Origin of the sequence: Candidatus Thiodiazotropha endoloripes (assembly GCF_001708965.1) — a bacterium.
Taxonomy (GTDB): domain Bacteria; phylum Pseudomonadota; class Gammaproteobacteria; order Chromatiales; family Chromatiaceae; genus Thiodiazotropha; species Thiodiazotropha endoloripes.
In genome coordinates this window covers 288,357-519,042 of the sequence record NZ_LVJW01000006.1, presented here as the reverse complement: position 1 = coordinate 519,042, position 230,686 = coordinate 288,357, and the positions used below count along the sequence as shown (strand labels likewise).

General features: G+C 53.0%; 208 protein-coding genes and 1 other RNA gene (2 of these 209 only partly in view). 116 read left to right on the top strand and 93 right to left on the bottom strand.

Features of this window, described 5'->3' with window-relative positions:
• Positions 1-72, top strand: partial view of a PAQR family membrane homeostasis protein TrhA gene (gene trhA / locus A3193_RS12885; protein ID WP_069003825.1) — the 3' end only. 597 nt of this gene lie to the left of the window's left edge; only the last 72 of its 669 coding nucleotides appear in the window; its start codon lies beyond the left edge, outside the window; the stop codon is at positions 70-72.
• A gap of 148 nt (positions 73-220) precedes the next feature.
• On the opposite strand, the gene A3193_RS12880 is transcribed toward trhA, so the two are convergent.
• The gene (locus tag A3193_RS12880) at positions 221-541 is read right to left on the bottom strand and encodes a hypothetical protein (RefSeq protein ID WP_069003826.1); all 321 of its coding nucleotides are present in this window, start codon (positions 539-541) and stop codon (positions 221-223) included.
• A 422-nt stretch (positions 542-963) separates the two neighbouring features.
• On the opposite strand from A3193_RS12880, the gene A3193_RS12875 reads away from it, so the two are divergent.
• From A3193_RS12875 to A3193_RS12860, 4 genes are all read left to right on the top strand, one after another.
• Positions 964-1,353, top strand: coding sequence for a DUF302 domain-containing protein (locus A3193_RS12875; RefSeq protein ID WP_069003827.1), 390 nt, complete (start codon positions 964-966; stop codon positions 1,351-1,353).
• Positions 1,354-1,568: 215 nt separating this feature from the next.
• Positions 1,569-2,132: an outer membrane beta-barrel protein gene (locus tag A3193_RS12870; RefSeq protein WP_069003828.1), complete on the top strand. Its 564-nt coding sequence runs from the start codon at positions 1,569-1,571 to the stop codon at positions 2,130-2,132.
• Positions 2,133-2,440: 308 nt separating this feature from the next.
• Positions 2,441-3,379: a DUF535 family protein gene (locus tag A3193_RS12865; RefSeq protein WP_162273749.1), complete on the top strand. Its 939-nt coding sequence runs from the start codon at positions 2,441-2,443 to the stop codon at positions 3,377-3,379.
• Positions 3,380-3,576: 197 nt separating this feature from the next.
• Positions 3,577-4,752, top strand: coding sequence for a mechanosensitive ion channel family protein (locus A3193_RS12860; protein WP_235614998.1), 1,176 nt, complete (start codon positions 3,577-3,579; stop codon positions 4,750-4,752).
• A 65-nt stretch (positions 4,753-4,817) separates the two neighbouring features.
• Here the strand turns inward: A3193_RS12860 and A3193_RS12855 are convergent, their stop codons facing one another.
• Positions 4,818-5,729 carry a sensor domain-containing diguanylate cyclase gene (locus tag A3193_RS12855; RefSeq protein WP_069015021.1) on the bottom strand — a complete coding sequence of 304 codons (912 nt, stop codon included), beginning with the start codon at positions 5,727-5,729 and terminating at the stop codon, positions 4,818-4,820.
• Between the two features lie 560 nt (positions 5,730-6,289).
• Positions 6,290-7,522 carry a hypothetical protein gene (locus A3193_RS12850; protein ID WP_069015020.1) on the bottom strand — a complete coding sequence of 411 codons (1,233 nt, stop codon included), beginning with the start codon at positions 7,520-7,522 and terminating at the stop codon, positions 6,290-6,292.
• 356 nt (positions 7,523-7,878) lie between these two features.
• Between A3193_RS12850 and A3193_RS12845 the strand changes: the two genes are divergently transcribed.
• Positions 7,879-8,664 carry a choice-of-anchor U domain-containing protein gene (locus tag A3193_RS12845; RefSeq protein WP_069015019.1) on the top strand — a complete coding sequence of 262 codons (786 nt, stop codon included), beginning with the start codon at positions 7,879-7,881 and terminating at the stop codon, positions 8,662-8,664.
• Between the two features lie 242 nt (positions 8,665-8,906).
• A complete protein-coding gene (locus tag A3193_RS12840; RefSeq protein ID WP_069015018.1) occupies positions 8,907-9,338 on the top strand; it encodes a FliH/SctL family protein in 432 nt (143 codons plus the stop codon).
• Between the two features lie 83 nt (positions 9,339-9,421).
• On the opposite strand, the gene A3193_RS12835 is transcribed toward A3193_RS12840, so the two are convergent.
• The 3 genes from A3193_RS12835 to A3193_RS12825 form a co-directional block, all read right to left on the bottom strand.
• Entirely contained in the window at positions 9,422-10,321 is a 900-nt protein-coding gene (locus A3193_RS12835) for a rhodanese-like domain-containing protein (protein ID WP_069015017.1), read from the bottom strand.
• A 390-nt stretch (positions 10,322-10,711) separates the two neighbouring features.
• Complete coding sequence (locus tag A3193_RS12830; RefSeq protein ID WP_069003836.1) at positions 10,712-11,026, bottom strand: hypothetical protein; 315 nt, start codon at positions 11,024-11,026, stop codon at positions 10,712-10,714.
• 139 nt (positions 11,027-11,165) lie between these two features.
• Positions 11,166-12,005, bottom strand: a complete 840-nt coding sequence (locus tag A3193_RS12825) for a MipA/OmpV family protein (protein ID WP_069003837.1) — start codon at positions 12,003-12,005, stop codon at positions 11,166-11,168.
• Between the two features lie 387 nt (positions 12,006-12,392).
• Here A3193_RS12825 and A3193_RS12820 point away from each other — a divergent pair, with 387 nt between their 5' ends.
• From A3193_RS12820 to A3193_RS12755, 14 genes are all read left to right on the top strand, one after another.
• A complete protein-coding gene (locus A3193_RS12820; protein WP_162272435.1) occupies positions 12,393-13,151 on the top strand; it encodes a pentapeptide repeat-containing protein in 759 nt (252 codons plus the stop codon).
• A 241-nt stretch (positions 13,152-13,392) separates the two neighbouring features.
• Positions 13,393-13,728, top strand: a complete 336-nt coding sequence (locus A3193_RS12815) for a hypothetical protein (RefSeq protein ID WP_069003838.1) — start codon at positions 13,393-13,395, stop codon at positions 13,726-13,728.
• The gene (locus tag A3193_RS12810) at positions 13,725-15,170 is read left to right on the top strand and encodes a metal ABC transporter solute-binding protein, Zn/Mn family (RefSeq protein ID WP_069015016.1); all 1,446 of its coding nucleotides are present in this window, start codon (positions 13,725-13,727) and stop codon (positions 15,168-15,170) included. Before A3193_RS12815 ends, A3193_RS12810 begins: the two co-directional genes overlap by 4 nt.
• 278 nt (positions 15,171-15,448) lie before the next feature.
• The gene (nosZ, locus tag A3193_RS12805; protein WP_069015015.1) at positions 15,449-17,746 is read left to right on the top strand and encodes a Sec-dependent nitrous-oxide reductase; all 2,298 of its coding nucleotides are present in this window, start codon (positions 15,449-15,451) and stop codon (positions 17,744-17,746) included.
• A 182-nt stretch (positions 17,747-17,928) separates the two neighbouring features.
• Positions 17,929-18,252, top strand: a complete 324-nt coding sequence (locus A3193_RS12800; RefSeq protein WP_069015014.1) for a c-type cytochrome — start codon at positions 17,929-17,931, stop codon at positions 18,250-18,252.
• A gap of 173 nt (positions 18,253-18,425) precedes the next feature.
• Complete coding sequence (locus A3193_RS12795; RefSeq protein WP_071932363.1) at positions 18,426-19,175, top strand: c-type cytochrome; 750 nt, start codon at positions 18,426-18,428, stop codon at positions 19,173-19,175.
• A gap of 176 nt (positions 19,176-19,351) precedes the next feature.
• Positions 19,352-20,539 (top strand): hypothetical protein, encoded by a 1,188-nt coding sequence (locus tag A3193_RS12790; protein ID WP_235614997.1) that lies wholly within the window; start codon positions 19,352-19,354, stop codon positions 20,537-20,539.
• A gap of 51 nt (positions 20,540-20,590) precedes the next feature.
• Positions 20,591-22,033, top strand: coding sequence for a nitrous oxide reductase family maturation protein NosD (gene nosD / locus A3193_RS12785; protein WP_083218757.1), 1,443 nt, complete (start codon positions 20,591-20,593; stop codon positions 22,031-22,033).
• Positions 22,034-22,047: 14 nt separating this feature from the next.
• Positions 22,048-22,938: a 4Fe-4S binding protein gene (locus tag A3193_RS12780; RefSeq protein ID WP_069003843.1), complete on the top strand. Its 891-nt coding sequence runs from the start codon at positions 22,048-22,050 to the stop codon at positions 22,936-22,938.
• A gap of 1 nt (position 22,939) precedes the next feature.
• The gene (locus tag A3193_RS12775; RefSeq protein ID WP_069003844.1) at positions 22,940-23,914 is read left to right on the top strand and encodes a NapH/MauN family ferredoxin-type protein; all 975 of its coding nucleotides are present in this window, start codon (positions 22,940-22,942) and stop codon (positions 23,912-23,914) included.
• A 4-nt stretch (positions 23,915-23,918) separates the two neighbouring features.
• Complete coding sequence (locus A3193_RS12770; RefSeq protein ID WP_069015013.1) at positions 23,919-24,803, top strand: ABC transporter ATP-binding protein; 885 nt, start codon at positions 23,919-23,921, stop codon at positions 24,801-24,803.
• Positions 24,793-25,338: a nitrous oxide reductase accessory protein NosL gene (locus tag A3193_RS12765; RefSeq protein ID WP_069015012.1), complete on the top strand. Its 546-nt coding sequence runs from the start codon at positions 24,793-24,795 to the stop codon at positions 25,336-25,338. Before A3193_RS12770 ends, A3193_RS12765 begins: the two co-directional genes overlap by 11 nt.
• A gap of 16 nt (positions 25,339-25,354) precedes the next feature.
• Positions 25,355-26,182: an ABC transporter permease gene (locus A3193_RS12760; RefSeq protein ID WP_069003847.1), complete on the top strand. Its 828-nt coding sequence runs from the start codon at positions 25,355-25,357 to the stop codon at positions 26,180-26,182.
• 44 nt (positions 26,183-26,226) lie between these two features.
• Positions 26,227-26,736, top strand: coding sequence for a hypothetical protein (locus A3193_RS12755; protein WP_069003848.1), 510 nt, complete (start codon positions 26,227-26,229; stop codon positions 26,734-26,736).
• A 58-nt stretch (positions 26,737-26,794) separates the two neighbouring features.
• Here A3193_RS12755 and A3193_RS12750 read toward each other — a convergent pair whose 3' ends face one another.
• Both A3193_RS12750 and msrA read right to left on the bottom strand, forming a co-directional pair.
• Entirely contained in the window at positions 26,795-27,460 is a 666-nt protein-coding gene (locus A3193_RS12750; RefSeq protein ID WP_069003849.1) for a c-type cytochrome, read from the bottom strand.
• A 374-nt stretch (positions 27,461-27,834) separates the two neighbouring features.
• Positions 27,835-28,431, bottom strand: coding sequence for a peptide-methionine (S)-S-oxide reductase MsrA (msrA, locus tag A3193_RS12745; protein WP_305782035.1), 597 nt, complete (start codon positions 28,429-28,431; stop codon positions 27,835-27,837).
• Positions 28,432-28,903: 472 nt separating this feature from the next.
• On the opposite strand from msrA, the gene A3193_RS12740 reads away from it, so the two are divergent.
• Complete coding sequence (locus A3193_RS12740; RefSeq protein WP_139116901.1) at positions 28,904-29,440, top strand: thioredoxin family protein; 537 nt, start codon at positions 28,904-28,906, stop codon at positions 29,438-29,440.
• 24 nt (positions 29,441-29,464) lie between these two features.
• Here A3193_RS12740 and A3193_RS12735 read toward each other — a convergent pair whose 3' ends face one another.
• A complete protein-coding gene (locus A3193_RS12735) occupies positions 29,465-29,770 on the bottom strand; it encodes a hypothetical protein (protein ID WP_083218756.1) in 306 nt (101 codons plus the stop codon).
• 363 nt (positions 29,771-30,133) lie between these two features.
• Here A3193_RS12735 and A3193_RS12730 point away from each other — a divergent pair, with 363 nt between their 5' ends.
• From A3193_RS12730 to A3193_RS12720, 3 genes are all read left to right on the top strand, one after another.
• A complete protein-coding gene (locus A3193_RS12730) occupies positions 30,134-30,379 on the top strand; it encodes a hypothetical protein (RefSeq protein WP_068990229.1) in 246 nt (81 codons plus the stop codon).
• Positions 30,376-31,836: an MbnB/TglH/ChrH family RiPP precursor modification enzyme gene (locus A3193_RS12725; RefSeq protein WP_069015010.1), complete on the top strand. Its 1,461-nt coding sequence runs from the start codon at positions 30,376-30,378 to the stop codon at positions 31,834-31,836. The genes A3193_RS12730 and A3193_RS12725 overlap by 4 nt, the downstream gene beginning before the upstream one ends.
• A gap of 372 nt (positions 31,837-32,208) precedes the next feature.
• Entirely contained in the window at positions 32,209-35,055 is a 2,847-nt protein-coding gene (locus A3193_RS12720; protein ID WP_235614996.1) for an AMP-binding protein, read from the top strand.
• A gap of 48 nt (positions 35,056-35,103) precedes the next feature.
• On the opposite strand, the gene A3193_RS12715 is transcribed toward A3193_RS12720, so the two are convergent.
• Positions 35,104-35,865 carry a TIGR02117 family protein gene (locus A3193_RS12715; RefSeq protein ID WP_083218754.1) on the bottom strand — a complete coding sequence of 254 codons (762 nt, stop codon included), beginning with the start codon at positions 35,863-35,865 and terminating at the stop codon, positions 35,104-35,106.
• 483 nt (positions 35,866-36,348) lie between these two features.
• On the opposite strand from A3193_RS12715, the gene A3193_RS12710 reads away from it, so the two are divergent.
• From A3193_RS12710 to A3193_RS12700, 3 genes are all read left to right on the top strand, one after another.
• On the top strand, positions 36,349-36,732 hold the full coding sequence (locus tag A3193_RS12710) for a CBS domain-containing protein (RefSeq protein ID WP_069003852.1): 384 nt from the start codon (positions 36,349-36,351) through the stop codon (positions 36,730-36,732).
• Between the two features lie 436 nt (positions 36,733-37,168).
• On the top strand, positions 37,169-37,378 hold the full coding sequence (locus A3193_RS12705; RefSeq protein WP_069003853.1) for a cold-shock protein: 210 nt from the start codon (positions 37,169-37,171) through the stop codon (positions 37,376-37,378).
• A gap of 123 nt (positions 37,379-37,501) precedes the next feature.
• Positions 37,502-37,768: an RNA recognition motif domain-containing protein gene (locus A3193_RS12700; protein WP_069003854.1), complete on the top strand. Its 267-nt coding sequence runs from the start codon at positions 37,502-37,504 to the stop codon at positions 37,766-37,768.
• Between the two features lie 9 nt (positions 37,769-37,777).
• Here A3193_RS12700 and A3193_RS12695 read toward each other — a convergent pair whose 3' ends face one another.
• A complete protein-coding gene (locus A3193_RS12695; protein WP_141694542.1) occupies positions 37,778-38,308 on the bottom strand; it encodes a transposase in 531 nt (176 codons plus the stop codon).
• Positions 38,309-38,509: 201 nt separating this feature from the next.
• On the opposite strand from A3193_RS12695, the gene A3193_RS12690 reads away from it, so the two are divergent.
• Positions 38,510-39,253, top strand: coding sequence for a ferredoxin--NADP reductase (locus tag A3193_RS12690; protein WP_069003856.1), 744 nt, complete (start codon positions 38,510-38,512; stop codon positions 39,251-39,253).
• A gap of 457 nt (positions 39,254-39,710) precedes the next feature.
• Here A3193_RS12690 and A3193_RS12685 read toward each other — a convergent pair whose 3' ends face one another.
• Together A3193_RS12685 and A3193_RS12680 are read right to left on the bottom strand one after the other, a co-directional pair.
• A complete protein-coding gene (locus A3193_RS12685) occupies positions 39,711-40,880 on the bottom strand; it encodes a ribonucleotide-diphosphate reductase subunit beta (RefSeq protein ID WP_069003865.1) in 1,170 nt (389 codons plus the stop codon).
• A gap of 48 nt (positions 40,881-40,928) precedes the next feature.
• The gene (locus A3193_RS12680) at positions 40,929-43,757 is read right to left on the bottom strand and encodes a ribonucleoside-diphosphate reductase subunit alpha (RefSeq protein ID WP_069015483.1); all 2,829 of its coding nucleotides are present in this window, start codon (positions 43,755-43,757) and stop codon (positions 40,929-40,931) included.
• Positions 43,758-44,478: 721 nt separating this feature from the next.
• Between A3193_RS12680 and A3193_RS12670 the strand changes: the two genes are divergently transcribed.
• Entirely contained in the window at positions 44,479-44,910 is a 432-nt protein-coding gene (locus A3193_RS12670) for a CBS domain-containing protein (RefSeq protein ID WP_235614995.1), read from the top strand.
• 223 nt (positions 44,911-45,133) lie between these two features.
• Here A3193_RS12670 and A3193_RS12665 read toward each other — a convergent pair whose 3' ends face one another.
• On the bottom strand, positions 45,134-45,643 hold the full coding sequence (locus A3193_RS12665; RefSeq protein ID WP_068991676.1) for a DUF302 domain-containing protein: 510 nt from the start codon (positions 45,641-45,643) through the stop codon (positions 45,134-45,136).
• A gap of 51 nt (positions 45,644-45,694) precedes the next feature.
• Positions 45,695-46,312, bottom strand: a complete 618-nt coding sequence (locus tag A3193_RS12660) for a c-type cytochrome (protein WP_162272437.1) — start codon at positions 46,310-46,312, stop codon at positions 45,695-45,697.
• Between the two features lie 363 nt (positions 46,313-46,675).
• Here A3193_RS12660 and A3193_RS12655 point away from each other — a divergent pair, with 363 nt between their 5' ends.
• A complete protein-coding gene (locus A3193_RS12655) occupies positions 46,676-47,449 on the top strand; it encodes a c-type cytochrome (RefSeq protein WP_069015006.1) in 774 nt (257 codons plus the stop codon).
• A gap of 185 nt (positions 47,450-47,634) precedes the next feature.
• Here the strand turns inward: A3193_RS12655 and A3193_RS12650 are convergent, their stop codons facing one another.
• From A3193_RS12650 to A3193_RS12610, 9 genes are all read right to left on the bottom strand, one after another.
• Positions 47,635-48,933 (bottom strand): NAD(P)/FAD-dependent oxidoreductase, encoded by a 1,299-nt coding sequence (locus tag A3193_RS12650; RefSeq protein WP_069003869.1) that lies wholly within the window; start codon positions 48,931-48,933, stop codon positions 47,635-47,637.
• A 16-nt stretch (positions 48,934-48,949) separates the two neighbouring features.
• Positions 48,950-49,564 (bottom strand): c-type cytochrome, encoded by a 615-nt coding sequence (locus A3193_RS12645; protein WP_069003870.1) that lies wholly within the window; start codon positions 49,562-49,564, stop codon positions 48,950-48,952.
• Positions 49,565-49,757: 193 nt separating this feature from the next.
• The gene (locus tag A3193_RS12640; RefSeq protein ID WP_069003871.1) at positions 49,758-50,690 is read right to left on the bottom strand and encodes an ankyrin repeat domain-containing protein; all 933 of its coding nucleotides are present in this window, start codon (positions 50,688-50,690) and stop codon (positions 49,758-49,760) included.
• Positions 50,691-50,742: 52 nt separating this feature from the next.
• Positions 50,743-51,309: a NapC/NirT family cytochrome c gene (locus tag A3193_RS12635; RefSeq protein WP_069003872.1), complete on the bottom strand. Its 567-nt coding sequence runs from the start codon at positions 51,307-51,309 to the stop codon at positions 50,743-50,745.
• Between the two features lie 176 nt (positions 51,310-51,485).
• On the bottom strand, positions 51,486-52,142 hold the full coding sequence (locus A3193_RS12630; protein WP_069015005.1) for an anaerobic ribonucleoside-triphosphate reductase activating protein: 657 nt from the start codon (positions 52,140-52,142) through the stop codon (positions 51,486-51,488).
• Between the two features lie 6 nt (positions 52,143-52,148).
• The gene (nrdD, locus tag A3193_RS20910; protein WP_069003874.1) at positions 52,149-52,331 is read right to left on the bottom strand and encodes an anaerobic ribonucleoside-triphosphate reductase; all 183 of its coding nucleotides are present in this window, start codon (positions 52,329-52,331) and stop codon (positions 52,149-52,151) included.
• Positions 52,315-54,360, bottom strand: a complete 2,046-nt coding sequence (locus A3193_RS12620; protein WP_069003875.1) for a ribonucleoside triphosphate reductase — start codon at positions 54,358-54,360, stop codon at positions 52,315-52,317. The genes nrdD and A3193_RS12620 overlap by 17 nt, the downstream gene beginning before the upstream one ends.
• A 202-nt stretch (positions 54,361-54,562) precedes the next feature.
• Complete coding sequence (locus tag A3193_RS12615; RefSeq protein ID WP_069015004.1) at positions 54,563-55,201, bottom strand: MBL fold metallo-hydrolase; 639 nt, start codon at positions 55,199-55,201, stop codon at positions 54,563-54,565.
• 18 nt (positions 55,202-55,219) lie between these two features.
• On the bottom strand, positions 55,220-55,600 hold the full coding sequence (locus A3193_RS12610) for a thioredoxin family protein (protein ID WP_069003877.1): 381 nt from the start codon (positions 55,598-55,600) through the stop codon (positions 55,220-55,222).
• Between the two features lie 292 nt (positions 55,601-55,892).
• Between A3193_RS12610 and A3193_RS12605 the strand changes: the two genes are divergently transcribed.
• On the top strand, positions 55,893-56,588 hold the full coding sequence (locus tag A3193_RS12605; RefSeq protein ID WP_069003878.1) for a hypothetical protein: 696 nt from the start codon (positions 55,893-55,895) through the stop codon (positions 56,586-56,588).
• On the opposite strand, the gene A3193_RS12600 is transcribed toward A3193_RS12605, so the two are convergent.
• The 3 genes from A3193_RS12600 to A3193_RS12590 all read right to left on the bottom strand — a co-directional run bounded on the left by A3193_RS12600 (position 56,561) and on the right by A3193_RS12590 (position 59,023).
• A complete protein-coding gene (locus A3193_RS12600) occupies positions 56,561-56,752 on the bottom strand; it encodes a DNA gyrase inhibitor YacG (RefSeq protein ID WP_069003879.1) in 192 nt (63 codons plus the stop codon). The genes A3193_RS12605 and A3193_RS12600 overlap by 28 nt on opposite strands.
• Complete coding sequence (gene zapD, locus A3193_RS12595; RefSeq protein ID WP_069003880.1) at positions 56,752-57,519, bottom strand: cell division protein ZapD; 768 nt, start codon at positions 57,517-57,519, stop codon at positions 56,752-56,754. Before zapD ends, A3193_RS12600 begins: the two co-directional genes overlap by 1 nt.
• Positions 57,520-58,012: 493 nt before the next feature.
• Positions 58,013-59,023, bottom strand: coding sequence for a dihydroorotate dehydrogenase-like protein (locus tag A3193_RS12590; protein ID WP_069004148.1), 1,011 nt, complete (start codon positions 59,021-59,023; stop codon positions 58,013-58,015).
• 452 nt (positions 59,024-59,475) lie between these two features.
• Here A3193_RS12590 and A3193_RS12585 point away from each other — a divergent pair, with 452 nt between their 5' ends.
• Complete coding sequence (locus A3193_RS12585) at positions 59,476-60,207, top strand: response regulator (RefSeq protein WP_069003881.1); 732 nt, start codon at positions 59,476-59,478, stop codon at positions 60,205-60,207.
• A 2-nt stretch (positions 60,208-60,209) separates the two neighbouring features.
• Positions 60,210-61,790, top strand: a complete 1,581-nt coding sequence (locus A3193_RS12580) for an ATP-binding protein (RefSeq protein ID WP_069003882.1) — start codon at positions 60,210-60,212, stop codon at positions 61,788-61,790.
• Positions 61,791-61,954: 164 nt separating this feature from the next.
• Here A3193_RS12580 and A3193_RS12575 read toward each other — a convergent pair whose 3' ends face one another.
• The 3 genes from A3193_RS12575 to A3193_RS12565 form a co-directional block, all read right to left on the bottom strand.
• Positions 61,955-63,886, bottom strand: coding sequence for an NAD(P)-binding protein (locus A3193_RS12575; protein ID WP_069015003.1), 1,932 nt, complete (start codon positions 63,884-63,886; stop codon positions 61,955-61,957).
• Positions 63,887-64,330: 444 nt separating this feature from the next.
• The gene (locus A3193_RS12570; RefSeq protein ID WP_069015002.1) at positions 64,331-64,783 is read right to left on the bottom strand and encodes a GNAT family N-acetyltransferase; all 453 of its coding nucleotides are present in this window, start codon (positions 64,781-64,783) and stop codon (positions 64,331-64,333) included.
• 90 nt (positions 64,784-64,873) lie between these two features.
• Entirely contained in the window at positions 64,874-65,728 is an 855-nt protein-coding gene (locus A3193_RS12565) for a class I SAM-dependent methyltransferase (RefSeq protein WP_141694543.1), read from the bottom strand.
• A gap of 156 nt (positions 65,729-65,884) precedes the next feature.
• Between A3193_RS12565 and A3193_RS12560 the strand changes: the two genes are divergently transcribed.
• From A3193_RS12560 to A3193_RS12545, 4 genes are read left to right on the top strand one after another with little or no spacing between them, the layout of a single operon-like run.
• Complete coding sequence (locus tag A3193_RS12560) at positions 65,885-66,691, top strand: MipA/OmpV family protein (RefSeq protein ID WP_069015000.1); 807 nt, start codon at positions 65,885-65,887, stop codon at positions 66,689-66,691.
• An 11-nt stretch (positions 66,692-66,702) separates the two neighbouring features.
• Positions 66,703-67,779 (top strand): efflux RND transporter periplasmic adaptor subunit, encoded by a 1,077-nt coding sequence (locus A3193_RS12555; RefSeq protein WP_069014999.1) that lies wholly within the window; start codon positions 66,703-66,705, stop codon positions 67,777-67,779.
• Positions 67,776-68,435: an ABC transporter ATP-binding protein gene (locus tag A3193_RS12550; protein ID WP_069014998.1), complete on the top strand. Its 660-nt coding sequence runs from the start codon at positions 67,776-67,778 to the stop codon at positions 68,433-68,435. The genes A3193_RS12555 and A3193_RS12550 overlap by 4 nt, the downstream gene beginning before the upstream one ends.
• Positions 68,432-69,676: an ABC transporter permease gene (locus A3193_RS12545; protein ID WP_069003889.1), complete on the top strand. Its 1,245-nt coding sequence runs from the start codon at positions 68,432-68,434 to the stop codon at positions 69,674-69,676. Before A3193_RS12550 ends, A3193_RS12545 begins: the two co-directional genes overlap by 4 nt.
• 145 nt (positions 69,677-69,821) lie before the next feature.
• On the opposite strand, the gene nifJ is transcribed toward A3193_RS12545, so the two are convergent.
• Complete coding sequence (nifJ, locus tag A3193_RS12540) at positions 69,822-73,397, bottom strand: pyruvate:ferredoxin (flavodoxin) oxidoreductase (protein WP_069014997.1); 3,576 nt, start codon at positions 73,395-73,397, stop codon at positions 69,822-69,824.
• A gap of 792 nt (positions 73,398-74,189) precedes the next feature.
• Here nifJ and A3193_RS12535 point away from each other — a divergent pair.
• The 8 genes from A3193_RS12535 (at position 74,190) to A3193_RS12500 (ending at position 84,204) form a co-directional block, all read left to right on the top strand.
• Entirely contained in the window at positions 74,190-75,236 is a 1,047-nt protein-coding gene (locus A3193_RS12535) for a 4Fe-4S dicluster domain-containing protein (protein WP_235614993.1), read from the top strand.
• Positions 75,229-76,062 carry an FAD/NAD(P)-binding protein gene (locus A3193_RS12530; protein WP_069003891.1) on the top strand — a complete coding sequence of 278 codons (834 nt, stop codon included), beginning with the start codon at positions 75,229-75,231 and terminating at the stop codon, positions 76,060-76,062. The genes A3193_RS12535 and A3193_RS12530 overlap by 8 nt, the downstream gene beginning before the upstream one ends.
• A 61-nt stretch (positions 76,063-76,123) precedes the next feature.
• Positions 76,124-76,912, top strand: a complete 789-nt coding sequence (locus A3193_RS12525) for an NADH-quinone oxidoreductase subunit B family protein (protein ID WP_069014996.1) — start codon at positions 76,124-76,126, stop codon at positions 76,910-76,912.
• A complete protein-coding gene (locus A3193_RS12520) occupies positions 76,905-78,203 on the top strand; it encodes a Ni/Fe hydrogenase subunit alpha (protein ID WP_069003893.1) in 1,299 nt (432 codons plus the stop codon). The genes A3193_RS12525 and A3193_RS12520 overlap by 8 nt, the downstream gene beginning before the upstream one ends.
• Complete coding sequence (locus A3193_RS12515) at positions 78,200-78,625, top strand: hydrogenase maturation protease (RefSeq protein ID WP_071934330.1); 426 nt, start codon at positions 78,200-78,202, stop codon at positions 78,623-78,625. Before A3193_RS12520 ends, A3193_RS12515 begins: the two co-directional genes overlap by 4 nt.
• Before the next feature lie 245 nt (positions 78,626-78,870).
• Positions 78,871-81,243, top strand: a complete 2,373-nt coding sequence (locus A3193_RS12510) for a serine/threonine protein kinase (RefSeq protein WP_069014995.1) — start codon at positions 78,871-78,873, stop codon at positions 81,241-81,243.
• Positions 81,244-81,892: 649 nt separating this feature from the next.
• Positions 81,893-83,089 carry an N-acetyltransferase DgcN family protein gene (locus A3193_RS12505; protein WP_069014994.1) on the top strand — a complete coding sequence of 399 codons (1,197 nt, stop codon included), beginning with the start codon at positions 81,893-81,895 and terminating at the stop codon, positions 83,087-83,089.
• A 14-nt stretch (positions 83,090-83,103) separates the two neighbouring features.
• Positions 83,104-84,204: an alanine/ornithine racemase family PLP-dependent enzyme gene (locus A3193_RS12500; protein WP_305782034.1), complete on the top strand. Its 1,101-nt coding sequence runs from the start codon at positions 83,104-83,106 to the stop codon at positions 84,202-84,204.
• Between the two features lie 840 nt (positions 84,205-85,044).
• Here the strand turns inward: A3193_RS12500 and A3193_RS21105 are convergent.
• The gene (locus A3193_RS21105; RefSeq protein ID WP_414630446.1) at positions 85,045-85,173 is read right to left on the bottom strand and encodes a cold-shock protein; all 129 of its coding nucleotides are present in this window, start codon (positions 85,171-85,173) and stop codon (positions 85,045-85,047) included.
• Positions 85,174-85,697: 524 nt separating this feature from the next.
• Between A3193_RS21105 and A3193_RS21100 the strand changes: the two genes are divergently transcribed.
• A complete protein-coding gene (locus tag A3193_RS21100; RefSeq protein WP_069003896.1) occupies positions 85,698-85,997 on the top strand; it encodes a DUF1488 family protein in 300 nt (99 codons plus the stop codon).
• A 53-nt stretch (positions 85,998-86,050) separates the two neighbouring features.
• Here the strand turns inward: A3193_RS21100 and A3193_RS12485 are convergent, their stop codons facing one another.
• Together A3193_RS12485 and A3193_RS12480 are read right to left on the bottom strand one after the other, a co-directional pair.
• Positions 86,051-86,869 carry an NYN domain-containing protein gene (locus A3193_RS12485; protein ID WP_069014993.1) on the bottom strand — a complete coding sequence of 273 codons (819 nt, stop codon included), beginning with the start codon at positions 86,867-86,869 and terminating at the stop codon, positions 86,051-86,053.
• A gap of 889 nt (positions 86,870-87,758) precedes the next feature.
• The gene (locus tag A3193_RS12480; RefSeq protein ID WP_141694790.1) at positions 87,759-90,419 is read right to left on the bottom strand and encodes a putative Ig domain-containing protein; all 2,661 of its coding nucleotides are present in this window, start codon (positions 90,417-90,419) and stop codon (positions 87,759-87,761) included.
• Positions 90,420-90,789: 370 nt separating this feature from the next.
• Between A3193_RS12480 and A3193_RS12475 the strand changes: the two genes are divergently transcribed.
• A complete protein-coding gene (locus A3193_RS12475; RefSeq protein WP_069014991.1) occupies positions 90,790-91,401 on the top strand; it encodes a YceI family protein in 612 nt (203 codons plus the stop codon).
• Positions 91,402-91,472: 71 nt separating this feature from the next.
• Here A3193_RS12475 and A3193_RS12470 read toward each other — a convergent pair whose 3' ends face one another.
• Positions 91,473-91,898 (bottom strand): HIRAN domain-containing protein, encoded by a 426-nt coding sequence (locus A3193_RS12470; RefSeq protein WP_235614992.1) that lies wholly within the window; start codon positions 91,896-91,898, stop codon positions 91,473-91,475.
• A gap of 91 nt (positions 91,899-91,989) precedes the next feature.
• Between A3193_RS12470 and A3193_RS12465 the strand changes: the two genes are divergently transcribed.
• On the top strand, positions 91,990-92,391 hold the full coding sequence (locus tag A3193_RS12465; protein WP_069003900.1) for a hypothetical protein: 402 nt from the start codon (positions 91,990-91,992) through the stop codon (positions 92,389-92,391).
• On the opposite strand, the gene A3193_RS12460 is transcribed toward A3193_RS12465, so the two are convergent.
• Together A3193_RS12460 and A3193_RS12455 are read right to left on the bottom strand one after the other, a co-directional pair.
• Positions 92,382-92,615 carry a hypothetical protein gene (locus A3193_RS12460; RefSeq protein ID WP_069003901.1) on the bottom strand — a complete coding sequence of 78 codons (234 nt, stop codon included), beginning with the start codon at positions 92,613-92,615 and terminating at the stop codon, positions 92,382-92,384. The two genes, A3193_RS12465 and A3193_RS12460, sit on opposite strands and share 10 nt — an antisense overlap.
• Positions 92,616-92,756: 141 nt before the next feature.
• The gene (locus A3193_RS12455; protein WP_069003902.1) at positions 92,757-93,416 is read right to left on the bottom strand and encodes a histidinol-phosphatase; all 660 of its coding nucleotides are present in this window, start codon (positions 93,414-93,416) and stop codon (positions 92,757-92,759) included.
• Between the two features lie 316 nt (positions 93,417-93,732).
• Here A3193_RS12455 and A3193_RS12450 point away from each other — a divergent pair, with 316 nt between their 5' ends.
• The 4 genes from A3193_RS12450 (at position 93,733) to A3193_RS12435 (ending at position 100,980) form a co-directional block, all read left to right on the top strand.
• Complete coding sequence (locus A3193_RS12450; protein WP_068991698.1) at positions 93,733-94,257, top strand: RNA pyrophosphohydrolase; 525 nt, start codon at positions 93,733-93,735, stop codon at positions 94,255-94,257.
• 184 nt (positions 94,258-94,441) lie between these two features.
• Positions 94,442-96,703 (top strand): phosphoenolpyruvate--protein phosphotransferase, encoded by a 2,262-nt coding sequence (ptsP, locus tag A3193_RS12445; RefSeq protein WP_069003903.1) that lies wholly within the window; start codon positions 94,442-94,444, stop codon positions 96,701-96,703.
• A 202-nt stretch (positions 96,704-96,905) separates the two neighbouring features.
• On the top strand, positions 96,906-99,476 hold the full coding sequence (locus tag A3193_RS12440) for a PAS domain S-box protein (RefSeq protein ID WP_069003904.1): 2,571 nt from the start codon (positions 96,906-96,908) through the stop codon (positions 99,474-99,476).
• 127 nt (positions 99,477-99,603) lie between these two features.
• Positions 99,604-100,980: a sigma-54-dependent transcriptional regulator gene (locus tag A3193_RS12435; RefSeq protein ID WP_069003905.1), complete on the top strand. Its 1,377-nt coding sequence runs from the start codon at positions 99,604-99,606 to the stop codon at positions 100,978-100,980.
• A gap of 104 nt (positions 100,981-101,084) precedes the next feature.
• On the opposite strand, the gene A3193_RS12430 is transcribed toward A3193_RS12435, so the two are convergent.
• The 3 genes from A3193_RS12430 to A3193_RS12420 form a co-directional block, all read right to left on the bottom strand.
• Positions 101,085-101,753, bottom strand: coding sequence for a TIGR04211 family SH3 domain-containing protein (locus tag A3193_RS12430; protein WP_069003906.1), 669 nt, complete (start codon positions 101,751-101,753; stop codon positions 101,085-101,087).
• 186 nt (positions 101,754-101,939) lie between these two features.
• Entirely contained in the window at positions 101,940-102,845 is a 906-nt protein-coding gene (argF, locus tag A3193_RS12425; protein ID WP_069003907.1) for an ornithine carbamoyltransferase, read from the bottom strand.
• 24 nt (positions 102,846-102,869) lie between these two features.
• Positions 102,870-104,039: an aspartate aminotransferase family protein gene (locus A3193_RS12420; RefSeq protein WP_069003908.1), complete on the bottom strand. Its 1,170-nt coding sequence runs from the start codon at positions 104,037-104,039 to the stop codon at positions 102,870-102,872.
• A gap of 331 nt (positions 104,040-104,370) precedes the next feature.
• Between A3193_RS12420 and A3193_RS12415 the strand changes: the two genes are divergently transcribed.
• The 4 genes from A3193_RS12415 to A3193_RS20660 all read left to right on the top strand — a co-directional run bounded on the left by A3193_RS12415 (position 104,371) and on the right by A3193_RS20660 (position 109,228).
• Positions 104,371-104,826: a DUF4149 domain-containing protein gene (locus A3193_RS12415; protein WP_069003909.1), complete on the top strand. Its 456-nt coding sequence runs from the start codon at positions 104,371-104,373 to the stop codon at positions 104,824-104,826.
• A gap of 202 nt (positions 104,827-105,028) precedes the next feature.
• Entirely contained in the window at positions 105,029-106,858 is a 1,830-nt protein-coding gene (locus A3193_RS12410; RefSeq protein WP_069014990.1) for a cyclic nucleotide-binding domain-containing protein, read from the top strand.
• A gap of 169 nt (positions 106,859-107,027) precedes the next feature.
• Complete coding sequence (locus A3193_RS12405) at positions 107,028-107,486, top strand: thioredoxin domain-containing protein (protein WP_139116907.1); 459 nt, start codon at positions 107,028-107,030, stop codon at positions 107,484-107,486.
• Between the two features lie 23 nt (positions 107,487-107,509).
• A complete protein-coding gene (locus tag A3193_RS20660) occupies positions 107,510-109,228 on the top strand; it encodes an InlB B-repeat-containing protein (RefSeq protein WP_069003912.1) in 1,719 nt (572 codons plus the stop codon).
• 78 nt (positions 109,229-109,306) lie between these two features.
• Here A3193_RS20660 and moaA read toward each other — a convergent pair whose 3' ends face one another.
• From moaA to A3193_RS12340, 12 genes are all read right to left on the bottom strand, one after another.
• Entirely contained in the window at positions 109,307-110,281 is a 975-nt protein-coding gene (gene moaA / locus A3193_RS12395; protein WP_069003913.1) for a GTP 3',8-cyclase MoaA, read from the bottom strand.
• 74 nt (positions 110,282-110,355) lie between these two features.
• Positions 110,356-110,928, bottom strand: coding sequence for a NapC/NirT family cytochrome c (locus A3193_RS12390; protein ID WP_069003914.1), 573 nt, complete (start codon positions 110,926-110,928; stop codon positions 110,356-110,358).
• Between the two features lie 75 nt (positions 110,929-111,003).
• Positions 111,004-111,429, bottom strand: a complete 426-nt coding sequence (locus A3193_RS12385) for a nitrate reductase cytochrome c-type subunit (RefSeq protein WP_083218222.1) — start codon at positions 111,427-111,429, stop codon at positions 111,004-111,006.
• Between the two features lie 51 nt (positions 111,430-111,480).
• Positions 111,481-112,389, bottom strand: coding sequence for a quinol dehydrogenase ferredoxin subunit NapH (napH, locus tag A3193_RS12380; RefSeq protein ID WP_069014989.1), 909 nt, complete (start codon positions 112,387-112,389; stop codon positions 111,481-111,483).
• A gap of 1 nt (position 112,390) precedes the next feature.
• Positions 112,391-113,248 (bottom strand): ferredoxin-type protein NapG, encoded by an 858-nt coding sequence (gene napG, locus A3193_RS12375; RefSeq protein ID WP_069003916.1) that lies wholly within the window; start codon positions 113,246-113,248, stop codon positions 112,391-112,393.
• 112 nt (positions 113,249-113,360) lie between these two features.
• Complete coding sequence (gene napA, locus A3193_RS12370; RefSeq protein ID WP_069003917.1) at positions 113,361-115,931, bottom strand: nitrate reductase catalytic subunit NapA; 2,571 nt, start codon at positions 115,929-115,931, stop codon at positions 113,361-113,363.
• A complete protein-coding gene (locus A3193_RS12365) occupies positions 115,918-116,187 on the bottom strand; it encodes a chaperone NapD (protein ID WP_068990464.1) in 270 nt (89 codons plus the stop codon). Before A3193_RS12365 ends, napA begins: the two co-directional genes overlap by 14 nt.
• Before the next feature lie 27 nt (positions 116,188-116,214).
• Positions 116,215-116,685 (bottom strand): ferredoxin-type protein NapF, encoded by a 471-nt coding sequence (napF, locus tag A3193_RS21095; protein WP_235615038.1) that lies wholly within the window; start codon positions 116,683-116,685, stop codon positions 116,215-116,217.
• A 337-nt stretch (positions 116,686-117,022) separates the two neighbouring features.
• On the bottom strand, positions 117,023-117,682 hold the full coding sequence (gene narL, locus A3193_RS12355) for a two-component system response regulator NarL (RefSeq protein ID WP_069003919.1): 660 nt from the start codon (positions 117,680-117,682) through the stop codon (positions 117,023-117,025).
• Positions 117,675-119,606, bottom strand: coding sequence for a type IV pili methyl-accepting chemotaxis transducer N-terminal domain-containing protein (locus tag A3193_RS12350; RefSeq protein WP_069003920.1), 1,932 nt, complete (start codon positions 119,604-119,606; stop codon positions 117,675-117,677). The genes narL and A3193_RS12350 overlap by 8 nt, the downstream gene beginning before the upstream one ends.
• A gap of 157 nt (positions 119,607-119,763) precedes the next feature.
• Positions 119,764-120,204: a hypothetical protein gene (locus A3193_RS12345; RefSeq protein WP_069003921.1), complete on the bottom strand. Its 441-nt coding sequence runs from the start codon at positions 120,202-120,204 to the stop codon at positions 119,764-119,766.
• A 421-nt stretch (positions 120,205-120,625) separates the two neighbouring features.
• Positions 120,626-122,611 (bottom strand): SLC13 family permease, encoded by a 1,986-nt coding sequence (locus A3193_RS12340; protein WP_069004154.1) that lies wholly within the window; start codon positions 122,609-122,611, stop codon positions 120,626-120,628.
• A 253-nt stretch (positions 122,612-122,864) separates the two neighbouring features.
• On the opposite strand from A3193_RS12340, the gene A3193_RS12335 reads away from it, so the two are divergent.
• From A3193_RS12335 to pyk, 8 genes are all read left to right on the top strand, one after another.
• Entirely contained in the window at positions 122,865-123,737 is an 873-nt protein-coding gene (locus tag A3193_RS12335) for a LysR family transcriptional regulator (RefSeq protein ID WP_069003922.1), read from the top strand.
• A 509-nt stretch (positions 123,738-124,246) separates the two neighbouring features.
• Positions 124,247-124,726 carry a 4Fe-4S dicluster domain-containing protein gene (locus tag A3193_RS12330; protein ID WP_069003923.1) on the top strand — a complete coding sequence of 160 codons (480 nt, stop codon included), beginning with the start codon at positions 124,247-124,249 and terminating at the stop codon, positions 124,724-124,726.
• 16 nt (positions 124,727-124,742) lie between these two features.
• A complete protein-coding gene (locus A3193_RS12325; protein ID WP_069003924.1) occupies positions 124,743-126,596 on the top strand; it encodes an aldehyde ferredoxin oxidoreductase family protein in 1,854 nt (617 codons plus the stop codon).
• Positions 126,597-126,664: 68 nt separating this feature from the next.
• Positions 126,665-127,909, top strand: coding sequence for an NAD(P)/FAD-dependent oxidoreductase (locus A3193_RS12320; protein ID WP_069014988.1), 1,245 nt, complete (start codon positions 126,665-126,667; stop codon positions 127,907-127,909).
• On the top strand, positions 127,891-128,160 hold the full coding sequence (locus tag A3193_RS12315; RefSeq protein WP_235614991.1) for a MoaD/ThiS family protein: 270 nt from the start codon (positions 127,891-127,893) through the stop codon (positions 128,158-128,160). Before A3193_RS12320 ends, A3193_RS12315 begins: the two co-directional genes overlap by 19 nt.
• A gap of 32 nt (positions 128,161-128,192) precedes the next feature.
• Positions 128,193-128,462, top strand: coding sequence for a hypothetical protein (locus A3193_RS12310; protein WP_069003926.1), 270 nt, complete (start codon positions 128,193-128,195; stop codon positions 128,460-128,462).
• 116 nt (positions 128,463-128,578) lie between these two features.
• The gene (locus A3193_RS12305) at positions 128,579-129,643 is read left to right on the top strand and encodes an SGNH/GDSL hydrolase family protein (protein ID WP_162272438.1); all 1,065 of its coding nucleotides are present in this window, start codon (positions 128,579-128,581) and stop codon (positions 129,641-129,643) included.
• 76 nt (positions 129,644-129,719) lie between these two features.
• Positions 129,720-131,159 (top strand): pyruvate kinase, encoded by a 1,440-nt coding sequence (gene pyk, locus A3193_RS12300; protein ID WP_083218746.1) that lies wholly within the window; start codon positions 129,720-129,722, stop codon positions 131,157-131,159.
• A 48-nt stretch (positions 131,160-131,207) separates the two neighbouring features.
• Here the strand turns inward: pyk and A3193_RS12295 are convergent, their stop codons facing one another.
• Entirely contained in the window at positions 131,208-132,488 is a 1,281-nt protein-coding gene (locus tag A3193_RS12295; protein ID WP_069014987.1) for a glycerophosphodiester phosphodiesterase family protein, read from the bottom strand.
• 229 nt (positions 132,489-132,717) lie between these two features.
• Positions 132,718-133,299: a superoxide dismutase gene (locus A3193_RS12290; RefSeq protein WP_069003929.1), complete on the bottom strand. Its 582-nt coding sequence runs from the start codon at positions 133,297-133,299 to the stop codon at positions 132,718-132,720.
• Positions 133,300-133,584: 285 nt separating this feature from the next.
• On the opposite strand from A3193_RS12290, the gene A3193_RS12285 reads away from it, so the two are divergent.
• Both A3193_RS12285 and A3193_RS12280 read left to right on the top strand, forming a co-directional pair.
• Positions 133,585-135,129 (top strand): hydantoinase B/oxoprolinase family protein, encoded by a 1,545-nt coding sequence (locus tag A3193_RS12285; protein ID WP_069014986.1) that lies wholly within the window; start codon positions 133,585-133,587, stop codon positions 135,127-135,129.
• 50 nt (positions 135,130-135,179) lie between these two features.
• Complete coding sequence (locus A3193_RS12280; RefSeq protein ID WP_069014985.1) at positions 135,180-135,479, top strand: antibiotic biosynthesis monooxygenase family protein; 300 nt, start codon at positions 135,180-135,182, stop codon at positions 135,477-135,479.
• A 301-nt stretch (positions 135,480-135,780) separates the two neighbouring features.
• Here the strand turns inward: A3193_RS12280 and A3193_RS12275 are convergent, their stop codons facing one another.
• The 3 genes from A3193_RS12275 to A3193_RS12265 form a co-directional block, all read right to left on the bottom strand.
• Complete coding sequence (locus tag A3193_RS12275) at positions 135,781-136,371, bottom strand: SAM-dependent methyltransferase (protein WP_069014984.1); 591 nt, start codon at positions 136,369-136,371, stop codon at positions 135,781-135,783.
• A 75-nt stretch (positions 136,372-136,446) separates the two neighbouring features.
• Positions 136,447-137,346, bottom strand: coding sequence for an MBL fold metallo-hydrolase (locus A3193_RS12270; RefSeq protein ID WP_083218744.1), 900 nt, complete (start codon positions 137,344-137,346; stop codon positions 136,447-136,449).
• Positions 137,347-137,391: 45 nt separating this feature from the next.
• On the bottom strand, positions 137,392-137,967 hold the full coding sequence (locus tag A3193_RS12265) for a cytochrome b (protein ID WP_069014982.1): 576 nt from the start codon (positions 137,965-137,967) through the stop codon (positions 137,392-137,394).
• A gap of 94 nt (positions 137,968-138,061) precedes the next feature.
• On the opposite strand from A3193_RS12265, the gene A3193_RS12260 reads away from it, so the two are divergent.
• Positions 138,062-138,949, top strand: coding sequence for a LysR family transcriptional regulator (locus A3193_RS12260; protein ID WP_069014981.1), 888 nt, complete (start codon positions 138,062-138,064; stop codon positions 138,947-138,949).
• Positions 138,950-139,212: 263 nt separating this feature from the next.
• Here A3193_RS12260 and A3193_RS12255 read toward each other — a convergent pair whose 3' ends face one another.
• The 4 genes from A3193_RS12255 to recQ form a co-directional block, all read right to left on the bottom strand.
• Positions 139,213-139,872 (bottom strand): sensor histidine kinase, encoded by a 660-nt coding sequence (locus A3193_RS12255; RefSeq protein WP_069014980.1) that lies wholly within the window; start codon positions 139,870-139,872, stop codon positions 139,213-139,215.
• Positions 139,873-139,895: 23 nt separating this feature from the next.
• The gene (locus tag A3193_RS12250; protein ID WP_139116910.1) at positions 139,896-141,584 is read right to left on the bottom strand and encodes a tetratricopeptide repeat-containing response regulator; all 1,689 of its coding nucleotides are present in this window, start codon (positions 141,582-141,584) and stop codon (positions 139,896-139,898) included.
• 142 nt (positions 141,585-141,726) lie between these two features.
• Positions 141,727-142,587, bottom strand: coding sequence for an HDOD domain-containing protein (locus A3193_RS12245; protein ID WP_071933749.1), 861 nt, complete (start codon positions 142,585-142,587; stop codon positions 141,727-141,729).
• A gap of 190 nt (positions 142,588-142,777) precedes the next feature.
• Positions 142,778-144,937 (bottom strand): DNA helicase RecQ, encoded by a 2,160-nt coding sequence (recQ, locus tag A3193_RS12240; RefSeq protein WP_235614990.1) that lies wholly within the window; start codon positions 144,935-144,937, stop codon positions 142,778-142,780.
• Between the two features lie 193 nt (positions 144,938-145,130).
• Between recQ and A3193_RS12235 the strand changes: the two genes are divergently transcribed.
• Positions 145,131-146,912 carry an N-acetylglutaminylglutamine amidotransferase gene (locus A3193_RS12235; RefSeq protein WP_069003946.1) on the top strand — a complete coding sequence of 594 codons (1,782 nt, stop codon included), beginning with the start codon at positions 145,131-145,133 and terminating at the stop codon, positions 146,910-146,912.
• 12 nt (positions 146,913-146,924) lie between these two features.
• Here A3193_RS12235 and A3193_RS12230 read toward each other — a convergent pair whose 3' ends face one another.
• Positions 146,925-147,566 (bottom strand): HD-GYP domain-containing protein, encoded by a 642-nt coding sequence (locus A3193_RS12230; protein ID WP_069003947.1) that lies wholly within the window; start codon positions 147,564-147,566, stop codon positions 146,925-146,927.
• A gap of 398 nt (positions 147,567-147,964) precedes the next feature.
• Between A3193_RS12230 and grxD the strand changes: the two genes are divergently transcribed.
• Both grxD and A3193_RS12220 read left to right on the top strand, forming a co-directional pair.
• A complete protein-coding gene (gene grxD / locus A3193_RS12225; protein WP_069003948.1) occupies positions 147,965-148,303 on the top strand; it encodes a Grx4 family monothiol glutaredoxin in 339 nt (112 codons plus the stop codon).
• 104 nt (positions 148,304-148,407) lie between these two features.
• Entirely contained in the window at positions 148,408-148,923 is a 516-nt protein-coding gene (locus A3193_RS12220; protein ID WP_069003949.1) for a deoxycytidylate deaminase, read from the top strand.
• Positions 148,924-148,992: 69 nt separating this feature from the next.
• On the opposite strand, the gene A3193_RS12215 is transcribed toward A3193_RS12220, so the two are convergent.
• The 3 genes from A3193_RS12215 to purM are packed head-to-tail and all read right to left on the bottom strand — an operon-like array spanning position 148,993 to position 151,488.
• The gene (locus A3193_RS12215) at positions 148,993-149,745 is read right to left on the bottom strand and encodes a DUF3108 domain-containing protein (RefSeq protein ID WP_069003950.1); all 753 of its coding nucleotides are present in this window, start codon (positions 149,743-149,745) and stop codon (positions 148,993-148,995) included.
• 7 nt (positions 149,746-149,752) lie between these two features.
• Positions 149,753-150,421 (bottom strand): phosphoribosylglycinamide formyltransferase, encoded by a 669-nt coding sequence (gene purN / locus A3193_RS12210; RefSeq protein ID WP_069003951.1) that lies wholly within the window; start codon positions 150,419-150,421, stop codon positions 149,753-149,755.
• Positions 150,418-151,488: a phosphoribosylformylglycinamidine cyclo-ligase gene (gene purM, locus A3193_RS12205; RefSeq protein WP_069015477.1), complete on the bottom strand. Its 1,071-nt coding sequence runs from the start codon at positions 151,486-151,488 to the stop codon at positions 150,418-150,420. Before purM ends, purN begins: the two co-directional genes overlap by 4 nt.
• A gap of 168 nt (positions 151,489-151,656) precedes the next feature.
• On the opposite strand from purM, the gene A3193_RS12200 reads away from it, so the two are divergent.
• From A3193_RS12200 to A3193_RS12190, 3 genes are all read left to right on the top strand, one after another.
• Complete coding sequence (locus A3193_RS12200) at positions 151,657-152,778, top strand: DUF2066 domain-containing protein (protein ID WP_083218742.1); 1,122 nt, start codon at positions 151,657-151,659, stop codon at positions 152,776-152,778.
• A 17-nt stretch (positions 152,779-152,795) separates the two neighbouring features.
• Positions 152,796-153,350: a CDP-alcohol phosphatidyltransferase family protein gene (locus tag A3193_RS12195; RefSeq protein ID WP_069003952.1), complete on the top strand. Its 555-nt coding sequence runs from the start codon at positions 152,796-152,798 to the stop codon at positions 153,348-153,350.
• Between the two features lie 156 nt (positions 153,351-153,506).
• Positions 153,507-154,058, top strand: coding sequence for a porin family protein (locus A3193_RS12190; protein WP_069003953.1), 552 nt, complete (start codon positions 153,507-153,509; stop codon positions 154,056-154,058).
• An 80-nt stretch (positions 154,059-154,138) separates the two neighbouring features.
• On the opposite strand, the gene A3193_RS12185 is transcribed toward A3193_RS12190, so the two are convergent.
• The 8 genes from A3193_RS12185 to gshB are packed head-to-tail and all read right to left on the bottom strand — an operon-like array spanning position 154,139 to position 160,645.
• Entirely contained in the window at positions 154,139-155,011 is an 873-nt protein-coding gene (locus A3193_RS12185) for a dihydroorotate dehydrogenase electron transfer subunit (protein WP_069003954.1), read from the bottom strand.
• Positions 155,008-156,306: a dihydroorotase gene (locus A3193_RS12180; protein WP_069003955.1), complete on the bottom strand. Its 1,299-nt coding sequence runs from the start codon at positions 156,304-156,306 to the stop codon at positions 155,008-155,010. The genes A3193_RS12185 and A3193_RS12180 overlap by 4 nt, the downstream gene beginning before the upstream one ends.
• Positions 156,303-157,292 carry an aspartate carbamoyltransferase catalytic subunit gene (locus A3193_RS12175; protein ID WP_069003956.1) on the bottom strand — a complete coding sequence of 330 codons (990 nt, stop codon included), beginning with the start codon at positions 157,290-157,292 and terminating at the stop codon, positions 156,303-156,305. The genes A3193_RS12180 and A3193_RS12175 overlap by 4 nt, the downstream gene beginning before the upstream one ends.
• Entirely contained in the window at positions 157,289-157,852 is a 564-nt protein-coding gene (pyrR, locus tag A3193_RS12170; RefSeq protein WP_069003957.1) for a bifunctional pyr operon transcriptional regulator/uracil phosphoribosyltransferase PyrR, read from the bottom strand. Before pyrR ends, A3193_RS12175 begins: the two co-directional genes overlap by 4 nt.
• Positions 157,842-158,270: a Holliday junction resolvase RuvX gene (gene ruvX, locus A3193_RS12165; protein WP_068990553.1), complete on the bottom strand. Its 429-nt coding sequence runs from the start codon at positions 158,268-158,270 to the stop codon at positions 157,842-157,844. The genes pyrR and ruvX overlap by 11 nt, the downstream gene beginning before the upstream one ends.
• Positions 158,254-158,811: a YqgE/AlgH family protein gene (locus A3193_RS12160; RefSeq protein ID WP_069014978.1), complete on the bottom strand. Its 558-nt coding sequence runs from the start codon at positions 158,809-158,811 to the stop codon at positions 158,254-158,256. The genes ruvX and A3193_RS12160 overlap by 17 nt, the downstream gene beginning before the upstream one ends.
• 38 nt (positions 158,812-158,849) lie before the next feature.
• A complete protein-coding gene (locus tag A3193_RS12155; RefSeq protein ID WP_069003961.1) occupies positions 158,850-159,698 on the bottom strand; it encodes an energy transducer TonB in 849 nt (282 codons plus the stop codon).
• Positions 159,695-160,645, bottom strand: a complete 951-nt coding sequence (gshB, locus tag A3193_RS12150) for a glutathione synthase (protein WP_069003963.1) — start codon at positions 160,643-160,645, stop codon at positions 159,695-159,697. Before gshB ends, A3193_RS12155 begins: the two co-directional genes overlap by 4 nt.
• Positions 160,646-161,125: 480 nt before the next feature.
• On the opposite strand from gshB, the gene A3193_RS12145 reads away from it, so the two are divergent.
• The 10 genes from A3193_RS12145 to A3193_RS12100 all read left to right on the top strand — a co-directional run bounded on the left by A3193_RS12145 (position 161,126) and on the right by A3193_RS12100 (position 176,005).
• Positions 161,126-161,512 (top strand): hypothetical protein, encoded by a 387-nt coding sequence (locus tag A3193_RS12145; RefSeq protein WP_069003965.1) that lies wholly within the window; start codon positions 161,126-161,128, stop codon positions 161,510-161,512.
• Between the two features lie 120 nt (positions 161,513-161,632).
• Complete coding sequence (locus A3193_RS12140; RefSeq protein ID WP_069004161.1) at positions 161,633-162,325, top strand: rhodanese-like domain-containing protein; 693 nt, start codon at positions 161,633-161,635, stop codon at positions 162,323-162,325.
• An 85-nt stretch (positions 162,326-162,410) separates the two neighbouring features.
• The gene (gene pilG / locus A3193_RS12135; protein ID WP_068991717.1) at positions 162,411-162,770 is read left to right on the top strand and encodes a twitching motility response regulator PilG; all 360 of its coding nucleotides are present in this window, start codon (positions 162,411-162,413) and stop codon (positions 162,768-162,770) included.
• A gap of 135 nt (positions 162,771-162,905) precedes the next feature.
• Entirely contained in the window at positions 162,906-163,340 is a 435-nt protein-coding gene (locus A3193_RS12130) for a response regulator (protein ID WP_414630419.1), read from the top strand.
• Entirely contained in the window at positions 163,333-163,902 is a 570-nt protein-coding gene (locus A3193_RS12125) for a chemotaxis protein CheW (protein WP_235614989.1), read from the top strand. The genes A3193_RS12130 and A3193_RS12125 overlap by 8 nt, the downstream gene beginning before the upstream one ends.
• 56 nt (positions 163,903-163,958) lie before the next feature.
• Positions 163,959-166,001: a methyl-accepting chemotaxis protein gene (locus A3193_RS12120; RefSeq protein WP_069003967.1), complete on the top strand. Its 2,043-nt coding sequence runs from the start codon at positions 163,959-163,961 to the stop codon at positions 165,999-166,001.
• 80 nt (positions 166,002-166,081) lie between these two features.
• A complete protein-coding gene (locus A3193_RS12115) occupies positions 166,082-173,116 on the top strand; it encodes a hybrid sensor histidine kinase/response regulator (protein WP_069014977.1) in 7,035 nt (2,344 codons plus the stop codon).
• On the top strand, positions 173,113-173,589 hold the full coding sequence (locus tag A3193_RS12110) for a chemotaxis protein CheW (protein ID WP_069003971.1): 477 nt from the start codon (positions 173,113-173,115) through the stop codon (positions 173,587-173,589). Before A3193_RS12115 ends, A3193_RS12110 begins: the two co-directional genes overlap by 4 nt.
• A gap of 206 nt (positions 173,590-173,795) precedes the next feature.
• The gene (gene zapE / locus A3193_RS12105) at positions 173,796-174,869 is read left to right on the top strand and encodes a cell division protein ZapE (RefSeq protein ID WP_162272439.1); all 1,074 of its coding nucleotides are present in this window, start codon (positions 173,796-173,798) and stop codon (positions 174,867-174,869) included.
• 215 nt (positions 174,870-175,084) lie between these two features.
• On the top strand, positions 175,085-176,005 hold the full coding sequence (locus A3193_RS12100; RefSeq protein WP_069014976.1) for an MBL fold metallo-hydrolase: 921 nt from the start codon (positions 175,085-175,087) through the stop codon (positions 176,003-176,005).
• Between the two features lie 17 nt (positions 176,006-176,022).
• Here the strand turns inward: A3193_RS12100 and A3193_RS12095 are convergent, their stop codons facing one another.
• The 8 genes from A3193_RS12095 to rsxA form a co-directional block, all read right to left on the bottom strand.
• Positions 176,023-176,637, bottom strand: coding sequence for a pilin (locus A3193_RS12095; protein WP_069014975.1), 615 nt, complete (start codon positions 176,635-176,637; stop codon positions 176,023-176,025).
• Positions 176,638-176,838: 201 nt separating this feature from the next.
• Complete coding sequence (locus A3193_RS12090) at positions 176,839-177,576, bottom strand: 16S rRNA (uracil(1498)-N(3))-methyltransferase (RefSeq protein WP_069014974.1); 738 nt, start codon at positions 177,574-177,576, stop codon at positions 176,839-176,841.
• A 36-nt stretch (positions 177,577-177,612) separates the two neighbouring features.
• On the bottom strand, positions 177,613-178,305 hold the full coding sequence (locus A3193_RS12085; protein ID WP_069004165.1) for an electron transport complex subunit E: 693 nt from the start codon (positions 178,303-178,305) through the stop codon (positions 177,613-177,615).
• Between the two features lie 13 nt (positions 178,306-178,318).
• The gene (gene rsxG / locus A3193_RS12080; RefSeq protein ID WP_083218205.1) at positions 178,319-178,957 is read right to left on the bottom strand and encodes an electron transport complex subunit RsxG; all 639 of its coding nucleotides are present in this window, start codon (positions 178,955-178,957) and stop codon (positions 178,319-178,321) included.
• Entirely contained in the window at positions 178,954-179,994 is a 1,041-nt protein-coding gene (gene rsxD, locus A3193_RS12075; protein ID WP_069003979.1) for an electron transport complex subunit RsxD, read from the bottom strand. Before rsxD ends, rsxG begins: the two co-directional genes overlap by 4 nt.
• Positions 179,994-181,682, bottom strand: coding sequence for an electron transport complex subunit RsxC (gene rsxC / locus A3193_RS12070; protein WP_069014973.1), 1,689 nt, complete (start codon positions 181,680-181,682; stop codon positions 179,994-179,996). The genes rsxD and rsxC overlap by 1 nt, the downstream gene beginning before the upstream one ends.
• Before the next feature lies 1 nt (position 181,683).
• The gene (gene rsxB, locus A3193_RS12065) at positions 181,684-182,241 is read right to left on the bottom strand and encodes an electron transport complex subunit RsxB (protein WP_069003983.1); all 558 of its coding nucleotides are present in this window, start codon (positions 182,239-182,241) and stop codon (positions 181,684-181,686) included.
• 12 nt (positions 182,242-182,253) lie between these two features.
• On the bottom strand, positions 182,254-182,835 hold the full coding sequence (gene rsxA / locus A3193_RS12060) for an electron transport complex subunit RsxA (protein WP_069003984.1): 582 nt from the start codon (positions 182,833-182,835) through the stop codon (positions 182,254-182,256).
• Between the two features lie 354 nt (positions 182,836-183,189).
• On the opposite strand from rsxA, the gene A3193_RS12055 reads away from it, so the two are divergent.
• Complete coding sequence (locus A3193_RS12055; protein WP_069014972.1) at positions 183,190-184,467, top strand: O-acetylhomoserine aminocarboxypropyltransferase/cysteine synthase family protein; 1,278 nt, start codon at positions 183,190-183,192, stop codon at positions 184,465-184,467.
• A 266-nt stretch (positions 184,468-184,733) separates the two neighbouring features.
• On the opposite strand, the gene A3193_RS12050 is transcribed toward A3193_RS12055, so the two are convergent.
• Complete coding sequence (locus tag A3193_RS12050) at positions 184,734-185,189, bottom strand: hypothetical protein (RefSeq protein ID WP_069003987.1); 456 nt, start codon at positions 185,187-185,189, stop codon at positions 184,734-184,736.
• A gap of 218 nt (positions 185,190-185,407) precedes the next feature.
• Positions 185,408-186,799: an MBL fold metallo-hydrolase RNA specificity domain-containing protein gene (locus tag A3193_RS12045; RefSeq protein WP_069014971.1), complete on the bottom strand. Its 1,392-nt coding sequence runs from the start codon at positions 186,797-186,799 to the stop codon at positions 185,408-185,410.
• 191 nt (positions 186,800-186,990) lie between these two features.
• On the opposite strand from A3193_RS12045, the gene A3193_RS12040 reads away from it, so the two are divergent.
• Positions 186,991-187,695 carry an arginine N-succinyltransferase gene (locus A3193_RS12040; protein WP_069004167.1) on the top strand — a complete coding sequence of 235 codons (705 nt, stop codon included), beginning with the start codon at positions 186,991-186,993 and terminating at the stop codon, positions 187,693-187,695.
• A 911-nt stretch (positions 187,696-188,606) separates the two neighbouring features.
• Here A3193_RS12040 and vapC read toward each other — a convergent pair.
• Both vapC and A3193_RS12030 read right to left on the bottom strand, forming a co-directional pair.
• The gene (vapC, locus tag A3193_RS12035; protein ID WP_069003991.1) at positions 188,607-188,996 is read right to left on the bottom strand and encodes a type II toxin-antitoxin system VapC family toxin; all 390 of its coding nucleotides are present in this window, start codon (positions 188,994-188,996) and stop codon (positions 188,607-188,609) included.
• Positions 188,993-189,187 carry a type II toxin-antitoxin system VapB family antitoxin gene (locus A3193_RS12030; RefSeq protein WP_069003992.1) on the bottom strand — a complete coding sequence of 65 codons (195 nt, stop codon included), beginning with the start codon at positions 189,185-189,187 and terminating at the stop codon, positions 188,993-188,995. The genes vapC and A3193_RS12030 overlap by 4 nt, the downstream gene beginning before the upstream one ends.
• Positions 189,188-189,321: 134 nt before the next feature.
• Between A3193_RS12030 and A3193_RS12025 the strand changes: the two genes are divergently transcribed.
• The 5 genes from A3193_RS12025 (at position 189,322) to A3193_RS12005 (ending at position 193,314) form a co-directional block, all read left to right on the top strand.
• Positions 189,322-189,750, top strand: coding sequence for a hypothetical protein (locus A3193_RS12025; RefSeq protein ID WP_069014970.1), 429 nt, complete (start codon positions 189,322-189,324; stop codon positions 189,748-189,750).
• A gap of 64 nt (positions 189,751-189,814) precedes the next feature.
• Entirely contained in the window at positions 189,815-190,324 is a 510-nt protein-coding gene (locus tag A3193_RS12020; protein WP_069003995.1) for a hypothetical protein, read from the top strand.
• A 193-nt stretch (positions 190,325-190,517) separates the two neighbouring features.
• Positions 190,518-190,826 (top strand): hypothetical protein, encoded by a 309-nt coding sequence (locus A3193_RS12015; protein WP_069014969.1) that lies wholly within the window; start codon positions 190,518-190,520, stop codon positions 190,824-190,826.
• 269 nt (positions 190,827-191,095) lie between these two features.
• The gene (locus A3193_RS12010; protein WP_068990634.1) at positions 191,096-191,305 is read left to right on the top strand and encodes a cold-shock protein; all 210 of its coding nucleotides are present in this window, start codon (positions 191,096-191,098) and stop codon (positions 191,303-191,305) included.
• 485 nt (positions 191,306-191,790) lie between these two features.
• A complete protein-coding gene (locus A3193_RS12005) occupies positions 191,791-193,314 on the top strand; it encodes a hypothetical protein (protein WP_069014968.1) in 1,524 nt (507 codons plus the stop codon).
• 174 nt (positions 193,315-193,488) lie between these two features.
• On the opposite strand, the gene metG is transcribed toward A3193_RS12005, so the two are convergent.
• Entirely contained in the window at positions 193,489-195,537 is a 2,049-nt protein-coding gene (gene metG, locus A3193_RS12000) for a methionine--tRNA ligase (RefSeq protein WP_069014967.1), read from the bottom strand.
• A 215-nt stretch (positions 195,538-195,752) separates the two neighbouring features.
• On the opposite strand from metG, the gene olsF reads away from it, so the two are divergent.
• Complete coding sequence (olsF, locus tag A3193_RS11995) at positions 195,753-197,468, top strand: bifunctional ornithine lipid synthase OlsF (RefSeq protein WP_069004002.1); 1,716 nt, start codon at positions 195,753-195,755, stop codon at positions 197,466-197,468.
• A gap of 154 nt (positions 197,469-197,622) precedes the next feature.
• Here the strand turns inward: olsF and A3193_RS11990 are convergent, their stop codons facing one another.
• The 5 genes from A3193_RS11990 to yaaA all read right to left on the bottom strand — a co-directional run bounded on the left by A3193_RS11990 (position 197,623) and on the right by yaaA (position 202,519).
• Complete coding sequence (locus A3193_RS11990; protein WP_069004004.1) at positions 197,623-198,120, bottom strand: hypothetical protein; 498 nt, start codon at positions 198,118-198,120, stop codon at positions 197,623-197,625.
• A gap of 226 nt (positions 198,121-198,346) precedes the next feature.
• Positions 198,347-199,147, bottom strand: coding sequence for an undecaprenyl-diphosphate phosphatase (locus A3193_RS11985; protein ID WP_069004006.1), 801 nt, complete (start codon positions 199,145-199,147; stop codon positions 198,347-198,349).
• Between the two features lie 63 nt (positions 199,148-199,210).
• Positions 199,211-200,209, bottom strand: a complete 999-nt coding sequence (galE, locus tag A3193_RS11980; protein WP_069004008.1) for a UDP-glucose 4-epimerase GalE — start codon at positions 200,207-200,209, stop codon at positions 199,211-199,213.
• A 787-nt stretch (positions 200,210-200,996) separates the two neighbouring features.
• A complete protein-coding gene (locus A3193_RS11975; RefSeq protein ID WP_069004010.1) occupies positions 200,997-201,773 on the bottom strand; it encodes a TatD family hydrolase in 777 nt (258 codons plus the stop codon).
• On the bottom strand, positions 201,752-202,519 hold the full coding sequence (yaaA, locus tag A3193_RS11970) for a peroxide stress protein YaaA (protein ID WP_069014966.1): 768 nt from the start codon (positions 202,517-202,519) through the stop codon (positions 201,752-201,754). The genes A3193_RS11975 and yaaA overlap by 22 nt, the downstream gene beginning before the upstream one ends.
• A gap of 168 nt (positions 202,520-202,687) precedes the next feature.
• On the opposite strand from yaaA, the gene A3193_RS11965 reads away from it, so the two are divergent.
• From A3193_RS11965 to A3193_RS11950, 4 genes are all read left to right on the top strand, one after another.
• Positions 202,688-202,996 (top strand): hypothetical protein, encoded by a 309-nt coding sequence (locus A3193_RS11965; protein WP_069014965.1) that lies wholly within the window; start codon positions 202,688-202,690, stop codon positions 202,994-202,996.
• Complete coding sequence (xthA, locus tag A3193_RS11960) at positions 202,993-203,808, top strand: exodeoxyribonuclease III (RefSeq protein WP_069014964.1); 816 nt, start codon at positions 202,993-202,995, stop codon at positions 203,806-203,808. The genes A3193_RS11965 and xthA overlap by 4 nt, the downstream gene beginning before the upstream one ends.
• Entirely contained in the window at positions 203,808-204,575 is a 768-nt protein-coding gene (locus A3193_RS11955) for a Mut7-C RNAse domain-containing protein (RefSeq protein ID WP_069014963.1), read from the top strand. Before xthA ends, A3193_RS11955 begins: the two co-directional genes overlap by 1 nt.
• A gap of 147 nt (positions 204,576-204,722) precedes the next feature.
• Positions 204,723-205,697, top strand: a complete 975-nt coding sequence (locus A3193_RS11950; RefSeq protein ID WP_069004020.1) for a hypothetical protein — start codon at positions 204,723-204,725, stop codon at positions 205,695-205,697.
• A gap of 305 nt (positions 205,698-206,002) precedes the next feature.
• On the opposite strand, the gene mtaB is transcribed toward A3193_RS11950, so the two are convergent.
• Positions 206,003-207,277, bottom strand: coding sequence for a tRNA (N(6)-L-threonylcarbamoyladenosine(37)-C(2))-methylthiotransferase MtaB (gene mtaB / locus A3193_RS11945; RefSeq protein ID WP_069014962.1), 1,275 nt, complete (start codon positions 207,275-207,277; stop codon positions 206,003-206,005).
• Between the two features lie 126 nt (positions 207,278-207,403).
• On the opposite strand from mtaB, the gene A3193_RS11940 reads away from it, so the two are divergent.
• The 6 genes from A3193_RS11940 (at position 207,404) to A3193_RS11915 (ending at position 216,024) form a co-directional block, all read left to right on the top strand.
• Positions 207,404-208,975: a DNA recombination protein RmuC gene (locus tag A3193_RS11940; protein ID WP_069015475.1), complete on the top strand. Its 1,572-nt coding sequence runs from the start codon at positions 207,404-207,406 to the stop codon at positions 208,973-208,975.
• Between the two features lie 1,504 nt (positions 208,976-210,479).
• Positions 210,480-211,817 carry a DUF1835 domain-containing protein gene (locus A3193_RS11935; protein ID WP_069014961.1) on the top strand — a complete coding sequence of 446 codons (1,338 nt, stop codon included), beginning with the start codon at positions 210,480-210,482 and terminating at the stop codon, positions 211,815-211,817.
• Positions 211,818-211,933: 116 nt separating this feature from the next.
• Positions 211,934-213,040: a DUF2169 family type VI secretion system accessory protein gene (locus tag A3193_RS11930; protein ID WP_069006320.1), complete on the top strand. Its 1,107-nt coding sequence runs from the start codon at positions 211,934-211,936 to the stop codon at positions 213,038-213,040.
• Positions 213,040-214,071 carry a hypothetical protein gene (locus tag A3193_RS11925; RefSeq protein ID WP_139117063.1) on the top strand — a complete coding sequence of 344 codons (1,032 nt, stop codon included), beginning with the start codon at positions 213,040-213,042 and terminating at the stop codon, positions 214,069-214,071. Before A3193_RS11930 ends, A3193_RS11925 begins: the two co-directional genes overlap by 1 nt.
• Positions 214,072-214,075: 4 nt before the next feature.
• A complete protein-coding gene (locus A3193_RS20965; RefSeq protein ID WP_071934331.1) occupies positions 214,076-215,074 on the top strand; it encodes a PAAR-like domain-containing protein in 999 nt (332 codons plus the stop codon).
• Between the two features lie 230 nt (positions 215,075-215,304).
• Complete coding sequence (locus A3193_RS11915; protein ID WP_141694545.1) at positions 215,305-216,024, top strand: hypothetical protein; 720 nt, start codon at positions 215,305-215,307, stop codon at positions 216,022-216,024.
• Positions 216,025-216,027: 3 nt separating this feature from the next.
• Here A3193_RS11915 and A3193_RS11910 read toward each other — a convergent pair whose 3' ends face one another.
• The gene (locus A3193_RS11910; protein WP_069014959.1) at positions 216,028-216,501 is read right to left on the bottom strand and encodes a hypothetical protein; all 474 of its coding nucleotides are present in this window, start codon (positions 216,499-216,501) and stop codon (positions 216,028-216,030) included.
• 711 nt (positions 216,502-217,212) lie between these two features.
• On the opposite strand from A3193_RS11910, the gene rnpB reads away from it, so the two are divergent.
• From rnpB to murB, 14 genes are all read left to right on the top strand, one after another.
• Positions 217,213-217,581: RNase P RNA component class A (rnpB, locus tag A3193_RS11905), an RNA gene on the top strand.
• Between the two features lie 252 nt (positions 217,582-217,833).
• A complete protein-coding gene (gene mraZ, locus A3193_RS11900) occupies positions 217,834-218,289 on the top strand; it encodes a division/cell wall cluster transcriptional repressor MraZ (protein WP_069006315.1) in 456 nt (151 codons plus the stop codon).
• On the top strand, positions 218,289-219,218 hold the full coding sequence (gene rsmH / locus A3193_RS11895) for a 16S rRNA (cytosine(1402)-N(4))-methyltransferase RsmH (protein ID WP_069006314.1): 930 nt from the start codon (positions 218,289-218,291) through the stop codon (positions 219,216-219,218). The genes mraZ and rsmH overlap by 1 nt, the downstream gene beginning before the upstream one ends.
• Positions 219,215-219,487, top strand: a complete 273-nt coding sequence (gene ftsL, locus A3193_RS11890) for a cell division protein FtsL (protein WP_069006313.1) — start codon at positions 219,215-219,217, stop codon at positions 219,485-219,487. Before rsmH ends, ftsL begins: the two co-directional genes overlap by 4 nt.
• A 2-nt stretch (positions 219,488-219,489) precedes the next feature.
• Positions 219,490-221,226, top strand: coding sequence for a peptidoglycan D,D-transpeptidase FtsI family protein (locus A3193_RS11885; protein WP_069014958.1), 1,737 nt, complete (start codon positions 219,490-219,492; stop codon positions 221,224-221,226).
• The gene (locus tag A3193_RS11880; RefSeq protein ID WP_069014957.1) at positions 221,223-222,764 is read left to right on the top strand and encodes a UDP-N-acetylmuramoyl-L-alanyl-D-glutamate--2,6-diaminopimelate ligase; all 1,542 of its coding nucleotides are present in this window, start codon (positions 221,223-221,225) and stop codon (positions 222,762-222,764) included. The genes A3193_RS11885 and A3193_RS11880 overlap by 4 nt, the downstream gene beginning before the upstream one ends.
• Positions 222,761-224,128 carry a UDP-N-acetylmuramoyl-tripeptide--D-alanyl-D-alanine ligase gene (locus A3193_RS11875; protein ID WP_069014956.1) on the top strand — a complete coding sequence of 456 codons (1,368 nt, stop codon included), beginning with the start codon at positions 222,761-222,763 and terminating at the stop codon, positions 224,126-224,128. Before A3193_RS11880 ends, A3193_RS11875 begins: the two co-directional genes overlap by 4 nt.
• 2 nt (positions 224,129-224,130) lie before the next feature.
• A complete protein-coding gene (gene mraY / locus A3193_RS11870) occupies positions 224,131-225,213 on the top strand; it encodes a phospho-N-acetylmuramoyl-pentapeptide-transferase (RefSeq protein WP_069006309.1) in 1,083 nt (360 codons plus the stop codon).
• Positions 225,213-226,568 carry a UDP-N-acetylmuramoyl-L-alanine--D-glutamate ligase gene (gene murD, locus A3193_RS11865; RefSeq protein ID WP_069014955.1) on the top strand — a complete coding sequence of 452 codons (1,356 nt, stop codon included), beginning with the start codon at positions 225,213-225,215 and terminating at the stop codon, positions 226,566-226,568. Before mraY ends, murD begins: the two co-directional genes overlap by 1 nt.
• Complete coding sequence (gene ftsW, locus A3193_RS11860) at positions 226,565-227,758, top strand: putative lipid II flippase FtsW (RefSeq protein ID WP_069006307.1); 1,194 nt, start codon at positions 226,565-226,567, stop codon at positions 227,756-227,758. The genes murD and ftsW overlap by 4 nt, the downstream gene beginning before the upstream one ends.
• Positions 227,743-228,822: an undecaprenyldiphospho-muramoylpentapeptide beta-N-acetylglucosaminyltransferase gene (murG, locus tag A3193_RS11855; RefSeq protein WP_069006306.1), complete on the top strand. Its 1,080-nt coding sequence runs from the start codon at positions 227,743-227,745 to the stop codon at positions 228,820-228,822. The genes ftsW and murG overlap by 16 nt, the downstream gene beginning before the upstream one ends.
• Complete coding sequence (murC, locus tag A3193_RS11850) at positions 228,819-230,255, top strand: UDP-N-acetylmuramate--L-alanine ligase (RefSeq protein ID WP_069014954.1); 1,437 nt, start codon at positions 228,819-228,821, stop codon at positions 230,253-230,255. Before murG ends, murC begins: the two co-directional genes overlap by 4 nt.
• Positions 230,255-230,431, top strand: coding sequence for a hypothetical protein (locus tag A3193_RS20575; protein ID WP_155523023.1), 177 nt, complete (start codon positions 230,255-230,257; stop codon positions 230,429-230,431). Before murC ends, A3193_RS20575 begins: the two co-directional genes overlap by 1 nt.
• Positions 230,431-230,686, top strand: partial view of a UDP-N-acetylmuramate dehydrogenase gene (gene murB / locus A3193_RS11845; RefSeq protein WP_083218457.1) — the 5' end (the start) only. It continues 641 nt past the right edge of the window; the window shows 256 of its 897 coding nt (coding positions 1-256); its start codon is at positions 230,431-230,433; its stop codon lies beyond the right edge, outside the window. Before A3193_RS20575 ends, murB begins: the two co-directional genes overlap by 1 nt.

Genomic DNA, 230,686 nt, shown 5'->3' with positions numbered 1-230,686 from the left:
CTGGCCGGTAGCGTGCTGCACTTTTTCTCTGTTTTTTTCTATGTCGTACCCCCGGCGAATGGTTCAATCTGATCGGTGTTATTGGCCTAAGACCTGTTAATGCTAATCCAATAGCCCCTGTTGTGCCTGACAAAGCGCCAATCAAGGCGCGAGGCGCGTAGTTTGGTTGTTCCAAATGAGTGACGAGCAACGCCGAGTGGCGCTTTATCAGGTGCAGGCCCTAGGACATATAATAACCGGCAGCTGCCATGCCAATGCTCAGTATGAAGAACATCGCCGCTGAGGATTTCCACATTGTATAGTTCAGGGTTTGCGCATTGCGATTGTGCAGCGCAATAGCCAATATGCCGGCAATCATGAAAATGGCGCTGGCCACGTAAGCGATCGTGATCAGATACTCAACCTTGATTTTTGTTGAGCCTTGAACGCCGCCGCCAATGGTCTCAAATTTATTCGCCATTGCTGGATCGCTCAGTGTCAACAGGGCGAAGACCAGGACGAATAGAACCCAGGGTAGCGCGACTGTCAGTTTCGATTTCATTGGTCTGATCTCTCAGGTTTAGTGGCCCTGGATAAGAGCCCTATATTACTCAGGTGTATTCCCGGTTTAGCGGCAGCTCATTGAATTTATTGAATTTGATGAAAATTCGTCGAGTGATTGGCCCGGCACCTTGACAGGTTTGGTTCAGGCTTTTCTTGAAATCCCTAACCGTTTGATTTTAAAAGACCTGCACGCTTAGGCAGAACCTGAACTGTCAAGCTGCCGGGAATCCACACCCGGGATTCTTTCTGCCCCCCCCTATTCGGGATACTCAATTTCCGCATGGATATGTCAAAATAGAATACTGTTTGATCAGGTTGGAGGGGCTTACCCCAATGCTTGATATGCAAAGAGTGGCCTTGGTGTGTCTGGAAACGATATGGTTTGACGCCAGGTAATAAGAACAACGAGGAGATCATCCAATGTACAGCTTTAAGTCTCGCCTTGATGGGAATATCGATGATATTGAGCAGCGTGTAGTTGCAGCACTGAAAGTTGAAGGTTTCGGGGTGCTGACTGAAATCGATGTCAAGGCAACACTGAAAGAGAAACTCGGAATCGAAAAAAGACCCTACAAGATTCTGGGTGCCTGTAATCCCCCCCTGGCCAATCAGGCGATAGATGCCGAACCGGATATTGGATTGCTATTGCCATGCAATGTGGTCGTCCGGCAGGAGGAGGATGGCTCTGTAACAGTGGCATTCATGGATCCGGTCGCTGTGCTGAAACTGGTCGAGAAACCTGAGGTCGGCGATATGGCTATGGATGTCCGCCAGAGACTGGAGCGGGTACGTGATGCGATCGAGCGGTAATCGGCTTTGAGTTGTTGTACAACTTGCTAGGGCTTGTTATCACGAATCCAATACGTCCTGCCGGGGTTGTTTTTATGCTCAGCAAGGCACAACAGGTTGTCTTGGATTCGTGCTGACAGGCCCTTAAAAATTGACAATAAATCACAAACTACCGGAGCTTAGTTCGATATCATTCAGCGCACTTGACTTTAAAGAACAAATTTCAGGAAGAAATTATGAAGAAATCCGTTATAGGACTGATTTTAAGCGCTGGATTGATCTCGACTGCTCCGACACTCAGTGCCGGACAAGAGTGGGGGTTTCTCCCGGTTAAGAGCGATGGGTTTAATCCGGACCTAACCCTGTCAGTCACTGGTGGCATTATGGATCCGCAGACCCATGGATTGGATACGGATCTTGTTTTTGGCTTGGAGATATCCTTCGATTGTCTTCTTGTTGAACCACCCAACGCCACAATTCGCCAGCAATTCAGCTACTCACACTATGATGACAGCGGGCTCGAGATTACGAGTTTCGAGATGAATCCGCACTATCTCTATCGTGTGGATAATCGATTTTCGATCGGATTTGGGCCGGGAATTGGTTACATCGATGCTGATGGTCGTAATGTTAATGAGGGTGCCTTTGCTCTGCAGGGTGGGGTGAGTCTTCACTACAAAATGAGCGAACAACTCTTCTTGGGTGCAGAAGCAAGGTATCAATGGACTCAAGAGCTGGATGATATCAATGATGACCTGAAAAATGCCCGTCTCTTCGGAAAGCTGGGATACCGTTTTTAGCTCAGTTGTAGTTGATCTTCAGGTTTTGAGCTACTTGGGCTGCTAATAACAGCATCGGCCCGTCTTATCACCACGCAGTGTGAGTCTACAGATCCATTCGGTGACCGGGCCGCTCTCTTACAGATTTACAGCATCGAAATCACATTTGATTGTATCGATCTGTTAGTGCCTATTGGATGAGTATTAACAGGCCCTAGTCAGTATGTGATCAGAATGGTCGTGTTAGACAGGAATTGTTTGCATTAACCACACGCTTCCTGTTCGGCTAATAGCCTCAAATTCAATTGAAGCTAATAGGGATGATTCTTATGGATAAGATTGTGTTTCTGTACACGTTGTCGAATGCTATGACAATAGACTCTGCGAATCGCAAATCGCAGTTGAGTCCGCTTAAATATGGCTACTTCAAATCCCGTATCGCCTATTTCCTGATGGTTGTTCTTAACCTTAAGGAACTCCTGTTCTTATCAAAAAACAACTACGATCAATTAAAGTTTCTGCTTAAAAATCATCCGGAAGCCGTACCCAGTGTGTTTTGGCCATATCAGTGTGCCAGTTGGGGGATGGTCAAGCGTTTGGAATCCTTGCACACGCACTTTTCCTTGATTGGTGGGGAACTCGGTTACCTGAATCTGGATAGATATGAGCGAAAAGAGGTGGTTGATCTGGATAACTACTATCCGGGTATGCGACTTGTGCTCGATAAAGAAGGTATCTTCCTGAGAGAGGGTATGCTGGTTTTGAATATTTACATTTATGAGGAGAGGTTGTTTTCAATCGCTTTCTCCATAGTAAAATCCCAATCGAATCGGTTACACGCTTTTATTGGCGCGATCCAGGGAAGAAGGATGAAACATGTGACAGAGATCTACAGGGATATAACAAAAAAACTTTATGGTATAAGGCCTCGCGACCTGATGGTCGAACTGTTTCAAATATTTTGTAAGCAGTTTGGCATTGATTGGATATTTGCCGTGCAGGAAGCAGAGCATCAGCATAATCACTATTTTTATCTTTTTAAAAACAAATCGGAACTGAAGCGTCTTGATTATGATCAGGTATGGGAGGAGCGGGGTGGGCGTTGTTGTCAAGACGGCTTTTATAAGCTCTCTGTGTACCCAGTGAAAAAGCCGTCTCATCTGATCGTTTCCCGGAAACGCTCAATGTACAGAAAAAGGTATGAGCTGTTGACGGCAATCGAAAGTCAAATGTCAATGGCAATCAATCGCCCGTATGGGTTGTCTTGATATGTAGCGACCGCCATTCTGGAACGAACTGAATACCTTTTTTACACTCATCAGGCAGGAGAAATACTTCAAGATTGTCGGAGTATTGGTTGAAGTATCTTTATTTATCGAACTATGTCTGTTGCTTGGTTTATTGAAAAAGCGTTTAAACCTGTATATAACTTCACCTTAATTGCAATGGCTGATAAGGTGATGAAATGCCAGAAAAAGACCAAGAAGCCTCTGAAGCGGAAGGGATGGAAATCGCGGATTCACCAATTAACGACAGTGTCGAGGGGTTGGTTGAAATTATCGATGCACCGGAGGTTCTAGATCCGGTAATGGAGATCTTTGGAGGTTACCCCTGGGTAAAGGGTATCCTGATCTTTGTTTTTTTTATCCTCATTGCAAAACTCCTAACCTGGGTTTTTTTGCCGATCATACGCCGGTTGGCAGCAAGAACTGCCAGTCATGTTGACGATAAAATCATTATGATGCTGAAAGCGCCACTGTTCTGGACAGTAACGCTTATCGGCTTACTGGTGGCTTCTACGGTTTCATCACTGGGAGATCAGCTCAACAATATCTTATTGTCAATCGTTACTTCGGTGCTGGTTTTCCTCTGGATGCTGTTTGCGATACGGCTATCCAAGCTACTGCTGCAGGTCGCCAGTAGTCGGGCAAGTGATCATGCTGTGATACGTCCGCAAACACTTCCACTCTTCACCAATCTGTTCGCAATTACATTTTTTATCTTTGCGGTCTATTTCATCTTTCAGGCCTGGCATATCGATATGACAGCCTGGTTGGCATCCGCTGGTATCATCGGTATCGCAGTTGGTTTCGCCGCTAAGGATACCTTGGCGAATCTCTTTTCCGGGGTTTTTATCATGGCGGATACACCCTATAAAATAGGTGATTATATTGTTTTGGATGACGGGACGGGATTAAGAGGGAAGGTGACGAGTATTGGTATCCGAAGTACCCGGTTATTAACCAGGGATGATGTTGAAGTAACCATACCCAATGCAATAATGGGTAACTCGAAAGTGGTGAATGAGTCTGGTGGACCCTATCCCAAGTACAGAATAAGGGTGGCAGTTGGTGTTGCCTACGGTGTCGATATTGATAAGGTAAAGAGTATTCTGCTCACCATCGCAGAAGAGAATGAGGCGGTTTGTCATGATCCGGAACCGAGGGTGAGATTTCGCACCTTTGGAGCCTCTTCCTTGGACTTTGAGCTTTTGTGTTGGGTTGATAACCCTGAGTTGAGAGGCAGAGTCGTCGACATGCTGAACAGTACGATATACAAATTGTTTCTGCAGGAGGGTGTTGAGATACCCTACTCAAAACAGGATCTCTATATCAAAGAGTTTCCTGGTCAGACAGATTGAGTTGAGTGAAAACCTAAAGCTCTATTATTAGCTTGTCTGCCCAACAAAGAGATCCTTGCTATAGCTCAGATCGTGGCAAACTCAATATGGTCACGACCGCCATCTTTGGCTTTATAGAGTAGTGTGTCCGCCGCTTTGATGATATCTTCTTCAGTGGAGTCAATGTCGGGATAGGCAGTGGCCAGACCGATGGATACTGTAATATTGCTGCTGATGGGTGAATCGGGATTGGGAATCTCTTTTTTGCGGATTGTGTCCATCAACTTCAGCATTAACACCAAGGATTCATCCATGGCTGAGTTACCATAAACAATCACAAATTCATCCCCGCCATAACGAGCGCAGACATCACTGGGCCTCTTGGCGAACTCTTTCATAATGTCGCTTATGGTTTCCAGGCATTCATCTCCGGCATGATGTCCTGATGAATCATTGAGATGTTTGAAGAAGTCGATATCGATCATAGCCATTGTGATAGGCATTTGTGAACGAATACAGCGTTTCCACTCATCTGTCAGGAAGTCATCGAAATGGCGACGGTTTGAAAGGCCGGTCAAGCTGTCAATTCTTGAGAGATATAAGGCCTGCTCCTCTGCAATTTTGCGTTCTGTTATGTTGCTATGATCAATAATTACAATGCGTGATTTGTCAAATTCAAGCGCGTTGACCCGCATCTGAAACCAACGCTTTTCAGTGGGGGAGTGGCATGGGTATTCATGGTAAAAAGATCGGGTTTTCCCATTGATCACATCTTCAATGTCACTCTTTACGCTCAATTCCTCAGCACCATCCCGGGGCGCGCAGGCGTCAAAGTAGTTGACACCTACCCACTCGGTATTCTCAGGAATACCATTTGATAATCCAAAATCGATCCACGATTTGTTGACATAAATAATGGTTCCCTGATCATCAATAACAGCGATATGGTCGGTTATTGTATCAAGTACTAAATTCAAAAAATCAAATGTTTCAAACATGTCAATATTACTACAACTGAGAAGCCAAGCCGCTTGCTATATATGGTTATATAACAATTGATTTACGTTGTTATTGATACTACTGTTAATTACCCAGACAGTAATAGGCTAATACTCAAGTACATTGGGAAGGCATCCTGGCGCTATTCAGTATCAGTCACATCGCTGTCCTGATCAATATTAATAGCATGATGAGGCTTAGGTTACTACTGCAAATACGATTGAGATATTACTTAAGTTATTGAAATGGTGAAGGTTAGGTATTTTTGGCGGCTAATTAACCAGGCACCCTATATGGTTATGGGTAGTTCTACTACTACACAGGAGTCGTATTGCAATTTAAGCGAGTGGCGGGTGTAACCTGAAATTCAGGCTGGCATTAGTATGAAGTATGACTTTATAGGCCAAACCAATGTATGAGAGGGGTTTGTAGTTCGCAAATTCGAATCGGTTGAGTTAACAAAGCTCAGCTCGTCAAAACGGCTGACATCAGATGCCGCAACTGAAAACCGATGCACAGTATTCAAATGGTAGTGAATACTGTGCATCTCATTTTATTATTAATCCATTTCAATATTATTCGTTTTTACTTCGTCTCCATTGCCGTTGCCTGCAAGTTCGACTCTTTTCAAGGTCAATGAGCCTGCTTCTTCAGCATGCTCAGCCTCATCTTCCACAACCCACTGCTCAATCTTGATACCATATTTATTGTTATCAAGGGCACGAACGGATTTAAGGACGGTCTCTATTTTGCCTTCTCCAAGCTCGGTGAACTGAATGCCATCATCACCACTCTGTTCGACATTAACCCGTGTCAATTTGGCTTCGATGTCTCCGGCATCCTCTTCATCAAGTTTGATGGCTTCATCATTGTTGTTGAGTGCGGTAATACGTTTGAATTTTGCTTCAATGTCACCATTGCCAGCCTCATCAAAATCCAAACCCTCATCCATGTTGTTGTTGACGACCAGGTTGGTCAAGTGTGCCTGTATATCACCGTCGTCTGCTTCATCGATGTCAAATCCGTCGTCCAGGTCTTCCTCGTTGTAGAAACCATTGTCGTTGAGTGAGACCCGATTCATGTAAACTTCCACATTACCATCACCAGCCTCGTCCAGCTCAATACCGTCACCACCGTTATTGTCAATCGTGGTGTTGGAGATAAAAGCATAGATATCACCAAGACTTCTCTCATCAACCCGAACACCATCAAAATCGATTGCGCCGGTACCGTTGTACTCAAATGTACAACGGGTCAACTTTAATTCAATACCCAACATGGAACCGGATGTACCATCATCAAAGGCATCGGCATTATCATCGACGTGGAGACCAAAAAGGGCAGAGTTTGAAATAGTAACGCGGTCAAGGTTTACTGATACATCATCACCTGATGCATCAGCAGGAACGTTTACCACAATGCCTCTGGTGGCACTGTTGATTACCTTCAGGTTCTTGATCTTCACCTCTGCAGCAGTCTCGAATATCAGGGTAGCGTCTTCTGTTATGGCAGTAAGATCGGCATCAAGTACAAAACTACCAGCAGCAGAACCATCGATGGTTGAACCCCTACCGATCAGGGTGATGGATTGCTCACCGCTATAGATAGCCGGAGCGCTCAAGCTGATGTGGGAATTTCTTTTAAAGATGATCTCATCGATGTCCGGATTATATGAAGCCTGTTGAAAAGCATCTTGAAGAGAGCTCTCATCATAAACAACGACAGAATCGGCAAATGCCTGGGAGCTGAAGGAGGCGGCAATCAGGAGTGATAACAGTGAAGGTTTGTTCATATTGTTTTCCATATTAAAAAAATAAAAGTTTGTCAACGATAATGGTTGAGGATGACGTAAATATGACAGATTGATTTCAGTTGAACGGTAAACAAATAAAGTTGTGCTTATAATTGGTGTGGGTTAGCAAAATAGATTTAGATTCAGCATCCATAATGGATACTTCTTATTCGGTGAAAAGTTCAACACTCAAACACTTTGTTGGATAGCAAGGTATCAATATTACTGGTCAGTTATGATCCTGAGATTAAATTCACTTTGTATATCATGTAACTGGAAGGGTTATTCAAAACAGGGAATGAGTCAACAAGGTTACAAGGTCTTTTACTGCACGTGGAGTCTGCTGGAGTCTCCTCATGAATCCAACGGTCGCTGACACCTGCAGCTCGGATGGTACTGGCTTAGGCGCCTTCGTCAGCAATATCTCAGGTCTGGTGCCTTCAACCCTCTATTCTGTACGAGCCTTTGCCACCAATGGCATTGGTACTGGTTATGGGCCCCAGATCAGTTTTACCACAGTGGCAGATGATGGTGATGGCGTGGCTTTGGCGGTTGAGGATGCCGGGCCAAACGGTGGTGATGGCAATAATGACGGTACCGCCGACAGTCTCCAGTCGAATGTCAGTTCCCTGCCGGATGCGACCGGGAGCGGCTATCTCACCCTGGAGGTTGGGGGAGGCTGTGCCACCGCACAGGCGGTGGCAGCTGTAGCGATTGGCTCAATGCCCGCAGCGGATCCATTCGGCTATCTCTATCCCTATGGCTTGCTGGAATTTACCCTGCCTTGTGAAACCGCTGATATTACCGTCTACTACCATATGCCTGGTGCGACCTCTCTGGTATCGAGTGTTTACAGGAAGTATGGTCCGGTACCGCCCGGTGGGCCTTCTGCTTCCTGGTATACCCTGCCGGGTGTGGTCTACGGTACGGCCGGATCAATGGTAGCAACAGCTTCGTTCACCCTGGCTGACAATGTGTTGGGTGATGATACCGGGGATGATGGAGTGATTGTGGACCAGGGTGGTCCGGGATTCCCGGGTGCTGCGCGGCCGATTCCGACACTCTCCAACCTGGTGGTTCTGTTGCTTGCCCTGCTTGACGGCGCTGTAGCTGTTCGTTCGATCAAACGGGCCTATCTCTAACCAGTCACTGTTCGGGACTTGTTTCTCACCAGGGGGGGATGTTTCCTCCTGGTGTCGAGCGGGATTGAGCCAACTCAGGTGTTCGTCTGATGATTGCTCAGTATAGCGAGGGCAGCTGGCAGCGCCATGTTGGTCCATTCTGATCGTACGATCCCCGGTTCGGATATCGACAATCTCGTTCAGCTTCCGTTAATACGCCCTCCATTAAGCTCCATAGTACAGACACAATGATGGAGCTAACAATGAAACGTGCAGCAGCGATTACTTTATCAACATTGATCCTTCTCTTTTATGTGGGCACATCTTCGGCAATGAGCAATGCCTATGAGCAGGGTTATGACGCCGGTTACAGCGACGGATTGGAAGATGGTTATATCAAGGCTTACAAACGCAGCTATCGTGAAGGCTATCGTGATGGCAAGGATCGATACTATGGTATGCACTCGAAAAGGTCATTCGATGAAAAAGAGTACATACGCGGTTACAAGGTCGGTTATGAAAAGGGCTACAGAAAAGGTACCAGAAAGGGTGACCGCCACGGTTATGAGGATGGATATGAGCAGGGTAGTATCGAATCTTTACGTAAAAAGATGAGAAAGAAGATGCGTCGTAGAAACTGTTATGACAGTCATCTGTATCTTGGTTCCGGAAGAAGATACAAGTGTTATAACTGAAGCTTTTGATGCTCTGGTCATCCTGTCTTGACCACGAGTTTCAACCCACCTGAATCGAATTGTGATCCAGGTGGGTTTTTTAGTCATGGTAGGTCGTAATAGCCCATAGCGTCAGCTTCTGCGTTGATCAGTTTTCTTTTCATCTTGGTCGAATAGGGTAGATTTTGATGGTAGCGCCACCCATCCTTGTCATCACTACTGATGGTTCCGTCATTATTCAAATCGAGATCATAGGCGACAAAGCCCTTTGCCATGGAACCGTCAGCAAGGGTTAGGTCTGTCAATGTCTGATCATCGCCGACAACGTATCGACTGCCGCTGGAACTGATGATCCCAGCCATGGGTTGACCGACGAATCCCTGCCAGATATTGGAGACATTTTCATAGCCTCTATCCTGGTATGTGGTAATGCAATCATCATATTCACTTCCGGTATAACCTTTCAGATCACAGATTGTCGTTGGCTTGGAGATAATGTTTGCAACAAGCACGCTGCGAAAGCCGGTTCGGCATAGCGTGGCGATTGGTGTCTGCTTGTCTTCTATTCTTCCTTCGATCTGCAGAAACAGGCTCTCCGGATCCTGCCTGACCTGATAGACCGTACCACTGGCGCAGGCCCCATCTTCTGTCCTCATGTTATCGACACACTCTCTATAGATCCGTGGGTATGGCATGTGAATGGCTTTTTTAGGATGACCCATACGATATTCAGTGGCGTCTCTGACATCGATGATGGTAATTTTTTCATCATCATCCTCTTTTTCCGAATCATCCTCAGCGCGATCTTCTTTAAGTTTACCCAGCATGCCTAAATAGGCTTTGGCAGAACTGATATCCTGTTGATAGAAGCGCTCCAGATAGTATCTGTTACCATCTGACTCTCCATCCTGTGCGATCGTAAGCGTGGTCACGGTGATTGAGGTCGAAAAGAATAGGCTTGCAATGACAAATTTGGCCGTTTTTTGATTTGGATATGATCTCATCCGTATCTCCCTGTTTTATTGATTGTTTTAGGTTGATCCCTGACATTGGTGCGACTGTGTGTGGCATGGATGGATAACCCAATAGCCTGGATAGAAGCTGCCATCCGGATGCACAGCCGCTAATCGGGTCAACATGATCAAACTAGCCCAGAATTATTAAGAACTGCTTAATTATTAAGAACGGCTCAGGGCCTGTTGGATTCGTGTTACAAGGCCCTAACTAATGAGCCTCAAAAGGCCTGCTCATGAAGTGAGTGTCCAGGGGGGAGATTCGTGTCGTTGTACTGGATTGAATGGATCATGTGTTTATCACCTGCGGTTTAATAGCAGGATTTGAGAATGCTCAGTTGGCCCGATCAAGGCGCATATAGTAGTTGGGATTTCCCCGCCTCAGCTCTCTTCTTCACCAATCGGCTCATGCTCTGAGGTGGCGACCATACCGATCTGTTTCTCCAGGTTGAGAAACAGGCAGAGTGGGTTCTCATGTCTGAGGATTGAAATAATGTCGTTGAATCGACTGATCGGGAAATGGATGACTGGTTTGTCTGATTGTAGTCTATTCTGAGGTGGTTTGACGTCATCCTTGAGGAATATCAGTTCGCCAACTCTAACGTTGTCATGGAAACAGTAGACCACGGCCTCATATTTATGACCGCTGTATTGCCAGATTTTGTAGGAGTCAAAATCTTTTCTTATTGTCGCCATATTCTATCTCTGCCTCTATCTTGATTCTGCTGGAACCCGGTCAGGGTGGAGCCTGCAGACCTACCCAAGCTGCGAACTGGTGGAGCCTACGGTATCAGATTTTCTCTGGCAGACAAGGGTTGTGTTTTCTGGCTGGGTATCAGTAATCTTCCACATTGACCCGTGTCTTTGATTCACTGATCACCCAGCTTATGGCTACCCCGATTGCTGCAAAGCTATCCTCGGTGAGCAGTGGGCTGTCTTCGAAGACGGCATCGCTCAGAGTATCATAACGGACAAATGCACCAACCCAGGTGCGTTCAAAGCGCTTGGATAGGGTAAATAGAAACTGGCTGCCACTGTAACCCCCACTGGTTTGGTAGGCTGGTCGTTCATTCGTCGCATATTGGGGATCAACTCCATAGAAATAGTCGTGCTGATCCTCAGTGGCATAGATCGGTCCGGCGACAAAACCAAGATTCCAACCAGGCATTGCTGGGAGGTCGGTGATATCCAGATTGAGTCTGGGTGAAAAGACCCAGCCGATGGACTCTGATGAACGTTCAACCGTAAATGCGGCACGGGCAGGCATTCGCAGTCTGAGTGAACGTGTCCGGTTCTCGTTGCGCCACAGGGTGAGGTCGATCTGGGGCCCAAACTCAAAGGTGGTTTTGAGGTCAGGCATACCCTCACGGGCATCGATATCGTCGCTGTTGGTTGGCGGTGAAGCGGAAAAACTCAGTGTCAGATCAACCAGCTCCGAATCGAACAGACTGCCACGGATACCATGGCGGTCAGCCTTGAGAAAGTCACCGTGATAGACGAAATAGGGTACAGGCAGCAGGAAGTTGTGTGTCTTGTCAGAGCCTCGATAGGCAGGAAAGCTCATTGCACCAATGCCAATTCCGGCCTCCCACAGAGGTTTCTCCTCCGCGAGGCTTGAAAGTGGTGCGATGAGTAGAGTGACCAAGAATATTCGTAAAACGGTGTTGTGTGTCATCAAAACTTTCCCAAAGAGAGAAGGATCCTGTTGAAACTCAGTCTGTTGTATTGGCGCTGTATTTTATAGAAATTTCAATCTCAATTCATAACAGTGAGGTTACACTGCCTGAAATAGGGACATTCTATCCTGTAGTGCTGTTTTGTGTAACTTACATTCACCATGCTTGCAGACAAATAATGCCTTGGTGCACGACGAATCACTATTGCGCTAGCTTCGCTATCCGCAGACGTGGCGGTCGAATCAACGCAAAATTGTAAAGGGTGGCTGATCAAGTTTGACAACAGACGGCTTCTACCTTTTCAAAAATCAAGCGGCTGCCTATAGTGCCTTTAAACAGTTGAAGAAGATACATTGTTACAGGTGATGATTTCTCTCGGAGGAAAGGTGATCAAACAAATCGTGTTTTCACTTTTATTGACAATGCCGATACTGTCGTCAGGCAAGACACCTCCACAGCCCATGCCGATCGGGGATTGTGACTCGCCGGTATCCAGGCATGACTATACCCACTGTGATTTCAGCGGTCGGGATCTCAATGGAGTTGACCTGCAGGGTAGTCGGTTGAGTGGTGTCAATTTTCAAAATGCCCGGCTGATCGATTGTAACCTTTCCCGGGCAATCCTGGTGAAAGCGGATTTAAAGTGGGCAATGCTCTCTGGTTGCGCGGCGAATGCCGCCGATTTTACCGATGCGGATCTGTTTCATACTAATTTTGATGAAAGCTCTCTCAATCAAAGCAATTTCACCAATGCCTACCTATTTGGTGCCAGTATCAATGAGGCCAGTGCAAGCGGCGCTAATTTTTCCAACGCCAATATGAAGGATATCTCAATGGAGGAGAGTCAGTTGGATGATAGTGTTTTTGATCACGCATTTATGATGCGGGCTGTTCTCATTGGCAGTACCCTCAGGAGGACAAGTCTACGCCAGGTCGTACTGACCGGTGCGGCCCTGGAGCAGGCGGATTTTTCCCAATCGGACTTGTCAGGCTCTCTGCTGAATGGCGTGGCCTTGACCGAGACCCTGTTCAGGGAGGCCAATCTTGAGGGAGCGCGGTTTGTCAATGCACGGGTTCAGTCTGTCGATCTGACAGGGGCAAAAGGGGTGGCGAGAGATTTTCCTGGGATTTCAGATAATCACTAACCCGTTGTTATTTACAATAAAACAGACTCCAGCAGCCCTTGGCGCAATAAACTCTGCAGTTTGATATCAATCAAATCGTTCGAGGAAACCTTAAGGTTTAATAGAGCCTCAGTATCAAAAATTCTATCAAGCCGAAGATGTTGGTGATTTGTAGGACCCGGGTTGGCCCTGTCATACACGGATGGTTTGGCTTCCGGACCCGCCCGGTCGAATCAGTGTCAACAGGCCCTAAGAGGTGCTCATGATTCCACGAATCCTGTTGCTGTTGTCAATCCTGTTCGGCGTGGTTCGAGCGGAAGCTGCAAGCGATGATCAGTTAGCAGCCATTCGTGCGCTTGGTTCGCTGAATGGTGTTGCCCTGCAGTGTGGAAGAGTTGATCAGACACAAAGGATCAAACAGGTCTTGGTGAACACGCTACCCAAACAACGCCAATTGGGAGAACTGTTTGATTATCAGACCAATAAATCGTTTATGGCGTTCATCAATGACAATCGGGTTTGTCCCTCAACCGATAGATTGAAGCAACAGGTTGATCTGGCGATTGAAAAATTGAATGCGGTGTATCAGAGGCCATGAGCAATAACAGAAAATATGGCCTGATCCTGTTGATGCTTTCTGCCTGGTTGTGGCCGCTGGTGGGTAATGGGACAGAAGCCGAGGGTGAGTTTCGGGTTGTGGTAACGATCAAGCCACTGCATTCCATTCTGTCAGGCCTGATGTTAGGGATTGGTGAGCCTGAACTGTTGATCGACGATAGCCAATTGCCCCATCAGTTTACACCTTCACCTGAACAGTGGCAGCGCATGCAGCAAGCCGATCTGCTGTTCTGGGTCGGTTCGGAATTGGAATCTTCACTTGCAAAGTCGATAGAAGAGCTGGGGAAAGATACTGAGGTGATTGAGTTGTTGTCCCATTCCGGGTTGAAGGTGTTGCCATCCCGACATCAGCAACAACAGCGCGATCCACACTTTTGGCTGGATAATCGTAATCTGATGATTATGCTTGATGATCTGACACTTATCCTGCAGCAAATGGATACGAAACGTACACATCTGTATGAACGTAACCGGCAGACCGTGCTGGCCCGTTTGGCGCGCATCGACCGTGAATATGAGTATGGTTATCGGGGAATGAAAGCGGGGCTGGGTATTCAGTATCATGACACCCTGCAATATTTTGAACAGGCCTACGCCCTCAAAGTGCTTGATCACCTGAGCGGTTCGCCGACACAACAGACAGACGCCAGAGGATTGTTGCGGATACGTGAGAGGATCGCTTCCGGTGAAGCTGTGTGCCTGTTATCTGAGCGTGGTTTCCCAACACAGCATCTTGCTCTATTGACTCAGGAGACCGATATCAATCAGGGTGTTTTGAATAGTTTCGGCATTGGACTGTCACCTGGTCCTGATCTCTACTTTGAACTCATGGCGCATAATACGGATGAGATAAAGCGTTGCCTGAATGCTGATATGGTGCAGGCGAGAAAGGCCAGGAGTGCTGCTCAGCAGGATAAATTGGTTGCCGCCGAGGGTATTGGTAAAGGGACGTTTTTGTTAACTGACCATCTGGGCCGACTGGTGAGCAATGAAACCATGCTGGGTAAGTTTGCAATTGTCTACTTTGGTTATACCTACTGCCCGGATATCTGTCCAACCTCTCTGCAGATCATGTTTCAGGCGCTGAATGAACTGGGTGACAAAGCAACCCAGTTTCAACCCTACTTCATTACGATTGATCCGCAGCGGGATAGTGTTGCGGTAATGAAGAAGTATGTCGAGTATTACGACGAACGTCTGATTGGTGTTACAGGATCTGAAGCGATGATTGAACGGGTTGCCGGTCAGTTCAAAGCCAGATTCGAGCGCGTGGATGAGGCATCTGACGATCCTGATCTCTATCTGATGGATCATACTGCCAGTCTCTATCTGCTCGATCCGAGTGGCCGGTTCATTAATAAATTCGCACATGGAATCTCTCCTCAGGTACTTGCATCCAAACTTGACCGGCTGCTTGAGTAACGGACCAGTAATACCTGCTCACACACATCCATTATTAAAAAATTTGATCTATTGAAATTGTGATAGACAGGAGTACTTACAATTGAGTATTCGTGGTATCTCTTTGTGGTATTGGTCTGGCAGTTGATACAAAAAACTAAAAATTTCTGCCTCTAAATTGCCTTGTCATTTTGACATTTGACTTAAATCAATGAGGTTGACGGGGCATTTGTTGAATATCTTTCTACTCGGCATATATCAAATGTGTCTTCTCTTTATAATCACGGGGACGGGGAACGATGAACAATAGTTTGAAACGTATATCCGCATTGGGCATAGGTTTGGGGATTGGCTTGACAGCTGCAACCAATGCATGGTCCCAGTCGGCGCTTGAAGATGTCATGAAAGCGCGTGGACTATCACAGAAGGATCTGCTAGCGGCAGCGAAAACCTATACGCCAACGGGAGGGCGTGACGAATACCTGGCTTTCAGCTCCGGAGGGCAGAGCGGACAGGTCATCGTATACGGTATCCCATCGATGAGGATACTGAAATATATTGCTGTTTTCACACCTGAACCCTGGCAGGGTTACGGGTTTGATGATGAGTCAAAAGCGGTACTGGCCCAAGGTAGAATACAGGGTAAGGATATCAACTACGGCGATACCCACCATCCGGCGTTCTCTGAGACCAATGGGGAATACAACGGCCGATATCTGTTTATCAATGATAAAGCCAACCCACGTATGGCGGTTATCGATCTGCACGATTTCGAGACCAAACAGATCGTGGTCAATCCATTCATGAAATCGGAACATGGTGGTGCTTTTGTTACACCGAATACCGAATATGTGATGGAAGCTTCCCAGTATGCAGCACCGTTTGAAGATGAATTTGTACCGCTGGAGGAGTTTAACGATAAATACCGTGGCGCAGTAACCTACTGGAAGTTTGACGATAAAAAGGGTCGCCTGGATCCTTCGCAGTCGTTCACCTTTGAATTGCCTCCCTATAGTCAAGACCTTTCCGATGCGGGCAAGGGGCCTTCCATGGGTTGGGGTTTCACAAACTCTTTCTGTTCTGAAAGATATGTCGGTGGTATCGAGCGTGGACGCCCTCCTTTTGAAGCAGGCTGTTCACAAAAGGATACCGATTTTCTGCATGTGACAAACTGGAAAAAAGCTGCCGAGCTGGTTGCTGCCGGCAAAGTAAAGAAGTCCAAGGGTGCTTACATGATCCCAATGGAGCAGGCTGTCAAAGAAGGTCTGCTCTATCTGATTCCAGAACCAAAAAGTCCGCATGGTGTTGACGTCAGTCCGGACGGCACTCATATCATCGTCTCCGGTAAGCTGGACAGCCATGCCTGGGTCTACAGCTGGGAGAAGATACAAAAAGCGATTAAAGAGAAGAAGTTTGAAGGTAAGGATCCCTATGGTATCCCGATCATAGCAATGAAAGATGCATTGCATACTCAGGTTCAGGTAGGGCTTGGTCCTCTGCATACCCAATACGATGCCAAGGAGTGTGTGGTCTATACCTCGATCTATGTCGACTCAATGGTAACCAAGTGGGACTATTGTGAAGGTAAGGTGCTGGATCAATTGCATATCCACTACAATATCGGTCATCTGGTTGCGATGGAGGGTGATTCCGTATCACCGGATGGTAAATATCTTGTTTCATTGAATAAACTTGCAATTGATCGCTTCAATCCGGTCGGCCCATTGCACCCGCAGAATCATCAGTTGATCGATATCAGCGGTGACAAGATGCAGTTGCTCTACGATATGCCGTTACCTTTGGGTGAACCACACTATGTGGTCGCCATCAAAGCAGACAAACTGAAGCCCGCTGTACGCTATAAGTCTGGTTGGGACAGTCGTTCTGACAAGAAGTCACCCTACAAGACACGAGCCGGACGTGAGAAGGTTGTACGAGGTGATGATGGTATCGTACATGTCTACGGTACAGTGATCCGCTCCCATATCACTCCGGAAATCATCGAAGTGGAAGAGGGTGAAACGGTATCCATTCATCTTACCAATCTGGAACGCGCCCAAGATGAGACCCATGGATTTGCACTCTACGGTCAGAATGTAAATCTCTCGATCGAACCTGGTAAGACAGTCTCGGCTACATTCAAAGCGGATAAAGCCGGTGTCTATCCCTACTACTGCACCGAGTTCTGCTCCGCCTTGCATCTGGAAATGCAGGGTTACCTGTTAGTCAAACCAAAAGGGTACGTGGCCACCACAACCGAAATACAGGAAGGTACCAAGTATACCCAGGCTGACTATGAGAAACAGGTGAAGACCAATATTGATACTCAAGCTGTTATCGATTCCGTTGTCGGCTTCATCACCAGTCATAACTACAAAGACTTCCCTGAAGTCGTAGCCTTGGTGGAAGATGCAACAGACCAGCTGGGTTTTGCAGAAGAGGCCAAGAAAAAGTCTGAAGGTTTCGCTGCGAAGGGTGACTACCAGAACGCCACCCTGTGGGCAGGTCAATGGTGGCAATATCAAGTGAAAACGGCTGATCTTGGGTTACGCGCAAAGACCTTCCTGGAAGAGCATGGAGCTAAAAAGGTCAAATAACCGGCTCAAGTTTGAGCACTGAAGAGAAAGGGGTCTTAGGGCCCCTTTCTGCGTTTAACCATTTTATTGGCACAATTTTGGCAAGGTTTAATTGAGCAAATATATCACTGAAGTCACTTGCCTAAACGTTTATGAGTTCCCTCATCGGAACATAACCGCTCATTTCAAAAGAGGAAATTAGTATGTTGAAAATTTCAAAGCTCTTTTTTGTCGGAACTGCACTGTTGCTGGTATCGGCTGTTACCACGAATGCTCAAGCCGCTGATGGCGCAGAGCTCTATAAAACCAAAACATGCTGGTCATGTCATGGTAAAGATGCACAAACTCCGATTATGCCGATCTATCCAAAGCTTGCGGGTCAAAACGCAGACTACGCCTACAATCAGATGAAAGATATCAAGTCAGGCGTCCGCAGTAATGGTCAATCAGCCGCCATGAAAGGTGTAATGGGATTGGTCAATGACGAGGAGATGCGTGCCATTGCCGATTGGTTGAGCACGCTTTGAAAGGGCCACTTAGAAGCGGTAATCGGGGTATCCAGTTTGATGTATATCAAAGTTATCTAATATACCCCGTGGCACACTGTGAACAGTTCTTGAAACAATATTATTTACGTATTGGCGCCAGGCTAAGAAGCTAAATGATCCCCTTGCATCACAGGGGAGTGGAGAAATGAATCATGAATGTTAATCCGATAATCAAATCAGTGACCATAGCATTGGGTCTACTTGCTTGTGGCGGTGCTGGTGCTGGATGGAATGAGGCTGGTGGCGAAAAAGACGAAGCCATGTTGCTGACCCCTGACCGGGAACGGGGAATTGCCGTTTATGAAGTCTGCTCTGCCTGCCACTTGTTGGAAGGCTGGGGGCTTTCGGATGGAACCTTCCCTCAACTCGCCGGGCAGCATCGTAACGTCTTGATCAAACAGCTGGCGGATATCCGGGCACAGAACCGGGATAATCCCACCATGTATCCATTCGCTTTGGATGATCAGATTATGGCTGCCTCAGGATATCATGCCGGTGAGATCAAACCCGCACAACTGGTTGCCGATGTTACCGCATACATCGCCAAGTTACCGATGAATCCGGATAATGGTAAGGGGCCATGGAATCAGTTGTTCCCTGAGTTCACTGAAGGCAAGAAGCTGTATGATGACAACTGTACTCAGTGTCATGGCGCGAATGGTGAAGGTGACGATGAAAAGTTCTATCCGAAGATCCATGGTCAACACTATGCCTACATGCTGCGTCAGTTTGAGTGGATTCGTGACGGCAAGCGTCGCAATGCAAACCCGGAGATGGTAGAGCAGATCAAGAACTTCTCCGACAAGGATATGCAAATGGTTATTAACTATGTCTCGCGTATGCAAGTGCCCAAGGAGTTGCTTGCACCTTCCAAGGATTGGCAGAACCCTGACTACGACTAGTGCATTGATCGTTGCTCTGCTTCGCACCCTGAGCCAGGTTTTTCTCCCTTTTGACAATCTCTGTGCTCTGGAGTGTGGTAGCAAGCAGCAGATAGGTTGGGTCCTCGATCCAACCCGTAAGATGCCTGAATGGATACGCCACTCAAGCCTGTTTACTTCATTTCAAGAGAATCATCATGCCGTCTAAGCAAACGCTTCAAGTAGCCGTGCTCACCCTGGCCGCATTGGGGCTACTGACTGTCATATTCTATACACCGATATGGTGGGTTTCATTGACTGCACCAAATTATCCAGCTGAATCCTTTCCCGATGGTGTAAGAATTCACTTTCATATGAATGGTGTATTCAACGGTTGTGAGAAACAGGAAAAAGCGGAGATCGCTGAGGATGAGGCGTTGGACTGTGTGCATGAGATGGACACCATCAACCACTATGTCGGTATGTATCCGATCGCTGCAGGTGGGCCTGTCGAGCGAGGTTTCGGTCAGTTCCTGATGGTATTCATGGGTGTCATGTTATTGGGTTTTGTGTGTATCAAGCCGAAACTGAGGATTATGATTCTAGGTGGCGGATTTACCGTTATCGCGGTATGGATGGGGTTTGCGTTGTATGGCGATGGTGGATTCAAGCTGTTGAATACCGGTTATGTCAGTGCTCTGGTGACATCGCTCGATCAGGAGGCGACTTCGGAAAGCAGTGAGCCTGAAATCGTAATTGGTGGTATTACCGGTGTGCTCAAGGATTCTCTGGAGGAGTCGGGTGTTGAGGTGATCCTGCCATCACAGGTTGAAAAGGCGAAACGGGAGCAGGCAAAAGAGGGTGAGGTAAAAAAATCTCATCTCATCGAGCAGCTCAAACTGACCTATGATATTGATCAGGTAAAATCCGATCAGATGGCGCCCTGGAATGGTAGTGCCTTCCAAGTCATGTCCTGGCATTATGCGAAGAGTCTTGGTCGTTATTTTAACAACCAGGAAGAGATAGTGCCGATGGTGAAGAATCTCAAGCTGGCAATCCATGTCGTTTTTATCGGCTTGTTGGGCGCCATGGTTCTGTTGCTGTTCGGTGCACGAAAGAATGGTGGACTTTTTTACTGGCTGTTGGTGTTGGTGCCAATCGCTCTACCGGTTATTTTTGTCATAGACTACTCAGCCTGGCTCTGGTGGTACGGACATACCCTCAATGATATGGGGGCGTTTTCCGTAAAACCGTTTATGCCAACGGTTTTCGGTGACGGCAAGGTTGCGCAGTTTACAACTCACTCCTATCCCTACAAGGGATTTGGTCTGATGGTATTGTCCTCTTTGATTCTGGCAGCAGCGGCATTGATTCGATTTAAGCAGTTCAAACAGAAACAGGAATAGTCTTAATCACGATTTGAAGTGTGAATTGATGTGGTCTCTATTGGCTAACTCATGAACCTGAAATTGAAGATCACTTTTTACAATAAACCAATTGAGAGTGGTAAATTGGTTGTTGTAAATGCAGTGGACAGACAGGCCCTCTTGTCGGTAGCGTTACTGCTGCTGTTGTCTATAACTGTGTCTTATGCTTTTGCGTCAACAGAACCCTATCCGTCTTTTCAAACGCTTGTCGATAATACCGAGCCCGGTGGTATTCTCATTCCGCCTCCTGGAACTTACGCTGGTCCGGTTACCATAAGCGATGCAATTACGGTGGATGGACAGGGGAAGGTTACCATCGATGCGGGTGGAAAGGGTTCGGTGGTTGTTCTGGATACGGATGGCGCAACCATAAAGAACCTACATTTAACCAACTCCGGTGAGTCGCATAACACAATCGATTCGGGTGTGCAGGTGCGCGGCGATTTCAATGTGATCAAGGATAATGTGATCGATAACTGTTTGTTCGGCGTAGATCTGCAGCAATCTAAAAACAATATCGTACGTGCCAATCGAATTTCATCAAAGCCCTTCGATTTAGGTATCAGGGGTGATGCGATTCGACTTTGGTACAGCTTTGATAACAAGATCACAGACAATATCATTAGGGATTCACGTGATATGGTGGTTTGGTACTCAAGGGATAACCTGATTGCGCGGAACGACGCCCGAGGTGGTCGTTACTCCCTGCACTTCATGTATGCTCAATATAATGAAGTTGTTGGTAATCACTATGAGGATAACTCTGTCGGTATCTTTGTGATGTACAGCGATGGAGTACACCTGAAGAACAACTATATTGCCCATGCAACCGGCGCCACCGGCATGGGTATCGGTTTCAAGGAGACCTCGGATGTGGTGGTGACAGGTAATCAGATACTCTATTGCGCCACAGGGCTCTACCTGGATGTCTCTCCCTACCAACCCGATACCGTGAATCGTTTTGAAAACAATCTGGTCGCCTACAGTGGTATTGGGGTTCTCTTCCTTAACGACTGGACCGGCAATACTCTGAAAAACAATCGCTTTAAAGGTAACATTACTCAAGTCGCTGTCTCTGGTGGTGGTAAAACAGCCAACCGTAATCTGTGGCAGGGAAACTACTGGGATGACTATGAGGGTTTTGACCAGAATCGTGATCAGGTCGGTGACAAGCCTTATGAACTTTTCAGTTATGCCGATCGAATCTGGATGGACGTACCCTCAGCCCGTTTTTTCAAAGGTTCCCCGGTTCTTGAAGTGATGGATTTTCTCGAACGTCTGGCGCCGTTTACTCAACCCAATATGCTGGTGCGTGACGAGCAACCGATGATGTCGTCTGACCTGGCAGAACAGGTGGCGAGTGTTGATGAACCAGATCAAGTCACTCCGGTTGTCAATGAAACAGAGATTCAAGCCGATACGGAAGAGACATACGATGCCTATCGTGCTCTGCGCGAGTCGCTCGGGCGTTGAAAGAGAAAAACGACATGAGTGACAACAAGCAATCCGTAAAGAGAAAAAAGCCTACGCTGACACCAAAGCGCAAAGCACAGAGTCGTCGGGAGTTTTTACGCTCCTCAGTATTGGCTGCCGGTATGATTGGTGCCTCCATGCTGGGTTATGTTCCTGTGTTGCAAGGCACCTCATTACGCCTGCGTCCCCCCGGTGCACTTAAGACGCCGCAAGATGAGCAGCAGTTCTATGCTTCGTGTATCAAGTGTGGTCAGTGTGTTCAGGTCTGTCCTGTGGAGGCGATTAAACTGGCTGATCTGCTGGATGGATTCGGTATCGGTGTGCCCTATATCGATGCCCGTGAGCAGGCCTGTGACTTCTCTTGTGACGGTCTGCAGTGCGTATTGGCCTGTCCAACCGGTGCACTGACCCATGATCTGGATTATCCAGCCGATACGCGTATGGGTTTTGCCCGGCTTGCGAGGCCCAAGGCCTGTTTGGCAATGCAGGGGAAGGGCTTCAAGGGGCAGGCGCGAGGTGCAGACTACCGGGGATTGTTGCGATATGAAGAGGTCGATCGGTGGAACCCCATACCGGTTTCAGACCACCCCTATGATCTTGAGATATGCGATCTGTGTGTGCGTCAATGTCCGATCGAGATTCGAATCACCCAATGCGAAGCAGCGGAATCAGAAAAAACAGACCAACCGGTTGCCCGGGTGGCACAACAGATAGGCAATGCCTGTCCGCCAAAACATGCCATTACACTTGAACCGGTTGAGTTGGGGGATGGGGTAGTGCGTATGAAACCAGTGGTGCAGGAAGGGTGTGTCGGATGTGGTGTCTGCGAGATGATCTGCCCGGTGGAGAGTGCTGCCATTGTGGTCGATCTGGATAAGAACGCCGATACGGTCAAGGAGTCATGAGATGAGCTATATCAAAGACTCGATTGAACATCTGATTGGTAACAAGATTCCACGACCATCGAAACAGCAACAGAGTGCGGAAGTTCAGGCCATCTATGCAGGTAAAAAAGGCAAACTCAGCAAAGCGGATGTGGAAGCGGTTCGCCACGCACACAAGAGTACCTTTCTCAGTAAGTGGCAAAAACGCCGTTGGGCGACCCTGATCTTTGTCAATATGCTGTTTGTGGCCTCTTTCTATTTCGATGTGCAGTTGGTGGAAGGGGCATTGACCGGTGCGCGTGTGATGGGTTTTCATTTCGCCGATTTGAATGCTGCCTTACAGGTTGCACTGGCCTATAAGCATATTGTGCTCAACCTGGTGATCGGTATCGTCACGGTTTTTTTGATGTGGCTGCTGTTGGGAGGGAGGACATTCTGCTCCTGGGTCTGTCCCTACCACCTGTTGTCAGAGTGGGCTGAATATCTGCACCTGTGGCTGGTGAAAAAGAGAGTGATCAAGAACCATACCTTCAACCGTAAGGTGCGTATTGTCTTTTACGTGGTATTTGCGTTGTTGGCGTTAATCACGGGATATACGGTGTTTGAGACAATCTCGCCGACCGGAATTCTCAGTCGTGCACTGATCTATGGCCCAGGTCTGGCGCTGGTGTGGGTCGGTCTGCTGTTACTATTTGAAATCTTTTATTCACGTCGTGCCTGGTGCCGTTACGTCTGCCCCATCGGGGTGACTTACGGCGTGGTCGGATTGTTATCACCGGTGCGGGTCAAATACAACGCTGAGGCCTGTCACCATGAGGGGGATTGCCGCAAGGTCTGTCTGGTGCCCCATGTACTGGAGCTGACGATCCGTAGCGGTGCACGGGATGTCAATCAGGATGTCTCATCCGATTGTACCCGATGTGGAATGTGTGTGGATGTCTGTCCAACCGACTCCCTGACCTATGAGGTCAAGGGATTGAGCAAGATGTTGAAGTGATCCTATGATTGAATTCGAAAACATCGTTAAACATTTTCGCCGGCATCAGGTGCTGAAGGGTATCAACCTGACCATTGAACGCGGCCAACGGGTTGCGCTGGTGGGTTCCAACGGGGCAGGGAAAACAACTCTGATTCGTTGTCTATTGGGTGAATATACCTGTCATGGCAGAGTTCTGGTGGATGACAAAGATCCCAGGCTTTATCGTCGCGAAGTACTCTCCAAGGTCGGTTTCGTACCTCAGTTGCCGCCGCCACTGCGAATGCCGGTTGGGCAGTTGATCCGCTTTGCCGCCAGTTTATGCGACTCCGATCCGCAACGGATGGTTGCGGTAGCGGAAGAGCTGGGATTCGATGCGCAACATTTCCACAAACAGCCGTTCGTCAAACTCTCCGGTGGTCAGAAACAGAAGTTGCTGATTGCCATTGCCCTTGGCCGGGATAGCCAACTGTTGGTGATGGATGAGCCTGCTGCCAATCTCGACCCGCAGGCACGCCATATCTTTTTCAAGTTGCTGGCGGGGAAAAAGGATCACGCTGCGATGCTGATCTCAAGTCATCGTCTCGATGAGGTGGCTGCGCTGGTGAATCGGGTCGTCGAAATGGATCAGGGAGAGATCGTACTCGATGACCGGGTGGCCGACCTGGTCGATCTTTCTTCACGCCTCTATTGCCGAATTCGTCTGATTCAGGCGGAAGAGGCGTTTGCAAAGGCGATCGGTGAGTGGGGATTCAGCGCATCAGAAAACGGTCAGGTTTGGGATGGCTATATCGCAGGCCCAGATCGTTTACGGTTTCTCGGTCTGCTCTCACGTTATGCCGCACTGCTATCCGCCATGGAGATCAGTGAGGTTGAGCAGCAGCAGGGGGCTTCAATCAATGTGGTTTAGAAGCTATAAGCAATTTGGTATCTCTGTGTTTTTGGCGATGCTGGTGGCTTGCTCCGGGGATACCGGCACAGGCCCCAAAGAGGTCAAGTGGGACAGGGATGCCTGCGAGCGGTGCCGGATGGTTGTAAGCGACCATTTTCATGCAGCCCAGATTCGTTATCTTGCGCCTGATAAGAAACGCACCGAGGTGGCGATGTTCGATGATATCGGCTGTGCCACTCTCTGGTTGGCAGGTAAGCCCTGGGAAAGTGATCCGAACACCGAGATCTGGGTGGCCGATCATCGAACCGGGGATTGGATCGATGCCCGTAAAGCCACTTATGTGGAAGGCAACCTTACGCCGATGGAGTTTGGCCTTGGCGCACAGTCGGAGACGGCTCCCGGTGGGCTCAACTTCGAGCAGGCCAAACAGCATATCATCAAGGTGGAAAAGCGTTTCGATCACCATGGGGTGCATCTGATGGAGCGTCTGAAACAACAGGCAAAGCGCCGACAGGGCGTAACAGAGCAACCACCGACTGGGACAGTCGACTGAACAGGAAATCTATCCGATGCGATACCTTTGGCTGGCAGCTTACACCGATATCATAGAGTCACTGCGGGCACGCTGGTTTATGGTTTATGCCATGGTGTTCGGTGGCCTGGTGGTGATTCTGTTCGCCTTCGGCCTGGCGGAATCCCGGATCATGGGCTTTACTGGTCTCTCTCGCCTGTTGATAACCTACATTCAACTCTCGATGGCGATATTGCCGATTTTTGTATTGATTACCACGGTACGCTCGGTGGCTGGCGATCGGGAGGCTGGGGTGTTTGAGTATCTTCTCTCCCTGCCGATTACCCTCGGGGCCTGGTTTTGGGGAAGGGTGATTGGCCGGTTTTTCGTGGTCTTCCTGCCAGTGTTTGTGGCGATGCTGGGTGCCACAGCCTGGGGCCTGCTCAAAGGTGTGTCGGCACCCTGGCATCTGTTGGTCTACTATACAGGCCTGCTGATGGCGCTGGCCTGGTGTTTTCTCGGCATCGGTATGTTGATCTCCACCTTGGCACGCAGTGCCGACGTGGCCCAGGGTGCGGCCTTCGTTGTCTGGCTGACCCTGTTGCTGTTTCTGGATCTGATTCTGTTGGGAGTTTTGATTCAGGAGCAGTTGCCGCCGGAAACCGCGGTCGGTATTGCCCTGGCAAATCCGATGCAAGTGTTTCGCACCGCAACGATGATGCTGTTTGATCCACAGTTGGTGCTGCTCGGTCCGACAGCATATGTGATACTGGATAGTTTCGGTCAGACCGGATATATCGTCTATGCCATGCTCTATCCGATCGCCCTAGGAACACTATGCGCTGCCCTGGGATACCAATATTTCAAACGCAGTGATCTACCTTAGAGTATGTATGTGGTTTACTCGGTGAAGTGGCAGGTGAGTGCGCAATGGCAGTATTGATTAAGGGGCAACACCAATTGTGGATCCTGGCCGGCCTGTTGACAATTGCCGTGTCTGCTGTTGCGATCTACAAAGCACAACCGATTCTGTTTCCAGAAGTGACCCGATCAGGGGAGCTTGATCCCGATTGCGATCTTCGCGCCGGCCCCTGTGTATCCCAATTGAATGATGCTGTGCGTGTCAGCTTTGCGATCGAGCCGAGGGAGATACCTCTGGTGAAACCGTTGCATCTGCAAGTCTCACTGGAAGGTATACAGGCCGATCAGGTTCAGGTCGATTTTACCGGTGTGGATATGAACATGGGTTTTAACCGAGTGACCTTGAATGACGCTGGCGCTGGTGAGTTCAAGGGGGATGGTATGTTGCCGGTCTGTGTTTGGGATGCGATGGAGTGGGAAGCCAAAGTGCTGATATCAACCGGGCAGGGATTGATCTCCATGCCGTATCGCTTCATTACGGTCAGACCGGGGATTCCGTTGCCTGGAAGTGAAGATTAGGTTGGTAGCCTGGGCTTTGCCCGTTCAAGGCCTGTTGAAGCTGCGTAGAGTTGTTTGGCTAATCGTCCAGAATCGAGAGGTAGGCGAACATATCGGTCAGTTCCTGATCTGTGAACTCCGCCAGTAACTCATCATCGGGCGCCTCTTCATCATGTATGCGGATACCGTTACGGTATTTTTTGACCTGTCGCCAAAGGTAGCTGGTGTATTGTCCAGCCAACATCGGCACGGCTTTTTCCATATCGCCCATGCCGTCACGCCCATGACAGGATGCGCACTCCTTGCGGTACTGCTTCTTGCCTTTCTCAATATCTCCCGGGGCACGGGGAATCTGCATCAACCGTTTTGAGGCCAACAGACGTTCGTAGGCGTTGAAATCCTCAGAGGTTTCATCCACCGGCGGGAGTTTTGTTTTCAGTACAATCTGTGAAAGAAAATGGGAAATATCCCGAATATCCTCATCAGGCATCTGCCGGTGGTCGACATACTCCACCATGGCGAGATTGGGGCGCTGTCGGTCACGGAACAGGTGCAGCTGCCTGGCCAGGAAAGCGCTCGGCATGCCGGCAAGTCTGGGATATTCCCCCTCTTTACCACCCTGTCCATACTCCCCATGGCAACCGGCACAGACTTCATTAATCTCCTCGCCATTTTCCAGATCGATGGCAAAAGAGGATGCTGGCAGCAAAATCATCGTAAGAATCAGTTGCTTGGTGAGTTGCATAGTCGTTTTCTCTCAGAAAGTCAGGGCTAAACCGAAACCACCACGTGCAGAGAATCTTGGCATGTTTTTCAGCTAAGGGTTTGATATCAATCAAGTCGGCCGATATCGATAGACACTTCCAAATAAGGGGACTATGAATAGCGCTTGTGACTCGCTCCATCTCATGGGTGCGGCTGCCCCGGGTCAGACTTTGAGTATAGCCCCGGCGTTATCCAGTTGCCTTGTGGAGTCGTTTGTTTACTGCATTCGGAGTGACCAGATCCATGTACTGGGCTGGCTTGATCGCTAACCGTCAAAATGGATAGTGGTGGGTCAAAGACTAACCAGACCAGACCGGGATGAATCGTAACTGAGATTTCAGTAACCTGAAGAGATCAGGAGGAGTAACCCGCCTTATCTCCCCAGATCTCTTTCAAGCGCTCATCACGCTGACAACCCCAACGATAGAGTTTGTATTTGACGGGATTGTTCTTGTAGAAATCCTGATGATAGCTCTCAGCTCCCTGAATGGGATAAAAGACAGACTGGTCCAATATTTTTGTGGCGACCGCCTGATCAGGAAAACGGGTTTCAACTGCATTTTTGGTCTGCTTGGCGATCTCACGCTCATTCTCATTGGCGACAAAAATTGCACTTAAGTAGCTGTGGCCTTTGTCGCAGAACTGTCCTCTATCATCAAAAGGATCGATATTCTGCCAGTAGTGGTCGATTAACTGCTGATAGCTGATCTTGTCTGGGTCGTAGGTGATTTCAACCGCCTCGTAGTGGCCGTCATGGTTGCCGTTGTATGTGGGGTTTTTCAATGTACCGCCGGTAAACCCCGAGATTACATCAATCACACCCTCCAGCTTTTCAAAATCGGACTCCATGCACCAGAAGCAGCCGCCAGCCAATGTCGCCTTCGCTGCTGAGGCATTCATGGAAAAGCTCATTTGAGCAAGCACAACCACAACCACTATTTTATAATTCACTTGCCGACTCCAGATAGGATTTGTCGGGTGAGCAGAATGTTTTGTTTTAGCCATTATCAAAACACTACTAAGTTGTGACCCTGCTTTCCACCCTATCAACTCAAACGTTATTAATTTGTGATTAATGATGAGACCAGCCGATCCATCGTTGTTTGACTGCAAGTGATATCAACATGATTCATCTGTTTCCTTGGTAAATCCAGGGAATATTTGATGAATCGCTAACTGTGTGCACTGGAGTATATCGACCAGAACTCGCCATGCCTGCTTTTATGTGAACAAAAAGTATTTTCGAATCAATAGGCTAGTGACATACTGTTGCAGTGTATAGAATAGTCCTTAAGGTATCTGGCAGCGGTTACCTGAGTTTCCGTTGTGGATTAACAGATTGTTTTCGGATTTTGCAGTCCAGTTGGCTTTATGTAATCAGGCCATTACCAGGTCTCCATCAAATAGTTGGGTATCTATACGAATGTTTCTGCAATATTTACTTCTTATATGTATGGTTATATCACTCTTCACGAGCGCCTATGCATCGGACAAGCTGCAACAAAGTGATTTGCACAGAGTGGCTGATTTGGCAGCTAGAGGGGAACTCCCGATCTTGCTGATTGTGTCCCAGCACCATTGTCCTTTCTGTGTGCGATTGAAAGAGGAGATAATTTTCCCGATGCGACTCAGTGGGGAGTATCAGGATAGCGTGATCATGGTGGAGATTCTGCTGGACTCTACTGAGATGATTCGTGACCTGAAGGGTAATCTTGTCGATCCAGGAAAGATTGGCGAAACCTATGATGTCTGGGTAACGCCAACCCTGTTGTTTCTGGATCATACAGGACGAGAGGTTCATCAGCGCATGCTGGGCGTCAACACAATCGAGATGTACAGCCACTATCTGGATGCATCCTTGGAAGCCGCACTCGAAGCTGTCAAAAAGGGAGATAAAAGTTACACGCCGACAAGAAAGGATATTATTGGAGATGCGCCTGGGTATGATCAGTTATACTGAAGTTAAGAACCGTGCTATCGAAGATTAGGAATCATTGTCTAAAGCGCACTGCCATCCCCAGGACTCCAACTTGTCGATGAACGCTTCAGCCTTTCGTTGACAATAATTCTCCTCATTCTGAGCTTCCCATAAGGTACGTGGTATGACGTTCTCTTTAGGTTTCGCGTAGTAAACTTTACAGGGTAATCTGCTGGGTTCATTCGGGTAGAGAATGACAACACTTCTCGTCAGTTCCTGATAGTGACAGCTCCATGAGTCCGCCATGCTAACGGATGGGCTCATGAGCAGTATCAGCAACAGCCCGCACGCTTTGTGAATCAGGTATTTCATGATGGATCTCCAGATCGATACAAAGATAAATCAATTCTGTTTATTTCAGAAAGGCTGTATCGGGATAAAACAACTTAGACATCTCAAAATAGTACCAAATCAAAAACAGGGTTTCAGTTTTTCCTGCGGTTTCATAACCATAATATAACAATATCGATCTGTTTATCGTTGTTTAATTGAGTTCAATATCAGACCGGTAAGCCCTCTGCTGTTGTTGAATTTAAACACCGAACGATTGTTTTGGTTGCCGTTACTGGTATTCGGCATTAGGCTGAATTGGCTTTTAAAGCAGTCACAATAAAATGAAAGCAGACCTACAGGAGAGTCAAGCTTCACCCGACCGTTCACAAAAAGGAGAATTACATGGAGTATCCAACCGCGATTGCACTCGATAAAGACGCTCTGCGGAGTAATGTCGTACGTGTCACGATTCCCGCCAAAGCGATGTTTGATCTGAAGAAAATGCAGAAAATTACCGAATCCGTGCTCGATCAGCTCGGTTGCGGCAATTGTCACTCGGGGCACGATATCCGTTTCGATATCGAGAAGCAGTTTATTGTTGATGAGAAGTTGAAAGTTCACAGCCAAATGGAATTGATGAGGCGTTGAAAACAGAACCACTGGGCGTAGGCCTGGTCTACATTCCGGGGCTCGAACCTCTGTTCGAGTCACCGGATGGAGCGGTACAGGTCCTGGAACTGGAACCGCAGGTGTTGTGGCGTTACTTCCCCAACCGGGATCAGCCTTACGAAAATCAACTCGAATTTCTTAGTCGATTACAGGCACTGCCACAGGCCAAAACCGTCCATGGGGTCGGCTTCCCGGTGGGAGGTTCGCGGATTCCGGATCCCAGGCATATCCCCCCTTTATGCGAAGCGATTCAAACCCTGAATGCAGCCTGGGCCAGCGAACATCTGGTGTTCAATGAATCTGTCGATGCGCAGGGCAAACCGGTGCAAACCGGTTTTTTTCTTCCGCCGCTGGCTACGCCATCCGGTGTCGAAGCGGCTTGTCGTACCATTCAGGCAGTCTCCGGTAAGCTTCCAGTACCCTTTGCGGTTGAGACACCAACCAATTATCTGAAACCCATGCCGGCTGAAATGAGTGACGGAGCCTTCACCGCTGCAGTGGTCGAGGCGGCGGATTGTGGCATTCTCCTTGATCTACATAACATCTGGACGAATGAGCGTAACGGCCGGCAAACGGTTGAGGCCTTTCTCAGTGAGATACCCCTCGAACGGGTGTGTGAGATACATCTGGCAGGAGGCTTGAAGTATGGGGATTACTGGCTTGATGCCCACTCGGGGGATATCCCGCGTCCTGTCATCGAATGGGCGCAACGATTGATTCCCTATCTCCCCAATCTTGCTGCGGTGATCTATGAGATTCTGCCCGCTTACCTTCCGCGGTTTGGTCTGGATGGTGTACGTCGGGCTGTTGATGAGATGCATGACCTTTGGAGTTACCGTCGCTCTGCTCAGGAAAGTGAAAAGCCATTCAACAATAGGAAACCCATGACGGTAACCGACGATCGTGGCTTGACCCCCGAGATCTGGGAGAGAAGGCTCTCCGCACAGATACTCTTTGCCAGTGAATCTGACGATGAGTTGAGCGGGCAACTTGCTGGCGATCCGGCGATTGCATTGATCCGAGAACTGAACAGAAAGTTCCGTTTGAGCGCAGTCATTTCCAATCTCAGGATGAGTATCAGATTATTGATGCTCAGTCTGGATGTGGCCTCGTTTGACCGGCTTGTGGCGGATTACTGTTTCAGCCGGACGCCGGATCGATTCGCGGTCATTGAGTCACAACATTTTGCGGACTACATCAGAAAACTTGATCTGGAAATTCCCTACCTGTACGAAGTTCTGAATTACGAAATCACCGCCATGGATGTCATTGCCGACGGTCAGGCGCGTACTGTCCCCTTTACCACAGACCCTCAAACACTGCTTGAGACCCTGGGCCGGGGTGAGTTGCCGATCGAACTGCCGACGGCTGATTATGAGGCTGAGATCACCCCACCCGAAGAGCGGGCATTCGAAACCCAAACCCTGATCCACTAGCCTGTCAAATTATATCAAACAGTAATTGTCCCCATTCAAATTAACGGGTTAATTTCAGTTGGTTTCTCCAGCCTATCGAGATTTATGACGTGAAGAGAGATAACCAATCATCAGTATGCCAAACTGACGAAGTGAGTAGCTCCCCTCTCCCTTTGCGGGAGAGGGGCTTTTATGCGGGCTCCTGAGTAAAATTTTAGTTAACGGGACAGCAGTGACTTCCTATACTTGTTCTATGAAGGAGAGTTGGTTGTCGGGAGTAAGTTAGTAGCCACTTAGGTGGCAGGTCCGGAACTTTATGGCGATGAGTTTGCCAAGCTTGCTGGTTCAACGATATCGTAACTTTTGTGAGGCAGAATCAAAGGGTTCAAGCCTATGGGTAATCGACTCCCCGAGGGGATGGTCAAACGTAAAGCCGAGATCACAGCAGATGCCCTGTTGGATGTGATTCAAGGGTTGATTGATGAAATGCCCACTGTCGGGCAGCAACGAAACCGGTTGGATCTGGACTCTCGTCTGGAGCGCGACCTGGGTCTGGACAGTCTCGCCCGTACTGAGTTGATTGCCCGGATCAATGAGCGATTCAACCTGCTCATGCCTGATGAGGGGCTGCTTGCGGAAACACCCCGTGGGCTCTTGATCCTGATGACACAAGTTGCCGGTGTACCAGGAACTCAAGTGACAGAGGCAAGGCCGTCACTCCCTGATAGCGGTGTTTCTGCTCCCACCACAGCATCAACACTGATGGAGGTGTTGTCGTGGCACCTGGATCATCAGCCGAAACGACTTCACATACTGCATTATGGCAGTGATGAAAATCCTGATGAGCTGAGCTACCAAGACCTTTGGTCGGGTGCGTCGAGGGTGGCGTCCAGTCTATGGCAACGATCGATCAGACCGGGGGACCGGGTGGCATTGATGCTGCCGACCGGTGAGAGCTATTTTTTCAGTTTTTTCGGCACCCTGCTGGCGGGCGCCGTGCCGGTACCCATCTATCCTCCGACTCGCCCCTCCCAGCTTGAAGAGCATCTGACTCGCCACAGCCGCCTACTTCAGAACGCCGGTGTGCGTCTGCTGATTACCATACCAGCGGCACACAAGGTGGCGCATCTGCTCAAGATCCAGGTGCCATCTTTGCGGCATATCGTCGACTGGAACGAACTCGACAGTGGGTCGGGTACGCCACCCTCCGTACTCAGACAGGCAGATGACATTGCCTTTCTGCAATACACCTCGGGCAGTACAGGGGATCCCAAAGGGGTCATGCTCACCCATGCCGATCTTCTGGCCAACATCCGAGCCATGGGAGAAGCGGTTCAGGTCACTCCCGATGATGTGTTCATCAGTTGGCTTCCGCTCTACCACGATATGGGGCTGATCGGCGCCTGGCTCGGCAGTCTCTACTTCGGTATGCCGCTGGTAGTCATGTCCCCGTTGCACTTCCTGGCGCACCCAGCCCGCTGGTTATGGGCGATCCACCATCACCGGGGTACCCTCTCCGCATCCCCCAACTTTGGTTACGAGCTCTGTCTCAACAAGGTGTCGGAAGAAGAGATTGCCGGGCTCGACCTCAGCAGCTGGCGCTTCGCCTTCAATGGTGCAGAGCCCGTCACTGCAGCGACCATGCAAGGATTTGCCGAACGTTTTGAACCCTATGGTTTTGACGGGGGCGCACTGGCACCGGTGTATGGTTTGGCGGAGTCGGCTGTGGGTTTGGCTTTCCCGCCACCCCGGCGCGGTACGGTTATCGATTGGATCAACAGGGATCGATTTATGCTCGATGGGGAAGCGGTTCCGGTATCGGAAAACGATCCTGATCCGATGGCCGTCGTAGGCTGTGGTCGAGCGCTCAACGGCTATCAGGTTCAGGTGGTCAATGGTAACAATGAGCCTCTCCCTGACCGCATGGAGGGGCGGTTGGAGTTTAAGGGACCATCGGCCACCCGTGGTTACTTCGAGAATCCAGCCGCCACGGCGAAACTGTTCCGCGACGGCTGGGTGGATACCGGTGATCGGGCCTATCTGGCGGATGGGGAGATCTTTATTACAGGACGCCTCAAGGAGATGATCATCCGTGGCGGACGCAACATCTATCCCTATGAATTGGAGCAGCAGTTGGGAGAGTTGGATGGCATCCGTAAGGGCTGTGTGGCGCTGTTTCCCAGCAGTGACCCTGCCACTGGAAGTGAGCGTCTGATCGTTCTGGCCGAGACTCGCGAGACAGACCAGCAACGCAAAGCGCGCTTGCGCCAGGCGATCCTGGAGTGCTCTACAGACCTGTTGGGGATGCCGCCGGATGATCTGTTGTTGGCGCCACCGCACACAGTGCTGAAGACCTCCAGCGGAAAACTGCGGCGAGGCGCGATGCGTGAACTCTATGAGCGGGGGGAGCTGGGGCGGCGTCAGCGTCCGCTGGTGCTGCAGGTGATGAGCCTGTTGTTATCGGGCATGGGACGTGGGCTGCGTAGTCTCTACCAACGTGCAAAAAGCTACCTCTTTGCAGGCTACGCCTGGATGGTCTTCTATATCCTGGCGCCACTGGTGTGGCTCAGTGTTCTGTTGCTGCCGCGCCTCTCCTGGCGTTGGGCTGTGGTGCGTTGGGCGATTCGCATCCTGAGAGGGCTTACTGCCACACCACTCAGGGTGGAGGGGATTGAAAACCTTCCATCGGCAGACCAACCTGTCATCCTGGTAGCCAACCACTCAAGTTATCTCGATACCCTGGCATTGATCGATGGCTTACCGCGGGATTTTATCTATGTGGCGAAACAGGAGCTGGCGAGTAAATCTTATGTCAGGCAATTTCTGCAAAGGCTTGACACACTGTTTGTCGAGCGCATCGACAGTCGGCGCAGTGTTATGGCCGTAGAGGAGTTTGCCAGTCAACTCGCTGCCGGACGGTCGCTGGCCTTCTATCCGGAAGGGACCTTCCGAGCTGAACCGGGGTTGTTACCATTCCGTATGGGCGCATTTGTAGCGGCGACCCAGAATGGGATACCTGTCGTGCCGGTCACGATCAGAGGAACCCGCGCGATATTAAAATCCGATTCAAACTTTCCTCACCACGGCGCGGTACGGATCATCATAGGAGCTGCATTGGAACCAAAAGGTGATGATTGGGCGGAGGCGGTTCGCCTCAAAGATGTAGCCAGAGAGGTGATTGCTCACGATTGTAACGAGAGGAATCTTGGGTTTGAGGATCAGGTTGATCTGAGAGAGTAATACATTACCAATAAATAATAATGAGAGCCAAGGATCTGTAATGCATTATCATTGTGACTCTGTATACGGCAGACACTTTGCCTCTATCCTGATCTCCAATGGATCGTCAGATGTTGAATGTTTTTCGCGCAGGTAGTTCATGACGCTTTCTGCTGTGAACTTGGGCGTGGTAAGTATATCCATGCCAATGCTCTTCAACCCTTTTGCAGTCCATTCGTTACAAGTATTCCACAGATGATAGCTACCGGCCCCTTTATAGAATTGGCTGTCGCCATAAATACCTTCACTGAGTGGTTCCACTTCAGTCAAGCTGTTCTTACTGAAGCTGTTTGAAATAAACGCAACCAATGAAGTGATCTCATTGTCATTCAGACAAAGCAGCTCTATTTCACTGTTGCCGAAATAACCGCTGACATTTACGGGGACAGCCACCGCATGAACCACGGTTTCGGTTGGCCACAGGATTGCTCTTAATGCGAGGCCGGTGGTGATCTCCTTGGCCTGATAAAACTTCTTATCACCCCAGCCGAACTCGATATTACCACTATGTCCAAATCGATCCTCTAAAGTGGGAATGGACTCATAGACTTTTTTCGATGGAATGACAAAGCCGGTATGCCACTCGTGACTTACGACATAGACCTGATGATGACCGGCTGAGTTGTAATCGTCAGCATGTTGTATGACATTGGGCTTATCTGAACAGGCGGGCAGAAAAAATAGGCAGACAAGGAAGAGGGATGCCTTTATGGTTTGGTGGTTTAATCTTCCAGTCAGCTTGTCTGTGCTGATTAGCGTCTCTTTAAACATTAGTAGTTCACAGTGAAAATAGTTTGGTATAACCAGCATCATCACTATTTAAAATATCTTTTTTAAATATTGATATCACGCTAGTGATCGCTGTGTTATCAATAATCATTATTGTATATCCGATATTTTCATAGAAGCGTGTTTAATGTAGGTGGGCTTTGCATGGGAGGATTTGTGGTGAACAGCCAGACTGATTCCAGGATCCATTTCGTCTTAACTCTGTAAATATCATATATAACGATAGGATAATGATGAAACATGCTGTAAATGATCGCAGAGGCCAAGAGTTCTACTGCGGAATTCTCTGGTTTTTTACCGGACAGGTCTGTGATTCTTACCGGACAGATAATTAGAAAATTATTAAAAAATTACTCTCTAAACCTGATTATTGTTCACTTGCTATGATGGTAGGTTGCTCTTATTCTAATTCCATAACCATACACTATGGCTAGTTAAAATAACTATTACCCAGAGGAGAAAACAATGTTGGTAAGTGACTATATGAGTTCATCGCCCGTTACCGTTCAGCAGGAAGACAACTATGATCTGGCATTTGAGATCATGGAAGAAAAGAACATGCATCATCTACCCGTTGTCGACGCAGGAAACCAGGTCGTTGGCATCGTTACCCGGCGTGATTTACAGTTGGCCGCTCGCTATTTCAAAGAGGCGCCCGTAGAAATTTCAGAAGTCATGCATACGCCTGTATTGACAACCTCGGCAGGTACTTCACTTGCCACTGCAGCACAGCAGATGAATGATAATCGAATCGGTTGCCTGCCGGTTTTAAGTGACGATCAGCATGTGGCAGGTATGCTGACTGAAACTGATCTGTTTCGTGCATTGACTGATCTATTGAAGAACTAAAAAGGTCAGTGAGGCGCTTTCAGGGGCATCCATTGTTTGATTAAAGAATCCTGTTGTACTGCTTGTGCGTAACTTTTTTGACTCTCTATATCGATAATGATGGGTGTCCTGGTCATTCGAGTCAGTGACGGTCGTAGTGATATTCCAGCAGAAATAAAGAGACGCTGGACTTTGGGAGATCTATTGTTCCTTCCGAATGATGCCTGTCCTGGTATTTCCTGGTATTTCACCCCGGTTTATCGACAATATTTGCATTTTACAGTAAGGCACTATATGGTGTGAGTTCTGCAAGATCTTAGTCCTTCCTTTAAAACCTGATATTCGCTGTCTCCTCGCTAGATACACCCGAATCATGTTGTACAGTGTTTTGCCTAGATTTGTGGTGAACATCCGTCTAAATGTCGGATAAATATTAATATATTTGAGGTATATAGTGATGTCTGAAAAGCAAACCGGAACCGTCAAGTGGTTCGATAGTGGCAAAGGTTTTGGATTTATCGAACGGGAATCAGGAAAAGACCTGTTCGTTCATTTCCGATCCATCGTCGGCGAAGGCCACCGCAACCTGATGGACGGTCAGAAGGTTGAATTTACCGAGACGCAGGGTGCCAAAGGGCCACAGGCGGAAAACGTCGTTCCGCTGTAACCCGCTGTCTGGAAAGAACTTGCCTCACTCACGAGGCAAGTTCAGCCTCCTCTCTCCGAATCCCGTCAATCCCTTCCTTTCAAATTGGATTGATCAATATTCATTCAACAAAGGCCATGCACATTGATCACCCTCTCAGTACGCGGACTGCCAAGATCGACGACCGAAGCCTCTCTCACCGCCCTCTTTGCTGAATACGGAACCGTTCGTTCCCTCAAACTGGTAAAAGACCTCTTCTCCGGTGAATGCAGAGGCTTCGCAACCCTCGACATGGAAGGCCATGAGGCCCGTGCAGCGATTGCGGCACTCGACAACAGCGATCTCAATGGAAGTCTGATACGTGTGGGACCCGATCGAGGTAAAAAAGGACGTGGCGGCAAACGGCGCTGATTAAAGGGGTCAGAGCCCTTTTTTATATCTGCTTCTGGATTTAATCCGGCGTCCACACCTGGCTATACCTGCAGTACATAGAAGCTGTTCCTCAACTTTATCGCGAAACAAGTCATTACCCAGCGGTGTGCCTGTCTGCCACGATTCGCGAATACGTTTCATATCTTCCTTGTCGATATGCCCTTCAAAAAGCTTTTGATAGGCATCGTATCTTTCTCGCTTATTCCGGCCCAAAGCACGATAAATCTGATGTGGCTTGATAAAATTAATTTGCCGGCACAGATATTGTGGCAAAAAACTTGACCATCGGTAATGTCCGGGTAGTTCAACCATATCTTCACGTTCAGGATTAAGCTCTATGTAGCGCATTACGGTTAAAAAGTAAGTCTCTTCCTGAACCAGGCTTGCTTTATGACGCCCCTCCCAGATTGAACGACTTTTACCGTATTTGTGATTCAAAAAAACCGGGGATCGAGAGTGACCCCGCTGTACAATATGAACCGGTACTTCGGGCGAATAAAATCGAGGCTGTCCTGGCATCGTTTCTTCCTTGAAATCGATTGGAAAGTTCACTCTATCACACGTAGCAGAAACCCTTAATGGGCTTTGACCCCTTTAATAAACCCCAATATTTACCACGATGAAGGAACTCGGATTTAAGTTTATACATCCTAATAGAGAGACAAATCACTGAGAGATGCCTGCAGTCCAGGTAAGCGAAAGTGGTTGGAGCGTTCGATAATGGAAAAATGGTTAAAAGGCACGATAGTCGAAAAGCGTCACTGGAGTGATAAGCTCTACTCGCTACGCTTCAAGGCCCCGGTGGATGCCTTCATCGCTGGACAGTTCACTCGTCTGGCCCTCGATATCGACGGCGAACGTGTTGCGAGACCCTACTCATTCGTCAACCCACCGCAGGATCAGCTGCTCGAAGTCCATTTCAACGAAGTGGAGAACGGCCCATTAAGTCCTAGACTAGCTGCACTGAAGCCAGGCGATCGGATCTGGGTTACTGCAAAAGCCAACGGTTTTTTCACTCTCGATCAACTGCCGCAGAGTGATAATCTCTGGATGATCGCTACTGGAACAGCGCTGGGTGTCTATCTCTCCATTCTCCGTACCGAGCTTCCATGGCAACGATTCCAGCAGATCGTCCTGGTACACAACGTTCCCTACAAGGGTCTACTCAGCTATGGTGAGGAGATCACCAATCTGACACAGCTTTACGGCGAGCGTTTCCGCTATCTACCAATCATCAGTCAGGAGCAGGTTGATATCGCCCTCCAGGGGCGCATTCTGGCTGCCCTCGAGGGTGGTCAACTTGAGAAGCATGCGGGTGCTGCACTTACCTCGGAGAAGTCCCACGTAATGCTTTGCGGGAACATGGGTATGATCCGGGAGGTCTCTGCAGCCCTCGAGGCCCGGGGCATGCGTAAGCATCGCAAGAAGGAGCCGGGGCACTTTACTACGGAGAAGTATCACTGAGTCCCGATTGGCAGATTAATGACGATTACACCCATTCCGGTCTAAGCTTCTTGATGCCTCAACAAGATTAAAGGGGGTAAAGCACTTTAAACGAATCAATCAACCTGCTTGTAATTGAAAAGGGTACTGACCCCTTTAATTCTTTAATTCGATAGAGAGCAGAAAACCAGGCAATGGCGCAAAGCGCCAAAGCCCGCCCGCAAGCGCGGGAAGTGAGGAGAGGAATAAAACCCTTTTCAGGTATGCCGAAGCGTATGCCCAGGCAAACGTCCCATCTGTAACGATAAGTGCTCTTTCCATTGATCAATTGTCTTGGTGGTCAGTTGGGTCCGTCCACATACCGGGCATTCGTATCTCGATTGCTCAGTGTGCCCTTCCTGCTGGGTTTCGAGTTTGGCCATGAGAGAAGCGCAATGTGAACAGTGCATGCTGATTTACCTCGTGTTAACTCTTCAGTTCAGTCCCATTTCAACGCGCCGCCGGTCTGGTATTCGGTGACACGGGTTTCAAAAAAGTTTTTCTCTTTCCGCATGTTGGCCTGTTCATCCAGCCAGGGCAGGGTCGCTTCCGCACCGGGGAAGGGTTCCTCGATGCCGAGTTGTCTGGCGCGACGGTTGGCGGTGAAGCGGAACTGGCCGATGTGATCCTCTTTGGAGTAACCCAGGATCGGGTCGCGCAGGATGTAGCTGGCGTAACCGATCTCGGCGGCTTCCGCTTCATCCCACATTTCGCGCATCGCCTGTGGGTCGAGGGTGATGTTCTCTTCCAGGATAATCTGTTTCACCACGCGGATGCCGAAGGAGGCGTGCATCACTTCATCGCGCATGATGTATTGCAGCTGCTCGGCGGTGCCTTTCATCAGTCCGCGACGCTGCAGGGCGAAGATCGGGCTGAAGCCGTTGTAGAACCAGCAGCCTTCGAAGATGGCAGCAAAGTAGATGTAGGCCATGACGAAGTTCTGTAACTCGTTCGGATCGCGCAGGTTGATGTCGGCGCGCAGGATCGAGGAGAGGCGTCGGTTGGTGATCTGGATCTTTTTGTTGATCTCCGGAACCACTCGATAGCGGTTGTAGATCTCTCCCTGGTCGAGGCCGATGGTCTCGATGCAGTGCTGGTAGGTCCAGGTGTGCAGGGACTCTTCATAGACCTGACGGGCCTGGTAGATCTGCAGCTCGGGGGCGGACATCTTCTCCATTACCGCCAGGCCGATGTTGCGCATCGCCAGGATGTCGGAGGTGGTCAGGTAGGAGAGCACGTTCTCATAGACGTGACGCTCTTCCAGTGTCAGCTTGTGCTGATAGTCGTGGACGTCCTGGGCCATGTTGATGTCCAGCGGGGTCCAGTGGTTCTTGTTGGCGTTGAGGAAGTACTCCCAGGCCCAGGGGTACTTGAAGGGGGCCAGCTGGTTGATGTCGGTCATGCCGTTGATGACCCGCTTGTCATCCGGATTGACCGGCTCCATGGAGGTGACTTCCGTGATTTCCGGCTCGACCTGCTCTTCGATCTGTAACGCACGGGCCGCCTCTTCCACCACGTGAGGATGGGCCGCTGTGGTCTCTTTTACCGCCGGGGCAGGGGCGGCTTCCTGAAGCTTTGGCTTGGCGAGTGGATCATCCCAATTCAGCATCTCTTATTCCTCTTTTATTCTGGTTCGCTTGGTGGTTCAGCTCATCGCCTATTGGCAGGCTTCACAGTCCGGGTCGAGTATCGAGCAGGCCTTGGGGGTGTCGCTGCCATTGCTGCCGATCAGGTCGACGCCGTTGCCGCCGCTGCTCTCCTGCACCGAGGTTTTCTCCGCACCGGTGGCGCCCATGGAGCGCAGGTAGTAGGTGGTCTTCAATCCCCGCACCCAGGCCAGCTTGTAGAGATTGTCGAGCTTTTTGCCCGAGGGCTCGGCCATGTAGAGGTTGAGGGACTGGCCCTGGTCGATCCACTTCTGACGACGGGAGCCGGCTTCCACCAGCCAGCGTGGGTCGATCTCGAAGGCGGTGGCGTAGATCGCCTTCAGCTCTGCCGGGATACGGTCGATGGGCTGCAGGGAGCCGTCGTAGTATTTCAGATCGTTGATCATCACTTCGTCCCACAGACCGAGCTTTTTCAGGTCGTGGACCATGTAGGGATTGACCACGGTGAACTCACCGGAGAGGTTCGATTTGACGAACAGGTTCTGGTAGGTGGGTTCGATCGACTGGCTCACCCCACAGATGTTGGAGATGGTGGCGGTGGGTGCGATCGCCATGGTGTTGGAGTTACGCATGCCCTGCAGCTGGACCTTATCCCGCAGGCTGGCCCAGTCGAGGGTATGGCTCTCGTCCACCTGCAGGTAGTCGCCACGCTCCGCTTTCAAAAGCTTCAGGGAGTCGATGGGCAGGATGCCCTGGCTCCACAGTGAGCCCTCATAGGTGGAGTAGCGGCCACGCTCTTCCGCCAGATCCGATGAGGCCTGGATGGCGTAGTAGCTGACGGCCTCCATGGCCCGGTCGGCGAAGCCGAGTGCCTCTTCCGAGGTGTAGGCGAGGCGCTGTTTATAGAGGGCGTCCTGGAAGCCCATGATACCCAGGCCCACCGGGCGGTGGCGCAGGTTGGAGTTTCTCGCCTGGGGCACGCTGTAGTAGTTGTAGTCGATGACATTGTCGAGCATGCGCATCGCAGTGGTCACCGTCTTCTCCAGCTTGGCCATGTCCAGGCCGTGCTCAGTGGTGTGAGCGGTGAGGTTGACCGAGCCCAGGTTGCAGACTGCGATCTCCTGATCGTTGGTGTGCAGGGTGATCTCGGTGCAGAGGTTGGAGCTGTGCACCACGCCCATGTGCTGGTTGCTGTAGCGCAGGTTGCAGGGATCCTTGAAGGTGATCCAGGGGTGACCTGTCTCGAACAGCAGGCCGAGCATCTTGCGCCACAGCTCCGTCGCGCTGACGGTTTTGTAGATGTCCAGCTCACCTCTGGCGGCCTTCTCTTCGTAGGCGGTATAGGCCTTTTCGAAGGCCTTGCCGGTGAGGTCGTGCAGGTCGGAGGTCTCGTTGGGGGAGAAGAGGGTCCAATCCTTCTCTTCGGCGACCCGCTGCATGAACAGATCGGGAATCCAGTTGGCGGTGTTCATGTCGTGGGTGCGACGACGCTCGTCACCGGTGTTCTTGCGCAGCTCGACGAACTCCTCGATGTCGATGTGCCAGGTCTCCAGGTAGGCGCAGACCGCGCCTTTGCGCTTGCCGCCCTGGTTGACCGCCACCGCGGTGTCGTTGGCCACCTTGAGGAAGGGGACCACACCCTGGGATTTGCCGTTGGTGCCTTTGATGTGGGCGCCGAGACCACGAACCCGGGTCCAGTCGTTGCCCAGGCCGCCGGCAAACTTGGAGAGCAGGGCGTTATCCTTGATGCTGCTGTAGATGCCGTCCAGATCGTCGGCGACGGTGGTCAGATAGCAGCTGGAGAGCTGGGGACGCAGGGTGCCGGAGTTGAACAGGGTTGGGGTCGAGCTCATGAAATCGAACGAGGAGAGCAGGTTGTAGAACTCGATGGCGCGACCTTCCCGGTCGATCTCATTGATCGCCAGACCCATTGCGACGCGCATGAAGAAGGCCTGGGGCAGCTCGAAGCGGGTGCCGCTCTCACTGTGGATGAAGTAGCGGTCGTAGAGGGTCTGCAGCCCCAGGTAGGTGAACTGCAGATCCCGCTCCGGTTTGATGGCGCTGATCAGGCGCTCCAGGTCGTATTGACCGAGACGGGTGTCGAGCAGCTCCAGATCCTCCGCCTGTTTGATATAGCGTTTGAAGTAGTCGCCATAAAGACCGGCCATGTCGGCCTGGGTGTTGATCGAGGTATGGATGTCGAGAAAACCGAGGGCCTCCCGGCGCAGGATGTCGAGCAGCAGGCGGGCGGCGACCTGGGAGTAGTTGGGCTCCTGATCGATCAGGGTGCGGGCGCTCATCACCAGGGTCTGGGAGACGTCGCTCTCTTTCACGCCATCGAACAGGTTGCGGCAGGCGTCCTGCAGGATACGCGGGGCGTCCACTTCCTCGAAGCCGTTGCAGGCCTCATCCACCAGGGCGCGCAGTCGCTCCACATCCAAGGGACGCTGGCTGCCGTCTTCCAGGGTGACATTGACCCGGTGCTCCTCCGGGATGCCTTCGGTCTCGGCCCGCTTGGCGGCCTCTTCCTGGCGTTTCTGGTTCTGACCTTCACGGTAGAGTACGTAGGCGCGAGCCGCCTTGTGCTCCCCGGAGCGCATCAGGCAGAGTTCTACCTGATCCTGAATATCCTCGATGTGGACAGTACCGTTGTCCGCCAGACGGCGGGTCAGGGCGTTGACCACCTGGTCGGTCAGATCCCGTACGGTGTCATGAACCCGGCTCGAAGCGGCTGCGCTGCCACCTTCCACTGCAAGAAAGGCTTTGGTCATGGCGACGCTTATTTTACCAGGATCGAAGTTGGTGACCTTGCCGTTGCGACGAATCACCTGGATACCGCTACTGGTGGTGGATTGACTCTGGCCTGTAGGTTGGTGCATCTCAGGTGGTTGGGGCACTGCAACGGTTACGTTGCTATCGGCTACTGGTGTCGCCATGTCATCTCCTAATTGTTGTTCGTTGGCGGTCATCGTCGTACGGGATGGCCGGGCCGTGGCCTAACGCTTTTAATCTTGTGGTAATTCTGTTGGTCGTATTTGCCGGCAGTTCGTTGACCGCCTTTTCTATGCAGGTTAACAACCCTGCGAGCCGGATTTGGTTGCCGGTCTTATGTCTGGCTGGTGAACTCAGGATAGTGATGTTCAAAACCAGTAAACACAATATATATCGTATCTGGCGGATGTCAACCACAACATATTGTGCATTACCTTGTGGAAAAGGATCCCCAATCTGTGTGCTGTTTGTGGATAACTTCTGGATAGATGCCCGCTTTTCACGGCAAATCATTGGCTTATGATGATGTTTAATTTTTATCCCCAGCCTGGCGTGGTGGTGGAATGGATGGTGCTCGACAGGTGGGTAATCCGGTTTGCCGGTGACTTCAGGGAATTAGTTTCCTTTCGCGAGGCTTGCCGGCTTTCCCGTTGGTGGGACGATGAGGGTGGTTTTGGGGGAGAATATTCCCAATGATCAGCCGCTTGGCGATAAAACTATTGGCATTGCCCATGAGAATGCGTATGGTTGAGTTCCGGGGTAGACCCCGAAGAATAATGATTAATTAACCGAAGATGAGGAGTTGTTTCGATGCTGGTAAGCGAAATAATGTCAAAATCACCGAAAACGGTGACTCCAGACACGAAGCTGCTGGATGTGGTCTCGCTGATGTGCCTGTTCCGTTATAGCGGTCTTCCAGTGGTGACCGATGGCAAGCTGTCCGGGATTATTGCTGAAAAGGATGTCCTGCACAGAATGTTTCCCACCCTTGAAGAGGTGATGGATGGGCTCTCATCACCCGACTACGACGATATGATGAAGCAGTATAAGGATGTGGTGAACCTGAAGGTCTCCGATGTGATGTCTTCCAATGTCGTCACCGTGAGTCCCGATATGCATATCCTGAAAGCGGCAACGGTGATGGTACGGCATAAGTTCCGTCGTATTCCTGTGGCGGATGCGGGTCAGCTGGTTGGTATGTTGAGTCTGGGTGATATCCATAAGGCGATCTTCCAGAGCAATCTGGCGCACACAATATGATTCAGAATTAGTTTCAGATCGACATCGGTCAGTAGCGATGAAAACCCGTGCCTGATGTGCTCGGGTTTTTTATTTGCAGCACTGTTCAGTGCACAACTCGCGTCAGTTCATTCAGGCTGAGATCTCTTTCAGACAATAAAAAACCGGCATCGAGGCCGGTTGCAAAGGCTGTGCCCCGTACCCTTACGGGTACGGATTTATTATTATTGTTGTTGTATTCGCTTCAGAACTCGCCGGTTGCTCCAGCGACCATCACATCCAGCATGGCCTGATTGACTCGAATCGCAATCTCGGTCAGATCCGGTGGCAGCAGAGCGCTGTTGATCAGCATATCCAGATTCAGCATCATCAGCCAGAGTTGTCCTTTCTTGTCTTCCACCATGGCGATACGGCAGGGCATGTAAGCGGCATAGATCGGATCATGCAGGATCATCTGTCTGGCATCTTCCGGGTTACAGAACTGGAAAATGTCCAGGTAGGGGGTTTTCAGGCCGCGCGCTTCAAGCTCTTTGGAGACCTGTTGGCGGGCAACGAACTTCAAATTGATTTCGGCGGCTCTGGACATCAGCGCCTGCACTGCATCCTCTTTGGTAATACCATCTTTAACACTCATCTGCACCACAGTCTGATTGATGTCTGTGATGTTGATTTCAGGTTGATCGCCGGCAACTACTGTGCTCAGGAAGGCCAGATTGACCAGCAGAGCAAATCCCACCGCTTTGAGTGATTTCATAGGGTTCTCCCAGTTATATTCTTTAATCTGCGTTATGGTTATGGTGACCAACTATTTTTTGTTATTGGGCGCCAGTGAAGAGACGTAGGAGAGCAGTGCTTCGATCTCTTTGTCAGACAGATTGTCGAAGGTATCATCTTCCGGATCGTCGTCGTGTACCCGTTTATCCCATTGAAACATCTTGATCTGGCGGAACAGGTAGCGGGGGTATTGCAGTGCCAGGGCCGGGATGCCCTTACGGGATTTGCCCATACCGTTTTTCCGGTGACAGCTTTTACAGTCTCCCTCATAGAGTTCCCTGCCAAGTGCGACATCTCCCCTCCACAGCGGGATATGATTCAACACTGGGTTGATCTTATCAAGATTGATACTTTCGTAATAGGCGGCGATATCATCGATATCATCTTCGCTCAGGGAGTGAAGAGAAGAGGTGACGACCATCCGCGGATTGATGCGGTCTTCGTTGATGTAGGCTTCTATCTGTTTGATCATATAGCCGGCCGGGGTACCTGCCAGACGAGGTGAGGCGGGACCGGGTGTGCCCTGGCCGTAGTGTCCATGGCAGAGTGCACAGCTTCGGGCCTGTTTCTTGCCGTTCTCCAGATCAACTGCATGGGATGCAAACGGGGTTATGAGCAATAAAATTAGGGGTAATAGTAGCCTGTTCATTTTTGTCGGCACCTGTATTGTGTGGTCGCTATTTTTAAGGGTGGGAATTGCTTGGCAAATCCCAAACATTCTAACCTTAGCAGGAAAATATATTTCCCCGGCTTAGAGTGTGTGAATATCCGCTTTTTCAGTCTTCTTATTCTTTTTTTGGCAAACCGCGGAGCCTTATAATTGTGGTTGTATGGCTTTCTTTATTGTGCCGCAGCATGTGCCTCGCTATATTAAACACTGAGACGATTAAATTGGGTATGGTTGTGCGCAATAAAATTGTTTATCACGATATAAAATAAACGTGAAAACTGATGCAACTGCGGAGCAGGATCTGAGCGGTGGCGTGCAAGTGAAAGTGAATCAGGAGTTTCAATGAGAAAGTTTATTATAGCCGCTTCACTGGTCAGCCTTCTGGCGCCGGCGCTGAGTGCGGCCCAGCCAGCCGATGACGCGTTGCGCGAGTATGAGCAGGCGATGAATCTCACCCCGAACCATGAGAATGGTAAAAAGGTCTATAAGATCTGTGCTGTCTGCCACACACCGGAAGGCTGGGGGCTTGAGAGCGGCGCCTATCCTCAGGTAGCGGGACAGCTGTCTACCGTACTGATCAAGCAGTTGTCCGATATACGTGCGAGAAATCGCGACAATCCAACCATGCTGCCCTTTACCTCTCCGCAACTGCTCGGAGGCGCACAGGAGATAGCTGACGTAGCGGCCTATATATCCAAGCTACCCATGAGTCCATACAACGGTGTGGGGCCTGGCAATGATCTTGTTCTGGGAGAGCGACTCTATAAAGACAATTGTGTTGAATGCCATGGCGAACACGGCGAGGGTATCCTGGACGATCACATCCCTTTGATATACGGGCAGCACTACCGTTACCTGTTACGACAGTTCGAGTGGATTAAAAATGAGCGTCGTCGTAATGCAGACAAGAAAATGGTCAAACAGATCCACGGTTTCACTCATCGGGACATTCGCGCCGTACTCGATTATGTATCGCGCATCAAACCACCGAAAGAGAAACTGGCTGAGCCAGGTTGGCGCAATCCGGATTTCCCAAAGTTTGCCAGACCAGCGAACCTCCATTCCGGAGCTGGTTACAGCATCGACAAGCGTCCACCAAGGCCAACACGACCCTAGCGGGTAGAGCGCTTCGGGTTGGATTTGATTTAAAGTTGCCGCAGGGTGACATGACAGATTGTCACCTTTAATGGATTAACGGCCATGACATCGGTGCAGTGAGATCACTGGCTTGACGAGGCGAAAAAAAGCGGGGCAATGCCCCGCTTTTTTTATTTGGAATCGTTCCCTGATTCCGTGCTGGATTACATGAAAATATCAGCAGTGATATTGTCGAACCAGCTGTAGGCGTATGCCACTTCACGCGCCCGCATCTCTGGGGTGGCGTCGGTTGGGGTCAGACCACCGGAAACCTTGGTGATCTTGGAGCCGTCTTCTGCCAGCTTGTAGACCGCAGCAACGGAGATGCCCCAATCCTTACCAACGATTGAGTAGCAGGTGTTGACGTAGGCCGGTGTACCTGGCTCCTGACCATTCAGCAGAGCAGCAACGCTGGCTGCACAGACTTTGGCTTCAGAGTTGGCCGCATAACCGGACTTCGGCATGCCCTTGGCGATGGATGCGTCACCAATCACGTGGATGTTTTTGTGCATGGTGGACTCGAAGGTGTGCAGGTCAATCGGACACCAGCCACTGTCATTGGTCAAGCCGGCAGCGAAGGCGATCTTGCCCGCTTTCTGGTTTGGAATGACATTCAGTACGTCAGCCTTGATGGTGTCGTCGAAACCGGTGGTCACACTATTTGAACCAGCATCCACTTTAACAACGGCGTTGTCGTTGGAGCCCTGGGCACTGCCACGCCATTCGATCATGGAGTTATCGGTCTCATAGCCATAGAGTGCTTTCCAGCCCTGGGTGAAGAGACCCATCTTGGAGAACTTAGGCTTGGGATCGAGGATGATGATCTTCGACTTAGGCTTGTGCTGTTTCAGATAGTGAGCGATCTGAGAAGCACGCTCGTAGGGTCCTGGAGGACAGCGGAATGGGTTGCCTGGAGGGGCAATCACCACGGTGCCGCCATCTTTCATGGCTTCCAGCTGTTTGCGTAGGGTAACGGTCTGTGAACCGGCTTTCCAGGCGTGAGGGATCTTCTCTGCAACCTTTGCATCGTAGCCTTCCAGGGTCTCCCATTTAAAATCGATACCTGGAGCAACGATACAACGATCGTAGTTGAAGCTCTGGCCGCCTGCGGTTGTAACGGTTTTTGCCTTTGCATCGATGGCGGTTACCACATCGTGGACCACTTTGACGCCGTGCTTGTCGAGACCGCTGTAACCGAACTTGATGGAGTCGATGCTGCGGTCGCCGCCGAGTACCTCATTGGAGAGGTAGCAGGTGTAGTAGTGCTTGTTGGCTTCGATCAGGGTGACCTCAATGGTCGGATCGGCCATGCGTAGGTATTTGGCAGCGGTTGCACCGCCGGTACCACCACCGACAACCACGACTTTCTTGGAAGCGCCGAGGGCAATATAGGGAGTTCCCATCATGCCGACAGCAGTAGCTGCGCCTGCGCCTTTAACAAAACCTCTTCGGGTAATCTTCATGTTTCTCATTCCCCTCTTATTTTTGGCCTGAGGCGTAGAAGTGGTTCAGAGCGTCGATTCCCGCGTCGCCCTCTTTCTTCAGCAGTTGATTAACCTTCTTCTTCATCTTCTTGGTCATTTCACGCTCACCAGATTTGAAGTCGGCCATGGTGTACTCCAGATAGGGGACTAACTGACCCATCAGGATGCCGGAGTCATCATCTGCAGAAGTACCGTTGTCCGCATGACACTTTTCACAGTATTTATCATGCAGTTTGGCGCCTTTTTTGGCTTTGGCGGGATCGAAGTCCTGCTTGGCCATGACAAAGGGTTGTTTACTGAAGTATTCACCCATCGCCTTGATCTCGTCATCGGTATAGCCTTTGGCGATACGGGTCATGATGGTGGATTTGATGTCACCCGCTTTGAAGCCTTGCATGACTTCTTCGAAGTAGACGGCGGAGATTCCACCGATACTGGGTGATGCTGGGCCGATGCTGGCACCATTGGTACCATGGCAGCCGGCACAGGTGTGAGCCAGCATGGAAGCGCTGGCGCCCGACATCAGGGGTTTGTCAGCAGCGAAAGCCGCAGATGAGGCACTGAGGGCCAGTGCGCCGATCAGGGCTCTCTTGAGATTGTTGTACGCCATGTTACCTCCTTTGGTATTTAAACAGGCTTACACTAGTTACAACAGGGAACATGACGAACCCTGTCACACGAACCGGAGCAGTAAAATGGGACTGTTCCTGTTGCGTTCAGCTTGGAGGGAGGCGTTATTGCTCATTTATAAGCCGTCTTTTTTAACAAAGACGTGCCGTTCTCCACCCAGGCTTATGCTCTTTTTATTTTAAAAGGCCTGAAACTGTGTTGTGTTTCTTTTTAACCGCAATATCGGCTGCGGTATGACCCTCGTTATCTTTATTCGTTTTGTCTGCGTTGTGCTGCAGTAGCAGCTTGACTATCTCTTCCGAGCCGGTACGGGCTGCTTCCATCAAGGGTGTGACGCCATCATGGTCGGCCAGATTGACATCGGCACCGGATTGCAGCAGCAGCTTGACGCTCTCCAGCTCGTCCTGGCCTACCGCCCAGATCAGTGCTGTCGCGCCGTCGTTATCCTGCTTGTTGATATCGGCTTTATGGGAAAGCAGGGTTTTAATCGTCTCCACATGACCCTGGTCAGCAGCCAGAATCAGTGCGGTGGAGCCGTTTTTATCCCGGCTGTTTAAATCTGCATGGTGTTTGGCCAACATGGCGACCGTTTCCGCATGGCCTTTCTCGGCGGCCATCATCACTGCATTATGCCCATGCTTGTCGGATGCCTTGGGATCGGCGCCTTTGAACAGCAGCTGCTCAACCATATCGGTGATACCGTAACGTGCGGCTATCATCAGTGCATCCCATCCGGCACGGGTTCTGTCGTGCAGGTTGGCACCTCGCTCCAGTAGCATGGCGGTGAGCGCCGGGTGGCCGTTCTCCGCGGCAAAGGTGAGTGCGCTGCAACCGGCTACCGTGCGGGCGTTGACGTTGGCGCCCCGGTTCAACAGGATCACAACGGTTTCAAAATTGTTGTTTTCTACAGCAATCATCAAGGCATTTTTGCCGAATTTATTCGCACTGTCTGGGGAAACGCCCTTATCCAGAAGCTGAGTGACGGTTTCCACATCACCAACATCCGCTGCAAGCCGCAGTTCCCTCTCATCTTCAGCGCTTCCCGCCATAACCTGAGCGGTCAGCAGCATCGTGAGTGTGGCAATTAACAGTCTGGTTGTTTTCATGAATTATCTACAAACCCTGGTATAAAAAAACGGTTGTGTCAGATAGCGACCATCATGGTGTGTCAGGTTCCTCGGGCTCATCCGGCTCCTCGTGCGCGACACCTGCATGACAATCGATACATGCTTTGCCTTCATCCATGGCTTTCGGGTGTCGTTTACGGGCACTGCGATCCTGTTCGCTCAGATCCATATTCTCAAACTCGTGGCACGAGCGACACTCTCTGGAATTCGAAGCACGCATTTTGTCCCATACCCGGTTGGCCATATCCCAACGGTGGGCCTCGTACTTCTCTTTGGTATCGATGGTGCCCAAGATCTCGTGGTAGACATCTTTGGCTGCCATCACTTTGGCGATCATTTTGGGAATAAAGGGCTCGGGAACATGGCAGTCTGCACAGGTTGCCTGGACGCCTGAAGCGTTTTTATAGTGCAACGTCTCTTTGTACTCCTCCAGATTGACCTTCATGGAGTGACAGGAGGTGCAGAATTCCATCTCGTTGGTATAGGCCATTCCCATACTGAATAGTCCGGAAAAGATGATGCCGGCTATAAAGATGATGCCAACCAGTATCAAAGATATCTTGCCAGCGGACTGTTTGGCAGTGCGCTCTCTGATCATACTCCACCCTCAGTTTCGGAAAAGTCGTTCCTTTCCCTTGTCGTTTGTTTGTTGTCCCCCCTATATCCATACAGGAAGAGGCATTTTTCTTGACTGTGGGATGTTACGTCAACTTGGTAATCAATGCAAAAAATACTCTGTAAACAAACTCATATGACTGTATTAGTAGAAACTAATCAGAAACCCGGAAAGTCACGTCGGGTATTCTGACCGTCAGATGGCCGGCAAGTTTGCCATTTATGATCGGTCTTGCCTACTGTTGACAGTCTTTTGATTAGCGTTTTTTGCTTGTCTGGCGAGCTGTTGAGGGGGTGAAGGGTGGTTCTGATCTGGTGGGGAATGCCACTTTCGATCAACATCTCAGCACACTGCCAGGCGGCTCTGCCGCTTTTCGGGCTGCCGGTCAGCGCGGCATAGTCTTCAGCCAGCGCCTTGATATCGAGGCCAACCCAATCCACCAGTGGCAGCAGTTCGGCAAACCGCTGCGGATAGGGGCCGGCGCTATGCAGACCAACCAGAAATCCCATCTTTTTTATATTTTTTACCGCTGCAGGCAGTGCAGCTTGTAGGGTTGGCTCACCGCCACTGAAGACCACCCCATCGAGGAGTCCTCGCCGTTGATCGAGGAATGTCGTGATCTCATGCCAGGGGATCGGGTTTGTCGCCTCTCTCGGTATAAGCTCAGAATTGTGACAGTAGTCACATTTTAGAGGACAGCCTTGGCAGTAGATCACGGCAGACAGATGGTCAGGATAGTCGATCATGGTGAGCGGTGTGATCCCTCCCACCACCAACTCTGACGGATCTGTCGATTTCGGGGATGGTTTGAACATCGCCTGTCAGGGGTGTGGTGTGAGTCGATCGGTTTTACGGGATATCGGCTCCTGGTAGCAGAGACGTTCCGCCTGCTCCGCCTGTTTACCTGGATTGAATGCGGATATCGGACGGTGATAACCCATTACCCGGGTCCAGACTTCGCAACGAGTGCGTTCTTCATCTTTCAGTTCAATTGTTTTGTTCATTGAGTTGCTCCTGTAATTTCTGTTCACGCAGACGTTGATCGCATTCAGGGCAGAACTCGTGCTCGCCACTCAGGTAGCCGTGAACAGGACAGATGGAAAAGGTCGGGGTGATGGTCAGATAGGGGAGACGAAATTTTTCCAGTGATCGCTTGATCAGGTTCCTGCAGGCCTGGGTGCTGCTGATGCGTTCATTCATATAGAGGTGGAGTACGGTCCCGCCGGTATATTTGCACTGCAGGGACTCTTGATGTTGCAAGGCAGCGAACGGGTCCTCGGTATAGCCGACCGGCAGCTGGGATGAATTGGTATAGTAGGGAGTCTGCGGGGTACCGGCCTGCAGAATTTCAGGAAACCGCTGGCGGTCAATCTTGGCGAAGCGATAGGTGGCGCCTTCTGCCGGGGTCGCCTCCAGATTGTAGAGATGACCGCTCTGCTCCTGGAAGCTCACCATCCTCTCGCGGATATGATCGAGAAACCGCTCAGCCAGTGCCTTGCCCTCTGGCTCGGCGATATCCCAGCGGTCACCGCTGAAGTTGCGGATCATCTCATTGACACCGTTGATGCCGATTGTTGAGAAGTGGTTGCGCAGTGTGCCCAGGTATCTCTTTGTATAAGGAAACAGCCCGGCGTCCATGTGGCGCTGGATCACCTTTCTTTTGATTTCCAGGCTGTTACGGGCCAGGCGCAGGAGCTCATCGGTGGCTTTCAGCAGCCCTGTTTCATTGGCAGCGAACTGATGACCGAGACGGGCACAGTTGAGGGTGACCACACCGATGGAGCCGGTCTGCTCGGCCGATCCGAACAGACCGTTGCCCCGTTTCAGCAGCTCCCGCAGATCGAGTTGCAGCCGGCAGCACATGGAGCGCACCTGGTGCGGGCTCAGCTCGGAATTGAGGAAGTTCTGGAAATAGGGCAGGCCATACTTGGCGGTCATGCGGAACAGCCGTTCGGCATTCTCGCTCTCCCAGGGGAAATCAGCGGTAATGTTGTAGGTAGGGATGGGGAAGGTGAAGACCCGGCCTTTGGCATCCCCTTCAGTCATTACCTCGATATAGGCGCGATTGATCAGATCCATTTCGGCTTGCAGTTCACCATACTGGAAGGGCATCTCCATACCGCCGATCACAGGTACCTGCCGGCGCAGATCCTCCGGGCAGACCCAGTCGAAGGTGAGGTTGGTAAACGGAGTCTGGGTGCCCCAGCGGGAGGGAACGTTGAGGTTGTAGATCAGCTCCTGGATAGCCTGTTTGATCTGCTCGTAACTGAGATTGTCGTTGCGAATGAAGGGCGCCAGGTAGGTATCGAACGAGCTGAATGCCTGGGCCCCGGCCCACTCATTCTGCAGGGTTCCCAGAAAGTTGACGATCTGGCCGACCGCACTGGAGAGATGTTTTGGGGGTGAGGATTCGACCTTGCCTGGAATTCCGTTGAGTCCCTCGTGCAGCAGGGTTCTCAGTGACCAGCCGGCACAGTAGCCGGCCAGCATGTCCAGGTCATGAACATGCACTGCGCCACTCCGGTGGGCCTCGCCGATCTCCGGTGGATAGACATGGTTGAGCCAGTAGTTGGCGATCATCTTGCCGGAGGTGTTTAGGATCAGGCCACCCAGTGAGTAGCCCTGGTTGGCATTCGCGCTGACCCGCCAGTCACTACGCTGCAGATACTCATTCACCGAGCTGGAGACATCGAGCAGGGTGCGTCGATCCTGGCGCAGCTTTTTATGTTGCTCCCGGTAGACGATATAGGCCCGGGCAGTCTGCAGGTGGTTGGCGCTGATCAGTACCTGTTCCACTACATCCTGTATCCGCTCGATGTCAGGGTTACTCTGTCGATAGCCGGTGTGGGTCAGGACTTTTACCACCTGAGCGGTGATCAAGGCGGCCTCTTCATCCCCGAATTCACCGCTGGCTTCAGCGGCCAGCAGGATGGCGTTATGGATTTTGGAGGGATCAAAATCCGCTTCGCTGCCGTCTCTCTTTACGATTTTGCTGGGTGTACGGAGTCTCTGTCGCCCAATGGTGGCTTGCATCTCGGTAGCCCTCCGGCGTTATTATCAATGAATATCTATATGTAGCGAGTGATTAATAATTCAAACACAATATATTGTGTTTTCAAGGTCAGTAATTGACTGACATCAAATATCTGATGAAATCTTTGGCTGATCGTGGGTTGAATGGTGGGAGAGGGGCGGCAGCAGAGCCCTGCTGCCGGTTTGTCTGGGCGATCCGGGGTTATAGGCCGTCCGCAACGAACGGATTGGTCTGGCGCTCCTCGCCAAAGGTGGAATCCGGTCCATGACCGGGTATGAAACGTACATCGTCCCCCAGGGGCCAGAGCCTCTCTCTGATTGAACGCAGCAGGGCCTGGTGGTCGCCCCGGGGAAAGTCGGTCCTGCCAATGGAGCCTTTGAACAGTACGTCGCCAACCTGGGCAACCCGGCTATCCCGGTGAAAAAATATGATATGACCTGGGGTATGGCCTGGGCAGTGGATGACTTCCAGCTTCTCATCCCCAAGGGAGACCTGATCCCCGTGCTCCAACCATTGATCCGGAGTGCATTTTCTACCGTCACCAAAACCGAACATATCCGCCTGCTGGTCCATGTTGTCGAGCCAGAAGGCATCCTCCTTGTGTGGTCCCTGGATCGGTACGCCAAGCCTTTCCGCCAGCTCGACTGCGCCACCGGCATGATCCAGGTGGCCATGGGTGAGCAGAATCATCTGCGGTTTCAACTCGAGATCCTCAAGGATGGTCATCAGCCGCTGACTCTCACCGCCCGGATCGATGATGGCGGCCGCGCGGGTGTTTTCACACCAGAACAGGGTGCAGTTTTGCTGGAAGGGGGTTACGGGTATGACTTTGTATTGCATCAGCAGTTGGCCTCAACTTCAGTGCTCGATCTTGTTCAACAGGTTTTCGATCTGGGCGGTTTTTTTCGCGCCGAGAAGGATATCATCGATTACCCCGTCTTTTACCAGAATCAGTGTCGGTGTGGCGCGGATTTTGTACTGCCTGGCCGCTTCCGGGTCGTCGCTGATGTTGATTTTGCTGATGTTCCCATGGTGTCTCGACAGATCGTCGATAATCGGGGTCATCTGTTTGCAGGGTGGGCAGCTTTCACTGTAGAAATAGATCAGGCGACTCTCCGCTTCCCCGCTCTCCGAAGCCACTTCAAGGCCAATCTGTCTTTTCGCGGAGAGGTAGGTAAGCAGCGGTACCAGAATCAGATAGCTGGCAATCAGCAGTAGTATGATCATCACCCAGGACATGGGGCTATCTCCGGTGGTGTTTTTAGATTAGGTTGTTTTTTTCTTTGTCAGTTCTTATTAATCCGGTGACCAAATGGTTCACTTTCAGCCGCCGGGTTTATCGTGTCAGAACAATACTCACGAGATGCTCAAATGCAAGCGTTGGGAATACAGTGCAGCAAACTTTTGTCAAAACCCATCTGCCAGATCTGGTGCAGCGCCTGCCACCCTTGAAGCCCTGAACCTAACCTATTAAGGTGTCGGGTTAATATTGTGACAGAAAAACCATACAGCGCAGGTAGATCATCCATCGATGGAACAGACAACGCTCTTTATTGTGGTCGGGGGACTGTTAGTCCTCACCCTGGTGCTGGCAAGCATCATTCAGCGTTATAACGATTTTGTTGAAGAGCGAAATCAGAAGGTGCAGCGAATCCTCAACCGGGTAACTGAAATCGAGGCGCTGATCGGGCGTATGCCCGGTTTGCCTGTGCCTGCCGAGGTGTTAACCCTGTTGCGGCGGGACATTCATGCCCGTTTACTGGCCCTGCAGCAGATGCATCCCAAGTATGAAGGCATCAGTCAGATGATCCAGGCTGCGGAGCAGGCGATCGGTCAGGTCAAACCTGAGAGTGAGGAGCGGTTGCTCGATACAGCCCGACTTGAGCAGTTCTCCCGGCTGTCGAATGAGATCAGCTGGCTGCTGAAAGAGGATCGGCTATTGACTCCGGTGACCGACACTGTGCGGGAACAGCTGACGTCAAAACTGGAGTTCAGGCGGGTGGAAACCGCTTATCACCACCACATCCGCCAGGCTGAGCGTCTGATAAAGGGCCAGCAGCTGCACCAGGCTCAATGGTACTGCAGTCAGATGAAAACACTGATTGAACCCTGGTCTCATACCAACAAACAGGCAGCAGGCTGGTACCAGGAGGTTCTCAAGATCTGTAAGAAAGTCTCAACTGGATTGAAAGGTGAGGCTCAGTCGAAGGGCTCTTCTTCAAGCTGACCGTTGAGGGGTTCCGAGATTCTGTGGTTCTCATCCAGCCAGTCTCCCAGATCAATCAGCCGACAGCGTTCAGTGCAGAAGGGTTTCCATTTCGAGCTCTCTTCCCAGAGGACCGATTTTCCGCAGTTTGGACAGGGGACTGTGGTCGGGGCGGTTTTTTCCATCAGAAGATACAGGTGGTGAGTTGAAAAGGGATGTCCTGCTTGGATTGGGTCGGTTTTCCCGTGTCCATGGACTCCAGAAAGCGGATGCTGAAGCGGTGCTTGTTGCCGCTGATCTCGGTGAAGACATTGGTCTGGCGTGGCAGGCTGACACGCACCAGCTGGGCTGGTGACGAGGGTTCCAGACTTTTCTGAAAGAAGCCCTGTTGGGCAGTCTCTTCGCTGGGCAGGTTGCTGCCGCGCACCAGATTGAGCAGCAGAACAACTGCCTCCCGGACCGGGTGCAGTTCATGCATCCATTCACTCATCTGATCCTGACGTATTTCGTGGGGCTGGTTGAGCCAGCGATGGTATTGCGGCAGATCGAAATTACAGCCTCCCCCGGGGATGCTGCTGCGTTGCATGATGGCGGTCAGAAACTCATTGTTACGCAGATTACGGGCGATCTGCCCATCCATGCGATAGACCTGATGAATCGCCTGCTCCAGATCGTCGAGTACCAGTCCCAGGGCCTCCATGTTGACGCCGGGCTGCTGGCGCACCCGCTCAAGATTGCTGACATGGCGCTCCAGCTCTTTGAGGATCTCGGTTTTGAGGTCAGAGCGGCCGAATACACTCATGATGCTCAGCAGACCCTCGATCGCCGCCCGGTTACTCCAGATGTCGGCCAGAGGACGAAAGTGGTCCACCTTCATGAACAGGTGCTCCAATCGAAGAAAGGTACGGATCCTTTCATTCAGAGGATGTTCGTAGTGGATCTGGTCTGTCACGAGATTTGGTTCAACCCGTCAGGCGGCGTAAAGAGCGGCCTATTATGTCAGGGGTCGGGCCTGACTGCTAACACGATAGCTGTGGTAATGGGTGCGGCGGTTATCATTTTGTCAAAATCTCCCCAGCTCCAAAAGTTGAACAGCGCCATTGGATAGATGTTAGGGCCTGATAACACGAATCCAATATGCTCTGTTGTGCCTGAAAAAGAGCAAATCAAGCTGCAAGCAGCGTAGTTCGGTTGTTCCAAATGAGTGGCGAGCAACGGTTCGTAGCGCTTTTTCAGACGTAACACCTCAGATTGTATGAGACAGTACACTAGCGTATCAAAGGATTTTTGGTGGGGCAGGGCCCCACCCTACTGTTGAGTTCAGTGTAGGGTGGGGCCCTGCCCCACCAAATACTGGTTAAGTCAGCGCCATTCGGGGCTGGGTCTGTTTTAGCGCCCAGTGGCGTTATCATTCGCGTTAACAGGCCCTAGTATGAGGCAATCGTCTAGCTTCGTACACCCGGACCGAAACTGAAGCTGTCCAGAATATGCACATAGTTGACCCGTTCGAACTCGGTTGGATCGGCGACACTGATCTGGCTGAGCCGGCCACGAAACTCCTCGATCGATTCAAAGCCTTTCTCTTCCATCCACTGTTCTATGCCATCCAGGATTTTGGCCAGCGCTGTTGGGCCCTGCTCGAGCAGCAGACTGCACAGATGGACGACATCGGCCCCCGCCAGCAGCAGTTTAATGACATCTTCTGAGGTGTGAACACCACCGGTGGCACCCAATGAGAGCTTGGTTCGGCCGTACAGGATCGCGATCCAGCGCATCGCCAGCAGTACCTCCGAAGAGTTCGAGGTATGCAGTGTACTGGTGAGCCGCATATTGTCGATGTTGATGTCCGGCTGATAGAAACGGTTGAACAGGGAGACTCCGTTCGCACCAGCAGTTTCGAGTTGTTTGACCATGTTCGCCATGGCACTGAAGGCGGGTGAAAGTTTCATATTGATGGGCAGGTTGACCCGCTGTTCCAACTGGGTGAGCAGTTCGACATAGCGCTGCTCGATTTCACTGCCGCCGGTCTCGATGTCAGCCGCCACCTGATAGATGTTCAGCTCAATCGCATCGGCACCGGCCTGCTCCATCTCTGTGGCGTGGGTAATCCAGCCGCCGGGGGTGGTGCCATTGAGGCTGGCAATCACCGGTATCTCCACCGCCTGCTTGAGCGCCCGCAGGTTTTCCAGATAACGCTCCTGACCATTGGAAAAGTCATAGTGGTCTGGCAGAAAGCTGTCAGCTTCCGCAAATCCGGTATCCTGATGATGCAGAAAACGCACCATCGTCTCCTCTTCGGCGGTTACCGACTCCTCGAACAGGGAGTACATGATCACTGCCGAGGCACCGGCATCCTCCATTCGACGTACATCGTCGATACTGCGGGAAAGTGGCGATGCGGAGGGGACCAACGGGTTTTTGAGTCGCATCCCAAGATAGTCAGTTGTCAGGTCCATGTCATTCCCCATTCATGCTCAGGCGAGTGGATTCGGGCTGTTTGGATGGTATCGTGAAGCGATTCTCCTGCCGGGCAGATATCCGGCTGAAGCAGAAATTTCTGATCGTACTCTATTGGTGGTTCGGCTTTTAGATTCCATCCATGCTTTTAGTTTTAGCCATTTTTCTGCTGATCGCCAGACCAATCTCGTGTGTTGACCAAATCCGCGTACTCAGCGAGTGCCTTGGTAAATATGGCATCTGCCGCGGCTCCATCGTCTGTTTATCCTATGCTGATTGAGTCATGCTTTCACCCGCTCATCGTTATGGTTTCAAGCATGCCGTTGGTGGTTGTTACACTATGTTACAGTCGAATACCCAGCGTAACACCCATTCCGCTGTGAGCATGCTATGGTCAGGAGTGTTAGGGCCTAATGGATTCGTGTTAACAGGCCCTAGTGGGAGAGGATTGATGAATGATGGGAAGATGATTGCCGGACCTCCCAGGGTGCTGCTGGTGGAAGATGATGTTCAGCTTGCCGGATTGGTACAGGAGTATCTGCAGCGTTATGAATTCGAAGTACATCTGGAGCATCGCGGCGACCGGGCAACTGAACGGGTAAGTTCACTCAAGCCGGATATCCTGGTGCTCGATCTGAACCTGCCCGGTAAGGATGGGTTGGAGATCTGTCGCGAGATCCGATCCGACTTCAGCGGCCCGATCGCCATGTTTACCGCCCGGGATGAGGATGTGGATGAGGTTGTGGGTCTGGAGCTCGGGGCGGACGATTACCTTACCAAACCGGTGGAACCCCGGGTTTTGCTGGCGCGTTTGAGATCCCTGTTGCGACGCTACCGCGCCATCGGTACCACGGCGCAGGATGTCCAGGGGGATCAACTCGCTTTCGGCAAGTTGCAGATCGATGCACGAGGCAGGACCCTGTCACTGAATGACGAGACCATTGAGCTCTCCACCGGTGAGTTCGACCTGCTGTGGCTGCTGGCCTCTACCGCAGGTCAGGTGGTGGATCGGGACAGCGCCTTGAAAACACTGCGTGGCTTTGCCTACGACGGCCTAGACCGGTCGGTGGATATCGGGATCTCCAGGTTGAGAAGAAAGCTCAACGACAATGCCCACCGCCCCTATCGCATCAAGACGGTGCGTGGACGGGGCTATCTGTTTGTACCGGACGCCTGGGACTGAGCATGGCGCGCCTTTTTATTACCCTCTACGGCATTCTGTTCATTACCGGAGCCCTGTTCGTGCTGGGCATCGTCTGGTTACCGGAAATGGCGCTGAAAGGCACCATTCGGGACTATTATGAGCGCTCGATGTTCGGTGTGTTCGGTCTGGTCGAGGATCGCCTGTTGAGCCAACCGCAGAGTGAATGGCCGCAGACCGTCAATGCGTTGAAAGCCAATTTCAAAAGCGGCCTGGCGTTGATGGCATATGACCAGTTGCCCCTTGATGATGATGAACTCTCCGCGCTGGCGCTGGGAAAGTTTGTTTTTACCGACGATGATGATCTGACCCGCTTCTATAAACAGATACCCGACTCGGATCGTTATCTTATGCTGGCCCTGGGCAAGAGTCGGGAGCAGCGGGAGGTTGAGGAGGTTGAAGGCATTGTCCAGCTGATCGGTGAACTGTTTTTGCAACGGGATAGGGAGGAGTGGCCGCAGATTCTGCAGACGCTGGGGAAGCGCTTTAAAATGCCATTGAAACTGCTGCCGCTGGATGATCCCTCACTGCCTGCGGATCGTCTTGCTGATATCAAGGCGGGGAAAGTTGTGGTGCTTGGCTTTGAGGAGAGCCGGGATACCTACTATGCAAGAGTGCATGGCTCCGAGCTGGTGTTCCGAGCCGGCCCCTATGAAGCCCCCTTTGTGTTGCGCAATTTCAATACCATTCTGCTGATACTGTTTGCCCTGTTGGTTGCCCTGGCGGTCTATCTCTGGGTTCGTCCCGTTTGGCGGGAGTTGAGTCGATTCGATCAAGGCGTGACGCGACTGGGTGCCGGTGATCTGAATACCCGTCTGATTGTGAGTAACGGCGCTGCCTTGAAAACGCTGGCGGAGACTTTCAATGGCATGGCCCGACGGATTCAAAAGTTGATTCAATCCCATCGGGATTTGACCGGTGCTGTCTCCCACGAGCTGCGTACCCCGATTGCCCGTTTGCGCTTCCGCATCGATATGCTGGAAGACCCGCTGGGTGAGGAGGACAGAAAACGTCACATCACCGCGATGCGTAAAGATATCCTGGAACTGGAAGAGTTGGTCAGTGAATCCCTGAGTTATTCACGGCTCGATCGGGAGCGCCCGGAGCTGGTGATGGATACGGTCTATTTGCAGGACTGGTTGCAGGCGTTGCTGATCGAGACTGAGGATGACTATGACGGTGTAAAACCTGAACTGGTCACTGAGTCACAGGACAGTCAGCTGCAGGTGACTGTTGATTCAAAGCTGATGGGCAGGGCGGTCAAGAATCTACTGAGAAACGGACAGCGTCATGCGCGACAGCGTCTGATCGTATCGGCCGACTGTCAGCAGGGAATGGCGACTATTATGGTTGAGGATGATGGTAGCGGCGTACCTGAAAAAGAGCGCCATCGGATCTTTGAACCCTTTGCCCGACTGGATACGGCACGCGACCGGGAGTCTGGCGGTGTGGGGCTCGGTCTGGCCATCGTGCAGCAGATTGCCCGGTGGCATGGTGGACAGGCATGGGTTGAAGACGCGGCCAGTGGTGGCGCCCGCTTTATAATCAGCTGGCCGGTATCCTAGGGCCTATTGGATTGGTGTTAACTGGCCTCAGGCTCCTGAGTGGAATCATCTCTCCAATCCGCATCAGGGGCGGGAACAAGATTTGACGACCCAGACCCGGCGCGAGCCGGGTCTGGGTCGATTAAAAATGAACGGATAGGTCGTCGGTTCAAACAGTGTCCGATTCAGTACTGCCCCAGCCCCATCTCAATGTAACCGGTGGGGCAGACCTCCTTGCAGATATGGCAACCGACGCACTTGGCGTAGTCGGTCTCCACATAGCGGCCCATGACACGCTGATCCTTTTTCACCCGGGTGACCGCATCCTGGGGACAGTAGATGACACAGTTGTCGCATTCGAAGCAGAATCCGCAACTCATGCAACGTTTGGCTTCGCTGACCGCTGAATCCTGGGTCAGGCCGTTGAAGCGCTCGATCATGCTGCCCAATACGTTGCTAACGTTGATGTCGATCTCTTCCCGAGCGTTGACTTTCTCGTAGTCAAAGTGACCGGTGTAGAGGGCATTGGTATTGATTACGTCTGCTTCGGCCCGGTTCTCGAAATTGTGTACAGACCATTTGGCGCTGCTGGTGCCCCAGGTCGATCCATGGTTGTACTCATCCGGTGATAGGGATTTTTCATCCAGCTCCTGCAGCAGATCGAAGTGGTGACCCTCCACCTTGGGTCGGTCATCAAGCGACACACCACTGAGATATTTATCGATTCCCTGGACGGCCACCGAGGCCTGACCAATTGCGGTGGTCAGCAGGTGGGGATCGATGGCGTCACCGGCAACGAAGTGACCCTGTTTACCTTTCACCTGCATGGTTCGATCCGCATCAATCTGGTTCCACTCGTTGGCGATACCGTCGATGCCGTCGTAGTCACCGGTCTGACCGGTGGCGGCGACGATCAGGGCGCACTCGATCTCGAAGGGTTCTCCGTTCGGTTCCATTTTGCCGCTCGACCAATCCACCGGCTGGACCTTCAGGGCAGAGGCGCGGCCCTGCTCATCCAATATCACCTCAAGGGGAGCCAGGCTGTCGTGGATCTCTACCCCCTCAGTGATACAGGCTTCCAACTCATGCTTGGTACAGGGAGCCTTTTCGATCGGGCGGCGATAGACCAGCCAGCAGTCGGAGTCGGTGCGTAATGCTGCCCGATCTTCCGGTTGAGAACCGGATCCATCGAACACCGCCTCCGGGCGTTCGGGATGGTCGAGTTCGGCCACCTCTCCGATGCGTTTCGCAACAGCCGCCACATCCATGGCGGTATCACCGCCACCGATCACCAGGATACGACCATCGAGGTATTTCAGGGAGCCATCGTTGAAGGACCTGAGGAAGGTCATGCCGTCGATACAGTTGGGGGCCTCGCCGCCTTCGACACGCAGCAGTTTCCCGATAACCGTGCCGACGCTCCAGAAGATGGCATCGTAGTCATGCTCCAGGGTTTCGACCTTTACATTGTCACCGACCCGAGTGTTGAGTTGTACTTCGATACCGCCCAGGTCGAGGATGCGCTGGATCTCATCTTCCAGTACATCACGCGGTATACGGTAGCCGGGAATACCGAATACCATCTGACCACCCAGCGCATCATGGGCTTCGAAGATGGTTGAGTTGTGGCCCAGGCGGCGAAGGAACAGGGCGGCGGCCAATCCGGCAGGGCCACCTCCGATGATGGCCACCCGCTTACCCGATTCTGCTTCAGGTTTGTCAAAAGCGAGATTGTTTTCCCTCGCCCAGTCACCGATATACTGCTCAATGGAGTTGATGCCGACAAAACCATCAAGACTGTTACGGTTACACCCACCCTGGCAGGGAGCAGGGCATACCCTACCCATGATTGAGGGGAAGGGATTGGCCTGGGTCATGCGTTCGAATGCGTATTGCTGCCAGGGCTTGTCAGCTTGAGGTTTGTCCAGGCCGCGTACGATCGATAGCCAGCCTCGAATGTCATGGCCCGATGGGCAGGCGTTCTGGCATGGCGGGGTGCGCTGGATATAGGTCGGGCAGAGGTAGGACTCGCCTTGGTTGATTACATCGCTATTCCAGTCGTAGGGTTCGTTGTCGCCGTCGCTATAGCGGCGATATGTTGGATCGGTGTCACTCATTCGTTTATCACTCCGTTACAAAGCAGTGTGGCACTCTGTTTGCACACTGAAAATCTGCAGATTTGTCACAGGTTGGTCTTGCTCTGGTTCGGTGTTTTTATGGATTTCATTCCGAACTGTTGTTTTTTTCACAGGCCCTAGATCGAATGCAATAAATGTATCTGGTTTACGTTGTTATGGATTAGTGAACCAATTCTCTTCTGGCAAGTAGATCAAAGCATTTTTAAGGGATGCTTAAGATTGATCTGGATTGGGCCACTGTTAAGTCAATACAAGCTGAAAAATCGAACTCTGTCACAGCCTCGCCGGTGTGGCACGGTTGAAAACAGCTTGGCTGAATCTCATCGGGCTTGATGTTACCAGCGTTGAGGGGTTTTTTCCTCGCATTTTTAGCGGAGCATAAACAATATTCAGCTCACTCGATTTGAGATGATCGCTTAACTGTCAGGTTTGTTTAAGTGACTTCAGAAAACAGACGATCCTCTCGGTTTCAATGAAGCCGAGCTGTTTGTGTAGCGCGATACTTTTGTGGTTATGCAGCTCTGTATCGCTGGCGATCTCCTCGAACCCTTCCTTCATCGCCCAGGACTCAGCTTGTCGTATCAGCGCTTGACCATAACCTTTGCCACGATGCTCGGGTTTGACAAACCAGGCTTCTATGTAAGGGATCCTGGACGAACGGCTACCCTCGGCAAAATTCCGAATATTGAGCTCGATAAAACCGACCAATTTATTTGCGGCAATTTCAACCACGAAGGTTTCAACAATGTCGATGGATCTACCGGAAAAGTAGTCTGCGAGTTCTGCGGGATGATGAGTCTGATGCTTTGGCCAGAGTTCACTTCTCATGTTGACCCAGTCTGTTAAATCAGTTGACTCTACTGGTCGGATGTTCATAAGGGTTACTCGATAGGATGGTCAGTAGACGAAAGTTGGACCTATTTATGTTTAAAATAATTCCAAACGGATGGGACTGTATAATCCGATTCAAAGTGTTACTTTGCAAAACAGTGTGTCCGCATTGAGCTCTACAGTTCCGTTATTGGAGATCTCGGCAACTTCAGCGGTATGATCGCGTTTGAATGCGGCCAGTTGATCGGGTTGCAGTTGATCGAGCATCGATCTGTAAGCTGCGCTATTGAGCAGGCCCCACCAATCATCAACTGATATGGGATAGCGAATCGGATACTCAACAATCTCCAGGCGATCGTAAGCACAGGTTTCCACCAGTGCCTGCCACTTTTGAGAGCTTTTGAGGCGATCCTTTATCTGCGCTGGAAGTGACAGCTCATAGTCTGACTTGAGACGATTCAAAAACAGTTCGGCGTATGGGTTGAAGGCCGCTTGTGTAAATGAGGAGCAGATCAACTGGCCACCCGGTTTGAGGGTTCTGCATATCGTCCGGTATGTGGCCTCCATGTCGGGATAGAAAAACATGGCGTAACCGCAGGTAACCACATCGAATGTCTCCGCTGAATAGGTCAGGTTATCCACATCGGATTGACTGAAGCGGATATTTGGGATCTTCATCTGTTCAGCTTTTGTTGCCGCAATATCCAACATCTCCCGGGAGAGGTCGATGGCTTCGATACGTGCATCCCTATGCCTGGTTGCGATTTCAATCGCCACGCTGCCGGTCCCTGTTGATATATCCAGCACATGCAGCTCATCCGCCGCAGGCAACAGCGCTGCCAATCTTTTTGCGGAGATGCCAAAGAAACTGTTTTGGTCATATCGGCTTGAGACTTTGTCAAAGGTGGTCTGTATGCTCTGTTTGTACTCTATGGTATCCATCGGTCTGCCGCTGTTGTGAGAGTGTTCCATTTCATATGGGTTGATCAATCGATGATCAGGTCGACTTATGGATTGGTATTAGCAGATCCAGTGGTGTCGTGACGATTGTTACAGAAGGATACATATCCAAACAATATCACCACAGACATTAACAAGCCTTTTTCTTAACCTGATGATGTTAGTAAAACTACAGGGAGCATCATCATGCCAATCAATCTGTCTGGTTTTCATGGATCCAAACTGGCTGCACCATGGATCATTGTCTTTGGGTTCACACTGCTACCCGGCTTCGTTGCAGCGGGTGAGTGGTCGGTGGGTCTCAACCTGGGAGGTGGTCGCAATCCGATCATCGGTGAAGACAACTATCTTGCAGCCATGCCGGTGATTGCCTATCGGGGCGAGCGCTTCCATGCCAATCTGGGTAATCCCGGGCTCTCTTTCTTCAATGGCACTACAAATTTCGGCGGCTTGGGTTACAGCCTGGTTAAACAGGATAACTTTAAACTCGATCTGGTCGGGCGGATTCGCGCCATGGGGATTGATCCGGATGATAACGACGAGCTGGAAGGGTTGGATGAACGCAAGCCTGGGTTCGATGTTGGGATCGATCTTCTCTGGGGCAGTGATCTCGGTGAGCTCAACGGGCAACTGCTGACCGATGTCAGCAATCGTTCGAAAGGTCAGGAGCTGATAGTCAGTTACGCCTATCCCCTGAAGCAGGGGGATTGGTCGTTCAGACCTGAATTTGGTGTCAGTTGGCAGAGCAGTAAACTGAGCGACTACTACTTTGGTGTGGATGACGATGAGACTGGTGGCGGGCTGGAAAGCTATGAGGCCAAGTCAACCATGACACCATTCCTGGGCATCCAGGCCGAATATGCCTGGTCGAAACGGATACGTTTGATCGGTGGTGCCGGCATCGGTCGCCTGGGGGATGGCATCAGTGACAGTCCGATCGTCGATGGGCGCAATCTGGCGGGCGCTTTTATCGGTGCGGTCTACGGTTTTTAGGCTGACTCTTCATGCAACTGAAATCGCTGGCAATCGGGTTGTTGATTGTTCTGCTTCCACTGGGTCTGTTTGTCTCCGGGATCTGGGATCAGCCCAGACAGGTCGAAACCGTTGAGGTCGAGCGGGGTGATCTGTCACTGGTGATCCGGGTAACCGGCGAGGTGATCAACGATCGCCGTGTGGAATTGACCGCATTGGTGGATGGTCAGGTGATCGTCGTCGAAGCTGGCGTCGGCGATCGGGTCAGTGCCGGGCAGATATTGGCGAAGATGGACAATCGTGCCGCTGCGGCCAATCGTCAAAGGGCGGAGGCGTTTGTGCAGCAGCATGCGGTTTTACGTAAAGAGGCGAAACTGCGTTACCAGCGACTGAATAAACTGGTTTCCAAGGGTGCTGTGACCGAGGAGCAAATGGAGGATGCGAAGCTTGAGTGGCAAGCCGCCACGGCAGTCTGGCAGGTGGCCAAGGCGGAGTTGCTGCTGGCGGAGGTGGCACAGGAGTGGCAGGTGATCCGTGCGCCGTTCGATGCGGTGTTGGTGAAAAAATCCACCGAGATAGGACAGTGGGTTGAGGCCGGCACCCCGCTTTTCTCCCTGGTGGCCCTGGACGGTTGGCAGATCGAGGCCCATGTGGATGCGGTGGACAGTGGACGCATCAAGCTCGGTCAGCCGATTGAGTTGAAATCCGATGCTTTTCCCGGACAAGACTGGCGCTCGGAAGTGAGCTGGATCGGACCCAATGTGGAACAGCAGCAGGAGCGTCGACTCAACACCTTCAAAGTGCGTTTGGATCCGGGTGAGGCTGCGCCGGCACTGCTGTTGGGTCAGCAGGTGGATCTGGAGATTCTGGTGACGCAGCGTGAGGGCGTGTTGAAGCTTCCTTTTACGGCACTGAAAGAGGATGAGGAGAGGTTCCAGGTTGGAGTGATCGAATCGGGTCTTTTAAGTTACCGGGAGGTGGCTGTAGGCCTGCAGGGGGATAGTCATGTGGAGTTGCTGTCCGGCATCCTGGAAGGGGACAAAGTGGTGCTGCTTGAGTCCGCCAAGCTCGAATCCGGGATTTCTGTGCAGGAGAGAGCGGAGCAATGATCCAGATGCAGGCGATCCATAAGTCCTATTGGCGGGGTGGCAGTGAGCTGCCCGTTATCCGTGGCATCGACTTGAATATTTCAGCGGGTGAATTTGTCGCCATTATGGGGCCCTCCGGATCGGGTAAGAGTACCCTGATGAATATCATCGGTTGTCTCGATCTGGCGGACCGTGGCGACTACCGGCTAAACGGGGAAAGGGTATCGGGTGCTCAGTTTTCCCGCTTGGCCAAGTTGCGGGGAGAGACCATCGGTTTTGTATTTCAATCCTTCAATCTGATCGCCAACCGGAGTGCGCTGGAGAATGTGGCGCTGCCTCTGCTCTACCAAGGTGTTGCCCGGAATCAACGTTTGGATCTCGCCACACAGGCCCTGCACCGAGTCGGTATGATGGACCGGGCCTCGCATCAGCCAAACCAGCTCTCCGGCGGTCAGCAGCAGCGGGTCGCCATAGCCCGGGCACTGGTCAATCGCCCCAGCCTGCTGATTGCGGATGAGCCGACCGGTGCGTTGGACAGCCGCAACGGAGATCAGGTTTTACAGCTCTTCAATGAGCTGCATAACGAAGGTCATACACTGGTGATGGTGACCCATGATCCAGTGATCGGTGAGCGGGCGGAACGGGTGATCATGTTGCATGACGGTGTGGTGATATGAACCGACTGCGGGTGTTTATCGAGCTGACCCGAGAGGCGGTGATCGCGCTGTGGCAGAATCGCTTGAGATCACTGCTCAGTGTTTTGGGCATCGCCATTGGCATCGCTGCGGTGATGACCGTCAGCGCAGTGAGCAGTGGAGGTAAACAGTTTGTATTGAAAGAGCTGGAGACTTTCGGTTTACGATCACTCTGGGTGTTTCGGGATTACCAGGATAAAAATCCCCAGTCGCGGATCAGGGACAGCTCCGGGATCGATAGCCGCGATCTGAGTCTGTTGAAAGGGGCCTGTTGCCCCGCTGTGAAGCGGTTGAGCCCGGTGTTGCTCGCCGACAATCGTCCAATGGTACAAAACGGCAATCGCTACAGCAGTGCCCAGCTGAAAGGTGTGGATGCCAACTATACCGGGATCAATAACGACCGGCTGACCATGGGACGGGGATTTCGACCGGCGGATATTAAAGGTCGTCGTCCGGTGGTGCTGATCGGTGAAACAGTGAGTCAGGATCTCTATCCCCAATCGGATAATCCAATCGGCCGGGATCTACGCATCGGTGGACGTCGATATCAGGTGATCGGGGTGTTGGAATATAAGAGCCGGGACTTGCTCGCAAGCATTGGCTCTGATGGAGGTGAGGATGCCAACAACAGAATCCTGCTGCCCTATACCCTGGTACAACAGATGAATGGCAATCAGCAGGTCAGTTATCTGCAGGCGGAAGCTGTCTCCATCGCCAAGGCGGAACAGGCGGCAGATCAATTGAAACTGACGCTGCAGAGGCGCTACCGGGGCAGCTACCAATACACCAAGATCACCCTGGCCTCCTATCTGAAAACCGTGGACCGGATATTGGGAGGAATCACTGCGATGGGTGTGGTAGCGGCTTCCACCGCACTGCTGGTGGGCGGCATTGGTGTGGCGGGGATCATGAGTACCGCGGTGGTCGAACGAATCCGTGAGATCGGTGTGCGTATGGCGCTCGGTGCGAATCGTCGCCATATTCTGTTTCAGTTTCTGGCCGAGGCGGTATTGATCAGTCTGCTAGGGGGTATCGCCGGTTTGTTGTTTGGTCTATTGCTCGGAGGGAGCCTCGATCTGCTGACCGGATTTCCATTGATGCCGACCTTGAGCGGTGTGCTGACCGGATTGATCGTATCTGTTCTGGTGGGCCTGGCCTCCGGTTACTATCCCGCACGTCGTGCAGCAGATTTTCTACCGGTTGAAGCGCTGCGCCGAGAGTGATTTGAGCGCTCTGCCGGATCAACGGCCCCGGACATGGTTGAGTGTTTTACAACGATTATTTAGCATCGTTGCCCCGAACGGATTGCTTGCCAGGATTCGTGCATCACCCTTGATGTTGTGCTGAGTCTGTCGCAACCACTGTAATTCAGCCTTCGGCTTTTTGCATCGCCAGTTGCGCCAACTGTTCATAGAGCCGATATCGGCTCTTGATCTGCTGTTGTGCCTGACGCAGAAACTTTTCTGAGGCTTCCGGGTGGGTACGCTGCAGTACACTGAAGCGGGTTTCACTGCTGGCGAAATCACGATAGGGAATCGAGGGCTCCTTGGAGTCCATTTTCAACGGATTTTCCCCTTTGTCGCTGCGGCGGGGATCATAGCGGAACAGGGGCCAGTGCCCTGAGTCCACCGCCAGCTCCTGTTGACGGATATTGTTGGAGAGGTCCACCCCATGGGCTATGCAGGGGGAGTAACAGATCAGCAGCGAGGGGCCGGGATAGGCTTCCGCTTCCAGAAAGGCCCGCAAAGTCTGCACATCCTTGGCGCCAAACGCTACCTGGGCCACATAGACATTGCCGTAGGCCATGGCCATCATGGCGATATCCTTCTTGTTGGTCGGTTTGCCGGCCGCTGAGAATTTGGCCACCGCACCGAGGGGAGTCGCCTTGGAGGTCTGGCCACCGGTGTTGGAGTAGGTCTCTGTATCGAGCAACAGGATATTGACGTTGCGGCCGGAGGCCAGTACGTGATCCACACCGCCGTAGCCGATATCGTAGGCCCAGCCATCTCCCCCCACCAGCCAGACACTTTTTCGCGCCAGGCTGTCTGCCACTGAGATCAGACTCTGTGCCTGGGGATCGTCGATCTGCTGGCAGGCCTGTTTCAGGGTCTCGATCCGTTCCCGCTGTTCAAATATCTCCGCTTCACTCTGTTGTTGGGTATTCAGCAGCTGTTCCACGAGCTGCTGATCGAGATCCTTGCGTAGATGTTGCAGTAAGGCTTTGGCATGGTCATTCTGCTTATCGATGGCGATGCGCATCCCCAGACCGAACTCCGCATTGTCCTCGAACAGGGAGTTTGACCAGGTAGGCCCCCTGCCTTCCGGGTTGGTGGTGTAGGGGGTGGTTGGCAGGTTGCCACCATAGATCGAGGAGCAGCCGGTGGCGTTGGCAATCAGCATACGATCACCGAACAGCTGGGTGGCCAGTTTGATATAGGGGGTTTCTCCACAACCGACACAGGCTCCGGAGAACTCGAACAGGGGTTGCATGACCATTGCCCCTTTCAGGGTTGTCTGTTTCAGTTGGGTGCGGTCATGTTCCGGCAGACCGACAAAGAACTCCCAGTTGATCCGCTCCTGTTCGTGGTAGGCCGGGTCGTCCACCATATTCAGCGCCTTGCGCTGGGGATTCTGTTTGTCCCGGATCGGGCAGATCTCGACGCAGAGTCCGCAACCGGTGCAGTCGTCCGGGGCTACCTGATAGCTGATGTGGGTATCCGGGGCAAAATCCCGTCCACCTTTGACCTGGGTATGCAGAAAACTCTCCGGTCCCATGTCGGTCAGGGAGGCCGGGAAGAGTTTGGAGCGAATCGCCGCATGGGGACAGACCAGGGGACATTTGCCGCAGTGGGTGCAGAGGTCCATCTCCCACTTGGGAAGCTGCAGGGCGATGTTGCGCTTTTCATAGGCGGTGGTGCCGAGGGGCCAGGTCCCGTCGGCCGGCATCAGGCTGACCGGTATGCTGTCACCCTGGCCGGCGATGATCGGTGCTGTGACCTGTTGTACGAACTCCGGTGCATCCGCGGGCACGATTGGCTGCCTGGGAACCTCAGGGATCTCCACGTCGGGTAGATCAACCTTGTGCAGACCGGCCAGTGCTGTATCGATGGCATCGAAATTCCGTTGCAGCAGGCGCGCCCCTTTGCGGCCGTAACTCTTTTTCACGGCCGCTTTGATCAGATCGATGGCCCTGTCGCTCTCCAGCAGTCCGGATATGGAGAAGAAGCAGGTCTGCATGATGGTGTTGATGCGTCGTCCCATGCCGGTTTCGGCGGCGATCTTATAGGCATCGATGACATAAAAGCTGAGTTGCTTTTCGATCATCTGTTTTTGCATTTGGGGTGGCAGGGTCTGCCACACCTGGTCTGGATCCGCCTGGCTGTTGAGCAGAAAAGTGGCGCCGGGAGCGGCTTTCTCCAGCATTTCGTAGCGGCCGAGAAAGATCGGCTGATGACAGGCGACAAAACCGGCTTCGTTGTCACCGATCAGGTAGGTGGCGTTGATCGGCTTTGCACCGAAGCGAAGATGGGAGACGGTGACTGCCCCCGACTTTTTCGAGTCATATTGAAAGTAACCCTGGGTGTAGTTGTCGGTCTGCTCGCCGATGATCTTGATCGAATTCTTGTTGGCTGAAACTGTGCCGTCCGCACCCAGACCATAGAAGACACAGGCGCTGACATCCGCATTGGCAAAAGGGCGGAAATCCGCGTCCCAGGGCAGGCTGGTATGGGTGACGTCATCCATAATTCCCACCGTGAAACCGTTCTTCGGCTGCTCCTGGCTCAACTCATCAAAAATGCCCTTGACCATGGCTGGGGTAAACTCTTTCGATGAGAGTCCGTATCGACCTCCAACGATCCGTGGCAGGGTTGCACGCTGCCCCTGGCTGTAGGCCTGGGCAAAAGCGCCCAGCACATCCTTGTAGAGGGGCTCGCCATCCGCGCCGGGTTCTTTGGTTCGATCGAGTACGGCAATCTTCTGTACACTCTCCGGTATGGCTTTCAACAGCTGGTCTGCAGCAAAGGGGCGAAACAGCCGTGCTTTGATCATGCCGATCCTTTCCCCCTCTGCGGAGAGGTGATCGATACAGATTTCAGCGGCGCCTATGCCTGAACCCATCAGGATGATCAGCCGTTCCGGTTGTGCTGCGCCATAGTATTCGAACAGCTCATAATGTCTGCCGGTCAGGGCGCCGAAACGGGCCATCGCTGCCTGCAGTTTCTCCCCGGCCTGGTTGTAGTAGGGGTTGACGGTTTCACGTCCCTGAAAGTAGACATCGGGATTTTGTGAGGTGCCGCGAATCACCGGATGGTCTGGTGAGAGGGATCTGGCGCGATGCGCCTCGACCAGTTCGTTATCGATCATCGCCTTGATCACCGACGGATCCGGCAGGGCGATCTTGTTGAGTTCATGTGAGGTTCTGAAGCCGTCGAAAAAATGCAGAAACGGGATACGGGTCTCCAGCGTAGCCGCCTGAGCGATCAGTGCAAAGTCGGCAACCTCTTGAACGCTGGCGGAACAGAGCATGGCGTATCCGGTGCTGCGACAGGCCATCACGTCGCTGTGGTCGCCAAATATGGAGAGCGCCTGGGCTGCCAGTGAACGTGCCGAGACATGCAGTACGGTCGGGGTCAGCTCACCGGCAATCTTGAACATGTTGGGGATCATCAGCAGCAATCCCTGGGAGGCGGTAAACGAGGTGGAGAGGGAGCCGGCCTGCAGTGCTCCGTGGACGGCTCCGGCAGCACCGGCCTCGCTCTGCATCTCAATGACATCCGGTATGCTGCCCCAGATGTTCCGGACCCCCTTTGCAGACCACTCATCCGACCATTCACCCATGGGAGAGGCCGGGGTGATCGGGTAGATGGCGATGACCTCGTTGGTCATGTGGGCAATATGTGCAGCGGCCTCGTTGCCATCTATGGTAACCATCTTGTCGGACATATCCTTGCTTCCCTAGTCATGTTGTTAACTGGCTTGCATATGGTCGGTTATCTTCATACATACCATCAGCCATATCCAATCAATGCTCTCATCGATCGATCAGTAATGCATTGATCAATAGCAGTTACCGGAGAGAACCTTTGGTGATTCAGAATTATCAGTATGAGATGGGGATTCAAGCTTCTCTATGCTGCTGTTCAGTTAAAGATTATTGACAATAATCCACGATTTTAAGCAACAAAAGCCGTAGACAGTTTGTGGTTATGCGCCAGAATAAAACACAATTGAGGAGCGAGTTGGAGGAAGTGTAAAAAAATAGTCATGGATGGCTATTGTCTGCCCGGTTTTATGCTAGTTTTTTAGATAGCGATATTCGCTTTTTTGAGGGTATGACTACTGAGCCTGATTCCATGTGCTCCTCAAACAAATCCCCTGAGTGAATTGGGAGGTGTCCTGATCCGCTACTGTTAATGGAGTTGGAAAGGGATTGAGGCCATGTGTGGATAGGGTGATCTCTGCAGGTATGGATGGCCACAGTGAGGCCGATGACTTTTTCAGCTATCTCACTGTCGTTCATAAGGGGCTTATCTTTAATCACGGGAAGAGTTTCTTACCGGCCTTGAAAGATAATCTGTCTATCAGAGGTTACCGGGCGCCGAACAATATTATGCGGTCGAACTGAGTGATCAGCACCGCGAATGTGAGGCTGTTAAAGTGCAACAGAGCGCTAAGATTGAACGACAACCTGGCTTTTTGCCCCGATCCGATTTTCAGAGATTGTTGGATGGGATTGTGCAATCCGGTTATCAGCTGTTGGGACCTGTTGTGAAGGATGGGGCAATTCAGTTAATGGAGATCTCCAATGTCAATCAACTGGCAAAGGGGATGACCAATGAACAGCAACCTGGTCGTTATCGGCTACAACAGGGTGCCGGTGAACGGTTGTTTGATTGGAATCACGGACCGCAAGGTCTTAAACCGTTCTGTTTCGCCCCCCACGAAGTACTCTGGGTTGAACAGAAGGACCCATTGAGATTCACAACCCGCCTACCCGATGTGAAACCGACTGCTGTGTTAGGGGTGAGAGGCTGTGACCTGTCGGCACTGGCGATTCAGGATCAACACTTTCTGCATGCCGGTGGTGCCGATCCCCACTATCGGCAGCGACGGGAGCAGTTATTGTTGATCGGCATCGATTGCGCCCACTCAGCGGAGAGTTGTTTCTGTGTCTCAACCGGTGATGGGCCGAGCGTCAATCAGGCAGTCGATATTGGATTATCAGAACTTGATGATGGATTTCTGGTCTGGTGCGGAAGTGATCAGGGTGAGGCTGTTCTGCAGCGGATCGATTTGGCCACGGCAGAATCTCAACAGCTTGAGCAAATGGAATATCAGACAGATCAGGCGGCGCGTCAACAGCAGCGAAAACTGGCGAAACCTGAAGAGCTGATGCGTCTCTATCAGCGGCTTGAACATGTCCAGTGGCAGCAGGTGGCTGATCGCTGTCTGGGGTGTGGCAACTGTACGGCTGTCTGTCCCACCTGTTTCTGTTACGACACCCAGCATGAAGTGTCATTGGATGGATTGTCCGCACAAAATGTTCGTCAGTGGGACTCCTGCTTCAGCGCCAGTCACAGCAGTATGGGCGGTTTCAAGGTGCGTGGAAATATCCTCAGCCGTTACCGTCAGTGGTTGACCCATAAGTTGGCGGGGTGGCAGGAGCAGCAAGGGCGTATTGGATGTACCGGTTGCGGTCGATGTATCACCTGGTGTCCGGTGGGAATCGATCTCACCGAGGAGACCGACACCATTCTGTGGGAGGGGAGTCTCGATGAGTGATCTGCATCTGCCCCGTACTGCAATTATCGATGAGCGCATTCAGGAGTCGCCAACCATCTTTACCCTCAGATTGAGGTTTGAGGATGCGGCCGCCCAGGAGGTGTTTGAGTTCTCTCCCGGGCAGTTCAACATGGTGACCCATTTCGCCGCCGGTGAGATACCGATTTCGATCGTCAATGATCCTAAGGACAGCCACTATTTCGACCATACCATACGGGTGGTTGGCCGGGTTTCCGAGGCGATGTCGAAACTGCAGCCGGGAGACCGGGTGGGGATTCGCGGACCGTTCGGCAGAGGCTGGCCGGTAGCGGATGCGGCGGGACGCGATGTGTTGCTGGTGACCGGTGGTCTGGGTTGTGCGCCATTGGTATCAGTGATTCGCTATCTGATGAAACGACGCAATCAGTTTGGTCATCTGCACATCCTGCAAGGGGTCAAACACTCCAATGATCTGATTTGGCGGGAGCAGTATGACGCCTGGGCCAGGGAGCCTGATGTCAATGTGCTGCTGGCAGCCGACGTGGTAACCCGTGAGTGGCATGGCCAGCAGGGGATGGTTACCGAACTGATCGGGCAGCTCAATCTGCGCCATGGGCGCACCCTTGCGATGTTATGCGGGCCGGAAGTGATGATGTTGGCAGCCATCGCCAATCTGCGGGATCTTGGGATTGCCGACCACCAGATCTGGTTCAGTATGGAGCGCAATATGCAGTGCGGCATCGGACAGTGTGGCCACTGCCAGATCGGGGCCAAATATGTCTGTCGGGATGGGCCGGTGTTCTGTTACTCCGAACTGGCAGATTTAATGGGAGCGAAAGGCTTTTGATCCCTCAATGGCATGAACCCTATCCGCTGTATTGAGCAACCCATAGAGCTGGGCAACTATTATGGCCACAGATAAACCGAAACTTGCCGTACACAAATTCAGTTCCTGCGATGGCTGCCAGTTGGCGCTACTGAATCTTGGCGAACCTCTACTGGCGTTACCCGGGCTGGTGGATATCGTCCATTTTGCTGAAGCCGGCCCGAATTCACCCGATCAACCGGTGGATATCTCACTGGTTGAAGGGAGTGTCTCCACCCCGGAGGATATTGAACGGATTCAACAGGTCAGACAAAACAGTAAGCTGCTGGTGAGTATCGGGGCCTGCGCCACCAGTGGGGGTTTGCAGGCGTTGGCCAACTTTGCCAACCGTCATGAGTGGATGGCATCGATCTATACCGATCCTGAAAATATCGAAGTTCTGAACAGTTCCGATCCCATCTCGAAGCATGTCAAAGTGGATCTGCAGATTCAGGGGTGTCCGGTCAATTCCGCGCAGGTGATCGGCGCTTTGAGGGACCTGCTCTCAGGGATTGCGCCACGACCTGAAGTTCACTCGGTCTGCATGGAGTGCAAGCGTAAAGCGGTGATCTGTACGATGGTGACGAAAGGGGAGCCCTGTATGGGGCCGGTCACATTGGCCGGTTGCGGTGCTCTGTGTCCCGCTGCCGGTCGGGGTTGCTACGGTTGTTACGGGCCGGCAGAGCAGCTCAATGATCGATCCATAGCCGATCGATTTGAACAACTTGGTCTGGATGCACAAGCCGTACTGAGACGATTCCGTTTTATTGCCAACAGTGCAGCCGGATTCAAAACAGCCAGCGAAGGGCTGCGAGGTGATACCGATGGCTGAGCATCGCGATATCCATATCAACGTACCGGTATTGACCCGTGTCGAGGGTGAAGGCGCCCTGGAGCTGGACATTGTCGGTGGTGAGATCGAACGGCTCAATCTGCGTATCTTCGAGCCCCCCCGACTGTTCGAGAAATTTATCGAGGGCTATGAACGAAACCAGGTGATCGACATGGTGGCGAGGATCTGCGGGATCTGTCCGGTCGCCTACCAGATGAGTGCCGTTCAGGCATTTGAGCGTCTCTCGGATTTTACCCCGGATCCCTGGGTAGAGGGGATGCGCAGAGTGATGTACTGCGGTGAATGGATACAGAGCCATGCTCTGCATGTCCATCTGCTTGCCGCACCAGACTTTCTCGGTTTCGAATCCGCCATCGCCATGGCGGCAGACTACCCCGAGGCGGTGCGCCGAGGTCTGCAGCTGCAGACCCTGGGCAATGATCTGATTGCCATGTTTGGTGGTCGCTCAGTACATCCGGTGGGAGTCAGGGTAGGTGGTTTCTACCGTGCGCCCGATCGTTCAGCAGTAGAGACGATGTTGAAGCGGCTGCAGGCGGCTCTGCCGGAAGCCGAGGCGCTGATCGGCTGGACTGCGGATCTGAGTTTTCCCGATGACAATCAATCCTTCATCAGTGTGGCGCTCAGCGATCCCGATGAGTATGCCATTGGTCAGGGAAGGTTGATTTCCGGTCAGGGGCTGGATATCGATATCTGCTATTTCGACAGCCACTTCAAGGAGATTCAATCGCCCCATTCAACCGCTCTGCATTGCGAACTGGAAGGGCGGCCCTATCTGACAGGCCCACTGGCAAGATTGAATCTGAATTTTCATCAGCTGCCGACAGAGGTACGCAGGTTGATGGAAGGCTGCGGTATCAGTTTCCCCAGCCACAATATGTTCCATAGTATCGTGGCCCGGGCGATCGAACTCTACTTTGCCATCTCCGAGGCAATTCGCTTGCTGCAGGACTATGAGAGTCCGGCACACCCTTACCGGGAGGTGGAAGCGGTGGAGGGGAATGCCTTTGGCTGTAGTGAGGCGCCGAGAGGGATCCTCTGGCATCGTTATGACGTGGATGATGCCGGCATAGTGCGCTATGCGCGTATCGTACCGCCAACCAGTCAGAATCAGGGGCGCATTGAAGAGGACATCGCGCAGTCGCTGCAGAAATTCGGCCTGGATCAAACCGATGAAAAGCTGCGGCTGCGGGCTGAGCAGGTGATACGCAACTACGATCCCTGCATCTCCTGCGCAACCCATTTCCTCAAGCTGAACGTCAATCGCGGATGATCAGGGTCATTGGTGTCGGTTCTCCCTTTGGTGCGGATCGGGCCGGCTGGCTGGCGATCGAACACCTGCAGGGCTGTCAGCTGGAAGATTGTGAACTGGTCAAGCTGGATCGACCTGGCAGTGGGCTGTTGAACTACCTGCGGGATGCGGATCAGGTGGTGCTCATCGATGCCTTGAAATCGGCTGGCAGGGCCGGTGAGGTGTCACTGATCAGCCGGGAAGCGTTGGCACAGTGTCATGAACTCACATCATCTCACGGCTTCGGCGTATCGGAAGCCCTGGCACTGGCAGACCAGTTAGGGGAGTTGCCGCCACAAGTTTCGCTGCTGGGCATTCATGTTGGTGATGATCAAAATGGACCGCCTTCACTGGATGTGGTCTCACTCGAACAGCAGCTCCAAATCCTGCTGACCGGTAAGTGAGTATAAGCCCAAGCGCGTGTTCCACTGTCAAAGAGATTGTTCACTTGGAATGCAGGGCAATAGCTCCATTACTGTCGGATAGAGAGTGGTCGATGCAGATGCTGACCAATTCGCGACTGTTTGCGGTGATTCGTGTCATTTAAGGCTAAAAGCTTTGAGTAGCCCATAAGAAATTCCGGTTTGTGCCGCTATGATTTCCAGAGGTTGAAGAGTTTGATTGGGTCATTTGATTCCGGGATTGGTGCATGAGGCTGAAACAGATCGGGCGTTTTCAGGTGGGCAAAGAGCTGGGCTCCGGTAATCAGGGTACCGTTTATCTCTGCCATGACAGCCAGTTGGAACGCCAGGTAGCGATAAAGCTGCTCGATAAGGTATTACAGGATGCTGCATTCCGCGATGAAGCGCGCACCATGAGTAAGCTGCAGCATCCCAATATCGTTTCGATCTACGAAGCGGGTGAACATCAGGGTACGCCATTTCTCGTCTTCGAATACGCACAGGGTAAGCTGCTCTCGGATCATATTCAGGGTGACCCACTGGAGCTCCCTTTGGCGTTGAAGATTTTCGAGGGTCTGCTGGATGGTATGAGTCAGGCCCACCGGTCGGGGATCGTCCATCGGGATCTGAAACCGTCGAATATCATCATCGGTGAAGATAAACAGCCGAAGATCATGGACTTCGGTATCGCCAGATTGCTCTCTGAGGCCAAAGGCCCCGACAAACAGCTGATCGGCACACCCAGGTATCTGGCACCCGAATATATCCAGGCCGGAGAAGTGGGTCCCCAGGCTGATGTGTTTGCCATGGGATTGATTCTGGACGAGATGCTGACCGGAATGCCGGTGTTCAGTGGCCAGAGTCAGCAGATCGTCATCGATGCCATTCTCAAGCTGGAGCCCAAGCCGCCGTCTCAGTTCAACTCCGCAGTGGATGAAAAACTCGACCGTTTTATCCTTAAATCCCTGGAGAAGGATCCGGCACTGCGCTACAGCGATGCGCAGGAGATGCGGGATGCCTTCAAACAGATCTTCAAGTCAGCCGAAGCAGAACCGGCTTCCGATGTGGAGGTGAGCGGTACAGTCGATTTTCTATTGCGGCGGATGAAACGTAAGAGTGACTTCCCCGCTTTGTCCCAATCGGTTCGCAGTATCAATGCCATGTCGGATGTGAGTGATCGCAGCGTCAATCAGATGGCTGGTGTGATCGTTAAGGATTTCGCTCTAACCAACAAAATATTGAAGGTCGTCAACTCGGCCTACTATGGTCGGTTCTCCGGTCATATTGGAACCGTTTCCAGAGCTGTTGTGGTACTTGGCACGCAGGCGATCCGCTCTTTGGCCGCTTCGTTGATATTTTTTGATCATATTGAGAATAAACAACAGGCTGACTATCTGCGGGAACTGGTCTCTTCTGCACTGTTTCGCGCCACACTGGCACAGAATGTGGCTGATGAGATCGATCAGCAGGAGGCTGAGGAGTATTTTCTCACCGGGTTGCTCAGTGATCTCGGCAAAGTACTGGTTGCCTTCTATCTGCCGGAAGAGTCGAAAGAGATTGAACGGTTGATCGAGGTTGAGAAAAAGGAACCCGTTTCAGTACAGCACACCGTGCTTGGGGTCAGTTTTGAAACCATCGGTATTGAAATAGCCAAGCAGTGGAATTTCCCCAAACCGTTAACCGACAGTCTGAAGTCCTGGCAGGGAGATCACTCACCGGTCAACCGGACTGAGAAGCGTCGCCTGGTTTCCCTGTTCGCCGATGAGGCGATGAAGGTGATTGTCGAGAACGGCTCTGATGATAAAGCCGCGCTGGATAGCCTGACTAAAAAATATTCCAAGAGCCTGAAACTTGGCAGTAAGAAAGTGGCAAAGCTGACAAAGCAGTCTGTTGAGGATTTTCAGGAGTTGGCCGAGGCCATTGCAACCGATGTGTCGAGCAGTTTTGTCAAAAAACTGAAGGATGGTCAGGAAACGCCGGCCAAGGGTGGTGCAAAAAAGCGTGAAAAAACCGCGACAATCACTCAGGATGGTTTGGATAATACACAGATACTCGATGAGGCTACCCAGACACTTGATGAAAAGAGTGTAGAGCAAGCCGTGCACAGTGACGAGGATACGGAAGCACTGCTGATGGACGGTCTGCAGGAGGTTACCGGGATGCTTGTGGGAGACCATAGCGTCTCTGAAATCTTCAATGTCGTATTGGAGACGATGTATCGGGCGGTCGGTTTTAAACGGGTGATCCTGGCGTTGCTGAATCCGAAACAGGGTGAGATGGTGGGGCGGCTTGGATTCGGCGACTCAGCCGATGAGTTTACCAGGGCATTTCACTTCTCCACCAAGTACCGGGTCGATGTCTTCCATGGCGCCATGAAAAATTCGGTTGATGTCTATATAGCCGATGCCACGGATAAAAAAATACAGGGAGACATCCCGGACTGGTATAAAAAGATCTCAAAGGCGGGCTCCTTTTTAATCTTTCCCATTGTGGTCAATAAACGTGCGGTTGGTTTGATCTATGCAGATCATGCCAAACCGCATGGGTTGGCGATCGATAAAAAACGATTGAATCTGCTGAAGTCTTTGAGGAATCAGATTGTACTGGCGGTAAAGTCTTGAGTTTTTAGTCCGCAAATGAACGCAAATAAGAGTCACGAATTGTATTCGTGTTAGATTGGATTGGACTATATAGTGGCATAATCTGTCACTGTTGTACGTTACCAAAAAAACTAGCGTAGTGGCTAAACAATATCTAGATTGCCTTTTTCTTTGAATTAGGAGCTTATAAATATCTGATGCTGCCCTATCTGGCTATGGCAAAGACTTCTATGTGAATTTGTCTGATAAATGGCTCTGAATTCATAGGTTTCCCATTATTGCTGGTGATTAGTAGCTATTTCTGGATTTAATAAACGCTATTACACAGTTCGGTAGCAGAGTTATAGAATAAAGCTGCCATTGATTTGTTGCATTGAAATAGGCGGTTTTCGGCCAACTCAGGACATTCCTGATCTGCGAGCAGAGGTCGCCTACCTAGCCGAAGCAGTCCAAAGCCGGGGACGGCTTAATGACCGCGTTGTCAGAAAATCGGACATTCAACCTTTTATTCCCTATCTAAATCATTAATGTGCTAAAATTGATCTTGTAATCCAGCCCGTGGATACCTTCCACAGAAACCCAACTTAGTCGGGACTACTCGTTGACATTCGGCCAATTCTGGTCGGCACGATCCTGTCGCCTCTTCTGAGACTTAACTCGAGGAGTGACAATGTTCACAGTCCCGCTCTCCGCGCGTTCAATCGCGCCCTCAACTGATCCTAACCCTGTCGTCAGAAACGAAACGGCGAATTCCGTACAGCCTCAAATCAGTGGAGTCAAGAAGCCAATCTCCACTGCAATCGTCTATTGTGAAGCCAACTTTGGCGCTATCGATGGCAAGACCGCCAACGGGCTTGTTCGCCAATCAGAACGGTATCAGATCCTCTCGGTCATCGACAGCGAACAGGCCGGTCTTGATGCCGGCATGGTTCTTGACGACGAGCCCAACGAAATTCCCATCTGCCGCGATTTGACCAGCGCACTGACACAGGCCGGCACTGTGCCCGATTACTTCATCTTCGGGATGGCGCCAGCCACTGGCATGCTGTCGATACATGAGCGCAGCCTCATACTTGAGGCCATGAGCCATGGGATGAGTATCGTCAACGGCCTGCATGAATTTTTAAACGATGACCCGATATTCGAAGCGGCATGTATAGCGAACCAGGTAGAGATCCTGGATGTACGAAAACCCCGGGACAAGAAGGATTTGCGCATGTTCAGCAGTGCTATCGCCAATGTCAGCTGCCCACGTATCGCCGTTCTCGGCACCGACTGTGCCATTGGCAAGCGGACGACCGCCACCATCCTGACCCAGGCCCTCAACGAGCGTGGATTGAAAGCAGTGATGATCGGGACAGGCCAGACCGGTTTGATCCAGGGTGCCCGTTACGGCATCGCGCTTGATGCCATCCCTTCACAATTCTGCGCCGGCGAGCTGGAAGCGACCATCGTCGAAGCATTCGAAATCGAAAATCCCGATGTCATCATCATCGAGGGACAGGGTGCGCTGAGTCACCCGGCCTTTTCTTCTTCGTCTTTCATCCTCCGTGGCAGCTGCCCCAATGGCATTGTGTTGCAGCACGCACCGGGACGCAGCAAGCGCTGTGACTTCGATAACATGTCGATGCCGACACCGGCCTCTGAAATCAACCTCCTCCAGACCTTCGCCGATACCAAGGTCATCGGCTTGACAATCAACCACGAGAACATGACTGATGACGAAGTCAGTGCAGCCATCACACAGTACGAGCGAGAGCTCGGCATCCCGGCCACCGATGCGCTGACCCGGTCACCCGAGCGCCTGGTGGAGATGGTGCTTGCCGCGTTCCCGAAACTCGAGAAGCTGCTGCCCGCCGCCGCATGATGCCCGCGCCGCGGTTGGAGATCGATCTCGACAAGATCTACCACAACGCTCGCACGCTGGTTGATCGACTGGCCAGTCGTGGCATCTCGGTGACAGGCGTCTCGAAGGCAACACTCGGCTCACCGGAGATTGCAGGCGTGTTTCTGCAGGCGGGTGTGAGTGCCCTCGGCGATTCTCGCATCGAGAATATCGAAGCGATGCGTTATGCACAGGTACCCGCATCGATGACAATGATCCGTTCTCCGATGCTTAGCCAGGCGGAACGGGTCGTAAGACACGCCGATGTAAGTCTCAATACCGAAATTGAGGTTATCAGAAAACTATCGCTCGAAGCGCAGAAGGCAAATCGTAGGCACGGGGTCGTACTCATGGTTGAGCTGGGCGATCTCCGTGAAGGTATCATGCCCGATGACCTGATAGACACCGTACGTGAGACCCTCAGCCTGCCCAACATCGTGTTCAAAGGTATCGGCACCAATCTCGCGTGCCGTAGCGGAGTGTCACCTGACAGCCAAAACATGGCGGTGCTGTCCAAGTTGGTAGACTCTATCGAGGCGACATTCGGACTGACGGTAGACATTGTATCGGGCGGGAATTCTGCCAACATACAGTGGGTGTTCAGTGAAACAGACACCGGGCGGATCAACGATCTCCGCATGGGCGAATCGATCCTGCTCGGTTGTGAACCTCTTCATCGTACACCAATTGATGGACTGCACACCGACGCCATCACCCTCATCGCTGAAGTGATCGAATCGAAGGTCAAGCCATCACGTCCAACGGGCGAAATTGGACAAAACGCGTTCGGAGAGAAGCCAACCACTACAGACCGTGGGCATATCATGCAAACCATCCTGGCCATTGGCATACAGGACATCGACCCGTGCGGCCTGCAATCACCTGTGGGGACCGAGATCATTGGGGCCAGTAGTGACCACCTCCTCTTGGACTCTGGCAGCTACGGCCTATCCGTCGGCGCGGAAATGATGTTCCAGCTCAACTACAGCGCTCTGGTACGCGCCATGACCTCCCCTTTTGTCACCAAGATCGTCAAACACCATCGGGCAAGTATGGTACAGCAAGATTGGACTTCAGGGTTGCCCCGGGAACAATAGACATCTCCGGCGTATAACTCCTAATTACCATGCTGGTAAGTGCCTGAAAGAAAACTTGTTGGTTCCGAAATCCCCCCCCCCCCCAGCTCTTTCAAATGAAAAGTCCGGGATTCCACAATGCATGAGAAGGATTGCCGTATTTGAGTGCCATTAATCCCGATTACTGACCGTCCGCAATGGTCGCACACTTGCCAGTCACTGGATTCGGCGACAGACCGGAGATGCTGAACAGCGGTCGCAAGGAAGTAAAGGCTTCAGACAACTGGCGGCAAAAAAGTGGACAATAGAGTAAACGAATCTGTTCGCCATTATTCTAACGTCGCCTGCCGCTACGCCCTTTAGTTACTCTATCGGGTCCGACACGGATCGTGCTTCCATTGAGGTTGCTGTTGTTTAGTGCTGCGAGAGTTGCGCGTGCCTCATGACCTTCCATATCGAGGGTCGCAAAGCCCTTGGACTCACCGGAAAAGAGATCTTTTACTAGGGCCTGTTAACACCAATCCAATGCGCAACAGGGCGCATTGGATTGGTGTTAACAGGCCCTAGCTTGAGGGAACGAACCGTTCGTGTTCTGAAAAGCGGGAGGCCAGAAATTCTTCTGTAGTCGATCCTGGTAGGCCGCGCACTGAGAGTATTATCAATGTGTTTTGCCTTTTGTCGATGTATGAACATTGATCTATATGTGGCAGTACAGATTCAAGCCATCATAAATGAGATGTGGAACTCTGCCACTGATAAGGCAGAGTTCGCTTTAATACAACAGGCTACATGAGCACGACAGTTCCGCTTGAGGGCCTTTCTGGCCCGCAGTTTCGGAAAATTCAACCTTTTCACACTCTGTCAGGTCGCGATGACCTTCAGCAACGATTGAACGGAAAAAAACAGGTCTTTTCCTGCTTCACGTTCGATAAAATCAGAACCTTTTGCGCTGTCGAACCACTTGACGGTTCCGGTTTGCCTTTCAGACATCTGTAAATAGCTCAAACAAACTAAAATTTACCAGCCTTTGAGGGCGGTCATTCACTACAAATCTTGGAAAAACACTATGAAGGTCGACTCGGATGAAACTGTGAGGAAACAGCGAATATAAGACGATACAGGCAGGACTAGGATCTTACAGGGTGTTCACCATTTATAGCTTAGTACTGAATTGCAAATCGGATATTTTATACAACCACTGGATTAATATTTGACCAAAGCATGTATAAACAAGGGATGAGACTGAGGTCTGACGGTTGATTTCCCGATAAGCCAAGGCGTATTTCCAGAAAAATAAAAAGCTATTCGGCATGACTTCAACTATAATCACTGTATTGCGATGTCTTAGGGCAAAGGATTAAGCCATATGTCACTGTAAAGACACACACAAATTCGGTATACAAAATTTGAAAGCAAATATATTGCTTTATCCTATTGCAACCCGGTGCAACATTATTTCTCATAGGTGCTTTCGCCGCAATCGGATGATGCGGTATCAGTAAACAGGCCTCGTCATGCAGTTTAGCCGCAAAAAAATAACCGTTACAGACGACACAGTAATTCATTTTCCAGGGTACGAGTCATGGAATAGCATGGCAGAAATGGCGACCGTGGCAGCGGATGTCAACAAAGAGCGTGTACTCTGTAGAGTATCGTTGAATATATTGGAAGATAAATTTGGTGTTATGGATGAATCACCGATCAGATGTGTCGCTCATCATCGCGCCGTTATACAAGAGGCGGCGAGAAGGTTGATTCAGAGCGAGTCTTTCGAGGATGATGGGTCAATACTGATTCGTTCAGGCGATCTATGACAGAAATATCCGGTACTCCTCAGTAGATCAATTTTTACTGCTTTGTGTTCCGACTACGTGACGCTCCTGATCATATAGCCACCGGATTTTTCATCAGCTTCCAAGATCACTAAATTTCTTTCCTGTGCCTCTTCAAGCAGCGCATTGAAGGTGCTGAAGCCATGGTATCGCTCACTGAAACCGGGTTTACGACGCTTCAAGGTTTGCTTGACCATGGAGCCCCATACTTTTCCTCTTTCTCCGCGTTCCTGAATCAGATCTTCTACCGTGGCGACAACCAGGTCCAGTGCTTCCTGCTTTCTCTGCTCCTCTTCACTAGGTTGCTTCTTTGAGGCTTTCTTTTTAACGGTTTTTTTGCTGGAACTTTTACGTCGGTTTTGGCTGGGTTTCTTGCTATCTCTCACCAGATCGTCATAGAAGATAAACTCATCGCAGTTGGCAGTAAGTAGGTCTGAAGTGGAGTTCTTGACGCCGACACCAATTACAACCTTGTTGTTTTCGCGTAACTTACTGACGAGTGGGGAGAAGTCAGAGTCTCCACTGATAATGACGAATGTGTCGAGATGAAGCTTGGTGTAGCATAGGTCCAGGGCGTCAACTACCATCCGGATGTCTGCCGAGTTCTTGCCTGACTGGCGCACGTGGGGAATCTCTATCAATTCGAATGCCGCTTCGTGCATGGTTGCTTTGAACTCTTTGTAGCGATCCCAATCACAGTAGGCCTTTTTTACAACGATATTGCCTTTCAGCAATAAACGCTCAAGAACTTTCTGAATATTAAAGGCTGCATAGTTGGCATCACGCACCCCCAATGCAACATTCTCAAAGTCACAGAAGATGGCCATATTTTGGGTTGGGTTCGATTCAGGCATTGGTTACTGTCCTGGTATAGGTCTTCCTACCTGTAGGATAGCCAACTTATCCGTTGTTTGTCGGTATCACAAGAAAAATAATATCCTCATGTAATGGTAGATACTGTTGAATCGTTAACCTTGTGCATAGATCTGATTTTTTCAGAGACGATTTTTTGAATTCAGTTTTGGCGTCAAAGATCATGTGAGGGCGTCGCTCAGGTCACTAAGCAGAAATCGGTTCTTTCAGTTCGTAGTCTGTGTTCGGCATGAGATGAAGAAGATCAGAGCGACTTTATATCCTGGTTTATCTGATAATTGATCGAATACAACGAGTACGGCCACCTATGTGATATCTAGTAATCTCTTTTGGATTTCCGGGGAAATCTATGAATCGTAATATTGGGTCCAGCTGTATCTCATTGAAATCCATAATTTAGGTCACCTCTATGATCGGTCAAGGAGAAGCATAAAAGCCCCTCTCCACCGGCCCCTCTCCCGTAAGGGGAGAGGGCAGTTACCCTCTTCATCTGTTTGGTACGCTTATACTTGGTGCTTTTTCTAACCTTAATCTTCCGTTTGGTGATCATTTTACGTTAAAACTCTCGGTAGGCTAGAGAAACCGACTGAAATTAACCCGTTAGAATCCTATCGAGCAGGGTTCATGGGGTTGCAGTGATAGCCTGTTATTTTTTACGACTTGATTTAACAGCTCCAGATCTACCTGCAACTGCATAGCCATTCACGTTTATTCGCAGACTGTTTAAAAATTCTTAGGTGGGTTGAATCGCGGAGTGTAAGTTTTTGCAGCCCTGAAATGAAGCACCGGGTTACAGATGGTGTCTCTGTAACCCGGTGCTGAGTGCCAACCAATCGGTTGTCGGTGCAAATCCTTTTGCGTTGGTCTTTACTACATGGTGTCCTTCGCTACGACATTGGAGAGGTTACTTTCATTACCAGAGAGGTCGTATGCTGTGATCGCGAAGTAGTAAGTACCGGTTTCCAGGTTTTCAATTACATGGTTGTTGATGGTGCAGTCATCCACATCCACTACCGGTGAGAGGTTGCTGTTGCTGGTTCCCATGTAGAGTCTGTAGCCGGAGATTTCACTCAGGTCCAGTGAGCTGCCGTCAGTTCTGGTGGCAGGTGCTACCCAGTTGAGTGAGATGGTACCAGTGGTAGGTGTGGTCTGGGAGGCTTCCACTACCAGGGTCATCGGGCTCAGTGATGCCGTGTCAGTGCCATCGGATACGCTGATCACGATGTTGTTGTAGCTGCCTTCATCCGCTTCTGCCGGTGTACCGCTCAGGGTGCCGTTGCTGCTGTTGAAGCTGGCCCAGCTTGGCAGGTTGCTGATACTGAAGGTCAGAGTATCGTTGTCAGCATCGGATGCGGTTGGTGTGAAGACATAACCGTCGCCGACTACCACGCTCTGATCAGGTGTGCCGCTGATAACCGGTGCGTTGTTGGGTGCTTCGACATCATGGATGGTGACAACACTGACGGATGGATCGTTCAGAGTGTAACCAGTGCTTGGCTCGTTAAGGTGAACTTCAAAAGTCTCTGCACCTTCATCGGTTGAGTCAGACATGGTGTTGATGCGGATGGTCTTACTGGTTTCACCGTCGAGGAAGTTCAAGGCTGTCCAGACATAACCGGTGTAGTCCTGAGAGTGTCTGGCTTCGACGCCGTAGGTTCCGAAGTTGACGTTTGCTGCGCCGGTACCGTTGTTACGGGTAACGGTCAGGGTTACGGTGCTGCCTTCTTCCACATCATAGCCGTTGCTGGCGAACTGGAAGGTGCCGCCCTCTTCAGCCACATCGACAACGGTGATGGCGAATGTCGCCAGGCTTGCCTGCTCGCTGCCGTCAGAGACGGTGATCACGATGTTTGAGTAGCTGCCTGCTGAGTTGGAATCAGGGGTGCCGCTCAGTTGACCGGTGCTTGAGTTGAAGCTGGCCCAGCTGGGCAGATTGCTGACGCTGAAACTCAGGGCGTCGCCATCGGGATCGCTGGCAGTCGGAGTGAAACTGTAGGCGCTGCCTTCATCCAGACTGGTGGCCGGTGTGCCACTGATGGTCGGTGCACGATTGGTGTCGGAGACGGTGATGCTGAATGCGCTCAATGAAGCTGTGGCGGAGCCGTCAGAGACACTGATTCGAATGTTGCTGGTGGTGCCTTCATCATCCATGCCCGGTGTGCCGCTCAGTACGCCGGTGGAGGTGTTGAAGCTGGCCCAGGAAGGACGATTTGCGATGGAGAAGCTGAGGCTGTCGCCATCCGCGTCATCGGCGGAAGGTGCAAACCGGTAGCTGCCGCCTTCGGCAACGGAGGTTGCAGGTGAACCGCTGATGGTCGGCGCCTGGTTGGTGCCGGTGACGGTAATGTTGAAGGCGCTCAGTGAAGCAGAGGCGGAGCCGTCAGAGACACTGATTCGAATGTTGCTGGTGGTGCCTTCATCATCCATGCTCGGTGTGCCGCTCAGTACACCGGTGGAGGTGTTGAAGCTGGCCCAGGAAGGACGGTTTGCAATGGAGAAGCTGAGGCTGTCGCCATCCGCGTCACTGGCGGAAGGTGCAAATCGGTAGCTGCCACCTTCGGCAACGGAAGTTGCAGGTGAACCGCTGATGGTTGGGGCCTGGTTGGTGCCGTTGACGGTAATGCTGAAGGGGCTCAATGCTGCGGAGGCGGAACCGTCTGAAACACTGATCTGAATGTTGCTGGTGGTGCCTTCATCATTCATGCCGGGCGCGCCGTTCAGTACACCGGTGGAGGTGTTGAAGCTGGCCCAGGAAGGACGGTTTGCAATGGAGAAGCTGAGGCTGTCGCCATCCGCGTCATTGGCGGAAGGTGCAAATCGGTAGCTGCCACCTTCGGCAACGGAAGTTGCAGGTGAACCGCTGATGGTTGGTGCCCGGTTGGTGTCAGTCACAGTAATACTGAAGGCGTTCAGGGAGACGGTGTCGGTACCGTCGGAGACACTGATGCGGATATTACTGGTGGTACCGGCATCGTCCATGTCCGGAGTGCCGCTGAGCTGACCGGTGGAGCTGTTGAAGCTGGCCCAGGTTGGTCTGTTGGCGATGGAGAAACTCAAACTGTCGTTATCCGCATCACTGGCACTTGGGCGGAAGCTGTAGGCCTGGCCTTCGGCTACCTGGGTGCTGGGAGAACCGCTGATCACTGGCGGTGTGTTTTCCGGAGTTGGATCTGGATCGGGATCTTCACCTGCCACGAAGCAGTCGCCGGGTGCCCGGCGAATGACCGCATTGGCTGAATCCACACCGGATACCACATCAACTTCACAAGGTACGAATGGAGGAGCAACCTGCTTGATGCGCCAGATGCCTCTCTTATCGACAGTCGCACTGCCAACTGGCAGGATCGAATTTGCTACAAACGCGTTGACTTGGGCGCCGGGCTCTCCCTGACCTTTGATTACCAGTTTATCCTTAGCATTTCTCCATACAGCTTTGTAGATGGAGAGATCGGCAGCTTGGGCGAGGTTGATATCTGCAGAAAACAGGGCTGGGAATAAAATCAGCGGAAGGAGTTTGCGTGTTGCGTTCATGACCAGTGTGACCTCGAAAAAGATTTTCCCTAAAAAGTTGTTGCTCACTATGGCGGTCAATCGGGCTTTTTATGCAGACACAAGGTCACAGTTTTAGTGGACGGAATTCACACTATTTGCGCTTCCTCACGGCAGTGTGAATTGGCTCGAAAATAGAACAGAAGGAGTTCACAATTTATTCTCAAGTTGCTCAGGCTTGAGGGCAGGAATTCGGCTTTTCATGGTCACCATATTAATTGTTGACTGTTAAGCTATGTTTTTAGAATGCCCCTGTTTTAACAATTAAACATCGTTGGTTTAGATCCGGCATGAAGAAAACAGGCGGCACTGTTTTTCTGCTGTAAAAAGTGAATTTTCGAGTGAGGATGATATGAAAAGAATTTCCAGACTGTTTCTCTCGGTATTTTCCATTATGTTTTTTTACGCTCAGCAGAGCATCGCCTCTTCCTACATCATCGATACAGAGGGGGGGCACGCCTTCATCCAGTTCAGGATCAGTCACCTGGGTTACAGTGTGCTGGCCGGACGTTTCAATCGGTTCTCCGGGGATTTTGTCTACGATACGGGCAATCCCTCTGCTGCTTCCGTCAACGTGCTGGTGGAGACGGGGAGTATCGATTCGAATCATGCGGAGAGGGACAAACACCTGCGGGATGAGGATTTTCTTGCGGTGAAGCAGTTTCCGCAAGCCCAGTTCGTCAGCAGCTCATACAGTGAGCGCGAAGATGGTAGTGGACTGTTGAAAGGTAATCTGACCCTCAGGGGGGTTACCCGGCCGATTGAAATCGAAGTGGAGCATGTGGGCGCGGGCAGCGACCCCTGGGGAGGCTATCGGCGTGGTTTTACCGGTAGGACCCGATTGGTACTGGCGGATTTTGGTATCACCAAGTATCTTGGTGACGCCGCCAAAGAGATGGAGCTGATCCTGGGAATCGAAGGAATTCGCAGCAAGTCGCAGCGCAGCTCCAGAAAACCACGGTAATATCCCTGTCGCGCAGCATCGGTATGATTGGCAGAGCGTCGCCGGGATCTCAGGATCGGTGTCAACAGGGCCTATGATACCCACTCAGAGGTGCGTTCGCCTATCCAGGTGACCTGAAAGCGGATCCTGCGCCAGGGATTGTCATCATCCAGTAGGCGTATGATGGTGGCTTCCAGGCGCTCCCCTTGATCGAGCAGACGCGCCAGGGTTCGGTTTTCCCGTTTCGGGATATAGCCCAGATGCTCGTTTTTAAACCAGACTGCGATGGCGTACCGGTCGTGGGGATTACTCGGTTCCCGCTTCAGATGGAGAGTCTCTCCCAACTGTAGAAAAGGCCAGATGGCCGGTCCGCGATGGTATTGAAAGCCAGCCAGCGGGGACTCCTGCAGGATAACTTTTTTCCGGCTAGGGATGGTTGTTGTTCTGCTGTGAATCTTTCTGGCCAGATGTCTGACGGGAAAGCGGAATAGGGCAGCAAGCATTTGGCTCTGTTTCATCGTTTGTGCTCCAGGTCGTTGGAGTTGATGAGAGTACCATTCGAAGAGGCTCATTCTATGAGTCCACCAAAACTAATCTGTTGGAGAAACCATGCTGGAATATGTTTTTTTCGACCAACGTCCGTGGCAGGACTTTGTCGATTACCTGAAACAACTGGGATTGGCGATTGAAACGGCGCGGGATGATGGGGAGTGGCTGGTCTATGTTCCGGAGGAGTTGGACGATGAGATGGATGAAAAAATTGAAACCCGCTACGAAATTCTGCTTGAGATGAATGAGCAACTGATTGCCGACCAGCAGGGAAGCTCACATGTGGATATGGCGGGGATCAATGTGAGTCTGATGGATGGTCGGGTTGTGCAGGCGGAGGTGGATCCACAACTCATCAATCGCCTGCTGCAGGTGGTTTCGGTGGAGGAGCTGGGTGAGTTTGTCCGTGCCATAGCCCTGGCGGTCGAGCAGGGGGATGAACGGCCACTCTGTCAGCGTTGAGTCTTTTCCGTGGATGCCTCGAGTGCATCATCGGTCCGTTGCTTACCGGCCTTAAGGGCCTTTTCTGTGGCGATCCTTGCCGCTTTTTTCTGCTCGACCAGCTCGATGTACTCTTTAGGTGACTGATTGATGCTTGTCTGGGGTGGATTGTCGCTGCTCTGCATGACATAGGTAATGCCAAGGATCAGGGCGATGAAGAATACAAAAAAAGCTGTCCTGGACATAATTCCTCTTCTCCCGGCGGGCCGCGCCAATCAATTGGCCGCTAGTGGATCCCGGCTCACCGTCGTGTCGGTTGAGAGCAGCAGAGATGCCGCCCGAAACTGCAACCCTATAACGGGAATTATAACAGGCCCGGGGCCGGGTTATCGGCTGTGCAGCTGCAGAATCGGCCAGTTTCGCTGTTTTGCCACTTCCGCAAGGGTCTGGTCCGGATCAACCGCGACCGGATGCTCCACCTGCTCCAGCAGCGGCAGATCATTATGGGAGTCACTGTAGAACCAGCTACCCTGCATGCTCTGTTCAAACTCATCCAGCCAGTCGTTCAGCCGGCTGACTTTACCTTCGCGGAAGCTGGGGGTTCCGGCAACCTCGCCGGTATAGTGGCCGTCGATCTGTTCCGGCTCCGTGGCGATCAGGTGGTCGATCCCGAAACGCTGGGCGATGGGGGAGGTGACAAAGGCATTGGTGGCGGTAATGATCAGCGGTAGATCCCCGGCCTGACGGTGCTTCTCGACCAGTTGTCGGGCCTGTTTGCTGATCAGTGGCGTAATCTTCTCTTCAATGAACAGTGCCCGCCATTGATTGAGTTTCTCCGGAGGGTTTTTTCGTAGTGGTTTCAGGGAGAAGCGCATGAACTCGTGGATATCCAGTCTGCCGGCTTTATAGTCTTCATAGAAGCGTTCGTTTTCACGCTCATACTGCTCTCCATCCACAATGCCCTGTTCCACCAGGAAACGGCCCCAGAGGTAGTCGGAATCACCGGCCAACAGGGTGTTGTCCAGGTCGAAGATTGCCAATGCCATGATTATGTCCTGCTTGTTTACTCAATGAGTTATCTATGGTCTGTGTGGCTATTTTACCTGGTTAAACGGTAAATGTTGTTAATGGATTATTGCTCAGATTGCCGACCGTTTAATTAAACAATATCCAGAAGTTCTGCGAAGCACGCCCGGAGCGGTGAAATGGAATATTCTTGGCGACTGACGAAGAAAAATATATGACTACCGTACAATTTAGGAATTTCCATGATATGCAATGGCTTAAGTTTGCTGCCTTGCTGCACTACATGGATTATGGAAGAATCACAGTCTAAGAATGTGACAAATTTTGGCGGATCAATTGATTGACTCAGACGGCTTTAGACCGAATGTCGGCATCATCCTGTGTAATGACGATCGTCTCCTGTTTTGGGGACGCCGCACCGGACAGGATGCCTGGCAGTTCCCCCAGGGCGGTATAAAGCGGGACGAAACCCCGGAAGAGGCGATGTACCGGGAGCTGAATGAAGAGGTGGGCCTGAATGCCGACCAGGTCTCGATCATCGGCTCTACACGCAGCTGGCTGCGCTACCGTCTGCCGGAACGCTATATCCGCCGTCACAGCGAGCCGCTCTGTATCGGTCAGAAGCAGATCTGGTTTCTGCTGAAGACAAACTGTGGTGAGGATGCCTTTTGCCTGGATCACACAGAAACCCCGGAGTTCGAGGAGTGGCGCTGGGTAAAGTACTGGCATCCCGTTCGCGAAGTGATCTATTTCAAACGTAATGTCTACACCAAGGCTCTGGAAGAGCTGGCGCCACTGCTCTATCCTGAGGGAGTTCCCGGGCGCTCCCTGACAAGCTATCTCCGGCAGAATCGTCGTTGATGCTGAACGATTTCCCATCGGGCCGATAGAAAACAGCGAAAATGGATGTCAATCACCGCTAAATGTCGCGAAAACCTTTCATGTTGCGGCATCACTTTGTGTGGATTCGCGTTGATAGAAGATCCTTTGCGACTAACCAAAGATAGGAATTTCCACGCTACGCCGGGGGATTGTTACGAGGACCATGCTTGAGACCCTTCATCGCATCGTAAAAGAGGTAAATGCCGCATCCGACCTGGAACAGGCCCTGGCGATCATTGTTCAGGAGGTAAAGCAGGCGGTGCAGGCGGATGTCTGCTCCGTCTATCTCACCGACTTCGAGCGGCGGGATCATGTGCTGAAGGCGACGGACGGATTGCATCCGCAAGCCGTCGACAAGGTCAGGTTACCCTACCATCGGGGACTGATCGGGCTGGTCTGTGAAAGGGCGGAACCGGTCAATCTGGCGGACGCTCCGAATCACAAACGCTATCTCTTCACCCATGAGACCGGCGAGACCTCTTACAAGGGATTTTTAGGCGTACCGATCATTCAGAACCGTAAGGTTCTGGGTGTGCTGGTGGCGCGTCAGATCGATCAGCGCAGCTTTGAGGATAACGAAGTTACCTTTCTGTTCACTCTGGCGGCGCAGCTTGCCGGTGCGATTACCCATGCCCAGGCCAGTGGCAACCTGAATACCCAGAGTGATCTGGCGCCACCGAAGCGGTTTCTACAGGGACAGCCCGGATCTCCGGGTGTCGCCCTGGGTACGGCGGTTGTGGTCTATCCTCCCGCCGATCTGGAAGCGGTGCCCGACCGTCCGTCGAAGGACCCGGATGAGGAAGAGGATGCTTTCAGAACCGCGGTGGCGGCGGTGGTGCAGGATCTGATGGCGATCGAAGACCGCTTTGAAGAGAGCCTGCCTGCGGAGGATCGGGCGCTGTTCGAGGCCTGGCTGATGATGCTCGGCAGTGATTCCCTGATCGGCAACACCGTGCGACGCATCCAACAAGGCAACTGGGCGCCGGGCGCCTTGCGGGAGACCTTTCAGGAGCATGCGCGGATATTCGAGAACATGGAGGATATCTACCTTCGGGAGCGGGCATCCGATGTGCTCGATCTGGGGCGACGTATCCTGATGCATCTGCAGCAGAAGGTCGCCACCCTGGATGAATATCCGGAGAACACCATTCTGGTTGGTGAAGAGGTCAGTGCCATGCAGCTTGCCGAGGTGCCGAGAGAGCGCCTGGCTGGTGTGGTATCCGCCAGTGGCGCCAGCTTCTCCCATGTGGCGATACTGGCCAGAGCCCTGGAAGTGCCGGCAGTAATGGGAATGAGTAATCTGCCGGTGAGTCGTATGGAGGGACATTTTCTGATTCTCGAGGGCTATCTGGGACGGATCTATGTCTCGCCTGCGCCTTCGGTCATTGCAGAGTATCGACGACTCGCCAGTGAGGACCAGGCGCTCTATCAGGAGCTGCAGGCGGACAAGGATCTGCCTTGCGAAACCACCGATGGTGTGCGGATACCTCTCTACCTCAATACCGGCCTGCTTTCAGAGCTGAGTAATCAGGGCATGGCCGAATCGGAAGGTGTGGGTCTCTATCGTACCGAGCTGCCATTCATGGTGAGAGACAGCTTTCCCGGAGAGTCGGTACAGGTTGCCAACTATCGAAAGGTGCTGAAGATGTTTCATCCGCGCCCGGTGATCATCCGTACCCTGGATATCGGTGGAGACAAACCGCTGCCCTATTTTCCGGTGGAGGAGTCGAATCCGTTTCTGGGTTGGCGGGGGATACGAATCTCTCTCGACCATCCTGAGATCTTCATCACTCAGGTGCGTGCCATCCTGCGTGCCGCCATCGATCTGAACAACTTGCGTCTGCTGTTGCCGATGATCAGTCATGTGCAGGAGGTCGATGATGCCATGCTGCTGATCCAGCGGGCGCATGATGAGCTGCTGGAAGAGGGCTATCAGGTGAAGATGCCCAAGGTCGGGGTGATGATCGAGGTGCCGGCTGCGGTTTACCAGGTCGAGGCCCTGGCCCAGCGGATCGATTTCCTCTCCGTGGGTACCAACGATCTGACCCAATACCTGCTCGCTGTCGATCGAAACAATGCCCACGTTGCGGACATCTACAACGATCTGCATCCAGCCGTGTTGCGGGCCCTGATTCAGATCATCAAAGGTGCCGGTCAGTATGGTAAAGAGGTGAGTGTCTGTGGTGAGCTGGCGGGAAATCCGGCCGCAGCGGTCCTGCTGCTGGGTATGGGAGTCAACAGTCTGAGCATGAATGGCGGCAGTCTGTTACGGGTAAAGTGGGTGCTGCGCTCGTTTTCCCACAGTCGTGCAAAGCAGTTGCTGCAGACAGCCCTGCGTTGTGAGCAGGCGGGAGAGATTGTCAATCTGCTGTCGAATGCCCTGGAGGAGATGGGGCTGGGTGGACTGATGCGTGCTGGCCGTTAATCATTGTTAGGACCTATTGGATTCGTGTTAACAGGCCCTAATTAAATAGCTCACACCTCAGAGTGGTTGAAGGCACCGGCAAGAAGCTTATTATAGAGACAGACCGCTTTGTGAGCAGCGTGGCCTTCAAGACAATGCAACAGGATGGGGGCAGCAGGCAGGTTCACTTCGGTTGAAAACAAACAATTTGCGCCGGGTTACTATGAAACCGCAATCCGCATTCTCCAGCATAGAGTGGTCGAAGCAGTTTTTATTCATCCTGCTGCCGTTTGCGGCGATCTTTGCGCTGGGCGCCTATGTCCACTACTACACCAATTCGGAAACCGATCGGGTTACCCTCAGGACCAACGAACTACTGAATGTGGGATTGGCTCGAAGTGTTCTCAACCGCGACCTCTCCAATGTCATTTCAGATCTGATCTTTCTTGCCAGCTATATTGACAAGCAGAGTTTTGAAGCCTCCGGGGAGTTAAGAAAAAAACAGGTCGAAGAGCTGTTCTTCACCTTCATAAAAGAGAAACGACTCTACGATCAGGTGCGTTATATTGACCGTCAGGGTCTGGAGATAATCCGCGTCAACTTTGGTGCTGGAAATCCAATGCTTGTTCCCGATCAGGAGTTGCAGGACAAGTCTGCACGCTACTATTTTGTGGAGACCGTGGCGATGGCTCCCGGGGAGATCTATATCTCACCCTTGGATCTGAATATCGAAGAGGGGGTTATCGAACAGCCGCTGAAGCCGGTGATGCGGTTTGCTGTACCGATCTTTGCGCAGCGAGATCAGATTCAGGGTATTCTGGTGCTTAACTATCTGGGTGAACGCCTGTTGAGTGACTTCGCCAGGGCCGGTGCCAATATTGCCGATCACATCCATCTGTTGAATAAGGATGGATACTGGTTGAACAGTCCCCAGAACAGTCATGAATGGGGGTTTATGCTGCCCCATAAAAAACATATCACTGAACTCTATCCGGCCGCTTGGGAACTGGTCAGACAATCCGTTTCCGGTCAACTGGAGACCAGTGATGGTCTGATTACCTATGAAACGGTTACCCCCAGAACTGTCGCCTCTCAAACGATCCGGGGGTATGAACAACAGCAATTGACCATGTCGCCGTTGGATGAGTTGCGTTGGAAGGTTGTTTCCCGGGTCTCCCTGGATCGTTATGCGCCAGGCTTTTTAGGTTTTATCCGACAGCATACCCCACTCTATTTTGTGATCATGGTGGTTTTGCTGTTCGGCTCCTGGCTGTTGGCAACCGCCAATCTGCGTCATCGCAATGCACAGCGTCAAAGTGAATACGAGCGGCGTTTCCGGCGTACCCTGGAGGATATGCAGCTGGCTGCGATTACCCTTGATCGTGAATATCGTCTGGTGTTTTGCAATGACTACTTTTTGAAACTGACCGGCTGGACCCGAGAGGAGGTACTGCACGACGAGTGGATCGAACGCTTTGTCAGGGTTGAGCACAAAAAGCTGTTTCGCGATACCTTGGAAAAACTCCACAGCGAAGGTGTTGAATCACGGGATGTGGAAGTGGATGTGGTGATGAAGCTCGGTGGCTACCGACGCATCGCCTGGCACCATACGCCTTCAACGGATGCCCACGGTAAGGTTGTCCGGGTGACGGCGATTGGTGAGGATGTGACCGAGCGTCGTAAAGCGGAAGATAAGGTGCGTAAGTTGTCTCATGCGGTGGAACAGAGTCCCAGCATCGTGCTACTGACAGACCGGCATGGCCAGATCGAGTATGTGAATCCGAAGTTCACCCAGGTGACCGGTTACCATGCGGATGAGGTGATCGGTAAAAAGACCAATATCCTGAAATCCGGTGAAACCTCGGTAGATGACTACAAGCAGCTCTGGCAGACCGTGTTGAATGGTGAAGAGTGGCGGGGTGTCTTCCATAATCGGAGAAAGAACGGTGAGCTCTACTGGGAGTCCGCCTCCATCTCCGCACTGAAGGATGAGGAGGGTGAAATCACCAACTTCGTTGCAGTCAAAGAGGATATCACTGAGCACAAGCGTCTTGAGCGGGAAGTTGAGATGCAGCAACAGGAGCTGGTCCGTACCCAGGCACTCACCGTGATGGGGCAGATGGCCAGCATGATTGCCCACGATCTGAGAAACCCTCTTTCGTCGGTGAAAATGAGTATGCAGATTCTGGGTAAGCATGCGGCCAACGAAGAGAAGGAGCTGTCAGTGATTGGTCTGGATCAGATCCGTTACATGGAGAACATTCTCACCGACATGCTGACCTATGCCCGGCCGGAAGCCGCTCATGTGGATTGGGTAAATATCGAAAAGCTGATGGACGCAACCGTGTTGAGCCTGCACAAACGTATTGAAGAGGTGCAGTCGACAGTCGATGTGGAGTACCAGTCCGGATTGCCTGCATTACCGGGAGATGCCAATAAGCTGAGGCAGCTGTTCTCGAATCTGATCGTCAATGCTCTGCAGGCCAGTGAGAAAAATGAACATGGCTCCAGTAAAATCAATATCAAAGTGATTCAGGTGATGGATCCGACGGGCAGTGCCGTCGAGATATCGGTTTGTGACAACGGCATCGGCATTGAAAGTGACGACAATCAGAAACTGTTCGAACCGTTCTATACAACCAGAACCAAAGGTACCGGCCTTGGTCTGGCGATCGTCAAACAGATTATCGATCAGCACCAGGGGCGGGTTGAACTGGTACCCCGGGAGGCAGGCGGCACCTGTGCCATTGTCACTCTGCCGACCGTCCCCAGGGAGGAAGAATCGGGATCGTGAATATCGATCAACCGAGGCTCGCCAAAGTCTGCACTACCATTGTGCCGTGGAGATTTCATTTTACAGTTTACCGTTTTATATAGAGACAACGTCTCAACAGACAATCGAGTGGGCCCAGGTGAATAATATGACAAGAATTCTTCTCGTTGATGACGACATTGCCAGTTGCCGCACCCTGCAACTGCATCTCTCCGGGCTCGGTCACGAGGTCAGCATGGCCCATAGTGTGGATGAGGGGTTGCAGTTGCTTGAAAGCTTCAAACCCGGCCTGGTGGTGCTCGATATTCGCATGCCGGGCAAATCGGGCCTGCAGGGATTGCCTGAATTCAAATCAGCACTGCCTGAGGTCCGCATCATCATGATCACCGCTTTTCACGATATGGAGAGCACCATCGAGGCGATGCAGAAGGGGGCGGATGACTATATCCACAAGCCGATCGACATCGATGAGTTTGATGATGCCGTTGAAAAACTCCTCAGCCATGGGGAAGGAGAGTTGGTCGAGACCGACAGTCAAAGTCTCTCCTCACTCACCATGGTCGGCAACTCCCGGGCGATGAAGGAGATCTTCAAAACCATCGGTCTGGTGGCAAAAAGCCCGGCCACGGTATTGATCACCGGGGAGTCGGGTACCGGTAAGGAGCTGGTGGCCAGGGCGATACATCGAAGCGGTGAAAATCCCGATGGACCTTTCGTGGTTGTGAACTGTGCGGCGATTGTCGAGACGCTACTCGAATCCGATATGTTCGGCCATGAGAAAGGCGCCTTTACCGGTGCTGTGGCAAAGCAGGCTGGTAAATTCAAGCTGGCTGAGAATGGCACCATATTTCTCGATGAGGTGGGCGAGCTCTCCCCGGTGATGCAGGCCAAGCTGCTGCGGGTGATTCAACATAAAGAGTTTACCCCGCTGGGCGCCAAGGAGAGCAAGATCACCAATGCACGAATCATTGCTGCGACCAATGTCAATCTGGCCCAACAGGTCTCTCACGGGGCATTTCGAGAGGATCTTTTCTATCGGTTGCAGGTGGTGAATATCCATCTTCCCCCGTTGCGGGAGCGCAAAGAGGATATCATGGGGCTGGTGCAGGCACTGCTCGCCCGGATCAATGGTGAGTTGAACCGTAAAGTGGTGCGTATCACATCCGATGCCTTGCGCTGTCTTCAGGATTACCATTGGCCGGGAAACGTCAGAGAGTTGGAAAATGCCCTGATGAAAGCGGTGGCGCTCTGTCCCACGGATACCCTCTCCTGCGACCTGTTACCGATGGAGATTACCGGTGTGAGTCTGGAGGAAGTGGAGAGCCAGCCGGTGGTCAGCAGACCGGTAAGCCTGCAGGCGATGGAGAAAGCCCATGTCAAACAGGTATTGGAGATGGTCGATTGGCATAAGGGGAGGGCCTGTGAAATCCTGGAGATTTCCAGACCAAGACTGCGGCGGATGATCCAGCAGTACGAGTTGCAGCCTCCACCCGGTTTTGTGGCGGATAAGGATAACGGCGACTGAAATAACAGTTACCACTTCCACGATCTCTCAAACAACCGGCATCAAGGGCATGCATGATGCCCAGAAGGTTGACGATCAGATCGCCGGAGGACAGCTGGAACGGATCAGAGGGTTCCCCAGGAGTTGCGACGACGCTGAAATCTCAAGTGAGGCAGGATCAGTCCGATCAGGATGCCGGCAATGATCACCCCGGCACCGATCAGGAACCAGTCACGGGTCGCTTCATTGCTCAGATCCCGGTTGTCCTGTTTCAGCTCTTCCACTTCCCGGGTCAGTGCGGCAACCTGCTTGACCAGTTCATTGCGCTCATTGGAGATACGGATTGCATTCGAGGCGGTTCGCTGAATGCTCTGTAGCTCCTGTTCCTGTTTATCCTTTACCTTTTGCAGGCTTTTGTGGTTGCTCAGCAATTCACGGTGGTTTTTCTGCAGATCGATCAATTTACTGCGTAATTCACCTGGTGCGGCCTTCAGTTCGTCGATCTCTTTGCGCAGCGTGCCCAGTTGCGCTCGTGCACTGGGTTCATTCATCAACTGCCGGGTAAGCACAAATCCCTGACTGCCGCCGACCCGGACTTTGGTGTAACCCGATTCCGGATTGGTGGAGAGGACATCCAGCGCTGCGCCGCTGTTGAGCATGCGCATGATACGGTGTGAAGTACTCTCCCCGGTACGCATGGTGATCTGAAAGGTATCGGTCACATAGAGGGTTTTAGCCTGAACCAGTAGCGGGAAAAGGAGTAACAGGGCGAGCAGCAATAAGGATTTCTTCATGACTATATCTGGTATCTATCCGGAGCAATGGGGCCATTGTACAACTGAAATCTTCCATTGTTGCCAAGCAGGCCGCAGAATGTCGCATTTTTGTGGATCATGCACCCCTTGGAGGCATCTGTAAACCGCTTAATCCGGAGTGCATTGAATTCGTGTTAACAGGCCCAGGTGCCGGGTTGATCGCCATCAGCGGCCAAGCAGCAGAAACTCCATCAACGCTTTTTGCGAGTGCAGACGGTTTTCAGCCTCATCCCAGACCACACTGTCCGGGGTGTCGATCACCGAAGCGGTAACCTCTTCGCCCCGGTGGGCTGGCAGGCAGTGAAAGAACAGGGCATCTTTTTCAGCCTGGGCCATCAATTCGTCGTTTACCTGGTATTTGGAGAAGGCTTTCTCACGCAACGCCTGCTCCTCTTCCTGACCCATACTGGCCCAGACATCGGTAACCACAAGGTCTGCGCCACTGGCTGCTTCTAGGGGATCGCGAATGATCTTGGCCCGCTCGCCGGCCGCTTCGAGAATATCCGGTTCAGGGTCATAACCTTCCGGGCAGGCGATGTTGAGGTGAAAATCGAACTGTCTGGCTGCGTTCAGATAGGAGTGGCACATATTGTTGCCGTCACCGACCCAGGTTACGGTCTTACCCTGGATGTTACCGCGATGTTCTGCGTAGGTCTGCATATCCGCCAGCAGCTGACAGGGATGGTATCGGTCGGTCAGGGCATTGATGACCGGCACCTGGGAGTGGGCGGCGAACAGCTCCAGTTTCTCCTGCTCGAAGGTGCGGATCATGATGATGTCGAGCATCCGCGAAAGCACTTTGGCACTGTCCTCAATCGGTTCACCCCGGCCGAGCTGTGTGTCCCGGGGGGAGAGAAAGAGCGCATGACCGCCCAATTGTGACATACCGACCTCGAAAGAGACCCGGGTGCGGGTGGAGGATTTTTCAAACACCATACCCAGATTCTTGCCTTTCAAAGGGGTATGTATTTCACCCCGGTGCTGCATCCGCTTCAATTCGGAAGCGCGGCGAATCAGTGATTGCAATTCATCATGGCTGAGATCGAGAAGGGAGAGGAAGTGCCTGGTCATAGTGTTACGCCTTTGCAATGGCTATCAAAGAAAGTCGGCAACCAGGGCGCTGACTTTGTCGATAATCAGTTTGCACTCATCATCGTTGAGGATCATCGGTGGCAGCAGACGAATCACATTGCCTGCAGTCACATTGATGAGTAGATTCTGTTCAAGTGCTTTGCCGACCAGTTCTGCGCATGGGCGTTCGAGTTCGATGCCGACCATCAATCCATGGCTGCGAATCGAAGCGACACCGGGCAGCTCGGCCAGTTTTGCTTCAAACTCAGACTGGAAACGTTGACCCAGCTTGGCGGCTCTGTCAGCCAGTTGTTGAGACTCCACCACATCCAGCACACTCATAGCCACCCGGCAGGCGAGTGGATTGCCGCCAAACGTGGAGCCGTGATTACCGGGAGCGAGAATATTTGCCGCTTCACCCCGTGCCAGGCAGGCACCGATCGGCATGCCATTGCCCAATCCTTTGGCCAGGGTCATCACGTCGGGCAGTATGCCATTATGCTGGTGGGCGAAAAGTTTGCCGGTACGACCTATGCCGGTCTGGATCTCATCCAGCATCATCAACCACTGGTTCTGGTCGCAGATTTCACGGATCCGGTTGAGGTAATCCACTGACGGGATATTTACACCACCTTCACCCTGTACCGGCTCCACCAGTACGGCAACCACATTTTTCTGGTGCAGTGCAATCTCCTCGATCGCTCCGATGTCATCGTAGGGTACTCTGATGAAACCCTGTACCAGGGGCTCGAAACCGGCCTGAACCTTGCGATTGCCAGTGGCAGAAAGGGTAGCCAGCGTTCTGCCATGAAAACTCTGTTCCATGACGATAATGGCCGGATTCTTGATCTCGCGCTTGTTGCCGTAGAGCCGGGCTATTTTGATAGCCGCTTCGTTCGCTTCCGCACCGGAGTTGGCGAAAAACGCCTTCTCCATGGATGAGAGGGAGCAGAGTCTCTCACCCAGTGTCTCTTGCAGTGGTATGCGATAGAGATTCGAGGTATGCAGCAGGCTGGAAGCTTGATCACACAACGCCTTGGCGATTTCCGGATGGGCATGGCCGAGTCCGCATACCGCAACACCGGTTACCGCATCAAGATAGCGGTTACCCTCAGTATCCCACAGCCAGGCACCTTCACCCCGCTCGAAAGCGACAGGCAGTCGTTGATAGGTTGTCATCAATGAGTCGGCCATTCTCAAGCCCCATAAAACAAAAAAGCATCCTAAAAAGGACGCTGGTTTAATTAAGCCCCTATGATCGGCGAATGGGAACGATCCATATCGACCCAATCGTCGGGGAATCGACTAGTCTACCATTCAATAAGAGTTTTTCAAATTGTCTGGCACGATACACTGGGTCAGGGGGTCGCTATGATCCACAATTGGCACCATGATAGAGTCTCTCTGAACAATCCTTATTTGCGAGTCACGTCTTGATCAAGGGCACTCTTGAAGCCCTGAAGATAACCTACTAAGGTGCCGGATTAATCGTGACAGAGATATTCATCGATTGGGAGTTTGGTCTATGTCCATTGCCCTGACACTGCATCTGTTGGCTGTCATCGTCTGGGTTGGCGGTATGTTTTTCGCGCATGTGGTCCTGCGTCCGGTGCTGAATGAGCAATTGGAGCCTCATCAGCGACTGCCTCTGCTGCTCAGGGTGTTCGATAGTTTTTTTCCCTGGGTATGGGGTTCGGTTGTGACGATTCTGGCCACCGGTTACTGGATGCTGTTTACTCAATATGGGGGTGAGACCGGTTGGTGGCTCAGTTTCATGTCAATGGTAGGCACCCTGATGGCGGCAATCTTCATCTTCATCTATGCCATTCCCTATCATCAATTTGGTACTGCCTTGAAAGGCGACGACATGCCCAGGGCGGTTGCGGCGATTTCGTTGATTCGGCAACTGATCCTGGTGAATCTGATACTCGGCATGGTGGTATCACTGCTGGCAACGATGGGTAAGTATGGTTTCTCCTGACTTCGCAAGGCTTTTTACATAGGCAATCGGTCTGCTCGATTCGCCGGGCAGGCGGCGTCGAAGCCTGACTCATATGACACTTTTGTGACCCTTGGCTCAGGCACTTCTTTATCATCATTGATGAGTGATAGTCTTAAGCATAGTCATGGCGGCTATCCACCACCTTCGTTTCGTCAAATTCATAAAAATTTAGGGTGACTGTTTGTTCGATTCAATGGTGATGTTGGCTTTTATCCTGGGGATCGTCAGTGCCTCATCGCTGCCCATGGGGGCGATTACAGCAAAATTCTGGCAACCCAGCGACCGTGCCACAGCAATACTCATGGCATTTGGCGGTGGCGCCCTGCTGGCGGCGCTGACCATCGATCTTGTGGCTTCCGCGGTCGAAGAGGGGCATTTTTATGCTCTGGCTGCCGGGGCCATGGTTGGCGGGCTGTTGTTCATCGGGCTCAATCAATTGGTCAACGACTATGGTGGATTTCTGCGTAAGGCCTCCACCACCATCTACCATTTTCGCCGTAAACAGCATCAGCAGATTAAACAGATCATCTCACGTATCCATCAGGTGAAGCTGTTTCATGACCTGCCAACCAATGATTTCAAGATTATTGCGCCTTCTGTCCGAGTGGTTACCTTTCACAAGGGAGAGACTATCTTCCGTAAAGGGGATCCGGCGGATACTTTCTATATCATCGATGAGGGTGGTGTCGATCTGTTCAGATCTGAAGCCGGTGAGCAGAATACGATTCAGTTGCAGGGTTACGATGTGTTTGGCTGGTATCCCTGTTTGACCTCGACACCGAATACGCTGAATGCGGTCGCCAGTCGCGAAACACGAGTCTGGCTGATACCCAAACATGCGATCGATACGCTACTGATCAATTCCCCTCACTTTCAACAGGAGGTCCATCTGCTGCTGCGCAGTGGTGAGCTACAGCACTACCTGGAACAGCAGCATCTGTTGACGACCGATGAAATAGAGCGCTGGACCGACCAGGCGGTCCGGCAACTGATTCGTCGTGGTGTGGTACCCCCGGCGGTTGAAGTCAACCGTAATAGCGCTGAGATATTGGAACGTTTCAATCAGATCAAGCGTCTGCCAATGCTCTCTGAATTGCCTGAAGAGGAGCAGATACTGATCGGACGAGCCTTGATTTACAAACGCTATCAGCGTGGCGATACCCTGTTTCTTCAACATACCCGTGCTGATCGTCTGTTCATACTCGATACCGGTGAAGTCAATCTGATCGATCCGGAAACTCCGTTGCAAAAGACGGTGGTGCTGCACGCCAATGACGCTTTCGGTACCTTCTCACTGCTCACCGGTGCCCGCCATTCTGTGACGGCCGTGGCGGCGGAGAATATTGGTCTGTGGGAGTTGCGTCGACGAGATTTTTACTCACTGCTGGGCAGTGCGCCGGTTTTGGCGGAACGCTATCGTGAGTTTATCCAGATGGGTGGTGCAAGGGACTATCTGCAGAGCAGGCACCTGAACAGTGAACAGTCCCAGCGCTGGACCAGACAAGCACTCAGGTGCATCGATACCGGTGAAGAGTTACCCTCTGCTGCGGATGTTGCCAGGGATCTGCATGCCAACAAAGCGGCGCCACTGGCGATCTGGCTGGGCCTTACCCTTGACGGTATACCTGAGTCACTTGTGATCGGCTCCAGCCTGATCAATGCGGGGGTCAGTATCTCACTGATTGCCGGTCTCTTTCTGGCCAACTTTCCGGAGGCACTCTCCAGTTCCTGCGGCATGAAAGAGCAGGGGTTCAAATTCAGAAGAATCTTCTTGATGTGGTTTTCACTGATGCTCCTGACCGGGGTGGGGGCGGCGATGGGTAACATCTTTTTTGTCAATGCCTCACCAGCCCTGTTCGCCTTTGTGGAAGGTGTGGCAGCGGGGGCGATGCTGACCATGATTGCCGAGACCATGTTGCCTGAGGCCTACTTCAAGGGAGGCTCGGTGGTGGGGATGTCGACCTTGTGCGGCTTTCTCACGGCGATCTTCTTCAAGACTCTGGAGGTTTGATCTGTTCTTCCTGGGCAATCAGGCCTTTCGTCTAGGTTGTATGAGCCTCATCCACCGCTGTCCGGTAGATTATTGAACTACATGAAGTGGGGTACTAATCTTGATGGGAAAAGGCAAATAATCACCGCTTAATTAATTTGACATGATGTTGGAAAGATACGCCGCGAGTTTGAAACTGCTGCTGTTTGCAGGCTCGGCACTGTTTCTTGGTGTCCTCTACTATTGGCTTTTTCGTGCACCGGATGGCGTCGTATTTCTTGCTTACTTACCTGAGCGCACACCCATAACCGATGATTCCATGCTCCAATCGCTGATCGGCTGGTTGCCGACTTTTATTCATGTGTTTGCCTTTTCGATCGTCACAGCTCTGGTATTAGGTGTTCACTACGCCTGCTTTTCCTGCTGCTTATGGGGCAGTGTCAATGCCGTCTTTGAGGCAGGTCAGGCATTGCCAGATTCGATCCTTGACCATTTGCCTGAGTTATTGAATCTGCAGGATTACCTTAAAACTGGAACCTTCAGCTTAATGGATCTGGCTGCCTGTTTACTGGGCGCTGCTGGGGCATGGCTGTTACTGGGTTATTTCCACACAACTGAGCAACTATCAGAAGATAGCTCTGTCCACTGATTTTTTTCCAAGAGCAGTTACATATGCTTGATCAATATCACATTGCCATGAACAAGCCATCCACAGAAAAAGTCACGGGTCTCAGATTGGTGTTGTTCACTGTGGTTTCTTGTATTGGTGTGTTGAGTATTCTCGGTTCCGGTGGTGGGAATGATCGTTCGGGTGATGAGGTCTATCCGGTGGGAGGTATTGAGGTCATTCTGACTGGCGATGGAAGGGTAACAACCACCAGTGGAATCGACTGCCCCGGCGACTGCAGTGAAAACTATACCTTTGAGTTGGGCAGTGAAAGTGATGAGATTACACAAGTTCTGGTTGCAAATCCCGATATCGATTACAAGCTCGATGCAGAAGCGTCATCGGAAGGGCTTGCCGATGAGCGGATTGTATTCGAGGTTAACTCAGGCGATGCCATCTCGGTGACGGTGGTGTTTGTACCGCTTGAGAATGAGGAGGGTATGCCATTGTCGTTGACAGTCTCAACGGGAGGAAAGATCGTCGCTGATCCGGGAGGTCGGGTTTGTGACGGTGAATTGGCATCCGCTTCCTGTGAGCATAGGGTTGCCGATGCGCTCTATTCGGGGAATGGCACAGTTCAAAAACGACGCAGTGTGGATCTGCAGGCAGTACCCTATGCGGGTTATTCATTCGTAGGTTGGCAAGGCGACTGTAGCGGCAGTGATGTGCTGCAAGCATTTGACTTGGGTGGGTCAATCGATCCCATGGCATTAAGTTGCAGCGCCTTGTTTGAAGCGGTAACTGTGACCGATTATACCCTCACCGTGCCCGAGCCAGTCGAAGGTGGCAGCATCGCCAGCATCTCCGGTGCCATCAACTGCCCGGGTACGTGTTCCGCCACTATTCCCGCGCAAACGCAGGTTGAGCTTTTCTATAACCTTGATGGAGGTTACCAGTTTGGCGGCTGGTCCGGCGATGATGAAAACTGCAGCGGTAACGGTGCATCGGTCACCCTTACCATCACCAGTGATACGACTTGTGGCGCCAGTTTTATAGCTGATAGCGAGACCCAATACACGGTCACTGTTAGTGCACCGGAAAACGGTACCGTGACCAGTGCCGGCAACGCATTGAATTGTGGTGCTACCTGCAGTGCCGAATTTGCGCAAAGTGCCAGTCCGGTCACTCTTACCGCGACAGCGGACACGGGTTATGTGTTTTCGAGTTGGGGGGGAGACTGCGCTGCAGCAACCAGCAACGTGGCGGCGCTGGTATTGGATGGGAACAAGAGCTGTTCGGTAAGTTTTACCGAACTGGACAGCGATGCAGATGGCGTTGGTGACACTACTGACAACTGCCCGGTTGTGGCGAATGCCGATCAACTCGATACCGATGGGGATGGGGTGGGAGATCTCTGTGATCTGACTGGGGAGTGGGATTTCCGCACAGAGGTGACGGCGGCGACCGGTGACTGTCGAGGAGAGGTGGGCATCGCCGATAACTACACCATCGACATTGATCAGGAGGGGCAAAATGTCACCCTCAGAGGCTTTCTTGGTGTAGCGACGAATGTGCTTCAGGGTAGTGTGGAAGGCAACACGCTTCTCTATTCAGGGAGTTATCCTGAACATCTTGGTACCACAACCCAGGAGAGGACCGAACTCACCATCGATTGGAATCCCCCCATCTCGATGTCAGGTGTGGAGCAATGGAGTTGGACCGATGGGAGCTCGAATTGCCCTTCCGGCAATGAGTCTGCAATCACAGCGACGTTTCGCAATTGATCGGCTTGATCCCAGTGCTGGAATCCATCAGCGGGCAAAAGCCTGCAGAAGTTGCCCGGTCGACACAAGCTCTGAGGATCAGCCGCCCAAGGCTGACATGGGGCGAATGATGGCCGTTGGGGTTTCGTTGAAATGGTGCCGTTCCGGCTTACGGGCTATGGCGGCGCGGATCGCCTGTTGCAGAACCTCATCCGAGGCTCCCTGACGGAGTAGGGGGCGTAACGCCAGTTTGTCCTCCTGTCCGAGACAGAGATGCAGATCGCCGCTCACGGATACCCTAACCCGGTTGCAGGTTTCGCAGAAGTGTTGTGACTGGGGGGTGATGAAGCCGATCACCAGGCCCGTGTCGTCGACCTGGAAGTAGCGGGCCGGTCCGCTGCCTTGCATGGCCGCGGTTTGCAGTTTGTAGCGTCGGCGCAGGCGGGCTTCGATCTCAGTGAGGGGAATGTAGCGCTCAGTTGCCGCCTGTCCGCCTTCTCCCACCGGCATGGTTTCGATAAAGCGCAGTGTCAGGTTATGGGCCAGGCAGTACTCAACCATCTTCTCGACTTCATCGTCGTTGAGCCCACGCATCACCACCATGTTGATCTTGATCGGTGAGAGGCCCGTGGCGCTGGCTGCCTCGATGCCTGCCAGAACCGGTTGCAGACGACTGCCGGTGATCTGCTTGAATTTGCCCTCATCGAGGGAGTCGAGACTGATATTGAGTCGTGTCACACCGGCCTGGCTCAAGGGCTCGGCAAACCGATCCAGACGCGATGCATTGGTACTCAGGGAGAGCTCTTCTATTCCCGGTACCGTGGCGATACGCGAGGCGATCTCGGTCAGCTCCTTGCGTACCAGGGGTTCTCCGCCGGTGAGCCTCACATGCCTGACACCCAGCGCAGCGAATTGGGCGACCAGACGTTCTGTCTCGGCAGGTGTCAGCCAGTCATCGGGCGTTTCGAAACCACGATGACTCTTGGGCAGACAATAGAAGCAGCGGAAATCACAGCGATCCGTGACAGACAGGCGCAGATAATCGATCTTTCTTCCGAATGGGTCGTTTAACATGCTTGCCTCTTGGTTGGTTGTATTGTAATTACCTGCAAGTCATCCGCTTATCATTCAAAAACAGCCGATCAATGTCAATATTTGGCATTCGGGTCGAAACCCTCGGGCAGTGAATGGGCAATGCCTTTATGGCAGTCGATACAGGTCTGCTGGGGCTCGTTGCCGTCCACTGCATCCCAGTAGTGGGGGTCGTGCTGTTCAGAGCTGCGCGGTGCCTGTTTGTCCAGATCCATGGAGATGAACTTGTGACAGTTGCGACACTCCCGTGAGTCTGTCTTTTTCATCGAGCGCCAGACGTTCTGTGCCAGTTCCAGACGTTTGGCTTCATACTTCTCCGGCGTGTCGATGGTGCCCATCACTTTGTGATAGAGCTCATTGGTCGCCTGAATTTTACGTACGAACTTGTGTATCCACTCTTTGGGTACATGACAGTCCGGACAGGTGGCGCGTACGCCGGTCCGGTTGGTGAAATGGATCGTCTCCTGAAGCTCCTGATAGACGGTGTTTTCCATCTCGTGGCAGGAGATACAGAACTCCTCCGTGTTGGTCATCTCCATGGCTGTGTTGAAGCCACCCCAGAGCAAGATACCGGCAATGATGCCAACACCCACCAGGAACAGTCCGCTACGCTTTTTACTCTCACTCATTGTTACACCAGATTATTGATCAACTACTCATCAAATGGTTGGGTCTCCGCTCGATGAGCGGTACCCGACCAACCCCTATTTGGCACCTTGAAAGTTGTTTTGCACCAGTGGGTCAGCGCCCATTTGAGCGGCATGGCACTGGGTACAAAAGTAGCGCCGGCTGGAGAGGCTCTTCAGCATCTTGCCATCCCGGTCCATATAGTGGCTTTCGCCGACTTTGGGTGCCTTCTCCTTCTCATAGGTGTCTTCGCTGTGACACTTCATGCAGCCATTGATTTTCAGATTGATCTCATACTTGTCCACTTCATGAGGCACCATCGGTGGCTGCAGTTTGAAGCTGCGCTCAATGCCACCTTTGATGTTGACAATCTTCATGTTGGCGGGTTTTTTCGCCATCGTATCCAGCTTGTCGCCCCGCAGGGATTGCACATCGGCCAGGACAGCTGTGGACAGGAATATGGCTGCTAGTGCCGCAATGGTTTTTAATGCGATCTTTTTCATACCTTTCTCCATCATCACTCTCTAGATTCAGAAATTGTTTGGAACTGCCAGTCAGGCTTGAGCGCCCTGACTGATTTCACCTTCGCGTTTCAAGCCGTCATTTTTTTTGGCGTGACGACCGCCATAACTGAAAACGTCTTTGGCGCAGATATCGATACAGCGCCCGCAATTGGTACAGTCGGATGAGAGAATCACCGGGGTCGCCCCCTGCTTCTCACCTTTCAGAGCCGGTTTGATAACCTGGGGTTCGGGACAGACCACATAACACTCCATGCAGTCGTTGCAGGCCTGGCGCTCAAGCGCATTGACCCTGAGCGGACTTTTACTGCCCACCAGATTGTAGAAAGCGCCTACCGGGCAGATATGTCCGCACCAGCCATCTTTGGCAACGATCAGATCAAACAGAAAGATGCCCAAAACCATTACCCAGGCAGCCCCCATGCCGAAGACGATTCCCCGGAACATCATGGAGACCGGATTGACCAGTTCCCAGATGATGCCGCCGGTAACCAGCAGCGGCAGGATCAGGGTCAAGGCCAACATCCAATAGCGTGTGCTGCGGGAGAACTGGGAGTTACTTCTGATACCCAGTTTTCGTCGCAGCCAGGCGGCCAGGTCGGTCACCATGTTGACCGGGCAGACCCAGGAGCAGTAGACCCGACCACCGACTAGAAAATAGAACGCCAGCACGATCACCACGCCGATGATGGCAGCGGTCTCAGGCACCACGCCGGATAGACTCGCCTGCAACAACACGTAGGGGTCGGTAAGCGGCAGTAGATCCAAGGTCAGACTGGATGCCAGATTACCCTTGACGATCCATAGGCCGAACCAGGGCCCAGCGAGAAACAGGGCGAGAATGCCGAGCTGACTGACTCGTCTCAGGATCAGGTACTTGTGGGACTTCAACCAGCCTTTGGCCGCGATGGCGTCGTCACCCAATGTCGTCATATCCACCATGCTACTTGTCCATGAATCCGCTATTGAGTGTATCCAGAGGATTTGAAGAGAAAGGTGTCTCTTCAGCCTCACCATCGATGATCAAACCCTCACCCTGCAGGTCGTACCGCACCCCATCAGGCAGGTTGTAGCGGTGCTCGGTATCGGGCGTGACCAGTGCTTCCCCGGCCTTCTCCTTCTCTTCCCAGCCGAGGCGGTAGTGTTTGCCCAATTCACCTTTAGCCAGGTGCATGGGGAATACTTTGATTGCCGCTTCCTCCAGGATGCAGGCCCGCTCACACAGTCCACAGCCGGTGCAGGCATCGGAGTGGACGACAGGGATGAACAGGGCATGTTTCCCTGAGCGGGTGTTATGCTGCATGTCCAGGGTGATGGCCCGGTTACGGATCGGGCAGACGTTGAAACAGACTTCACAGCGCAGTCCGTGGAAGGCGATGCAGTTTTCCTGGTCGATCAGGACTGCCAGCCCCATGCGGGACTCTTCAATATCCTTCAAGTCATGATCGAGGGCATTGGTGGGGCAGGCAACCACACAGGGAATATCCTCACACATTTCGCAAGGTCCGGTGCGGGCGATGAAATAGGGCGTGCCGGTGGCAACTTCATCTCCCACTTCACCCAGAAACAGAATATCGTAGGGACAGTCACGCACACACAGGCCGCAGCGAATGCAGGCGCCGAGAAAATCCTCCTCCGGCAGGGCGCCGGGGGGACGGATATAGTTGGCTGGCATGGTGGAGGCCCGCTTTGAATAGGCACCCAACCCCAGTCCGACCAATCCCACCCCACAGGCGGTCTTGAGCATATTGCCCAGGAACTGTCTGCGGTTGAGCTCGTTTTTGTCCTTGCTGTCTGACATCTCTAATAAAAAAACGCTTTCAGTTTACTTGCTTTCAGCAGTGGCAACGCCACAGCCGATGAGGGCAGCGGGGGGTGCGGCCATGCCGCACCCCTCTGCTGATTTCAGCCCATCAGGCCCGGCTGATCTTCACACCACACTTTTTGTAATCCGTCTCTTTCGAGAGCGGATCGGTCTGGTCGAGGGTCAGCTTGTTGACCAGGCGTCCCGCATCGAACCAGGGTACGAACACCAGTCCCTCGGGACATTTGTTTCTACCTTTGGTGTCGACCTTGCAGACGATTTCGCCGCGACGGGAGGTGAGCTTGGCCAGTGCACCATTACGCAGACGCCTTTTCTTGGCATCTTTCGGATGCATGTAGACCACCGCATCCGGAACAGCACGATAGAGCTCGGGTACCCGGCGGGTCATGGAGCCAGAGTGCCAGTGCTCAAGTACACGTCCGGTGCAGAGCCACAGATCGTACTCTTTGTCCGGCGGCTCGGCGGCGGGCTCATAGGGGGCGGTAATGATGTTGGCTCTGCCATCGGGCTTGCCATAGAATTTAACCCCTTCACCCTTGGCTACATGGGGGTCGTAGCCTTCGCGGAAGCGCCACAGGGTCTCCTTGCCATCGATCACCGGCCAACGCAGGCCACGCACCTTGTGGTAGGCGTCGAAGTCGGCCATTTCGTGGCCCTTCTTCGGGATCCCCTCCGCAGAGTTGAACAGGCGATACTCTTCGAACAGCCCTTTCTGCACATAGAAACCGAAGTCTTTGGACTCGTCGTTTTCATACTTGTTGCCCCGGCTGTCAGTGACCTGCTCTACCGGGAACTTATCCACCTGGCCGTTGGCATAGAGCACATCGAACAGAGTCTTGTCGGCGTACTCAGGCATCTTGGCGATCAGATCTTCGGGCCAGACATCTTTCACTTTGACGTACTTGGCGAACTCCATGACCTGCCATACATCGGATTTCGCTTCGCCGGGTGCAGCGACCTGCTGGCGCCAGAACTGGGTACGCCGCTCAGCGTTGCCATAGGCACCCTCCTTTTCGATCCACATCGCGGTGGGCAGGATCAGATCCGCTGCCTGGGCCGATACGGTTGGATAGGGGTCGGATACAGTGATGAAGTTGTCCGGATTGCGCCAACCGGGATAACTCTCGTCATTCATGTTGGCGGCGGCCTGCATGTTGTTGTTACACATGACCCAGAAGGTATTCATCTTGCCGTCGTTGAGTGCCCGATGCATGGCGACCGCATGGATCAGTGTCTTGCCCATGGGTTTGCCACTGATATCGGTCTGGTCAGCGCCATCGGTTTTACCATTGGCCCGGGGAATGGTTCCGGCAGGCAGCTTCCAGGTCTTCTCCGCGAACTTACAGTGGGCATCCTTCTTGGTCACCAGGTCTGCGGGCAACCTGTGAGTAAAGGTACCAACCTCGCGGGCGGTGCCGCAGGCGGATGGCTGACCGGTGAGGGAGAAGGGACTGTTGCCCGGCTCGGCGATCTTACCCATCAGCAGATGGACGTTGTAGCAGAGGCCGTTGACCCAGACGCCGCGGGTGTGCTGGTTGAAGCCCATGGTCCAGTAAGAGGAGACCTTCTTATTCGGATCCGCATAGGCCTTGGCCAGTTTCAGCAGCTGATCCTTCGGAACCTTGGAGAGTTTTGAGGTGTACTCCAGGGTGTAGGGCTCAACCGATTTGGCATACTCTTCGAAACTGATCTTGGAGAGCTTGCCCTTATTGCGATTTTTCGCCGCCTTCTCGCGTGGATCACTGGCACGCAGACCATAACCGATATCGGTTGGCGTCTTGGTGAAATTGACGTGCTTGTCGATAAACTCCTTGTTATAAGCCTTGTTCTGAATGATGTAGTTGGCAATGTAGTTGAGGATCGCCAGATCGGTCTGGGGCTCAAAGATCATGCCGTTATCAGCCAGCTCGTAGCAGCGATGCTCGAAGGTTGAGAGTACATGGACTTCACAACCGGGTTTGGTCAGACGGGTATCGGTGAGGCGGGACCAGAGAATCGGATGCATCTCCGCCATGTTGGCGCCCCAGAGCACGAATACATCGGCGTGTTCCAGATCGTCATAGCAGCCCATCGGCTCATCGATACCGAAAGCGCGCATGAAAGCGCCCACGGCAGAAGCCATACAGTGGCGTGCATTGGGTTCCAGACTGTTGGAGCGGAATCCTGCCTTCAGCAGTTTCTGTGCGGCATAGCCTTCCCATACGGTCCACTGACCTGAGCCGAACATGCCCACACCCTTGGGCCCTTTGGCCTTACGTGCGGCAACCCATTTATCAGCCATGGTCTGGAAAGCCTCTTCCCAGCTGACGGCCTCAAACTTGCCGTTTTTGTCATATTTGCCGTTGGTCTTTCTCAGCAACGGTTTGGTCAGACGATCCTCTCCGTAGAGGATCTTCGGCAGAAAGTAACCCTTGATACAGTTCAGGCCCTTGTTGACCGGTGCATCCGGATCGCCCTGACTGGCGACGACCTTACCGTCTTTGACTCCCATCAAAACACTGCAACCGGTACCGCAGTAGCGGCAGGCCGCTTTGTCCCAACGGATGCCATCATCTGCATCGGCAGCAACGGCGCTGGACACAGGAAGGGTGACGCCGGCCACGGATGCGGCGGCTGCTACAGCATTGCTTTTTATAAAATCTCTTCTAGTTAATTTCACGGTTCATTTCCTCCATCGACTCTTCACCGCCATAGTGATAAATCAAAGTTGTGCTCACCACGCCATCCACATTGCGCAGTTCATTCATAGTGTCTGAAACCGGTGACATGGATTCACCCTCGTCTTCCACGGTAACAATCAGTTTGTCCTCTATCATTCCACCGTGGACTTCCACACCTTGGTATTGCGTTAGACGTTTGGAGACCTGTGGGCCATGGTCGGGTTTCGTATAGACAATCAGGCTGCATATATTCATGTATGGCTTATTCCTCGCATTGGTCTGTCAGGCCGCTTGGGTCTGTGTGCCTGGCAAAATGGAAATGGAATGACTGGGGCAAACTGAAATACAGGCTCCACAGCTATTACACTTTTGCTGATCAACCTGTGGCAGGGAACGCCCCCTGGTAGCAAGCTTGAAGCAGATGGCAGCCTCTTCGCAGATATCGCCACAGCTTCTGCAGACCACGCCGTTTTGCGACAGGCAGCTCTTTTCGATACTCAGTTCGAGGTGCCAGGGTGCCATGTTCGGATCGCTGTCAAAGCCCAGAGCCTGGTGTTTGCAGGCCTTTACGCAATCGCCGCAAAATGTGCACTGGGCGACAGAGAAATCGATTTTTGGAAAACCGGCAGAACCCAGCGTAATGATCTTCTGGGGGCAGGCTCCAATGCAGTCGTTGCAGCGTTCGCAAAGTTCAGTAAAGCTGCTTTCAGATTGCGACCAGGGTGGTCGTATCTCGCTTTGTCGACCGCGCAAGTCACCACGTAAAAACTGTGATCTGTCGATGTTTCTTGACAACAGTCGCGACCTCGGTTGATAGAGTTCAGTCGAATTTGATTGGCCTTTATGAGGCGCAATGTTTTTGCTTCTGAAAGTGTTTCACCAGGCCCTTAATACTGCTTTGATTCGGATCAAGAAACAATACGAAATCTTAAGAAAAAAATAATAAAAAACAGTAACTTACCAATATATTGGTAGGAATGAATACCTCAATGTGAGTAGCCGCTAATTCGTTATGGGTAATAACTGGCGGTAGGGATGGAATATCGATTGCGGGGATCGCGTTTGATTTGAACAAGCCCTGGAGAGAGGTTCAGCTGGAAGGTTTTTTTCCCTGGTTGAGGGCCCAAACGGCCGCCTCGGTTCTGGAGTGGAGATTGAGCTTTTTCAGCAGATGTTTGACATGCACTTTGACAGTGCCTTCTGAGATGGCAAGGTTGGTAGCGATCTGTTTATTGCTCAGTCCCTGGGCAATGTGCTGAAGAATCTCCTTTTCCCTTGAGGTGAGATCCGGCATGGTGGATTGAGTATCCAGTCTATCGTCCTCACGCAGCGCTTTTGCCAGCAGTTGGGTCAAATGGTCGCTGATGACCACGGTGCCCTCAACCGCCTTGCGGATCGATTTGAGAATATCTTCCGGCTCCATATCCTTCAACAGATAGCCATCTGCGCCATTTTTCAGTGCCGCGAGCACATCCTCTTCATTATCTGAGACAGTGAGCATCAGAATACGGGAATCGAGTTGAAAGCTCTTGATCGCCTTCAGGGTTTCAAGGCCGTTGGTGCCCTTCATATTGATGTCGAGCAGTATCAGGTCCGGATTGAACTCCCGCGCCAGCACCAGGCCGTCCTCGCCGTTGGCCGCTTCACCGATCAGTTCAAGACTTGGATCCATATCGATCAGATCGGAGACACCTTTTCTGAAAAGTGGGTGATCGTCAATTGCCAGCAGGGTGTAGTGTTGTTCAGGCATCTTTCAATTGCTCGGTAAAAAGGCGTTGTGATTCCCGGTTTGAGATATCAGCAATCGTGAAAACAAGATTGATCTGTGTTCCGCCTATCGGTGACTCATTGATGCGTAGTTCGCCACCCAAATGTTCCGCCCGCTCTTTCATGATCGGCAGTCCATAGTGTTGCATCATATCACCTTCACCATCTATGCCAATGCCGTTGTCCTCGATGTTGACTGTCACCAGACCCTGATGGTCGCAATCCATACTCACTCTTGCTTCGGTGGCATTCGCATGGCGTATCACGTTGGAGAGCGCTTCTCGAATGATTTGAATGATATGTATCTCGGCATTTGGTGTAAATTGGCAGTTACCCAGGGTATTGATGAATTCAATCGGAATACCGGAGCGATTGGTAAACTCATCCACGGTCTGATTGATCAGTCTGCCGAGATTGGCATCGGTAACCCTGAGTCGGAAGGTGGTGAGCAGCTCTCTCAGCTGTCGATAGGCGCCATTCAGTGCCGACCTCAATACGGAACTGATCTGCAGTACATCCTCTTTCGGCAGGTCATCATTCAGGGCTTTTTCGAGGCGCGCCACCTGAATCTTCAGATAGGAGAGTGATTGGGCGATCGAATCGTGCAGTTCTCTGGCTATGACGCTGCGTTCTTCCATCAGGGACATTTTACGGTTTTGGATATCCTGCTGAGTGACCGAGATCGCCAGGCCGATGTGACTGGCAACGGTTTCCAGCAGGCGTGCCTGCCAATCCTCGAGCTCCTGTGATGTCTGCAGTTCGACCATCAGAATACCGTAGTACTGGGCTTTATCCCGAATCGGGGTTGAAAAGATGTTGATCCGCTTTCCGGTGGTTGGATCACAGGTCTGAAATCTGTGGGTTTCCCCATCCCCAAGACACATCGCGCATTGGCCATCCTTGTGGTCGTTGAGCAGGATATCCTGATTCCTGGTCGAGGCGTACCGATAGGCCTGGTGGTCTCCGGGCTGACCCAGGCAGATCGTCCCGTTGCTGACTCCGAGCAGGGCTTCGATATCGTGAATCACGGCAATCAGAACCTGCTCGTTGAGGGATGAATCACTCAATCGTTTGGTTGTCGAGTAGAGCAGTTCGAGGGTGCGATTACTCTGTTCCAGATCCTGGGTTTTCTCTTCCACGCGGTCTTCCAGATCTGAATAGATCACAGACAGGTTGTCTGCCATCAGATTGAAAGCATGGCTTAGCTGACCCAGTTCATCTTCGCTTAAAAAGCGGCTTCTTACTGAAAAATCACCGTGACGCACCGCCTTGGCACAGGCGAGTAGATTGCGCAGGGGATTCAGAACGGAAATTTTTGTCAGGTAGAGACTTACCAGGGCAACCAGAAAAGTGAAGCTCAGCAGTATGATCTGGATCAGACGGAGCTGCTCGTTTTTCTGTTCCGCTTCAATCTCCAAGGCTTCAACGAAACTGTGTATGTCATCCACGAAACCGTCTACCAGCGAGAGATAGGTCTGTCGACTGATCTCGATTTTTTTAGTCACCCGGGCCGTGGAATCCAATGTTTCAGTCATCATCAGGTAGTTGTTGAGATTGGGTAACATCAGCCGTCGCCACTGACTCTCAACGCGATGGTAGGTGTTGTTGACCTCATCTCCCGCACCTTTGGCCAGGACATCGTGAATACGCGGGCTGTGAATACGCTGATTGTACTCATCCACCAGCAGTCTGGACCTGTTGTCTGGGCGATTGCCGTTTGGATTGCCGTGTACCAGACTGCTGGCAATGCGGTATGACTGCATGCGTAAGGTGCCAGCCTGATTGATTGCGGCCGCATAGCCTTCAGCTGTCTCTGCAATAATCATCGAACTGATCATCCCGGAGAGCGCCAGGATGAACAGTATGGTGATGACAGTTCCAAAGCGGAGTAGCAATGAGTGTTTCACTTCATGGTCTCCTACCGGGCGAATTCATAGCCTTCCCGGTCACAATATCTATCGTTCGATAGGGTAATTCTAAACGCTGATTGAAAATGTGTTGGAAGCAGGGTATCAGAGTTTGATGGTCTGCGAATTGATCTGGAATTGGTGTCGGGTCTATGGACTATTGAATAGTCAGCTTCAATGGTTGCATCTCTTTATACATGATGATCAGAGGCTTCTGAGTGGAAAATGTAAGGATGCGGGTCTTGGATGGATAGATCAGGTGATTGCACAGAAACATGTGCATCTCATCCCCGTTCAGCAGAAACTCTTTGAACTTCTGGATGTTGTGCAGATCGATCTGATCCTGCAGGGAGAAGTCGAAGCTGTTGAAGGCAACCGATTGGTCGCTTAGTAAAAGCTCTGGAATCGACTGGTGGCCGAGTAGTTCATGCTGTGCACGTTTAAGCAGATTGGTCGAGAGAATCAATCCCATCCGCTGCTCACCAAACAGCCAGCTGATATCCCGCACATCATCGTAATCCGCTGTATGTTCACCAAACGCCAGGCACCAGCCTTTGTAGTAAGCATTATAGCGTTTGATGACTCGAGTATCTGACATGTGCCGTTGCGGTGCTCTGCAATAAAACTAAAACTCTCACAATAGAGTCTACCATGACCGGCTGATTTCTATGCTGCGAGATTCTACGATACAGGAGATTCTTCGATACAGGAGATTGTAAGATACTTGTTAATTGAGACGCCGCAATACTACTTTAATTCTTGTGCGGCAACAAATCCGGCCTTGATTTGATTGTTGTTTAATTTTTCATCAGGAGAGGCTGGCCTGACTTGGTGACAATTTGCTGCAACCTTCGATTATCCAGGTTGTGGAACGTCCCTGCACAGGGAAAGTGTTTGCCAGCTCCAATCTTTGGATGATCAAAAGAGAGAACGCAGTGAGCCGTCCTGCAGCCTGTTTGGTAGCTTGCTGTAGGACGGCCGTTGCGCTGAATAAGATGCCGGTAAATGGAATCGCCGTTTTAGAAAACCAGGTTCATCACCAACATCATGACCGTCAGGAAGAGTACGGTCATGATACCGCCGGCACGCATAAAATCCGCGACCCGATAACCCGCCGGACCCATGATCAGGGCATTCACCTGATGGGTGGGAATGAGAAATGAGTTGGAGGTCGCAATTGCCACGGTAAGTGCAAAAACAGCCGGATTGGCGCCGGCGCCGATGGCGATGTTAACCGCCAGGGGAACCAGCAGTACGGTCGCTCCCACATTGGACATTACCAGGGTGAAGAAAGTAGCCAGGATGGCGACGGCGAGCTGTATCACCCAGATCGGCATATCCCCAACCACAAACAGCACCTGCTCAGCGATCCATTTTGCGGTTCCCGTGGTTTCCACCGCCAGACCCAGCGGAATCAACGAGGCGAGGAGGAAAACGGTTTTCCAGCTGACCGCCTCGTAGGCCTCTTCGATATTGAGTACCCCGGAGAGCACCATGCCCATGGCGCCGGTCAGCAGGGCGACGGAGAGACGGATGTCGGTAAACAGAACCATCGACAGGGCAATACCGAAAAACAGCATCGCCCATCCGATCTTGTGCGGACGCAACTCTTCATGGGGATATTCCGTGGTTACCACGACAAAGTTCTTATCTTTTTCGATTCTTGGCAGTACATCCCAGGGGGTGTGGACCACCAGGGTGTCACCTGCCATGAAAGGCATGTTGCGGATATCCTCGCCTTCCCGCATGGTTTCGCCATTGCGGTGCAGACCGATCATCGCCAAACCGTAGGTTTTACGCATCCAGACATCCCGGGCGCTTTTACCGATCAGCGAGGAGCTGGGAGGAATGACTACCTCGGCGATACCGGCCTTGTTGGCAGAGAGATCACCGGAGAAAGTACGCAGCGTGTCGCGCTTCTTCAGATTGAAGGTAGAGACAAAGTTGTTCAGAGATTCCGGATCGGCAACCACACCCAGTACCATGCCCGACTGGATCGCTACATCACGGGCCAGGGCGCCCGGGCCGATCCGATTGGCTTCGCCGGAGATCTTGGTGGCAATGATCCGCACCCGGTAGAGGGTCTCCACTTCATCGAGTTCTTTACCGATCAGACTGCTCTCATCGGTGACCACCATTTCGGAGAGATGGTAGGAGAGTCCATAGACATCCTGAAAGTACTGCATTGGGTCAGTACCGCTGGTACTGCTTTCACTCTTGGTTTTAGGCAGCACAAAACGACCGGCGATGACGAAATAGAGGATCCCGGTGAGGATCAGGGCGACGCCGATCGGGGTCACGGAGAAGAGTCCCCAGGTCTCCATCTGTTGGGATTCAGGCAGCGCCTTGTTGGAAGTCAGAATCAGATCATTCAACAGAATCAGCGGACTGGAGCCAACCATGGTCATGGTGCCGCCCAAGATGGCGGTGAAACCCATCGGCATCAGCAGGCGAGACATGGGCAGTCCCGAGCGGGCGGAGATCCGGGAGACTACCGGCAGAAACAGGGCGGCCGCACCGACGTTCTGCATGAACGAAGAGATAAATCCGACGGTGGCGGAGATGATCGGAATGATGCGACTCTCGGTGGTGCCGCCGATCTTCAGAATGAAAGCGGCGACGCTGCCCATGATACCGGTCTTGTCCAGTCCGGCGCCGATGATCATGACTGCGATGATCGAGATCACGGCATTGGAGGAGAAACCGTCGAACAGGTGCTGATTGTTCACCAGTCCCTGCTCAAGCCCCATAAAGGGTGCCAGAAGACTGGTCAGGCCGAGCACTACCATGATACTGGCGGCTGCCACATCCACGGCGACAACTTCAAACGCAAACAGGTAGATGGTAAGCAGCAGAATTACACTGACCCAGGCGATCTCGATGGTCGGCACCAGGTTTGTCAGCACCAGGGCGATCACCAGGAAGATGCCTCCGGCAACCAGCTGTTTGATCGATAGGCGGTTCCTTTCCGGGGTCAGTTGCAGGGTATTCGGCAACGCGTTCACTTGATAATACTCCATGAGATTGGTCGTTTGTCAGCCGGCTGAAATAGCGATACAACAGACAGCCTGTTGCCGTTCTGTTGGTTCGGTTCATTCCTGATTGGAAATTTTACTGCAAAGACAAAGAAGTCCCGGGGCAGGTCTATTCGCTATACCAGCCAGCGAAAGTGGGGGCATATTGCCTTTTTCGAGCAATCTATACAAATAAATAAAAATGTTTTAATATTCCAATATGGAATATATAAGCCTGCCTGACATGAATAGCCTGGCTACCCTGAAAGAGGTGGTTGAGCGGGGTGGTGTCTCACCGGCCGCTCAAGTCCTGCATGTGGGGCAACCTGCGGTGACCAAGCGGCTGCGCAGTTTGGATACCTGCTATGGGGTGGCCCTGATGCATCGTGAAGGGAGACGCCTGGAGCTGACCCCGGCAGGTGAAAAAGTCTATGAGTATGCCTGTCTGGTACTCGATCACCAGTTCAGTCTGCTGGATGATCTCAACTCCCTCTCCAGCGGGCAGAACCGCTTGCGTCTTGAAGTGAACTTTGCCATCGGTGAGCATATGCTGCCCGATCTTTTGCTCAGGTTCGCCGAACTCTATCCCCAATACAACATCGAGAGTCGCATGGGCTATTCGCGACGGATTCAGCGACGCCTGGCAACCGGATTGTCCGATCTTGCGCTGCTGGAACAGGCTCCGGATCATCCTGACATCCTGGTACAGAAGTGGCTTGACGATGAGTTGGTACTGGTCTGCGGCCCTGACCATCCCCTCTGGGATTGTGGATTGCTGCCGGTGACCGATCTGGAAAAACTTCACTATGTGCTCAGGGAGGCTCGCTCTTCAATGCGTCTGACCCTGGATAAGGCGCTCAAGGATATTGGAGTCGGTAGTCTTCCGGTGACCATGGAGGTGGGTTCCACCGATACAATCGTTGAGATGCTGCAACACGGTCGGCATGTCAGTTTCCTGCCAAGATTCACCGTTGATGACGGGTTGCGGAACGGCTCGCTCTACCACATCAAGATCCAGGGTCTGAGGATCAAGCGGACACTGTGGATTGCCCGTACAAGATCCAATCTGAACAACGATGTGGCTGAAGCGTTCATCTCTCTGTTGCGCGGAAGTTAAACCATCGTTCAAGGCGACAGAATTCTCTGCCCATATTTCCGCTGAATTTGAAGTGCGGGTCATGGCCTGTTGATCGCCACACTTCTCGATTGAGCCTGATGACTGCTTCTCGGGATTGGCTCGTTGGTCGCTCTGATCCGTTTTCCCTATGCGTGACATTTTGTCATTTCGATATGCATTGTTGTCATTATTTGTCGTTATTTTCCCCGCTATTTGGTGCTTGCGATTCTCGCTCTGAAAATAGTTGTAGAAAAAATATTTCCCAACTACTCTAGGAAAAAACAAGCAGTTAAATACACAGAAAAATAAGATTTCAAAACTACTGTGTATGTACTTTTTTTCATGTCAATCCATATTCGGCTGCGGGGATATTTGTGCCCGTCCAGTCAATATTATCTTCGCTAAAAAGCAATCGGTGATGCCGGCTGTTTTTGTATCAATTTGAGACTCAACCTGAAATGCTGTGCCTGTCCAAAGCGGGTATGCCATGAAGGAAGGAGAATAAAAGCATGCAGAGATCCCTGCTTATTGACGCGGATAAGTGCACAGGATGTGTTCAATGTGAAATGGCCTGTTCCTATGAGAATGAGGGAATCTTCAATCCCTCGAAATCGAGGATACGGGTCTTTACCTTTCATCATGAAGGTCGTTTTGTGCCTTACACCTGTACACAGTGTGCTGAAGCCTGGTGTATGCAGGCCTGCCCGGTCGATGCTATTTCACTGGATGTGAATAGCGGTGCAAAAGTGGTCAGCGACTCATTGTGTGTTGGCTGCAAGGTCTGCACCATCGCCTGTCCTTTCGGTACGGTCAACTACAACACCGGTACCGGCAAGGTAACCAAGTGCGATCTGTGTGGTGGTGATCCGGCCTGTGCCAAGGCCTGCCCGACAGGGGCCATCACCTATGTGGATTCGGATCAGACCGGATTTGAAAAAATGCGCCAATGGGCAGGTAAAACTGACGCTGGCTCGACAGCTACAGCGTAATCGGAGGGTACTCAATATGTCTTGGTCTGGAAAATTACTTCGGGTAAACCTCACAAACGGCACTTGCACTTCGGAAGCGTTGAACATGGAATGGGCGCAGGAGTATCTGGGCCAGCGCGGCCTGGCAAGCAAATATCTTGTTGAAGAGATCGATCCACAAGTCGATCCACTGAGTCCTGAAAACAAGATGATCATGACCACCGGTCCGCTGACCGGCACCATGGCGGCCACCGGAGGAAGATACTCTGTGGTCACCAAAGGTCCTTTGACCAACTGCATCGCCTGTTCCAACTCCGGTGGATTCATCGGTGCTGAGATGCATAATGCCGGCTGGGATATGATCATCTTCGAGGGCCGCTCAGCCAATCCTGTCTATCTCTATCTGCTCAACGACAAGGCGGAGCTGCGTTCTGCCGACGAGATCTGGGGCAAGAGCGTCTGGGAGACCGACGAATGGCTGCATGCAAAGCATCAAGACCCGATGTTGCGTATTGCTGCGGTAGGTCGTTCTGCTGAAGAGGGCTGTCTCTATGCGGCGATTGTGAACGATCTGCATCGCGCTGCCGGTCGTTCCGGTGTGGGTACCGTGATGGCATCGAAAAACCTCAAAGCGGTTGCCATACGCGGCACCCTCGGGGTTGGTAATATCAAAGATCCTGCGAAGTTCATGCAGGCGGTCAGTGCCGGTAAGCAGGTGCTTGCAGACAATGCTGTCACCGGGCAGGGTTTACCGACCTACGGTACCCAGGTACTGATGAATGTGATCAATGAGATTGGTGCTCTGCCTACCCGTAACATGAAAGAAGTTCAGTTCGAAGGGGCGCAGAATGTTTCCGGTGAGGCGATGCACGAGAATCGACCCACTGACGGCAAACCCAATCTCACCACAAACGCGGGCTGCTTCGGTTGTACCATTGCCTGCGGTCGAATCTCCACCATCGACAAGGGCCATTTCTCGGTTGAGAACAAGCCTCAGTACTGGGGCAATTCCGGTGGTCTCGAGTATGAAGCCGCCTGGGCGCTGGGTCCGGATACCGGTGTCGATGATCTGGATGCACTGACCTATGTGAACTTCATCTGTAATGAGGATGGTTTCGATCCCATCTCATTCGGCTCCACGGTAGCGGCAGCGATGGAGCTCTATAAAATCGGCGCCATCAGCACCGCGGAGACCGGTGGCCATGAGCTCAAGTTCGGCTCCGCTGAGAGTCTGGTCTGGGCGGTTGAGGTACTGGTCAGCGGTGAAGGCTTTGGCAAGGATCTCGGGCTGGGATCAAAACGGCTTTGTGAAAAGTATGGTCATCCCGAACTCTCCATGACCGTCAAGGGTCAGGAGTTCCCGGCATACGATCCACGGGGTATCCAGGGTATGGGATTGGCTTACGCCACCTCCAATCGCGGGGCCTGTCATCTGCGGGGTTACACCGTTGCCTCAGAGGTGCTGGGTATCCCTGAGAAGACCGATCCATTGGCAACCGAGGGTAAGGCCGGTCTGGTGAAGGCCTTTCAGGATGCCACGGCGGCAGTCGACTCCAGCGGTCTCTGTCTGTTTACCACCTTTGCCTGGTCCCTGGAGGATATCGCACCTCAGGTGGATGGCGCCTGTGAGGGTGAGTGGACCGCCGAGCGGATGGCAGAGCTGGGTGAGCGGGTCTGGAACATGGAGCGGGAGTTCAATCTGAAGGCGGGATTGACCGCTGCAGACGACACTCTGCCGAAACGCCTGCTCAAGGAAGCGGCGAATGTAGGACCTGCCCAGGGTCGGGTCAACGACCTGGATCAGATGCTGCCCGAGTACTATGAGCTACGCGGTTGGAGCACTGATGGGGTGCCGACAGACGAGACTCGAAAACGTCTCGGTCTGGGTTAATCAATCGCTGAAGATTGCTCATGGTCGTGCCCCCACTCCAAGGGGGCACGGTTTTAGGAGGTTAGTGAATGCATTATGTTGTCATCGGCGCGGGTCCGGCTGGCGTTACCGCCTGCGATACCCTGCGTGAAGAAGATTCCCAATGCCGTATTACGCTGATCGGTGGCGAACCGGAGCCACCCTATTCGCGGATGGCGATCCCCTATCTGATGGTTGAGAAGATCGAAGAGCATGGTACCTATCTGAGGCAGAACGACAGTCACTATGCTGAACGCCAGATCGAGTTGGTCGATGGACCGGTGAGCCGGGTTGATCCACAGAATAGACGGATTGTGCTGGAGAACGGCTCTGATTTGGAATATGACCGTTTGCTGATTGCCACGGGAGCAACCCCATTGAAGCCGCCGATACCGGGTATCGATCTGCCCGGGGTGCACAACTGCTGGACCATGGCGGATACCCGGGCAATTGTGGAGCGGGCCAAGCCTGGTAGCTCCGTGGTGCTGATTGGCGCCGGTTTCATCGGTTGCATCATCCTGGAAGCCCTGGTGATGCGGCAGGTCAAACTGACTGTAGTGGAAAAGGCGCCGCGGATGGTGGCGAGAATGATGGACCAAGTGGCCAGTGAGCTGCTGCAGGGCTGGTGTGAAAGCAAAGGGGTGGATGTGCATACCGATGCCGGGGTTACCAGCATCACTCAACAGGGTGATGGGTTACAGCTCTCCGTGGATAACGGAGAGCGCTTGAGCGCAGATCTGGTGATCACCGCGATGGGGGTACGGGCCAATACCCAGTTTCTCGAAGGCTCGGGTATTGAGATCAATGACGGTATCGTGGTCAACTCCCACTTTCAGAGCAACTTTCCGGACATCTATGCGGCCGGTGATGTGGCCCAGGGGCTGGACTTTTCCACTGGCCTGAACCAGGTGCAGGCGATTCAACCCACTTCGGTCGAGCATGGCCGGATGGCGGCGATCAACATGGTGAGTGACGCTGCCGTCGAGCATCGCGGCAGTCTGAACATGAATGTGCTCGATACCCTGGGGTTGATCTCATCCTCCTTCGGACAGTGGATGGGGGTGGATAATGGTGAACAGTCTGTGCTGCTCGATCGGGAGAACTACCGCTATCTGCGGCTTGAGTTCGATGGGGACTACCTGGTCGGTGCCAGCAGCCTGGGGCATACCCAGCATATCGGTGTGCTGCGCGGGCTGATCCGTAGCCGGGTGCCACTGGGGGAGTGGAAAGCACGTTTGATGAAGGATCCAACCCGGTTGATGGAGGCCTATCTTGGGTGTGTGGTGTCACCGTGATTCAGGTGGAATTTAAGCTGTTTGCCAGCTTGATGAGCTATCTGCCGGCAGGCGCCAAGGATCATGCGGTTCGGGTTGAAATGCCTGAAGGGTCTACGGTCTACGATCTGATGGATAAGTATCAGGTACCCAGGGAGCAGGCCCATCTGGTGGTATGCAACGGACTCTTCGTGCCGCCTTCAAAAAGAGATAACCACAGCCTCAAGGATGGCGACAGTATTGCTCTCTGGCCCCCGGTTGCGGGGGGTTGAGACGGGCGGTGGATCATCAGGAATGCCGCTTGATGGCGATCAGCCATGGTGAATTTCTGCGCAGTCTTCAGCCTATGAAGCGTGACTACCGGATAAGGGTGGAGGATCAGGGAAGACGGTTTTTGATCACCAGGGACGGTCTTGATATGGAAATTCTGCTCGCCGAGGAGCAGATCATCAGAATGGGCGCTCTGTCGATGCCCCGTACTCAAGTCGATTTTATCTTCCATGGCGCCTCACCACAGCAGGTAAGCGATTTTTTTTCCAGATTTGAGCTAAGCTTCAGGCGGGGAGGCGGATGAGTCACTGGCCTTTCAAGCGAATCCCCTCAGCCCCTAGGGAACATCCGTAGCCTGTTGCCATCAAACTCTCTGTTTGCATGCAGCGTTTCGGCTTATAAATAAAAAAGGGGATGACATTGATAAAGCGGAATTTCGCCGCTCCAGCGGTATTTCTGGTTGTCGCTTTACTGCTTGCACCGGGATTGGCCAGTGCCGCTAAACCCTTCGAACGTCTGGTGATATTTGGTGACAGCCTCTCCGATCCGGGTAACGCTTTTCATCTGACCGGTATCGCACTCAAACCTCCCTACAGCACACTGGATCAGTTTCTGGTACCGAATGCGCCCTATGCCAGGGGCGGCAACCATTTCAGTAACGGTAAGACCTGGGTGGAGTGGTTTGCCGAAAAACTCGATCTGCAGGAGAGCGCAGGACCAGCCTTCAAAGGGGAGAATGAGGATGAGTTGAAGATGACCAACTATGCGGTTGGCGGTGCCCGGGCCAGGGACTTCGGTCAGGGTGTCAATCTGGCAAGTCAGCTGGGCATGTTCCAGGCTGATGCCCAGGGTCAGGTTGCCGATCGCGCACTCTATGTGCTGGCACTTGGCGGCAACGATGTTCGGGATGCGGTGTCGGCCCTGGCACAGGATAGTAGCGGGTTACTGAGTGCGGAGATTATTGCCAATGCGCTGAGTGCCATTTCAGATGCGGTGATCGCTCTCTACAGTGGGGGGGCAACGACCCTGATGGTTGCCAATGTACCCGATATCTCCATAACGCCCGCAGTCAACAGATTGGATGCCATACTGCCCGGGGCAGCAATCAGCGCGGCAATACTCTCCGCCAAATTCAACAGTGAGTTGGCAGGCCTGCTCGATGTGCTTGAGCAGAGCTCTCCAGGCTTGAAAATCATCCGCATCGATTTTGCTGGCAGCACACGGCGGATGGTAGACGACCCCGAAGCGTTTCAAATGACCAATATGGAGGATGCCTGTGTGATGCCGGATCAGCAGCCCTCAAGCTGCAAACAACCCAATCGGTATCTGTTTTGGGATGGTATTCATCCAACCGCAAAGGCGCATCGAGTCATTGGTGGAATGGCATTTAAAAGCTATCAGTCATTCATGCGGGCATCAGAAGTGTATTGTCATCCAGGCAGAAAACAGAGGGATGTGGCCTGTCGGTCCGTGCTTTGGTTATAGTTTGACATTGTGCTGGATGTGGCACACTCTGGCGAGAGTCAGACCCTAAGAGTTGCCTCCAAATAAAGAATAACCCATGTCCATCCCACTGATCAGAAAAACCAAGATCGTCGCAACCATCGGTCCAGCCTCGGATAGTGTGAAGACCCTCGAAGCGATGATCCGCGCCGGGATGAGTGTGGCAAGATTGAATCTGTCACACGGCAGTTATCAAGAGCACAAACAGCGTATCGCACGGATCAGACAGGCATCGGAGAACCTGCGGATACCGGTAGCCATCATGATCGATACCCGTGGTGTCGAGATCCGCACCGGTCAACTTCAACAGGGTATTGTGGAGCTGCACTCCGGTGGTCACTTTTCACTCTATACAGATGAACGAATCGGTGATGAGCAAGGTGTCTCGGTAACCTATGATCGGCTCAGTAAGGAGGTAGGGCCGGGCGATGTGATCCTGCTCGATGATGGCGCGATGGAGCTGACTGTCGACAAGGTGGTGGGTGATGAGATCAGCTGTACGGTGGTGCTGGGTGGCATGTTGAAGGAGAACAAAGGGGTCAATCTGCCCAATACCCAGCTGTCGATGACCGCTGTCGAGACCGCTCAACGTGATGATATTCTGCAGGAGCTCGCTTTCGCCGCTGAGAACGAGGTGGACTACATTGCCGCTTCCTTCATTCAGCAGGCGGTGGAAATTGAACGGATGAGAGAGATCCTGGCTGAACGGGAGAGTAAGATTCCGATCATTGCCAAGATCGAGAATCGGGCCGGTATCGAGAACCTGGAATCGATTGTCAGCGCCGCTGACGGCATTATGGTTGCCCGGGGTGACATGGGTGTGGAGTTGCCGCTGGCGGATGTGCCCAGTATGCAGAAGAAGATCATCCGTATCACCGTCAGCAACGGCAAGCCGGTGATTACCGCCACTCAGATGCTCGCCTCGATGGAGCAGAATCCCAAGCCGACCCGGGCAGAAGCCAGTGATGTGGCAAATGCCATTCTGGATGGCTCTTCCGCGTTGATGCTCTCCGGTGAGACCGCCATGGGAGACTATCCGGTCGAATCGGTCAGCACCATGGAGCGACTGGCGGTGCGTACGGAGGCTTCGCTACGTGAATACGGTTATCTGCAACACATACTCCCCCATGCCTCCAATGTGGTCACCGAAGCGGTCAGCCGTTCCGCGGTCACCATGGCTGATCAGCTGCATGCGGCTGCAATCATCAGCCTCACCGAGAGTGGCTTCACCTCGCGTCTGATCTCCAAACATCGTCCGGAGTGTCCGATCCTGGCGGTAACCCACTCACCCCGGGTTACCCGGCGATTGTGTATGAACTGGGGGGTGATACCCATGCTCGATGCCGAAGAGCATAACGATGATGCGAAGGTGGACTACTGCATCGAACAGGCGAAACATCGAGGTCTGTTGACGGTTGGTGATGTGGTGATTGCAACCAGTGGTTCCACTCAGTCGACCGGTGGTACCAATCTGATCAAGGTGATGTCGGTCGACTGAAGGCAGATTCTCCTCCCTGAGAATCTGCCGATCATCTGACCGGTTAGCTTACAGGCCTTTGCAGTTGGCGTAGAAGGTTACGGTTGCCGGCCAGTCGGAGAAGATACCTTTGATACCCACATCCTGGGCCAACACATCCAGCAGTACCAGCATGTCACCATCGTTATCAGTGACATCACTGATGCTCTGGTAGTACCAGCCGCCACCACTCGCCAGCAGCCCGGAACGCTCCAGTGTCCAGGTGATCAGGTCGATGCCATGGGCTCTTGCCGCAATCGCGTATTCGGAAGGTACGATTTCACCATTTTCCGCTGTTACCAGGGCCCACATGGCAGGCGCCAGATAATTCACACCCTGTTCCGCAAGGTAGGACATCATGTCGATGGTCTGCTTGGCCTGGTCAGGATCGTTACTGCCATCCAGATAGACGGCCTGTTTGCCGAAGCGTGGCTCATGGTTGATCCAGTAGAGTACGTCGTCCAGGTTGAATGACTGGGCGAACACATGCTTGGGTTTTACCCCGGCATCCTTGTACTCATCGATCATCTGTTGAGCATAGTCCTGTTGGGTGTAGTCACCCTGATAAGGCATATCGACGCTGGGTGACTTCAGTTCCGGTGTCATCTTGGCACCAAGCTGTTTGAACAGCACGATGCTCTCCGCATGGGTCATCAGAGTACCGTTACCCATATAGAGGTCCGTACGCCAGCTTGGTGTGGCATCCAGATACTCTTCGACGGTGGTTGCCGCCCGGTTGCCCGCATCCATTTTACCCTGCAGGGTTTTGAACTCCTCCAGGGTGATGTCACTGGTGCAGCAGCGTGCCGAGGCCGGGGTGATCACCTCACCGGTGTTTGGGTCGATCTCAGCCGGGACAAAGGGCTGGGAACATTTTGCCGCCAGTGGGGTAGCCAGGATGTTGGTGGTGGTGTGCAGATCGCATTGTGAGTGACGGCAGACCAGTTCCCGGTCCTTGGTGAAGGTGACGTCACACTCGAGTATACCGGCACCCATGCGTGCCGCGGCTACATAGGACTCCTTGGTATGTTCCGGAAACTGCATCGCAGCGCCCCGGTGGCCGATGGAGAAGTCACTCTTTTTAAACTTCTTCTTTTGGCTGCACTCCTGCAGTTCCTGCTTAAGTTCACCTTCATCCATGTCGTCGACCAGGTAGAAAGGACGGGGGCCCAGTTGGGTGGTCAGACGAATCCGCTCAACCTCGCGCTCGTCATCCTCTCGATTATCTTGAATACCGGCAAAACAACCGCTCACCATAATGGTGGTTGTCGTGATGATTACCAGTGTCTGCAGCATCTTTTTCACTCGCATACTCGATTCCTCAGATTATTATGGTGCTTGATTTGGATTCCATGAATACCGGTTGCCACCATAAAAGGGCTTTATTTCCTGCTGATGCCGAAGCTGTGACACTTTCGAGAAGATAGCGGTGTTGAAATGAAGCGGGTTTGCGAAGAAGGTATTTCGCGAGGGAGGAGTGTGTGATTGATATTGGTCTGATTGATCTCCCGACACAATCGTGTGTCGGGAGACATCGGGATCAGCTCATGTTGTCGGCAACAAAATCCCAGTTGACCACCTTCCAGAAGGCTTCAAGATAGGCAGGACGGGCATTGCGATAATCGATGTAGTAGGCGTGTTCCCAGACATCGGCGGTGAGCAGTGCCTTTTTACCGGAGGTCATCGGGCATCCGGCATTGGAGGTGTTGAAGATCTCCAGACTGCCGTCTGCATTCTGTACCAGCCAGGTCCAGCCGGAACCGAAGTTGGTGGCACCGGAGGTGGCGAACTGTTTCTTGAACTCGTCGAATGAACCGAATGTGTTGTTGATGGCATCAGCCAGTGCACCACTGGGAGCGTTGTCATCGCTTGGGCTGCGCAGGCAGTTCCAGTAGAAAGTGTGGTTCCAGATCTGAGCCGCATTGTTGAATACGCCAGCGGAGGATTTCATGATGATATCTTCCAGAGAAGCGCTTTCAAATTCGGTTCCCGGTATCAGGTTGTTCAGATTGGTCACATAGGTGTTATGGTGCTTACCGTGGTGGAACTCCAGGGTCTCTTTGGAGATCACCGGCTCCAGGGCATCAATTGCATAGGGCAGGGCAGGTAGTTCATGTGCCATGAGTTAATACTCCTTTGTTGTCGTGTTATTGAATTCTTGACCCTCCCATGCGCTCAGGGAGGCGATAAAAACCTAGTAGAATGGTCAGCTATTCTATCCATGCCATGGCGGGGATGCAACTGGGTAGCTTGTGAGGGAAAATAGTAACCAGGCGACCTAGGTCCGTTAACACGAATCCAGTCCCGGCAGGACGTACTGGATTCGTGTTAATGGACCCTAGCGTAGACTGACAGTCGCCGGGTTAATACTAGCATCTCTGATTGACTGATTGATGACGACTTTGAAATGGATCCTATTGAACTGAGTATATTTTCATCCCGGCTCGAGGCGGTATGCGATGAGATGGGTGCGGTGTTGCGCAATGCCGCCTTCTCTCCCAATATCCGTGATCGGTTGGATTTCTCCTGTGCCGTGTTCGATGCGGCCGGTGAACTCTCTGCCCAGGCGGCCCATATCCCGGTGCATCTCGGCAGCATGGCCTATGCGATGGCGGATATTGTCGCCCAAATCGAGTGGCAGGATGGGGATATGGTGGTACTCAACGATCCTTTCATGGGAGGAACCCATCTGCCGGATGTCACGCTGATCGCGCCGCTCTTTTGTGACGGCCTGTTAAGCGCATTTTTGGTCAATCGGGCTCACCATGCGGATATCGGGGCTGATTCTCCAGGCTCAATGCCGGTCTCGGATCATCTGCACCAGGAAGGGCGGATCATACCCCCAGCAAAGTTGATTGAGGCGGGGCGATTGGATGAGGCCTTCCTGGTAGAACTCACGGCTGAGAATCGTAATCCGGTTGAGTCGAGAGGTGACTTTGCCGCCCAGATCAGCGCCAACCGGAACGGTCTGAAACGCCTGCAGGGACTGATCAGTGAGTGGGGCAGGGCAGGTTTTCTGGATGGGCTCACTGCCCTCAATGCCTATGCGGAGCGATTGGCTGGCGATGCCCTGAGGCGATTGCCGCCAGGCGAGTACCGATTCGAGGATCTGATGGATGATGATGGGCAGGGCAGTCAGGATATTCCAATCCGTGTCAGGATCCGTGTGGAAGCTGATCGATTGGTTGTGGATTTTACAGGTACCGCCCCGCAGGTGCCCGGTAACATCAACTGTCCTTTACCGGTTGCCGCGGCCGCAGTCTACTACTGTTTTCGCTGCCTGATGCCTGAGCAGACTCCAGCCTGTGCTGGTAGTTTCAATGCAATTCAGTTGATTGTGCCTGAGGGTTGCCTGCTCAATGCCCGTCGCCCGGCTGCCGTAGCGGCGGGTAACGTGGAGACCAGCACTCGAGTGGTCGATGTGGTACTTGGTGCCTTGGCACAGGCGATCCCTGATGAGATTCCTGCAGCGAGCCAGGGGAGTATGAATAACCTGGCGATGGGCAGTGATCATGAGAGGGGTCGCTGGGACTACTATGAAACCATCGGTGGTGGTATGGGCGCTGGGCGCCTGGGCGGTGGTTTAAGCGGTATGCAGACTCACATGACCAATACCTTAAACACACCGGTGGAGGTGATCGAGAGTCGCTTTCCCTTGCGTATCGAGCGTTATGCCTTGAGAAATGGCTCAGCCGGACACGGCAGGCGTCAGGGTGGAGAGGGGCTGGTGCGAAGTTTCCGATTCCTCGCGCCAACCCAGGTGACGCTGTTGACTGAACGCAGACGTAACAAGCCCTGGGGTATGGATGGTGGCGGCCCAGGCGGCCATGGTGTGAATCGGCATAATGGACAACGGCTCGCTGGCAAGGTGAATCTGGATGTGGAGCGTGGTGACCTGTTGACCATCGAAACACCTGGCGGCGGTGGCTGGGGTGATGTCGAGAGCGGTTAATTGAAGCGGTCAACATCCAGGAACGATACGGAAACTCATGGAAATAATTTATGTATGCCGTCATCTTTAAAGCTGTGATAGCCGACCTCGATTCCAGCTACTACGAAACAGCTTCACAGCTGAGGTCCCGCGCGATGGAGTTGTATGGTTGTAGTTCGTTTGAATCTTACCAGGAGGGGGATCGAGAAATTTCGATCTCCTATTGGCGAGACGAGGAACAGTTTGTTAAGTGGAAGCGTGATCAGGTCCATTTAAAGGCGCAGCGGATGGGGCGTGAAAAATGGTATCGTTCGTACCAGGTCGAGGTGGTCAAACTGGTTAAACAGTATGAGCAGGGCGTATTGGATTAGTGTCAACAGGCCCTAAGGTGTAGAAATCTAGATTAGATCTGGCATCTATTAAGATCGGTTCGGATGCCATCTGACAGCGGATAAAGCCTGCCCAGGTTTAACTACTTCAATGCAGTCCGAATACAAAGCCTGCTGCATCGGCAGGGAACGGCCAGTAGAGGACATAAATTTATGAGGGTAGTATGGCTGCTATCCTCATGAAAGAAGACTAAAAAGGGTATAGGCTAGTGTGGTGCGTCCTACTAGTAATCTGAGTCATTCATATTTTAATAATAATGGTGTGATCTCGATTCTTGCCTCTTCAGTGTGACTTTCGAGCAAATACCTGAACCACAGCGCCAGCCCGATTGTGAAATTCACCCTCAATCACCTCACGCACACGCTCCTGCAAGTGGAAAAATTCCAGCCCTGTAAGTTCAGTCGTTAAAGATGGTACATCCATCATCATCTCAACCGCTGAAGGACCACCTGTTTTGTATTCCAGTTGCAGGGGGGCATAGGCTTCAAGAAGGAATGCACCGCCTGGGCGCAGGCCTTCTACACAGCGGCGGTGAATATCATGGCGTAAATCTGGTGGTAGGTGACAAAAGATAGAGACAATGGCATCCCATTCTCCGTTTTCAATCTCAAAGTCAGCAAGGTTTGAATGAACTGTGGTGATCGTGACACCGCGTGATTTAGCGAGTTTATTTGCTTTTTTCAGGCCTATCTCAGATATGTCCACGGCTGTTACGCTATTCTCCTGTTCTGCCAGCCATACCGCATTTCGCCCTTCTCCCTCTCCAATACAAAGTATCTTGCCTGATGGCAGTTTGTCATACATTGCAGTGAGGAATGTATTGGGGTTAATACCGTAAGCATAAGTTTCATTGTTGTATCGTTCATTCCACATGGGTAGCTCCAGTAATGAGTTTAATGGTGGAAAGACGCTGGATTATCCAGCGCCTTTTATGAATATGGGCTCTTCCTACCAGGCCATGTGAAAGTAGGCCCAGATACGCTCGATATTCATCGGCAACCATGCTTCATATGAGCGCCACTCTTTATATTTGGGTAATTTTACAACTTGACGGAGCTTGTCCGGATTATGAATCCCTTTGTCCCATTCAACTTTTACGGCAGCGATAAGGTCTTCCAGGTAGTTACGCTGCTCCGCGACAACTGATGCCGGATCGATAGCAGGTTCGTTTGCCGGGCCATGGGCAGAGATAACGTAGTCAAAATCCATCTGCTCAATTTCCTTCAACGAGCGAATCCATTCGTCAGGCCAGAAATCAGGCATGGTTCTGAAAGCAACCCTTCGCGGTGTTACGATATCCACGATAAACAGGGCATTCTCTTTAGGAAGTCGCATCACCACCATACTGTCACCATGGTTCGGTCCGAAGTATTTCAGTTCGAGCTCCCTACCGCCCAGTTTTACGGTATAGCTATCCTCGAATGTGATATCGGGCAGTGGTGTAAGAGGGTGGGGGTGATCACCCAACTCTTTCAGAACATTCTTATGTCCAATAAATTTTGCGCCCTCTTCTTTAAATATGCTTCCGCCGGAAATATGGTCATGATGATTATGGCTATAGACCACATACTTTACAGGTTTATCAGTGGCCTTGCGGATCTCTTTATGTAACAACTTGGCCGCCTTGGGGTTCAATGGATCGGCAACAATGACTCCCTCATCGGTAACAAGAAAGAAAGTGCGATATACCCACCAGCGGAATACATACAATCCATCGCCGATGTTTTTAACGCTGGTGCCAAAGGCTTGACCACCCATCGGTTCGTGAGTTGGCATATTCGCCGCCATGGTGATGGATGAAAATAACATTCCAAAAACAACCATCGATTTAAGTAATAGGTTCTTCATTCTTTTTATCCTCTCAAATAATTATTGATTAAGGCGTAATGATGTTTACGCACCAACGGTCATCTGTTTCAGCACGTTGTCCTTTTTTATGTAATGGTGATTTAAAGCTGCTCCGACATGACCCATCACCGCCACGACCAGCAAAATCCACACAGTGCCATGCATGGCACGGAAAAATTCTGCGGCCCCTTTTGATTGCTCGAGAAATAGAGGAAATTCAAATAGTCCAAAAAAGCTCACTGGATGCCCTCCAGCTTGTGACATCAGCATCCCGGACAGGGGCTGAGCAAACATCAAAGCATAGAGTGCCCAGTGCATACCATTGGCCAGCAAAGATTCAACTGCCGTCGTTCCGTCGGGAAGTTTTGGTGTCACATTGATAAGTCTCCACAGAAGGCGCAGCATAATCAGCATCATTAGCACCGCACCGAATGATTTGTGCATCCCTGCTGCCTGAAGCTTTTCAGTTCCCTTGGGCATAGAAGCAAGGAAGTTTCCTGCCACGATGGAGAAGCTAAGCATCAGGAACATTAGCCAGTGGAACCCCTTGGCAACGACTCCATAGCTATTTTCACTATTTTTCATTTTGTATTTCTCCTCAAGTAATTGTGTATTTGCCATGTGATTCGATTCACCTTGAAAACAAGCTTATAATCTTTCTGGAGTAAGATAATCGTGGTATAAAGAAAATTATTGTTTCTTAATATGTACTAATATGAGTGTTCTACCCTATTTCGAGACCTTTGCAGCCGTTGTTGAGAAGGGCAGTTTCACTGCTGCTGCCGAGGTACTGGGTGTTTCTAAATCTGTGGTCAGCAAGCAGATTTCTCATCTAGAGAGACACCTGGGGGTACAGCTCTTGCAGCGCACAACCAGGCGCTTACATCTCACCCAGGCGGGAGAGGTGTTTTCGAGCTATACACAAAGAATCATGTCGGAGGTGCGGGAGGCCGAGCAATCCGTTCTGCCCTTGCAAAGCGAGCCTCAAGGAAGGCTACGGATATCGGCCCCCGAGAGCCTTGCAATGTCCCTGCTTCCTGAGGTACTACTGGACTTCCAGCAACGCTTTCCCCTGCTTGAACTCGAAATCCACATCACAGGGCGCTTCATTGATCTGGTGGAGGAGGGCATTGATGTGGCGCTTCGGGTGGGTGAGTTGGAAGATTCCAGCCTCGTTGCTCGATTGCTTATGCCATGCGGCTTTCATGCCTGCGCCTCACCTGAATACTTAAAGAAACATGGATCTCCTGCGCATCCTGATGAACTCAGTAAACATAACTGTCTTATCTACTCACAAGGACCGCAATCAGGGGGCTGGTTTTTCAAAGATAAGAAGGGGAAGGGAATCCATACAAAAGTTGAAGGTAACCTTCGATCAGATACTGGCAATCTATTGATGAGCGCGGCGCTAAACGGTAACGGTATATTCATTGCGCCGACTTATATGGTAGCAAGTGCGCTAAAAGAGGGGCGATTAGAAACCATATTGGATGACTACGCCCCCACTACTACCGGCTTATACGCCGTCTATCCATACAGCAAGCTTGTTTCAACAAAGGTACGCGCCTTTGTTGATTATCTTGTTGAAGCATGGGGTGATTGAATTCAGCTTTTCCTGACATCATGCCAAGTTGCTGCCAGGAAATAGTCAGGGTGATGGATCAGACGTTACTCTGAAAGAAATTATTCTGCTTTTATCTATAGCTGAAGTCTGCCGGATAGCACCCTATCTTCCGCTTTGGTCGCGTAGCAGGCGTCTAAGCTGAAAACTCCCTATGTCTGCTTTTGCCCGGACGGAGGCTATGACTGCCAGATGACATTTAAACTAGACTTTTAATCTGACAGATCATGTTCATACTTTTACACCTAAGGTAACCAGAGAGAGAAACTGCCACCCCCCAATCGTTGGTTGTTTGCCAGTTTGATAAATCCCTCGCGTTCACCATTGCTGTGCATGTGAGCCACCAGGGAGGCAAAATAGTGGCCAAGCTGGGTCTCTCCCTGTTCCGGTTTTTTTTGCTGCTGCGCCGATTGGGCTTCGATCATGCTCTGAGGAAATCCATTGCCGTCATCATCGATACTCAGCACCAGGTAGTCATCTCTAAATTCAGCATGCAGGAGGATTTGAGAAGCGCTGTATCTCAAGCCATTGCCGATCAGGCTGTTGATAACACCCCGCATCAACCATTCGTCAAAATAGCCGACCAAACCCTCTTCACTTTCATAACTGATGGTAATACCCATGTTGTTGGCCGTGGCTTGATTATCTACGGAAATCTCATAAAGAAACTGTTCGACATCGATCTCCTCGATATTGGTGGTGAGCTGCCCTTTATCGATTTTATAGAGGGATAGCAGGGTAATCAGATTGCTGTTGAGACGTCTGGCTTCATGCTGAAGGGTACCCAGCTTTGGGTTCTCCTGAACATGCAACTCTTCACCAAGGTCATCGATCGTATTGATCACCAGGCCGAGGGAGTTTTTCATGTCATGAATGAGGGAAGCCAGAATGTCGGGAAAATTCATCTTTTATCTCTGCTCTGTTCAGATTAGTCCGCTGTTTTGGCCATCATGATCTTAAGCCGGCCATAGAGCTTTTGCAGGGTGCTGTTGTTCGGATCAGCTTTTGCTACCCGTGCAAGATAGCCTTTGATCTCATCGATCATGTTTGGGTTGGCACCCTCTCTCTCCATACTCATCAACAGCACAAGTGCAATATTCAGGTTTACCGTTCTGTTGGCAGGCATCCGTGTTGAAGTCTCCTTCAGCAGTTTTGCAGCTTCGTCGAGCTGACCACTCTTGGCCAATTCAACACCTTTTCGATTCAGTGTGAGCACTTCCTCGCGAATGGAATCGATGGTGCCAAGCGTCTGCTCGTCCATCTCCAGTGAGGAGATCGTCAGTTTGATCTCATCCATCAGCTCTTCATCGGTATGATTGTTGAGGATTGCTCCCTTCAGCAGCTCAACACTCTCCTCCTCCATACCGAAGTTCTTGTAGGTTTTAGCCAGCTCGATGGCACAATCCGAATCCTCACTCTGGTCAAATGATTTCTGCAGCTCCGCCGCCTTGCCCAGCGATGCCCTTGCGAGATCGGAGTTTCCCATCGCCTCATGGATCAGACTTTCGGCACTGGCCTGATAGAAGTCGGCTTTGGGATCATTGTTGAAATCCAGATCAATCTGCTTCAACACCAGAAGCGCTGACGCGCCGTCATGATTGTCTGCCGTTACTCTGGCCAGATTGGCGTAGTTGGAAGGGTGTTTGTAGACAGAGTGTCTGCCGTGTTGAACCGCTTTGGTGAAAGCAGATTCAGCAATCTCCTGATGCTGGTTGACCAGTGCAATCTCCCCCAGCAACTGCTGTCTGGGAACCGCCTTGGGCGAGATGGATACCGCTTGTTTGAGGATATTCTCAGCTTCGCTTAACTGATTGGCTCGCTTATGGCTTTTGGCCAGCCAGTCATAGGCCGGGGTATAGTTGGGATTTTGGCTCTTGATGCGTTGGAATTCATCGATTGCCTGTTGATAATTCTGTATCAGGTAGTCGCATTTGCCCAGCCCCAGCCGCGCCCAGGGAAGCTCGCGGATCGCCAGGACCTCCTGGTAGAGTGCCCTGGCTTCGGTCAGCTTGCCACTGTTGACCAGGATATTGCCTTTTATTTTTCTCAGCTCATTGCAGTTGGGTGGTTTGGCAGCGATCTTCTCATCGAGAATCGCTACCGCCTTGCTGTAGTTTCGCTTCTCCACAGCTTCCTCGATTACCAGCAGATTGTGCTTCTTGGCAATCAGCTTTTCCAGCCGTGTCTTGAGAAAATCCTTATTGAAGGGTTTGGTCAGGTAGGAGTCAGGTTCATACTCCACAGCGCCCATCACCATGTCCCGGGTGTTTTCCGCTGTGACCATGACAAAGACACTGCCAAGACCCAGCAGGTGTCGATACTTGGCCTCTTCAAGCACCTGCTGTCCATCTCTCCCGGTGCCGAGGTTATAGTCGCAAAGCACCACGTCAAAGCGTTCCTGTTCCATCTGCTCAATGGCTTCACTGCCATTTCTGGCAAGCTTGATATCTCTGACACCACAGGCCATCAGCATATTCTTGATCATGCTGCGCATATCCCCGAAATCATCGACGACCAGGTAGAGTCTGTTTTCGAGAGGTCCTGGTTTGAAGAACACAAAATTCTCCTTGAGCTTGCGCGTCTGCAATGAGTGCTTACCGCTTGGTTTCTGAGGCAACAGGATACACAGGCAGGAATATGATCGCTATCTTCAAACAGAGCGGCGAGATCAGGGGAAACTGTAGTCGACAGGGAGCCTGGCCCCGGACAATCACAGGGTCAGTGGAAGTGGAGGGGTGGGTTAGTGAGCCGTTGTTGGTTTAGGCCTGGGCCCGCCTTGCCGGTGCGATGATCATATCCATGGTCTCTTCACTCCGGATGATCATCTCGGTGACCAGGGCTGAAACATCCTGATGACTGAATCCGGTGGTATCCCAGGCTGAGGGATCGATTGCCCAGAGCATCTCGTCGACCGAGAGTCCAACCATGTGACCGTTTGCCACCGCTTTGGCGATGTGTACCAGTGCGACTTCCAATCGGTACTCTTTCGCATTCGCCGGCGCATTGTGGAAACCGGCAACCTCGATAAAACTCTCTGGAAGGTGCCAGGATCTCATCAGCTCAGCACCAACATCGAGATGGTTGAAGCCAAGAATCTCCTGTTCCGTGTCAGCCAGAATCCAGGTGTCTCCACCGGTGATATGCAGAATATCCCTTGATTCATCCGGAAGTGACAGATAGATCACCAGACGACCGAGATCGTGCAGAACACCCATCACCAGCAAACGCTCACTGTGCAGCACATTGCTCTGTTCAGCCAGAGTCTTCGCCATCACGCCGGTGGTGACTGAGTGGCGCCAGAAATCGGTCATGTTGACCATCTCTTCAGGGATTCCGGTGAAAGTTCGCTGCGCCGCCGTGGCCATCACCAGGTTGCGAAGTTCGTTGGCGCCGATCAGCGTGACCGCACGGGAGAGGGTCTCGACCTTGGCTCGCTGACCGAACAGAGGACTGTTGACCAGCCTCAGCAGGCGGGCGGAGATGTCCGCATCCTGAGTGATGATGTCGGCCACCTCAACCACGGAATAGTCCGAGGTTCCCAGGAGTTGGTTGACCTTGATGCATACATCGGGGAGGGAGACAAGACGGTCGAGATTCTGCACAAGACTTTTAGGATCCATGATCTTTCCTAACAGACGTGATTGTTATTGCTTAAAGTGTGAATGTAATTCATTACAAAAAATAGTGTTATTTTAAACAGAGAAATGAGAACTGGTTTTGAGTGTTTGGGAATATAAATCATATTCCTTTGCAAACAAAGGGTTGCGCCTGACTATCTCCGGGCGAGTATTGGTTCCGTTCTGGCAAGTTTCAGCCTGTGTCTGCGTTCAGTGCCGCTTGTATACAGCGTAGCTCACCATAGTCAAAGTTACCTTCCAGTGCTTCAAAGACCGGTTTCAGCCGGCCATCCAGACCAACTGTTTCGAAGGCGTAGCGAACGCTTTTGAGATGCTCAGAGGAGAGCGGCAATACCTCGGTTAACGGCAGCCCCCGGTGTTCAATGGCCGTGGCGAGGTGATTGTAGACCGTGGCCAGCGTCAGTTGTCGCTGTTCCGCGATGTTTTCGATGCTGCAGCCCTCCTTCAGTAGATCCACGGTCAAGGATACTGTGTCCCCCTGATCCTCCGGTTGATTCGTGTGGCTGTTGATGCAATCGAGGAATTGGACTCCGTACGACGCCAGTTTGCGTTCGCCGACACCGGAGACCTGGGCCAGCTGGTCTAAGGTTTGAGGACGCCTTTCCATCATCTCCATCAATGTGGCGTCGTGAAAAATCATATAGGCCGGCACTCCCTGCTCTTCAGCCAGAGTGAGCCTCAATGACCGCAGTGCCTCCCAGATCTGCTGGTCGATCCCATTGGTCGACTCTCCAGCAGCCGCTTTACGCGCTTGGGTTTTTGATGCTTTGCGGAGTTTGCGAAGCCGTAGTTTCGTTTCACCCCGCAATACCGGACGGCTCTTCTCTGTCAGATGCAGGCCGCCATGCCCCTGCAGATCCACCGCCAGCAGACCATGGGCGATCAGCTGTCGATAGATACCCCGCCATTCGCCCGCTTTGAACTCAGTGCCGATACCGTAGGTGCTGACCTGATGGTGGGTGAATCGTCTGATCCGATCGTTCTCTTTGCCGAGTAGTACATCGATTAAATAGTTGACCCCAAACCGCTGTCCGGTTCGGTGGACACATGAGAGGGCTTTCTGTGCCGCCTCGGTGGCATCCCAGGTTTGCGGTGGCTGCAGGCAGGTATCGCAATTACCACAGGGAGTATCCAAAGGGTCCGAAAAGTAATCCAGCAGGGCCTGACGGCGACATGCGGTTATTTCACACAGTGCCAGCATCGCATCGAGCTTATGTCTTTCGATCCGTTTGTGCGCCTCATCGGCTTCTGAGGATGCCTGCATCTGTCGCAGGGTGATGACATCCTGCAATCCATACACCATCCAGGCGTCTGCGGGTTGGCCATCCCGTCCGGCGCGACCGGTCTCCTGGTAATAGGCTTCGATACTTTTCGGCAGATTGAGATGGGCGACAAATCGCACATCCGGCTTGTCGATTCCCATGCCGAAGGCGATGGTGGCTACGATGACGATGCCGTCTTCCCGTAAAAACCGGTTCTGGTTCTGTTGCCGGGTCTGGCTGTCCAATCCCGCATGATAGGGCAGAGCGTTGATGTATTTGGACTGCAGCCAGTTGGCGATATCATCGACCCGTTTACGGGAGAGACAATAGACGATTCCCGCCTCCCCGGGGTGTTCGTTCTCGATGAAGTTCAACAGACGCTGTCGACTGTTGCCGTCGTTCTCCATGATCTGGTAGCGAATATTGGGACGATCGAAACCGACAATGAATTTTTCAGCGTTCTGCAGACCGAGTCGTTCAACAATCTCATCCCGGGTCGCCTTATCCGCGGTGGCGGTCAGGGCGATACGGGGCACCGTGGGAAAATGGTGGGTCAGTTGATTGAGCTGGATGTACTCGGGACGGAAGTCGTGACCCCACTGGGAAACACAGTGGGCCTCATCGATGGCAAACAGGGCCAGTTGGATCTGTTGCAGCAGTTCGAGGGTACGTGGCGTGAGGAGTCTCTCCGGTGCAACATAGAGCATCTCCAGTTCACCGGCCAACAGTTGAGCCTCGATCCGCTGGACCTGATCCGGGGCCAGTGTTGAGTTCAGGTAGGCAGCGCTGATGCCCAGTTGGTTGAGGCTGTCGACCTGGTCCTTCATCAATGCAATCAGGGGGGATACCACGATACCGACCCCAGACCTGATCATCGATGGGATCTGGAAGCAGAGGGATTTACCGCCGCCAGTGGGCATGATCACCAGGGCATCGCCGCCGCCCAGCAGCTGTTCGATAATCTGTTCCTGAGGGGCGCGGAATTGGTGATAGCCAAAGCTGTTCTGCAGAACGGCTCTGGCGCGGCTCAGTTCAGGTGTTGTGTGAGAGGGGTCTGTCATCCGTGACATTATCCTGTCCTTTTTTGATCTTGTCAGTGGGGATGATAACCCAGGTTGAAAATCAGGTGGTGCATTTGTTAACAAACCGGGCTGATTCTCCAGGTTGCGAGCAGACCGGTTAGATCTCTATCTTGAAGTCATCTGCCGGGTTAATATGAAAGTCCTCAAGGCTTTGTCAGCAAACGGATAACTGGAAAGATTTATGTGTGGATTTTGTGGTGAACTGCGTTTTGATGGCGGCCATGCTGAGTTGGCAACGATCGATCTGATGAATCATCAGATTCGGCGGCGTGGACCTGACCATGGCGGCAGTTACAGCGATGGGCCATTGGCGCTGGGGCATCGTCGTCTGGCGATCATCGACCTGTCGGTGCATGCCAATCAGCCGATGGTGGATCAGCAGTTGAACCTTGCACTGGTCTTCAACGGCACCATCTACAACTATAAAGAGCTGCGTGAAACCCTGAAGGGGCTTGGTTACAGCTTCTTCTCCAATGGGGATACCGAGGTCATTCTCAAGGCCTATCATGCCTGGGGGGAGGATTGTGTCGAGCATCTGTCAGGTATGTTCGCCTTCGCCGTCTGGGATGCGCAAAAGCAGAGCCTGTTCATGGCCAGGGACAGGTTCGGTATAAAGCCGCTCTACTACGCAGTGAATGGCAAGGCACTGCGTTTTGCCTCCAACACCCAGGCGCTGCTCGCGGCGGGCGGGGTGGACACAACCCTGGATCCGCTCGCGCTGCATTATCAGTTCACGCTGCATGGGGTGGTACCTGCGCCACACACGATTTTCAAAGGTATCCGCAAACTGCCACCCGGTCACACCATGACCATTGAGGCCAACGGCACTCAACGATTGAGTCGTTACTGGCGTTACAGCGCAACCCGAACGGATCGTCCGATGTCAGATCGGGACTGGCTGGAGGCGATACATGATGAATTGAGGGAGGCGGTTCGCAAACGAAATGAGATTGCCGATGTCCCGGTAGGTGTGCTGCTCTCCGGAGGCCTCGATTCCAGTCTGCTGGTGGCTCTGCTGGCCGAAGCCGGAGTCAAGGATCTGCGTACCTTTTCGGTTGGCTTTGAGGATCAGCCGGAAGAGAAGGGCAATGAGTTCGAATATTCCGATCCGGTAGCCGAACGCTATCAGACCCGGCACCATAAATTTCTGGTACCCAACGGAGAGGTGCTCAAGCGCATGCCGGAGGCGGTGGATCAGATGTCGGAACCGATGTTTGGACAGGATGCGGTTGCCTTCTTTCTGCTCGGTGAACAGGTGTCGCAGCAGATCAAGGTCGTACAGTCCGGTCAGGGTGCCGATGAGGTCTTTGGTGGCTACTTCTGGTATTCAAGGATCATGCAGGAGAAGCAGGGGGAAGCCGTCGACCGTTTCGCCAAACACTATTTTGACCGGGATCATGATGAGTATCTGCGAATGGTCACGGATCGGTATGGCGCCGGTGATCATACCCGCGAACTGATTGCCAACCGACTGCAGGAGAGTGATGCCGAAACCCTGATCGATGCGGTTCTCTATCTGGATCAGACCATGCTGATTGTCGATGACCCGGTAAAACGGGTCGATAATATGACCATGGCCTGGGGATTGGAGGCCCGGGTTCCCTTTCTCGATCACCATCTGGTTGAGTTGGCAGCCCGTTGTCCACCGGAGTTGAAGTTGCGGGACGGGGGTAAGTATCCGTTGAAAGCGATGGCCAGAGGGATCGTGCCTGATGCGGTCATCGACCGGCCGAAGGGCTATTTTCCGATGCCGGCACTGAAATATGTGCGCGGTGAATTTCTTGAGTTTATGCAGGATATTCTGAGCAGTCAGGCGGCTCGGGAGAGAGGCGTGTTTCGCCAATCCTATATCGATATGCTGTTGGCGGCGCCTGAAATGCATCACACCCGGATCCGAGGCAGCAAGCTTTGGCACATTGCACTATTTGAGTTCTGGCTGCAGAGGCACTTGGCGGTGTACTGATTGGCCGACGGATCAAGTGCAGGTCTGGTTGTTCAGGTGTTGTTTTGAACAGAGTTCTAATATCGCTTGCACAGCCTTCGGGCAGAACTGTTTACCACTCTCCCGGCTGATAATATCGAGTGCCTGCTTAGTCTCGACCTGGCTCCGGTAACTGCGGGTTGTGGTCATGGCATCGTAGGCGTCAACCACCGCAATGATTCGGGAGATTGTCGGGATCTCATCGCCCCGTAGTCCGTCAGGGTAGCCCTTGCCGTCCCATTGCTCATGGTGGTGCAGCACACAGAGAGCTACCTCATCAAGCACCGGGTTGCCCAGGCTTCTGAGCATGTTTGCTCCGATGATGGGGTGCTGCTTGATATCATTGTACTCATCCCCTGAGAGCTTCCCCGGCTTCAACAGAACCTGATCAGCAATACCGATCTTGCCGATATCGTGAAATCCGGCGGCTAATGAGAGGATATCCATCTGCTGTTCATTCAATCCCATTTGATGGCCAATCTGCTCAGCCAGCAAGACCACCCGCTCGGAATGCTCGAGGGTATAGCTGTCTCTGATCTTGAGAGCCTGTTTCAGGATGGTATCCAGCTTGAAGCCCACATGGCTTTCCAGCAGGGAGAGACGGCGTTTGATTTCTGGATTGCTGTCCTTGATCACGTGGCTATGTTCAGTTGTTCGATTGGGGGGCTGGGAGAATGAATGATTACGAATAATCCGTTGAATTTGTCTGTTTTTAACTTCCAGGGTGCAACTTTGTCAAATCAATTGGGATCTGAAAACTATTGGAATATTGACGGAATTGCTCATATTTCAATGGCGGGAATCCACCTTGCTTCGAGTGATCTGCTTAATAATCGATCCTCTCAGGTGTAACATTACCATGATTGAATTATGGATTTAGGCATGGCGATGTATTTTGGTCATGAGTAAGCATTGTCGATTCGAGGTTTTTTCTTAACTGCCAAAGCGTTAGAATTTCCTTATTGGAACCGTGCTTGAAAATGCCAGGAAGGACACCAAATAAGCACGATAAACGACTATTCGAGGTGTAAACGATGGAAGTATTGGATCGAATCAAAGAGCAGGTCGAGAGTAATCCGATCGTGATCTATATGAAAGGCACGCCCCAGTTTCCCATGTGTGGCTTCTCCTCCCGGGCAGCCGCCGCACTCCAGGATTGCGGTATTCCCTTTGCCTATGTCAATGTGCTGGCCGATCCGGAAATTTTTGAGAATCTCCCTCGATTTGCTGATTGGCCGACTTTTCCGCAAATCTATATTGATGGTGATTTGATCGGTGGCTGTGATATCACTCTGGAGATGCACCAGAGCGGCGAGTTGAAAAGCATGATGGAAGAGGCTGCGGCAAAAGCGGCTCCCACCGGTGAGAGTTAAGCCTGATTAAGACTGGCCAGGTCACCCCTGTTGTCCATGAATTGCGCGCCAGAGATGGCGTGAGGAGAGAAGTTTGGTTGTTCCATTAACAGGTCCTGTTTCGGATGACTAAGTGGGATACCCGGTTTCTGGGGCTAGCCGCCTATATCTCTGCCTGGAGCAAGGATCCCTCCTCTCAGGTCGGTGCGGTGATTACCGATGGCAATCGGATCATCTCGCTGGGCTACAATGGCTTTGCCGCCGGGGTTGAGGATAAGCCGGAGCGACTGACGAATCGTAACTGCAAGCTCAACCTGACCATCCATGCCGAAGAGAATGCGATGATCTTCGCCAAAAGGGGGCTGAATGGCTGTACTGTCTATGTCACCCATCCTCCCTGTCCCAGATGCGCCTCGAAACTGATCCAGGAAGAGGTGGGCCGGATTGTCTATGTCACACCCAGTGAGGACTTTCTTTCCCGCTGGGAGGACGACATCAAGTTATCCACAGAGATGTATCGTGAGGCGGGGGTCGAAGTGACCCAGTACGATCTGGAGGAGCTGAATCATGACAATGCCTCGATCACCATCGCCCCGGGAGGGCTGTTCAAGAATGTCATGAATCTGCTCCTGCAGGAGTAGCGGTTGGCCGCAGCAGGAGTCGATCCTCAACCGGCCTGGGTGGATGCAGAACTTCTCTCGGCACTCGGATCAGGAGCTGGTTTCGACAGCAACAGCTCCCTCTGGGCTATGCAACTCGTCCAGCATCATCCGGTAGAGCTTACCGCTTTGGCTGCGCTCGATCTTTATCGGCAGGTAATCCAACTCCCTGGCAAACCAGATGGTGTAGTCTGATGCCCCGTCCCCTTTACTGCGCTCTACCCGCAGACAGTGGTAGCTGTGGTTGGAGGACGCCACTGTCTCCTCTCCAACCACCTGGAAATGATAGGTTTTTACTTTTCCACCATCGGCTACCTGATAGCTGACCTGCTGATTGCCCTGAGCCAGATGGAGCCTCACCTGTAACTGTTGGCTGAGTTTATCCTGCGTGGCATCCCCGATCGGCTGGGACCAGGTGACACCCTGACTGGTTGTGGCGGCATGGGCGGATTGCCAGTCGAAACTGACCTCATTGTTTTCAGACTGCTGATCTTTGTCCTGGTAGGTGTAGCGGTGGGGAACGACTCTCCCCTCCAGGTATCTCCCCCGGCTCTCTTCGATCACTTCATTGCGGCTGAAGAGATTCGCCAGCAGGCTGGGCTGGCTGTGGGCGGTGTAGATATAGGATCCGTCCGGTTTCAGCTCAAGGCTTAACGTCAGTCGCCCAAGGGGCAGGATGTTTCTGTGTACGGTGAATTCTGCGGAAAACGGTTTCAAAAGATCCTCGGCAGCGGCATTCAGGCTGATGAAACAGCTCAGAAACACCCCCAGCAGCCTGATTTGGAAGGCGGCATGCCGGGCCATGATTGGCTTAGCGGATCGGGTCCTGAGGTGCGAAGACCACAGGTTGAAGAAGTTTTTCATTATCCAGAATGACCTCTCCGGATTGGTTGAGATGCAGCCGCTTTTGCGCGTACCAGCCGACCACCAGTGGATAGAGCTGATGCTCTTTTTCCAGCACCCGTACAGCCAGGCTCTGTGGATCATCCTCCGGCAGCACAGACACCTGGGCCTGAGCAATCAGTGGGCCTCCATCCAGCTCTTCTGTGACAAAGTGTACACTCACCCCATGCAGTTGCTCACCCGCCTCCAGCGCCCGCTTATGGGTATGCAGACCTGTGTATTTGGGCAGCAGGGAGGGGTGTACGTTCAGCAGTCGCCCGGCATAGTGGCGCACGAAGGGGGTTGTCAGGATACGCATAAATCCGGCAAGTACCACCAGCTCCGGTTGGTATCTGTCGATCAGTTCGATCAGGGCCTGGTCATAGCTTGTCCGATCGGCAAAGGCCTGGTGGTCAAGCACAGCGGTTTCGATGTCCGCTGATGAGGCCCGCTGCAGACCGTGCACGTCTGGACGGTTGCTGATAACCGCTGCAATCTCGATCGGCAGGTCGTGCTGGCTGGCATCGATGATCGCCTGCAGATTGGAGCCATTGCCGGAGATCAGCACCACAACCTTCGGGTGCTGAATGCTGTTCATGCGAGTGGTCCGCTGATCACCACACCCTGCTGCTGGGTGGTAGCGGGCTCGATGCTACCCAGTTGCCAGGCCTCTTCCCCCAGCTCATTGAGCAGCACCAGAGTGGTTTCCGCATCGTCTGCCGAGACACAGACCACCATCCCCACGCCGCTGTTGAAGGTTCGCAGCATCTCATCAGAGGCCAGATTGCCCTGCTGACGCAGCCAATCGAAGACAGGGGGCAGGGTCCAGCTGCTGCTGTCGATGACGGCACAGCAATCTGCCGGGAGCACCCGGGGCAGGTTTTCAGGCAGACCGCCACCGGTAATATGGGCCAGGGCATGAATTTCAACCTTTTGCATCAGCGCCAGCAGGGATTTGACGTAGATTCTGGTCGGTTCCAGCAACGCCTCACCCAGGGTGGTTCCAGCCAAAGGCTGATCCAGGCTGGCCTCACTGACCTCAAGAATCTTGCGAATCAGCGAATAGCCATTGGAATGGGGGCCGGATGAGGCAAGGCCGATCAGCACATCCCCAGCCTTGACCCGGTCGGGTACGATCAACTGGCTCTTCTCCGCGATACCCACACAGAAGCCGGCCAGGTCGTAGTCGCCACGGTCATAGATGCCGGGCATCTCAGCAGTCTCACCCCCCGTCAGGGCGGCACCAGCCAGTTCACACCCCCTGGCGATTCCCTTGACCACATCGGTGGCAACCTCGATCTCGAGTTTCCCGGTGGCGTAATAGTCGAGGAAAAACAGTGGTTCAGCACCGGCGACCACAATATCATTGACACACATCGCCACCAGATCGATGCCGATGGTGTCATGTTTGTTCAACTCCAGGGCAAGTTTCAATTTGGTGCCGACCCCGTCTGTTCCCGATACCAGTACCGGTTCCCGGTATTTGTCCAGCGGCAGTTCAAACAGTGCTCCGAATCCCCCCAGTCCGCTGAGTACGCCAGGACGGAAGGTCTGTTTGACAATGGGTTTGATGCGTTCGACCAGTTCATTCCCGGCATCGATGTCCACACCGGCATCCCGGTAACTGAGTGAGGTTGGCTGGCTTGGCTTGGACTCATGGGCCACGAGACGATACTCCCGATTGTCAAAAAATTCAGATCGGGATTCTATCAGAAGATCATTGAGCAGGTAGCTTTGTGATGGCTGAATTTTCATCTTTTTTCCAGGCGCGTTAATATGCCGGGTTGTTAAGGGTTGATCCTGTTTGTATTCTCAGGGAATGTGTGATCTGAAATGAGTCGATTTCCTCTACCGCGTATCTGTAACTGGTTGTTCCTGGCCTGGCTGCTGGGGAGTTACTCTGTTGTCCATGCGGAGGCCGTAACCAATCTCTATGAGGCTGAGGTGGCGGTCTTCGGGCAGAGCGGTGAGGCCCGTTCGAAAGGCATCCGGGAGGCATTTGCCGGTGTGTTGGTCAAGATCAGCGGTGACAGCGGCCTGCTTGATGATCCACAGGTGGAGCAGCTGCTCAACCGGGGTTCCAGACTGGTTCAGCAGTATCGTTACAAACCACTGCCCAACCCACCTGAAGGGGTTGAGGAAGGGGCACCGGATCGACTTCTCTGGGCGAGATTCGACGCCCGTGCGGTCAACCGTCTGCTACGCGAGAGCGGTGTTCCCGTGTGGGGGGAGACCCGTCCCTCGATGCTGCTCTGGCTGGGGCAGGAAGAGGGGGCGCGACGGTCACTGATCTCCCCCGACAGAGCGACCTCCTTGAAGCAGCAGCTTACACAGACCGCCGATGCCCGGGGCTTGCCCCTGGTCTGGCCACTGATGGATATTGAGGATCAAAGGGCGGTTCAGGTCAGTGATCTGTGGGGTGGCTTTGAAGAGAATATCCGACGTGCCTCCGATCGTTATCTGCCGGATGTGATTCTGGTCGGTCGACTCTCCTACCGTGGTCAGGGTAGTTGGCGAGGAGAGTGGATTCTCTATCTGCCCGATAAAATCAACCGCTGGCAGAGCTATGCCGAAACCAGAGCTGCAGTGGCGAAAGAGGGGATGGAACAGGCAGTTGATGCCCTGGCGCTCAGATTTGCACCGCAACAGGTGAGTCAGGGTATATCCAGTCTCAGATTGAGGGTCCATGGCCTCACCCAGCTTGCCGATTATGCCCTGGTTCAGGACTATCTGCGCTCGTTGGCAATGATCGACAACGTTGATCTGTTGGCGGCAGATCCGGAGCAGGTGAGCTTTCTGCTCAGGGTGCACGGGGGACGCGATGCCCTGGTGAGGGGGATTCAGCTGGGTTCAGTGCTCGAACCGATGGTCATGCGGGTCAGTCCGGACCCGGATCAACCGGAGATCAGTGAAGAGTCTGTGGATGGTGAGGGGCTGGATTACCGGCTGCGCTAACCACTGAATCAATCGCCATGCAGCTTCGAGATATACCCAATCTAATCAGTATTCTGCGAATCCTGCTGACCTTGCCGATTGTCTGGCTGCTGCTGGAGCAGCAGTTTTCCCATGCCCTGATCCTGTTTGCGGTCGCCGGTTTTTCCGATGGTCTGGATGGCTATCTGGCCAAACGTTTTGGTTGGCAGAGCTATTTGGGTGGATTATTGGACCCGCTTGCCGATAAAGCACTACTGATGAGCTCTTTCCTGGTACTTGGCGGGCAGGGGCTGATCCCGATCTGGCTGGTGCTGCTGGTGATCTTTCGTGACCTGACCATTGTCGGTGGTGCGCTCTACTATAACTTCAGTGTGGAAGAGGTAGACGCGGATCCGAGTCTGATCAGCAAGCTGAATACCCTGCTGCAGATCATGCTGGTGTTGCTGGTGGTTACCGATGCCGGGCCATTTCCACTACCCGACCTGCTCATCGAGTGGTTGATCTGGGGAACCGGCCTGACGACCTTGATCAGCGGTGCCGCCTATGTCTGGATTTGGAGCAATAAGGCGCGAAAAAAAGGTTGGCGGATATGAAATCTGGACAATATTTAGTTAATCAGAGTTTATTTCCTATTGTGGGCTGTTAATCCGACCGATTTCGCAGTTTAAAGAGCATGGCGCTTGTGATGCCGAACAGCTAGACTATAGTTGGAAAAAATAAGTATCTATGTGACTTATGGAGAAAAGTTAATGAGAGTTACCAGTTTTATTGTTGCCATTGGCTTGCTGATCTCGTCCGCCCTCGCACAGGCGGAAATATTTGCTGATGGCTCAGGTATTGAAGGAAACAACTACTTTGGGGTGATTGTCGCTTCCCCTCAGTATAAGGAAGATGACTCCAATACCGACTTCCGGGGCACCGGCCTGATCGCCAGGGGTGGCCGCGAGTTTTTCAAATATGCCGCGGTTGAGGGCCATTTCGGTATCTTCAGTGGTGATACGGTTGATGATACCACCTACCAGATCGACTACATGGCCAGTCTGTTCGCCAGGGGCAATCTGTTTCTGTTCGATGACCGTGCCCGCGCCTACATGTTGGTGGGTCTCACCTATTTCGCGGGTGATGTGCCGAGATTCAAGGGCGATGACGATGTGGCGCCAGCCTTTGGTCTGGGATTGGAACTGTACGGTAATGAGCGCAATGCGATCACCTTTGAAGCGATGCGCTATGCCGACGGGGATCTGCACAATGTGGATTACAAGATTGATTCAATCAATCTGGGATATCAGCACCGCTTCTGATTCTACGCTCTTCTGCTGACCACCGGGGGGTTTCCACCCCCGCGGTTGCAGATTCCAGTGGCATCACGCTTTTGATCTCTTCAGTTGAACACGCTTGCCGCTTCAAAAACCGGTCCATCGACACAGACTCTCTTCATCGCCGGCCCATCGGCTGTCTGTACTTCCACCACACAACCGGCGCAGCCGCCAATACCACAAGCCATAAACTCCTCCAGGGAGACCTGGCAGGGGACCTGCCACTCACTGGCCATGGCAGCAACGGCTTCCAGCATCGGGTGAGGACCACAGGCAAAGATCTCAACTTGAGAACGGGTCTCCCTGTCGAGGTTTCTGAACCATAAATCAGCCAGTTCGGTGACATAACCCTGAAAGCATCCATTGAACTCCTGCTGGCTCGCCAATCGGTTACCGATACCCCAGTCATCCAGTAGAGGCATGCTGGCGATCACCCCCTCAGGGATACCGGGTATCATGATCTTCGATGGGGTCGGCTTGAACGGGAACGGGACTTCAGAGCCGAGGATGACAAATGGCTGTTTATCGCTCTCCTGTCGCATGCTTTCAGCAAGGAAAATCATCGGCGGCATGCCCACCCCACCACCGATCAACAATGGACGGCTGTGTCCCGGAGTCGCTTTGAAGGGTGTGCCGATCGGTCCAAGAATGCTGATCTTCTCACCGGGCTGGCGCTGTGCGAGCAGCGTGGTGCCTTTTCCCACTCTTTTATACAACAGGTCGATCCAGCCCTCATTGTATGAGCTGCGCATGATTGAAATAGGTCGCCTCATCGGCAGTTGTGGGTCACAGGTCAAGTGGACAAAACTGCCGGGCTCGGCTTTGGCGGCGCAGTGCGGGGCTAGCAGGCGCATGATGAACTGATCCCCATCGAAGGCCTGATGGCTGATGATCTCAGCCTCTTCAAGAAATACTGAATTGTGATGTGGTTTGGTCATAGTGTCTCTTCACGGAAGACCAGTCGGCCTTTCAGCAGTGTATGGGTGACCCGGCCGGGCATTTCCCAGCCGGTGAATGGTGTGTTTTTGCCGGCACTATGGATCTGCTCAGCTGATACATGCCACTGCCTGTTGGGGTCATAGATGCAGATATCGGCAGCGTACCCTGGGGTCAGGCGGCCCAACGGCAGACCGAGAATATCGGCGGGGCCACAGGTGAGGCGGGCAATCGCACTGCTTAAATCCATGACTTCCTGTTCAACCAGTTTCAGGGTCAGGGGCAGCAGGGTGTCCAGACCGGAGATGCCTGGCTCGGTATCGGGCAAGGGGGAGGACTTGGCATCCGCTTCATGGGGTTGATGGTCGGAACAGATCGCCTGGATGACGTTCTCCGCCACCGCCTTGCGCAGACCGTCCCGGTCGCTGTCGGTACGCAGTGGCGGTCTGACATGACGATTGCTGTCAAAACCCTCCAGGTCGAGTTCGGTCAGGTGCAGCTGGTGGATGGCTACATCGGCGCTGACCTTGCGACCTTCCCGCTTTGCCCAGGCCATGGTGCGTGCCGCGCTGGCACTGGAGAGGGCATGAAAATGGATCACCGCACCCGTGGTCTCGGCCAATGCCAGATCCCGGGCGACGGCAACGGTTTCCGCCGCTTCCGGTATCCCCGGCAGTCCAAGCCGGTCTGCGACCTTGCCTTCGTGAGCGCAACCGTTGTTGCACAGGTACTGATCCTCCGGGCGAATGATGGTCAACAGATTGAAGGTGGAGGCATACTCCATGGCGCGTCGCTGAACCAGGGTGTTGGCCAGCGGGGTATAGCAGTTGGTGACTGCGATACATCCGGCGGCCTTGAGGGCGGCCATTTCACTCAGATGGGTACCATCAAGATTCTTCGTCAGTGCTCCCTGGGGCAGCAGTCTGCAATATCCGGCCTTGCGGGCCTTGTGGCGTATCTGCCCGACCACGGCCGGTGTGTCGATCACCGGTAGGGTGTCGGGTGTGCAGCAAAGGGTGGTGATGCCATTGCGGGCGGCACAGGCGGTTTCGCTGGCGATGGTGGCTTTGTGCTCATTACCCGGCTCCCGCAGATTGACTGTCAAGTCGATCAGGCCGGGACAGACGATCTGATCGGTGGCGTCGATCTCGAGCAGCGGCTGGAAGTTCTCCGGTGTCTGACCCAGGGCGAGAATCTTGCCGGCTGAGAGATGCAGATCGGTAACCTCGTCGATGCCGTTGCCGGGATCCACCACCCGGCCATTGCGTATCGTGATATCTTTTTTCTTCTTTTTCATACTGCCGCCTCCTGGGTACGCAGGTTTTGCGTACCGATCACCATGGAGATGATCGCCATACGAATCGCAATGCCGTAACTGACCTGCTGCAGGATAACCGATTTTGAACCGTCGGCTACCTTGGAATCCATCTCAACACCCCGGTTGATCGGTCCCGGATGCATGACGATGGCATCGGGTTTGGCCAGCGCCAGACGCCTTTCGGTGAGGCCGTAGAGGCTGAAATATTCATGTTCCGAGGGGAGCAGAGCGCCGCGCATCCGCTCTTTCTGCAGGCGCAGCATGATGATCACGTCAACATCCCGGATGCCTTCATCGAAATCGTGGTAGACATGCACACCCAGGCTGCGGGCATCGGAGGGCAGCAGGGTTTGCGGTGCGACAACCCGAACTTCGGAGACTCCCAGGGTGTTCAGGGCCAGGATCTGGGAACGGGCCACCCGGGAGTGAAGGATATCCCCCACGATGGCCACCCGAAGTCCGACGAACTCCCCTTTATGGCGACGGATGGTGAACATGTCCAGCATCGCCTGGGTGGGATGGGCGTGACGTCCGTCCCCCGCATTGATCACCCCCACGCCAGGGTCGGCGTGCTGGGCGATGAAGTGGGCTGCACCGCTGGTGGCGTGGCGGACAATAAACATATCCACATGCATCGCTTCCAGATTGCGCAGGGTATCCAGCAGGGTCTCCCCTTTGGAGGTGGCCGAGGCGCTGATATTGAGATTGAGTACATCGGCGGAGAGTCTTTTTGCCGCCAGTTCGAAGGTGGTGCGGGTGCGGGTACTGTTCTCGAAAAACAGGTTGGCCACCACCTTGCCTCGACAGAGCGGCACCTTTTTTATGGTTCGCTCGGAGACACCGGTAAATCCCTCTGCCGTATCCAGTATTTCAGTCAGGATCGATCTGTCGAGTCCATCGATCGTGAGGAAATGGAGCAGTCGTTGCTCATCATCGAGTTGTAGTGCTTTGTTGCTCAGACTCATACGTCCTTGCCCTGCTCATCGCCTCGGGAGCTGCGGTTGGTTTTTGCACCGAGAATCAGACCCAGCGGATCGGGACCGATCAGGGTGATGTGTTGATCCGGGTCCAGGCTGGGGTGTAGCCCGGTCACATCCGGTTGGATCGGCAGCTCCCGGCCGCTCCGGTCGACCAGGGTGGCGAGGGTGATCGAGGCGGGTCGACCATAGTCGAAGATCTCGTTCAGTGCCGCTCTGATGGTGCGACCGGTGTGCAGTACATCGTCGACCAGTATGATGTGCCGGTCATCCACCGGGATCGGCAGGTCCGATGGGTGAACCTCCGGATTCATGCCGATACGGGTGAAGTCGTCCCGATAAAAGGAGATGTCGAGTGTGCCCAGGGGATCCCGCAATCCCAATTCCTGATGAAGTCGTTCCGCCAACCAGACGCCGCCGGTTCGAATCCCGACCATCAGCGGGTCGGATATTCCTTTGTCATTGATTAGCGTCCAGATTTTGCCAGCCATGACGTCGATCAGGGATTCCACGCCGTCGGCTTGCATGAAGGTTGTGTTATCGCTCATTAAACCAGGTTTCCAATATCAGTTTTGCCGCTACGGCATCATAATCCTCGAGCCGCTTGGCCCGATGTCCCAACCTGTCCCTGGCCTCGAAGGAAGTGAAGCGTTCATCTGCCAGATGTACAGTCAGGTGGAAACGACCTTCGAGCTGTCGTGAAAAGCGCAATGCGGGTTGTGTGGCATCGGTTTCACTATCATCCACATCGAGGGGCAGACCAACCACCAGAGCCTGAGGCTGCCACTCATTGATTAACTGTTCAATACGTACCCAATCAGGTTTGTGGTTGACCAACTCCAGGGTTTCAAGCGGCGTTGCCGTACCTGTGAGGGTCTGACCTACCGCCACACCGATTTTACGCGTACCGAAATCGAAACCCAGCAGAGTACCTGAGGTTCTCTCTGGATCAGGCGTGTCCGGCATCGCTGCTCAGCAGGTTCAAGTCTACACCAAGCAGATCAGCTGCCGCCTGCCAACGCTCGTTGCTGGCTCGTTTGAATATGATGTCGCTTTCGGCGGGGCCGCTCAGCCAGGCATTCTGTGCCAGTTCACTCTCCAGTTGGCCTGCTCCCCAACTGGCATATCCAAGTGCCACCAGATTCTGTTCCGGGCCCTTGCCGGCGGCAATGGCCTCAAGGATATCCAGGGATGTGGTGACGCAGATCTGCGGGGTGACTCTCAGAGTGGAGGCCCACTCTGAATTACTGTCGTGCAGAACGAATCCACGATCACTCTGAACCGGGCCACCGATATAGACTGATTGTTCAGAAACTTTCTCGGTGGCGATGGGGATCTTCAGCTGTTCAAAAATGTCAGCCAGATGAAGTTCCATGGGGCGATTGATGACAATGCCCATGGCGCCATCGCTGGAGTGCTCGCAGATGTAGGTCACCGTATGGAAAAAATTCGGATCCTCAAGCTGCGGCATGGCGATGAGAAAGTGGTTGGTCAGATTAGAAGACATAGTGCTAGTATCCAATCGCTGGCTTAATGCTGCAACTGTTATTCTGCGTTGAGTTTGCCACTGCGAAGAAATTGCCAGGTTCGGGTGATGTCCAGGATATCAGTCTCTTTGCGGATTTCATTGGGAAAGGGTGAAAACGGTGCTGCCAGACGGACGATGCGGATTGCCGAATCATCAAGAATCTTATGTCCCGATGAGTGCAGTACACGAATTTGATCAACGCTGCCGTCCGCTTTGACGGCAACATGCAGCACCAGATTGCCGTATAAGCGGTCCCGCTTCGCCTGATCCGGGTAGTTGAGGTTGCCGATTCGCTCGACCTTGCGTCGCCAGGCATCGAGATAAGAGGCATATTTATACTCTTTGGTACTGGCGCTGATCGCCTTGCGCTTGGGGAGTTTGGCGTAGGCCTCAGACTTTCTCTCCAGCTCAGCGGTGAGTCTGGCGATCTCCATGTTCTTACTGTTCAACAGTTGGCTGGCTGTGGGCAGGGGTTGTCGCTCCACGATCTGGTTGTCGACCGGTGCCTGCTGTTCGGATTGTTCTGCAGTCAATGGCTGGGACTGGTCCACCGGTTGCTGGAATGCGGGAGGTGTCTGAGCAGCCTGGGGAGGTGCCGGGGGTTCAGGCGTTTGTGGCTTTTCCTGCTCCCTTAGTTCTCCGCCACCACTTTGTGTAACCTGTGCCAGGTAGTCTGCCTGCTCATCCTCTTCCGGCTGCTGCTTGGGTTGCCGGACCACCATGACCTCAAGGCTTTGTTGTTGGTATTCGGGTTTGCTCGGGTCAAAAGGTTTGAAGGTGATGCCGAGTATGACAAAGGCGTGCAGCGCCGTGGCGACAAACAGACCGATGCCCAGAATGTCATTGTGATTATGGGTCGAGATCATTTATTCAGTCTAGCCGCTATCGCATCCATCAGGTCTGAGGCGATATCCAGATCGTATATCTTGTCCAGTTCCCGGATACAGGTGGGACTGGTGACATTGATTTCTGTCAGGTAGTCCCCGATCACATCCAGTCCGGCAAACAGAATGCCCCGCTGTTTGAGTTGCGGTGCAACCTGACCTGCAATCCAGAAGTCCCGTTCAGACAGGGGCACCCCTTCACCCCGGCCGCCAGCGGCCAGGTTACCCCTTGTCTCACCGGCAGCAGGGATTCTGGCCAATGCATAAGGAACCGGTTCACCATCGATCATCAGGATACGTTTATCGCCTTTGCTGATCTCAGGGATAAAGCGTTGGGCCATGGCGAACTGGCTGCCGTGCTGTGTCAGGGTCTCGATAATCACCCCGAGATTGGGGTCCTGCTCAGTGATTCGGAAGATGGAGGCGCCACCCATGCCGCCCAGGGGTTTAACGATGATGTCCTTGTGCTGACGATGAAACTCCCTGATCTCCGATTCTTTGCGGCTGACCAGCGTGGCTGGTGTGCATTCGGGGAAATAGGCGGTAAACAGCTTCTCATTGGCGTCCCTCAAGCTGCTTGGCCGGTTGACCACCAGGCAGCCATTTGACTCGGCCTGCTCCAGCAGATAGGTGGTGTAGATGTATTCCATGTCGAAGGGGGGATCCTTACGCATCAGTACTACATCCAGCTGATGCAGGGGGAGTTGCTGACGCTGGCCAAATTCAAACCAGTTTTCAGCATTGTCAGTGACTTGCAACTGTCTGGACTCTGCCCAACAGACCCCTTCCCGAAGCGAGAGGTCCTGCTGTTGCAGGTAGTGGATCTGCCAGCTGCGACGTTGGGCTGCCAGTAACATGGCGAAGGTGCTGTCTTTCTGTATCTTGATGGTCTCTATGGGGTCCATCACCACGCCGAGTTGAATCGTCATCTGTGTCTACTGGTCCGCTGCAAAAGTGTATTTCGCATTATTTGCTGGGGGGGATTGTTAATCAAGCTCCTTAAGTTTTTCAATGGTTTGCCGCTAGAAGGACTTACATGTTGTGAGGAACAGCTAAATTCAACCCCTAAGTTCATGAATTGGGAAGTATATTCTTGATGCAAATAGGTTGTCTTGCTATTTTGTGGGTTAGATTTAGCGTAGTGTTCGATGCTGTTTGACGATTTCAGTATGACGACCTGAGACGGTGTTGTATTCAGGTCCGGGATAGAGCTTGTTCCGATTGGCTGGGGGGCATGCAGGCCGCAGTTGAAGTTGATCGGAACGGATTGTGAGAATTGTCGACAGGATCGAGTGCTACTTAAGGTTACGGATTTGACCGAAAGGGAGGAGAGCCACTGCACATAAGATCAAACCAAAAACTTGCGCAGTGTTGTCAATCATTGCTGATTATTAGAGAGGTGTGTTGCCATGGCGACACAAACCACCGGTTTCGGAAATATGAACTGCGCAAGCTTGAGTTATCCGGCGATTTTTCTGTCTATACTCGGCTTGCTGGTGCAACCCGCAGTCGCCCAGGACGACGATTATCTGTCGGAGATATCTGCAGAGGCCAGTAAGATTGATTCCAAATTACCGACAGAGGGAGAGGCGAAACAAAACCAGGACGGCTTAACGGACGAGAGTGCAGCACAAGTTGCATTCGAAGAGGATTTGAAATCGCGTTATCTGGGTAGCTACACCTTTTATAAAAAACTCCCCAGGCGGGCCAGGGAAGAGGTCTACGAGGAGTATAAAGGCGGTGCCTCGATCGATGAGATCAGACAGAAAATTATGAATCGATTTTTAAATCAATAGCTATGCAACCGGCTCGGAAAACTTTGCAAGAGTCACCACATGTCCCCAATTTCCGATCAATTTTAGCCTGAAGGTAACGTGATGAATCGCTGTGTTAACCTGATATGTCGAATACTCCTGATGATATCACCGCTGGTGGCGGTTGCCGAAGAGACGGCAGAAGCCAAACAGGGAGACGAACTTTCAGTCAAGCTGTCGTCTGAGAAACCATACACTTTTGTTATACATGAAGGTCGATCCATTCGGGTTCAGCGGATACAGGATCCCGATTATCAGCTCAAAGGCTACTATGCCAAAACGGCACGCAAGTGCCCGCCGTTTTGCTTACAACCGATGCAGGTTGATCCACGGGTCGACACCATCGGTGAGATAGAGCTGTTTGATTTCATGGAAGGAGATCTGAGAGATAAAACCGGTCTGTTGATTGATGCCCGCACTGCTGAGTGGTTTAATCGTGGCACGATACCCGGCTCGATCAATATTCCCTTTACACACTTGAGCAAGCCGGGGACAGCTGAAATGGAACAAGCACTACTCTTGTTCGGTGTGCGGCCAAGAGTCGATGTGGGTGCGATTTCCCTGAAACTGGAAGAGCTTGGTCTGCTGGGAGATGGAGATAAAACCGAGAAATGGGATTTCAGCAATGCCAAGAAACTGGTTCTCTGGTGTAATGGCCCTGAGTGTGGTCAATCCCCCCGGGCGATCAAAGGTTTGTTAAAAGTAGGTTATCCAGCGGATAGGATTGTCTATTACCGGGGTGGTATGCAGTTGTGGCAGCTTTGGGGACTGACGACTGTCGTACCAGGAGAGTGATTGTTTGTTATGTATATGTCCGTGACATGAGGATTTCAACGTGAGTGGTGATGAAACTGAAAAGGACATCTCTGGTGTCAGAGTCATGGTCATCGATGATAGTAAGACGATTCGGCGTACCGCCGAAAGTCTATTGAAAAAGGCGGGCTGTGAGGTATCCACGGCGACGGACGGTTTTGAAGCATTGGCGATGATCGCCGACCACCATCCGGATGTGATTTTCGTCGATATCATGATGCCGCGTCTTGATGGCTATCAGACCTGTGCACTCATTAAACATAATGATGTGTATAAGAATATTCCTGTGATCATGCTATCCAGTAAGGATGGCCTGTTCGACCGTGCGCGGGGCAGGATTGTGGGTTCAGAGCAATATCTGACTAAGCCGTTCACCAAGGATGAGCTGTTAGGCGCAATTCGTCGATATGTGAATACTGCGGCCTAGTTTTAACAAGTCCTAATATACTGATTGGTGCGATTTGGTTTGAGATGGCTGAAAACTGCAAGGATGTAGGGTTATTTAAAGACATTCCGGTGTCAGCCGCTAAGGACTAGAACCAACGGGCAGAGAGATTCGATGATCAAAAATATTTTTCGCAAGGGTCGCGAGCAGGAAGAAGAGAGCAATCACCCGGTTAGCGGAGAGGCTAAGGGTCGGATTCTCGTGGTCGATGATTCGCCCACCGAAGTAGTTGTTTTCAAAAAAATTCTAACTAAGCAGGGATATCAGATACTGGTTGCCAGTGACGGACAGGAAGGGGTGGAGATGGCGAAAAAGGAGCTGCCTGACCTGATTTTAATGGATGTGGTAATGCCGGTGCTGAATGGATTTCAGGCAACCCGGCAGTTAAAGAATGACGAATCCACGGCCAATATTCCTGTGATCATGGTGACCACCAAAGATCAACAGACAGATATCAATTGGGGAATGCGCCAGGGTGCCACTGAATACATGGTGAAGCCGGTCTCTCCTGCAGAACTTCTCCATAAGATCAAGGCGCTGATCAATGCCTGATGACGCCATGCAACAGAGCGTTATAGATTCGCCCCAGGGGGTTGTCCAGTTACTGGCTAATCTGGAACAGCGCAGTCGGAACAATGCAAAAGGTCTACCCCAGCAGGAGCTGATACAGAGTTACTGGGAAGGGGTGATGTTCTATGTGGGCGACAGCCGCTTTATTGCACCTTTGAGCAGCGTCAAAGAGATTCTCAATTATCCCTCTGCACTGACACCGGTACCCGGTTCAAAACCCTGGATGATGGGAGTGGCCAATGTGCGTGGCACCCTGATACCGGTAATCGATCTACAACTGTTTCTGATTGGTGAGAAGACCCGGCGAACCCGCCGGAGCCGAGTGCTGGTATTTACCATTGGAAGCGGTTTGAGTGGGGTGCTGGTGGGCGAGATGGTCGGTATGCGCCACTTCACCAGGGAGACTGCAAAAGAAGTGCAGATGGTTAGCGAATATTTTTCAAAATATGTTCAGTTTGAATTTGATCAGGACGGCATGGCATGGCCGGTCTTCAGTCTGCAGGCGCTGGCCGATGACCCGGTTTTTCAGATCGCGGCAACCTGATGCCATGAGAGTTACTGAACTTAGGATTTGGGCTTAAGCTTTCGGGAGAAAGAAGAATGAAAGGCAAACGCGTGGGTGGTACTCTGCCCTCAAATAAGGTCATCACCATTTTAGCTGTTTTGGTGCTGGTGTCTCTTATCTTGGCACTCGTGACCTTCTTGCATACAACCCAGCAGGAGTCCTATGACGAACAGTATCTGATCCGTGCTGCGGAACAGCAGGTTCTGTCACAGCGAATTGCCAAATACGCCCTGTCAGCCGCTCGAGGTGAACTTGAATCATTCAAGCCGCTGCAAAAGAGTCGTGATCGGTTTGAGAACATCATGTGGGAGCTGAAGAACGGTGGTGGTGCCGCCAGTGATCTGCCTGGATCCCCGGATGAAGTGAATACTGAACTGAACGATCTTGAGAATAAGTGGCTGGCACTGCGCAGCAATATCGATGAGATTCTCAAAGCCCAGGAGAACATCCTGGCAATCGATGAGTTTTCCGCCATTATTTCCGAATTCGTTCCCCAGCTTCAGGAGCTGTCGGAAGAGCTGGCCGAAGTGCTGATCAACAGTAATGCTCCCAGACGTCAGGTCTATATCGCCACCGAGCAGGAGATGTTGATCCAGCGTATCAACTCCAATGTCAATCAGGTCCTCGACGGGGGCCAGAAAACCGCCGCCGCGATCGACCAATTCAGCCGTGATGCCGATCTGTTCGGCCGAATCCTTGAGGGTTTGAAAAACGGTGATTCGGAGATGGGTATCTCCAAGGTTAAGGATAAGATCGCCTCGCAGCGACTGGATGATGTAGCCACCCTGTTTACCACCATCCAGGATAATGCCACTGAGATTATTCAGAACATCCCGGATGTGCTGCCGGCACTGGAAGCTGCCTCCATGGTCAGTGCCTCATCGGATCAGGCGAGTGACGCGGCTGAGACCCTGATTGGTGCTTATGGTAAGTCACCTGGGCGTTTTTCCGTCCTCGGCATCAAAGCGGGGCCCGGCATGATCGCTGTGTTCGGTGGTGCCGCCTTACTCTTCCTGGTACTGCTCGGTATGCAGCTGGTTGTCGATGCGCAGCGTCGTGAGCTGGCGAGTAAACAGCAGAATGAGAACAACCAGAAGGCGATCCTGCAGCTGCTGGATGAGATGGGTGACCTGGCGGACGGCGACCTGACCGTAACCGCCAGTGTGACCGAAGACATCACCGGCGCCATCGCCGACTCGATCAACTACGCCATCGAGGCGCTGCGTGAACTGGTTACCACCATCAACCAGACCTCGGAACAGGTCTCCAGTGCAACCCAGGAGAGTCGGGCGACCGCGATGCATCTTGCTGAGGCGAGTGAGCATCAGGCGGAACAGATCACCCAGGCGAATGATTCCATCGGTGATATGACTGGTGCGATCGATCAGATGTCCCAGGATGCGACCGAGTCGGCGGAAGTTGCCAAACGTTCGGTTGAGATCGCCAGCACCGGTGCGGAGACCGTGCGCAACACCATCGCCGGTATGGATAACATCCGTGAACAGATTCAGGAGACCTCGAAACGAATCAAACGACTCGGTGAGAGTTCCCAGGAGATCGGTGACATCGTTGAGCTGATCGACGACATCGCGGACCAGACCAATATTCTCGCCTTGAACGCGGCCATGCAGGCGGCCATGGCGGGTGAAGCCGGGCGCGGATTTGCGGTGGTTGCGGACGAAGTACAGCGTCTCGCGGAGCGTTCTATCAACGCCACCAAACAGATCGAAGCGCTGGTAAAAACCATTCAGGCAGATACCAACGAAGCGGTGACCTCCATGGAGGCCAGTACTTCAGGTGTGGTCAAGGGGGCGACTCTGGCGGAAGACGCTGGTGAAGCCCTGAAAGAGATCGAGAGCGTATCTCAGTATATCGCTGATCTCACCGGCAAGATCGCCACCTCCGCCCAGACCCAGTCTGATCAGGCGGTAAATGTAAAAGATACCATGAGTGTCATTCAGGAGATCACCAATCAGACCTCCGAGGGTACGCATCAGACCGCGAACTCCATCGGGGCCTTGGCCGATCTCTCGGATCAGCTGCAAAAGTCGGTTGCCGGTTTCCGTCTGCCAGCCTGATCAACTGAAGGCAAGCCATTGGGCGTGATGACAAGCATGATCGAGAGCCGACGCGGTTTCCAGACAGGAGTGCAACGCATATGAGTAATGCGCAAGACTTTGGCGCCCTGAATTGGGTAAAAGACGAATTGGATGTTTCGATTCGTCATGCGCGCCAAGCGCTGGAATCCTATGTGGAATCTCCTGGCGACAACGAATCACTCGCTACCTGCGGTGATCACCTGCATCAGATAGCCCGGGTCCTGCAGATGGTCCAGGTCTACGGTCCCAGTATGCTCGCAGAGGAGATGGAGCTGGTGGTGCGGGACATGTCGGAGGGCATCGTCCGGCAGGAGGAGGATGCCGCCGAGGCATTGATGCTGGCCTTGATTCAGCTGCCCGATTATCTCGAGAAGCTGCAGGGCGGGGATGCGGATATTCCGCTGATCATTCTGCCGTTGCTCAACGATCTGCGGGCGGTGCGGGATGCGCCATTGCTCTCTGAAGCGGCTTTGTTCAAACCGGAAATCGAAACCGAATCCACCACCGATGAAGTCAACAAAGATCTTCCAGCGCTGGTGCGACAGGTCAGGCAGAAGTTCCATCTGGGGCTGCTGAGCTGGTATCGCAAACGGGATACCGTACATGGCTGGCCACTGCTGCGGGACGTTTTCACCACCATCCATAAGAGTGCGGGCACCGAGTCGGTGCAGCATCTGTTCTGGGTGGCAGAGGGACTGATGCATGGCTTGATCGACAATACCATTGCGCCTGGTATTGCCGTGAAGCAGCTGTTCAGTCGACTCGACCGGAAGATGAAGATTATCATCGACAGTGGTGAGCAGAGTTTGGTGGATGAGCCGCCGTCGGCGCTGTTGAAAAACCTGCTCTATTACATTGCCAGGGCGAACTCGCAAAACCCTGTCATTCTGGAGATCAAACAGGCCTACAATCTCGATGCGGTGATGCCTTCCGAAGATCAGCTCAATCAGGGCCGGCTCGGACTGACAGGTTCGAATGCGGAACTGGCGGAATCGATCAAGGATGCGGTGAGCAGTGAGCTGACCCGGATCAAGGATATTCTCGATCTGTTCATGCGCGACGAAAAGGCGGATATGGAGATGCTTGGTCATCTCGAAGCGCCAACGCGCAAACTCGCGGATACCCTTGGCATGATCGGTCAGGGTGCCTTGCGATCCCGACTCAATCGGCAGGCGGACAAGGTCAAGACCTTCGTCGAACAGGGCGTTTTACCGGAAGAGTTCGAGTTAATGGAGATGGCGGGGGATATCCTCTATGTGGAGTCCTCGCTCAGCACCCTGCATACCTTTCAGCCAGGTGCGGCGGAAACCATTGATGAGAACACACTGGGAGACAGCCTGCCTGAAGGTGAGTACCAGAATCTGATCAAGCAGACCGTGCGTGAAACCAAGGTTGAGATTGCGCGGGCGAAAGAGACCATCATCAGTTTCACTGAAGCAACTGACGATACCTCAGTTTTGGAGCCGGTACGTCAGGGATTCCGGCGTGTTGAAGGCGCGCTGCAGATGCTCAATCTGAGGGAAGCGGCGGAATTGATGTCGCAAACCGGCGCGATCATTAAAAATCAATTGATCGAAGCCACCGCACCGCCGAGCAGACAGCAGCTGAACTCCCTCGCTGATGTGGTCAGTAGTATCGAGTACTACCTGGAAACATTGGTGGATGGCGCTGGTGATCGTCGTGAGATTCTCGCCATCGCGCAAGCCTCGCTGAATGATCTGATGAGCGATGGCGTGGCAGAAGTGAGTGAATATGTGGAGCCGGTAGAGCCCATCCAGCTGGATGAGTCTGCCGATCATGCTGAAGGATATGATCTTGAAGAGGAAGAGGTATCCGATCTCGAATTTGGTGCCAGCAGCCTGCAGATCGAGCCACCTCAACCGGAAGTGGAAATTCTCGCTTCGGCGGAAGATACAACAGCGTCTGAATCACAACCTGAACCCGAACCAGTGCAGGATGAAGAGATTGCGGCTGCAGACAAGCCGATGCTGGAGGATATCGATCCGGAAATTCTGGAGATCTTCATCGAAGAGGCCAGAGAAGAGCTTGAAAACATTCAGACCTATCTGCCCCGCTGGCAACATGATCAGTCCGATCGTGATGCACTGACCATTTTTCGTCGCTCATTCCATACCCTGAAGGGGAGTGGCCGGCTTGTCGGTGCCAAAGTGATTGGTGAGCTTGCCTGGTCTGTGGAGAATATGCTGAACCGGCTGATCGATGAAACGATCAAGGTTTCACCTGAGATGATGGAGCTGCTCAATCAGGTGACAGAAGCCTTGCCGGTACTGATCGATTCCCAGGAACAGGGTATCAGTCCCGCGGTAGATGTGGAGCTGCTCCAGAGCCATGCTCATGCTCTGTCTGAGGGGCGCCCCATCGAACAACCGGCGGAACCGGTTGTAAGCGAAGCGGAACAGCAGCCGACTGAGTCAGATGGGAGTATCGAGGTTGAAGCCTTCGAAGAAGCTGCTGACGAAATTGAAATCCAAGCCGAGGATTTGCCAGACGAAACGGCGGAAATCGAGGTTGCGGAAGAGGATGCGCCGGCGCTCGAAGAGCTGGAGGTGGCCTCACTGGATGAGCCCGAGCTTGAGCCGCTCTCTGAAATCAGTGACGAAGAAGTCGCCGCCCTCGGTGAGGTGATGCTTGAGGGGACTTCTGTCGAAGAGGCGGAAGGTGAGTTTACCGATTCGGATCTTGAGATCGAAATCGACACCGAACTCCTGGAGGTTTTCGCTGAAGAGTCAGAGGATCACCTACAGGAGATAGAAGTATTTCTCAAACAGGCCAGGGGCATCACTCCGCCCATGTTGGTACCTGAAGAGGTAGTTCGGGCCTGCCACACTTTACATGGCAGTGCACACATGGCCGGCATCACACCAATCGCGACACTCAGTGAAGCGATGGAGGACTATGTCAGAGCCGTTCATGAAAACCAGATGCCGGCTGAGGCGAAAGTGGTTGATCTGGTGGACGGCAGTGTTGGCTATATCCGTCAACTGCTGAAGTTGCTGCCGGATGAGAATCTGCCTGAACCGAATGTTGAGATCTTTCTGCAGGGCCTGAATGAAGCGCTGCAGGAGATTGAAGCGAGTGAAAAGGACGTAGAAGAAGTCATAGCGGAAGCCGAACCTTTAATGGCTGATGAGAGCATCAGCGAAGAAGAGGTTATCTCCCTGGATGAAGCATCGGCACTGGATGAAGAGCTCCAGATCGAGGCAATCGAAGAGATCGGACTGGCTGATGATGAATCGATCGAGCTTGCTTCCGATCTGATTTTGGAAGAGCTCGAGGCGAACGAGATCGATTCCGGTCTGTTGGCCGCAGAGGAGGGTGAGGATAGCGGTTTTTACGAGTCAGCCAGCTATCTGCAATCCACAGACTATTTTGATGTGGAAGGCGACGAAGAGCTGCTGGAGATCTTCATTGAAGAGGGCCGTGAGTTACTCGAGGCGCTTGAGCAGGGTTATAACGACTGGCAGAACTCACTCAATGATGAGACTGTGGTCGACGGCATCAAACGTACGCTTCATACCCTGAAAGGCAGCTCCAGGCTTGCCGGCATCAATCCCATCGGTGATCTCAGTCATGCCCTTGAGGATCTTTTCGAGAAGTTGTTGAGGGATGGCGAAACCGCAAATCAACGGCTACAGGATCTGGTTCGACAGGCGTTCGATTTCCTCGCGACTCAGGTTGAAGATGCGGCCAGCGTTGGCAGAGTACCTGTTTCAACACAGTTACTCTCCGATCTTGAGTATCCATCTGCCTCAGTAGAGACCCGTGACGCTGAAGAGGAACCGGAAGCGTTGCACGATGAGGAACTCGAGGCAGAGCTGCAACTCGCCGATGAGGCCTTTCCTGATGCTGAACTCGAAATCGAGCAGGCCGATCAGGAAGAGGATGAGCATCTTCAGGAGCTTGAACTGCAGAGTGCCCTGGAAGAGGTGGCAGAAGAGCAGGAGCAGATCGAACCGGAAAGCAGCGAAGAGCTCGATGCGAGCAGTTACTACGCAGAACCGATGAGCTTTCTCCACGAGGGTGATCTGTTCGAAGTCAGTGAAGACCGCGAACTGGTTGATATCTTTGTGGAGGAGTCGAAAGAGCTGCTCGAAACCCTCGAAGATCAGTTCCGGAAATGGCAGGATGAACCCTCGGATCATCAATATCTGGATGCCATTCTGCGTGCCTTGCATACGGTAAAGGGCAGCTCCCGTCTGGCGGGTATCGAACCGGTTGGTGATCTCAGTCATGCAATGGAGTCATTGCTGAATGGGGTTATCAGGGGGCATATCCCTGCGGATGAAGAGGTGATGGGCCTCTCCCGTTCCGCCCTCGATCTGCTGGCCACCCAAACCGATGATGCCGAGACCTCGAATCAGATACATCGGGCAGATTCTCTGATCGCTGATATCCAGACACTGATCGATAAGGGTATCGAAGAGGAAGATGAGGTTGAGGATCTGATCGATCCCGATCTTAAGGAAGAGCTTGAGGAGCTTGAAGAGCTCAAGCAGCAGCATGCGGAAGAGGCCGTTGAGACCGAGTCCGAATCCGTGCCGCAGCAGGCTGTTGAAGATTTGGACGATATTCAGATCGATGCCTCCGAGTTGGATGTCAAAGTGGAAGATGTTTCTGAGGAAGCGCTGCGGCAACCGGATGAATCCTTCCTCATGATGCATGATGAAGTCCTGCTGGATGTGGGAGAAGATGAGGAGCTGATTCAGATCTTCATCGAAGAGGCTAAAGAGTTTATGGAGCAGGTCGAAGCCCGCTTCCTGCAGTGGCTCGATAAACTGGATGATCAGGAAGCGATCGATGGCATGCAGCGAAATCTGCATACCCTGAAAGGCAGTGCCCGACTCGCCGGTATCATGCCGATCGGCGATCTGAGTCATGCAGTGGAATCGGTGATGACCGCCTTGGCGGAAGGTGAGATCGATCCGTTGGAAACAGTCACCGAGGCCCTGCGTCACAGTATTGACCACTTGGCATTCCAGGTCGACACCATTGCCAAGACCGGCAAAGTGCCCGCCGCCGATTTACAGGTCGAACAGCTGCACAACTTGCTGGGTGGGGAGATGACACCCGCCCATGGTGACATGGTTGAGACCATACAGGAGGTTTCCGAGAGCAGCATGCTGGCGGAAGAGCCCCAAGCGGAGCAGCCGACCGCTCAGGTACTGCCATTCAACGAAGAGATTGCCAAACTGCTCAATCCGGAGCAGGACCAGGAAACAGAGAAAGCCGGATTTAAACCAAATAAAGAGCAGGTCCGGGTCAATGCCGACCTGATGGACCGGCTGGTCAACCATGCGGGTGAGGTGAGTATCTATCGCGCCCGTCTGGAACAGCAGAACAGTGTATTGGGCTTCAACCTCTCTGAGCTTGAACAGACCGTCTCCCGTCTCTACACACAATTGCGAAATCTGGAGATCGAAACGGAGGCGCAGATACTCTATCGCTGGGAGCGGGAAACCGAAAAAGAGGATCAGGGCCGGACCGAATTCGATCCCCTGGAGCTTGATCGCTTCTCCACCATGCAGCAGCTCTCCAGAGCTCTGGTGGAGACAGTCAATGATCTGGGTAATATCAATGAGTCACTGCGTGATCTGCAACGTGAGACCGATACCCTGCTGTTACAGCAGTCCAGAATATCCACCGATCTGCAGGATGGCCTGTTGCGTACCCGGATGGTGCCTTTTGCAACACTGGTCCCCAGGATGCAGCGGCTTGTCAGGCAGACCGCAGGGCAGTTGAATAAAAAAGCCAATCTGGAGTGCTTTGGTATTGAGGGTGAGTTGGATCGCAGTATCCTGAACCGCATGGTGCCGGTACTGGAGCATCTACTGCGTAACTCCGTTTCCCATGGTATCGAGCCACCGGACCAGCGTCTTGCCGATGGCAAGCAGGGTACCGGCCGGATCTCCCTCTATCTCGACCGTGAGGCGACCGATGTCCTGATTACCCTCTCCGATGATGGTAAAGGTCTGGACATCGAAGCAATTCGTAAACGGGCGCTTGAGCAGGGCATGATCAATGCCGATGCGGAGATCAGTGATGACGATCTGATCCAGTGTGTGCTGCTACCAGGTTTCAGTACCGCCAAAGAAGTCACCCAGATCTCCGGACGCGGTGTGGGCCTCGACGTGGTAACCAGCGAGGTGAAACAGCTCGGTGGTTCCCTGGAGATCGATTCACAACCCGGAAGGGGCACCAGTTTCATCATCCGCCTACCTCTGACCCTGGCGATTACCGATGCCCTGTTGATCCGTGTTGGTGAAGAGATCTATGCCATCCCTCATGGGAGTATCAGTGGCGTGGTTCGAATCCGGCGTGATGAGATTCTGCGCTGCTATGAAGGTAAACAGGATAGTTTCGATTACGGTGGCAAGCAGTATAAGGTGAGCTATCTTGGCCGGATGATGGGTGCAGGACAGCATGAGATACATGAAGGCATGCGTTGGTTGCCACTTTTATTGTTGCAAACCGGTGAACATCAGGTAGCTCTGCAGGTTGATGATCTGATGGGTAGCCGACAGGTGGTTGTGAAAAGCCTGGGTAAACAGGTTGGCAGTGTCCGCTGGATAACAGGCGGTACGATTCTCGCCGATGGCCGAGTTGCCCTGATCCTCGATCTGGCTGCTCTGGTGCGTATGGATGCGACCCATGCGGCACCGGTCATGAAGCCCGATTCTGAACAGAAAAAACTGGAAGAGCGTCTTCGGGTCATGGTAGTGGATGACTCCATTACAGTACGTAAAGTCACCAGCCGCTTGCTGGAACGCCACGATATGGATGTGGTTACCGCAAAGGATGGAGTTGAAGCGGTGGCGCTGTTGCAGGAGCAGGTGCCGGATATCATGCTGCTCGATATCGAGATGCCACGTATGGATGGCTTTGAGCTGGCGAGACACATCAACAACTCTGTGGACTATTACGGATTGCCGATCATCATGATCTCCTCAAGGGTGGGTGACAAACACAGGCAGCGGGCAATGGATCTGGGGGTCAAACGCTGTCTCGGTAAACCCTATCAGGAGAGTGAGTTGTTGGAGAATATCAACGAAGTTCTGACGGAAAATAGACAATGAGCCATGCGGTAGTCAAAGAGGTCAGAAGCGTTCTTATACCTCTGCATGAGCGTCAGATTCTGCTGCCGAATGCGACAGTCGCTGAGGTTATGGGCTATCAGCAGCCCGAGTATGCCGGTGACGAGTTGCCTGATTGGTTTCTCGGTCATCTGGCCTGGCGTGGAGTTATGATTCCGGTAGTCTCCTATGAAGGGCTGCTGGGTGAGCCCGTGGTGGAGCCTGGTTTCCGGGGCAGGATCCTGATCCTTAATGCCCTTGGCGAGCATGAACGAATCTCACATATCGGTATGGCCGTTCATGCCATACCATCACTGGTCAGGGTCAGCGCCGACAATGTGGTACCGGTCAATCCGGAACTGGATGAGCCTCAACCGTTGATCAGACAGCATGTGGAACTGGATATGAGTCCGGCTGTCATTCCCGATATGGATGAAATTGAGCGACAGGTGCTCTCGGTAATTGAAGAGCTGTAGCACCCGACTTCAAGCCCCGCTCTTCCACTCGCCATAACAATCGCCCTGTTCAGGACATCGAGCATCCCCTGGAAGTACACCCATTGAATACCGGGTTAATAGTATAAGACCTTTTACTCGTGTATCCTGGCTGCCATTCGATTTCCGTCTCACCTGTCTGCATTCATCGTTGTAGCGGCATAATTCACTACAGGTTGCTATCTCACTTGTCTCTACTCAACCACTATCAGCAACAACTTCAGCTTAATGGCTATCAGCGGGATCCTCATCAGGAGCAGGTTCTATCTGCCTTCGAACGCCTGGCTGAAGCGCTGCAGCAGCCGAGAAAAGCGAAGGGTTGGCTGTGGAAGAAAAGTATCGAAACGATACCAGGAGTCTATCTCTGGGGTGGTGTGGGGCGGGGTAAAACCTGGTTGATGGATATGTTTCATCAACGGCATCAACAACTGGGTATAGAGCGTCACCATTTTCACAGTTTCATGCGCTACATTCATCAGCGGCTTACTGAACATGGTGGAGAGAAGGAGCCCATGTTGCAGATTGCCAATGAGATGGCCAGTCGAATGCAGGTGCTCTGCCTGGATGAATTCAATGTCATCGATATCGGTGATGCGATGTTGATGCGGGTGTTACTCGAGAGTTTGCAGAAAGTGGGTATCGTCCTGGTGACTACATCGAATCAGCCGCCGGACAGACTCTACTGGCAGGGGTTGCAGAGAGAGCAGTTTCTGCCGGCAATCGATCTGCTGAACAGCAATAATGAAGTGTTGGAGCTGGCCGGTAACAAAGACTACCGGCTACAACTGTTTGAGGCCTCTTCCGTCTACCACACCCCGTTGAGCGACGAGTCGATGGTCAATCTGAGCAAGGAGTTCGATCGATTGGTCAGTGGCAGCGTTGAAGAGACAGGGCGTTTTGAAGTACCGGGAAGGGCGGTGAGGTTCGTCAAGCGGAGTAGTGGTGTGATCTGGTGTGACTTCAACGCCCTATGCGGTCCACCCAGATGGCAGAACGACTATCTGGAACTGGCCCGCTGTCACCATACGGTGTTTATCTCGGATATACCCAAACTGGACGGTACCTGGGATGATCGAAGCCGTCGTTTTATCAATCTGATCGATGTCTTTTATGACCGCAAAGTCAAAGTGGTGATCAGTGCCGACGCGGAACCGGATCAGCTCTACAGCGGTATCCGTCTGGCATTCGAATTCAATCGTACGGTGAGTCGCTTGAAAGAGATGCAATCAACCGCCTACCTGGAAACGCCCCATAAAGGCTGAGCGTATAGGTCGGCTAAGTGGTGTGTCATCAACTGATCGCAGTTGAGATGATTGCTGACATCAGTATCACCAGAGAGTACGCACAATACTGCCATAACCACTGGTTAGATGGTCAGGTAGTTGGTTTGTCAATGGTCTGAACTAGCCCATTCCCAGTATTGAATTTGTTTGGTTACGTCTATAAAAATAATTACAGATGTAAAAGGAGATAGATCATGTTAAGAGTCATTGCGCTTTTTTGGGTTGTTTTGATATGCAGTACGCCACTTCATGCGGAACAGATATTGAGAACAGAAAAACTGGCTCACAATGTCTATGCGTTGATTGGACCACTGACGAATCGTAACCCTGAAAACCTGGGTAACAATGCCAACTTTGGTGTCATCATAACGGGTGATGGCGTTGTGCTGATTGATTCGGGTGCCACAAACGAGGGCGCGCGGATGATACACGCAGCGGTTAAGAGAATTACCGATAAACCTGTGAAATGGGTCATTAATAGCGGTGGCCAGGACCATCGTTGGATGGGTAATGGTTATTTTAAAAAGCCGGGTGTAACGATCATTGCCAGCGAGAAAGCGGTCGTTGATCAAAAGGCTCGTAAGGAAGCTCAACTGGACAGGCTTTGGAGTTTGGTAGGAAAAAAAGGTATCGAAGGAACAAGTTACATTCATGCCGATGCAACATTTTCCCAGCAAAAAATATTGGAGGTTGGCAATACAAGAATTGAAATCTATCACGCAGGCCACGCTCATACTCCTGGAGACAGCTATATCTGGCTGCCAGAGCACAAAGTCATGTTCAGCGGGGATATCGTTTATACAGACCGACTGTTAGGCGTTGGTTCAATGTCTGCACACAAAAGCTGGATCGCCACATTCGAAGCAATGGCTGCAAAACAACCTGAAATCGTTGTTGGGGGACATGGTAATCCTGCTTCTCTCTCAAAAGCCAAAGCGGATACCTACGACTATCTGGTATTTCTACGAGAGGCCGTTTTGAAGTTTATTGATGAAGGAAACAGCCTGGAGGATATCGGCAAAATTGACCAGTCCCGATTCAGTTACCTGGAAAATTTCGATTCACTGAAGGGCCGAAATGCGCAACGAGTCTATGAAGAGCTGGAGTGGGAGTAAGCAACAGCAACACTCAGCTATCGGATGTTACGGGACTCACACATCTTCATCCCCATTGCCGTCATCGATTGCACCGGAAAGTTGGCCATGCACTGCCACTCCATGGTGGTGCCGTCCATCACCAGTTGTGGTGCCAGCACGACTCGCTTGCCTGTACCGAAGTGTTCGTTCAATGAAGCAACGATAGCACCCTGGTCGCCAAACAACACCTCTTTGATATCCACACTCTTGAGGTTTTCCTGATTCAGGCCTAAGTCCTGGGGCTTTTCCGGCCACTGCCCATTCATCATATAGAATTGCTGCATCTGCATTTTGATTGGTGTCAGCAGCGCAATCACATTACTGAGTCTGCTTTGAAACATCATCTTGCCTGCAATCGCCGGCTCATTACCCTCAGGGATGTATTCACCTTCACCCATCAGTTTGGACCCCAGCTGGGAATGATGTTTCGGTGGTGTGAAGACGTTTACCGTCTCCTGGCTGATATTGGAGTCACAAGCCACTTGCTGATAGACAAGTTCACCCTCTGCGTTGGTGCATTTGTAGAACTTCTTGGCCAGTGCCGGGCTGCTGGTAAACAGCAGCGCCAGGCTCAGGAGGGCAATCTTGGATTTTAGAATCGGATATTGCATGGTGCGTCACTGCGTTTTTTGTACAGCATAATCCTAGCAGGAATCCCTGAAACAGACATCTTGAGTCACTCAGCTTTCGTGCAACTATTTGCACTCTGTATCGTTATCGCCCCATGAATTGTTGTTTTACTCTATTGCATAATCCTGCAGTAGTGGGGAGCGGTCCAGCAGACTTGGTACGTATCAGAAAGGGTGGTTAGGTTATCCGTCATTGAAGTCGCCCCAGAGGGTTTGCACGGCAGCGAGGGCGGCCAATGGGGCAGTCTCCGTTCTCAACACCCTCGGACCGAGGCGTATGCCGGTGAATCCATGTTGTATTGCCACTTCCCGCTCATCCGGGGTCAAGCCCCCCTCAGGGCCTACCAGGATTGATACGCCGTTTTCCGGCTGGGGAATGTGCGCCAGGCTCTGTTTACCCTGTAGATCGAGCAACAGTCCCAGCTCCGGTTTCAGCTGGGCGAGGGCCGTCGTTATCTCCAACGGTTCGTCCAGCTGTGGCAGACGGCAGCGGTCAGACTGTTCGCAGGCACTGACCATCACCCGTTGCCAGTGTGTCATCCGGTTCCGACGCTTTTTTTCATCCAGCTTGACCACGCAGCGATTGGTCATCAGTGGCGTGACTCGGTTGACCCCCAGTTCTGTAGCCTTCTGGATTGCCAGATCCATACGCTCGCCACGGGAGATGCCGATCAGCAGATGGATGCTGAGTGGCGTTTCTGTTTCGTGGCGAAGCCGTTCCGTCAGCAGGGCTTTGACTTCCTGTTTGCTGACCTGCTCCAGGTTGGCCGCATACTCATCGCCGCTGTTATCGAACAGGATGATCGGATTACCCGGGCGCAGTCGCAACACCTGTCGCAGGTGGTGCGCCGGCTCCTCTTCAAGGCTGATCAGAGTGCCCTGTTTCAGCGGTTGACTGGTATAGCAGCGTGGAACTCTCATGTATGGCAGACAACTCCCGGTGTGTGGCCAGGCTGGCTATCCCGTTGCTCCGGTAGCCTCTTCAACATAACCGCTACTGGCGGCCTGGCGTTCGGCGAGACGTTTGTCGATCAGATTCTTAACCATGATCAACAGACCGAGGCCAATGAATGCTCCGGGTGGCAGAATGGCGATCAGCATGCCGGGGAAATCCTCGATCCTCAAAGTCATGCCTTTGGCTGCCTCACCAAACATCAGATGGGCCTGATCGAACAGGGTGCCCTGGCCAACCAACTCGCGAAAGCCACCGAGCACGATCAGCACCAGGGTAAAACCGATGCCGACACTCAGGCCGTCGACCAGTGACCGCCAAAGGTTGTTCTTCGAGGCGAACGCCTCGGCTCGACCGATAATGGTGCAGTTGGTGACAATCAGTGGAATGAAGATGCCGAGTATTTTGTGCAGTTCATGAAAGTAGGCATTCATGCCAAGTTCAATGGCGGTGACAAACGAGGCGATCACCATCACAAACACCGGCAGGCGAACCTCCGGACGGACAAAGTTGCGAATCAAAGAGACCGTACTGTTGGAAGCAACCAGAACAGCGGTAGTCGCCAATCCCAGGCCCAGGCCGTTGATCGCAGTATTGCTCACTGCGAGCAGTGGGCAGAGCCCAAGCAGAGCCACCAGGGCCTGATTGTTGTGCCAGAGGCCATCCATGATAAGGGTGCGTGTGCTGTTGTCTGACATGGTGCTGTCCCGATTACCCGGCCCCGGGTGCGGAGGCTTGCCGATCATACAAGGCATCCTTGTGGTCCCGCACATAGAGCAGTGTGTTTTTCACCGAATTGACGATGGTTCTGGGCGTTATGGTGGCTCCGGTAAACTGGTCGAAATAGCCGCCGTCCCGTTTCACACCCCACTTTTCCAGCGGGGGATCGCCCAGGGATCTATCGTTGAAACTGTAGACCCAATCCGATCGGTTCTCTTCAACCTTGTCTCCCAGTCCGGGAGTCTCTTTATGGCTGATGATGCGCACCCCGCCCAGGGTGCCGTCATAGCGGACCGCCACCAGCAGCTTGATCGGACCGCTGTAACCATTGGGAACCACGGAAGTGAGTACCGTTGCCACCGGTTGCTCCAGTTTTCGACCACGATAGACCGTGGTCTGTTCACTGCCCAGCAGGTCGGGAGCCTGGATCTGTATGGTGTCGGTCACCATATCGTTGTCCACACTCTCGGCAGGCACCAGGGCATACAGTGAATCTAACAGCGCCTGTCGCTCATTCTCTGCGATGCGGTCCTTGGTCGCCACGTGGGTAAAGGAGACCAGAGAGGTGCCGGCCACAGCAAAGGTACCGAGGATCAGCGCGGCAATCAGAATCGAGAGTCGGCTGTTCATGATTTCATCTCGCCGTGACCATAGGTGCGTGGTCGGGTGTAGTAGTCGATGGTCGGTGCCGCCATGTTCATCAGCAGTACGGCAAAGGCCACTGCATCCGGATAACCACCCCAGGTGCGGATCACATAGACCAGGATGCCGATGGTTGCACCGTAGATCAGTTGTCCGGTTCGAGTGGTGCTGGCGGTGACCGGGTCGGTGGCGATGAAAAAGGCACCGAGTATCGCCCCGCCACTGAAGAGATGAAACAGGGGAAATGGGAAGCTCTCTGAATCGAACAACCAAAACAGGGTGGCCATGCCCACCAGACCGGTGAGAAAGGCCAATGGAATCTGCCAGGTGATGGTCCGTTTGTAGACCATCCAGATGCCGCCCATCAGAAACCAGTTGCCGACCCACTCCCAGCCGAGTCCACCGAAATCGCCCCACAAGGGATTGGTGCGTATCTCACTGATCATCATGTTGAGATCGAGATTGGTACGCATCACATCAAGCGGCGTCGCCATGGTGATCGCATCCAGGGTGTAATCGTCAGGCAGCGCTCCGGTAAATTTGAAGAGTGCAATCTCGCGCAGACTGATATGGTGTTCGGCGAGTACCGATGGCGGCAGCCAGGCGGTCATCTCCACCGGGTAGGAGATCAACAGCAGTACATAGGCTGCCATGGCCGGGTTGAAGGGGTTGTATCCCAATCCGCCATACATCTGCTTGACCATGATGATGCCAAAGGCCATACCCAATACCACCATCCACCAGGGCAACAGGGGCGGAATGGCCACCGCAAACAGCATCGCGGTGACTACGGCACTGAGATCCATCAGCACCGGTGTTACCGGTCGTTTGCGTAACTTCATCACCAGCGCTTCAAAGGCAACCGCAGAGCCAATCGCCAGCAGCAGGTTCACCAGAACGCCGTAGCCGAAATAGAAGGTCAGCGCCAGCGTGCCCGGGATCAGTGCCAGCACCACCTGGAGCATGACTTTGTCTACCCGGTTGGGACGTCCGATATGGGGTGAACTGTGGGTTGGAAATTCCATCAGGCTGGGGGCTCCGAATGATTCTCACGCACTTTGGTTGCTGTTTTCCGGCGCTCATCGACCGCTTCGATTTGAGCCTGTTGGGCGGCGGTCAGATTCTCCGTGTTTTTGGGGGTCTGACTCTGTTTCGCCTTCTTTTCCGCAGCCCGTTTCATCGCGGCCTGTATGGCCGCCTGTTTCGACTCTTTGTCATCCTTTGTAGGGGTTTTTTTTGCGGCAGGTTTCGCTTTCAGATTCTCTTTTTTCTTGCGCAACCGGGCTTTACGCTCGGCTTCCAGGCGCTCCAGACGGGCGATGCGGAAATCGTGACGCTGTTTGGCATGCTCCGACTCCCGGCGCTCCTGCTCCAGCGCCCAGCTCTCCGCCTTGGCGTAGCGGAAGTAGTGGACCAGTGGGATGTGAGAGGGGCAGACATGGGAGCAGCAGCCGCACTCGATGCAGTCGAACAGATTGTAGTCCTGCACCTTTTCCAGATCCTTGGCGCGACTGTGCCAGTACATCTGTTGTGGCAACAGGTGGGCCGGACAGACATCGGCGCAACGGCCGCAGCGGATACAGGCCTGGGCCGGTTCCGGTCTTGGTGCCTCTTCCGCCGTGGGGCAGAGAATGCAATTTGAGCCTTTGGTGATCGGCACCCGGTCTGTGGAGAGATCGAAGCCCATCATCGGCCCCCCCAGGATCAACTGCTGCGGATTGTTCTGATAACCGCCGGCCTGTTCGATCAGGTCACTCGCCAGCATACCGATGGGCACTTCATAGTTACCCGGGTTTTTGATCCCCTCTCCGGTGACGGTAACCAGACGCGACACCAGTGGACGCCCTTGCAGAACCGCATCGGCGATCGCCGCGGTGGTGGCCACGTTGTGGCAGATGGTGCCGATCTGCGCCGGCAGCCCGGAGGTGGGGACCTCCTGACCGGTCAGAATATGGATCAGCTGCTTCTCACCGCCGCTCGGGTAGACGGTCGGGATACGCACCACCTCGATGTTCTCTTCCTGACGCAGCTCATCAAACATCGCCAGAATCGCTTCCGGTTTGTTGTCTTCGATGGCGATCAGGCAGACCTCGCTCTGCAGCAGATGTTGCAGTATGCGGGCCCCATCCATCACCTTCGCCGCTTGGTCTCTCATCAGACGGTCGTCACAGGTGATATAGGGCTCGCACTCGGCACCATTGATGATCAGGGTTTTGATCGGTTTGCCCGGATTGAGTTTGATGGCGGATGGAAAGGTCGCGCCACCCATGCCCACGATGCCGGACTCCCGGATACGTTGCCGCAGGGTGTCTGCGGATTCCTGTCGATAGTCGCTGATGGGGGGTGGCAGCTCGACCCAGCTATCCTCACCATCCGGTTCGATCACGATGCAGTGACCACTGAGACCGGACGGGTGAGGTATGGCGTGCTCCACAATCTCGATCACGCTCCCCGAGGTGGGGGCGTGCAGCGGTGCGGTTACCGGTGCTGCAGAGTCGGCGATCAGCTGGCCTTTCAACACCCGTTCGCCGGGTTTGACGCAGGCCTGGGCCGTTACACCGATGTGCTGCTGTAGCGGGACCACCAGTCGTTTCGGCAGTGTGACCGACAGCAGCGGAGAGTGCAGGGAGACCTCCTTGTGGTCGGGCAGATGGAGTCCGCCATGGAAACTCCATAACTCCCGTGTCTTACCTTTTTTCGATTCCACATACATGCTAATGGCCTGCGATCTCTTCAGTGCCGCTCTGCGGGAAAGGCCAGCGCCAGTTGTCCGCCTTCTGCGGGATCGGCTCCATGATGATGCAATCCACCGGGCAGGGGGGCAGGCAGCGCTCACAGCCGGTACACTCCGCTTCGATCACCACATGCATCTGCTTCGCTGCACCGATGATCGCATCCACCGGACAGGCCTGGATGCAGAGGGTGCAACCGATGCACTCCTGCTCCTTTATGATGGCGATTGCTTTGGGTTTCTCCTCGGCCGTTTCCATTTCCAGGGGCACCGGATCCCGTCCCAACAGATCGGCCAGAGCGATCATCGTGCCTTCGCCGCCCGGCGGGCATAGATTGATCTCCGCCTCACCGTTGGCAATCGCCTCGGCGTAGGGGCGGCATCCGGCAAATCCGCATTGACCGCACTGGGTCTGAGGCAGCACCTTTTCGACCTGATCCGTGATCGGGTCCCCCTCCACGTGGAAGCGGATATTGGCATAGCCCAACAGCAGTCCAAACAGGGTGGCCAGGCTGGTAATGGTGAGGATCGCAATCAACATCTGGGCATCGTCCTACACGGAAACCAGACCGGCGAAACCCATGAAGGCCAGGGACATCAGCCCCGCCGTGATCATGGCGATGGCATTGCCCTGCAGCGGCTCCGGAACATCGGCAACGGTGACCCGTTCACGGATTCCGGCAAACAGCACCAGCACCAGCGAGAAACCGGCGGCGGCGCCAAAACCGTACAGCGCGGACTCGATAAAGCCATGCTGCTCCTGGGTGTTGAGCAGGGCGACCCCGAGTACCGCACAATTGGTGGTGATCAGCGGCAGGAAAATGCCCAGCACCTGGTAGAGCATCGGGCTGGTCTTATGCATCACCATTTCAGTGAATTGCACCACTACCGCAATCACCAGGATGAAGGCGATGGTACGCAGGAACTCCAGGCCAAGGGGGATCAGCAGATACTCATTGATCAGATAGGAACAGATAGCGGAGAGGGTGAGCACGAAAGTGGTGGCCAGCCCCATGCCGGTGGCGGTCTCCAGTTTCCGTGAAACGCCCATAAAGGGGCACAGGCCGAGAAACTTCACTAACACGAAGTTATTCACCAGCACGGTGCTAATCAGAATCAGGGCGTACTCTTGCATGGAAAGACCAAATCTCAATTAATGGCGTTAGGATAAGCGTCCATCTGACTGGTTACAACTTGTCTCTAATGGGTATTTGCTCGCTACTATGCTGATTTACCCGGAGTAATTCATTGATAAGCCGCAAACGGTACTGGTCTCGGCGGGATAAATCCATAACAATAGGTCTGGCTTGCCGGTTTTGCCTTAAAATGGAGTTAAATCCCGTGATTTGATGGGTTATAAGGCCAGTAACGAAAATTTCACACCGGACTGACAAAAAAATGGTCATACAGTCGTGCAAGATGACCGCTGAAAAAATAAAAAGGGCTGATTGCAGTTCAGCCTGAACCAAGAGAGAGGATGAGAAGAGACATGAAACTAGAATCCCTTGCGCTGCATGCGGGCTACGATTCCGAACCCACCACCAAAGCGGCCGCGGTACCGATCTACCAGACCACCTCCTATACCTTTGACGACACCCAGCACGGTGCGGATCTGTTCGATCTCAAAGTGGTGGGGAATATTTATACCCGGATCATGAATCCCACCACCGCGGTACTCGAGCAACGGATGACTGAGATGGAAGGAGGGGTGGGCGCCCTGGCCCTGGCATCCGGCATGGCGGCGATCACCTATGCAATTCAGTGTATCGCCAGCAGTGGCGACAATATCGTCAGTACCAGTCAGCTGTATGGCGGTACCTACAATCTGTTTGCCCACACCTTTCCCCGTCAGGGAATCGATGTGCGGATGGCCTCATTCGATGATTATGCGAAGCTGGAGAGTCTGATCGACGACAAGACCCGGGCCCTGTTCTGCGAGTCCATCGGAAACCCGGCCGGGAATATCGTGGATCTGGAGCGGCTGGCGGAGATCGCTCATCGCCATGGGGTGCCGCTGATCGTGGATAACACGGTCGCCACCCCCTACCTCTGTCGGGCCTTCGATCATGGCGCCGATATCATCATCCATTCACTGACCAAATATATCGGTGGCCACGGCACCACGGTTGGGGGTGTGATCATCGACTCCGGCAAGTTCGACTGGGCCGGTAACAAAGCGCGTTTTCCGATGTTGAACGAGCCGGATCCCTCCTACCACGGCGTGGTCTATACCGAAGCCCTGGGTCCAGCCGCTTTCATCGGCCGCTGCCGGGTGGTGCCATTGAGAAACACCGGCGCCGCACTCTCACCTCACAGCGCCTTCCTGATCATGCAGGGTCTGGAGACCCTGGGTCTGCGCATGGAGCGGCATTGTGAAAACAGTCTCGCGGTGGCCGAATTTCTCAAGCAGCAACCCCAGGTGAAGTGGGTTAACTACGCGGCGTTACCGGAGAGCCCGCACTACGAACGCTGCCAGAAGATCACCAAGGGGCAGGCTTCGGGGATTCTCAGCTTCGGTATCGAAGGGGGCCGGGAAGCGGGGGCCCGCTTTATCGATGCCCTGCAGATGATTCTGAGGCTGGTGAATATCGGTGATGCCAAATCCCTGGCCTGTCATCCAGCCACCACCACCCATCGTCAATTGAATGAAGATGAGCTGGCGACCGCCGGGGTGAGTGGGGATATGGTTCGTCTGTCGATCGGTATCGAGCATGTGGACGATATCATCGCCGACATCACTCAGGCGCTGGAAGCGGCCAAGGGTTGATTTTAATCGCAAGCCAGGCAACGAACGTTAATAGAAACGTTTGACTGGAGTATCGGGTGGGGACTGGCTCCACCCGAACGGATTTTCACCGCTCTACAGGGATTGAACAGGCCCTAACTGTTCAATCCCTGTATCGGCTCTTTTTCAATTTTGAAGTTTTGTATCTTTATTGGCGATCGAGGCGATTGCCTCTGAAAGTTCCCTTGAGGCATCCATGGTCAGCCTCTTCGGATCTATCTCTGAATGCGATTTCAAAAGAGCGAGGCCTATCTCTTAGGCTCGTGAGGCAGTGTCTTTACAGTTTGTTTCAAGACGGCCCGCTTGATCAGCATGGCCCAGTTTCGCCAGCCACCTGCTTGCAGCTCTGTCGTGGTTGATTTCAGTTGGTTACCAACCATCACCGCTTCTGGTACACGCTTGCGGATTGCGAGTGCCACTTCTCTGCAGAGCCCCGGTTCAGGCAGAACCGTTACCCAGATGACATTGAGTTTCAGATTGATGTCGGTGAACACGATCTTTTCATCAAACTCTTTCAGCACCTCTTCGAGCATACTCTGCAAATGGTTGATCTGTACTTCAGAGTAGTGTTTCAGTCGCGGGATCAGCATCATCAGATCGGCCAGCGGGGCACCATCGGCCTGTTTGTTCGGTGCACGCTGCCACAGCGGAGCAGAGGGCTGCCAGCGCGATGTGGAGGGTGAGGTCGTTTTTGGTATATCCATACAGAAGATCTGTGTTTGATGATCATCGATTACTGGTCGCAGCGTTGCTCTGTTTCTGTGGATCAGAATCCAAACAACATTTTAGGCAGTATAGACCAGTTAAAAATGGCTTATGAAATGTGTTGAGTGAGTTTATTGGCCGCAAAGAACCGCAAAAACTCGCAAACATCAGATGGCCTTTAGAGAGACCTGCAATGATGTGGTTAAATAAAACACTCTTAGATATCCAACAAATCCCCCATATCCGGCACCGAAGCCTTAAACCCCAACGCCGATTCAATGTGATCACGCAAATCACTCTTCGATTCAGGTTCACCATGCACCACATGCACATGAGGCGAGCTTTTTCGGTAGCTGCTCAGCCAACGGGTCAGGTCATCCACATCCCCATGGGCCGAGAGACCACCGACGGTATGCACCTTCGCCTTCACCCGGTACTCATCGCCATGGATGCGCACAGTGGGTTTACCCTCCACCAGGGCCCGACCCATGGTGCCATTGGCCTGGTAACCGACAATCATCACATGGGAACCGCTGCGGGAGATGTTGTGCTTCAGATGGTGGATGATCCGGCCGCCGGTCATCATGCCGCTGGCGGAGATGATGATGGCGCCGCTCTTGATCCGGTTGATCCCCATCGACTCCTGGGGCGATGCGGTCAGTTTGAGATTCTGCAGATGGGGCATCTCATGGATCTTCTTGCGCAGCTTGGTCGCCTCCTCGTCGTAGAGGTGAGGGTAGTCCCAATAGACCTTGCTGGCGCGGATCGCCATCGGGCTGTCGAGAAACACCTGCCAGCGGTTCAGTCCCCACTCATCGTAATACTTGCCCAGGTAGTAGAGGATCTCCTGACTACGACCAATGGAGAAGGCGGGAATCAACAGATTACCCTTTTGATGGGTCGCTTCGCTGATGATCTCGCCGATCTCCTCGATGGTTTTCTGCCGATCCCGGTGGCGGCGGTTGCCGTAGGTGCTTTCGATGATCACATGGTCAGCCTCTTCGATCGCGGCCGGATCGTTGATGATGGGCGTGTCGTACTGCCCAAGATCGCCGCTGAAGACAATCTTGCGCTGCTTGCCGTTCTCCGTCAGCCAGACCTCCACACTGGAGGAGCCCAGGATGTGTCCCGCATCCTGAAAGCGGATCGAGATCCCCGGCAGGATCTCCTTTTTCTCCCGGTACTTCAGGCCGACCATATTCTCCAGCGCCTCCTGGGCATCCGCCACTGTATAGAGCGGATCGATGAAGGGCTTGCCTTTGCGCTTACGCCATTTGTTCTCATACTGGGCATCCTTCTCCTGCAGAAAGGCGGAGTCCTGCAACATGATGTCGCACAACTCCATGGTGGCGTTCTGCGCATAGATTGGTCCCTGGTAGCCCTGTTTCACCAGCAGCGGGATCCGCCCGGAGTGGTCTATGTGACCGTGGCTCAGCACCACCGCACTGATCTCATCCGGGGAGAAGGGGAAAGGGCGTCGATTCTTCTCCATCTCCTCGCGACGCCCCTGGATCAGCCCGCAATCGAGCAGGATGGTCTCACCATTGGCGCGGAGAATATGGCAGGAACCGGTGATACCACTGGTTGCACCGTAGAATTCAATCTGCATAGTCACTGTCCTTTAGAGGATCTTTTTGGTTAGTCATCGAAGGCCTATCTGCAGCATAGCATGAAGCCGGGTAAAACAGCCGTCGCAAGCGGAGATGGCCACAAAAATAAACATTCACAGTCTCTTCAAAGAGATATAATCATTGAATGAGCCTGTCGGCAACGTCTTGGATCGAAAACGGAGTGGCCATCATGACAACAGAAATCGAACAACTCGAGGCACCGGAGAAGAAAAAAGGGCTTCGTGGTATCCATATCCTGTGGATCGTGTTGGCAACCATCCTGGTAACCGCCGCCGTCACCTACTGGGTGGTGCGCACCTACATCTACGCCAAGGATTTCACCCCGGTGCAACTCTCACAGACCGAGCAACAGGTGCTGAATGAAAAGCTGGAGAGCCTGGGATACCAACCCGCACCAGCCACCGCCCCGAATAGGCAGCCCGCTGAAAAGGAGACCGATGAGGCCTGGCTGAGAGCGGAGCGATACAGTGAGAAAAACGCGCGACGGGAAGTCTTCTTCACCGAGCGGGAGCTCAACGGCATGGTGGCCAACAATCCGGAGATGGCAAAGAAACTCGCCATCGATCTCAGCGACGACCTGGTCAGTGCCAGAATCCTGGTGCCGGTGGATCCGGATTTTCCGATCCTTGGTGGAAAGACTCTGCGGGTATCAACTGGAATGGAGCTGGCATTCCGGGATGCCAGACCGGTAGTGATCCTAAAGGGTGTCAGCATCATGGGCGTACCCATCCCCAACGCCTGGCTGGGTGGCCTGAAGAACATCGATCTGGTCAGTGAGTTCGGCGATGAGCAGGGCTTCTGGGCCGGTTTTGCAGAAGGTGTCGAGCATATTCGGGTGGTAGAGGGTGAACTGAAGATCAAGCTCAAGGAGTAGGGCGGCGATTCCAACCAGCTATGACGTCACGTCAGTCAGTTTAGATGAGCGTTAGGGAGGCTGGCCGACTGCAATAGAAAACTGCTACGAACATAGTAAGAGCCAGGTTGAAAACCACGCTTTCGGATTTAAGTGACTAGACAGGAATATTTAACAGGTTTAAGTTTAACCTCATTGATACTTAGGATTTAAACTTAAGTTACAGGGAGGTGCTTATCAGTAATGGAATCCCTCCTCAAACTTCAAGCAATGACCTGTAATGAGAAACGGCGCCCTGTATGTGGTGGATCGTTATTTCTATTTAAACGGATTTTATTTAGTGAGCATTGCAATTGACAACCATTCTGCATGCAAGATATCGCAATATCAGCGCGAGCAATATATTCCAATATCAGCGGCGGTAAGATAATCAGCTGTTAGCTAAAAAAAGAAACTGAATGGGAGTAATTCATAGCTATTGGATTGCACTAACAATAAGTGCTGTATTTTTCATGTTATACATGTTTGCTCCATGGGCGTACTGGATGCTAGAACCAGGAATGTAAAGTTTACCATCCTATGGTGGATACGGCGCGTTATTTGAATTACCAGAATGGATATTTTGGTTTCAAGTGGTGATTGCTTTCGTTGGCTATATCGGTATGGTGCTATTTAGAAAATCATTTAGACTGATCATTGTGTTATCTACAGTTTTTTCATTGCTACTATCACCTATTTATGGTGTATCTGTCATCACAGGCATCGAAGTGTTTATTATAGATATATCTACGCTTTTAGCTGGTTTTGCAATCGCGCTGTTATTCTATACGCGTTTAAATGAAAAATTTTACTAATCAGACAGCTAACAAGCAGAGTAAGTCGGGCCCCGGCGCTAACGTGCTTTCGCCGGTTCGCTGAACGTTATGTGTATCTCAAACTCTGACTAGTCCAAGATGCTCAACGAAAGGTTTAAAATCTTTATCTGAAAAAAGGAGAGGGAGTTTCTGGTCAATGCAAAATGTTGCGATGATGACATCGGCTGTCTTTCGAATCGTAAGCCCTTTTTTTCGAAGTGCTCTAAAATTCTCTGCGCTTCGAATCGCCATAGCTTGGCCAAGCATATCCAAAACCGTTACGTCCTCAAATAGCTTACGGGCTGCAGTATAGTCTTTATCATGCCTAAATCCCTGCAGTACCTCAGTCAATATCAAATCACCTATAGCAACCGGTTTAATGCCGAGGATTTCATCGAGCTTATCAGTTTGGGCATTTTCAATCCCAGAGAAATAGTCTATCCATACGCTGGAGTCCACTACGATCATGAGTTAGATCTCATGTCATCCAGGTCACCAACCCATTTCAACTTACCACGAAAATTTCGTATATTTTCTTGTTTTTTTAACCTAATCAGAGTCTTAAGACCAAGCTCTACGGCGTCCTTCTTGGTTCTTAGGCCAGTTGCCTTCAAGACGTCATCCATTAGCTTGTCGTCGATATCAATGTTGGTTCGCATGTTTTCCCTCACTATGTGCAGTTACCAAGTGTGTATAAATTATCTACTATATACACATAACAATCAACTTCACACGGAAAATTTGTTCCGCTACACACCGGGAAGTCCAGGTGAGTTGGGGTGTTAGTGACAGAATGACAAATATCTTACTTATATCTCTGGCTGCAACTGTGATTTTGGCGGCTATCTCTTCTTGGAGATACTCTTTTGTGGGTTATTTGGGAATAGTGGCTTCTACATTTGTATTTCTAGGTGCACTCTTATTTGAATCTATTTTAGAGGCATTACATGATTTAGATTTTGTTCAATTTTTCATGGAATTGGGACTGTTATATATAGCGTGTGGTTTTTTCTGGTTTTTCTTTACTATGAAATATATAACAGAGAGTTCCCTATTCGATCTTACATATCAAAGCATGCCTAAGTTCAAAGAATTTGTTGATAGGAAGGGGTATAGGACAGCCTTGGAGTCGTTTACCATCACTGCGGGGTATGTTTTGTTTTTATCAGCAATGTTGTTTTATGCATTTTATATATATAGGGCGCTAACCCGGCAATTATAGTCAACACAATCACTACCATACCTGTACCAATGAAGGCTACATCAGCTAAAAAAGGACTTACAGAATGAGAAACGTAATATTTATACTCTTCCTAACATGGTCAAGTCATGCATTCTGCTTGAATTTGGAACCAGCTAAATCCGTTCTGGGCGTGCCTTGGAATAGTTCCGAAGCGGAGGCGATGAAAATATTGGGATCGCCTAATGGGTACTTCCAGGCAACAAAGCACAAAAAGCTAGTCTTCTACGGTAAATCTGTTGTGCTACTCTTTAAGCGTGGCAAGTTAAAGGGTTTCAGGTATTACGAGGCTTGTTGCAGAGCACTGTATCAAATGTCTGTTTCAATCAATTCTAAATACTCTAAAGAACCAATATTGCTCGACGGTGTAAAGCTGTCAGGTAGCTCTTTCCAAAATTTAAATAGGTCTCTTTCATACGAACTTGGGTCCCCTGACTATCGTGCAGAAATAGCAACCGATGAAGTCACGATAGAACTCGGATTTACAGGCAGTGGCTACCCAGGCAAAGCTGAAGAATTCCACTTTAGCAGTATCGAGGTAGACTATGATTTATAAGCCTAGTGCGTATTGGATTCGCGTTAACAGGTCCTAGACATAAAGATGCTTTTGCAGCGGTTGCACTCATCATTATTTTACTCTTTAGCAGAATGTTAATTCATGAAGATCTTCAAATTCACTTGAGGTATAAGATTCTTGATTTATCCGCACGCCGACCTAACGCTCCACTCACTAAATTAGTCTTATCCCAATGTTGGTGTTTATCAAAAGCGCATGGTCCGGTAAGGAAAAACTCTCTCTGGTATTTTGGGGCTACTACATATCTGGACAGCTTGGTCTTGCACTATTGGTTGGTACTCTATTGATATTGATACCAAGTGAAACTGCGCAGATTATCGCAGCAGTTTTACTCCTTTTGCCCTATCTAATCTGGGCAAGCTGGTCAGTCTGGACGTGTGCCTACAATGTAGGGCAGAAATACTGGGGCCATGCCGCCAGGGCTGTTGTGGTGATTTCGGTGATGAGTGCGATTCGCAATTTGAACGTGATATTGGAATGATTTTAGGCACTTAACAGTCAGTAATGAGCCGTTTTCCGGGCAATGATTGTAATCACCATTCTATTGATTTTTCCTTGTAAGTGTTTGCTTTTTAGCCGATAAAAGGGTAATTTTGCAGTTCCGCATAGTCTTAATAATATCTCGAATCCTGCTTTTCGATGTTTCCTCAATCGTTACACCGAAATCTAATTTCAAAGAGTTCATCAAGATTTGTGGTGATTCTACCTCCTAAGAGGTAATCTTTTTTTTATTATTGAGGTATTCATACCATGTCAGAAAGACAAACAGGAACCGTTAAATGGTTCGACAGCGGCAAAGGTTACGGTTTTATTGAGCGCCCTAACGGTAAAGATCTCTTTGTCCATTTCCGGTCAATCGAAGGCGAAGGGCATCGTTCACTGGTCGACGGTCAAAAAGTTGAATTTACTGAAGTGGCTGGTCAGAAAGGCCCTCAGGCTGACAAAGTCGTCCCGCTCTAAGCAAGCCAGATTGTCATTTGGGCTCAGGGAATGAGCCCGATCCATCAAGCTGTTGCCTGTACAGGACAGCTGGGAAATACCATTTTCTTTTTCCTTTCCGCACTTCTGTAGATGCCGATCAATTAGTTTTATTTGGGACTGATTTAACGCGTTGTCACTATCCGCTTCACCACTAAAATCTTCCACTGATTCAACAGGGTTCAATACGTTAAGTTATCTCTGCATGGGAAAGACAAACTAAACAGCGCGATATTGATTTAAGACCCACCATTGCAGCTTCTTTACAGACTGATTAAGGCTCAACCAATACAGCGTCATTGCGTGGAAGAGTTCCTTGCAAACAGGACCTGGATGTCGATATTCTTTACAGATCTCAGGAGCATAAAAACTTGCTACCGATTAATTGTGTAAAAAACAATGAGATACAGTTATGGCATAATTATTGCCATAATTGAGCCGGATTTAGAATAACCAGGGATGCCATAATGAATAACAGTCACACAGGATTCAGAACGCTTAATAAATCTATCATCGCAGCTTTGGGAGTCGGTTTTTGTTCAAGTGCCTTTTCAGCCAGCTGGCTATGCACGAACACGGATGATTGGAACAACAGTGCCTGCTGGTCCACTCCCTCCATTCCCGGTGCTACGGAAACGGCACTGATCCAGGCAGCCCCCGCCACCGATATTGTCATCAACTACAATAATTCAACCACGCCGAACGAGATGCTGGATGAAATCGTACTTGATGCAGAAGCCACCGGCACAGCTACCCTGATTCGGAATGACAATTTCGATTTGAACAGTTTAAATGTCTTCATCGGTCAACGGGGTGCCGGGGTCTCGTCGGTTATACAGAATTCAGGGAGCAGTGATTTTGATATTGGCTCCCTTGGCGTCAGCGCCGGGTCAACCGGTTACTACGAACTCAATGGCACGGCCAGTCTGCAATGGCGGATCCTTCAGCTGGGTGGCTTCGGAAGCGGTGAGTTCGTACAGTCGGGTGGCAACCATGTGATCAACGGCGACTTCCAGATCGGTGGCGCCGGAATTCCAAGCCATTCCGCAACCAGTTCAGGTCGCTATACCCTTAATGGAGGCACCCTGACCGCCAACGGGGTCGAGGATGTGGGCCGCTGGGGAAGTGGCGTATTCACTCAGAATGGGGGCACCCACAACGTCAGGCTGCTGCATATCTCTCGCAAAGCGGGCGATGGTCTGTATGAGATGAATGATGGGGTTCTCTCGGTTACCGAGCGGCTTGAGGTTGGCACCATCCCGGCAAGCAATGGCGTGTTTGTACAAAATGGCGGTAGTGTCACGGTTGGTGGGTCGACGATCATCTCCGCCAACGGCCATGCGGCTGGCAGTTATCAGCTGAATGGAGGAACGCTTCAGACCACCGACGTTCGCAACAAACGCACTTTCATACATACCGGCGGTCAACTGATTGGCGATCTGGATAACTATGATCAGGTGGTGTTTTCCGGTGCTGGTACCAGGCTCATTCAGGGTAGTGTGACAAATCAAGGTGAATCCCATTTTGACCAACCCCCATTTGGCATTCGTACCGCCAACAGCTCGATCACCTTGTCGGAAGGCACAACCCTTCAGATCACCGATAATCTGACCCTAAACGATCTCGGCAGTTTCACCCTGGAGCTGGGTGGCGACTCTTTCGGTCTGGATAATTTTGTTCAGGTGGGTGGTCTGGCCAGCTTGGGCGGCACGCTGGAGTTGGATATCTTCAGTGACTTCCTGGCAGAGGATGGTGACAGCTGGACTCTGTTCTCAGCCAGCAACATTTCCGGTTTCTTCAGTGAAGCTCTGTTGAACGAGAACTTCGTTGATCTGCAGTTCTCACTGAGCTACAGCGCGACCAGTGTCGACCTGATCGCGAGTTCCGTTGCCCCGGTCCCTGTGCCCGCCGCGGTATGGCTATTCGGTACCGGCCTGGCCGGCATCGTGACCGTATCCCGACGTGGTAGAAAAGCAGCTTCAAAGGCTTGATTGGTTGAGTCTTTGCAGTTTCTTGGGGATCCACTGATATAATCCGTTTCCGTCAACCCGGCATGCGCCGGGTTGATCCCTGGATGCATTGAAAAGCGGCTGGGTTTAGGCCGCTTTTTTTTATGCCGGTTGTCTGCTCTGAACAGAGTGGCATGATTGGACGTAGTGGGGGAGTTACTTAACCCGCATTCCGGGCTCAGCCCCATCATCCGGATTGAGGATGAACAGATCCTTACCCCCAGGCCCGGCGGCCAGCACCATACCCTCGGATAGCCCGAAACGCATCTTACGTGGCGCCAGATTGGCGACCATCACCGTAAGCTTGCCTTGCAGATCCTCCGGTGCATAGGCGGATTTGATACCGGCGAAGACGTTGCGGGTCTCGCCACCCAGATCGAGGGTGAGCTGAAGCAGCTTGTCGGCGCCGTCCACATGCTCCGCCTTGGCGATTCTGGCAATACGCAGATCGAGTTTGGCGAAATCGTCGAACTGGATGGTGTCGGCGATCGGATCCTTTGTCAGGGGTGAGTCGGCCGCCGGCTTTGTCGGTGCAGTCTGCTGCTGTGCGGCCAGATCCTCTTTGGAGTGTTCCAGCATGGCTTCGATATGTTTCGGATCGACCCGGGTCATCAGCGGCTTGAACTTGCTGATGGTGTGGCCGCACAGCGGAGTGGCCAGCTGCTCCCAGGTGAGGCGGTCGATCTGCAGGAAGGATTCGGCCATCTCGGCGGTACCGGGTAGTATTGGGCGCAGGTAGCCGATCAACAGGCGGAACAGGTTGAGGCCGTCGCTGCAGATCGCCTGCAACTCCGCTTGCTTGCCCTCCTCCTTGGCAACCACCCAGGGCTTCTGTTCATCGATGTACTGATTGGCCCGGTCGGCCAGGGCCATGATCTCACGCACGGTGCGGCTGAACTCCCGCTTCTCGTAGTGTTGGGCGATGGCATCGCCGGCGCTGACGAACTCATCGAACAGGGCCTGTTCGCTCACTTGATCGGCCAGTTTGCCTTCAAAGCGTTTGCTGATGAATCCGGCGCAGCGGCTGGCGATGTTGACCACCTTGCCGACCAGGTCGCTGTTGACCCGCTGGGCGAAGTCTTCCAGGTTGAGGTCGATGTCGTCGACCCCGGAGCCCAGTTTGGCAGCGAAGTAGTAGCGCAGGTATTCCGGATTGAGATGGTCCAGGTAGGTGCGCGCCTTGATGAAGGTGCCGCGGGATTTGGACATCTTCGCGCCGTCCACGGTAAGAAAGCCGTGGGCATAGACCGCATTGGGTGTACGGAAGCCCGCACCGTGGAGCATCGCCGGCCAGAACAGGGTATGGAAGTAGATGATGTCCTTGCCGATAAAGTGGTAGAGCTCGGTGTCGCTGCCTTCCGCCCAGTAGCTGTCGAAGTCGAGGCCTTCGGTCTTGTCGCAGAGGTTGCGGAAGCTGGCCATGTAGCCGATCGGCGCGTCGAGCCAGACATAGAAATATTTACCCGGGTGGTCGGGGATCTCGAAGCCGAAGTAGGGGGCGTCTCTGGAGATGTCCCACTCCTGCAGACCCGCCTCGAACCACTCATCCAGTTTGTTGGAGACTTCACTCTGTACATGGCCGCCGCCGGTCCACTCTTTCAGCATGGTCTCGAAATCCGCCAGCTTGAAGAAGTAGTGGTCCGACTCCCGCTGCTCCGGGATAGCACCGGAAACGGCAGAGACCGGGTTCTTCAGTTCCGCCGGGGAGTAGCTGGCGCCGCAGACTTCGCAGTTGTCCCCATACTGATCCTCTGAACCGCATTTGGGGCAGGTGCCCTTGATGAAGCGGTCGGGCAGGAACATCTTCTCCACCGGGTCGTAGGCCTGGGTGATGGTGCGTTTGGCGATGTGGCCCCCATCCCGATTGCGCTCGTAGATGGTGTTGGCGCAGGCCTGATTCTCCGGCGAGTGGGTGGAGTGGTAGTTGTCAAAGTCGATGCGGAACTCGGCGAAATCCGCAGTATGCTCTTCGGCCACCCGGTTGATCAGGGTTTCGGGTTCGATCCCCTCCTGGCGGGCCCTGAGCATGATCGGGGTGCCATGGGCATCATCGGCACAGACGTAGTAGCACTCGTGGCCCCGCATCTTCTGAAAACGCACCCAGATGTCGGTCTGTATGTATTCCACCAGATGTCCGATATGGATCGGCCCGTTGGCATAGGGCAGGGCGCTGGTGACGAGTATCTTTCGCGGTGTGTTGTTCATGTCGTATCTGTTTTCAGGTTGCAGCAGGGCGTTTGCCAGGAAAAACCGGGATTATCACATATCGGTCCGGAAATGGGTAAACCACCGCTTGGTTTCAACGCAAAGCCGGTTTCACAGGATGGTCATCTTGACGCAATCTAATCCTAATCCTGGTGAAAACCACCTGTCATGCTGCTCATCTAAGCTCTGCCTGTTTTATTTGCAGGAGCCCGCATGTGCTGAATGTTGAACAGGTCTTGACCAATCGTTTTCCGGGATTTTTCGAAAAGCAGCCCTCGCTGCTGACCAAACCCATGTTGAAAGCCTTGCGGATGCTGTTTCGTGAGCGGGAGATCAACCGGTTTCTGGAAGAGCATCATGCGTTGCGTGGCCTCGAGTTGATCGAGAAGGTCCTCGAGTATTTCGATATGGACTATCTGGTGTCGAACAAGGATCTGGAAAACATTCCCTCCAGCGGTCGGGTCATCGTGGTGGCCAACCACCCCCTGGGGGCGCTGGACGCCCTCAGCCTGATCCTGATGATCAGCCGGGTGCGCCGGGATATCCGGGTGGTGGCCAACGATCTGCTCGCCTCCATCGAACCGCTGAAGGAGCTGCTGTTGCCGGTGGACAACATGGGTGGTGGCTCGAGTCGCCGGGGTGTCAAACAGATCCATGCCGCTCTGCAACGGGAAGAGCTGGTGATTATCTTCCCGGCCGGTGAGGTCTCCAGATTACGCCCCAACGGGGTTCGGGATGTGCGCTGGAAAAGCGGCTTCATGCAGTTTGCCCGGCGCACCGGGTCGCCGCTGCTGCCGATCTATATCGATGCCCGCAATTCGCCCCTGTTCTATGGCGTCTCCATGCTCTACAAACCGATCGCCGCGCTGCTGCTGGTACAGGAGATGTTCATGCAGCGCTCCAACACCATCGCCTTCCGGGTGGGTGAACTGATCCCTTTTACCCATCTGAATGTGGAAGGGATCAGACTCAAGGCCCGTGTGAAGATGGTACGCAAGCACCTCTATCGGATCTCTCAGCGCAAACCGGGTGTGTTCACCACCGAGAAGAGTATTGCCCATCCGGAATCCCGTCAGGCGCTGAAAAAGGAGCTGAGCAAAGGGGAGATTCTCGGTCAGACCCGGGACGGCAAACAGATCCTGCTGATGGACTGGGAGCCGGGCAGCGTGCTGATGCGGGAGATCGGTCGGCTGCGGGAATTGAGCTTTCGCAAGGTTGGAGAGGGCACCGGCAAGCGACGGGATACGGATAACTACGACCTGCACTACCGTCATCTGGTGTTGTGGGATGAGGCTGAGCTGGAGGTGGTCGGCTCCTACCGTATCGGTGAGGTGGGCTCGATCCTGGTCAACCAGGGCAGTGAAGGTCTCTACACCAACTCATTGTTCAAGTTCGATGAGCATTTTGATCGCTATGCCCGTCAGTCGATCGAACTGGGGCGCAGCTTCGTACAGCCCCGCTACTGGGGCAGCCGGGCCCTGGATTACCTGTGGCAGGGCGTTGGGGCCTATCTGAAGCACCACCCCGAGATCAAATATATGTATGGCCCTGTGAGCATCAGTGCCCACTACCCGAAATCGGCCAGGGACCTGATGGTGGATTTCTATCAGCGCTATTACGCCAGCAAATCGTATCTGGGGCAGGCCCGGGTGCCTTATCAGATCAGCCAGTCCACCTGGGATGAGTTTGGCCAGGTGTTCCATGGTGATGACTATGAGGCCGATCTGCAGGAGCTGAAGAACCAGCTCGCGCTGTTTGACCTCTCCATTCCCACTCTGTTCAAACAGTACACCGACCTGTGTGAGCCCGGTGGGGTGCAGTTTCTCGATTTCGGTGTCGATCCGGAGTTTGCCGGCTGCACCGATGGCATGATCCTGGTTGAAATCGCCAAGGTGAAAGCCACCAAACGTAAGCGTTACATGGGAAGTTAGAAAGCCGCCGAGAAGAAAGCGTCAGGCGGAGGTTGATCGTCTATGGTGAGTGGACAGGGGGGTGGCTCTCCATAGCCCGGGTTATCCTTAACCCCCTGTTGATTGAATCGCCCGCCATCCATCTTCACTCAGGATGGATGGGGGAGGATCTGAACTATCTCAAACGCACCGGAACCACTTCGGTATCACAATCTGCGCCGTTGCAGGCCTCGATGATGACATAGAGATCTTCGGGAAGGCTGTCGATCAACTCGTCCACATCATATTCGTAGTTGTCGTCGTCTTCACAGACCATCTCCAGATTGTTGTCGAACCAGCAATCCTCTTCATTGCGGTCGTCATGATCGCAGCGACCATACTCACCACACCAGACATAGTAGAAACGAATGTCGTTGTCTTCGTCCAGGTTGCTGTTTACGCTGAGCCAGAAATAGGCGTTGTAGCCGCTGGCATTGTCATCGTCGACTTCCCAGACCAGCTCGAACTCACCGTTGTTGATCGCAGAGTCGATGGTTACCCGGCCATCTTCCAGTTCAGATGAAGAGCCGTTGATTCTGAACTCTTCGACCTCCACATCATCACCGCCTCCGTTACAGCCGGCAACGAGGAGTGTGAATGTGGCCATTGAGGCAAGAATCAGATTTTTGAGCATAGTGTTTTCCTCCTTCCGTGGTTAGCAATGACAAAAATAGCGTTATATCAAACTATCCCACTCAGTGATTGTGGGCGTCAAGCTGCATATTGTATCGATTTGTAGCAGCTGTCCTTAAAATCACTTTCGAATTCTGCGACTTACCTGTCATGATTTGCAGAATGACATCGGCGCTGATGGTTCCGTTCCCGTACCATAGAGTGACAAGCTGAGCGCGGATTTTCTGTCACAGCATAAACAGCAGAATCAAGCCACCCAGTATGAAGCGATAGATGACGAACGGCGTCATACCGATATTCTCGATGAAGCGCAGAAAGTAGTGGATACAGAGGTAGGCGGTGATGAACGCCAGACCGGCGCCGAGGCTGATTGAGAGCCAGTCCACCTCCGCCTCGCTCTGCAGTAGATCGAGTCCCAGCAGTCCGCCGGACATCAGGATGGTTGGTATGGAGATCAGAAAAGAGAAGCGGGATGCCGCTTCACGGGTCAGTCCGAGGAACAGCCCGGCGGTCATGGTGGAGCCGGAGCGGGAGGTACCCGGAATGATCGCCACGGCCTGGAACAGGCCGATCACCAGGGCGTCGCTCCAGCGCAGGGAGTACTCGTCCCGGTGGCGTTTGCCGAACTGGTCCGCCAGCAGCAGTAACACGCCAAAGCCGATGGTGGTGATGGCGATGACCAGCGGAGAGCGCAGATCAGTCTCCACCAGGGATTTCATCAGCAAACCGAACAGCCCAACCGGAATGGTGGCGATGACGATCATCCAGCCAAGCCGTGACTCCCTGGAGCGGGCGGACGGGTTGATCCAGGAGCGGAAAAAATCCCGGGTTATGGAGATCACCTGGTGACGGAAATAGCCGATTACCGCCGCCAGGGTTCCCACATGCACGGCCACGTCGAAGGCCAGTCCCTGGTCGGCATAGCCGGCCACCCTGGGCGCCAGGATCAGATGGGCCGAACTGGAGATCGGCAGAAATTCGGTCAGCCCCTGAACCGCGGCCAGGATGATGATTTGTAGGAGTTCCATGTCGATCGGTCCTGCTTATCGACGCCTAGGGGCAGCTGACTGTGAACACGAATCGAACCGGCACTAGTTGGACCAGGGATCGTTGAGCTGTTTCCGCTCCCATTCCAGTGCGGAGCTGGCGATTACGGAAAGATCGTCATATTTGGGTGACCAGCCGAGTACCTCTCGCACCTTCTCGGCGCCGGCAACAAGCTCCGGCGGATCACCGGCACGCCGCTCTGCCTCGATGATATTGAGTGGTGAACCGTTGGCCGCCTCCACCGATTTCAGCAGTTCCCGGACCGAGAAGCCGTGACCGTATCCGCAGTTGAGAATGGCGGAATCACCACCATTGCGCAGATAGTCCAGGGCCTTGACGTGGGCGGTGGCCAGGTCTTCCACATGGATGTAGTCGCGTACACCGGTACCGTCCGCTGTGGGGTAGTCGGTACCGAAGATATAGACCGCATCCCGTTTGCCCACCGCAGCCTCGCAGGCGACCTTGGTCAGCAGGGTGGCCTTCGGGGTCGACTGGCCGATTCGGCCCTCCAGATCGCAACCGGCCACATTGAAATAGCGCAGGGCGATATAGTTCATCTCGGTGGCCTGTGACAGATCGTGCAGCATCATCTCCGACATCAGCTTGGAGGTTCCGTAGGGGTTGATCGGGCTGGTGGGGGTGTCCTCATAGGCAACCCCTTTCTCCGGGATGCCATAGACCGCCGCGGTGGAGGAGAAGACAAAGTTCTTTACTCCCGCTTCAGCGCAGCACTGCAGCAGACTGCGGGTGTTGCAGGTGTTATTGGCGTAGTACTTGAGGGGATTCTCCACCGATTCCGGGACGATGGTGTGGGCGGCAAAGTGCATCACCGTATCGATCTCATGCTCCTCCAGGATGCGGCTGACCAGCTCCCGGTCGCCGGTATCACCCACCACCAGATCACCATACAGGACCGCCTGGCGGAAACCGGTGCAGAGGTTGTCCAGGGTTACCAGCCGTTCGCCCGCTTTGCCAAGTTGACGAGCGGTGTGACTGCCAATGTAGCCGGCGCCGCCGGTAACCAGAATTCCTTTTTTCGACATCAATGATTCCCCATGTTCAAGTGGTGTTCTGCTGATCACAAATCCGATGACATCGACAACCTGAAGCGTCGTTTGGTGTCATTCCATGCGGGCAGTTTTTTGTTGGGGTACATGATAACGATGGATGGAGCGTGAGTCATGCCCAGTTTGGGGGATGGGTGGATCCACTCGTTATTGGCCTCTTGTCGGAAAGTCCCTGTTTCGCCCTCCTGGGCGAGTCACTTTTCTTTTCTCGCCAAAAGAAAAGTAACCAAAAGAAACGGCGCCCGGCCGTCACGCCCCTTCGGGTCCGCTGCGATGCTCGGCAAAAACCGGCGTGCCTGAAACTCGCTGCGCTCAAACAGTCAGGCCCGCTGATCGGTTTTTGCCTGCGCTTCTCGCTCGTGCCGGAACGGGATTAAGAGGCGGTGGATTCTGGCTTGGGAGCCTGTGGAGGTTTGTGTTGTTTTAGTCCTCAAATGAACGCAAATAAGAGGCGCAAATTGTAGTAGCGTTTTTTGGGTTGGATTGGCGCCTTACAGTGAGTTGCGCTAGGAGCATTTTGCGGCCATCGGCGGTGATTGGCGTCCATTAGCGGCTTCTTTTAGTCTCATTTTTTACACGCTAGGGCCACACACAGGTGTAGGGTGGGGCCATGCCCCACCAAATAGGGTTGAGATGACGTCTTACAGTGATATGCACTAAGAACAATTTGCGGCCATTGGCGGTGATTGGCATCCATTCGCGGCCTATTTAATTCTCATTGTTTACACATTTGGGCCGCACAACTGCACTGGGACAAGCTCTGTTACTGGAGCCTGAACAGCTGCTGGGTATTGAGCCGGGTTTGTGCGGCGATCTCTTGGGCGGGCTGACTGCGCAGTTGGCTGAACAGTTCAAGAATCAGTGGCAGATAGGCGGGCTCGTTGCGTTCGCCTCGGTGCTGTGTGTCGGGTTGATCCGGTGAGTCGGTCTCGATCAGCAGGGACTCCAGAGGCAAGGATTTCACCAGATGTCTCAGACGTTTTGCCCGCTCATAGGTTACCGGTCCACCGAAGCTGAGGTAGAACCCCATCTCGATCAGTCGATGGGCCTGTTGCTCACTACCCGAGTAGCTGTGCAGCATGCCGCGCAGGCCCGGGAAGCGTCGCAGGGTATTGATCACCTCCTCCACGGAGCGGCGGGCGTGGATGATCACCGGCAGGTCGTATCGTCCGGCCAGTTCCAGCTGGGCTTCGAACAGCCTTTGCTGGCGCTCGGGTTGGGGATCCTCGATGTAGAAATCGAGTCCGCATTCGCCTACTGCTACCGGCTGTTCGGCGGCCAGCCACTCACTCAGTTGATCGATATGTTCATCCTGATGATCGGTCAGAAACATCGGATGCAGACCGTAGCTGGGATGGAGTCCCGGGTGGTCCAGGCAGAGTTGTTTGATTCGCGGCCACCAGGCCGCTTTGATTGCCGGGATGATCTGTTGTGTTACCCCGGCCTGCTCGGCGCGGCTCAGGGCTTGCTGCCGATCGACGTCGAAACTGGCGTCGTCGAAGTGGCAGTGGGCGTCGATCAGCTGCGGGTGAAGACCCATTGATCGTCCTTCGAGAGCTTTTTGTTGAAGCGGTAGCCATCCACATCGAAACCCTTGATATCCTCCGGATCGCTGAGTTGATTGTCGATGATGTAACGGCTCATCAAGCCCCGGGCCTTTTTCGCGAATACACCGATCATGCGGTAGCTGCCGTTCTTTCTCTCCTTGAACTGGGGGGTGATGATGCGGCCGTTCACCAGTTTGGGTTTGATCGATTTGAAATATTCGTTGGAGGCCAGGTTGACCAGGATGTCGTCCCCCTGAGCCTTCAGGTCCTTGTTGATCGATTTGGTGATCTGCTCGCCCCAGAAAGCGTACAGATCCTTGCCCTCCTCATTGGGCAGTTTGGTGCCCATCTCCAGCCGGTATGGCTGCATCAGATCGAGGGGTTTGAGTACCCCGTAGAGGCCTGAGAGTATGCGCAGGTGGCGTTGCGCGAATTCGAAGCCCTGTTCGTCCAGGGTCTCCGCATCGAGACCGGTATAGACATCCCCTTTCATCGCCAGTGCCGCCTGTTTGGCGTTCTTCATGTTGAAGGGGGTTTTCCAGTCGTGGTAACGATCGAAATTGAGCTCCGAGAGTTTGATGCTCAGATTCATCAGCTCCGCCAGATCCAGGGCCGAGTAGTTGCGCAGGTTGTCGATCAGCGCTTTTGACTGCTTGAGAAAGCGGGGCTTGGTATGGGTTTTGGTGACCGGTGGTGTCTCGTAATCAAGGGTTTTGGCGGGTGAAATTGCAATCAACATCTCTGAATCTCTTTAAGCTGCACGGGTTCCAGTCGGCTGGTGTGGATATCGGATCAATCATCGCCATACCCTGGGGGAATTACAACCGTTTCTGAGCAGGTTTATTCCTTAATCTTGCCTGCCGCCCATGATAGGCTTCGATCTCTTTCCAGCCGAATGGCTCATACTATGACTCAGAAAAACCAGGATCTGCTCGGACGACTGCTGCAGCTGGCGCAGGATCTGTATGCGGAAACCGCAGAGCTCTCGGAAACCGAGAGTGAGCTGCAGCTCTGGTACAACCGGGGTTACGCGGACGGCATGATCCGTCGGATCAGTGATCTGGGTTATGCCAGGCAGGTGGCTGAGGCTCTGGGCCCGGTGGGAGAGACTATCGGCGAAGAGCAGCGCTTGCTGCCCTGGGGCAAGGCCTATCGGCACGGCTTCGAGGTGGGTGAGCGGGAGACAATTGAGGTTCTGGGGGAGAAAAACGGGTGAAGATCGTCTCATTCAATACCAACGGCATACGTGCCAGAGAGCACCAACTGACGCAACTGAAGGCCAACTACGATCCGGATGTGATCGGGATTCAGGAGTCCAAGGTACAGGATGCCGATTTCCCACATGGGATGATCGATGCCCTCGACTATCAGGCGGCCTATCATGGCCAGAAGACCCACTATGGGGTGGCTCTGCTCTCCAAGTCGGCTCCCCTGGAGGTCAGCAAGGGGTTCCCCGGCGACGAAGAGGATGCGCAACGGCGCATGATCATCGGCCGATACGACTCTCCCAAGGGGCAGAGTTTCACCCTGCTCAACGGCTATTTTCCCCAGGGCGAGAGCCGCGATCATGAGCTGAAGTTTCCGGCCAAGCGGAAGTTTTACGCCGATCTGCTCGACTATCTGAACAACCAGCATGATCCATCCGAACCTTTGATGGTGATCGGTGACATGAATGTGGCGCCGCTGGATCTGGATATCGGGATCGGGCCGGACAATGCCAAACGCTGGCTGAAGACCGGCAAGTGCAGCTTTCTGCCGGAAGAGCGTGAATGGTTACAGGCACTTCTCGACTGGGGACTGGTGGACAGCTATCGCCAACTCAAACCGGAGGTGGATGACCGCTTCAGCTGGTTCGATTACCGCAGTCGGGGATTCGACCGGGAGCCAAAGCGCGGCTTGCGTATCGACCTGATGCTGGTGACCCAACCGCTGATGGCGTGTTGTACCGACGTGGGTATCGCCTACGACATCCGTGGCATGGAGAAACCCTCCGACCACTGTCCGGTGTGGGCCGAGTTCGACTTCTAGTGCCGACCGTCACGCTGCGATTCTATGAGGAGCTGAACGACTTTTTACCCAGCCCTCTGCGCAAGCGTGATATCGAGCGGGAGATCCAGCCCGGGGAGAGTCTGAAGCATCTGATCGAATCGATGGGGGTGCCCCATACGGAGATTGAGGTGGTGTTGGTGAACGGGATCTCGGTGGACCTTGGCCCACAACTTCAGGGCGGGGAGAGGATCAGTGTCTATCCCCAGTTCGAGTCCCTGGATGTCACCCCATTGCTGCGCCTGAGGGAGCGGCCGTTACGAACGACCAGGTTCGTCACCGATGCCCACCTGGGGAGACTGGCCCGCTATCTGAGGCTGTTGGGTTTCGATACCCTGTTCTTCAATGATATCGGCGATCAGAGGCTGGTGGAGATTTCAGTTTCGGAGAGACGGATCCTGCTGACCCGGGACCGGGCGCTGCTGATGCGCCGAACGATCACCCATGGTTGCTATGTGCATGCCATCGAGCCCTGGCTGCAGCTGGCCGAAGTGGTGGAGCGTTTGGATCTTACGGGTCAGATCCGGCCTTTCAGCCGCTGCATGGTCTGTAACGGCGCCATCGTTGCCATCCGCAAGGAGCACATCGAAGAGCCGCTGCCCGATCAGGTTATTCGCCAACATGATCAATTCTGGCGCTGCCGGGACTGCCGGAAAATCTACTGGCAGGGTAGTCACTACAGTAATCTGTTGAAATTGATTGCCGGGCTGGTTGCAGATAACGGGTCGTCTGGCGATGTGGTGTCATAACAGTGTGATTGATCTCCGGCACTCAGCTGTTTGACCGCTGTCAAAATTTATATCTCCGAGCGCATATTACTGCAGTAATAATCTGCACTCTCCACGCTTCTACGGCTATTATGTTTGTGGATGCAGGAACTTTAGGGAGCAAGAATCATGAACTTCGTGGCCAATAGATGGATCCCTTTGTTTGTGCTCACATTTACCCTGCTGGCCTGTGGTGGGAATGACGCTAACACCGATAGCAACGGCGGAGATACCACCAGCTCCTCCCTGAACTACAGCGGTGAGACCAAACAGGCTTCGATGACCAGTGAAAATATCAATCAGCTGGCGACAGCCGCCGCGTCCGGATCGAAACAGGCGATCAGCACCGACAGTGTTCCGGTGGTGAGCCAGCGCCCGGATTCACCGGTCAGCCAGGACCAGATCAATCAAGCCATGGCCCGGTTGGTGGGGAATCTGCTGAGCCGCGGACCTCTGCTGGCGGGTCGGGGTGAACCGGCGGCGAGAATCGAAGATCTCTCCAGCTCAGTCTGCAACAGCGGCTCGGTTGTGGTCGATTTCCCGGACTTCAGCTTGGAAGGGGATTGGCGTATTGTTTTCACCCAATGCAGCCGCGATACCACTTACGATGACGGTAGCTACTCAACCGTGTTTCACGGCACGGTGGAAGGGACTTACACCAAAGTCGGTATCGGCTATCGACTGACCCTCAACTACATACACTTCAGTGTCTCCATCAACCACCCGGGAGGCAGTTACAGTGACACCTTCAACATGCAGATGAGCTGTACCGCCGCCAACCAGGACGGTTCGGATGTTAGCTGCGAATACTACTCCGACTACCAGGGCTACGATAACCGGACCTATCGGGTGACTGAAGTCAGCGTCTCTGGCAATGGATCGTCAGGTTATCTGGTATCGGTGCGGGTCTACGATCCCGAACATGGTTATATCCATGTGACCACTGTAGTGCCCATGACCTTCGATTGCGAAACAGGACGTCCCAGTGCTGGCCGCATCCAGATTGAGGCAGCCAACGGAGTCACTGCCGTAATCGAATTCATCAGTTGCACTCAGTATGTCGTGACCTTCAATGGGGTGGCTGAGACGTATCATTGGCCTTAGGGATATGGATGGCACAGGGATAAACTTTTAATTTTGTTGAGATCACTGCTTTTCCATTGACTTCGAACTTAATGGTGATGAATGGCTGGTTACAGTTGATATCTCAGCCGATTTGGATTTGAGAGATGGAAAAGCCTTGTGCATCAAATGATGAGGGTCAGCAAAGCACACACCATCAACCTGTCAAATCGGCAGAGAGAGTAGCTCCCCTCTCCCCTTGCGGGAGAGGGGTCGGGGGAGAGGGGCTATCCCGGTAGCTGTGAACTCGTGTTCATTGATGGATTGCAATTGTTAAAAAACCAGTTCTAGACAACAGATCCAACCAGGGCACTGCCATCGTCAGTTAGGGCGGTGAGTTTCACCGGTACGATCCGGTTGACCAGTTCGCTGTCGGTCGCTGAGTCGATCTCCACGCGCAGGTAGTTAGGGGTGTATCCACCGAAACCCCGTTCCACTGAACCCTCCACCAGGATCGGCAGGGTCTTGCCCAGATAATCCTCCAGGGTTTGGCGTTTCATCTTTTCACCAAGCTGATGCAGGGCTTCGCTGCGCTGGCGCTTGAGTTCGCGGCTGACTGGGTCGGGCAGACCGGCGGCTTTGGTTCCCTGACGGGGGGAGTAGGCGAATATGTGGAGATGACCGAAGCCGATCTCTTCGACAAACTCCAGGGTCTGCTGCCACTCCGCTTCGCTCTCGCCGGGGAAACCGACAATGATGTCGGTGGTGACATTGAACGCTTCAAGTTTCTCCCTGGCCTGGATGATCAGTGCACGATACTCATCGCTGCGGCAGCGCCTCGCCATGCGTCTCAGGACAGAGTCGGCGCCGCTCTGTAGGGGAAGATGGAGGTGGGGCATCAGGCGTGGGTTTTCGAACAGGTCCCAGAATCCCGCTTGCAGATCCCAGGGCTCGATGGAGCCGAAGCGCAGTCGGGGGATTTCAGTATCTGCCAGTATCGCTTCAATCAACTGGACCAGATTGGTGTCGATGTCTGCACCGTATCCGCCGATGTGAACCCCGGTAATCACGACCTCCTGGATACCTTCGCCTTGCAGGCGATTGATCTCATCGACGATGTCCTCGATCGGGCGGCTGCGTTCTTCGCCCCTGGCCAGGGTCACGATGCAGAAGGTGCAGCGGTAGCGACAGCCGTCCTGCACCTTGATGAAGGCGCGTTGGCGTCCCCGCGCCAGGATGCCGCCGGCTTCCGCCTCCATGGCGGCTTCCGGCATCAGCTTCAGATCGAGTTTGTCGCTGACGATCTCCACCAGCCGGGCCTTGTCCCGGTTGTCCACCAGCAGATCGACCCCTTCCATCTTCATCGCCTGGTCCGGCTCCAGGGAGGCATAGCAGCCACTCACCACCAGCCGGGCATTGGGATTCAGCCGGCCGCTGCGACTCATCAGTTTCCTCGATTTACGCACCGCCTCCTGGGTCACCGCGCAGGTGTTCACCACCAGCAGATCCGCCTCTTCGGCCTGACCGGTGATGCGAAAGCCCCGAGCCTGAAACTCCCGGCTCCAGGTTTCGAGCTCCGCCTCGTTGAGACGGCAGCCCAGTGTTTTGAGATGAATGCGCATGATCAACTGGATTCTTTGAACGATGGGCAAAGGTAATGAGGATGGTGGGGTATTGCAACTCCAATCCGTCATAAAAGTTGCTTTGAGACTCGCGTTTTGAGTCTCAGTATCGGTTATAGTTCGGTCATGGAATGGTTTACACAGATATCTTCACCGCTTCAGGTACTGTTGATTCTCGGCTTGTCAGGGCTGCTGTTGCTCGGCTGGGTGCTCTACTGGCTGGCCCGGCTACTCGATACCCAGCAGCGGGAGCAGCAGGTCCGGGTCCACCACCAGCAGCAGCTTCAGGAGCAGTTGCATGAGATGGAGCGGCGTAATGCCAAGGAGCAGAGTGAACTGCGCGAGCTGCTGTCGGAACGGATCGCCAAGGGCATGTTGGCCCAGCAGAGGTTGATTCACGGCATGCAGCAGACCCAGCTCGAGCGTGCGGATAAGCTCAGCCAGCTGCTCGACCGGCGATTTGCCGATATCAAGGAGCATCTGGGGGGTGATGCGGGACGTCTGCGACTGGATCTGCTGGCCCAGTTTGAAAACCTGAAGAAGGTAGTGACCGACAATCTGGCCGACGGCCGCCTGCAGCAGCAGGAGAAGCTTGCCGAGCTGCGGGAGTCGATGACCCGCTCACTGGCTCATCAGCGTGAGGCTTTCGACGAGCGTCAGACCCAGAGCATGAGCAAACAGCATGAGACTCTGCAGTCGGGCATGGGGGAGGTGCGTAAGCAGGTTGCTGAAGCACTGACCCAGCATGCGGACAACCTGGGCAAGCGGGTCGAGGGGCTGACCGAGACCACCGATCAGCGCCTGAAGGAGATCAGTGGCCAGGTCGAGAAGCGTCTCAGTGAGGGTTTCGAGAAGACCACCGAGACCTTCAATCAGGTGCTCACCCATCTGACCCGCATCGACGAGGCGCAGAAGAAGATCACCGAGCTCTCCACCAATGTGGTCTCACTGCAGGAGGTGCTCTCGGACAAGCGTTCCAGAGGAGCCTTTGGTGAGGTGCAGTTGAGTGCGCTGGTGCGCAATGTGATGCCGGAGAGCGGCTTCTCGCTGCAACATACCCTGAGCAACGGTCGTCGCGCCGATTGTGTGCTGTTTCTGCCCGATCCCACCGGTAATGTGGCGATCGATGCGAAGTTTCCCCTGGAGTCCTATCAGAGAATGCTCGACGACCAGCTGCCCGAGTCGGATCGTAATCAGGCACAGCGGCAGTTCCGCATCGATATCCGCAAGCACATGGAGGATATCGCCTCGCGTTATATCATTCCGGGTGAAACCTCCGACGGTGCAGTGATGTTCATCCCGGCCGAGGCGGTGTTCGCTGAGATCCACGCCCGTTTCCCGGACCTGGTGGAAGAGGCGTTCCGCAAACGGGTCTGGCTGGTCTCGCCAACCACCATGATGGCGATACTGACCACGGCCAGGGCGGTGATGAAGGATGCAGCCACCCGCGAGCAGGTGCATATCATTCAGGATCATCTGCGCGCCCTGTCGAAGGATTTCGGCCGCTTCCAGAACCGTATGGACAATCTGGCCCGGCATATCGGACAGGCTCATCAGGATGTCAGTGATGTGAATATCTCCGCGCGTAAGATCAGCAACCGCTTCGAAAAGATCGAAAAGGTGGAGCTGGATGAAGAGGAGAGCCCCGACCTGCCGGTATTCCGCAAGGCTTCGTTACCATCGTCTGAGGAAGAGTGAATGATCTTTGTTCGCACATCAACACAAATAAGATTTGCGAATCAGTCGTTATTGCTGCGGCAGGGTGCAGTGCTGAGAGAAAATCACGTTGTTTGCACTGATTGACGTCCATTGACAGTTTGAATTTTATGGTCTAGATCATTGCGAACCCATTATCTTTCAGTCTAACCCGCACAAATCTTAAAGCCCCTCTCCCTTTACGGGAGAGGGGTTGGGGAGAGGGTGTACGCGAAGCGTTTCATGTGAGAGAAAGATAAAGCCGCTTTTACCCTTCATTCATTATCATATCGATTCATGGTGAAATGATGCGGTTGATTCTCCCCCTCTCCCCCGGCCCCTCTCCCGCAAGGGGAGAGGGGAGCTGTTCACCCCACTGGTCTGACTCACTGATGATATGTGACTCTGTCCAGCTTTAATTCCCTGCTGCACGATGCATTTCATGTCTCAACTCGCAATCTGCAAGAGAAACTAAGGACAACTCATTAACACAAATAAGATTTGCGAATCAGTCGTTATTGCTGCGGCAGGGTGCAGTGCTGAGAGAAAATCACGTTGTTTGCACTGATTGACGTCCATTGACAGTTTGAATTTTATGGTCTAGATCATTGCGAACCCATTATCTTTCAGTCTAACCCGCACAAATCTTAAAGCCCCTCTCCCTTTACGGGAGAGGGGTTGGGGAGAGGGTGTACGCGAAGCGTTTCATGTGAGAGAAAGATAAAGCCGCTTTTACCCTTCATTCATTATCATATCGATTCATGGTGAAATGATGCGGTTGATTCTCCCCCTCTCCCCCGGCCCCTCTCCCGCAAGGGGAGAGGGGAGCTGTTCACCCCACTGGTCTGACTCGCTGATGATATGTGACTCTGTCCAGCTTTAATCCCCTGCTGCACGATGCATTTCATGTCTCAACTCCCAATCTGCTAGAGAAACTAAAGACAACTCATCCGTTAGCTGCATATTCTTCGTATTTAACGGAGCAGCTGTGTGTCTATATATAGAATTCAGAGTTACTGCTAGTTGTTATTGTGCCTCTTTTCTGAAAATCCCTGTTTCGTCCTACTGGGCGAGTCACTTTTTTACGCCAACAGCAAAGTCACAAAATGAAAGGACGCCCGGCCGTCACGTTCCTGCGCTTCTCGCTCGTACCGGGACGGGGTTCAGAGGGAGTGGATTCTGGCTTGTGAGAATTTTTGTTGTTTGTCCGTTAGGGAATGCAAAAGTTGTGGATGATATTGAATGATCAGCCAGGCTCTGCTGAGTTATTTAGGGTGATTGGCGTCCATTGGCGGTGTGGTCATGTCGTGCAAGACCGTGCCAATACACAACAACCATTCGTGTTCATTCGCGGACTTAAATACAAACAAGCATTGGTTTATACTGCTTTCGCTGGTTTGTCAGCATCCTGCTTGCGGAAAGGGCTGAGCCCGACAAACGATCTCGATTAATTGAACGATTTCCTTGTGCCTATCTGCAAGCCAGGCCTGTCAACAAGGAGTTCGTTATGATCCAGTCACTCCCGGCGTTGCGTCGCCAGTTTGATTCTGAGCAGAAGCAGTTTCACGATTTTCCTGCGGATGACCCCCGCTGCCTGCAACCGCTCTCTCTTGATCAGTGTAAAAAGCAGGCCAAGCAACTGTTAAAAGCCCTCAATCAGGGCCAAGCCTGGTCACGAACCGCATCCCACCCCAAGGCGGAAAGTCTGCAGGCGGATCAGCTTAAACTGGCCGATGCTCAACTGATCATAGCCCGCGAGCAGGGCTTTCCATCCTGGCCCAAACTGAAACACCATGTGGAAGCAAGCGAAATGGCCGCCCGGGCGATCCAGAGTGGCCGCCCGGATCCCTTGGACGGTCAGCTGCGGACACTGCATATCCGCTGTGGCACCGATGTGATGTACAAGCTGGCTGTGGCGGGCTTCCGTGGTGACTTTCTCTGTTTTGCCGATCCCTATATCCAGGGGCCTGTGCCGGCTGAAACGGACCGGCAAAGGTTCATCGACATTCGCAGTAGCTTCATTGCGAACAGCAACTGGCGTCTGAAGCCCCAGGCGGTCAAGGATCTGACCGCCGATTATGATGCCCTGGAACAGATCGGGGATTACCAGCGGGTCTGCTTTTGGTTCGAGCACGATGCCTACGATGTCCTGGTCTTTAGCAAACTCCTGCATTTTCTACAGGATCGAACCAAGCGCCCTGAGCAGATGGCATTCATCTGCGTGGATCACTATCCCGGTGTGGCGCGGTTCAACGGGATCGGGCAGCTGCCGGTCGAAACCATGCCGCTGCTGTGGCAGCAGTTTACCCCCCTTGAGGAGCACCATATCGAGTTCGGCCGCCAGTGCTGGGAGGCCTATACCGCCCCAACCCCGGAGGCCTTGAGCCAAATCGTCAATCTGCAGGCTCCGGCTTTTCCGCAGATCCTGCCCGCCTTGAAACGGCACATCAAGGAGCTGCCTTGGCGTGCCGACGGTCTGTCGCTCTCAGAACGTCTGACGCTGCAGATTCTGCATGAGCAGGGCCCCCAGGATGGGGCAAAACTCTTCTATCATTGGTACACCTCCGTCTATGAACCCCTGGCCTTCATGGGTGACAGCAGTTACTGGAAGGTGTTGTCACATCTGGTTGAGGCCCGGCGCCCGGCTATCGAGCTGGTGAAGGGTTCTTCCAAACCAATTGACTGGCAGGTCTCACTGACCGGATTTGGGCGGAAACTGCTGGCTGGTGAGGGGCACTGGCAATCCCACAATGACTATGACGTCTGGTTTGGCGGGGTGCACAATCGTACCCCTGGCAAACTTTGGTACTGGGATGACGAAATTGGCCGGGTCATACAGGCGTAGCGCCGGGTGGTAATATTTCTCTGGTAACTGTCTGAAAACTGATTATGCTTCTGTGGAAGGAATAATAATCCGCAGCGCCAGGATGGAGCGCGTTCGCAACAAGAGAATAACTATCGATGGAATTGCTCAATGCCACCGGAATGCAAGCCGGCTATACCATGGGAACTCGTCCTGATGGGCGAGAGTTGCTGGTGGTGGCTGTCAAAGGCACTTTCAATATTCCACCGATTCGTCAGCAGGTAACTCTGGCAGATGAGCAGAAGGTCTTGATCGAAGCGGACAGCTTCACAGGTGAGCCCGGCTTTTCCGCACCGCTGTATGAAGTCGATTTCGCACCGGTGAAACCTATGTGTGATGTGCTGTTGAATGGCAGCGCCTATGCGCCTGGTGGTAAAGCTGTTACACGGGTGGAAGTGACACTCAGAGTCGGATCGATGTTCAAGTCGTTTGCCGTTACCGGCAACAGGACATGGGAGGCCGGTAAACTGGCCATCAGCCCAGGTTACCCCGGTTTGTTTGAAACGATGCCGATCAGCTATGACTGCGCCTTTGGCGGGGTGGACAACTTTCATGAAAATGAACGCAAGCACTCAGCCTGGATGGCCAACCCAGTAGGTTGTGGATACCACAAGCAACTGGCTCAGGAACTGGTCGACGGCTCACCGATGCCCAATACAGAAGAGTTGAGGCGTCCGATTACCATGCCTAACGGTACCTATGCGCCGATGGCTTTCGGTCCTCTGGGGCGAGGCTGGGATCCAAGAATGCAGCTTGCCGGCACCTACGATCAGGAGTGGATCGATACGAACTTTCCCTTCCTGCCACCGGATTTCAAAGAGGCTTACTATCAGGCTGCTCCGGTTGATCAGCAGATCCCCTATCTGCGGGGTGGTGAACGGGTATTTCTTGAGAATCTGACGCCTGAGGGGCAGACCTCATTCGATCTGCCGCAAATTGAAATGCCAGTGGTCTTTTTCTACAAAAATGGAGAGCAGTTGCAGCAACGTGCCGTCATCGACACGCTTGTGCTGGAGCCGGATGAAGGGGTGTTCACACTGACTTGGCGGGCTGCACTGCCGCTTAAGAAGAGTATGTTTGAGATCAGTCAGGTTTTGGCCGGCAGAAAACCCCGTGGATGGTGGCGTGCCCGGAGACTGGGTAAAACCTATTACCCGTCACTCGCCGATCTGGTTGCCGATAAACAGGCGACAGGGGAAGCATGATGGGGTTGCCGTTAGCGATTACTGCCACAGGCTTGGTCACAGGGGTGGGGCTGAATGCGGCTGCTAGCTGTGCGGCGATTCGTTGTGCAATCGACAATTTTCAAGAGACAGGTTTCATGGATCGCGGCGGAGAAACGATTCTCGGCTGTGAGGTGCCGCTTGAAAAGCCCTGGCGTGGAAAAACCAAGCTGATCAAGATGGCGGCTGCCGCAATCAACGAAATCATTCGGGCTAAACCTGAAGTGAATTTGGCAGAGACGCCACTGCTGCTTTGCCTTGCTGAACACAGCAGGCCCGGTCGTCTTATCGATAACGATGCTCAGTTTTTTCTCAATCTTCAACAGGAGTTGGGGATTGAGTTCAGTGATCAATCCCTGGTGATCGCGGCAGGTCACGTGTCAGTCGCCGTTGCCTTCAAGCATGCCCGGGAAATGATATACCAACAGGGTGTGAAACAGGTTCTGGTGGCAGCCAGTGATACGATGCTGGTTGCAAAATCTCTGGCTCATTACGAAGCACAGCAGCGATTGTTGACCAGTGAAAACTCAAATGGCTTTCTGCCTGGTGAGGCTGGTGCTGCATTGCTGATTGAATCTGCCCGGAATCATCCTGGCGGTGTACTCAAATGTGAAGGGCTTGGGTTCGCTGTGGAGTCAGCTCATGTGGACTCTGAAGAGCCATTGAGGGCTGAGGGATTGACTGCCGCAATCAAGGCTTCATTGAGCGATGCCGGGTGTGAAATGGGTGATCTGGATTTCCGTATCACCGATGTTTCCGGTGAACAGTACTATTTCAAAGAGGCAAGCTTGGCGCTGAGTCGTACATTGCGCAGCCGTAAGGATAAATTTGATATCTGGCATCCGGCAGACTGTATTGGTGAGGTCGGGGCCGCTCAAGGCTTGATCATGTTGTCTGTTCTGAAGGCTGCCTGTGAAAAGGAGTATTCGCTGGGAGACCGGATGTTTGCGCAAATGAGTAACGATGACGGAAAACGTTCATCGATGGTCTTTGCCTGGTCTAAGGAGAGTTAAGCGAATGGCTAATGAAGTGTTTGCCAACGGGCGTGAAATATCATGTAAAGCAGGGGATGCAAAGTCGATTTGTGAGTTTCCCGATGTCTGCTTCACTCCACCGCAAACACCTGCAACGCCACCCGGTGTTCCCATCCCCTATCCGAATACAGGGATGTCCAAGGACACCACAAAAGGGACCAAAAAGGTCAAAATCTCCAAGAAGGAGATTATGCTTAAAAACAAGTCGTACTATAAGAAGTCGATGGGTGATGAGGCTGGGTGTGCACCTAAAAAAGGCATAATCTCCAGCACCAACCGAGGTAAGGTTTATTTCATATCCTGGTCATTCGATGTGAAGTTCGAAGGTAAGAACGTAGATCGACAACTGGATATGACAACCCATAACCATAATCCAGCCGTGGGCACCGGGAGTGTGCCGACTGTGGATGTGGATGGCATGGCTGTTGCGGCGCCTGCTGCTGATGAGAAGTGTACATTAAAGCCATACAAGGATGGTTGTGATGGGGGCAAAACACCGCACCATTGTGTTCCTGATCACTGTTTCAAGGAGAAGGGGAAAAAGGGTGAATATTATCCCGGGGCCGTGAAACACTCTGAGGGACTCTGTATCTGTGTATCCGGATCGACCAAATCCACGACACCATCCGGTGGTACAACCAGGAAAAAGGATCACGCCAGTGAAGATAAGTTTGTGGCCGCGCTGGCTGAGCATGGCCGGATTCACCATAAGTTTGATAAATTGGAGAGAGAGCTGGGGAATAAGGGAGATCCCAAAAATACGGCAACGATCGGTGACCTTGAGGATAAGGCGGCTGAGGTTATCGCAGAGGTAACCGGTTGCGACAAAGACAATCTTAAAAAGCAGATGCGGGATTATCATGAAGGCAAGGGCGTCGGCGACTCAACCAAGTTGCGGGCGGATCCGTTTGGCAGACGTAAGAATCCGCCGAAAAATGTGATGGGTACAGGTGTTACACCTGCCACTAGTATCGGTCGATAATTATTAAATAGAGTTAACAGGGTATGTCTGAATTAAAACCTGAACCTGTATATTTCGTGGATGGATGTGTTATCGAGCATGATCTTATCTATTGTGCAGCAAAACTGAAAAGTGTTGACCCCAATGAATATGATTTCTCAAGGGTGTTCTACCAAGATCGTGAAAACTGGATTCACCATGATTTGAACTGGGATGTTGTTTCCTGTTGTCTACTGCCAGAGAGTGGTGGAGTGAGAAGGAAATACTGCGCGCTTTCCATGCAGGGTGATGTGGAACTGGATTACCCAGGTGGGCCGGATGTTGAGAAGATCGAAGGTGCGGGTACCTATGAAGGCGTGGGCGCTGTCAAGCAGATCAAGGAGATTGCTGGAACCCTCTATGTCTGCGGTGACCAGGGGCAGGTGTATAAGAGGAGTGCACCTGACAAGTGGGTGCATATGGATGATGGTTTGCTGGATACCAACATATCGGCAACCGCCCTCGACTTGAACGGTATCGATGGTAACCATGAACATGATGTCTACGTGGTTGGCTATCATGGCAGAATTTTTCATCGCAATGCCGCTGGCTGGAGTGAGCTTGATTCACCGACCAATCTGCATCTGGAGCGTGTCTGCTGTGTCTCCGAGGAGGAGGTCTACATCTGTGGAAATGAGGGGACGTTGCTGAAGGGTAATGTGGATGGATTTTCAGTTCACCGGCTGGATGACTTTAAAGAGCACTTCTGGGATGTCGAATGGTTTGATGGCAAACTGTATATTGCCTCCCTGGTTGGATTGTTTGTGTTTGACGGTGAGGAGATCGTAGCGGTCGAGACCGGTTTGGATCCGGACATTGGTGGTTACAGGCTGGATGCCAGAGATGGAGTATTGTGGTCATTCGGCGTCGATGATCTGGCCTTCTTTGACGGTAAAAAGTGGCATCGGGTTGTTCATCCGGATAATCAGTAGAGACTAATCCTGATTGTTCATCACTCTCTCCCAGAAGCTGCCCCAGAAACCCTTCTGCTCCTCGATGCGATCCAGGCGTCGCTCTATGGCGTTCATTCTGTCGTGAATCTCGGTGTCGAGCTGTAGCAACTGACCGGCGGTTGCCGTGCCGTGTTGCTGCAAGACCAGCTGCTCCAGATATTGGGCAATCGACAGACCTTCCCGTTCGGCTCCGGCAACGATCGCGGCTTTCACATCATCCGACATCCCTTCCAGATGCCAGGGATTGTCCGCTTTTTTCTTTGCGCTGGGTTTCGCTTTCTGCTGCACTGCTGGTGCTTTGGGTTTCTGTTTTTTCACCGTCGGTTTCTTCTTCTGTTTGTGTTTCAGGGTGATCGGTTTCTGCGGCAGCGCCGAGTAGTCCCGTTTCGGGCGCTTAGGGGGTTTGCTGGGTATGCTGGAGGAGGAGCTGGTGTTGTCGGGTGTTGTGTCTGTCATGGTCTTGACTGCGCCGCAGAATCGGTGGTGATTAATTCCATTCGGTTCCCATTCAATGGCGCTGGGTGAGAGAGGCCATTCCGCCGGGGTTGGCTGAAGTTTAGCGGAAACTGGAGCAGGGGGGCTAAAAAATTATCGCTGAGTTGTCAGATATCCAGGTTCAGGATTCAGCTTTGACTGACCGACTGGCGCAGTCGTCACCTCAACAGCAGACCTGAGTGGAGAGAATTTGGATGGCTCAGAGGGTCACAGATTGGTGCTGACAAACGGCTTTGTTTGGCACCGCTTCCGTGTCCGTTGACTCCTCAGGTGACCAGCTTGATCAGGACGGAAACCATCCAGATTCCGGCGATGGCCAGGATCAGTGTGTCAATGGAGAGAATGTCGCGAATTGGCGTTTTCATGGTGTTACCTCTATTACTGCTATCGGTATACCGGTACTGGGTTGTGTCAGAACCTGTGATTTCTTGAGTTAAAATCGACTCTGTTGGTTCCCTGTTTCAAAACACCCTGGCGAGCTGTCCTTAGGAGTCCGGGGATCGGCCGTCAATTTCAGCATGACGCTTACCCTCTGTATCGGCAAGATATAGAGCTCATTAATCTCTGGCATTGAAAAATATCAATTGAGCGCTCTTTAGAATCGGCTCAGCCTATGTGGCCCAGATTTTGTGGGACTTGTCACAGTGGGGATAAGAATTTAAAGTGGAGCAGGGAGTTGGCCAGACAGTCGCTGGATACCGCTCGCGGTAGACAGAGGAAAGTCCGGGCTCCGGCGGGCAGGGTGCCAGGTAACGCCTGGGAGGCGGAAGCCTACGGAAAGTGCCACAGAAAATATACCGCCAGCGGTTCTGCTGCTGGTAAGGGTGAAATGGTGCGGTAAGAGCGCACCGCATCCCTGGCAACAGGGGTGGCAGGGTAAACCCCACCCGGAGCAAGACCAAATAGAGGAACAGGCCGGTCTTTGACTGAGCCAAGCGCGCCCCCGCTGTTCCTGGGTAGGTTGCTTGAGGTGTGCGGCGACGCACATCCCAGATGAATGGCTGTCCTTGACAGAACCCGGCTTATCGGCCGACTCCCTCCACTTTGCACCACACGCCCCGTTCCTGGGGCTATATTTCTTAACATTTTACTTTAGGTTTGCTGGGCAGGCTTCTGTATTTCCAGTGGATATTTTTTGCTTTCAATCCACTTTGCTTGGTGTATGTAAACCACTGACCCTAAACGAATTTTTACACTATTCACCTTGACAGAGGGTGAGGGTGGGTCCTAATATGGAGAAAGGTGGATTAATGTGGGAAAAAAGGGAAATAACGCCGGCAGAGGGGCAACGATTTGTTTCGAGGGATTTCATCGCTCAATTTGGATACGAAAGGGCGGCTTGCGATACCAACCCGGTATCGGGAGCAACTCGTGGATGTGTGCGCCTCCGAATTAGTGATAACCGCCGATATGGATCACTGTCTGCTGATCTACCCCAAACCCACATGGCTTGAAATCGAAAAGAAGCTGGTGGCCATGCCGACCTTCGATGCGGCTGCGCGAAATATGCAGCGTCTCTATATCGGTAGTGCTGCTGAATTGGACATGGATGGACAGGGCCGGATTCTTCTGCCCCCGGCATTGCGCAAGTTTGCCGGGCTCGACAAGAAGGTCGCCCTGGTCGGTCAGATGAATAAATTTGAGTTATGGGATGAAGAGACCTGGATGTCCAAGCAGGAGGACTGGCTGAAGAGCGTGGATCTGACGGATCTCAATTTACCGCCAGAGTTCAAGTCCCTTTCAATCTGATGGCGCAGGAACATCTTTCGGTACTGTTGCAGGCCTCCGTTGAGGCGCTGAAGGTTGAGCCGATGGGCATCTATATCGATGCCACATTCGGGCGGGGTGGCCATAGTCGGCTGATCCTCGATGGATTGGGTGAGCAGGGGCGATTGATCGGGATCGACAGGGATCCTCAGGCCGTGGCTCATGGTGAGCAATTGTTTGCACAAGATGACCGCTTTCAAATGGTACAGGAGAACTTTGCCATGCTTGCGGAGGTCGCTGAACAACAGGGTGTCGCGGGACAGGTGAATGGGATCTTACTCGATCTCGGGGTCTCCTCACCCCAGTTGGATCAGGCGCAGCGCGGCTTCAGTTTCATCCAGGATGGTCCTTTGGATATGCGAATGGATCCGAGTCGTGGGGTATCGGCGGCGGAGTGGCTGGCGAAAGCTGAGAGTCGGGAGATTGCTCAGGTGCTGAAAACCTATGGTGAGGAGCGCCATGCCAAGCGCATCGCCCGTGCCCTTGTCGAGGCAAGGGTGGAGCAGCCGATCGAGACCACCGGTCGCCTGGCGGAGCTGGTGAGCCAGGCCAATCCTGCCTGGGAGAAAGGCAAGCATCCGGCAACCCGGAGTTTTCAGGCGATCCGTATTTTTATTAATGGTGAACTCGACGCATTGAGGGAGACCCTTGATGGTGTCATTGATGTATTGGCCCCGGGGGGCAGGTTGGCAGTGATCAGTTTTCACTCTTTGGAGGACCGCATCGTCAAGCGGTTCATGAGGGACCAGGCCAAAGGCGACCCATTTCCTCCGGGTGTGCCGGTGACTGACGATCAGCGGCAGCCCAGATTGCGTCTGGTGGGCAAGGCGATAACTCCTGATGAAGCTGAGACCGGCGCCAATCCAAGGGCGCGCAGTGCAGTATTGCGTGTTGCGGAGAGGTGTCTGTGAGCGTCAGTGGAAAAGTGCTCTTTTCACTGCTGCTGCTGGCAGTGCTGATATCGGCAATCGGGGTTGTCTATAGCAAGTATCTCAGCAGAAAACACTTTGTCGCCTTGCAGGAGTTGCAGGCGGAACAGGAGCGCATTGGTGTTGAGTGGGGCAGATTGCAGCTAGAGGAGAGCACCCTGGCAACCCACTCGGTGGTTGAACGCAAAGCGCGTGACGGTTTGAAGATGCATCTGCCCGACTTTACCGAAATCGTAGTCATCAAACATTGAACATGGCCAACCGGAAGAAAAAAAAGGCACAGCAGGCGGAGATCATCCGGCAACCGAGCTATCGGGCCCGGCGCTATACTGTGCTTGCAGTGATGGCTCTGGCCTATGTCTCGCTGATCTGGCAGTCGGTGGATCGGCAGGTCTTCGAGACCGCTTTTCTTCAGGAGCAGGGAGAGCGTCGCTATCTGCGTACCATGAAGGTCAGCGCCAGTCGGGGCATGATCACCGATCGCAACGGTGAGCCGCTGTCGATCAGTACACCGGTCAAGAGTGTGGTGGCCAATCCACGGGTGGTGAAGAGCGATAACCAGACCATCGGTGCGCTCGCCTCAATTCTCGATCTGAATCCGGACCGTCTGCGTCGTCAGCTCTCCAGTGATCGCAGCTTCGTCTATCTGAAACGTCGCATCAATCCGGATCAGGCTGAAAAGGTCGCAGCGCTTGAGATCAAGGGTCTGGATCTGCTGTCAGAGTATCGTCGCTTCTATCCCAGCGGTGAAGTGATGTCGCACATCGTCGGTTTCACCAATATCGATGATCAGGGCCAGGAGGGGATGGAGTTGGCCTATGACCAGTGGCTCAGTGGTACCCCGGGGGCCAAGCGGGTGATCAAGGATGGCAGTGGTCGGGTGGTCAATCAGGTGGAGAATATCCAGAGCCCCGCTCCAGGTAAGGATCTGACCCTGAGTATCGATCGCCGACTGCAGTTCCTCGCCTATCGGGAGCTCAAGGCGGCGGTGGCCAAACATCGCGCCCGATCCGGTTCTGTGGTGATCCTCGATGCGCAGAATGGTGAGATTCTGGCGATGGTCAACAGCCCCGCCTACAATCCCAATGACCTGCAGGATCGCCGTTCAAGCAAGCTGCGCAATCGCTCGGTGACCGATGTCTTCGAACCAGGCTCCACGATTAAGCCTTTTGCGGTGGCTGCGGCAATGGAGCAGGGTAAATTCAGGCCGACCACACCGATCGATGTCTCGCCCGGTTATATGAAGGTGGGTCGTTATCTGGTGCGGGATCATCGTAACTACGGGATGATCGATGTGGCCACGGTGCTGCGTAAATCAAGTAACGTGGGCGCCAGCAAGATTGCCCTGTCGATGCCGCCGGAAACCCTCTGGCAGCTCTATACCAAGCTGGGATTTGGCTCCAGTCCTGAGTCGCTGTTTCCGGGAGAGTCGAGCGGACGTCTGCCCCATTTTTCCGATTGGTCTTCGTTTGAGCAGGCCACCCTTTCCTTTGGTTATGGCCTCTCGGTCACTCCGTTGCAGCTGGCCCGAGCCTATGCAGTGCTGGCCAATCACGGTGAGCGGTTGCCGGTCTCTCTGCTCAAGCAGGATCAACAGCCCGTCGGTGAGCGGGTATTGCGCCAGAGTACCGCAAGAAGTGTGGTCGCGATGCTGGAATCGGTGGTCAGCCGTGACGGATCGGCCCCGCTGGCGGCGGTGCCCGGCTACCGGGTTGCCGGTAAAACCGGTACCGCCAAGAAATCGGTCGCCGGTGGCTATGCGGAAGATAAGTATCTCTCCCTGTTTGTCGGTATGGCTCCGGCCACCCGGCCACGCCTGGTGATGGCGGTGTTTATCGACGAACCCGGGGGCGAGGAGTATTACGGAGGTGTGGTTGCCGGTCCGGTCTTTTCCAAAGTGATGAGCGGTGCTCTGCGGTTGATGAATATCCCGCCGGACAAGCCCTGGCATGACGATAAGCTGATGGCCCGACTCGGAGAGCAGGAATGATGACGGCCAGAGAGATTACTGAGACGCACTGGCTCTCCGCATTGCTGACTGGTCTAGCGGATCTGCCGTCGCAGCAGGATCGGCAGATCGGCGGGCTCTGTCTGGACAGCCGCAAACTGGTTGAGGGGGATCTGTTCCTGGCTTGTGCCGGAACCCGTCAGCATGGTCTGGTGTATGCCGAGCAGGCGATCGCCAAGGGTGCCGAAGCGATTGTTTGGGAACCGGATGGTGGTGAGGGTGATCGCCTGGCCGGAGAGTTGCAGAATCCCTCTCTGCCGCTGATCGAGGTTGCCAATCTTACCCGCTCTCTCAGCGAGATCGCCGGTCGTTTTTATGACCACCCCAGCCGGGCAATGAGCCTCTACGGAATAACCGGTACCAACGGCAAGACCAGCATCTGTCAGCTGCTGGCGCAGGCGCTGGAAAGCGAACACCCCTGTGGCATGGTGGGTACCCTGGGTGCCGGCCTGCCCGGACAGCTGGAAACCACCGGTATGACAACTCCGGATGCGGTGAGTGTGCAGCAGATCCTCTTCCGGCTTCTGGGGCAGGGTGCCAAATCGGTGGCGATGGAGGTCTCATCCCACGCGCTGGACCAGTACCGGGTGGATGGGGTGGTCTTCGATTGTGCCATCTTCACCAACCTCAGTCGCGACCATTTTGACTATCACGGCAGCCTGGAGAACTACGGCAATGCCAAGCGCCGGCTGTTTCAACTGCCCGGGCTCGGTGGTGCAGTAATCAATCTGGATGACCCCTTCGGTCGCCAGCTGGCTGAATCCCTCTGCCAGAGGATGCCTGTCTATGGATACAGCATCGAACCCGACACTGCTCTGCCGGACGGAGTACAGGGCTGGGTTCGGGCAACCAGTCTGCGGGCTACCGGTGGTGGCTTGAGTCTCTCGGTTTCAACCCCGGCTGGGGAGAGTCGCTTTGAGAGTGGCCTGTTGGGGCGCTTCAATGGCGCCAATCTGCTGGCTGTGTTGAGTGTGCTGTTGATCAATGGCTGGACGCTTGAGCGGGCGGTTGAGGTATTGGCGAAGCTCTCCACCGTGCCCGGCCGTATGGAGCGCTTTGGCGATTCCGGCAGACCAACCGTGGTGGTCGATTATGCGCATACTCCGGATGCCCTGGAGAAGGCTCTTCAGTCACTGCGGTTGCACTGCACCGGTCGCTTGATTGTCGTCTTCGGCTGCGGCGGTGACAGGGACCACGGCAAGCGTCCGATGATGGGTGAAGTGGCCGCAAGGGAAGCTGACCTCTGTTATCTGACCGATGACAATCCACGCAGTGAATCGAGCGCCGAGATCATCAAGCAGATTCTTGCCGGCATGCCCAATGCGGATGAAGTTGAGGTGGAAGCCGATCGGGGTAAGGCGATCCGACAGGCGGTCTCCGCCGCCAGACCCGGTGACCTGGTGCTGGTGGCGGGCAAGGGGCATGAGGATTATCAGTTGGTGGCGGACCAGATTTTGCACTTCGACGATCGGGAAGTGGTCCAGGCGGCCCTTGCCGGGTGGCAGGAGGGGGCGATATGAACAGTCTCAGCCTTGCTGAAGTGGCGCAGGAACTGGAAGCCGTGCATCAGGGTGCCAATGTGCATTTTCATTCGGTCAGCACCGATACCAGGACGATTCAGCCTGGCGATCTGTTTGTCGCCTTGAGCGGCCCCAATTTCGATGGCCACCGGTTTATCGGTCAGGCGATGGAGAAGGGGGCGGTGGCTGCCATGGTCAGCGAGCTGCAGGCTGGTGAGTTTCCGCAGCTACAGGTGACCGATACCCGCATTGGCCTGGGACGTCTGGCCGCTTTCTGGCGTGACCGAGTCGAGGTGCCGATTGTCGCCATCACCGGCAGTAACGGTAAAACCACCGTCAAAGAGCTGCTCGCTTCCATTCTTGGGATCCGGGGTAGTGTGCTGGCCACCCGAGGCAACCTGAACAATGAGATCGGGCTGCCTTTGACCTTGTTACGGCTGCAGGATGAGCAGTGTGCGGTAATCGAGATGGGCGCCAACCACCCCGGCGAGATCGGTTATCTGAGTCAGATCACCCGTCCCGATGTGGCGTTGATCAACAACGCGGGGGCAGCCCATCTTGAAGGTTTCGGGGATCTGAACGGCGTGGCTCACGCCAAAGGTGAGATCCTCAGTGGTTTGAGACCCACAGGTATCGGGGTGCTGAATGCGGATGATCGCTTTTTTCCGCTCTGGCGGGAGCTGTGCGGTGAGCGCCAGATGATCTCTTTCGGTACTTCGCCCAAGGCGGATGTGCAGAGCGATCTGAGTCAGGCCGGGATGCGCTGGTCAGAGCAGGGATTCCAGAATCATATGCAGGTCAGTTATCGGGGTGAGCAGTTTTCGGTGCAGCTCTCACTGGCCGGTCGGCATAACCTGATGAATGCTCTGGCGGCGATCGCTGGGGCATTGGCGATGGAGTGTGACATCGAACAGATTCAGATGGGATTGGCCGGGGTACAGGCCGTGGCAGGGCGTCTGCGCCTGCACCACACCGCCGCCGGCTATCGATTGATCGATGACAGTTATAACGCCAATCCGGACTCTGTCGATGCGGCGATCGAAGTGCTGAGTGGCGCCACGGGTACCCGCTATCTGGTGCTCGGGGACCTGGCAGAGCTGGGTGATGAAGCCGAGGCCTTGCATGCCGGTATCGGTGAGCGGGCCAGACAAGCGGGTCTGGAGCATCTCTTCTCCCTGGGTGAGTTGAGTCGCGGGGCGGTGCAGAGTTTCGGTGATGGAGGGAAGGCCTTTACCGAACTGGATCAGTTGGTGGATGCATTGCATGCAGCAGCCCGAAGTGGGGATGCGGTGCTGGTCAAGGGGTCTCGTAGTGCGGGCATGGACCGGGTGGTTGAGCGTTTGATGTCCGAGGGGAGGGGCTGACTGTGTTGTTATATCTGACTGAGTGGCTAGTGCAATTCGATGGGGGATTTCGGGTATTTCAGTATCTGACCCTGAGAACCATCCTTGGTGTGCTGACTGCTCTGCTGATCTCCCTGGCGCTGGGACCGATGATGATCCGTCGTTTGAGTTTTCATCAGATCGGCCAGACGGTAAGGGACGATGGGCCGGAGACCCATTTTTCCAAAGCCGGCACACCCACCATGGGTGGCGCCCTGATCCTGGTGGCGATTGCCATTGCCACCCTGCTGTGGGCCGACCTGGACAACCGCTATGTCTGGATCGTACTGATTGTGACCCTGATCTTCGGTCTGATCGGCCTGGTGGATGATTACAAAAAGCTGGTGCTGAATGATCCAAAGGGCTTGGCGGCGCGCTGGAAATACTTCTGGCAGTCGGTGGCCGGTCTGGGTGCTTCGGTAGTCTTCTTTACCACCGCAACCTCACCGACAGAGACGGCACTGCTGATCCCCTATCTGAAAGATGTCTCGTTGGACCTGGGACCGTTGTTCATTCTGTTCAGCTATCTGGTCATCGTCGGCTCATCGAATGCGGTCAATCTGACCGACGGTCTGGATGGTCTGGCAATCCTGCCCACCGTGATGGTCGGGGGAGCGCTGGGCGTTATCGCCTATGCAACCGGGCATGCGGATTTTGCCACCTATCTGAAGATTCCCTACCTCCCTGGGGTGGGTGAGTTGATTGTGTTCTGTGCCGCCCTGGTCGGCGCCGGTCTGGGCTTTCTCTGGTTCAACACCTATCCCGCCCAGGTCTTCATGGGGGATGTGGGTGCGCTGGCGCTGGGCGCCGCGCTGGGTGTGGTCGCGGTGGCTGTACGTCAGGAGATCGTACTCTTCATCATGGGTGGGGTGTTTGTCATCGAGACCGTGTCGGTGATGCTGCAGGTGGCCTCTTTCAAGTTGACCGGCAAACGCATATTCCGAATGGCACCACTGCATCACCATTTTGAACTTAAGGGTTGGCCCGAGCCTCGGGTAATCGTTCGTTTCTGGATCATCACCGTCATTCTGGTGCTGGTCGGTTTGGCGAGTTTGAAGATACGTTAATGTCAGAGCAATCGAAACTGCAGGGTAAGACGCTGATTGTGGGTCTGGGAAAGACCGGGCTCTCCTGTGCCCGTTACCTGGCGGCACAGGGAGTTTCGCTGGCGATGACCGACAGTCGTGAGAATCCCCCCGGGCTGGAGTCCCTGCGTCAGGAGTTGCCGGACATGGCTCTGTTTCTGGGCGGTTTCCAGGAAGAGGTGTTTGCGGCGGCCAGTCGTCTGGTGGTGAGTCCCGGCGTGGCGCTGGATCAACCACTGATTCAGGCGGCCAAGCAGCGCGGTGTTGAAGTGCTGGGGGATGTGGAGCTGTTCGCCAGAGCGGTCAAGGCCCCGGTGATCGCGATTACCGGATCAAACGGCAAGAGTACCGTTACCACCCTGCTCGGTGAGATGGCCCACATGGCGGGTGTGAAGGTTGCCGTGGGCGGTAATCTCGGCGAGCCGGCGCTGGATCTGCTGGATGATGAGGTAGCGCTCTATATTCTTGAACTCTCCAGTTTTCAATTGGAGAGCACCTGGTCATTGAAGCCAATGTCGGCGGTGGTGCTGAATGTTTCGGCCGATCACTTGGACCGCTATCGGGATCTGCAGGATTATGCGGATACCAAAGCCAAGGTCTACCATCAGGCCGAGATCTCGGTGGTCAATCGGGATGATCCAATGGTGGCGGCAATGGTGGATGAGTCTTGCGAATCCCTGGGTTTTACCCTGCTGGCGCCGCAAGCCAGTGACTTCGGCCTGCATGAGCAGGATGGGGCAAGCTGGCTGAGCGAGGGGCATGTGCCACTGGTACCGGTGAGTGAATTGAGAATTCCCGGTCGCCACAACCAGGCCAATGCCCTTGCGGCTTTGGCCCTTGGCAGTGCCGCCGGTTTGCCGCAGAACGATATGCTGGCTGCCCTGCGCAGCTATACCGGCCTGCCCCATCGCACTCAGTGGGTGTCGGATAAGGCCGGGCTTCGCTGGTACAACGACTCAAAAGGCACCAATGTGGGTGCAACCATCTCCGCATTGAATGGATTGCACCCGGATCAGGGTGAGAGCCGCACTGTGCTGATCGCCGGTGGTGACTGTAAGGGTGCGGATTTCAGTGAGCTGGTTGATGTGGTGGTGAAGACGACCCGAGGCGTGGTGCTGATCGGTCGGGATGCGCCAGCCATTCAGGCTGTGCTGGAGGGTCAGGTGGAGCTGGTCAATGCGCAGAATATGGATCAGGCGGTTGCTTCAGCCTATCGCCTGGCGCAATCCGGGGATCGGGTGCTGCTGTCACCGGCTTGTGCCAGTTTCGATATGTTCCAAAATTTTGAGCAGCGTGGTGATGCCTTCATCGCAGCGGTGGAGGCGTTCGAAGCATGAACAACCCACGACCTCAGGCGATGGATGCCCGTGCTGCCAAACCTCTGGAGCCGACCATTGACTGGTGGCTGTTGGGTGCTTCGGTACTGCTGCTCGGTTTTGGTCTGGTGATGGTGGCTTCCTCTTCGATGACGGTCGGTGATCGGCTTGCCGGTTCCCCCTTCTTCTATGTCTATCGCCATCTGTTCGCCATGTTTCTCGGTCTGATCGGTGCCGCACTGTTTTTCGGTATCCCCATGGAGCAGTGGCGCAAGGCTGGCCCGATGCTGGTCTTTCTGGGTATGTTCCTGCTCCTCATCGTACTGATTCCCGGTGTCGGCAAGACCGTCAACGGCGCCACCCGATGGGTACCCCTGGGAGTCTTCAATCTGCAGAGCTCCGAGTTCATGAAGCTCTTCATGGTGCTCTATATCGCTGGCTATCTGGTACGCCGTCAGGATGAGGTCGCCCGCTCGTTCTGGGGTTTTGCCAAACCGATGCTGCTGCTGATCATCACCAGTGCGATGATACTGCTGCAGCCCGATTTCGGTACCACCGTGGTGCTGTTTGCCACCGCACTGGGGATGCTGTTTCTCGGCGGTGTAGTGCTCTATCAGTTCGTCACCCTGATTCTGTTCTCCATGGTAGCCGGTTTTGCGTTGATCTTTTTCACCCCCTATCGCTGGCAGCGCTTCACCACCTTTCTCAACCCCTGGGACGATCCCTTCAATACCGACTTTCAGCTCTCTCAGGCGCTGATCGCATTCGGCCGGGGTGAGTTCACCGGGGTGGGGCTCGGTAACGGCATCCAGAAACAGTTCTATCTGCCGGAGGCTCATACCGATTTCATCATGGCCGTGGTGGGCGAGGAGTTCGGGCTGCTCGGTACCCTGGGCATCATCCTGCTGTTTGCCTTTATCACCTGGCGAGCGTTTCAGATCGGTGTCCGGGCGGAAGCAGCGGGGCATCGATTCTCCACCTATACCGCCTATGGTCTGGGGCTGTGGCTCGGTATGCAGGCGTTTATCAACATCGGCGTCAATGTCGGCATGTTGCCGACCAAGGGTTTGACTCTGCCGTTCATGAGCTATGGGGGCAACAGCATCATCGTCGTCTGCCTGATGATCGCGCTGCTGTTGCGCATCGACTATGAGTCCCGCAAATCGCCGGACCGTGACAAGAAAGGGAGGCGATCATGGAGCCTCATGTGATGGTCATGGCCGGTGGCACCGGTGGGCACCTGTTTCCCGCACTGGCGGTAGCCCAGTGGCTGCAGAATCATAACTGCCGGATTACCTGGCTCGGCAGCAGTGGCGGTATGGAGAATCGACTGATACCGGAATATGGTTTTCCGATCCGAACCCTTGAAGTGAAGGGATTGCGCGGCAGCGGTCTGAAACGTCGCATCATGGCCCCTTGGGTGGTCAGTCGATCACTGCTGCAGGCCTATCGCACACTGGGTCAGGTGCAACCCAATCTGGTACTGGGCATGGGTGGCTTCGTCACCGGGCCTGGCGGTGTTGCTGCCAGGTTGATGAAGATTCCACTGGTGATTCAGGAGCAGAATGCCATCCCCGGTTTGACCAACCGGATTCTGGCCCGCTTCGCCAACAAAGTTTTCGAGGCCTTTCCCGGCAGTTTCGGTGCCGAGGCCCAGGCTGAGACGGTGGGTAACCCTGTGCGTCAGGAGATCATCGATCTACTCCCACCGGAAGCCCGTTTCAGCCAGCGCAGCGGACCGATCAGGTTGCTTGTGCTGGGTGGATCCCTGGGTGCCCGGGCGCTCAATCAGACCCTGCCCGAGGCACTGGCACTGCTCTCCCGGGAGGAGCGTCCACTGGTCCGGCATCAGGCTGGTGAGAAGCTGTTGCAGGAGACCATCGAGTCCTATCGTCAACAGGGTGTGGAGGCGGAGATCAAGGCCTTTGAACGGGACATGGCGGAGGCCTATGGCTGGGCCGATCTGGTGCTCTGCCGAGCGGGTGCTCTGACCGTCACCGAACTCGCCACGGCCGGCCTGGGCTCGATTCTTGTGCCCTATCCCCACGCGGTGGATGACCATCAGACCCATAACGCTCAGTTTCTGGTTGAGGCCGGTGCTGCGCAGCTGGTGCAGCAGTCCGACCTGAATGCCGCCGATCTGGCCGGTCGGTTGAAGAGCCTGTGTGCCAGTCGTGAGTCGCTGTTGCAGATGGCCAGGGCTGCCCGTGAGCAGTCCCGTGCCGATGCCACGGCCAATCTGGGGCGCTACTGCCTGGAGACCATTGGATCATGAATGAGCAACTGCGAAGCCGCCACAATCCGAACAGCATGGGCCGCATGCGGCGGATCCATTTTGTCGGTATCGGCGGTGCGGGCATGAGTGGTATTGCCGAGGTGATGATCAATCTGGGCTATCAGGTATCGGGTTCGGATCAGCGGCAGAGCCAGGTAACCAGGCGACTTGTGGATCTGGGTGCCAAGGTCTTTCAAGGGCACCGGGCTGAGCACGTCGAAGGTGTGGATGCGGTAGTCATCTCAAGTGCGGTGAAAGAGGATAATCCGGAAGTTATGGCCGCCCGCCAGGATCGGATTCCCGTGGTTCCAAGGGCCGAGATGCTGGCCGAAATCATGCGCTTCCGATATGGCATCGCGGTTGCCGGTACCCATGGCAAAACCACCACCACCAGTCTGGTGGCGAGTGTGTTGGCCGAGGCCGGGCTCGATCCAACCTTCGTGATCGGCGGGCTGCTGAACAGTGCCGGGGCCAATGCCCGTTTGGGTGAAGGGGAGTATCTGGTGGCTGAGGCGGATGAGAGTGATGCCTCGTTCCTCTATCTGCAGCCGATGCTGGCAGTCGTGACCAACATCGATGCGGACCACATGTCCACCTATGGGGGTGACTTCAACCGCCTGCGGGGTACCTTCCTGGAGTTTCTCCACCATCTGCCTTTCTATGGACAGGCGGTGATGTGCATTGATGATCCGGTGGTCAGGGAGCTGCTGCCTGAGGTGACCCGTCCGATCACAACTTACGGATTCAGCTCGGATGCGGATGTACAGGCAACCGATGTCCACAGCGAAGGGCTGCAGACCCATTTCAGACTGCATGTCAAAGCCCAGGAGCTGAGCTTTGACGTCACTCTGAATCTGCCCGGGCGACACAATGTGCTGAATGCCCTGGCGGCCGCCTGTGTGGCGCTTGAACTCAACACGGATCCCCGACACATCCAGTCTGCGTTGAAGATGTTTGCCGGTATCGGCCGGCGCTTTCAAACCCGTGGAGACTGCCTGGTGGATGGTAAGCATGTGATGCTGGTGGACGACTACGCCCACCACCCACGGGAGATTCAGGCGACCCTGGAAGCGGTACGGGACGGTTGGCCGGAACGGCGGCTGGTGGTCGCTTTTCAGCCCCATCGTTATACCCGGACCCAGGAGCAGTTCGAAGATTTTGTTCAGGTACTTTCCAAATCGGATCTGTTGATCCTGACTGAGGTCTATGCGGCGGGAGAGGAGCCAATTCAGGGCGCCACCGGACGTGATCTGAGTCGGGCGATACGGGTACGTGGTCAAGTCGATCCGATCTTCATGGAGCCCGTGACTGAGTTACCAGAGTTGTTGCGCGGGCTGCTGCAGGATGGGGATATGGTACTGACAATCGGGGCAGGCAGTATCGGCGCTATTGCGGCGGAATTGCCCACACAACTATGTGAGGAGGCCCAGTGATGGCGCAGATCTTTGATATGAAACGGTTGCATCAGGGGTGCGGAGAGTCACTGCAGTGTGAGTTGCTTGTGGTGGCAAAGGCTGGCAGACGTCAGAGCTCAATCAACCGGGAAGCACAGAAGCAGCGGTTGAAGAGTGCTCATCAGATGCATAAACGGGAGAGGTTTTTGGGATGATGCCGGTGATGAAGTCACAACCACTGCGCGGTGAGATGCGATTGGACGAACCTCTGTCCAAGCATACCACCTGGCGTGTGGGTGGACCGGCGAAACACTTTTATCGGCCGGCTGACCGGGATGATCTGGTGAATTTTCTGGCTCAGCTGGATGAAGATGAACCACTCTTCTGGCTCGGGTTGGGGAGTAATCTACTGGTACGGGATGGTGGTTTCGACGGTACCGTGATCGCCACTCAGGGATCGTTGAAGGAGT

Excerpts from the sequence above, each read along its gene's own strand:
- A3193_RS12475 (WP_069014991.1), top strand. The coding sequence starts at position 90,790 with ATGAAAAGAATTTCCAGACTGTTTCTCTCGGTATTTTCCATTATGTTT.
- A3193_RS12730 (WP_068990229.1), top strand. The coding sequence starts at position 30,134 with ATGGAGTATCCAACCGCGATTGCACTCGATAAAGACGCTCTGCGGAGT.
- pilG (WP_068991717.1), top strand. The coding sequence starts at position 162,411 with ATGGTCATCGATGATAGTAAGACGATTCGGCGTACCGCCGAAAGTCTA.
- A3193_RS12845 (WP_069015019.1), top strand. The coding sequence starts at position 7,879 with ATGAATCCAACGGTCGCTGACACCTGCAGCTCGGATGGTACTGGCTTA.
- purN (WP_069003951.1), bottom strand. The coding sequence starts at position 150,421 with ATGAACAGCATTCAGCACCCGAAGGTTGTGGTGCTGATCTCCGGCAAT.
- pyrR (WP_069003957.1), bottom strand. The coding sequence starts at position 157,852 with ATGAGCGATAACACAACCTTCATGCAAGCCGACGGCGTGGAATCCCTG.
- A3193_RS12280 (WP_069014985.1), top strand. The coding sequence starts at position 135,180 with ATGTATGCCGTCATCTTTAAAGCTGTGATAGCCGACCTCGATTCCAGC.
- A3193_RS12530 (WP_069003891.1), top strand. The coding sequence starts at position 75,229 with ATGAGTGATCTGCATCTGCCCCGTACTGCAATTATCGATGAGCGCATT.
- A3193_RS12650 (WP_069003869.1), bottom strand. The coding sequence starts at position 48,933 with ATGAAGATTACCCGAAGAGGTTTTGTTAAAGGCGCAGGCGCAGCTACT.
- argF (WP_069003907.1), bottom strand. The coding sequence starts at position 102,845 with ATGACCAGGCACTTCCTCTCCCTTCTCGATCTCAGCCATGATGAATTG.
- A3193_RS12520 (WP_069003893.1), top strand. The coding sequence starts at position 76,905 with ATGGCTGAGCATCGCGATATCCATATCAACGTACCGGTATTGACCCGT.
- A3193_RS12125 (WP_235614989.1), top strand. The coding sequence starts at position 163,333 with ATGCCTGATGACGCCATGCAACAGAGCGTTATAGATTCGCCCCAGGGG.
- A3193_RS12795 (WP_071932363.1), top strand. The coding sequence starts at position 18,426 with ATGAATGTTAATCCGATAATCAAATCAGTGACCATAGCATTGGGTCTA.
- pyk (WP_083218746.1), top strand. The coding sequence starts at position 129,720 with ATGTCCATCCCACTGATCAGAAAAACCAAGATCGTCGCAACCATCGGT.
- A3193_RS12830 (WP_069003836.1), bottom strand. The coding sequence starts at position 11,026 with ATGGCGACAATAAGAAAAGATTTTGACTCCTACAAAATCTGGCAATAC.
- A3193_RS12660 (WP_162272437.1), bottom strand. The coding sequence starts at position 46,312 with ATGAACAGGCTACTATTACCCCTAATTTTATTGCTCATAACCCCGTTT.
- A3193_RS12045 (WP_069014971.1), bottom strand. The coding sequence starts at position 186,799 with ATGCAGATTGAATTCTACGGTGCAACCAGTGGTATCACCGGTTCCTGC.
- grxD (WP_069003948.1), top strand. The coding sequence starts at position 147,965 with ATGGAAGTATTGGATCGAATCAAAGAGCAGGTCGAGAGTAATCCGATC.
- A3193_RS12215 (WP_069003950.1), bottom strand. The coding sequence starts at position 149,745 with ATGGCCCGGCATGCCGCCTTCCAAATCAGGCTGCTGGGGGTGTTTCTG.
- A3193_RS12295 (WP_069014987.1), bottom strand. The coding sequence starts at position 132,488 with ATGCGAGTGAAAAAGATGCTGCAGACACTGGTAATCATCACGACAACC.
- A3193_RS12420 (WP_069003908.1), bottom strand. The coding sequence starts at position 104,039 with ATGGCCGACTCATTGATGACAACCTATCAACGACTGCCTGTCGCTTTC.
- yaaA (WP_069014966.1), bottom strand. The coding sequence starts at position 202,519 with ATGTTGATTGCAATTTCACCCGCCAAAACCCTTGATTACGAGACACCA.
- A3193_RS12695 (WP_141694542.1), bottom strand. The coding sequence starts at position 38,308 with ATGCCAGGACAGCCTCGATTTTATTCGCCCGAAGTACCGGTTCATATT.
- A3193_RS12145 (WP_069003965.1), top strand. The coding sequence starts at position 161,126 with ATGGCGACACAAACCACCGGTTTCGGAAATATGAACTGCGCAAGCTTG.
- rsxD (WP_069003979.1), bottom strand. The coding sequence starts at position 179,994 with ATGGAATTTCCAACCCACAGTTCACCCCATATCGGACGTCCCAACCGG.
- A3193_RS11985 (WP_069004006.1), bottom strand. The coding sequence starts at position 199,147 with ATGGAACTCCTACAAATCATCATCCTGGCCGCGGTTCAGGGGCTGACC.
- A3193_RS12760 (WP_069003847.1), top strand. The coding sequence starts at position 25,355 with ATGCGATACCTTTGGCTGGCAGCTTACACCGATATCATAGAGTCACTG.
- ruvX (WP_068990553.1), bottom strand. The coding sequence starts at position 158,270 with ATGCCGGACACGCCTGATCCAGAGAGAACCTCAGGTACTCTGCTGGGT.
- A3193_RS12160 (WP_069014978.1), bottom strand. The coding sequence starts at position 158,811 with ATGTCTTCTAATCTGACCAACCACTTTCTCATCGCCATGCCGCAGCTT.
- A3193_RS12030 (WP_069003992.1), bottom strand. The coding sequence starts at position 189,187 with ATGCGAACCAACATTGATATCGACGACAAGCTAATGGATGACGTCTTG.
- A3193_RS12175 (WP_069003956.1), bottom strand. The coding sequence starts at position 157,292 with ATGAGTCTGAGCAACAAAGCACTACAACTCGATGATGAGCAACGACTG.
- A3193_RS12800 (WP_069015014.1), top strand. The coding sequence starts at position 17,929 with ATGTTGAAAATTTCAAAGCTCTTTTTTGTCGGAACTGCACTGTTGCTG.
- A3193_RS12620 (WP_069003875.1), bottom strand. The coding sequence starts at position 54,360 with ATGCAAGCCACCATTGGGCGACAGAGACTCCGTACACCCAGCAAAATC.
- A3193_RS12390 (WP_069003914.1), bottom strand. The coding sequence starts at position 110,928 with ATGAGTGAGAGTAAAAAGCGTAGCGGACTGTTCCTGGTGGGTGTTGGC.
- A3193_RS12555 (WP_069014999.1), top strand. The coding sequence starts at position 66,703 with ATGCAACTGAAATCGCTGGCAATCGGGTTGTTGATTGTTCTGCTTCCA.
- A3193_RS12705 (WP_069003853.1), top strand. The coding sequence starts at position 37,169 with ATGTCTGAAAAGCAAACCGGAACCGTCAAGTGGTTCGATAGTGGCAAA.
- A3193_RS12185 (WP_069003954.1), bottom strand. The coding sequence starts at position 155,011 with ATGACCAAACCACATCACAATTCAGTATTTCTTGAAGAGGCTGAGATC.
- A3193_RS12770 (WP_069015013.1), top strand. The coding sequence starts at position 23,919 with ATGATTGAATTCGAAAACATCGTTAAACATTTTCGCCGGCATCAGGTG.
- A3193_RS12140 (WP_069004161.1), top strand. The coding sequence starts at position 161,633 with ATGATATCACCGCTGGTGGCGGTTGCCGAAGAGACGGCAGAAGCCAAA.
- A3193_RS12195 (WP_069003952.1), top strand. The coding sequence starts at position 152,796 with ATGCAGCTTCGAGATATACCCAATCTAATCAGTATTCTGCGAATCCTG.
- vapC (WP_069003991.1), bottom strand. The coding sequence starts at position 188,996 with ATGATCGTAGTGGACTCCAGCGTATGGATAGACTATTTCTCTGGGATT.
- A3193_RS12665 (WP_068991676.1), bottom strand. The coding sequence starts at position 45,643 with ATGAAATCACTCAAAGCGGTGGGATTTGCTCTGCTGGTCAATCTGGCC.
- A3193_RS12585 (WP_069003881.1), top strand. The coding sequence starts at position 59,476 with ATGAATGATGGGAAGATGATTGCCGGACCTCCCAGGGTGCTGCTGGTG.
- moaA (WP_069003913.1), bottom strand. The coding sequence starts at position 110,281 with ATGTTAAACGACCCATTCGGAAGAAAGATCGATTATCTGCGCCTGTCT.
- rsxB (WP_069003983.1), bottom strand. The coding sequence starts at position 182,241 with ATGTTGATTGCGATCCTCACCATTACCAGCCTGGCCACCCTGTTTGGA.
- A3193_RS12290 (WP_069003929.1), bottom strand. The coding sequence starts at position 133,299 with ATGGCACATGAACTACCTGCCCTGCCCTATGCAATTGATGCCCTGGAG.
- A3193_RS12440 (WP_069003904.1), top strand. The coding sequence starts at position 96,906 with ATGAAACCGCAATCCGCATTCTCCAGCATAGAGTGGTCGAAGCAGTTT.
- A3193_RS12515 (WP_071934330.1), top strand. The coding sequence starts at position 78,200 with ATGATCAGGGTCATTGGTGTCGGTTCTCCCTTTGGTGCGGATCGGGCC.
- A3193_RS12510 (WP_069014995.1), top strand. The coding sequence starts at position 78,871 with ATGAGGCTGAAACAGATCGGGCGTTTTCAGGTGGGCAAAGAGCTGGGC.
- A3193_RS12790 (WP_235614997.1), top strand. The coding sequence starts at position 19,352 with ATGCCGTCTAAGCAAACGCTTCAAGTAGCCGTGCTCACCCTGGCCGCA.
- A3193_RS12330 (WP_069003923.1), top strand. The coding sequence starts at position 124,247 with ATGCAGAGATCCCTGCTTATTGACGCGGATAAGTGCACAGGATGTGTT.
- A3193_RS20575 (WP_155523023.1), top strand. The coding sequence starts at position 230,255 with ATGGCGCAGATCTTTGATATGAAACGGTTGCATCAGGGGTGCGGAGAG.
- A3193_RS11885 (WP_069014958.1), top strand. The coding sequence starts at position 219,490 with ATGGCCAACCGGAAGAAAAAAAAGGCACAGCAGGCGGAGATCATCCGG.
- A3193_RS12755 (WP_069003848.1), top strand. The coding sequence starts at position 26,227 with ATGGCAGTATTGATTAAGGGGCAACACCAATTGTGGATCCTGGCCGGC.
- A3193_RS12825 (WP_069003837.1), bottom strand. The coding sequence starts at position 12,005 with ATGACACACAACACCGTTTTACGAATATTCTTGGTCACTCTACTCATC.
- A3193_RS11935 (WP_069014961.1), top strand. The coding sequence starts at position 210,480 with ATGATCCAGTCACTCCCGGCGTTGCGTCGCCAGTTTGATTCTGAGCAG.
- murG (WP_069006306.1), top strand. The coding sequence starts at position 227,743 with ATGGAGCCTCATGTGATGGTCATGGCCGGTGGCACCGGTGGGCACCTG.
- A3193_RS12260 (WP_069014981.1), top strand. The coding sequence starts at position 138,062 with ATGAGTGTTCTACCCTATTTCGAGACCTTTGCAGCCGTTGTTGAGAAG.
- murC (WP_069014954.1), top strand. The coding sequence starts at position 228,819 with ATGAATGAGCAACTGCGAAGCCGCCACAATCCGAACAGCATGGGCCGC.
- A3193_RS12590 (WP_069004148.1), bottom strand. The coding sequence starts at position 59,023 with ATGGACCTGACAACTGACTATCTTGGGATGCGACTCAAAAACCCGTTG.
- A3193_RS12320 (WP_069014988.1), top strand. The coding sequence starts at position 126,665 with ATGCATTATGTTGTCATCGGCGCGGGTCCGGCTGGCGTTACCGCCTGC.
- ptsP (WP_069003903.1), top strand. The coding sequence starts at position 94,442 with ATGCTTGAGACCCTTCATCGCATCGTAAAAGAGGTAAATGCCGCATCC.
- A3193_RS12840 (WP_069015018.1), top strand. The coding sequence starts at position 8,907 with ATGAAACGTGCAGCAGCGATTACTTTATCAACATTGATCCTTCTCTTT.
- A3193_RS12480 (WP_141694790.1), bottom strand. The coding sequence starts at position 90,419 with ATGAACGCAACACGCAAACTCCTTCCGCTGATTTTATTCCCAGCCCTG.
- gshB (WP_069003963.1), bottom strand. The coding sequence starts at position 160,645 with ATGACGATTCAACTCGGCGTGGTGATGGACCCCATAGAGACCATCAAG.
- A3193_RS12335 (WP_069003922.1), top strand. The coding sequence starts at position 122,865 with ATGAATAGCCTGGCTACCCTGAAAGAGGTGGTTGAGCGGGGTGGTGTC.
- A3193_RS12465 (WP_069003900.1), top strand. The coding sequence starts at position 91,990 with ATGCTGGAATATGTTTTTTTCGACCAACGTCCGTGGCAGGACTTTGTC.
- A3193_RS12685 (WP_069003865.1), bottom strand. The coding sequence starts at position 40,880 with ATGCTGAATTGGGATGATCCACTCGCCAAGCCAAAGCTTCAGGAAGCC.
- A3193_RS12615 (WP_069015004.1), bottom strand. The coding sequence starts at position 55,201 with ATGCAATACAAAGTCATACCCGTAACCCCCTTCCAGCAAAACTGCACC.
- murD (WP_069014955.1), top strand. The coding sequence starts at position 225,213 with ATGTCAGAGCAATCGAAACTGCAGGGTAAGACGCTGATTGTGGGTCTG.
- A3193_RS12050 (WP_069003987.1), bottom strand. The coding sequence starts at position 185,189 with ATGGATATACCAAAAACGACCTCACCCTCCACATCGCGCTGGCAGCCC.
- A3193_RS12570 (WP_069015002.1), bottom strand. The coding sequence starts at position 64,783 with ATGAACATCCGACCAGTAGAGTCAACTGATTTAACAGACTGGGTCAAC.
- A3193_RS12605 (WP_069003878.1), top strand. The coding sequence starts at position 55,893 with ATGGAACAGACAACGCTCTTTATTGTGGTCGGGGGACTGTTAGTCCTC.
- napH (WP_069014989.1), bottom strand. The coding sequence starts at position 112,389 with ATGGTGGATATGACGACATTGGGTGACGACGCCATCGCGGCCAAAGGC.
- A3193_RS12775 (WP_069003844.1), top strand. The coding sequence starts at position 22,940 with ATGAGCTATATCAAAGACTCGATTGAACATCTGATTGGTAACAAGATT.
- nifJ (WP_069014997.1), bottom strand. The coding sequence starts at position 73,397 with ATGTCCGACAAGATGGTTACCATAGATGGCAACGAGGCCGCTGCACAT.
- A3193_RS21105 (WP_414630446.1), bottom strand. The coding sequence starts at position 85,173 with ATGTCTGAAAGGCAAACCGGAACCGTCAAGTGGTTCGACAGCGCAAAA.
- A3193_RS12055 (WP_069014972.1), top strand. The coding sequence starts at position 183,190 with ATGAAACTAGAATCCCTTGCGCTGCATGCGGGCTACGATTCCGAACCC.
- ftsW (WP_069006307.1), top strand. The coding sequence starts at position 226,565 with ATGAACAACCCACGACCTCAGGCGATGGATGCCCGTGCTGCCAAACCT.
- A3193_RS12600 (WP_069003879.1), bottom strand. The coding sequence starts at position 56,752 with ATGGAAAAAACCGCCCCGACCACAGTCCCCTGTCCAAACTGCGGAAAA.
- A3193_RS11990 (WP_069004004.1), bottom strand. The coding sequence starts at position 198,120 with ATGCTCAAAAATCTGATTCTTGCCTCAATGGCCACATTCACACTCCTC.
- nosZ (WP_069015015.1), top strand. The coding sequence starts at position 15,449 with ATGAACAATAGTTTGAAACGTATATCCGCATTGGGCATAGGTTTGGGG.
- A3193_RS12005 (WP_069014968.1), top strand. The coding sequence starts at position 191,791 with ATGAATAACAGTCACACAGGATTCAGAACGCTTAATAAATCTATCATC.
- A3193_RS12345 (WP_069003921.1), bottom strand. The coding sequence starts at position 120,204 with ATGTCAGATACTCGAGTCATCAAACGCTATAATGCTTACTACAAAGGC.
- A3193_RS12550 (WP_069014998.1), top strand. The coding sequence starts at position 67,776 with ATGATCCAGATGCAGGCGATCCATAAGTCCTATTGGCGGGGTGGCAGT.
- A3193_RS12270 (WP_083218744.1), bottom strand. The coding sequence starts at position 137,346 with ATGAAGAACCTATTACTTAAATCGATGGTTGTTTTTGGAATGTTATTT.
- A3193_RS12190 (WP_069003953.1), top strand. The coding sequence starts at position 153,507 with ATGAGAGTTACCAGTTTTATTGTTGCCATTGGCTTGCTGATCTCGTCC.
- nrdD (WP_069003874.1), bottom strand. The coding sequence starts at position 52,331 with ATGAACAAAACAATTGAACTGAAAGATGAAGAACGCACTCGTTGCGAA.
- A3193_RS12720 (WP_235614996.1), top strand. The coding sequence starts at position 32,209 with ATGGGTAATCGACTCCCCGAGGGGATGGTCAAACGTAAAGCCGAGATC.
- A3193_RS12835 (WP_069015017.1), bottom strand. The coding sequence starts at position 10,321 with ATGAGATCATATCCAAATCAAAAAACGGCCAAATTTGTCATTGCAAGC.
- metG (WP_069014967.1), bottom strand. The coding sequence starts at position 195,537 with ATGAACAACACACCGCGAAAGATACTCGTCACCAGCGCCCTGCCCTAT.
- A3193_RS12275 (WP_069014984.1), bottom strand. The coding sequence starts at position 136,371 with ATGTGGAATGAACGATACAACAATGAAACTTATGCTTACGGTATTAAC.
- A3193_RS12155 (WP_069003961.1), bottom strand. The coding sequence starts at position 159,698 with ATGATCTCGACCCATAATCACAATGACATTCTGGGCATCGGTCTGTTT.
- A3193_RS12710 (WP_069003852.1), top strand. The coding sequence starts at position 36,349 with ATGTTGGTAAGTGACTATATGAGTTCATCGCCCGTTACCGTTCAGCAG.
- A3193_RS12020 (WP_069003995.1), top strand. The coding sequence starts at position 189,815 with ATGAGAAACGTAATATTTATACTCTTCCTAACATGGTCAAGTCATGCA.
- A3193_RS12365 (WP_068990464.1), bottom strand. The coding sequence starts at position 116,187 with ATGAATATATGCAGCCTGATTGTCTATACGAAACCCGACCATGGCCCA.
- A3193_RS12810 (WP_069015016.1), top strand. The coding sequence starts at position 13,725 with ATGAGCAATAACAGAAAATATGGCCTGATCCTGTTGATGCTTTCTGCC.
- A3193_RS12085 (WP_069004165.1), bottom strand. The coding sequence starts at position 178,305 with ATGTCAGACAACAGCACACGCACCCTTATCATGGATGGCCTCTGGCAC.
- A3193_RS21100 (WP_069003896.1), top strand. The coding sequence starts at position 85,698 with ATGCAGTTTAGCCGCAAAAAAATAACCGTTACAGACGACACAGTAATT.
- A3193_RS11975 (WP_069004010.1), bottom strand. The coding sequence starts at position 201,773 with ATGGGTCTTCACCCGCAGCTGATCGACGCCCACTGCCACTTCGACGAC.
- A3193_RS12750 (WP_069003849.1), bottom strand. The coding sequence starts at position 27,460 with ATGCAACTCACCAAGCAACTGATTCTTACGATGATTTTGCTGCCAGCA.
- mtaB (WP_069014962.1), bottom strand. The coding sequence starts at position 207,277 with ATGCGCATTCATCTCAAAACACTGGGCTGCCGTCTCAACGAGGCGGAG.
- A3193_RS11925 (WP_139117063.1), top strand. The coding sequence starts at position 213,040 with ATGGGGTTGCCGTTAGCGATTACTGCCACAGGCTTGGTCACAGGGGTG.
- A3193_RS11950 (WP_069004020.1), top strand. The coding sequence starts at position 204,723 with ATGAACTTCGTGGCCAATAGATGGATCCCTTTGTTTGTGCTCACATTT.
- A3193_RS11940 (WP_069015475.1), top strand. The coding sequence starts at position 207,404 with ATGGAATGGTTTACACAGATATCTTCACCGCTTCAGGTACTGTTGATT.
- A3193_RS12435 (WP_069003905.1), top strand. The coding sequence starts at position 99,604 with ATGACAAGAATTCTTCTCGTTGATGACGACATTGCCAGTTGCCGCACC.
- A3193_RS11880 (WP_069014957.1), top strand. The coding sequence starts at position 221,223 with ATGATGACGGCCAGAGAGATTACTGAGACGCACTGGCTCTCCGCATTG.
- A3193_RS12545 (WP_069003889.1), top strand. The coding sequence starts at position 68,432 with ATGAACCGACTGCGGGTGTTTATCGAGCTGACCCGAGAGGCGGTGATC.
- A3193_RS12630 (WP_069015005.1), bottom strand. The coding sequence starts at position 52,142 with ATGTTCAAACCATCCCCGAAATCGACAGATCCGTCAGAGTTGGTGGTG.
- A3193_RS12855 (WP_069015021.1), bottom strand. The coding sequence starts at position 5,729 with ATGTTTGAAACATTTGATTTTTTGAATTTAGTACTTGATACAATAACC.
- A3193_RS12635 (WP_069003872.1), bottom strand. The coding sequence starts at position 51,309 with ATGATCAGAGAGCGCACTGCCAAACAGTCCGCTGGCAAGATATCTTTG.
- A3193_RS12740 (WP_139116901.1), top strand. The coding sequence starts at position 28,904 with ATGTTTCTGCAATATTTACTTCTTATATGTATGGTTATATCACTCTTC.
- A3193_RS12715 (WP_083218754.1), bottom strand. The coding sequence starts at position 35,865 with ATGTTTAAAGAGACGCTAATCAGCACAGACAAGCTGACTGGAAGATTA.
- galE (WP_069004008.1), bottom strand. The coding sequence starts at position 200,209 with ATGTCGAAAAAAGGAATTCTGGTTACCGGCGGCGCCGGCTACATTGGC.
- A3193_RS12265 (WP_069014982.1), bottom strand. The coding sequence starts at position 137,967 with ATGGCAAATACACAATTACTTGAGGAGAAATACAAAATGAAAAATAGT.
- A3193_RS12040 (WP_069004167.1), top strand. The coding sequence starts at position 186,991 with ATGACAACAGAAATCGAACAACTCGAGGCACCGGAGAAGAAAAAAGGG.
- A3193_RS12560 (WP_069015000.1), top strand. The coding sequence starts at position 65,885 with ATGCCAATCAATCTGTCTGGTTTTCATGGATCCAAACTGGCTGCACCA.
- A3193_RS12485 (WP_069014993.1), bottom strand. The coding sequence starts at position 86,869 with ATGCCTGAATCGAACCCAACCCAAAATATGGCCATCTTCTGTGACTTT.
- A3193_RS12880 (WP_069003826.1), bottom strand. The coding sequence starts at position 541 with ATGAAATCGAAACTGACAGTCGCGCTACCCTGGGTTCTATTCGTCCTG.
- rsmH (WP_069006314.1), top strand. The coding sequence starts at position 218,289 with ATGGCGCAGGAACATCTTTCGGTACTGTTGCAGGCCTCCGTTGAGGCG.
- A3193_RS12655 (WP_069015006.1), top strand. The coding sequence starts at position 46,676 with ATGAGAAAGTTTATTATAGCCGCTTCACTGGTCAGCCTTCTGGCGCCG.
- A3193_RS12610 (WP_069003877.1), bottom strand. The coding sequence starts at position 55,600 with ATGTCCTGGGTGATGATCATACTACTGCTGATTGCCAGCTATCTGATT.
- A3193_RS12525 (WP_069014996.1), top strand. The coding sequence starts at position 76,124 with ATGGCCACAGATAAACCGAAACTTGCCGTACACAAATTCAGTTCCTGC.
- A3193_RS12670 (WP_235614995.1), top strand. The coding sequence starts at position 44,479 with ATGTCAAAATCACCGAAAACGGTGACTCCAGACACGAAGCTGCTGGAT.
- A3193_RS12325 (WP_069003924.1), top strand. The coding sequence starts at position 124,743 with ATGTCTTGGTCTGGAAAATTACTTCGGGTAAACCTCACAAACGGCACT.
- A3193_RS12385 (WP_083218222.1), bottom strand. The coding sequence starts at position 111,429 with ATGAAAAAGATCGCATTAAAAACCATTGCGGCACTAGCAGCCATATTC.
- A3193_RS12470 (WP_235614992.1), bottom strand. The coding sequence starts at position 91,898 with ATGAAACAGAGCCAAATGCTTGCTGCCCTATTCCGCTTTCCCGTCAGA.
- A3193_RS11875 (WP_069014956.1), top strand. The coding sequence starts at position 222,761 with ATGAACAGTCTCAGCCTTGCTGAAGTGGCGCAGGAACTGGAAGCCGTG.
- A3193_RS11910 (WP_069014959.1), bottom strand. The coding sequence starts at position 216,501 with ATGACAGACACAACACCCGACAACACCAGCTCCTCCTCCAGCATACCC.
- A3193_RS11930 (WP_069006320.1), top strand. The coding sequence starts at position 211,934 with ATGGAATTGCTCAATGCCACCGGAATGCAAGCCGGCTATACCATGGGA.
- A3193_RS12415 (WP_069003909.1), top strand. The coding sequence starts at position 104,371 with ATGTCCATTGCCCTGACACTGCATCTGTTGGCTGTCATCGTCTGGGTT.
- recQ (WP_235614990.1), bottom strand. The coding sequence starts at position 144,937 with ATGTCACGGATGACAGACCCCTCTCACACAACACCTGAACTGAGCCGC.
- A3193_RS12180 (WP_069003955.1), bottom strand. The coding sequence starts at position 156,306 with ATGAAAAAGAAGAAAAAAGATATCACGATACGCAATGGCCGGGTGGTG.
- A3193_RS12765 (WP_069015012.1), top strand. The coding sequence starts at position 24,793 with ATGTGGTTTAGAAGCTATAAGCAATTTGGTATCTCTGTGTTTTTGGCG.
- A3193_RS12645 (WP_069003870.1), bottom strand. The coding sequence starts at position 49,564 with ATGGCGTACAACAATCTCAAGAGAGCCCTGATCGGCGCACTGGCCCTC.
- A3193_RS12850 (WP_069015020.1), bottom strand. The coding sequence starts at position 7,522 with ATGAACAAACCTTCACTGTTATCACTCCTGATTGCCGCCTCCTTCAGC.
- A3193_RS12245 (WP_071933749.1), bottom strand. The coding sequence starts at position 142,587 with ATGGATCCTAAAAGTCTTGTGCAGAATCTCGACCGTCTTGTCTCCCTC.
- A3193_RS12255 (WP_069014980.1), bottom strand. The coding sequence starts at position 139,872 with ATGAATTTTCCCGACATTCTGGCTTCCCTCATTCATGACATGAAAAAC.
- A3193_RS12010 (WP_068990634.1), top strand. The coding sequence starts at position 191,096 with ATGTCAGAAAGACAAACAGGAACCGTTAAATGGTTCGACAGCGGCAAA.
- A3193_RS12310 (WP_069003926.1), top strand. The coding sequence starts at position 128,193 with ATGGCGATCAGCCATGGTGAATTTCTGCGCAGTCTTCAGCCTATGAAG.
- A3193_RS11965 (WP_069014965.1), top strand. The coding sequence starts at position 202,688 with ATGACTCAGAAAAACCAGGATCTGCTCGGACGACTGCTGCAGCTGGCG.
- A3193_RS12690 (WP_069003856.1), top strand. The coding sequence starts at position 38,510 with ATGGAAAAATGGTTAAAAGGCACGATAGTCGAAAAGCGTCACTGGAGT.
- napG (WP_069003916.1), bottom strand. The coding sequence starts at position 113,248 with ATGTCAGACAGCAAGGACAAAAACGAGCTCAACCGCAGACAGTTCCTG.
- A3193_RS12875 (WP_069003827.1), top strand. The coding sequence starts at position 964 with ATGTACAGCTTTAAGTCTCGCCTTGATGGGAATATCGATGATATTGAG.
- rsxG (WP_083218205.1), bottom strand. The coding sequence starts at position 178,957 with ATGAACAGCCGACTCTCGATTCTGATTGCCGCGCTGATCCTCGGTACC.
- rsxA (WP_069003984.1), bottom strand. The coding sequence starts at position 182,835 with ATGCAAGAGTACGCCCTGATTCTGATTAGCACCGTGCTGGTGAATAAC.
- rsxC (WP_069014973.1), bottom strand. The coding sequence starts at position 181,682 with ATGTATGTGGAATCGAAAAAAGGTAAGACACGGGAGTTATGGAGTTTC.
- narL (WP_069003919.1), bottom strand. The coding sequence starts at position 117,682 with ATGCCTGAACAACACTACACCCTGCTGGCAATTGACGATCACCCACTT.
- A3193_RS12095 (WP_069014975.1), bottom strand. The coding sequence starts at position 176,637 with ATGCAATATCCGATTCTAAAATCCAAGATTGCCCTCCTGAGCCTGGCG.
- A3193_RS12580 (WP_069003882.1), top strand. The coding sequence starts at position 60,210 with ATGGCGCGCCTTTTTATTACCCTCTACGGCATTCTGTTCATTACCGGA.
- A3193_RS12460 (WP_069003901.1), bottom strand. The coding sequence starts at position 92,615 with ATGTCCAGGACAGCTTTTTTTGTATTCTTCATCGCCCTGATCCTTGGC.
- A3193_RS12780 (WP_069003843.1), top strand. The coding sequence starts at position 22,048 with ATGAGTGACAACAAGCAATCCGTAAAGAGAAAAAAGCCTACGCTGACA.
- A3193_RS12430 (WP_069003906.1), bottom strand. The coding sequence starts at position 101,753 with ATGAAGAAATCCTTATTGCTGCTCGCCCTGTTACTCCTTTTCCCGCTA.
- A3193_RS12100 (WP_069014976.1), top strand. The coding sequence starts at position 175,085 with ATGTTAAGAGTCATTGCGCTTTTTTGGGTTGTTTTGATATGCAGTACG.
- A3193_RS12680 (WP_069015483.1), bottom strand. The coding sequence starts at position 43,757 with ATGCACCAACCTACAGGCCAGAGTCAATCCACCACCAGTAGCGGTATC.
- A3193_RS12220 (WP_069003949.1), top strand. The coding sequence starts at position 148,408 with ATGACTAAGTGGGATACCCGGTTTCTGGGGCTAGCCGCCTATATCTCT.
- A3193_RS12640 (WP_069003871.1), bottom strand. The coding sequence starts at position 50,690 with ATGAAAACAACCAGACTGTTAATTGCCACACTCACGATGCTGCTGACC.
- A3193_RS12285 (WP_069014986.1), top strand. The coding sequence starts at position 133,585 with ATGGATCCTATTGAACTGAGTATATTTTCATCCCGGCTCGAGGCGGTA.
- A3193_RS12200 (WP_083218742.1), top strand. The coding sequence starts at position 151,657 with ATGAGTCGATTTCCTCTACCGCGTATCTGTAACTGGTTGTTCCTGGCC.
- A3193_RS12860 (WP_235614998.1), top strand. The coding sequence starts at position 3,577 with ATGCCAGAAAAAGACCAAGAAGCCTCTGAAGCGGAAGGGATGGAAATC.
- A3193_RS12575 (WP_069015003.1), bottom strand. The coding sequence starts at position 63,886 with ATGAGTGACACCGATCCAACATATCGCCGCTATAGCGACGGCGACAAC.
- A3193_RS12115 (WP_069014977.1), top strand. The coding sequence starts at position 166,082 with ATGAGTAATGCGCAAGACTTTGGCGCCCTGAATTGGGTAAAAGACGAA.
- A3193_RS12015 (WP_069014969.1), top strand. The coding sequence starts at position 190,518 with ATGTTGGTGTTTATCAAAAGCGCATGGTCCGGTAAGGAAAAACTCTCT.
- A3193_RS20660 (WP_069003912.1), top strand. The coding sequence starts at position 107,510 with ATGCTTGATCAATATCACATTGCCATGAACAAGCCATCCACAGAAAAA.
- A3193_RS12120 (WP_069003967.1), top strand. The coding sequence starts at position 163,959 with ATGAAAGGCAAACGCGTGGGTGGTACTCTGCCCTCAAATAAGGTCATC.
- A3193_RS12865 (WP_162273749.1), top strand. The coding sequence starts at position 2,441 with ATGGATAAGATTGTGTTTCTGTACACGTTGTCGAATGCTATGACAATA.
- A3193_RS12025 (WP_069014970.1), top strand. The coding sequence starts at position 189,322 with ATGACAAATATCTTACTTATATCTCTGGCTGCAACTGTGATTTTGGCG.
- A3193_RS12455 (WP_069003902.1), bottom strand. The coding sequence starts at position 93,416 with ATGGCATTGGCAATCTTCGACCTGGACAACACCCTGTTGGCCGGTGAT.
- nosD (WP_083218757.1), top strand. The coding sequence starts at position 20,591 with ATGAACCTGAAATTGAAGATCACTTTTTACAATAAACCAATTGAGAGT.
- A3193_RS12110 (WP_069003971.1), top strand. The coding sequence starts at position 173,113 with ATGAGCCATGCGGTAGTCAAAGAGGTCAGAAGCGTTCTTATACCTCTG.
- A3193_RS12235 (WP_069003946.1), top strand. The coding sequence starts at position 145,131 with ATGTGTGGATTTTGTGGTGAACTGCGTTTTGATGGCGGCCATGCTGAG.
- A3193_RS12870 (WP_069003828.1), top strand. The coding sequence starts at position 1,569 with ATGAAGAAATCCGTTATAGGACTGATTTTAAGCGCTGGATTGATCTCG.
- A3193_RS20965 (WP_071934331.1), top strand. The coding sequence starts at position 214,076 with ATGGCTAATGAAGTGTTTGCCAACGGGCGTGAAATATCATGTAAAGCA.
- A3193_RS12735 (WP_083218756.1), bottom strand. The coding sequence starts at position 29,770 with ATGAAATACCTGATTCACAAAGCGTGCGGGCTGTTGCTGATACTGCTC.
- A3193_RS12505 (WP_069014994.1), top strand. The coding sequence starts at position 81,893 with ATGTTCACAGTCCCGCTCTCCGCGCGTTCAATCGCGCCCTCAACTGAT.
- A3193_RS12090 (WP_069014974.1), bottom strand. The coding sequence starts at position 177,576 with ATGAGAGTTCCACGCTGCTATACCAGTCAACCGCTGAAACAGGGCACT.
- A3193_RS12815 (WP_069003838.1), top strand. The coding sequence starts at position 13,393 with ATGATTCCACGAATCCTGTTGCTGTTGTCAATCCTGTTCGGCGTGGTT.